General features: G+C 57.7%; 196 protein-coding genes, 1 tRNA gene, 1 pseudogene and 1 riboswitch (1 of these 199 only partly in view). Of the genes and pseudogenes, 93 read left to right on the top strand and 105 right to left on the bottom strand.

The genetic code is table 11. The features are described 5' to 3' along the window. Positions 1-254: 254 nt before the first annotated feature. From HMJ29_RS07195 to HMJ29_RS07180, 4 genes are all read left to right on the top strand, one after another. Positions 255-1085 (top strand): metallophosphoesterase family protein, encoded by an 831-nt coding sequence (locus HMJ29_RS07195; RefSeq protein ID WP_171590842.1) that lies wholly within the window; start codon positions 255-257, stop codon positions 1083-1085. Further along, positions 1086-1742: a hypothetical protein gene (locus HMJ29_RS07190; protein ID WP_171590841.1), complete on the top strand. Its 657-nt coding sequence runs from the start codon at positions 1086-1088 to the stop codon at positions 1740-1742. It abuts the gene before it with no gap. Between the two features lie 68 nt (positions 1743-1810). Next, complete coding sequence (locus HMJ29_RS07185; RefSeq protein ID WP_244678862.1) at positions 1811-2635, top strand: metallophosphoesterase family protein; 825 nt, start codon at positions 1811-1813, stop codon at positions 2633-2635. Further along, positions 2619-3224: a hypothetical protein gene (locus HMJ29_RS07180; RefSeq protein ID WP_171590840.1), complete on the top strand. Its 606-nt coding sequence runs from the start codon at positions 2619-2621 to the stop codon at positions 3222-3224. The genes HMJ29_RS07185 and HMJ29_RS07180 overlap by 17 nt, the downstream gene beginning before the upstream one ends. A 2-nt stretch (positions 3225-3226) precedes the next feature. Here the strand turns inward: HMJ29_RS07180 and HMJ29_RS07175 are convergent, their stop codons facing one another. After that, positions 3227-4627, bottom strand: coding sequence for a lysophospholipid acyltransferase family protein (locus HMJ29_RS07175; RefSeq protein ID WP_171590839.1), 1401 nt, complete (start codon positions 4625-4627; stop codon positions 3227-3229). Positions 4628-4935: 308 nt separating this feature from the next. On the opposite strand from HMJ29_RS07175, the gene HMJ29_RS07170 reads away from it, so the two are divergent. After that, on the top strand, positions 4936-5748 hold the full coding sequence (locus HMJ29_RS07170; protein ID WP_171590838.1) for a hypothetical protein: 813 nt from the start codon (positions 4936-4938) through the stop codon (positions 5746-5748). 85 nt (positions 5749-5833) lie between these two features. On the opposite strand, the gene HMJ29_RS07165 is transcribed toward HMJ29_RS07170, so the two are convergent. The 5 genes from HMJ29_RS07165 to HMJ29_RS07145 all read right to left on the bottom strand — a co-directional run bounded on the left by HMJ29_RS07165 (position 5834) and on the right by HMJ29_RS07145 (position 11685). Next, positions 5834-6907, bottom strand: a complete 1074-nt coding sequence (locus HMJ29_RS07165; RefSeq protein ID WP_171590837.1) for a proline iminopeptidase-family hydrolase — start codon at positions 6905-6907, stop codon at positions 5834-5836. 252 nt (positions 6908-7159) lie between these two features. After that, the gene (locus HMJ29_RS07160; RefSeq protein WP_171590836.1) at positions 7160-8263 is read right to left on the bottom strand and encodes a chorismate mutase; all 1104 of its coding nucleotides are present in this window, start codon (positions 8261-8263) and stop codon (positions 7160-7162) included. Between the two features lie 221 nt (positions 8264-8484). After that, positions 8485-9330, bottom strand: coding sequence for a prephenate dehydrogenase (locus tag HMJ29_RS07155; protein WP_171590835.1), 846 nt, complete (start codon positions 9328-9330; stop codon positions 8485-8487). Positions 9331-9453: 123 nt separating this feature from the next. Then, positions 9454-10641, bottom strand: a complete 1188-nt coding sequence (locus HMJ29_RS07150) for a pyridoxal phosphate-dependent aminotransferase (protein WP_171590834.1) — start codon at positions 10639-10641, stop codon at positions 9454-9456. A 213-nt stretch (positions 10642-10854) separates the two neighbouring features. Next, complete coding sequence (locus HMJ29_RS07145; protein WP_171590833.1) at positions 10855-11685, bottom strand: prephenate dehydratase; 831 nt, start codon at positions 11683-11685, stop codon at positions 10855-10857. A gap of 636 nt (positions 11686-12321) precedes the next feature. On the opposite strand from HMJ29_RS07145, the gene HMJ29_RS07140 reads away from it, so the two are divergent. Continuing rightward, the gene (locus tag HMJ29_RS07140) at positions 12322-13101 is read left to right on the top strand and encodes a porin family protein (RefSeq protein WP_171590832.1); all 780 of its coding nucleotides are present in this window, start codon (positions 12322-12324) and stop codon (positions 13099-13101) included. Between the two features lie 344 nt (positions 13102-13445). Here the strand turns inward: HMJ29_RS07140 and HMJ29_RS07135 are convergent, their stop codons facing one another. Together HMJ29_RS07135 and HMJ29_RS20455 are read right to left on the bottom strand one after the other, a co-directional pair. Next, complete coding sequence (locus HMJ29_RS07135) at positions 13446-14918, bottom strand: vWA domain-containing protein (protein ID WP_171590831.1); 1473 nt, start codon at positions 14916-14918, stop codon at positions 13446-13448. Then, the gene (locus tag HMJ29_RS20455) at positions 14809-15372 is read right to left on the bottom strand and encodes a carboxypeptidase-like regulatory domain-containing protein (RefSeq protein WP_171590830.1); all 564 of its coding nucleotides are present in this window, start codon (positions 15370-15372) and stop codon (positions 14809-14811) included. The genes HMJ29_RS07135 and HMJ29_RS20455 overlap by 110 nt, the downstream gene beginning before the upstream one ends. Before the next feature lie 675 nt (positions 15373-16047). Here HMJ29_RS20455 and HMJ29_RS07125 point away from each other — a divergent pair. Both HMJ29_RS07125 and HMJ29_RS07120 read left to right on the top strand, forming a co-directional pair. Next, entirely contained in the window at positions 16048-16677 is a 630-nt protein-coding gene (locus HMJ29_RS07125; protein WP_171590829.1) for an RNA polymerase sigma factor, read from the top strand. A 16-nt stretch (positions 16678-16693) separates the two neighbouring features. Further along, complete coding sequence (locus HMJ29_RS07120) at positions 16694-18103, top strand: TonB family protein (RefSeq protein ID WP_171590828.1); 1410 nt, start codon at positions 16694-16696, stop codon at positions 18101-18103. Positions 18104-18327: 224 nt separating this feature from the next. On the opposite strand, the gene HMJ29_RS07115 is transcribed toward HMJ29_RS07120, so the two are convergent. Beyond that, the gene (locus tag HMJ29_RS07115) at positions 18328-18588 is read right to left on the bottom strand and encodes a hypothetical protein (protein ID WP_171590827.1); all 261 of its coding nucleotides are present in this window, start codon (positions 18586-18588) and stop codon (positions 18328-18330) included. Between the two features lie 180 nt (positions 18589-18768). On the opposite strand from HMJ29_RS07115, the gene fumC reads away from it, so the two are divergent. The 8 genes from fumC (at position 18769) to HMJ29_RS07075 (ending at position 28471) form a co-directional block, all read left to right on the top strand. Continuing rightward, positions 18769-20175, top strand: coding sequence for a class II fumarate hydratase (gene fumC / locus HMJ29_RS07110; protein WP_171590826.1), 1407 nt, complete (start codon positions 18769-18771; stop codon positions 20173-20175). Between the two features lie 77 nt (positions 20176-20252). Beyond that, a complete protein-coding gene (locus tag HMJ29_RS07105; protein WP_171590825.1) occupies positions 20253-21326 on the top strand; it encodes a DHH family phosphoesterase in 1074 nt (357 codons plus the stop codon). Between the two features lie 101 nt (positions 21327-21427). After that, complete coding sequence (locus tag HMJ29_RS07100; RefSeq protein WP_171590824.1) at positions 21428-22024, top strand: GNAT family N-acetyltransferase; 597 nt, start codon at positions 21428-21430, stop codon at positions 22022-22024. Continuing rightward, positions 22017-22409: a diacylglycerol kinase family protein gene (locus tag HMJ29_RS07095; protein WP_253805669.1), complete on the top strand. Its 393-nt coding sequence runs from the start codon at positions 22017-22019 to the stop codon at positions 22407-22409. Before HMJ29_RS07100 ends, HMJ29_RS07095 begins: the two co-directional genes overlap by 8 nt. Before the next feature lie 119 nt (positions 22410-22528). Beyond that, positions 22529-23005, top strand: coding sequence for a DUF6970 domain-containing protein (locus HMJ29_RS20450; RefSeq protein WP_244678859.1), 477 nt, complete (start codon positions 22529-22531; stop codon positions 23003-23005). A gap of 86 nt (positions 23006-23091) precedes the next feature. Further along, positions 23092-23595 carry a DinB family protein gene (locus tag HMJ29_RS07085; protein ID WP_171590823.1) on the top strand — a complete coding sequence of 168 codons (504 nt, stop codon included), beginning with the start codon at positions 23092-23094 and terminating at the stop codon, positions 23593-23595. A 110-nt stretch (positions 23596-23705) separates the two neighbouring features. Next, positions 23706-24329 (top strand): thioredoxin family protein, encoded by a 624-nt coding sequence (locus HMJ29_RS07080; protein WP_171590822.1) that lies wholly within the window; start codon positions 23706-23708, stop codon positions 24327-24329. A gap of 668 nt (positions 24330-24997) precedes the next feature. Then, positions 24998-28471, top strand: coding sequence for an Ig-like domain-containing protein (locus tag HMJ29_RS07075; RefSeq protein WP_317241059.1), 3474 nt, complete (start codon positions 24998-25000; stop codon positions 28469-28471). Between the two features lie 107 nt (positions 28472-28578). On the opposite strand, the gene HMJ29_RS07070 is transcribed toward HMJ29_RS07075, so the two are convergent. Both HMJ29_RS07070 and HMJ29_RS07065 read right to left on the bottom strand, forming a co-directional pair. Next, entirely contained in the window at positions 28579-29421 is an 843-nt protein-coding gene (locus tag HMJ29_RS07070; RefSeq protein ID WP_171590820.1) for a DUF4382 domain-containing protein, read from the bottom strand. A gap of 121 nt (positions 29422-29542) precedes the next feature. Further along, positions 29543-32623: an AsmA family protein gene (locus tag HMJ29_RS07065; RefSeq protein WP_171590819.1), complete on the bottom strand. Its 3081-nt coding sequence runs from the start codon at positions 32621-32623 to the stop codon at positions 29543-29545. Positions 32624-32961: 338 nt separating this feature from the next. On the opposite strand from HMJ29_RS07065, the gene HMJ29_RS07060 reads away from it, so the two are divergent. Together HMJ29_RS07060 and HMJ29_RS07055 are read left to right on the top strand one after the other, a co-directional pair. Beyond that, complete coding sequence (locus tag HMJ29_RS07060) at positions 32962-34011, top strand: PorP/SprF family type IX secretion system membrane protein (RefSeq protein WP_171590818.1); 1050 nt, start codon at positions 32962-32964, stop codon at positions 34009-34011. 67 nt (positions 34012-34078) lie between these two features. Then, complete coding sequence (locus HMJ29_RS07055; protein WP_171590817.1) at positions 34079-35335, top strand: SUMF1/EgtB/PvdO family nonheme iron enzyme; 1257 nt, start codon at positions 34079-34081, stop codon at positions 35333-35335. Positions 35336-35529: 194 nt separating this feature from the next. On the opposite strand, the gene HMJ29_RS07050 is transcribed toward HMJ29_RS07055, so the two are convergent. Continuing rightward, positions 35530-36237, bottom strand: coding sequence for a ComF family protein (locus HMJ29_RS07050; protein ID WP_171590816.1), 708 nt, complete (start codon positions 36235-36237; stop codon positions 35530-35532). Positions 36238-36442: 205 nt separating this feature from the next. Here HMJ29_RS07050 and HMJ29_RS07045 point away from each other — a divergent pair, with 205 nt between their 5' ends. The 3 genes from HMJ29_RS07045 to HMJ29_RS07035 all read left to right on the top strand — a co-directional run bounded on the left by HMJ29_RS07045 (position 36443) and on the right by HMJ29_RS07035 (position 38106). After that, on the top strand, positions 36443-36823 hold the full coding sequence (locus HMJ29_RS07045; RefSeq protein ID WP_171590815.1) for a carboxymuconolactone decarboxylase family protein: 381 nt from the start codon (positions 36443-36445) through the stop codon (positions 36821-36823). A 3-nt stretch (positions 36824-36826) separates the two neighbouring features. Further along, a complete protein-coding gene (locus HMJ29_RS07040) occupies positions 36827-37189 on the top strand; it encodes a hypothetical protein (RefSeq protein WP_171590814.1) in 363 nt (120 codons plus the stop codon). Positions 37190-37335: 146 nt separating this feature from the next. Further along, positions 37336-38106 carry an exodeoxyribonuclease III gene (locus tag HMJ29_RS07035; RefSeq protein WP_171590813.1) on the top strand — a complete coding sequence of 257 codons (771 nt, stop codon included), beginning with the start codon at positions 37336-37338 and terminating at the stop codon, positions 38104-38106. 185 nt (positions 38107-38291) lie between these two features. Here HMJ29_RS07035 and HMJ29_RS07030 read toward each other — a convergent pair whose 3' ends face one another. The 6 genes from HMJ29_RS07030 to thrA all read right to left on the bottom strand — a co-directional run bounded on the left by HMJ29_RS07030 (position 38292) and on the right by thrA (position 46094). Next, positions 38292-39557, bottom strand: coding sequence for a protoporphyrinogen/coproporphyrinogen oxidase (locus tag HMJ29_RS07030; protein ID WP_171590812.1), 1266 nt, complete (start codon positions 39555-39557; stop codon positions 38292-38294). A gap of 63 nt (positions 39558-39620) precedes the next feature. After that, positions 39621-40439 carry a toxin-antitoxin system YwqK family antitoxin gene (locus HMJ29_RS07025; RefSeq protein ID WP_171590811.1) on the bottom strand — a complete coding sequence of 273 codons (819 nt, stop codon included), beginning with the start codon at positions 40437-40439 and terminating at the stop codon, positions 39621-39623. Positions 40440-40552: 113 nt separating this feature from the next. Then, on the bottom strand, positions 40553-41230 hold the full coding sequence (locus HMJ29_RS07020) for a c-type heme family protein (protein WP_171590810.1): 678 nt from the start codon (positions 41228-41230) through the stop codon (positions 40553-40555). A gap of 108 nt (positions 41231-41338) precedes the next feature. Further along, positions 41339-42646: a threonine synthase gene (gene thrC / locus HMJ29_RS07015; protein WP_171590809.1), complete on the bottom strand. Its 1308-nt coding sequence runs from the start codon at positions 42644-42646 to the stop codon at positions 41339-41341. Positions 42647-42679: 33 nt separating this feature from the next. Continuing rightward, entirely contained in the window at positions 42680-43609 is a 930-nt protein-coding gene (locus HMJ29_RS07010; RefSeq protein ID WP_171590808.1) for a homoserine kinase, read from the bottom strand. A 43-nt stretch (positions 43610-43652) separates the two neighbouring features. Next, complete coding sequence (gene thrA, locus HMJ29_RS07005) at positions 43653-46094, bottom strand: bifunctional aspartate kinase/homoserine dehydrogenase I (protein WP_171590807.1); 2442 nt, start codon at positions 46092-46094, stop codon at positions 43653-43655. 466 nt (positions 46095-46560) lie between these two features. On the opposite strand from thrA, the gene prfA reads away from it, so the two are divergent. From prfA to HMJ29_RS06985, 4 genes are all read left to right on the top strand, one after another. Next, positions 46561-47631: a peptide chain release factor 1 gene (gene prfA, locus HMJ29_RS07000; protein WP_171590806.1), complete on the top strand. Its 1071-nt coding sequence runs from the start codon at positions 46561-46563 to the stop codon at positions 47629-47631. Positions 47632-47772: 141 nt separating this feature from the next. Beyond that, entirely contained in the window at positions 47773-49323 is a 1551-nt protein-coding gene (locus tag HMJ29_RS06995) for a hypothetical protein (RefSeq protein ID WP_171590805.1), read from the top strand. A 68-nt stretch (positions 49324-49391) separates the two neighbouring features. After that, the gene (locus tag HMJ29_RS06990) at positions 49392-49814 is read left to right on the top strand and encodes a secondary thiamine-phosphate synthase enzyme YjbQ (RefSeq protein WP_171590804.1); all 423 of its coding nucleotides are present in this window, start codon (positions 49392-49394) and stop codon (positions 49812-49814) included. A 107-nt stretch (positions 49815-49921) separates the two neighbouring features. After that, positions 49922-50515, top strand: coding sequence for a hypothetical protein (locus tag HMJ29_RS06985; RefSeq protein WP_171590803.1), 594 nt, complete (start codon positions 49922-49924; stop codon positions 50513-50515). 109 nt (positions 50516-50624) lie between these two features. Here HMJ29_RS06985 and HMJ29_RS06980 read toward each other — a convergent pair whose 3' ends face one another. Continuing rightward, positions 50625-51212, bottom strand: a complete 588-nt coding sequence (locus HMJ29_RS06980; protein WP_171590802.1) for a hypothetical protein — start codon at positions 51210-51212, stop codon at positions 50625-50627. Then, a complete protein-coding gene (gpmI, locus tag HMJ29_RS06975) occupies positions 51205-52752 on the bottom strand; it encodes a 2,3-bisphosphoglycerate-independent phosphoglycerate mutase (protein ID WP_171590801.1) in 1548 nt (515 codons plus the stop codon). The genes HMJ29_RS06980 and gpmI overlap by 8 nt, the downstream gene beginning before the upstream one ends. A gap of 140 nt (positions 52753-52892) precedes the next feature. Here gpmI and HMJ29_RS06970 point away from each other — a divergent pair, with 140 nt between their 5' ends. The 7 genes from HMJ29_RS06970 to HMJ29_RS06940 all read left to right on the top strand — a co-directional run bounded on the left by HMJ29_RS06970 (position 52893) and on the right by HMJ29_RS06940 (position 57414). Further along, a complete protein-coding gene (locus HMJ29_RS06970; RefSeq protein ID WP_171590800.1) occupies positions 52893-53291 on the top strand; it encodes a DUF4783 domain-containing protein in 399 nt (132 codons plus the stop codon). Positions 53292-53433: 142 nt separating this feature from the next. Beyond that, positions 53434-54294, top strand: coding sequence for a carboxylating nicotinate-nucleotide diphosphorylase (nadC, locus tag HMJ29_RS06965; protein WP_171590799.1), 861 nt, complete (start codon positions 53434-53436; stop codon positions 54292-54294). A 107-nt stretch (positions 54295-54401) separates the two neighbouring features. Beyond that, complete coding sequence (locus HMJ29_RS06960) at positions 54402-55025, top strand: hypothetical protein (RefSeq protein WP_171590798.1); 624 nt, start codon at positions 54402-54404, stop codon at positions 55023-55025. Positions 55026-55086: 61 nt separating this feature from the next. Next, positions 55087-55464: a hypothetical protein gene (locus tag HMJ29_RS06955; protein WP_171590797.1), complete on the top strand. Its 378-nt coding sequence runs from the start codon at positions 55087-55089 to the stop codon at positions 55462-55464. Positions 55465-55473: 9 nt separating this feature from the next. Continuing rightward, complete coding sequence (locus tag HMJ29_RS06950; RefSeq protein ID WP_171589547.1) at positions 55474-55734, top strand: heavy metal-binding domain-containing protein; 261 nt, start codon at positions 55474-55476, stop codon at positions 55732-55734. Positions 55735-55857: 123 nt separating this feature from the next. Next, complete coding sequence (locus tag HMJ29_RS06945) at positions 55858-56595, top strand: class I SAM-dependent methyltransferase (protein ID WP_171590796.1); 738 nt, start codon at positions 55858-55860, stop codon at positions 56593-56595. Between the two features lie 87 nt (positions 56596-56682). Beyond that, the gene (locus tag HMJ29_RS06940) at positions 56683-57414 is read left to right on the top strand and encodes a ZIP family metal transporter (protein ID WP_171590795.1); all 732 of its coding nucleotides are present in this window, start codon (positions 56683-56685) and stop codon (positions 57412-57414) included. 26 nt (positions 57415-57440) lie between these two features. Here HMJ29_RS06940 and HMJ29_RS06935 read toward each other — a convergent pair whose 3' ends face one another. Both HMJ29_RS06935 and HMJ29_RS06930 read right to left on the bottom strand, forming a co-directional pair. Then, positions 57441-57773, bottom strand: a complete 333-nt coding sequence (locus HMJ29_RS06935; RefSeq protein WP_171590794.1) for a type II toxin-antitoxin system PemK/MazF family toxin — start codon at positions 57771-57773, stop codon at positions 57441-57443. Next, positions 57761-58021 carry an AbrB/MazE/SpoVT family DNA-binding domain-containing protein gene (locus tag HMJ29_RS06930; RefSeq protein WP_171590793.1) on the bottom strand — a complete coding sequence of 87 codons (261 nt, stop codon included), beginning with the start codon at positions 58019-58021 and terminating at the stop codon, positions 57761-57763. The genes HMJ29_RS06935 and HMJ29_RS06930 overlap by 13 nt, the downstream gene beginning before the upstream one ends. 152 nt (positions 58022-58173) lie before the next feature. Here HMJ29_RS06930 and HMJ29_RS06925 point away from each other — a divergent pair, with 152 nt between their 5' ends. Continuing rightward, positions 58174-58506: a hypothetical protein gene (locus tag HMJ29_RS06925; protein ID WP_171590792.1), complete on the top strand. Its 333-nt coding sequence runs from the start codon at positions 58174-58176 to the stop codon at positions 58504-58506. Positions 58507-58569: 63 nt separating this feature from the next. Here the strand turns inward: HMJ29_RS06925 and HMJ29_RS06920 are convergent, their stop codons facing one another. From HMJ29_RS06920 to HMJ29_RS06905, 4 genes are all read right to left on the bottom strand, one after another. Continuing rightward, positions 58570-60720, bottom strand: coding sequence for a glycoside hydrolase family 97 protein (locus HMJ29_RS06920; RefSeq protein ID WP_171590791.1), 2151 nt, complete (start codon positions 60718-60720; stop codon positions 58570-58572). A 483-nt stretch (positions 60721-61203) separates the two neighbouring features. Continuing rightward, on the bottom strand, positions 61204-62778 hold the full coding sequence (locus HMJ29_RS06915; protein WP_171590790.1) for an OmpA family protein: 1575 nt from the start codon (positions 62776-62778) through the stop codon (positions 61204-61206). A gap of 184 nt (positions 62779-62962) precedes the next feature. Further along, complete coding sequence (locus HMJ29_RS06910) at positions 62963-63295, bottom strand: hypothetical protein (protein WP_171590789.1); 333 nt, start codon at positions 63293-63295, stop codon at positions 62963-62965. Positions 63296-63464: 169 nt separating this feature from the next. Then, positions 63465-64397 (bottom strand): DnaJ C-terminal domain-containing protein, encoded by a 933-nt coding sequence (locus tag HMJ29_RS06905; RefSeq protein ID WP_317241058.1) that lies wholly within the window; start codon positions 64395-64397, stop codon positions 63465-63467. Positions 64398-64625: 228 nt separating this feature from the next. On the opposite strand from HMJ29_RS06905, the gene HMJ29_RS06900 reads away from it, so the two are divergent. Continuing rightward, positions 64626-65042 carry a DUF6799 domain-containing protein gene (locus HMJ29_RS06900; protein WP_171590788.1) on the top strand — a complete coding sequence of 139 codons (417 nt, stop codon included), beginning with the start codon at positions 64626-64628 and terminating at the stop codon, positions 65040-65042. Between the two features lie 177 nt (positions 65043-65219). Here HMJ29_RS06900 and HMJ29_RS06895 read toward each other — a convergent pair whose 3' ends face one another. The 3 genes from HMJ29_RS06895 to HMJ29_RS06885 are packed head-to-tail and all read right to left on the bottom strand — an operon-like array spanning position 65220 to position 66686. Beyond that, complete coding sequence (locus HMJ29_RS06895) at positions 65220-65417, bottom strand: hypothetical protein (protein WP_171590787.1); 198 nt, start codon at positions 65415-65417, stop codon at positions 65220-65222. Positions 65418-65448: 31 nt separating this feature from the next. Further along, positions 65449-65844 carry a septal ring lytic transglycosylase RlpA family protein gene (locus HMJ29_RS06890; protein WP_171590786.1) on the bottom strand — a complete coding sequence of 132 codons (396 nt, stop codon included), beginning with the start codon at positions 65842-65844 and terminating at the stop codon, positions 65449-65451. Between the two features lie 11 nt (positions 65845-65855). Continuing rightward, a complete protein-coding gene (locus tag HMJ29_RS06885) occupies positions 65856-66686 on the bottom strand; it encodes a glycoside hydrolase family 25 protein (protein WP_171590785.1) in 831 nt (276 codons plus the stop codon). Positions 66687-66806: 120 nt separating this feature from the next. Here HMJ29_RS06885 and HMJ29_RS06880 point away from each other — a divergent pair, with 120 nt between their 5' ends. Next, positions 66807-67079, top strand: coding sequence for a VF530 family protein (locus HMJ29_RS06880; RefSeq protein ID WP_171590784.1), 273 nt, complete (start codon positions 66807-66809; stop codon positions 67077-67079). Between the two features lie 212 nt (positions 67080-67291). Next, a complete protein-coding gene (locus HMJ29_RS06875) occupies positions 67292-67615 on the top strand; it encodes a hypothetical protein (RefSeq protein ID WP_171590783.1) in 324 nt (107 codons plus the stop codon). Positions 67616-67886: 271 nt separating this feature from the next. Here HMJ29_RS06875 and HMJ29_RS06870 read toward each other — a convergent pair whose 3' ends face one another. Further along, on the bottom strand, positions 67887-68267 hold the full coding sequence (locus HMJ29_RS06870) for an Hsp20/alpha crystallin family protein (RefSeq protein ID WP_171590782.1): 381 nt from the start codon (positions 68265-68267) through the stop codon (positions 67887-67889). Between the two features lie 239 nt (positions 68268-68506). On the opposite strand from HMJ29_RS06870, the gene HMJ29_RS06865 reads away from it, so the two are divergent. Then, positions 68507-69193, top strand: a complete 687-nt coding sequence (locus HMJ29_RS06865; RefSeq protein WP_171590781.1) for a hypothetical protein — start codon at positions 68507-68509, stop codon at positions 69191-69193. A gap of 63 nt (positions 69194-69256) precedes the next feature. Next, on the top strand, positions 69257-70030 hold the full coding sequence (locus tag HMJ29_RS06860; RefSeq protein ID WP_171590780.1) for a PPK2 family polyphosphate kinase: 774 nt from the start codon (positions 69257-69259) through the stop codon (positions 70028-70030). Positions 70031-70066: 36 nt separating this feature from the next. On the opposite strand, the gene HMJ29_RS06855 is transcribed toward HMJ29_RS06860, so the two are convergent. Beyond that, entirely contained in the window at positions 70067-70621 is a 555-nt protein-coding gene (locus tag HMJ29_RS06855) for a GNAT family N-acetyltransferase (protein ID WP_171590779.1), read from the bottom strand. Between the two features lie 111 nt (positions 70622-70732). Here HMJ29_RS06855 and HMJ29_RS06850 point away from each other — a divergent pair, with 111 nt between their 5' ends. The 3 genes from HMJ29_RS06850 to HMJ29_RS06845 all read left to right on the top strand — a co-directional run bounded on the left by HMJ29_RS06850 (position 70733) and on the right by HMJ29_RS06845 (position 73228). After that, on the top strand, positions 70733-71143 hold the full coding sequence (locus tag HMJ29_RS06850) for a hypothetical protein (RefSeq protein ID WP_171590778.1): 411 nt from the start codon (positions 70733-70735) through the stop codon (positions 71141-71143). 193 nt (positions 71144-71336) lie between these two features. Next, complete coding sequence (locus HMJ29_RS20320) at positions 71337-71747, top strand: hypothetical protein (RefSeq protein WP_216634098.1); 411 nt, start codon at positions 71337-71339, stop codon at positions 71745-71747. Beyond that, on the top strand, positions 71693-73228 hold the full coding sequence (locus tag HMJ29_RS06845) for a chloride channel protein (protein ID WP_216634097.1): 1536 nt from the start codon (positions 71693-71695) through the stop codon (positions 73226-73228). Before HMJ29_RS20320 ends, HMJ29_RS06845 begins: the two co-directional genes overlap by 55 nt. 183 nt (positions 73229-73411) lie before the next feature. Here the strand turns inward: HMJ29_RS06845 and HMJ29_RS06840 are convergent, their stop codons facing one another. From HMJ29_RS06840 to HMJ29_RS06825, 4 genes are all read right to left on the bottom strand, one after another. Continuing rightward, the gene (locus HMJ29_RS06840) at positions 73412-73669 is read right to left on the bottom strand and encodes a phosphopantetheine-binding protein (protein WP_171590777.1); all 258 of its coding nucleotides are present in this window, start codon (positions 73667-73669) and stop codon (positions 73412-73414) included. Positions 73670-73717: 48 nt separating this feature from the next. After that, complete coding sequence (locus HMJ29_RS06835) at positions 73718-74305, bottom strand: efflux RND transporter periplasmic adaptor subunit (RefSeq protein WP_171590776.1); 588 nt, start codon at positions 74303-74305, stop codon at positions 73718-73720. A gap of 147 nt (positions 74306-74452) precedes the next feature. After that, the gene (locus HMJ29_RS06830) at positions 74453-74902 is read right to left on the bottom strand and encodes an Rrf2 family transcriptional regulator (RefSeq protein WP_171590775.1); all 450 of its coding nucleotides are present in this window, start codon (positions 74900-74902) and stop codon (positions 74453-74455) included. 179 nt (positions 74903-75081) lie between these two features. Beyond that, complete coding sequence (locus tag HMJ29_RS06825; protein ID WP_171590774.1) at positions 75082-75936, bottom strand: pirin family protein; 855 nt, start codon at positions 75934-75936, stop codon at positions 75082-75084. Between the two features lie 327 nt (positions 75937-76263). Here HMJ29_RS06825 and namA point away from each other — a divergent pair, with 327 nt between their 5' ends. The 8 genes from namA (at position 76264) to HMJ29_RS06785 (ending at position 88065) form a co-directional block, all read left to right on the top strand. After that, positions 76264-77337, top strand: a complete 1074-nt coding sequence (gene namA, locus HMJ29_RS06820; RefSeq protein WP_171590773.1) for an NADPH dehydrogenase NamA — start codon at positions 76264-76266, stop codon at positions 77335-77337. A gap of 301 nt (positions 77338-77638) precedes the next feature. Further along, the gene (locus HMJ29_RS06815; RefSeq protein WP_171590772.1) at positions 77639-78856 is read left to right on the top strand and encodes an aminopeptidase; all 1218 of its coding nucleotides are present in this window, start codon (positions 77639-77641) and stop codon (positions 78854-78856) included. 164 nt (positions 78857-79020) lie between these two features. Next, a complete protein-coding gene (locus HMJ29_RS06810) occupies positions 79021-81132 on the top strand; it encodes a M13 family metallopeptidase (protein WP_171590771.1) in 2112 nt (703 codons plus the stop codon). A 120-nt stretch (positions 81133-81252) separates the two neighbouring features. Then, a complete protein-coding gene (locus HMJ29_RS06805) occupies positions 81253-83382 on the top strand; it encodes a M13 family metallopeptidase (protein WP_171590770.1) in 2130 nt (709 codons plus the stop codon). Positions 83383-83469: 87 nt separating this feature from the next. Next, positions 83470-85584: a M13 family metallopeptidase gene (locus tag HMJ29_RS06800; RefSeq protein ID WP_171590769.1), complete on the top strand. Its 2115-nt coding sequence runs from the start codon at positions 83470-83472 to the stop codon at positions 85582-85584. Between the two features lie 176 nt (positions 85585-85760). Further along, positions 85761-86189: a hypothetical protein gene (locus HMJ29_RS06795; RefSeq protein ID WP_171590768.1), complete on the top strand. Its 429-nt coding sequence runs from the start codon at positions 85761-85763 to the stop codon at positions 86187-86189. 155 nt (positions 86190-86344) lie between these two features. Beyond that, positions 86345-86710 (top strand): BlaI/MecI/CopY family transcriptional regulator, encoded by a 366-nt coding sequence (locus tag HMJ29_RS06790; protein ID WP_171590767.1) that lies wholly within the window; start codon positions 86345-86347, stop codon positions 86708-86710. Further along, a complete protein-coding gene (locus HMJ29_RS06785; RefSeq protein ID WP_171590766.1) occupies positions 86707-88065 on the top strand; it encodes a M56 family metallopeptidase in 1359 nt (452 codons plus the stop codon). The genes HMJ29_RS06790 and HMJ29_RS06785 overlap by 4 nt, the downstream gene beginning before the upstream one ends. Before the next feature lie 99 nt (positions 88066-88164). Here the strand turns inward: HMJ29_RS06785 and HMJ29_RS06780 are convergent, their stop codons facing one another. Next, positions 88165-88509, bottom strand: a complete 345-nt coding sequence (locus tag HMJ29_RS06780; RefSeq protein ID WP_171590765.1) for a hypothetical protein — start codon at positions 88507-88509, stop codon at positions 88165-88167. A gap of 125 nt (positions 88510-88634) precedes the next feature. Further along, positions 88635-89549: an alpha/beta fold hydrolase gene (locus HMJ29_RS06775; RefSeq protein ID WP_244678851.1), complete on the bottom strand. Its 915-nt coding sequence runs from the start codon at positions 89547-89549 to the stop codon at positions 88635-88637. 243 nt (positions 89550-89792) lie between these two features. Here HMJ29_RS06775 and HMJ29_RS06770 point away from each other — a divergent pair, with 243 nt between their 5' ends. Beyond that, positions 89793-90053: a hypothetical protein gene (locus HMJ29_RS06770; protein ID WP_171590763.1), complete on the top strand. Its 261-nt coding sequence runs from the start codon at positions 89793-89795 to the stop codon at positions 90051-90053. Between the two features lie 16 nt (positions 90054-90069). On the opposite strand, the gene HMJ29_RS06765 is transcribed toward HMJ29_RS06770, so the two are convergent. Beyond that, complete coding sequence (locus HMJ29_RS06765) at positions 90070-90708, bottom strand: HAD family hydrolase (RefSeq protein ID WP_171590762.1); 639 nt, start codon at positions 90706-90708, stop codon at positions 90070-90072. Positions 90709-91260: 552 nt separating this feature from the next. On the opposite strand from HMJ29_RS06765, the gene HMJ29_RS06760 reads away from it, so the two are divergent. Together HMJ29_RS06760 and HMJ29_RS06755 are read left to right on the top strand one after the other, a co-directional pair. Beyond that, a complete protein-coding gene (locus tag HMJ29_RS06760; protein WP_171590761.1) occupies positions 91261-91548 on the top strand; it encodes a hypothetical protein in 288 nt (95 codons plus the stop codon). A gap of 212 nt (positions 91549-91760) precedes the next feature. After that, positions 91761-93419: an MFS transporter gene (locus HMJ29_RS06755; protein ID WP_171590760.1), complete on the top strand. Its 1659-nt coding sequence runs from the start codon at positions 91761-91763 to the stop codon at positions 93417-93419. A gap of 47 nt (positions 93420-93466) precedes the next feature. Here HMJ29_RS06755 and HMJ29_RS06750 read toward each other — a convergent pair whose 3' ends face one another. After that, complete coding sequence (locus HMJ29_RS06750) at positions 93467-94159, bottom strand: haloacid dehalogenase type II (protein ID WP_171590759.1); 693 nt, start codon at positions 94157-94159, stop codon at positions 93467-93469. A 174-nt stretch (positions 94160-94333) separates the two neighbouring features. Between HMJ29_RS06750 and HMJ29_RS06745 the strand changes: the two genes are divergently transcribed. Then, the gene (locus HMJ29_RS06745) at positions 94334-94738 is read left to right on the top strand and encodes a SpoIIAA family protein (RefSeq protein WP_171590758.1); all 405 of its coding nucleotides are present in this window, start codon (positions 94334-94336) and stop codon (positions 94736-94738) included. 123 nt (positions 94739-94861) lie between these two features. Here HMJ29_RS06745 and HMJ29_RS06740 read toward each other — a convergent pair whose 3' ends face one another. The 3 genes from HMJ29_RS06740 to HMJ29_RS06730 form a co-directional block, all read right to left on the bottom strand. After that, the gene (locus tag HMJ29_RS06740) at positions 94862-95677 is read right to left on the bottom strand and encodes a hypothetical protein (RefSeq protein WP_171590757.1); all 816 of its coding nucleotides are present in this window, start codon (positions 95675-95677) and stop codon (positions 94862-94864) included. An 11-nt stretch (positions 95678-95688) separates the two neighbouring features. After that, entirely contained in the window at positions 95689-96084 is a 396-nt protein-coding gene (locus HMJ29_RS06735; protein ID WP_171590756.1) for a TPM domain-containing protein, read from the bottom strand. Between the two features lie 179 nt (positions 96085-96263). Beyond that, positions 96264-96896: an Hsp20/alpha crystallin family protein gene (locus HMJ29_RS06730; protein ID WP_171590755.1), complete on the bottom strand. Its 633-nt coding sequence runs from the start codon at positions 96894-96896 to the stop codon at positions 96264-96266. Positions 96897-97163: 267 nt separating this feature from the next. Between HMJ29_RS06730 and HMJ29_RS06725 the strand changes: the two genes are divergently transcribed. Further along, positions 97164-97565, top strand: a complete 402-nt coding sequence (locus tag HMJ29_RS06725; RefSeq protein WP_171590754.1) for a nuclear transport factor 2 family protein — start codon at positions 97164-97166, stop codon at positions 97563-97565. A 163-nt stretch (positions 97566-97728) separates the two neighbouring features. Next, positions 97729-98064 (top strand): hypothetical protein, encoded by a 336-nt coding sequence (locus tag HMJ29_RS06720; protein ID WP_171590753.1) that lies wholly within the window; start codon positions 97729-97731, stop codon positions 98062-98064. Positions 98065-98248: 184 nt separating this feature from the next. Here the strand turns inward: HMJ29_RS06720 and HMJ29_RS06715 are convergent, their stop codons facing one another. Continuing rightward, positions 98249-99136, bottom strand: a complete 888-nt coding sequence (locus HMJ29_RS06715) for a DUF5694 domain-containing protein (protein ID WP_171590752.1) — start codon at positions 99134-99136, stop codon at positions 98249-98251. A 467-nt stretch (positions 99137-99603) separates the two neighbouring features. Between HMJ29_RS06715 and HMJ29_RS06710 the strand changes: the two genes are divergently transcribed. Beyond that, entirely contained in the window at positions 99604-99879 is a 276-nt protein-coding gene (locus HMJ29_RS06710; RefSeq protein WP_171590751.1) for a hypothetical protein, read from the top strand. A gap of 79 nt (positions 99880-99958) precedes the next feature. Here HMJ29_RS06710 and HMJ29_RS06705 read toward each other — a convergent pair whose 3' ends face one another. From HMJ29_RS06705 to HMJ29_RS06685, 5 genes are all read right to left on the bottom strand, one after another. Continuing rightward, the gene (locus tag HMJ29_RS06705; RefSeq protein ID WP_171590750.1) at positions 99959-100561 is read right to left on the bottom strand and encodes a hypothetical protein; all 603 of its coding nucleotides are present in this window, start codon (positions 100559-100561) and stop codon (positions 99959-99961) included. A gap of 237 nt (positions 100562-100798) precedes the next feature. After that, on the bottom strand, positions 100799-101779 hold the full coding sequence (locus HMJ29_RS06700; protein WP_171590749.1) for a DUF2806 domain-containing protein: 981 nt from the start codon (positions 101777-101779) through the stop codon (positions 100799-100801). Positions 101780-101886: 107 nt separating this feature from the next. Then, positions 101887-104268 carry a ribonucleoside-diphosphate reductase subunit alpha gene (locus HMJ29_RS06695; protein WP_171590748.1) on the bottom strand — a complete coding sequence of 794 codons (2382 nt, stop codon included), beginning with the start codon at positions 104266-104268 and terminating at the stop codon, positions 101887-101889. A 356-nt stretch (positions 104269-104624) separates the two neighbouring features. Further along, positions 104625-105548, bottom strand: a complete 924-nt coding sequence (locus HMJ29_RS06690) for a DUF6624 domain-containing protein (RefSeq protein WP_244678849.1) — start codon at positions 105546-105548, stop codon at positions 104625-104627. A gap of 223 nt (positions 105549-105771) precedes the next feature. Further along, positions 105772-106734 carry a ribonucleoside-diphosphate reductase small subunit gene (locus tag HMJ29_RS06685; RefSeq protein WP_171590747.1) on the bottom strand — a complete coding sequence of 321 codons (963 nt, stop codon included), beginning with the start codon at positions 106732-106734 and terminating at the stop codon, positions 105772-105774. A 464-nt stretch (positions 106735-107198) separates the two neighbouring features. On the opposite strand from HMJ29_RS06685, the gene rplU reads away from it, so the two are divergent. Beyond that, complete coding sequence (gene rplU / locus HMJ29_RS06680; RefSeq protein WP_135430215.1) at positions 107199-107504, top strand: 50S ribosomal protein L21; 306 nt, start codon at positions 107199-107201, stop codon at positions 107502-107504. A gap of 96 nt (positions 107505-107600) precedes the next feature. Next, entirely contained in the window at positions 107601-107918 is a 318-nt protein-coding gene (gene rpmA / locus HMJ29_RS06675; protein ID WP_171590746.1) for a 50S ribosomal protein L27, read from the top strand. Between the two features lie 384 nt (positions 107919-108302). On the opposite strand, the gene HMJ29_RS06670 is transcribed toward rpmA, so the two are convergent. The 4 genes from HMJ29_RS06670 to hemW form a co-directional block, all read right to left on the bottom strand. Further along, positions 108303-109070, bottom strand: coding sequence for a cyclase family protein (locus tag HMJ29_RS06670; protein WP_171590745.1), 768 nt, complete (start codon positions 109068-109070; stop codon positions 108303-108305). 248 nt (positions 109071-109318) lie between these two features. Then, positions 109319-110002, bottom strand: coding sequence for an alpha/beta fold hydrolase (locus HMJ29_RS06665; RefSeq protein ID WP_171590744.1), 684 nt, complete (start codon positions 110000-110002; stop codon positions 109319-109321). Between the two features lie 288 nt (positions 110003-110290). Further along, positions 110291-110797 (bottom strand): hypothetical protein, encoded by a 507-nt coding sequence (locus tag HMJ29_RS06660; protein ID WP_171590743.1) that lies wholly within the window; start codon positions 110795-110797, stop codon positions 110291-110293. 220 nt (positions 110798-111017) lie between these two features. After that, on the bottom strand, positions 111018-112160 hold the full coding sequence (gene hemW, locus HMJ29_RS06655; RefSeq protein ID WP_171590742.1) for a radical SAM family heme chaperone HemW: 1143 nt from the start codon (positions 112158-112160) through the stop codon (positions 111018-111020). Between the two features lie 215 nt (positions 112161-112375). Between hemW and HMJ29_RS06650 the strand changes: the two genes are divergently transcribed. Then, the gene (locus tag HMJ29_RS06650; RefSeq protein WP_171590741.1) at positions 112376-114205 is read left to right on the top strand and encodes a BamA/TamA family outer membrane protein; all 1830 of its coding nucleotides are present in this window, start codon (positions 112376-112378) and stop codon (positions 114203-114205) included. Positions 114206-114392: 187 nt separating this feature from the next. Here HMJ29_RS06650 and HMJ29_RS06645 read toward each other — a convergent pair whose 3' ends face one another. Next, positions 114393-115583 (bottom strand): alpha/beta hydrolase, encoded by a 1191-nt coding sequence (locus tag HMJ29_RS06645; RefSeq protein WP_171590740.1) that lies wholly within the window; start codon positions 115581-115583, stop codon positions 114393-114395. Between the two features lie 222 nt (positions 115584-115805). Here HMJ29_RS06645 and HMJ29_RS06640 point away from each other — a divergent pair. Both HMJ29_RS06640 and HMJ29_RS06635 read left to right on the top strand, forming a co-directional pair. Beyond that, a tRNA-Met gene (locus HMJ29_RS06640) sits at positions 115806-115878 on the top strand. Between the two features lie 243 nt (positions 115879-116121). Then, the gene (locus tag HMJ29_RS06635; RefSeq protein ID WP_171590739.1) at positions 116122-116508 is read left to right on the top strand and encodes a hypothetical protein; all 387 of its coding nucleotides are present in this window, start codon (positions 116122-116124) and stop codon (positions 116506-116508) included. A 188-nt stretch (positions 116509-116696) separates the two neighbouring features. Here HMJ29_RS06635 and HMJ29_RS06630 read toward each other — a convergent pair whose 3' ends face one another. From HMJ29_RS06630 to HMJ29_RS06595, 8 genes are all read right to left on the bottom strand, one after another. Continuing rightward, positions 116697-117032, bottom strand: a complete 336-nt coding sequence (locus HMJ29_RS06630) for a hypothetical protein (protein ID WP_171590738.1) — start codon at positions 117030-117032, stop codon at positions 116697-116699. Positions 117033-117184: 152 nt separating this feature from the next. Further along, positions 117185-118057, bottom strand: a complete 873-nt coding sequence (locus HMJ29_RS06625) for a hypothetical protein (RefSeq protein WP_171590737.1) — start codon at positions 118055-118057, stop codon at positions 117185-117187. A gap of 80 nt (positions 118058-118137) precedes the next feature. Next, positions 118138-119862: a DUF3987 domain-containing protein gene (locus HMJ29_RS06620; RefSeq protein ID WP_171590736.1), complete on the bottom strand. Its 1725-nt coding sequence runs from the start codon at positions 119860-119862 to the stop codon at positions 118138-118140. A gap of 38 nt (positions 119863-119900) precedes the next feature. After that, positions 119901-120893: a BT4734/BF3469 family protein gene (locus HMJ29_RS06615; RefSeq protein WP_171590735.1), complete on the bottom strand. Its 993-nt coding sequence runs from the start codon at positions 120891-120893 to the stop codon at positions 119901-119903. Then, entirely contained in the window at positions 120890-121090 is a 201-nt protein-coding gene (locus HMJ29_RS06610; protein ID WP_171590734.1) for a hypothetical protein, read from the bottom strand. Before HMJ29_RS06610 ends, HMJ29_RS06615 begins: the two co-directional genes overlap by 4 nt. Beyond that, a complete protein-coding gene (locus HMJ29_RS06605) occupies positions 121083-121475 on the bottom strand; it encodes a helix-turn-helix domain-containing protein (protein WP_171590733.1) in 393 nt (130 codons plus the stop codon). The genes HMJ29_RS06610 and HMJ29_RS06605 overlap by 8 nt, the downstream gene beginning before the upstream one ends. 48 nt (positions 121476-121523) lie before the next feature. After that, the gene (locus tag HMJ29_RS06600; RefSeq protein ID WP_171590732.1) at positions 121524-123206 is read right to left on the bottom strand and encodes a hypothetical protein; all 1683 of its coding nucleotides are present in this window, start codon (positions 123204-123206) and stop codon (positions 121524-121526) included. Positions 123207-123252: 46 nt separating this feature from the next. After that, entirely contained in the window at positions 123253-124530 is a 1278-nt protein-coding gene (locus HMJ29_RS06595; RefSeq protein WP_171590731.1) for a tyrosine-type recombinase/integrase, read from the bottom strand. Between the two features lie 359 nt (positions 124531-124889). Between HMJ29_RS06595 and HMJ29_RS06590 the strand changes: the two genes are divergently transcribed. Next, on the top strand, positions 124890-125810 hold the full coding sequence (locus tag HMJ29_RS06590) for a pirin family protein (RefSeq protein ID WP_171590730.1): 921 nt from the start codon (positions 124890-124892) through the stop codon (positions 125808-125810). 36 nt (positions 125811-125846) lie between these two features. On the opposite strand, the gene HMJ29_RS06585 is transcribed toward HMJ29_RS06590, so the two are convergent. The 4 genes from HMJ29_RS06585 to HMJ29_RS06570 are packed head-to-tail and all read right to left on the bottom strand — an operon-like array spanning position 125847 to position 130424. After that, a complete protein-coding gene (locus tag HMJ29_RS06585) occupies positions 125847-127100 on the bottom strand; it encodes an ATP-binding response regulator (protein ID WP_171590729.1) in 1254 nt (417 codons plus the stop codon). Between the two features lie 13 nt (positions 127101-127113). After that, positions 127114-127560 carry a response regulator gene (locus tag HMJ29_RS06580; RefSeq protein WP_171590728.1) on the bottom strand — a complete coding sequence of 149 codons (447 nt, stop codon included), beginning with the start codon at positions 127558-127560 and terminating at the stop codon, positions 127114-127116. Continuing rightward, on the bottom strand, positions 127561-129879 hold the full coding sequence (locus HMJ29_RS06575) for an ATP-binding protein (RefSeq protein WP_171590727.1): 2319 nt from the start codon (positions 129877-129879) through the stop codon (positions 127561-127563). Continuing rightward, complete coding sequence (locus tag HMJ29_RS06570) at positions 129861-130424, bottom strand: biliverdin-producing heme oxygenase (protein ID WP_171590726.1); 564 nt, start codon at positions 130422-130424, stop codon at positions 129861-129863. The genes HMJ29_RS06575 and HMJ29_RS06570 overlap by 19 nt, the downstream gene beginning before the upstream one ends. 642 nt (positions 130425-131066) lie before the next feature. Here HMJ29_RS06570 and HMJ29_RS06565 point away from each other — a divergent pair. Together HMJ29_RS06565 and dinB are read left to right on the top strand one after the other, a co-directional pair. Continuing rightward, the gene (locus HMJ29_RS06565; RefSeq protein WP_171590725.1) at positions 131067-131402 is read left to right on the top strand and encodes an ASCH/PUA domain-containing protein; all 336 of its coding nucleotides are present in this window, start codon (positions 131067-131069) and stop codon (positions 131400-131402) included. Between the two features lie 205 nt (positions 131403-131607). Next, entirely contained in the window at positions 131608-132690 is a 1083-nt protein-coding gene (gene dinB, locus HMJ29_RS06560; protein ID WP_171590724.1) for a DNA polymerase IV, read from the top strand. 7 nt (positions 132691-132697) lie between these two features. Here the strand turns inward: dinB and HMJ29_RS06555 are convergent, their stop codons facing one another. From HMJ29_RS06555 to HMJ29_RS06540, 4 genes are all read right to left on the bottom strand, one after another. After that, positions 132698-133363: a sce7726 family protein gene (locus HMJ29_RS06555; RefSeq protein WP_171590723.1), complete on the bottom strand. Its 666-nt coding sequence runs from the start codon at positions 133361-133363 to the stop codon at positions 132698-132700. Positions 133364-133507: 144 nt separating this feature from the next. Next, positions 133508-133834 carry a hypothetical protein gene (locus tag HMJ29_RS20315; RefSeq protein WP_216634096.1) on the bottom strand — a complete coding sequence of 109 codons (327 nt, stop codon included), beginning with the start codon at positions 133832-133834 and terminating at the stop codon, positions 133508-133510. A gap of 139 nt (positions 133835-133973) precedes the next feature. Beyond that, positions 133974-136580: an ABC transporter permease gene (locus tag HMJ29_RS06545; protein WP_244678846.1), complete on the bottom strand. Its 2607-nt coding sequence runs from the start codon at positions 136578-136580 to the stop codon at positions 133974-133976. Further along, positions 136577-137290 (bottom strand): ABC transporter ATP-binding protein, encoded by a 714-nt coding sequence (locus tag HMJ29_RS06540; protein WP_171593272.1) that lies wholly within the window; start codon positions 137288-137290, stop codon positions 136577-136579. Before HMJ29_RS06540 ends, HMJ29_RS06545 begins: the two co-directional genes overlap by 4 nt. Positions 137291-137539: 249 nt before the next feature. On the opposite strand from HMJ29_RS06540, the gene HMJ29_RS06535 reads away from it, so the two are divergent. The 3 genes from HMJ29_RS06535 (at position 137540) to HMJ29_RS06525 (ending at position 140513) form a co-directional block, all read left to right on the top strand. After that, positions 137540-138253, top strand: coding sequence for an arylesterase (locus HMJ29_RS06535; RefSeq protein WP_171590722.1), 714 nt, complete (start codon positions 137540-137542; stop codon positions 138251-138253). 126 nt (positions 138254-138379) lie between these two features. Then, the gene (locus tag HMJ29_RS06530; RefSeq protein ID WP_171590721.1) at positions 138380-138808 is read left to right on the top strand and encodes a DUF1810 domain-containing protein; all 429 of its coding nucleotides are present in this window, start codon (positions 138380-138382) and stop codon (positions 138806-138808) included. A 205-nt stretch (positions 138809-139013) separates the two neighbouring features. Further along, a complete protein-coding gene (locus tag HMJ29_RS06525) occupies positions 139014-140513 on the top strand; it encodes a M28 family metallopeptidase (protein ID WP_171590720.1) in 1500 nt (499 codons plus the stop codon). Positions 140514-140677: 164 nt separating this feature from the next. Here the strand turns inward: HMJ29_RS06525 and HMJ29_RS06520 are convergent, their stop codons facing one another. The 6 genes from HMJ29_RS06520 to HMJ29_RS06495 all read right to left on the bottom strand — a co-directional run bounded on the left by HMJ29_RS06520 (position 140678) and on the right by HMJ29_RS06495 (position 160047). Then, a complete protein-coding gene (locus tag HMJ29_RS06520) occupies positions 140678-140953 on the bottom strand; it encodes a hypothetical protein (RefSeq protein WP_135530260.1) in 276 nt (91 codons plus the stop codon). Positions 140954-141047: 94 nt separating this feature from the next. Next, positions 141048-143555 (bottom strand): DUF5686 and carboxypeptidase-like regulatory domain-containing protein, encoded by a 2508-nt coding sequence (locus HMJ29_RS06515; protein WP_171590719.1) that lies wholly within the window; start codon positions 143553-143555, stop codon positions 141048-141050. 219 nt (positions 143556-143774) lie between these two features. Beyond that, a complete protein-coding gene (locus HMJ29_RS06510) occupies positions 143775-144740 on the bottom strand; it encodes an NAD(P)/FAD-dependent oxidoreductase (protein WP_171590718.1) in 966 nt (321 codons plus the stop codon). A gap of 129 nt (positions 144741-144869) precedes the next feature. After that, positions 144870-147032, bottom strand: coding sequence for a right-handed parallel beta-helix repeat-containing protein (locus HMJ29_RS06505; RefSeq protein ID WP_171590717.1), 2163 nt, complete (start codon positions 147030-147032; stop codon positions 144870-144872). A 1615-nt stretch (positions 147033-148647) separates the two neighbouring features. Continuing rightward, a complete protein-coding gene (locus HMJ29_RS06500) occupies positions 148648-156222 on the bottom strand; it encodes a right-handed parallel beta-helix repeat-containing protein (protein ID WP_171590716.1) in 7575 nt (2524 codons plus the stop codon). A gap of 1092 nt (positions 156223-157314) precedes the next feature. Continuing rightward, positions 157315-160047 carry a 4-alpha-glucanotransferase gene (locus tag HMJ29_RS06495; RefSeq protein ID WP_171590715.1) on the bottom strand — a complete coding sequence of 911 codons (2733 nt, stop codon included), beginning with the start codon at positions 160045-160047 and terminating at the stop codon, positions 157315-157317. A 386-nt stretch (positions 160048-160433) separates the two neighbouring features. Here HMJ29_RS06495 and HMJ29_RS06490 point away from each other — a divergent pair, with 386 nt between their 5' ends. From HMJ29_RS06490 to HMJ29_RS06470, 5 genes are all read left to right on the top strand, one after another. Beyond that, complete coding sequence (locus HMJ29_RS06490) at positions 160434-165641, top strand: translocation/assembly module TamB domain-containing protein (RefSeq protein ID WP_171590714.1); 5208 nt, start codon at positions 160434-160436, stop codon at positions 165639-165641. Between the two features lie 63 nt (positions 165642-165704). Further along, a complete protein-coding gene (locus tag HMJ29_RS06485; RefSeq protein WP_171590713.1) occupies positions 165705-167135 on the top strand; it encodes a BamA/TamA family outer membrane protein in 1431 nt (476 codons plus the stop codon). Continuing rightward, positions 167132-168157, top strand: a complete 1026-nt coding sequence (locus HMJ29_RS06480) for a BamA/TamA family outer membrane protein (RefSeq protein WP_171590712.1) — start codon at positions 167132-167134, stop codon at positions 168155-168157. The genes HMJ29_RS06485 and HMJ29_RS06480 overlap by 4 nt, the downstream gene beginning before the upstream one ends. A gap of 173 nt (positions 168158-168330) precedes the next feature. Next, on the top strand, positions 168331-168582 hold the full coding sequence (locus tag HMJ29_RS06475) for a hypothetical protein (protein WP_171590711.1): 252 nt from the start codon (positions 168331-168333) through the stop codon (positions 168580-168582). Positions 168583-168788: 206 nt separating this feature from the next. Further along, on the top strand, positions 168789-169211 hold the full coding sequence (locus HMJ29_RS06470; protein ID WP_171590710.1) for a BLUF domain-containing protein: 423 nt from the start codon (positions 168789-168791) through the stop codon (positions 169209-169211). A 112-nt stretch (positions 169212-169323) separates the two neighbouring features. Here HMJ29_RS06470 and HMJ29_RS06465 read toward each other — a convergent pair whose 3' ends face one another. The 3 genes from HMJ29_RS06465 to fdhD all read right to left on the bottom strand — a co-directional run bounded on the left by HMJ29_RS06465 (position 169324) and on the right by fdhD (position 173233). Next, entirely contained in the window at positions 169324-171876 is a 2553-nt protein-coding gene (locus HMJ29_RS06465) for an FdhF/YdeP family oxidoreductase (RefSeq protein WP_171590709.1), read from the bottom strand. A gap of 46 nt (positions 171877-171922) precedes the next feature. After that, on the bottom strand, positions 171923-172249 hold the full coding sequence (locus HMJ29_RS06460) for a DUF7009 family protein (RefSeq protein WP_171590708.1): 327 nt from the start codon (positions 172247-172249) through the stop codon (positions 171923-171925). Between the two features lie 87 nt (positions 172250-172336). Next, a complete protein-coding gene (gene fdhD, locus HMJ29_RS06455) occupies positions 172337-173233 on the bottom strand; it encodes a formate dehydrogenase accessory sulfurtransferase FdhD (RefSeq protein WP_171590707.1) in 897 nt (298 codons plus the stop codon). A 129-nt stretch (positions 173234-173362) separates the two neighbouring features. Between fdhD and moeB the strand changes: the two genes are divergently transcribed. Further along, positions 173363-174460 carry a molybdopterin-synthase adenylyltransferase MoeB gene (gene moeB / locus HMJ29_RS06450; RefSeq protein WP_171590706.1) on the top strand — a complete coding sequence of 366 codons (1098 nt, stop codon included), beginning with the start codon at positions 173363-173365 and terminating at the stop codon, positions 174458-174460. A 224-nt stretch (positions 174461-174684) separates the two neighbouring features. Further along, on the top strand, positions 174685-175848 hold the full coding sequence (locus tag HMJ29_RS06445) for a putative sulfate/molybdate transporter (protein ID WP_171590705.1): 1164 nt from the start codon (positions 174685-174687) through the stop codon (positions 175846-175848). Positions 175849-175879: 31 nt separating this feature from the next. Here HMJ29_RS06445 and HMJ29_RS06440 read toward each other — a convergent pair whose 3' ends face one another. Both HMJ29_RS06440 and HMJ29_RS20610 read right to left on the bottom strand, forming a co-directional pair. Then, positions 175880-176701: a DUF2490 domain-containing protein gene (locus HMJ29_RS06440; protein WP_171590704.1), complete on the bottom strand. Its 822-nt coding sequence runs from the start codon at positions 176699-176701 to the stop codon at positions 175880-175882. A gap of 87 nt (positions 176702-176788) precedes the next feature. Further along, on the bottom strand, positions 176789-176914 hold the full coding sequence (locus HMJ29_RS20610; RefSeq protein ID WP_301339259.1) for a hypothetical protein: 126 nt from the start codon (positions 176912-176914) through the stop codon (positions 176789-176791). 91 nt (positions 176915-177005) lie between these two features. Between HMJ29_RS20610 and HMJ29_RS06435 the strand changes: the two genes are divergently transcribed. Then, on the top strand, positions 177006-177305 hold the full coding sequence (locus HMJ29_RS06435) for a hypothetical protein (RefSeq protein ID WP_171590703.1): 300 nt from the start codon (positions 177006-177008) through the stop codon (positions 177303-177305). Positions 177306-177501: 196 nt separating this feature from the next. On the opposite strand, the gene HMJ29_RS06430 is transcribed toward HMJ29_RS06435, so the two are convergent. The 6 genes from HMJ29_RS06430 to moaA form a co-directional block, all read right to left on the bottom strand. Continuing rightward, on the bottom strand, positions 177502-178692 hold the full coding sequence (locus HMJ29_RS06430) for a glycoside hydrolase family 88 protein (RefSeq protein WP_171590702.1): 1191 nt from the start codon (positions 178690-178692) through the stop codon (positions 177502-177504). A gap of 62 nt (positions 178693-178754) precedes the next feature. Continuing rightward, the gene (locus HMJ29_RS06425; protein ID WP_171590701.1) at positions 178755-179549 is read right to left on the bottom strand and encodes an alpha/beta hydrolase; all 795 of its coding nucleotides are present in this window, start codon (positions 179547-179549) and stop codon (positions 178755-178757) included. 257 nt (positions 179550-179806) lie between these two features. Further along, positions 179807-180502 (bottom strand): ClpP family protease, encoded by a 696-nt coding sequence (locus HMJ29_RS06420; RefSeq protein WP_171590700.1) that lies wholly within the window; start codon positions 180500-180502, stop codon positions 179807-179809. 99 nt (positions 180503-180601) lie between these two features. Further along, positions 180602-180898 carry a hypothetical protein gene (locus HMJ29_RS06415; RefSeq protein ID WP_171590699.1) on the bottom strand — a complete coding sequence of 99 codons (297 nt, stop codon included), beginning with the start codon at positions 180896-180898 and terminating at the stop codon, positions 180602-180604. 3 nt (positions 180899-180901) lie between these two features. Further along, positions 180902-181492 carry an RNA polymerase sigma factor gene (locus HMJ29_RS06410; RefSeq protein WP_171590698.1) on the bottom strand — a complete coding sequence of 197 codons (591 nt, stop codon included), beginning with the start codon at positions 181490-181492 and terminating at the stop codon, positions 180902-180904. Positions 181493-181567: 75 nt separating this feature from the next. After that, positions 181568-182575, bottom strand: coding sequence for a GTP 3',8-cyclase MoaA (moaA, locus tag HMJ29_RS06405; protein WP_171590697.1), 1008 nt, complete (start codon positions 182573-182575; stop codon positions 181568-181570). A gap of 243 nt (positions 182576-182818) precedes the next feature. Here moaA and moaD point away from each other — a divergent pair, with 243 nt between their 5' ends. Then, positions 182819-183061, top strand: a complete 243-nt coding sequence (gene moaD / locus HMJ29_RS06400) for a molybdopterin converting factor subunit 1 (protein ID WP_171590696.1) — start codon at positions 182819-182821, stop codon at positions 183059-183061. Between the two features lie 162 nt (positions 183062-183223). Continuing rightward, positions 183224-183585 (top strand): annotated as a pseudogene (locus HMJ29_RS06395) (molybdenum cofactor biosynthesis protein MoaE). Between the two features lie 133 nt (positions 183586-183718). On the opposite strand, the gene HMJ29_RS06390 reads toward HMJ29_RS06395, so the two are convergent. Both HMJ29_RS06390 and moaC read right to left on the bottom strand, forming a co-directional pair. Next, complete coding sequence (locus tag HMJ29_RS06390; RefSeq protein ID WP_171590695.1) at positions 183719-184951, bottom strand: NTP transferase domain-containing protein; 1233 nt, start codon at positions 184949-184951, stop codon at positions 183719-183721. Continuing rightward, positions 184941-185429, bottom strand: a complete 489-nt coding sequence (moaC, locus tag HMJ29_RS06385; protein WP_171590694.1) for a cyclic pyranopterin monophosphate synthase MoaC — start codon at positions 185427-185429, stop codon at positions 184941-184943. Before moaC ends, HMJ29_RS06390 begins: the two co-directional genes overlap by 11 nt. A 216-nt stretch (positions 185430-185645) precedes the next feature. On the opposite strand from moaC, the gene HMJ29_RS06380 reads away from it, so the two are divergent. Beyond that, positions 185646-186875, top strand: a complete 1230-nt coding sequence (locus HMJ29_RS06380; RefSeq protein WP_171590693.1) for a molybdopterin molybdotransferase MoeA — start codon at positions 185646-185648, stop codon at positions 186873-186875. Positions 186876-186906: 31 nt separating this feature from the next. Here HMJ29_RS06380 and HMJ29_RS06375 read toward each other — a convergent pair whose 3' ends face one another. From HMJ29_RS06375 to HMJ29_RS06355, 5 genes are all read right to left on the bottom strand, one after another. After that, the gene (locus tag HMJ29_RS06375) at positions 186907-189732 is read right to left on the bottom strand and encodes a hybrid sensor histidine kinase/response regulator (RefSeq protein ID WP_171590692.1); all 2826 of its coding nucleotides are present in this window, start codon (positions 189730-189732) and stop codon (positions 186907-186909) included. 558 nt (positions 189733-190290) lie between these two features. Next, complete coding sequence (locus HMJ29_RS06370; protein ID WP_171590691.1) at positions 190291-191901, bottom strand: RagB/SusD family nutrient uptake outer membrane protein; 1611 nt, start codon at positions 191899-191901, stop codon at positions 190291-190293. Positions 191902-191922: 21 nt separating this feature from the next. Further along, the gene (locus HMJ29_RS06365; protein WP_171590690.1) at positions 191923-195375 is read right to left on the bottom strand and encodes a TonB-dependent receptor; all 3453 of its coding nucleotides are present in this window, start codon (positions 195373-195375) and stop codon (positions 191923-191925) included. 176 nt (positions 195376-195551) lie between these two features. After that, positions 195552-196598: a FecR family protein gene (locus HMJ29_RS06360; RefSeq protein WP_171590689.1), complete on the bottom strand. Its 1047-nt coding sequence runs from the start codon at positions 196596-196598 to the stop codon at positions 195552-195554. A gap of 140 nt (positions 196599-196738) precedes the next feature. Further along, the gene (locus HMJ29_RS06355) at positions 196739-197317 is read right to left on the bottom strand and encodes an RNA polymerase sigma factor (protein ID WP_171590688.1); all 579 of its coding nucleotides are present in this window, start codon (positions 197315-197317) and stop codon (positions 196739-196741) included. A 555-nt stretch (positions 197318-197872) separates the two neighbouring features. Between HMJ29_RS06355 and HMJ29_RS06350 the strand changes: the two genes are divergently transcribed. The 8 genes from HMJ29_RS06350 (at position 197873) to HMJ29_RS06315 (ending at position 207584) form a co-directional block, all read left to right on the top strand. Next, positions 197873-200566 carry a glycoside hydrolase family 3 C-terminal domain-containing protein gene (locus HMJ29_RS06350; RefSeq protein ID WP_171590687.1) on the top strand — a complete coding sequence of 898 codons (2694 nt, stop codon included), beginning with the start codon at positions 197873-197875 and terminating at the stop codon, positions 200564-200566. Between the two features lie 500 nt (positions 200567-201066). After that, the gene (locus HMJ29_RS06345; protein WP_171590686.1) at positions 201067-201672 is read left to right on the top strand and encodes a CsgE family curli-type amyloid fiber assembly protein; all 606 of its coding nucleotides are present in this window, start codon (positions 201067-201069) and stop codon (positions 201670-201672) included. 40 nt (positions 201673-201712) lie between these two features. Next, the gene (locus HMJ29_RS06340; protein ID WP_171590685.1) at positions 201713-202135 is read left to right on the top strand and encodes a curli production assembly/transport component CsgF; all 423 of its coding nucleotides are present in this window, start codon (positions 201713-201715) and stop codon (positions 202133-202135) included. 69 nt (positions 202136-202204) lie between these two features. Then, positions 202205-203614: a CsgG/HfaB family protein gene (locus tag HMJ29_RS06335; protein WP_171590684.1), complete on the top strand. Its 1410-nt coding sequence runs from the start codon at positions 202205-202207 to the stop codon at positions 203612-203614. Between the two features lie 206 nt (positions 203615-203820). Beyond that, positions 203821-204621, top strand: coding sequence for a hypothetical protein (locus HMJ29_RS06330; RefSeq protein ID WP_171590683.1), 801 nt, complete (start codon positions 203821-203823; stop codon positions 204619-204621). Between the two features lie 125 nt (positions 204622-204746). Beyond that, entirely contained in the window at positions 204747-205334 is a 588-nt protein-coding gene (locus HMJ29_RS06325) for a hypothetical protein (RefSeq protein ID WP_171590682.1), read from the top strand. Positions 205335-205635: 301 nt separating this feature from the next. After that, positions 205636-205899, top strand: coding sequence for a curli-like amyloid fiber formation chaperone CsgH (gene csgH / locus HMJ29_RS06320; protein ID WP_171590681.1), 264 nt, complete (start codon positions 205636-205638; stop codon positions 205897-205899). Positions 205900-206036: 137 nt separating this feature from the next. After that, entirely contained in the window at positions 206037-207584 is a 1548-nt protein-coding gene (locus HMJ29_RS06315; RefSeq protein ID WP_171590680.1) for a carboxypeptidase-like regulatory domain-containing protein, read from the top strand. Positions 207585-207717: 133 nt separating this feature from the next. Here HMJ29_RS06315 and HMJ29_RS06310 read toward each other — a convergent pair whose 3' ends face one another. From HMJ29_RS06310 to HMJ29_RS06260, 11 genes are all read right to left on the bottom strand, one after another. Beyond that, positions 207718-208152: a putative signal transducing protein gene (locus HMJ29_RS06310; protein WP_171590679.1), complete on the bottom strand. Its 435-nt coding sequence runs from the start codon at positions 208150-208152 to the stop codon at positions 207718-207720. A 103-nt stretch (positions 208153-208255) separates the two neighbouring features. Next, on the bottom strand, positions 208256-208405 hold the full coding sequence (locus HMJ29_RS06305) for an MFS transporter small subunit (RefSeq protein WP_171589546.1): 150 nt from the start codon (positions 208403-208405) through the stop codon (positions 208256-208258). A 24-nt stretch (positions 208406-208429) separates the two neighbouring features. Continuing rightward, positions 208430-209833, bottom strand: a complete 1404-nt coding sequence (locus tag HMJ29_RS06300; protein WP_171590678.1) for an L-lactate MFS transporter — start codon at positions 209831-209833, stop codon at positions 208430-208432. Between the two features lie 452 nt (positions 209834-210285). Further along, positions 210286-211806, bottom strand: a complete 1521-nt coding sequence (locus HMJ29_RS06295; RefSeq protein WP_171590677.1) for an N-acetylmuramoyl-L-alanine amidase — start codon at positions 211804-211806, stop codon at positions 210286-210288. A gap of 63 nt (positions 211807-211869) precedes the next feature. After that, a complete protein-coding gene (locus tag HMJ29_RS06290) occupies positions 211870-212406 on the bottom strand; it encodes a hypothetical protein (protein ID WP_171590676.1) in 537 nt (178 codons plus the stop codon). Positions 212407-212501: 95 nt separating this feature from the next. Next, on the bottom strand, positions 212502-213077 hold the full coding sequence (locus tag HMJ29_RS06285; RefSeq protein ID WP_171590675.1) for an energy transducer TonB: 576 nt from the start codon (positions 213075-213077) through the stop codon (positions 212502-212504). A 261-nt stretch (positions 213078-213338) separates the two neighbouring features. Beyond that, positions 213339-213818 (bottom strand): tetratricopeptide repeat protein, encoded by a 480-nt coding sequence (locus HMJ29_RS06280; RefSeq protein ID WP_171590674.1) that lies wholly within the window; start codon positions 213816-213818, stop codon positions 213339-213341. 111 nt (positions 213819-213929) lie between these two features. Next, entirely contained in the window at positions 213930-214886 is a 957-nt protein-coding gene (metF, locus tag HMJ29_RS06275; RefSeq protein ID WP_171590673.1) for a methylenetetrahydrofolate reductase [NAD(P)H], read from the bottom strand. A 119-nt stretch (positions 214887-215005) separates the two neighbouring features. Further along, positions 215006-215383: an endonuclease domain-containing protein gene (locus HMJ29_RS06270; protein WP_171590672.1), complete on the bottom strand. Its 378-nt coding sequence runs from the start codon at positions 215381-215383 to the stop codon at positions 215006-215008. An 86-nt stretch (positions 215384-215469) separates the two neighbouring features. Further along, positions 215470-219180 carry a methionine synthase gene (metH, locus tag HMJ29_RS06265; protein WP_171590671.1) on the bottom strand — a complete coding sequence of 1237 codons (3711 nt, stop codon included), beginning with the start codon at positions 219178-219180 and terminating at the stop codon, positions 215470-215472. Between the two features lie 71 nt (positions 219181-219251). Continuing rightward, a riboswitch (SAM riboswitch) is annotated at positions 219252-219366 on the bottom strand. 158 nt (positions 219367-219524) lie between these two features. Continuing rightward, entirely contained in the window at positions 219525-220463 is a 939-nt protein-coding gene (locus HMJ29_RS06260; protein ID WP_244678830.1) for an NmrA family NAD(P)-binding protein, read from the bottom strand. 297 nt (positions 220464-220760) lie between these two features. Between HMJ29_RS06260 and HMJ29_RS06255 the strand changes: the two genes are divergently transcribed. From HMJ29_RS06255 to HMJ29_RS06225, 7 genes are all read left to right on the top strand, one after another. After that, on the top strand, positions 220761-221894 hold the full coding sequence (locus HMJ29_RS06255; protein WP_171590669.1) for an alkene reductase: 1134 nt from the start codon (positions 220761-220763) through the stop codon (positions 221892-221894). Positions 221895-222075: 181 nt separating this feature from the next. Further along, positions 222076-223077 (top strand): SDR family oxidoreductase, encoded by a 1002-nt coding sequence (locus HMJ29_RS06250; protein WP_171590668.1) that lies wholly within the window; start codon positions 222076-222078, stop codon positions 223075-223077. A gap of 288 nt (positions 223078-223365) precedes the next feature. Then, complete coding sequence (locus HMJ29_RS06245; protein ID WP_171590667.1) at positions 223366-223968, top strand: gluconate 2-dehydrogenase subunit 3 family protein; 603 nt, start codon at positions 223366-223368, stop codon at positions 223966-223968. 134 nt (positions 223969-224102) lie between these two features. After that, positions 224103-225794 (top strand): GMC family oxidoreductase, encoded by a 1692-nt coding sequence (locus tag HMJ29_RS06240; protein ID WP_171590666.1) that lies wholly within the window; start codon positions 224103-224105, stop codon positions 225792-225794. Between the two features lie 164 nt (positions 225795-225958). Beyond that, a complete protein-coding gene (locus tag HMJ29_RS06235) occupies positions 225959-227296 on the top strand; it encodes a family 1 glycosylhydrolase (RefSeq protein WP_171590665.1) in 1338 nt (445 codons plus the stop codon). Positions 227297-227590: 294 nt separating this feature from the next. After that, positions 227591-229033 carry a M16 family metallopeptidase gene (locus HMJ29_RS06230; RefSeq protein WP_171590664.1) on the top strand — a complete coding sequence of 481 codons (1443 nt, stop codon included), beginning with the start codon at positions 227591-227593 and terminating at the stop codon, positions 229031-229033. A 9-nt stretch (positions 229034-229042) separates the two neighbouring features. Next, positions 229043-230503, top strand: coding sequence for a M16 family metallopeptidase (locus HMJ29_RS06225; RefSeq protein WP_171590663.1), 1461 nt, complete (start codon positions 229043-229045; stop codon positions 230501-230503). Between the two features lie 46 nt (positions 230504-230549). Here HMJ29_RS06225 and HMJ29_RS06220 read toward each other — a convergent pair whose 3' ends face one another. Continuing rightward, a protein-coding gene (locus tag HMJ29_RS06220; protein WP_171590662.1) for a hypothetical protein crosses the window boundary here: on the bottom strand, positions 230550-230686 show its 3' portion. It continues 223 nt past the right edge of the window; only the last 137 of its 360 coding nucleotides appear in the window; the start codon falls outside the window, past its right edge; it ends in the stop codon at positions 230550-230552.

The following is a 230686-nucleotide window of genomic DNA, read 5'->3' as shown; positions in this document are numbered from 1 at the left end:
AGCGCGCCATACAGGCAACTTTTTTTATTGGAAACGGTCAGTTTTATAGCCCGGCTTCTGGTTTTGATTTTGGGCCTCCTATTCATGGAAAAGCAGATGAGCATGGAAACTCAACTGTAAGACGGCACCTGTAACTGGCCTAGGGCAGGGGCTAAAGCCGTTTGGCACCCGAACAAACCGGTGCAGCCGCGGGTATATAGCTCCGTTCTGATGCTTCATGCAGTGTGAAGCAGCGGCCGTTATAGTGCAGAAGTATGCCTTCAGTTTTTCGCCCCAACTCTCTATTCACGTATCTATCTGTAGCCGCTACCGCCCTAGGCCTGAGCAGCTGTGAGCTGATAGAATTTAGCCCCAACGATCATCGCTCACCCGATGATAAGCAGGCGCTGACCACTAAAAATCTAACCGCCCTACTGGCTAAGCCGCTGCCCGCCCGCGATACCTTGCGTTTTGTGTACACCGGTGACTCTCAGCGTTTCTACGACGACGCCGAAGACCTGGTAAAGAGCGTGAACCAGCAAAAAGGTGTGCAGTTCATGCTGGTCGCCGGCGACATTTCCGACTTTGGCATGGCCCGCGAAATGTGGTGGGTCGATGACCAACTGCGTAAGCTCACTATCCCCTACCTCACCGTTATCGGTAACCACGACCAGGTGGGCAACGGCCGTAAGGCCTACGAGGAAGTATTCGGGCCGCTCAACTACTCCTTCACCTACGGCGACACGAAGTTTATCATGACCGACACTAACGGGCGTGAGTACAACTTTAATGGCCGCATTCCGGATGTGTCGTGGGTGCGCCAGCAGCTGCAGGATAATACCGTGCGCCGCCACGTAATTGTTTCGCATGTGCCCCCCCAGGATGAGGATTTCGACCCCGCCGTGCGAGAGGCTTACGTAGGAGCCCTGCGCGAAGACCCGCGCCTGGTATTCGAAATGAACGGCCACCGCCACGACTTCAGCATCGGCCAGCCCTTCAACGATGGCGTTACCTACGTCAACTCCTATGCCTTCGAGAAACGCCAATACCTCATCGTGACGGTATGGGGCGACAAGGAATTCCGCCTCAAACAAGTTTCCTTTTAAATGGCCTCTCATCTACTATTAGCGGTCCTGTTGGCCAGTCCGCTGGTGGCGGTTGCGCAAGAGCAACTCGCCAACCAAACTTCCTCACCGTCCCTGCTTGGCCGCCATCAGAAGTACCCCATGCCAGCCAACGGCGATAAAAAGCCTTGGTACCGGCCGCGCCACGTAGTACTGCAAACCGGTGGTGGCATTGGCATGATTGCCGCCGGGGTAGGCTACGGCCTCGGCAAAGACCGCAACGAGCTGGATATTCTGCTGGGCTACGTGCCTACCAAATATGCTGGCTCCTCGCTCAGCATTGCTACGGCCAAGTACACGTACTCGCCATTTGTGCTGCCCGTGGGGGAGCGGTGGCAAGTGCGCCCGCTCACTATTGGTGGCTACATAAGCTACACCCACGGCACCATTAATGATGAAGAGAAGGGCCAGTATGCTAAAGGCTACTACTGGTTTTCTACCGATACCCGCGTAGGGCCCGTATTGGGCAGCCGCTTGGCCTACCAGCGCCGCACGCGCGAGGGGCAAACCCGTAATATTTCCTTTTACTACGAGCTGGGCAGCAACGACCTCTACATCCTTAGCTATGTCCAGAACCGTAAAGCCCTGTCGGTGGGAGATATTCTGACGCTGAGCCTAGGCCTAAAGGCCGACTTTTAGCGTAGGGCTCATACGGCTGAGTAAGCCGGTGGGGAGCTACGGTGGCTCTCTGGTAAGATCACAACTTAATGAACAGCTGGTATTCCTGCGGATGTACGTTGGCTCTCACTGGCCTAGTGGGATGCTCGCTGGTGGAATACAGCCCCAACCAAACGCACATGCCCGCCACCGAGCGGGCTCTCACCAACCAGGCCCTACAGCGGCTGCAAGCGCACCCTAAGGGGAAAAGTGATACCGTGCGCTTTGTGTTTGTGGGTGATACCCAACGGTTTTACGACGAGACCGAGCAGTTTGTGGCCAGTGTAAACCGGCAGCGTAACATTGACTTCGTGTTTGTGGCCGGCGACATTTCCGACTTTGGACTGGCGCGGGAGTTCAGGTGGGTGCATGAGCGCCTGCAACAGTTGCAAGTACCCTACCTAACGGTGGTGGGCAACCACGACCTGGTGGGGAATGGCCGCGCCATTTACCAAACCGCGTACGGCCCCCTGAATTACACTTTCCGCTACGGCGGTACAAAATTCATCTGCCTCGATACCAACGGCCGTGAGTACAGTTTCGGGGCCAGGGTGCCCGATGTGCCCTGGCTGCAACAGCAGCTGCAAGACACAACCGGCAGCCGGCACACGGTAGTCATCAGCCACGTGCCACCCACCGACGAAGACTTCGACCCCGCCCTGGTACCCAGCTACACCGCGGCGTTACGGGGCTGCCCGCGGCTGGTATTTCACCTGAGTGGCCATGTGCACCGCTTTAGCGCCGGCAAGCCCTTCCATGACGGGGTAACGTACCTGACTACCTATAGCCTGGCTAAGCACCGCTACCACATCATCTCGTTGTGGGGGCAGCGGCAGTTCCGGCTAGAAACCGTGACGTATGGGCCAGATGCGTAGGTTACTGCTGGGGCTACTGGCCTACGGCTGGGCCCTGCAGCCCGTAGTGGCCCAGCAAGATGCTCAGCCCTCAGCAGGGCCCTTTTTTGTGGCGCTGCACTTTGCGGGAGGCACCGGGCTGGTAGCGGTAGGCGGCGGTTACCGGCTGGCTCACCAGCGCCTAGAGCCCGAGGTACTGGTGGGGTATCTGCCGGCCAAAGTGGCGGGCCGGGCTGCGGCGGTGCTCACGCTCAAGGCCAGCTACATTCCGTTCTCGCCCCGGCTGGGCCACTCCTCCTGGGAGGTGAGCCCCGTGGCCGCGGGCGGGTGGCTGAGCTACACCACCGGGCAGCAGTACTTCCTGACCAACAACAGCGCCGGCCGCTACCGGCCGGGCTACTACTGGTGGTCGTCGGCGGTGCGGGTGGGGGCGTTTGTGGGGCCTCGCCTGACGCGGGTAGGCCACCCCGGCACCCGCCATACTCCGCGCCAAACCCTCTACGCTGAGCTAGGCACCAACGACTTGTACCTGGTAAGTGCCCTTACCAACCACACCCTGCGCCTTACTGATATTCTTACGCTGGGGGCAGGGGTGAAAGGCAGCTGGTAGCGCTAGGCGCTCGGGCGGCCGCTAGAAGGAGCCGCCGGCGTATTGAGGTAAACCTCCCGGGCCTCACGCAGAATAGTCAGGAGCTCCTGGCGCTGCTTAAGCAGGCTCTCCATGAGGGGGCGCTGCTCCCGGAACAGGCGCAAGGCGCGCAAACGGCGCAGGCGGCTAGCCAGGTTGCCCTCGTAGCTGAGCGCGTAAAACCCCGACACGGGTAGGCTCAGGAAATACAGCAGCGTCCAGCGCCAGTCCTGCGTGAGGTGGTACACCAGCGCAGTTTGTGCTACGTAGGCTAGGGTAAACGTGAGCATGCCCGTCACGAGCATGATAGGGGCTACAAACTCTGCATCCTTCGTGGCCCGCTTGGCTATCAGGGCTGGTATTTTGTAGGGTATATAGTTGTTGATGACCCCATACACAAACAGCGGCGCGCCCAGCACCAGCCGTATCCCGGCCGAAAGTATCCGGCTGGCCCGGCTGCCCGCTGCCGGTCGGGTTTCCAGGGCGTCATCGGTGAGGCGATGCCGCCGGAGCTTCTCGAGGTAGCTGTGTAGCTGCTCCCGCACCTCCGCCAGCCGGACGGGGTCGTGGCCTTCAAAAAAACGCACGGCTTTCAGCAGAGTGCGGCTAAGCTGAAAGTTATCGGAGAGGGTTTCTTCGTCGTCTTGGATGAGGTGCTGCCCAAAGGTGCGCTCTACCTGCGTTACCAGCTCATCCTCCTCATCAGTGCGCGTAATGATAAGGCTGGCCTCCATCCGCCGCCTGATTTCATTGGTCAGCACATCGGCGGCAGCTTCGGGGTCTTGGCGGTACTGCTCGGCGTAATCGGCCACCCGAATGGGCTCGGCCAGCTCCACGTACACATCGGAGCGGAAGCGCTGCGGGTCAAAGTAGTTGATGCCCATGGGCAGTATGTGCAGGCCTAGCCCAAAGTTGTGGCGGGCCTCCGCCCCCAGCGCAATGCGGGCCGCGCCGGTCTTGAGGGGCCGCAGCCGCCGCTCCGACACGCTAGTGCCCTCCGGGAAAATCATAATGGTGCCGCCTTTGTCGAAGTAGTCGTAGCAGCGCCCAAAGGCCTTTTCGTTCTGGGCTTCCAGTTGGGCTGGCGTGAGGGTTTCGGCCCCGGTATCCAGGTCCTGGCGCCGATAAATGGGGATGGAGTTGCCCGACTCCATAATGGCCCGCAGGATGGGGTTCTTGAAGAAGGTGCTCTTGGCCAGAAACGCCACCGGCTGCCGCCGGTTGATGGCCGCCACCAGCGGGTCCATGAGCGTATTGGGGTGGTTACTGGTGATGAGCAGGGGGCCGCGCATTTGCAGCCGCTCAGGGTGGCGCACCTCCAGCTGCCGGAAAAACACGCGCAGGGCCACCTGCACGAGGGGCTTCATCACAGTATAAAAAAGCATAGAGGCAGGGAAAGCAGTGGTTGGTAGGAGAGAGGAAGAGCGAGCACAGCAGAGCTTACGAAACCGCCGGGAAAGTAGAAGTCGTATCTAAGCCAGTTGCCTGAAAATAGCAAGAAAGCCCAACCGTAATACGGACGAGCATTTTCGGCTTCTCTGGTTTTGGGCTGGTTTTTTGCGCGTAACCAAGCAGTTGCCGTACAAGGGGTGCCCGGTTGTACGTTTCAGGTGGTGGGCAGGGCTTGCACCGCTCCTTTCTGCGGCTTCCGCCCAAATCCAGCATCTTTGCCCCACGTTTAGAATTGCCTGTTATGCGTCTGCTAGTTGTTTTTCTGGGATTGTTGCTGGTCCCGCTGGTAAGTGGGGCCCAAACATCGTCGGCGGTGGAAGCCGCGGCGCTGTCCACCGCCCTCAAAAAAGCCAACCAGCTCATGCTGGAGCGGCGCTACGAGTCGGCGTGGAAGCTATTGAAGGTCACGGATCAAATGAATGTGGAGCCTGCCGTGGCCCTGAAGAAAACGGAGCTGGCCCTAAACTACCACATCGGCACCGAGGAACTCAAGCGTTTCGCCTTCCGCGACCTGTCGCTGCTTTCGCCTTCCATTGATAGCCTGCGTCAGGCCGGGAATGATTCCGTGCGCTACTCCTTTCCGGTACGCCGGGTGCTGGAGAAGCTCAAGGAAAAGTACCCCGATAACTATAAGCTAGACCGCGCCCTCGGCGACTACTACTTTGCTGTGCAGCAGTGCGACTGCGCCGAGCAGGACCTGGGCGAGGATGAGGTCTTCCGACGCACTATTCAGTTCTACCAACTGGCCCACGAGCGCGGCCAGGGCGACTACCTCTCGTACTTTGCCCTGGGCTACGCCTATCAACGCCTGGGCCAGTTTCAGGAAAGCTTGGCTCCGTTTGAGCGCTCCATTCAGTTGCGCAAGAACTATCCCACGGCTCACCTCAACCTGGCATTTGTGTGCCTGGAGCTCAAGGAGTTTGATAAAGCCCGCACTCATGCCCGCCTTGCCGTTCAGCTCTTTGAAGATGCCGCCCATAAAGAAGACGCCGGCTTCCTGCTCGCCCAAATTGAGGAGCGCATGAAGGAAACGGCCGCATCTAAACCGCAGTAAAGCTGTCATTCCGAGTGAAATGAGAAGTCTGGGTTAGCTTTTAGGCCTGCTCCCAGATTCCTCGCCTCACTCGGAATGACAGACACTATAGTGTAGTGCCGGCTTTGAAAGTACCGTCGTTTACTGACTTGAGGAATTTGGTGAGGCCTCGGAAGTAGGTCTGCTGGTCGTCCCACATGCTCATGTGGCTGCCCTGGGGGCAGAGCAGGTAGTTGCCTTTCTGCACTTTGTGGCTCATTTCCTCCATGTCCTTGGGGTTCATGGTGTCGTACTGGCCGCCAATCATGAGAGTGGGCACGGTAATCTTGTCGAGGTCGTTCCACCGGTCCCAGGTAAGCAGGCGGCCCGCAGTTTTAAACTCGTTAGGGCCCTGCATCAGCTCATACACGTGCTGGTTTACGTGTTTGAAGGAGCGGGCCACCGGATCGGGCATTTCGGCCATACGCAGCAGGTGCTGGGAGTAGTAATTCTTGAACACCAGGCCCTCATACGTGGGGTTGTGGTAGTCTTTCTTCACTTCAAACTTCTCCAGCGAATCCAGCAGGGAAGGCCGAAGCTGGGCCCGAAGGGTTTTGTTATAGGCATCGTAGCGCGGGATGCTGGCCACCATGTTGGAGATGACGAGGCCCGCCAAATGGTCTTGGTGCTTAAGGGCGTACTCCAGGGCTAAAATGCCGCCCCAGGAGTGGCCTAGTACGTAAAACTTGTCAATACCCAGGGCCTGGCGCACTTGCTCCACCTCATTCACGAAACGCTCCGTGCGCCATAGGTCGTCATCGTTGGGCTGGTCAGAATAGTAGGAGCCAAGCTGGTCGTACTCGTAAAACTGAATGCCTTCCTGCGGGAAAAAGCTCTCGAAGCACTCCATGTACTCGTGCGTCATGGCTGGGCCGCCGTGCAGGAGCAGCACCTTGATCTTGCCCGTCCCAAACCGCTTCGTCCAGACATTGAAGGTGCCCTTGGGCGTCTTAATCGGTATCAGCTGTATGCCCCCGCTGCGGATACCCGTTTCAAAAGGCTGCAAATAGCCCGTAGTAACGGTATTCGGCGACTCAAAGTCAGGGGCCGACGGGGCAGATGGTTTCTGCTGGCAGCCGGTAAAGGTGAGGGCAGCAGCCAAGGCTAGGCCACTCAGGCGGGAGAGGAGAGGTGCGGTCATGGGTGGGGCGTGTTAGTTCTCACCAATAGTAGAAAGAACTGACGTAAACCCCGCTAGGCCTATCAGTCTTTGTAGGATAAGGGTAATAGACTTATAGCCCTTAAAAGCAGACCGTCATGCTGCGCTTGTCGAAGCATCTCTACCGCGGTGCTAACTATTAGATTAGCCAGAAGTAGAGATGCTTCAACAAGCCCAGCATGACGGTCTTTGATAGTTGCGCTAGTTGCGCAGGGTGGCCTAGCCTACTAAAACCTACAGATTCTCGCGGTTCATAATGCGGTTCTGGCGGTTAATAGACTCCAGGTGAACGGCGTCGAAATACTTCAGAATGAAGTCTTTGGTGAGGCCCAGCTGGTTGCCTTTCTGTACCCCACGCTCCAGAATCTCGTTCCAGCGGTTGGTCTGCAGAATGGTGATGTCGTTCTCTTTTTTGTAGGTGCCAATGTTCTCGGCTACCTGCATGCGGCGGCCCAGCAGGTGCAGAATCTCGTCGTCGAGCTGGTTGATCTGCTCGCGCAGCTTGGTGAGCACCGTGATGAATTCCTGCTGGTCGGTGGTTTCGTGGCGCCAGATCAGGCCGTCGAGCAGCTCGGCGAGGCGCTCGGGCGTTACCTGCTGCTTGGCGTCGCTCCAGGCGTTATCGGGGTCGATGTGTGATTCCAGCATCAGACCATCAAAGTCCAGGTCAATCGACTTTTGCGCGATGCCCGCCAGGCCCGTGCGGTTACCGCAGATGTGGCTCGGGTCGCAGATGATGGGCATTTCGGGCAGGCGGCGCTTCATCTCGATGGGCAGGTGCCACATAGGGGCGTTGCGGAACTCGGTGTTGCCGTAGCTCGCAAAGCCCCGGTGAATCAGACCGATGTTCTTCACGCCGGCTTTGGCCAGGCGCTCCACGGCGCCCATCCACAGCTCCAGGTCGGGGTGCACGGGGTTCTTGATGAACACAGGCACGTCGGTGTTGCGCAGGGCATCGGCCACGGCCTGCACCGAGAAGGGGTTTACGGTGGTGCGGGCCCCAATCCAGAGCACATCTACCTCAAAGGCCAGGGCATCTTCTACGTGCTTGGGCGTGGCTACTTCCACGGTGGTGGGTAGGCCAGTCAGCTGCTTGGCTTTCTGCAGCCAGGGTAGGCCCTTGGTGCCCACGCCCTCAAACAGGCCGGGCTTGGTGCGGGGCTTCCAGATACCGGCGCGCAGCATATCCACTTTGCCGGTGGCGGCCAGGCGGGTGCAGGTTTCAATGAGCTGCTCTTCCGTCTCGGCCGAGCAGGGGCCAGAAATGATGAGGGGCTTCTTCGCCAGGAAGGTCTTGTGTTCGGCCTGGTCGGCAGGGGAGGTGATGAGCTGTTCCATTATATGAGGTTGTTTTTTGCAGTTGGGAGGTAGCCTAAGATGAGGCTTAAGAGTGCTAGATTTTTAGTCTAGACTCCCCTCCTCAGATGAGGAGGGGTTGGGGGTGGTTGAAAATCGTTGAACGTCCACTAGCTCTAGTTCTAAAAACTGTTCTAGGCCAGTCAACCACCCTCAGCCCCTCCTCATCTGAGGAGGGGAGCTAGTTTGTAGCTCTAGCTTTGTTATTTCAGAATCTTTTTGATCAGGTTGGCTTGCTGTATTTGTTGGTAAACCGCCGGGTAGTCTTCCTGATTCAGCAGCTCGCGCAGGTGTTGAAGCTGGTGAATGTGCTCGTCCAGCACATCCAGCACGTTCACGCGGTTTTGGCGGAAGATGGGCACCCACATATCGGGCGAGCTTTTGGCCAGGCGCACCGTCGACTCAAAACCACCGCTTGCCAGTGCAAATATCTGCTGTTCTTCTTTCTCTTTCTCTAAAACTGTGAGAGCCAAGGCAAAAGAAGTGATATGCGAGATGTGCGAAATGTACGCCGTGTGCAGGTCGTGAGCGGTGGCATCCATGTACACCAGGTGCATGGCCAAGCGGCCAAATACTGCCTCTACCCGCGCCACGGCGTCTTCGGCGCTACGGGCGGCGTCGCAAATCACGAGGGTCTTGTCGCGAAACAAGCCAGGTATGGCCGCTGACGGGCCAGAGTATTCTGTGCCTGCCATGGGGTGCACGGCCACGAAACGGGCGCGGTTGGAGTGGTCATTCACGTGGGCCAGCAGCGTGGCTTTGGTAGAGCCCACATCAATTACCACCTGGCGCTCCGTAGCAGCATCCAGCACCTGGGGCAGCACGCTGAGCATGGCATCCATGGGCACAGCTACTACCACCAGATCAGCCCGCCCCACGGCGGCGGCCAGGTCGGCTTCTATCTCATCAACAAGGCCGATGGCTATGGCCTGCTTTTGGTTATCAGGGCTTTGATCTACGCCAATGATGTGGTGCGCCAGGCCAGTCTCCTTGAGACTAAGGGCGAGCGAGCCGCCAATCAGGCCAATTCCGATTATCGTAACTACCATCGGGGAAGTGGTGAGATGGTGAAATAAGGAGTTTGTTAGTGTCTGAGCGGAGCGAAGGACCTGCGGATGTCAGGCATGCACCCCGACGACACCGTTGCAGCGGGAGCAGGCCCTTCGTTCCACTCAATCTGCTGCGGAAGCGCTGAGCTGCTGGGCCTGCTTGATGCGGCCCAGCGCCGCCTGCAGCACCTCTTTGGTCTGGCACAAACTCACCCGGATGAAGTTGTTGCCGTTGCTGCCGAAGATGCCGCCCGGCGTGATAAACACGCTGGCGTTGTAGAGCAGCTCGTCGCTGAGGGCGTACCCGTCGGCGTAGCCCGCCGGAATGGGGGCCCATACAAACAGGCCTACCTGGTTGCGGTCGTAGCTACAGCCAATGGTATCGAGCAGCTCAAACACCAGCTCGCGGCGGGCACGGTAGTGGGCGTTTAGCTCCTGGTACCAGGTTTCATCGAGGTTCAGGGCCTCCACGGCGGCCAGCTGCACCGGCAGGAACATGCCCGAGTCGAGGTTGCTCTTGAAGCGTAGCACTTCCTGCAGCAGATCGGCGCGGCCCGCCAGCAGGCCCACGCGCCAGCCCGCCATGTTGTGCGACTTGCTCAGGGAGTTCAGCTCCAGCACCACTTCCCGTGCGCCCGGCACCGCCAGCAGGCTCTGGGGCTGCTCCGTGTTGAGGATGAAGCTGTACGGGTTATCGTGCACCAGCAGAATGTTATGCGCCGTAGCAAAGGCCACCAGCTTGGTGAAGAACGCGGCATCGGCGGCGGTGCCGGTGGGCATATGGGGGTAGTTCACCCACATCAGCTTTACGCGGCTCAGGTCGCGCTGGCCTAGCGCCTCCAGGTCGGGCAGCCAGTTGTTTTCGGCGGTCAGGTCGTAGTCGAGGGGGGTGGCGCCGCTCAGGTGCGCGGCGGCCCGGTAGGCTGGGTAGCCAGGGTTCGGAATCAGCACCTCGTCGCCGGCTTCCAGAAACGTCATGCTCACATGAATGATACCTTCCTTGGAGCCCAGCAGCGGCAGAATCTCCGCCTCCGGGTCCAGCGCCACACCGTACTGCCGCTGGTACCAGCCCGCCATAGCCTGGCGCAGCGCCGGCACTCCCTTGTAGCTCTGGTAAGCGTGCGTGTTCGGTAGCTCGGCCGCGCGGGTAAGGGCCGCCACCACGTTGGGGTGGGGCGGCATATCGGGCGAGCCAATGCCTAGGTTGATAATCTGCTTGCCGGCTTTATTCAGGCCATCAATCTCGCGCAGCTTCTGCGAGAAGTAGTACTCTTGAGTGTGCTGAAGGCGGCTGGCTACGGAAACTTGCATGAGGTGCTGATTTTTTTATCTGAACGTCATCCTGAGAGAAGCGAAGGATCTCGCGTGCGGATAGGAAGGGTACTGTTAATTAGTAATTGTCATGCTGAGCTTGTCGAAGTATCTCTACCGCTTGGTTGTAGAGGCTTAGGCCAGTTGGTTAGCCAGCGGTAGAGATGCTTCGGCTGCGCTCAGCATGACGTTGTTTTGAATCTGGTGACTGAATTAATGTGTAGTGCCTTTATGGTACACGCCCAGCACCTCCAGGCCATCGGTTACGGGGGCAATGTCGCGGAGGGCGGCCTGGAGTTGCTCCGGCTGATCAAACTCCAGGTCGGCGTGGAAGTAGTAGTGCCAGGTGCTGCCCGGCTTGGGACACGACTGCAGCTTGGAGAGGTTAATGCCCAGATCAGCAATCCGGACCAGCACCCGCGCCAGGCTGCCCTGAGTGTGGTTGGTGTGGAAATAGAGCGAGGCCTTATTGGGCTGCTCCACTTCCAGCGCGTTTTCGGGGCGGGCCACTACCAGAAAGCGGGTGTAGTTCTTTTTTTCGGCGTGAATGTCCTCGGCTACTATTTCCAGGCCGAACAGCTCGGCGGCCAGCCGGCCCGCTACGGCCGCTACGCCGGGCCGGCCCTGCTCCCGCACGCGCTGAGCGCTCAGGGCCGTGTCTTCTGACTCCACCAGTTGCCAATGGTGGTACTGGTTTAGAAAGTCAGCGCATTGCAGCAGGGCCATGGGGTGGGAGTGCACCTCCCGGATGTCGGAAAGCTGCTGACCCGGCAGTGCCATCAGGTGCTGCCGGATGCGCAGGTACACCTCACCCATCACCCGCAGCCCCGACTTGCGCAACAGTGTGTAGTTGGGCAGAATGCTGCCGGCAATGGAATTCTCAATGGCCATTAGGCCGGCTCCCGTGCTGCCGCTGGCTACCTGGCGCACCACCTCGCTAAACGTGGCGCAGGGCGCCGTCAGCGTTTCGGGGCCGAAGTAGTGGCGGGCGGCTATCTGGTGGAAACTACCGTCAAAGCCCTGGATGGCAACAGTGGGGAGCATGATACTGGTGATGAAATGGCAATAAAAAAGGCCTCCGGAGTGCGGGGCCTTGGGTTTGCTGTGGTGGCTGCTCTAAGTCAGCTTCGGCAAATCGGGCCCCGCTTCTTTGTAAAAAAGAAGTAATAGTAGCCGTAATAAAAGAAGTGTTGAGCGGCCATGTGGGTATTGTGTGAGCGTAAAAAAAGCGCCTCCCGAGGTTGTCGAGAGGCGCTGGAGAATTTCGGTGGGGAAAGCTACAGAGGGGCCGCTCGACTACGCGTTGGCGTAGTAGAAATAGTAGTTAAAATAAAAGCGGCTGGTCGGCTGAAGCATGAGTATCAAGTGCTTTGATAGGGGCAAGGTGGGACGCGTTGCTGGTAATTCCAAATTAAAAATTTAAAATAACAGCTAACAAACGTTTGCTAAAGCAGGGTAAAACTCACTGAAATTTGTGTTGAGTGAGGCAAAAAGTGTTTCAACACCTGCACAATACTAAGTTGTCAAAGCAAGGCCCATTGCGTGTTCTAGGCCAGTTAGAGCCGGTTTTAAGGATGGGTGTAAAAAACTTGGCACGGTTTTGAAATAGTACCTGTCAGAAGCCAGTTACCCACCCTGCGCACTGCGGCAGCTGGCTCTTTCTTCCCAATTATTCCTGCCATGACTACGAAGCGACTTTTCGGCCGCCTGGCCGCTGCTACCTTATTAATTTCTGCTTTTGCTACTGCTTCTGAGGCCCAGGTCCAGACGCACCGGGTGCCCGCTTATACCGGTAAAGCGCAGGCTCGTTCCGTGCCGGCTACCCGCTCTTATGCTACCTCCTCGGCTACTGATGGCGTCAAGATTGGCATCCGGGCTGGCGTAAACATCTCGGACTGGTCGGGTGATGCCGTGAACAGCGTGATGGACTTGGCTGAGTACACCAACGGCGCCGTCACCAAGGATATGAAGCCCGGTTTCCATGCGGGGCTATATGCTACGCTGCCGCTGGGCCCCCGCTTTGCTATTGAGCCTGGCGTAAGCTACTCCGAGAAAGGTACTGTGCTGACTGGTCGCATTCCGCTGGAACAGTTCGACTTCCTGAACGCCAAGGTGACGGCCACGGGCCGCATGGCTTACCTCGATATTCCGGTGCTGGCCAAGGCTTACCTCACCGATGGTCTCTACATTTATGCTGGCCCCCAGGCCTCCGTGCTGCTGTCGGGTAAGGCCCGCGTTGATGCCAGCGCCCTTGGCTTTTCGGCCTTCAAAAAGGATTTCGATATCAAAGACCAGTTCCGCCCCGTCGATTTTGCCGTGGTGGGTGGCTTGGGCTACCAGTTCCAGAGTGGCTTTGGCCTGAGCGCCGGTTACGATTATGGCCTGACCTCACTGGATAAAAATAACCGCTTCGACGCCCAGAACCGCGTCATCAAAGCGTCCCTGAATTACTCGTTCTAATCTCTCTTCCATCTCCTATTCCCTGCAAAAGGCCCCGTCGAGTTTTCGGCGGGGCCTTTTTTGCACGAGCAATACAGCAGATAGGTATCAGTCACTAAGGATTGAAATAAAGCCGAAGTCGACCCACCGGTCCTTACCAGTGGCGAGGCTGCAACCAACGTCACTCAGGCCGGGGTAGTGAGTGAAGCGTGGGCCGACTTCGGTGAAAAGCTAGGAAGCGGCTTGAAATCAACAGAGAATAAGCGGGCTGATGGTAGGAGCCTATTAGCGTGAGATGGGTTGCATTTGCTTGAAATAGTGTCGGTTAATTTTTTTTGGTAAGCCTCTTTGGGCGCGGCTGCTTGCTAGCGGGCACCTATTTCTGCCGGGCTGGGCCGCAGGTCATCGGCTAGCTTAATGAGGCGTACCAGCTCCGCACGGTAGCCGTCGGGGTCGAAGCTCCTAGCCCCTTTGGCGAGGGCCGCGGTGGCCTCCCAGGTGGCGCTGCCGCGGTAGTCGCTCTGGCGAAGCAGCATGCCGAACTGGGCCACTGCGGCAGCAAAACGCAGGTTTTCGCTAGCTTCAGCAAGCGGCCTCGCCTGCCCGCTGAGTGGCAGCTCCAGTAGTTTGCTGCTGCTGCCCTGGGGCTGTTTATAGCGCAGCTTCACCGTCAGAAGCTCGGCGGTAGCGGCGCCGGCCAGAGTAGGCGCAATTGACTGGTACTTAAGCGGGTCAACGGTAGCTCTGGCACCCACGGGTACCACTTCATACAAGGCCGTTACGGTGTGGCCGGAGCCCAGCTCACCGGCATCTTTGCGGTCATTGTTGAAGTCCTCGGCGGCCAGCAGGCGGTTTTCGTAGCCTACCAGCCGATACTCACGTACCCGGGCCGGGTTGAACTCAACCTGCAGCTTTACATCCTTGGCAATGGTAAACAGAGTGCCACCAAACTGTTGCACCAGCACCCGGCGGGCCTCATCCAAGTTGTCGAGGTAAGCGTAGTTGCCGTTGCCTTTGTCGGCCAGCAGCTCCATCTTCTTGTCCTGGTAGTTGCCCTGGCCTACGCCCAGCACGGTCATGAATACGCCGCTTTCCCGCTCTTCCGTGATGAGGCGCTCCATGGCCTGGTCGCTCTGCTCGCCCACGTTGAAGTCGCCATCGGTGCACAGAATCACGCGGTTGTTGCCGTCCTTGTTGAAGTTCTGACGAGCTACCTGATAAGCCAGTCGCAGGCCCGCCCCACCGGCCGTAGAGCCTCCCGCTGTAAGCCGACCAATGGCGGCCAAAATATCAGCGCGCTGCGCGCCTGAGGTGGGCGGCAGCACGGTACCCGCGGCGCCGGCGTACACCACCATGGCTACCTTATCCTGGGGGCGCAGCTCCTTGGTGAGCAGGCGTAAGGCTTGCTGAACCAGTCCTAGCCGGTCGTCGCCCTGCATCGAGCCCGACACATCTATCAGGAACACCAGGTTAGCGGGCGGCAGCTTTTCGGTGGGCACATTGCGGCCCTGCAGCGCCACTTGCACTAGCTGGTGCTCCGGGTTCCAGGGGCATTGGGCCTGCTCCATGATAACGCGAAAGGGCTCCGTGGCCGCCGGATCAGGCTGGGGGTAGTTGTACTGGAAATAGTTAATGAGCTCCTCGGTGCGCACGGCATCGGCGGGTGGCAGCTGGCCCTGTTGCAGGAAGCGGCGCACATTGCTGTAGCTCGCGGCATCCACATCAATGCTAAAGGTGCTGAGCGGCTCCTTGGTCGCGTTGCGAAAGCCGTTTTCGGTAAATAGTAGCGTAAGATTCTCCAGCACCGGGCTCGGGCTGAGCCGGATAGGAGTAGCCATGCGGAGCGCTGGCTGGCGCTTGCCGCTCCTTTCTCTTACCTAAACTATTCCCCCGCACGCGCACCGAAATACCGGCGGCTTTACCTGCCATACCTGTAACTACTACCTCACTCAACTGCTGCGAGTCGCTGGCTAGGCCTACGTTGATGATGGGTTGGCCGGTTAGCTTCACCTCTTGCTGTATAAAGCCAATGGTGCTGAATACCAGAGCTTTTGCTTGCTTGGGGACCTGGATAGAATAGCTGCCATCGGCAGTGGTGCTGACACCGATGCTGGTGCCTTTCACTAGCACCGTCACGCCGGGCAAGCCCTGGCCATTGCTGCGGTTTGTCACGCGGCCCTGCACGGTGTAGGTAGTAGCTGAAGTAGCCGCAGATGCTGGCACCGATTGAGCCGTAGTGGGAGCGGAGGGCAACAGAGACGTCGCCAGTACGCAATAGAGAAGATACTTCATGGCAAGAAAGAATAGAGGTGAGTAGATAGGGCAGAAAGTGGCCTAGGGCTGACGCGGCGGTTTGGGCTATTCCCCGGCCCAGCGCCGCATGTTGCGGGTGCGCCGCCGAGCTTCGCGTGGGGCCCTATGGGCTTCCTCAGCCCGGATGGCGGTGCACTCTTGGGCGTTCGGTAGCCACCACGGGAGTACCGGCGGCCTAGCAGCTGTTTGATCTGTTGTAGGGGCGTAGGCGACTGAGTCGGGAGCAGGCCCTGGTGGAGGAGTTGCAGTTTGGGCCAGCGCCTTGCCAGGACCGAGTGCTGGAACAGCCACGAGGAGAAGGTAGAAGTAGTGCATAGTGGCAGAGCAGTGAGGCGTTGGTACCAGGTTGATGCCGCTAGGCCGCGCATTCCACACGGACGCCAGAAATTTTTAGCCAGAATTTTCTGTATACCAGAAATTGGGTTGACCTATTCGTTACCCCACCCCCGCCCCCTCTGGGAGAGGAGATGCTAGGCGCTTGCTGTTCCAGAACGCACCCCTCTCCCGGAGGATGTGGCGCATCAGGCCAGCGTGAGACGGGGGTGGGAGCAACGACAGGCGGAGCAGTGCACCGATCAAGGCCAGTGGAGCCCGAAGTGAATTTTGCCGACGAAGCTGTAGCTTTCGGTGCTGCCTCATCTACTCTAGTCCTGCATGTTTTTCCGCCGTCGTCCTGCGCCTGCTGCCGAGCTCTCCGATGCGGAGCTGCTGCTGCGCTACCGCGCCGAGGGCGACGTGCACCACCTAGGCCCCCTCTATGAGCGACACATGCCAGCGGTGCTGGCCATCTGTCGGCGCTACTTGCGCGAGGAGGAAGACGCCAAGGACGCCGTGATGCAGCTTTTTGAGCAGCTGGTAGAGCAGCTGCGCCGCCATGAGGTAGACAACTTCCCGGCCTGGCTGCACACCACCGCCCGCAACCATTGCCTGATGGTGCTGCGGGCCCGGCAACGAGCCGGCCCGGCGGCTGGCGGGGCTCTGGTAGTCCACTTTCCCGATGCCGCCGATATGGAATCGGCCGTCAGTCGGCATCAGACAGACGATGACCCCGCCGAAGCTGACTTCCACGAGCAACAGCTCCAACAGATGGAGCAGGCCCTGGCCGGGCTACCACCAGGACAAAAACAGTGTCTGGAGCTGTTCTACCTCGAAAAGAAGTGCTACCGCGACATTGCCGACCTCACCGGCTTCGACCTTAACGCGGTTAAAAGCCACATCCAAAATGGTAAGCGCAACCTGCGCCGCCACTTAGAATCAACTGCTGCCCCCAATGCGTCCCCGTAACCCCACTTCTGAGCCTATGCCTTCTGCCAGCCGGCACCTGCCGGTAGAGGTGCTGCGCCGTTACGTGGCCGGAACGCTACCTCCCGCCGAGCAGCACCAGGTGGAGGCCCACACCCTCGACTGCGCCCAGTGCGCCGATATTCTGACGGGCCTGGAAATGCAGCCTTCCACCACCACCGATCAGAGCCTGGTAGAGCTGCAGCAGCGCCTGCACACCCGCGTAGAAGAATTAGCTACCGAGCAGGCGCCAACCGCCCCGCTGTGGGCCTGGCGCCAGCTGGCCGCAGCTGCCGTGCTACTCCTGACGCTGGGCGCCGTGGCGTGGTTCACGCTTCAGCGTTCTGCTGCTCCTGAAATTGCTTCCACTGGCCGGCATGCCGTAGAGCGTCTGGCTATTCGGGCACCTAGGCCAGTGCCCGTACCGCAACACGCACCGGCGCCAGCCGTGGCTTCTGCTGCCACGCCCATGCCGCCCGATGCGGTAGCCAGCGTAGCTGCCCGGTCGCGGCCAGCTCCTGCAGTGCCGTTTCGCCGAGAGAAAAATCCGCAGTACGCGCGGGTGGCTCCGAAGGCTCCATACGGGGCTGATGTGCAGCCTGATACCGAAGCGGCAGCCGGGCAAGATGCCGTAGCGCTAGCGGCTGAAACGCAGGCTGATACTACGGCAGTAAGCGTTGCCAAGGCTAATACCACAGACCAGAAGCAGGGCTATGCTGTGCAGTCGGCTCCTGGTAAGGCTTACCCGCCCGGCGCAGCGGCAGCTACCCTGCGGGCGAGTGGCCCACCGGCTACGCGCAAAGCAAGGGTAGCCGCCGCTGCTGATTTGGAGGGTATGCGCACCGTGTATGGGCGCATTACGGACCAAACCACCGGCAAGGGGCTGGAAGGGGTTACGGTGCAGGTGCCCGGCACGCCGCAAGGCGTTTCTACGGCGGCTGATGGCTCTTTCAGCCTGACGGTGCCTGCCAATACCCCGCAGCTCAGCATCAACTCAGTAGGCTATACCTCGCAAACCCAACCGCTCAACCCCAACGACTCAACCCTGGCCCTGGCTCTTGCTCCCACCACCAAAGCTCTTAGTGAAGTGGTAGTGGTGCGCCGCGATGCGCCACCCGCGCCCATGTCGGTAAGCGCCATGCCGGCTGGCGGCTACGGGAACCTGAGAAAGTATCTGAAAGACAGCCTCGACTACCCTGAAAAAGCGCTGGATGCCCGTACTGAAGGCACCGTGCGGCTACGCTTTGTGGTGGGCGAAGATGGCAAAGTCAGCGACATTAAAGTAATCAAAAAGCTCACCGACGAGTGCGACGCCGAAGCCATTCGGCTCATCCAAGAAGGTCCTGCCTGGTACCCCGCCATCGTCAAGGGTCGCCGCACGGCCCGCCAGGTAGAAGTGAGCGTGCCCTTTAAGATTGAAGGCAGGTGATGAGAGGATGGGACGATTAGTGAAGTGGCCTAGCGTGCGTCATTGCGAGCAGCGCGAAGCAATCCTACCTTATCCTTCTACAATCTCTGACCTATTCAAAAGCCCTTACTACCACACGGTAGTAAGGGCTTTTCATTTCTCTAAGGCTTTTAACTGCGTAAAGGAAGGATTGCTTCGCGCTGCTCGCAATGACACGAGGCTCTAGGCCACTTCACAAGTTCACCTTATCCGCTGTAGCCGCCGCCGCTTTCGGGTTCGGTGGCGCTGCCGCCGGCTTTGTCGGGGGTGGGCAGGTCGGGCTCAGTTTTTACGTCGATGTGGCTATAGTCGGGGGCGCCATTGCCGGCTACGGGCACGGGTGGCTCGTCGTCAGAAGCTGACAAATCACCGGCCTCAGGGTTGGTGGTGGCAATGGGCTGGGCCGTGGTGGGCTTATCGGGCTGGGCCGACAGGGCGTCGGACTCGTCTTCGAAGGTCTTTTTCATGGAAAGGAATTTCTGGTTAACTGCTGGCTATACGGCAGACGGTGGGCGGGCGGCTAGGCCAGTACCCCGCAGAATTTTGGGGTGGCGGTGGCGCACGGAGCGCGGTTGTGTACTTTTGCGCCGTGCCGGCTTGCGGCGCGCTTTCTTGTCACCTTACTTTCTTCTCACCCAACTAGAAGCATGGCTCAGTTCCGCACCGAGAAAGATACCATGGGCACCGTACAGGTTCCCGCCGACGCCTACTACGGCGCCCAAACCCAGCGTTCCATCGATAACTTCCAGATTGCCCAGGACATCAACCGGATGCCCAAGGAAATCATCCGCGCCTTCGCTTACCTCAAGAAAGCCGCCGCCCTCACCAACCGCGACGCTGGCATCTTGGACGCCGAAAAGGCCACGCTGATTGGCCGCGTGTGCGATGAAATTCTGGAAGGCAAGCTCGATAAGGAGTTTCCGCTGGTGGTATGGCAAACTGGCTCGGGCACCCAGAGCAACATGAACGTAAACGAGGTGGTGGCCTACCGCGGCCACGTGCTCAACGGCGGCCAGCTCTCCGACGAGAAGAAGTTTCTGGCACCCAACGACGACGTAAATAAGTCGCAAAGCTCCAACGACACCTTCCCGACGGCCATGCACATTGCCGCCTATAAGATTCTGGTGGAGGTAACTATTCCTGGCATTGAGAAGCTGCGCGACACGCTGAAGGCGAAGAGCGAGCAGTTTATGCACATCGTGAAAATTGGTCGCACCCACCTCATGGACGCCACGCCCCTGACCGTCGGCCAGGAGTTTTCGGGCTACGTGTCGCAGCTCGACCACGGCCTGCGCGCCATCAAGAACACCCTGGCGCACCTCTCCGAGCTGGCCCTGGGCGGCACTGCCGTAGGTACCGGCATCAACACACCCGCTGGCTACTCTGAGAATGTGGCCAAGCACATTGCCGACCTGACCGGCCTACCGTTCATTACGGCTGAAAACAAGTTTGAGGCCCTGGCCGCCCACGATGCCATTGTGGAAGCCCACGGCGCCCTCAAGACGGTAGCGGCCTCGCTGATGAAAATCGGCAATGATATCCGGCTGCTGGCTTCGGGCCCGCGTGCGGGTATTGGTGAGTTGCACATCCCCGACAACGAGCCCGGCTCCAGCATTATGCCCGGCAAAGTAAACCCCACCCAGTGCGAAGCCATGACCATGGTAGCCGCGCAGGTAATGGGCAACGACGTAGCCATCAACATCGGCGGCATGAACGGCCACTTCGAGCTGAACGTGTTCAAGCCCGTGATGATCTACAACTTCCTGCACTCCGCCCGCCTCATCGGCGACGTGTGCGTGTCGTTCAACGACAAGTGCGCGGTGGGTATCGAGCCGCTGGAGGCCAACATCAAAAAGCACGTCGACTCGTCGTTGATGCTGGTAACGGCTCTCAACCCCCACATCGGTTATTACAAAGCCGCCGAAATTGCCCAGACGGCCCACAAAAACGGCTCAACCCTGAAGGAAACTGCTCTCCAGCTCGGCTACCTCACCGAGGAGCAGTTCAACGAGTGGCTGAAGCCCGAAGATATGGTAGGCGAAATCAAGAAGTAAGCTAGGCCAGGATACAACCTCCACAGCGTAGTTTACGAACAACGGGCAGCCTGCTACCATGCGGGCTGCCCGTTTTCATGCCCGCTTTTCCGCAGTTTGTGGCGCCCTTCCGGGCCTTTCTTGATCAGGTGCCGGAGGGCGGCCGGTTGGTAGTATTCTGCCATTTTGATGCCGATGGGCTGGCAGCCGGGGCGTTATTCGGGCGCGGCCTGAACCGTATCAACCCAAGCTGGCAGGTAGAGGTAGTGCCGTCGGGCAAGGGCGAAAACGCCTTCCTAACCCCCGGCGCCCACGAGCGGCTGCTGGCCCTGAAGCCCGATGCGCTAATTGTCACGGACCTGGGCGTGCACGCGCACGGCACGTTAGAGGCCGCGGGCATCCCGGTGCTGTACGTCGACCACCACATTCCCGAAGGCATGCCCCCGGTGGGCGGCACCGTGCTAACCGGGTATGGCCTGGAGCCGGTGCCGTGTTCGGCGTGGCTGGCCTACGAGCTGCTGGCCGCCGAAACCAACGTGACCGATCTGCAGTGGGTGGCCGCTATTGGCGTATTATCAGACTTAGGCGATTCTGCCGACTGGGCTCCGCTACCCGCCGTGAAAAAGCAGCACACCGCCAAGTGGCTAAAGGAGGCCGTGGCCATGTGCAATGCTGCCCGCCGGGCCGGCGAGTTTAACCTGGAGCTCCCCCTGCGCTACCTCCTGCAAGATGACAACCCTCGCGGCCTGGCTCAGGATGAGCGCCTGGGCCAGTACCGGGCCGAAGTAGCCGCCGAGTTAGCCGCAGCCCGCAAGCTCCCACCCAAATTTCCGCCTAAAGATGCGCCACACGCCGCACCCGTGGCCGTGGTTTCCATCAACTCGCCCTGCCAGATTCACCCGCTTATTGCCCAGCAGTGGATTGGGCGCCTCTCTGACCGCGTAGTACTCTGCGCCAACCGCGGCTATCTGCAGCCCGGTATGGTGGCTATATCGGGGCGCACGGCCAGCCGGGAGCTGCATATTCCCGATCTGTTGCGCGCCGCGTTTGCTCAGCAAGGAGCTACTCCGCCCGCAAACTTCGCTCATGGTCATCCGCAGGCCAGCGGCGGCCACCTCTCCGAAGCCGACTTTAGCGTGCTGCTGCGCGGCCTGGGCTTTGCGGAGGCATAAGCTGCAACCAGGGTTTAGCCGCTCCAGGTACCCGCTGGGCACCGGCTGCTTTTTCCTTTTTTCGGCATCTTTGCGCATCCTTCCCCTCCCACCTGCTCCTCATGGATTTTGCTCGTTGCATTACGCTGGAAAACAGCCGCGTCCGTCTTCGCCCGCTTGAGTTAACCGACTTCGAAGACCTCAAAGCCATTGCCTTTGATAAAGATGTGTGGCGCTACCTGACCACCCCCATGCCGCAAAACAGCGTGGAGCTGGCCGCCTACCTCACCCAGGCCGTGCGCGACCGGGAAGCCGGCAAGCGCTACCCTTTCGCCATTATTGATAAGGAAAGCGGCCGCGTAGTGGGCAGCACCAGCTACGGCAACTTAGCCCTGGAAGACAAACGGCTGGAAATCGGCTGGACGTGGCTGGGCGCGGAGTACCAGCGCACGGGCATCAATCGGGCCGCCAAGCACCTGCTGCTGAAATATGCCTTCGGCGAGCTGGGCTGCGAGCGGGTAGAGCTCAAGACCGATGCCCGCAACTGGAGGTCACGGGAGGCCATGCGCCGGATGGGGGCCACCGAAGAGGGCACGTTGCGCAGCCACTGCCTCACGCAGGGTGGCCTACGCCGCGACTCCGTGTACTTCAGCATCCTGAAGCCTGAGTGGGACGAGCTCTGCCACACTGTGTTTCAGCAATTTGAAGCCCGTGGATAACCAGCCTACCCCCCGCCCCGGCATGGTACGCCGCCGGGTGGCCAGCTTCGGCTATGCCTTTCAGGGGGTATGGTCGGCGCTGAAGACGGAGGTGCACCTGCAGTTTCATGCGGCCGCTACCGTTGTTGTACTAGGCCTAGGCCTGTACCTGGGCTTAGCGCGCTGGGAGTGGGTGGCCGTAGTGGTGGCTATTGGGGCCGTGTGGAGCGCCGAGCTGGTGAATACGGCCGTTGAAACCCTCGTAAACCTGGTGTCGCCGGGGTACCACCCGTTGGCGGGGCGCGCCAAGGACGTAGCAGCCGGGGCCGTGCTGGTAATGGCCGTGGCGGCGCTGGCCGTGGGGCTGCTGATATTTGGGCCAAAACTCTGGGCGTTACTGGCCTAGCGGGTGAGGCAGGGCCCGGCGGTGCAACAACCTCGGCCGGAGGCTCGCGTAACAAGAGTTTGTGTGCATCTTTGCCGCCCGATTTGGGTGCATCGCTTTCTGTCACCTGCTACTCTCTCATGATGCGCTTCCCAGTACTACTTACGGCTGCTTCTTTTGCCCTGCTGCTTGGCTGCCCAGCCTGCCAGCGCAATGTGGCCGTTACCACGCCCACCGATGCCCCCCAAACCGGCAACGTGAACGGGGTTTCCTCTACGCCGGCTCCTACCAGTGCCAATACCATTGAGCCCACGCCGCAGCCCGATGCTACCTTCGATGACCGCAAACGCCCCCAGTGGCTCAACGACCGGATTCAGCACCACCTCAACGAGAAAAAGCAGAACCCGCCCGTGCAAATCATGAGCTACCAGTACAACGGCGGCTTGGTGTATTATGAAACGGTGGGCTGCTGTGACCAGTACACTACCCTCTATTCATCGGCCGGTAAGGTGCTCTGCCACCCCGATGGCGGCCTCACCGGACGTGGCGACGGGCAGTGCCCCGATTTCGCTAAAACCCGCACCGAAGAACGTTTGGTCTGGCAAGACCCCCGCTGACAGTAAAGGGGTAATGAAGTGATGAGTGACAGCGCTTCACACTTCCTTGCCTCGCCACTTCATTACCCAACACCATCTTTCTTATTATGATTAACACCAATGAAAAGCTGGGGGCCTATAACGTGTGGGCCAACGAAACCCTGCTGCGTCACCTGGATGGCCTGGTGGCTGGTGGGGCTACCATTCCGGCCGGTGCCCTACGCTTGTTCAGCCACGTACTCAATGCTCAGGCTATCTGGCTGGGCCGCCTTACCAATACCCCCAGCCCCGTGAAAGTGTGGCAGGAGCACGACCTGGCTACGCTGCACCACTGGCACGAGCAAACTTCCGAGCGCTTCCACCAGTACGGCATTGCCGCCGACGATGCCGAGCTGCAGCGCCTGATTACCTATACCAACTCCATTGGAGAGGGCTATACCAGCCAGGTATCAGATATCTTGACTCACGTACCCGTGCACGCCAACTACCACCGTGCCCAAGTAGCCCGGGAACTGCGCCTGAATGGCCTGGAGCCCATCAACACCGACTTCATCACCTATTGCCGGGAGCTGTCGGCGAAGGCTGCCACTGCCGACGTGCCCAGCCTCTAGCAGTACCGTCTCGTACTGGCCTAGCCAGCTGCAAATCCCTTTTTGGTTGGCCGTTGCCACCGAAAAGGGATTTTCGTTGTTATACGGTCTGTCACTACCAGATGTACCTCATGTCTACTAACACCTCCCTAACCCCGGTTCTCACGCCGGAGCACTTGGCTACGGCGTATTCATATGGCCGCTACCGCAAGCTCATTGATGAGCTCCAAGCCGAAGGCAAAACCACGGGCCCGCAGCAGTCAGAAGCGCTAAGCCACTACACGCACTTAAATGTGCAGCGCATGCAGCGCCTCGATAAAACCACGCAGCTACTGCCAGAACTCCGCGAGGCAGTGCAAAACTTAAAGCAATCATACGCCTGGCTCATCCTGACGGAAGGCTGGTGCGGCGACGCCGCTCAGATTGTGCCGGTGCTGGAAGCTGTAGCGCAAGCCAGCCATGGGCGCTTCACCACGCATTACTTCCTGCGCGATGAAAACCTGGCCCTGATGGACCGTTACCTTACCAACGGGGGGCGCTCCATCCCGAAGCTAGTGGTATTGCGGGCCGATACGCTGGTAGAAGTGGCGCAGTGGGGCCCACGCCCCGCTGATGCGCAACAGGTGTTTGTGGAAATGAAGGCGCAGGGTGTTACTAAGGAAGAGTTTGCCGAGAAGCTGCACGCGTGGTACGCCCGAGACAAAACCCAGGCTATTCAGCGTGAACTGCTGGCGCTTGTGCGCACTCTGGCATAACAGCGCTGAGATATTTAACGCAACTATATACTGCGCAGCCACACATACGTGGTAGCAAACGCATTTATTAAAGAATGAGGAGGTCTCGCCTTCAGCATGCTCCTACGAAAAAGCCCTGGCCATTTAGCCAGGGCTTTTTCGTAGGAGCATGCTGAAGGCGAACAACAAGGTGGATACAACCTATTCACGCTACAATAACTGAATGGCGGCCTCTCATTAATAAGCATGCAGATGAATAAGCCGCCCTAACAAGACAGTGTTTAAGCAAAATAGGCTGGTCTGGCAATAATATAGTGCAAAACAAAGCAATGCAGATAATAAAGTATAAAACCATTATGTTCATGGTTTACTGCTATTGTATGTAAATAGTTATAATTATAAAAACCATATATTATAGATAAAATTATATTTCCACTTATGGGATTTTTGCAGCGTGTTTGTTCAATTGGACTTTATATGTCTAAGAAAATATAATAGTATAATTTAAATCATTTTTTTTGATGAATCAGGAAAAACAGCGGAATTATAATAGAATGTTGAGTTAAATCAGCTATACGATAGCTTTCTTTAAAAAGTTACATATCCAAGTGTTAAATTCGGATAAATACTTAAATCTGCCTGTAATGAGGTAGAAACCAGACTACTTATTCACTTTTAGATTTCCCAATATGAAAAAGATTTTACGCCTATCCTCTTATTACAGAGGCTCGTTGGGCCCAAAGTGGGCGAGTAAGGCAGCCTGCTTGGTTGGGCTTATGATAGGGGCACCTGCTGTGGCCTGGGCCGCGGCCCCAGTAGCCGTAAACGACGCTGCTACTGTTTCAATCAATGCTAGCTCCGCTACCATCACTATATTAACTAATGATACAAGGGGAGGACTTCAAACTGCCAATGATGCAACAGACCCTGCTACCGTTCAGCTGATTGGTGCAACTACCAGTGGCAAAAACTCTATTCCGGGCAGCAACGGGGGAACATTCTCTGTAAATTCCAGTGGCATCGTAACCTTTACTATGCCTACCAACCCTAAGCCCGGTACCGCCTTCCAAACAACTATAAAGTATACTGTAAGGGATGTTGACGGCGGAGCTCTTGATTTAGAGGGAAGCAGAACATCCAACGAAGCTACCATTACAGTAACCGTCAGCATTCCGCCTGCTGCCAACAATGTACGGACGGCAGCTATGCTGAGCAGTGCGGCTAAAACAGCTATTTCGCCATTGTCGGCTACTCCGGCCACGGGTAATACCATTATTACATATACCCTGAAAAGCCTGCCGAGCAGTGGCAAGCTTTTTCTGAATACCACTGAAATTACCGCGGCCCGGGCCTTCACCCCAGCTGAAGCAGGGCAATTGTTTTATACTCCTGCCGGCACTACTTCCGGGGAGTTCACCTTTGGGTACACAGCCACCAACAACGACGGGCTGGAGTCAGCTAACACGGCTACGTATACCGTTCCGGTGGCTAACGTGCCGCCAGTAGCCGTCAATGACCCAATAAGAACAGTAGCGCGTAACCAAACGGCCACTATATCGGTGCTGTCTAACGACAAGGACTCTGACGGCACCATTGTTTCCAGCACGGTGGACCTTGACCCCAGCATGGTGGGTATCCAACAAACGCGTACGGTAGCAAACCAGGGCACCTTCACGGTGAACCCTCAGGGTATTGTAACTTTTGTGCCGGTAAACAACTACGCGGGTATCAGTACTATTACCTATACCGTGCAGGATAACTCCGGCATGGCTTCTAACGCCGCCTCTGTGCGGGTAGAAGTGGAAAACGTAACCACTGCCTACGACGACAGCAATGAGGTAGAGAAAAACACCAAGATTTTTGGCAACGTTATTCTCAATGATATTGATCCCAAAAACACGGGCTTTACCGTGACGCTGGCAACTAATCCTGTGCATGGCGCCTTGATCCTTAACCCGGATGGGTCGTACAACTATACTCCAAACACTGATTTCATTGGTACCGATAGCTTTGTGTATAGGGCCTGCGACAAAACGGGCACTCCCCAGTGCAGCAGCGCTACGGTATACCTAAATGTATACGACCCCGCAGTGCAGTGCGTAGCCGCTACGGGCCCCAACCTGCTAACCAACCCCAGCTTTACGGATGGTAACGTAGGGTTTAATACTAATTATGAGTACAAGGAAGATTTGCCGAATGTGGCCAATGAGTTAGTGCCTGAGACTACGTATGGCATTGGGCCCGACGCTAGCAAGTATCACAGCGCTTTCCGGGGCTACGGAAACGGGGGTAGTGAAACGGTCAACAACAACTTCATGTTAATCAATGCCACTTCATCTATCCGCACGCTTTATACCCAAACGTTTAAGGTGTTACCGAACCGGTATTATACTTTCTTAGCTCACTTCAACAACCTGCTACCCCCGGGCTCAAACAGCAAGGAGCCCGAGATTGGCTTTGTAATCAATGGCCGCTCTACTTCCGGCACTCTCATCATTAAAGAGTCGCCTGACTCATGGGTGAATTATTCCGACGTGTGGTACTCGGGTGACAACACCACGGCCACCTTTGAAATACGGAACCTGACGCTGGATGCCGGCGGCAACGACATCGGTATTGACGACCTGTATTTCGGTACCTGTAACGCCGTGCCGGTGGCTAATAACACAGCTGCCAGGGCCGTAGCCATGAATGCAGCAGCTACAGCCATCAATGGCATGGATGCTACTGACCCCGATGGTTCCATCGCATCCTACACCCTCAAGTCGCTGCCTACGGCGGGTACGCTGTATATGAATGGGGTGGCTGCTATTGTCGATAAGGCCTATACACCCGCTGAGAACGGACAGCTAACCTACATGCCCGCAGCCGGCCGCAGTGGCAACTTCACCTTCACGTTCCTGGCCACCGACAACACGGGCTCGCTCAGCAACGTGGCCACCTACACCATTCCGGTGGGTAACACCGCCCCGCTGGCCGAGAACGTGACCACAGACCCCGCCATCTCGAACACGGCCGGCGCCACCGCCATCAACCCGCTCAAGGCAACTGATGGCGACGGCACTATTGTAAAGTACGTTATCACCAGCGTACCTGCTGCTACGCACGGCACCCTGTATGTAAACGGAGCGCAGGTGAGCATACTGCCTCAGGATGTGCTGCCCAGCCAGTTAGCACAGCTCAGCTTTGATCCAACGGGCACGTACGCGGGTAACACGAGCTTCACGTACTACGCCCTCGACAACGACAACAACCAGTCGAACACGGCCATTTACACTATTCCAATCAGCAACGAACTGCCCATAGCCCAGAATAAGTCTACGAGTGGCATGCGCAACACGTGGGGTACTACGCCCCTGAGCGCCCTGGAGGCCACAGATGCCGATGGCACTATTGCCTCGTACACCGTGGCTACGCTGCCGGCTTCTGGTTCCCTGACGCTGAATGGGGTGTTGGTATCGGCTAATCAGACCATCCGGCCGGAGCAGGCCAGCGAGATGTCGTATACTCCTGCGAAGTCGGCAACGGGAAGCTACAACTTCACTTACTATGCCACCGATAACCTGGGTGGAGCTTCTAACATGGCCACGTATACTATTACCATTGGCGGGCCGCTGCCAGTAGAACTGACAGGCTTTGAGGCCAGAGCCGTAAGCAACAGCGCTCAACTGACCTGGAACACGGCTTCGGAGTTGCAAGACGACCGCTTCGAGGTGGAGCGTAGCTTCGGGGGTAAGGAGTTTACCGCCGTGGGCACTGTGAAAGGTAATGGCACAACCGCAAGCGGAGCCACGTACCGTTTCAATGACACCCACGTGGGGGCACTGGCACGCGGCCCGGTATACTACCGCCTCAAGCAGGTAGATACCAACGGCGAAGCAACATATAGCGCCATTCGTACGGTGGTCTTTAGCCAACTGCCAGCTACCATCAGTGTAGCACCCAACCCGGCTACTACTGAGGCTGCACTGGACCTGATGACATTGCCCGCAGGCTCGTATCAGGTAAGTGTATTCGACGCAACGGGCCGTGTAACGTACAGCGCCCAGCACACGGGAGGCCAGTCGGTAGCGCTGCCTGTGGGCACTTGGCCTAGCGGTATGTACCTGGTGGTAGTACGCGGTGCAGCCGGCACCCTCAGCCAGCGCCTCGTGAAGCAATAAGGCCGACACCCACCCGGCACAACAAAAAAGCCCTGACTATGTAGCCAGGGCTTTTTTGTTGTGCCGGGTCTATGGCTTGAGGTGGCCTAGGCCACCCTGCTTATGGGTTAGTTAAGGGAGGTCTGGCCCAAGTCGGTTACCTGGTCATTAGTAACGATGATGCCTGTGCGCGTAACTGCTTTGTAGGCAGGCTGATTAGTGGGGGCAGTAGCGCTGGGGAAGAACTGCACTTTATAGGTGCCGGAGGGTAGGCTGCTCAGCTGAAAAGCGCCAGAAGCATCGGCGGCGGTGCTGAACGTATCGGGCACCGTAATAGAGGAGCGGATGGCCAATACATGAGGCAGCGCTGCGGCTGGCGTTACAGTGCCGCGTAGGCCACCCTTAACAGCCTGGGCCACCACTCGCACCACGGGCTTCAGCACATAGCGCTCCTTGCGCTCATTGCCGGGTTTCCAGTTACCACGCTCCACAATTGACTTGGCCACGTCGAAGTCGAGCAGAAGCTGGAAGGTTTCCCGCTCGCGCAGGGTAGCTTTGTCTAGCTTGAGCTTTACGCCCGAGCTTTGGCCGCTGGGCGTTTTGAGGTCGTAACGCTGGCCGTCGCGGCCAATCACGTAGCTATCGGGACCCAGCAGCAACCGAATTTCCTTCAGGTCGCCGGGGGCAAAGTCGGTGTTAACCAGCAGCGCCGACTTGCCATTCACGTAATCCAGCACGTTGATGGCCTGGGCCTTGAAGGGCAGTAGCTGCCAGCCATCGGCAATAGCCTCATCCTTTAGGTGAACCTCAATCTGCTGCACATCCAGCACTACGCTCTGGTAGTCGCCGGGGGCATCCATGAGGCGCACTTCCAGCTTCGACGAGCCGGCGGAGTCGTTGTCTTTGCTGCAGCTAGTCAGGGCCAGGGGCAGGGCTAGTGTGGCGAGGGGGAGTAAGTGGGAGAGCTTCATAGGAGCGGAGAGTGTGAAAAAATAAATGCGAAACGGCCGGTACACTACGTGGTGTACCGGCCGTTTCGCTGCGCAATAAATTCGCCAAACTGCCCTAATGTGCCGGGGCGGCAACTTTACATCATCTTAATTTCATGCTATCGGGCTGGGCTGCTGGTGCGGGCTCTGCCGCCTTAGGGGTTTCTGCAGGTTTAGCGGGCTGGGTCTTGGGCTTGCCAAACAGAATGTTGTTCAGGCCTTGCTTAGCTTGGTTCTGAAGTTTGCTCTGAGCCTCCAAGCGCTTTTTGTCGAGCTCCAGCTTAGCCTTTTCGGCTAGCTCCTGCTGCTTGCGTTGTAGCTCGCGCTGGAGGCTGTCTTGGGCCACTTTGGCCTGAGCCTGCAGCTTGAGCTTGGCATCATCAACCTTCGCCTGCACAATGTTGCTTACCAAGTCTTTGGCCTGAGCTTTTACGCTGCCGGTTGTTAGTTTTACCTGTGGGTTGGTCACGGTGCCTCCAATGTTCAGGCCCAGGGTCACGCGGTCAGTACCCTGAAGGTTTTGCACGCCGGTCAGGCTGGTGAGCTTGCTGTTTAGCTGGCTGCCCAGCTTGCCGGTGGGCACATTCAGGGCTGTTACGTACTCTAGGCCACCCGTACTCACGTTGTTGGAGCCGCCCACCGTCATCTTGATTTGCCCCACGGTCAGGTCGAAGGGTTTCACCACGAAGTTGCCGTTGATGATTTCGGCGGCCACGTCCTTATTGTTCACCGCAAAGCTCTTGAGCTCCTGAAACTGCGTGAGGCTGCTGATCTTATTGAGCACCGCCGAGTTGGCCACTGCGGCCCGCACCACCTCAAACAGGCCTTTGCCGGTAAGTGTGCTGTACTTGGGCATCATATCGGGGCCCATTTCACCGCTCACGTTGAAGTTGGTAGAGAATACCCCCTCCAGGCTGCTGACCAGCGGCACCAGCGTTTTAATAGAGTTGAATGCCTGAAAAGCGTTTTGAAAGTTCAGGTTCTGAATCTTCAGGCCCAGGTCAAACTTAGGGTGCGCCAGGTTCTGGCTACTGTAGCTACCATTAGTGGCAAAGGAGCCCCCCAGCGTATTGAAGGTCAGGTTGTTTAGCGTAGCTACTTGGTTGCGCACCGTCACGGTGCCTTTCACGTTGTCGAGCTTCAGGTTGTCGTAGAGTACCTGGCCTACGGTGGTGTTCAGCACCAGGTCAAACTCCTTTGGTATCTGCAGCACGCCCTCGGCCTTGGCGGGGGCCTTGCCGGCAGCGGTTACCGTAGGCTTAGCCGATACCTCGTCTACCATCCACTCGTTCATGTTGAAACGGTTGCTGTTCACGGAGAGTGTGCCGCGCAGGGGCTGGCCGGGCACAAAGAGGTACCCCATGTAGTTGGAGATAGTGCCCGAAGCGGCCACATCCGACGAGCCCAGGGAGCCGGTCATGTTCTGCAGCACAATTTTATCGTTGTTGAAGGTGGCTGTGGCCTGGGTCACCTTCATGCCCTGAGGCAGATCCTGGCTCTTATAGGTTACGTTTTGGGCCTTCACGGTGCCCGAGGCTACCACCGTCTGGTACCGGCCGGCCTCAATGTCGGCCATGTTGCCCTTGGCGGCAATATCACCGGTGAGGCGACCCGTAACGGTCATGCCTTCCAGCGGGAAGATCTTGGTAATCTTCGTCAGGTCAATTACGCCCTTCACATCGGTGTCAAAGCGCAGCTTATCCACGCCCTGAGTAGCCACGCGGCCCGCCAGTGGCTCGCCATCCAGTAGCATCCGGAACTGCGGAATGTCTACGCGGGTGTCGTTGAGCTGGCCGGTAGGGTTCGTGACGGTGCCGTTCAGGGTTAAGTTTTCGATGGGGGCCGGAAACTGCTTTGACTTCACGTAGCCATTGGTCAGGTTCATCTTGGCCTGCACTACGGGCATCTGTGTTTTAGAGTAGAGGCCCTTGGCAGTACCATCCACGAAGAGCTTGCCCCGCAAAAGCAAGTCCTGCACGGGGTACACCTTTGTCATCTCAGCTAGGTCCACGTTGGCTTTCACCCGGCCATCTACTTTCATGGGCTCTAGGCCATCAATAGCCACATTGCCATCCACGGGGTTAGTGCCCAGGTCGAGGTGGAACTGCTTCACGTTCACCTTCACATTATTAGTGAAGCCCGAAGGATTGTCCACGTTCATATCAACGTTGATGTTGCGGGCGGCCTGGGGCAGGTCGGGGTACTTGAACATGCCGTTCTTCACTTGCAGGTTCACGCCGTAGCCGGGCATCTTCAGGTCGTTCTGCACGCCTTTGAAGTAGCCATCAAAGGCCACCTTGCCCTCGGCCTTCATATCTTTAAACTGCTCATTATAGGCGCCGGGCACCAGGCTCAGGATGTTCTTGAAGTCGGTCTCCAGGGCCTTAAACGTCAGGTCATAGGTGATGTCGGTGGCGTTGGGCAGGCCTACGGTACCCTGGAAGGTGGCCGGAAAATCGTTGAGCTGCACTTTGTTGTCCTTGAAGGTGAACAGCATCTTTTCCAGGTTCATAGCCATGGTCACGTCGGCCGTCAGCTTTTTCTTACTGATATAGTCGGTGCCGTCATAGTTCATGGTGAACTGCTCAGCCGTGGTCTGGCTCACCATATCAAACACGTTGCTCTCAAAGTCGCCGGAGCCGGAGTGGTTCACGTGGCGGGCTTCCATGGCAAACGGAATGCTGCGGTCGTCGTAGCGCAGGTGGCCGTCGTTGATCTGCCAGCCTTTAATAGCCAGGTTCACGGCCGTAGTATCCTGGCCCTTAGATGCCGCCGCCGAGTCAGATACAAACACATCCCAGTTGGCGCGCCCACTCTTAAGTACTCGTAAACTGATATCAGGCTGCTCCAGGGTTACATTCTTAATCTTGATCTGGTCGCCGCTGATTACACTCATCAGGTCCAAGCCCACATCGAGGCGGGGTAGGTAGGCCAGGGTATCACGCGAGAAAGAATCCTGCCCGATGATGCGGAGCTGGTCGAGCCGCAGGGAGAGGTCGGGGAACGTGCTGAGCAGCGTTACGTCCACGTTGCCGGGGTCGTACTGCACCTTGGCCTTCACGCGCTGGGCCAGCTGCTGGTCGAAGGCCTGCCTGATTTTGTCTTTGAAAAGGAAAGGGGCAGCGGCCAACGCTGCCACCACCACCACCACAAAAATCAGGAGGCCAAGAAAAAACTTACGCATATAGATAGAAAGGAAGGAGACGATAAGAGGCCTGGGAAGCCACTGCAAAGGATGGGCCGCATGTGGCCTACGCGGCAACAAGTAAACGACAATCGTTGACTGCTGAGGTTACCGAACGTTTAACAGAGGTAAAAACATCTATTCTCGTTGCACCCCGGCCGCCGCAAAAATAGTCTAATACCGTACTGGCCTAGGCCACTGCAACAAACTCAGTGTACTCGGTAAGCCTTAAAAGAATAGCTCTGTGCTAATAAAGATGAAAGAATTGGGCATTTTAGTTCCGCAAAGCGGCCCGGTGGCTGTACCAAAGCGCTGCTTTGGGCGTTAGAGTTTTCCGTATGCGGCCTTATCTGCTACCTTCCATTTGCTGTTCTGCCTTCCGTCGGCTCCTGGCTCTGGCCTTGGCGAGCATAGGGCTGAGCCACACCGCTCAGGCTCAGGATCTATACTTTGCGCAGCCCTACGCCACGCGCATGTATCAGAACCCGGCGTATGCGGGCCTGCTCGACGACTACAGCGTCACGCTCAGTTACCGCAACCAGTTTCCTACCCTGGCTGGTACCTTCCAAACCAGCCAGCTAGCCGCCGATTACCGCCTCCGCGACCAGCGCAGCGCCGTAGGCCTGTTGGTGAATTACGACCGCACCGGTGGCATTGGCTATACCCGGTTTCAGGCGGGTGGCGTGTATGCCTACCATGCCCGCCTCACCGAGCAGTTAAGTGTGAGCGGTGGCGCTTCAGTGAGCTATGGCCTGCAGCGCGTGAGCTACGGCAACCTGGTATTCGGCGACCAGCTTTCCGATGATGGCATGATCCGCGACCAAACCCTGGAGGTTGTAGATTACAAACCAGTGCACTACTTCACGGCCGGAGTAGGGGGCCTACTCTACACCGATAGGTTTTGGGTGGGAGCCTCCGCACACCACATCAACCAGCCCGATTTAGGCTTCGTGACCCAGACGCAGCTACCGTTGCGCTTAAATTTTCAGGCTGGCTATAAATACTATTTTCTCAAGACCAGCGTTAAGCAACAGTTCCGTGAAATTAGCCTGTCGCCCACGGCTTCTTACACCCACCAGGGAGGGTCGCAGCGGGCAGAGGCGGGGCTGTATTTTACGGCAACCCCCATTACGCTGGGGGCAGTGTACCGGGGCATTCCGCTGCCGGGCTCACGTCATCCTCAGCAACTTGTAACGGCCATAGCGGGCCTGAGCGTTGGAGGTTTTCGGCTCGGGTATAGCTACGATGTGAGTTTAAGCCAGTTCAGTGCTGATTTAGGAGGGGCTCATGAAATTTCTTTGAGCCTTCGGGAGTTTGACTTGCTGGAAGCCGCATGGCGACGTTTAAAACGACGGAATTACCCGACAATTCCTTGTCCGGCGTTCTGAAAAGCCGTATCATTGCATCAACTTGCCTTATCTAAAACCTTTTCTCACAGGTAGTTTCAACTCAATCATGAATTTCTCCAAGTACCTGCGTTTTGCTGTAGTTGGCGCCTGCGCGCTGGCGGCTTGCAAAGGCGGTCCGCCCACAGCCCAGAAACCCGGTAAGTACAGCTCGACGACGGGCATTGAGTACAATACCGAGGAAGGTATGAAGGTAGCGGACTACCAAGGCATTCCGGATGGCCCCGGTCTGGTGTTTATCGAAGGTGGCCGTACGGTGCTGGGCTCCGCCGAAGAGGACGTAGCCATGACCCACGACAACCTCGAGCGTACCGTTACGCTGGCCTCGTTTTACATGGACGAAGCCGAGGTGGCCAACATCCACTGGCTCGAGTATCTGCACTTTGTGCGGAAAGACTCAGCGGAAGAGTTCTACCTGTCGGCGTTGCCTGACACCACGGTGTGGGCGCGTGAGCTGTCTTTCAATGACCCCTACGTAGACTATTACCTGCGTTACCCCGGCTTCCGCTACTTCCCCGTAGTGGGCGTAAGCTGGCTGCAGGCCAACGACTATTGCACTTGGCGTACTGCTAAGGTAAACGAGCGTCTGGCTGGCGAAGGCGACAGCGGTGGCAGCAGTGGTGGCGGTGGCCTGTTCAAACGTAGGAAGAAGGATGATGCCGGCGCAGCTGCCGAAGGCACTTCGGAAGACGGTGGCAAAGGCAAAATCGCCATTGAAAATGGTAACACGCTGCCCAACTACCGCCTGCCCACCGAGGCAGAGTGGGAGTACGCTGCGCAGTCGTTGATCGGTACCCAGGAAACTGGCAACGAAAACCAGGAGAACAAGCGCATCTACCCATGGGATGGCCGCCAGGTGCGGAACTCCTACGGCAAGAAGATGGGCCAGTTCTTGGCTAACTTCAAGCGTGGCCGCGGTGACTATGCCGGTATCGCTGGCTCGCTCAACGACGGCGCCATGATCACGGAGTACGTGTACGCCTACCCACCGAACGACTACGGCCTGTATAACATGGCTGGCAACGTAAACGAATGGGTACAGGACATCTACCGTCCGCTGTCGTTTGAAGATGTAGAAGACCTGAACCCCTTCCGTCGTAACGGCTTCCTCGATCCTTCGGAGAAGTACGATAAGAAAGGCTACCAGTCGCTCATCGATGACCACGTACGCGTGTACAAAGGCGGTTCGTGGCGCGATGTGGCCTACTGGCTCTCGCCCGGTACGCGCCGCTTCATGGCCGAAGATTCAGCTACGGCTACCATTGGTTTCCGTTGCGCCATGATCAACGCCGGTTCCAATAAGTAAGAATCACGGATTTCACGGATTCGTTCTTGTCTTACAAACAACAAAGCCACCTCGTAAGGGGTGGCTTTATTGTTTGGGTTCCGCTCTCATGTTGAATGTCAAACTGGCTATGCTGAGGGTACTTTGGGCTAAGTACGATGGTGGCTGATCAGCAGAGAATCCGTGTCATTCGAGAAATCCGTTTAAATCCGTGATCAGTGACGGTCGGCAGTGGCGATGGTAGCCACGCTGACCTCAGCCGCTCCGGCAGCTAGCAGTACAGCTGCACAGGCCTCCAGGGTAGCGCCGGTTGTCAGAACGTCATCCACAATAAGCACGCGGCGGCCCATAATGGCTGCGGTATCAGCCACGGCGAAAACAGAGGATACGTTTTGCCAGCGCTGCAGGCGGTTCTTGCGGGTTTGGGAAGCAGTGTGGGTGGTGCGCTGCAAAGCAGTTGCGTGCCAGGGCAGGCCCAGGCCAGTAGCCAGACCCTCCGCGAAGCTATCGGCTTGGTTATAGCCACGTTTGGCCAGCTTACGCGGGTGCAGCGGCACGGGCACAATCAGGTCGAACTCCGGAGCGAGGCCGGCTTCCGACAGCTCCTGCCCGTACCAGTGGCCCAGCACCCGGCCCACGTCTTGCTGGCCCTTGTACTTGAGTTGATGCAATAGGTGTTGCACGCGGCCGTGGCGCAAGAAACGCAGATAGCTTAAGGTGTGCTTGACCGGCAGCTTGCCCCAGAAGCGCCGGACCAATGGGTTCTCAGCCGGTGGCAGCTGGTGGTAATCGGTGTAGGGCAGCTGGGCTCGGCAGTTGGTGCAGATGTGGTCCTCGCCTCGTGCCAGAGGCTCGTCGCAGGCCAGACACACGCGTGGGAACAGCAGGGAAACAAAGTCAGAGAGCAGCGCCGGAACAGGCATAGCAGGATAGATACGGTAACAAGAGATATAAGCACGAGCAGCTAACCCGATGCAAACGAACAACTTCCGTAGCGGGCTACTTATGCTGGTGAACTTCTCCCTAATTTTAAGTTTTAAATACGGGAATGAAAAGCAGCGAGCGGCCACTACAGGCCTAGAGCTGCCGTTATCATTCTTTTCTTCACTCTGAACCTACCGACTACTTATGAGCCTCGTCACCGAATTTAATGACTACCGCCAGCGCATGAACGAAAAGATCATGGCGGCCGATAACAAGGTCATCAAGCGGTTTTTCAACCTCGATACCAACACCTATCAAGAGGGGGCCCTTTCAGTGAAAACCAAGGAGATTGTGGGCCTGGCCTGCTCCATGGTGCTGCGTTGCGACGACTGCATCAAGTACCACCTCGGCAAGTGCTACGAGGAAAAGCTCACCGATGAGGAAGTGTATGAGGTATTCGCCATTGCCAACCTCATTGGGGGCAGCATCGTGATTCCGCACTTCCGCCGCGCCGTGGAGTACTGGGAGGCGCTGAAGGAAGAGTCGGCCACTCCGGCCCCTGTTCACGCGGAGCACCAGGCCTAGGCCATGTTGAACCCCGAGGAAACCGAAGCCCAGTTTGAGCAGCGCTGGTGGGAGCTAATGAATCTGATGCGTGAGCGGTTCGGTAAAAAGCCCGACATGAACGCGTTGCTCCTGCTTATTGGCGTGCAGGAGCTGGGCCAGGGTGCCGGCCCCTTCACTAAAGAGCAGAAGCAGGACCTGATGCACATTGCCACCTGCAAAATCTTCAGCTACTCCGGCTACTACGAACTCGACCGGGTAGATGAGGAGGGCTGGCCCCACTACCGCCTAGTGCGCCCCGTGCCCTTCGCCAACCTGAAAGAGCAGGAGCGCATGCTTAAGTGGCACGTGCTGGAGTACTTCGACGCGCAGGAAGACGAGGAGTAAACATCTGGCATTGCGAGCAGAGCGAAGCAATCTTTCCTTCTCCGTTGAATGGATATGCTCCCCAACGTTAAAGGAAGATTGCTTCGCTCTGCTCGCAATGACGCGTTGTTTCGAGGCTTCTTCGCGCAACAATACATTGTATCCCTATGAAAATTATTTCCTATAACGTCAATGGGCTGCGGTCGGCGCTGAGTAAAGGGCTGCTGGACTGGGTGCGCGAAGCCAACCCCGACGTGCTGTGCCTGCAGGAAATCAAGGCCGGGCGGGAGCCGTTGGATGTAGCAGGGTTTGAGGCCTTGGGCTACCACGCCTATCTGCATCCGGCGCAAAAGCCCGGCTATAGTGGGGTGGCTACTTTCACCAAGCAGGTGCCCCTAAACGTAGTGCACGGTTGCGGCACTGAAGCGTACGACAATGAGGGCCGGGTATTACGGCTCGACTTCCCGGATTGCTCCGTGCTGAATGTGTACATGCCCTCGGGCACCAGCGGCCCCGAGCGGCAGGCGTTTAAGGTAGAGTGGCTACACTTCTTCCGGCGCTACGTACGGGAGCTGCAGGCTGCCGGAGCCCCACCCTTAGTTATTGGGGGAGACTTCAACTGCTGCCAGCGCGACATTGACCTGCACAACCCTAAGGCCAACCAGCAAAGCCCCGGCTTCACGCCCGAGGAGCGGCAATGGTTCGCCGACTTCTTGCAGGATGGCTTCGTGGACACGTTCCGCCACCACCACGGCGACGCCGTAGGCCACTACTCCTGGTGGACTTACCGGGCCGGTGCCCGCGCCCGCAACGTAGGCTGGCGCCTCGATCATTTATTGGTAGATAAAGAGCTGGTGCCGCGCGTGCATGAGGCGCATTTGCTGCCAGATGTAGTGCATTCTGACCACTGCCCCACGCTGGTAGAGTTCAGCGGCTAAGCAGTTGCCAAATCCATAGATCTAGCCCACCTCAGAAGCACCTCATCCTGAGCAGCGCGAAGGATCTTGTCACGTTATAACGACTGGCCTAGTGCCTGTGCTACCGTGAACAGGTCTTTTGCGCTGCTCAGGATGAGGTGCTTTTATGCTTTCCAGAACAGAAGAATGGCTCTAGTAGAGTAGTGTTACCCAACTAGTAGCATTTCCGCAACCTCACGGCCAGTGGCAATGGCGGCGTTCAGCGAGGGGTAGGAGGTATAGTCGCCGCAGCGGTAGAGGTGGTCGGCTACTTTTAGCGTTTGACGGGCGGGCTGACCGGCCTCATACACAGGCAAGGCGTGCGGAATGGCGTAGGTGCGCAGGTGGCGCCACTGGCTTACGTCGGAGCCAAACCACTCCGTAAGCTCCTGGAGCAGGCGAGCGGTCAAGGCTTCCTCAGGTAAGCCATGCTCCCCCTGGGTGCTCACTGAAACCAGCGTCTGGCCTGCCGGTGCATAGTCAGGAGAGACATCGGAGGAGAAGCTCACGTTGTGCGCCAGGGAGTTGGGAGCGGCATTCAGGCGCAGGAGCTTATCGTGGCGGGCCGGCGAGTGAGGAGCGGCGAAGTAGGTGCAGGTGGTGTGGCGCCAGGTGGTGGCGGGGGCCTCGTGGGAAGGGGGCAAAAGCTTTTTGGCGGCCTCACCATCTACGGCTACCACCACGGCGGCAGCCTCAATAGTTTCGTCGGTCCAGAGGCGCACGGTGTTGCCGTTGATGGCATCAACGGGGGAGTTGAGCCGGATGGAACCGGCGGGTAGCCGTTGGGCTAGCTGCTCCGGAATCTGCTGTATACCCAGGGCGGGTATTACCGCATCACCTTGGGCAAACTGCTGGAACACAAACTCAAAGAAGTTAGCCGCTGTAGTCAGGCCCCGATCCAGGTACACGCCGCCGAAGAAGGGACGGAAGAAATTGTTGATGATTTGCTCACTCCAGCCGTATTCACGCAGAAACGTGAGGGTATCCTGGGTGTTGGTGGAGTTACGACTGATGAGCTGCCCGCTGGTGTACTGGCCTACGTGATAGGTTAGGCTCAGAATGCGCAGCTTGTCTTCTAGCGTGCCAATGGGGGAAAGCAGGGAAGTAAAGGCCGCGGAAGGTTTTTGCAACGGGTTCTGCACCGTGGTTTCGCGCCCATCGGCCAGCCGGATAACTGCCCCTGAGCGAAAGGCTTTCAGGTTGAGGGCGCCGTAATCGATGAGGCGCTGCACCTCAGGGTACTTGGTGAGCAGCACCTGAAAGCCCCGGTCGAGCCGGAAACCCTCGGGTGTGATATCCGTCCGGACGCGGCCCCCCACGGCGTCGCTGGCTTCGAGCACCAGCACCCTACGGCCCGCGCGGTGGAGATAGCAGGCGCAGGCCAACCCGGCCATGCCTGCCCCGATGATAACAATAGGAGCAGAAGAAGACATCAGAAAAACGTAAGGGAAATATGCGGGGCTCTGGCCTGCCGGCCAAGTAACCGCTAACGTGAACTAGGGTGCTGGCTGCGAACTTTTAGGCTCACAGGCCGGCTGAATTTTAACCTGCTCGGCCTGACTATAGTTGTCCCAGTCGGTGATATAAATAGTAGAGCGGTTGGTGTAGTACAGGCCCGTGCCGCGAATCATGCCGTTGGAAAACCGGCCTTTGCGGAAGTTTTCCTGCGCCAAAACCTTCTGCTGGCCCTTTACCTCCTTGACCTGCCAGCGGCCCTCGGGCAGGCCGTTGAGCACCGGGCCGCCCATCCACACATCATCCTCTACCCGGTACCAGGTACCGTTGCCGTTCGTGGTAAGCTGCTCGTCGGCCTCGTTCCAGAACTGCTGTACCAGCAATAGGCTGCCGTCGCCGAAGCTGAGCACCTGGCGTTTCGCGCCCGAAGGGTACCAGTAGGCCCAGTTGCCAATCATGCGGCCGTCGCGGTAGTTACCGCTGGCAGCCAGCGTTCCGTTCGGATGATAGATTTCAAACCGGCCTTCCTTGCGTCCGGCGGCATTATACGCGCCTTTGAGAGCCGGCTGGGCGTTGTTGAGCCAGTAGTCGCGCACAAACCCCCGGAAACGCTTGGTAGTGCTATCTATCTTGGCTTCACGCCAGATGACAGCGCACCCTGGCAGCGTGAGCTCATAGTCCTGGCTGTAAAAGAAGGCTGCGCTATCGGGGCCCAGCACTCGGTAATATTGGGAGAGGCGGTAAGAGGGTGGGGCCGGAGGCTCCGGGGTAGCGGCCTTGCGCTTCTGCGCTGATACTGGTAAGCTGGTCAGTAAGGATAACAATCCCACTAGTATGTAGGTAGTAAATGGGTGACCCATAGCAATTTGTACGGTAGAGAGATAGTAGTGACGCGTATCTATAGTAGAATGTTGCTGGCTTAAAATCAGACGGCTAGGCCAGTAGCCAGCAGCCGCTATAGCCAGAAGAGGCGCTAAAAGAGGGGCTTGCGCTTCTTCATAATCTTGCGGGTCTTCATGGTGTACAGCTCCGCCACGCCCGGCCGTTTCAGGCTCACGCGCCACACCCCCATTGCATCGCCTACCTTATAGCCGGTAGCCTGATCCTGAGGGTACTGTTTTTGGATGAGGGCATAGTCGGCGGGCTTGATGTCCGGGCCTACGGTGCCGTGGCAGCGCAGGCACAGCGCATCGTTCAGCACCACGGGGCGCTGATAAGTGAATTCCTCTGCCGAGAGCCGGGCTACGCGGCGGGTAGTATCAGTGGGCACCAGCTCCGCGGGCGTGAGGGCGGCTTGGTGGTCGGGGTTGCGCGGGCGCGGGCTCACCCAGCTGAGTGAGCCCTGCAGCGCTTTCGCCACTGATTCAACTTCAGGAAAGGTCATGGGACGGCAGTAGGGTAGGGCTGCCGCCACGCCTCCTGCTTGGAGCTTCTCGGAAAGAATGCGGCGCAACTCCCGGTCGGCGGTGTTAGTGAGGGAGTCGCCGCCCCAGCGGGTGGCCCGGAGTAGGTCGGCGGGCATAATGCGCTTCACCTGCCAGTTCTCGGCCTCCACGGCCAGCTCTTTGGTGTTGCTGAGGTGCTCAATCTGGTCGGGGCGGCAGGCGGGGAGCAGTAGGCTGAGCAGGGCGGCGCGAAGGAGGGTACGCATAGGGTGGGGGCGAATGGAGGCGAAAAGGTAACAGCCAGCCGCCAAAAATGTCGTTCTAGGCCACTACCTTTTCCCGGCCGCCTGACCACAAGCCGAGTGTACCGGCGGCTAGGCCACTACCTTTTCCAGCAGAAAGGCCCGCAACGCCTCATACGCCGGCTGCAGCTTAATGCTGCGCTTGGGCTTTGAGAGCAATTCATGCAGGGCGGCGGGCACCGGTACGGGTTGGCCGGTGGCGGGCTCCACGGCTTCCGGAAACTTCACCGGGTGGGCCGTTTCCAGGAAAATGCCCCGTGCCTCGGGGTGCTGGCTCAGGTAGTCCTTCAGAGCGAAATAGGCCACGGCCCCGTGTGGGTCGGGTAAGTAGCCCGTCTGCTCGTACACCTGCCGGATGGTTGCGGCCGTATCAGCATCCGACACGGAGTAACCCGTTAGTAACTGCTGAATCGCGGGGTGCTCGTGCCCGAACAGTTCTAGAATGCGCCCGAAGTTGCTGGGGTCACCTACATCCATGGCGTTAGAAAGCGTGGCCACGGCAACTTGCGCGGAGTACTTGCCCGAACGTAGGTAGGCGGGCACGGCATCATTAGCGTTGCAGGCCGCCACAAAGTGCGCCACCGGCAGCCCCGACACGTAGGCCAGTAGCCCCGCGCACAGGTTACCAAAGTTGCCGCTGGGCACGGCCACCACCGGCGGCGCAGCTTGCCTGGGCCACTGCGCCAGGGCGTAGCAGTAGTACACTTGCTGAGGCAGCCAGCGGGCCACGTTAATGGAGTTGGCGGAGGTAAGGCGGCGCCGGCTCATCAGCTCCGTATCCCGGAACGCCTGTTTCACCAGCCGCTGGCAGTCATCGAAGTTGCCCGCTACTTCCAGGGCCGTAATGTTTTGGCCCAAGGCCGTGAGCTGCTGCTCCTGTACCGGGCTCACCTTGCCGGAAGGGTAGAGAATAACCACCTCCACGCCCGGCACGCCCAGGAACCCGCTGGCTACTGCCCCGCCCGTATCACCCGAGGTTGCTACCAGCACCGTTACCGGCCGCGTTTCGTGGCGGGAGAAGTAGCCCAGGCACCGGCTCATGAACCGCGCGCCTACATCCTTAAAGGCCAGGGTAGGCCCGTGAAACAGCTCCAGCGCGCTAATGTGCTCCGTAACGGGCACCAGCGGAAACGGGAAGTCTACGGCCTCGGCGCAGATGCGGCGCAGCGCCGCTTCGGGAATGGTGTCGCCCACGTAAGGATGCAGCACGGTGTAGGCCACTTCCGGCGGGCTCAGCTCCGGCAGCTGCTCCACAAAGCCCGCCGGAAAGCGCGGAATGGTCTCGGGAAAGTAGAGGCCCCCGTCCGGGGCCTGGCCTGCTATGGTTGCGGCCCGGAAATCAACGGATTCAGCTTGGCGGTTGAGGCTATAATAACGCATATGAAAAAGCAGTGTAGTGACGTGGCTAGGCCACTAGGATATCCGGCAGCCCTGCTGATTGATGGTAGTCAGGTACGTATGATGATCGAGGCCTAGGCTGGTGTAAACTTCCCGCATTACCACTTCCACCGCCTGCGCCGTGGCCTCCTCTCGGCTCAGCATAAACAACGACGGCCCCGAGCCAGAAATGCCGCCGCCCAACGCACCGGCCTCGCGGCTGCGCGCCTTCACTTCGGCAAAACCCGGAATCAGGATGCTGCGAACCGGCTCAATAATTACGTCCTCGAGGGAGCGGCCAATAAGGTCGTAATCTGACTGCAGCAGGCCCGCCACCAAACCCGCCACGTTACCCCATTGCTTAATGGCGTCTTTCAGCGGCACGTGCTCCTTGAGAATTTGCCGGGCGTGGGAGGTCTTTATCTCAATCTGGGGGTGCACTACCGTCACGAACAGGGGCGGGGCGGCCAGCGGCACAATATCCGGCAGCGGCGTAGTGGCCCTAATCAGCGTGACTCCCCCGTAAATGCCGGGGGCAATGTTGTCGGCGTGGCGCACACCGGAAGCCACCTCTTCGCCATACATGGCAAAGTCTACCAGTTCTGCCTTGCTGAACCGTTCTCCCAGCAGCCGGTTGGCGCCTACCACCGCCCCTGCGGCGCTGGCGGCGCTGCTGCCAATGCCGCTACCTGGCTTAATGGTTTTATTGATGCGCACCTCAACCCCTACGGCTTCCGGCACGGCCCGCAGCAACGCCAACAGTGCAGCCCCGGCCACGTTGCGGGTAGGCTCAGTAGGCAGGTCGTAGTCGTCTTCATTGATGATGACCACGCCCGGCTGCTCCGTCAGGCGCAGGTGCATGGTGTCGTTCGGCTCATTCAGCGCAAACCCGAGTACATCAAACCCACACACCACGTTGGCCACGGTGGCCGGGGCCAGCACGGTAATAGAATCAGAGAAATTCATGAAAGGAATCTAGAGGTAGATCTATTAGCGGCGGTGGGGCCGCCTACTGCACGGCCCGCAAGATATCGGCAAATACTCCGGAGGCCGTGACATCGGCGCCGGCGCCGGCACCCTTAATAACAAGCGGCTGTTCGGTGTAGCGGTTGGTGAAAAACAGCACAGCGTTGTCCTTGCCTTGCAGGGCGTACAGGTCGTGGCCGGGGGCAATAGACTGCAGGCCTACGCGGGCCTGGCCATCTCGGTAGCGCGCCACGAAGCGGAGCTTCTCCCCCTTTTCAGCGGCCGCGTCATACAGGGCCCGGAAGTGAGGCTCGTGCACCGCCAGCTGCTCATAAAACGCGGCCACGTCGCCCTCCAGGCAGGAGGCAGGCAGGAAAGAGTCGTTCTCAATGTCGCTAAGCTCCAGGTGCTGGCCCGACTCCCGGGCCAGAATCAGGATTTTACGCGCCACGTCCACGCCCGTCAGGTCCAGGCGCGGGTCGGGTTCCGTGTAGCCTTCATTCTGGGCTTGGCGTACCACCTCGGCAAAGGGCCGCGTGCCGTCGTAGTTATTGAATACAAAGTTGAGCGTGCCCGACAATACGGCCTCAATGCGGTGCACCTCGTCGCCGCTGCGCAGCAAGTCGTTCAGTGTTCCGATAACCGGCAGGCCTGCGCCCACGTTGGTTTCAAACAGGAACTGCGTGTTGAAGTCGCTCGCCAGGGTTTTGAGACGGGCGTAGGCCACGTACTCGGAGGAGGCCGCCACCTTATTGCAGGCTACCACCGCCACCGAACGGGCCAGTAGCGGAGCGTAGCAGGCGGCTACCTCGGCGCTGGCCGTTACATCTACAAATACCGTATTGCGCAGGTTAAGGGCCAAAAGCTGCTCCGTGAGCGTGGGCAAATTGAGGGGCTGACCACCAGCCAGGGCCTGCTGCCAGTTCTCCAAATCGAGGCCTTCCTCATTCAGCACAAAGCGTGAGCTATTGGCCAGGCCTACCACCCGCAGGTTCAGGCGCAGCTTCTCACGCAGCCAGGTTTGCTGGCGGGCCAGTTGCTCCAGCAGCTTGCTGCCCACGTTGCCTACGCCCGCTACCACCAGGTTTACCTGGCGGGTAGTAGCCTCAAAGAAGGTTTCATGGAGTACGTTGCTGGCCTTGCGCACGTCCTGCTGCCGAATAACGGTGGAGATGTTCTTCTCCGACGAGCCCTGGGCAATGGCCCGGATGTTGATACCATTGGTACCCAGCGCCGAGAACATGCGCCCACTGATGCCGGGGTGGTCCTTCATCTGCTCTCCCACCAGCGCCACAATGGCCAGGCTACTCTCCATGTCCAGCGGGTCGAGGCGGCCGTTGTTAATTTCGGCTTCAAACTCCGTGTCGGCGGCCTGTTTGGCGCGAGCAGCTTCGGCCTCACTCACGGCCACGCAAATGGAATGCTCCGAGGAGCTTTGGGTGATGAGGATAACGTTAACCTGCTCCCGGGCCAGTGCCGCGAACAGCCGCCGCGAGAACCCCGGAATGCCTACCATGCCGCTACCCTCCAGCCGCAGCAGCGCCACCGGCCCAATGCTGGAAAGCCCCCGCACAATAGCTTTGTTGGCCGGCGGCTCCACTTCTACCAGCGTGCCGGCATCGTTGGGGGCGAAGGTATTCTTGATCCAGAGCGGAATGCCTTGCTGGCGCACCGGCTGAATGGTAGGCGGGTATAGCACCTTAGCGCCGAAGTGCGAAAGCTCCATGGCTTCCTGATACGAGATGCGCGGGATAGGCCTAGCGTGGCGCACCAGCCGCGGGTCGGCCGTCATCATGCCACTCACGTCCGTCCATATTTCCAGCTGCTCAGCGCCCAGCGCTCCGGCAAAAATAGCGGCAGTGTAGTCGGAGCCGCCGCGACCCAGCGTGGTAGTGCTGCCGCCTGCTTCCGCCGCCACAAACCCCGGCGCCACCAGCAGCGGCACCCCGGCCGCCGTCACGGCCGCCTGTATCTGCTGATTGGTTACGCCAAAATCTACGGCCGCGTGGCCATACCTGGCATCCGTCCGGATAAGCTGCCGGCTATCCAGCCACGCGTAGGCCACTCCACGCGCCGCCAGGCCCGCCGCCATCACCCTCGACGACAGCAGCTCGCCGTAGCTCACCAGCCGGTCGAGGGTACGGTCAGAAAGCTCGCCCAGCGCGAAGATGCCGTCGCAGAGATGTTCTAACTCGTTGCAGTGCGTTTTCACGAAGCTGAGCACCGCACTTTGGCCCGCAATGGGTAGTAAGGAGCGCACCACTTCCAGGTGGCGCTTCTCCAGCTGCCGCAGCTGCTCCCGGTACGCTCCGTCTGCGGCTGCGGCCCGCCGGCCGGCCTCAATCAGGGCATCGGTCACGCCTCCCAGCGCCGATACCACCACCACCGTGGTCGTGCGGCGGGCGGCTGCCTCCGCCAGGGTTAAGACTCGCTGCATATTTTCGGCCGTAGCCACCGATGAACCTCCGAATTTGAGAACCTGCATAACGTGTTGACATGAAAAAGCCCGCATCGGCCCGGTAGCTCCCTGGTGGGGCTTTCCGGCGAAGCGGGCGGCGAAGAATCTGAAGTGTAAGAGAAATCCGCAGCCCGCTTAGCGGGTTGTTGTCACGGTTGTGCCTGTAATAATGACTGGGCAAGTCATTACCATGCAGGGTGAAACAAAAAGGGCTCTAACCGAGGCCATACGTGCGGATTTACGGCGGTAAGCTAGGAATTATTCTGAAAGAGCCATGTTTATCAAATAGTTAATTCTACGATTTCTACGGAGGGCAAACAGTAGTTTATTATTCCGACGCAGGAGAAATCTGAGTTAACCTTTCAACGGTTGCCCCAGATTCCTGCTGCGTTGGAATAACAAACTACTACTTCTACGCCAGCTAGTTCGCTCGTATTTAGGGACGGATTCGTTTGCGTACCTTTGCACTCCCAATACTATTTCTGCAGGCACGATGCTAGATAAACTGGAGGCCATCCAACAGCGTTTCAACGACGTGAGCGAGCAGCTCACGCACCCGGACGTCATGAGCGACATGAAGCGCTTCAAGACGCTCAATAAAGAGTATAAGGATCTGAACAAGATCGTAGTCGAGTACAAGGCCTACCAGAATGTGCTGGCCAACATCGACAGCGCCAAGGAAGTTATTGCTACTGAAAAGGACGAGGACTTCCGCCAGATGGCGAAGGAGGAGCTGGAAATGCTCTACCCTGAGCAGGAGCGCTTGGAAGCCCTCATCAAGGACTTGCTGCTGCCCAAAGACCCCAACGATTCCAAGGATGTAATCATGGAAATCAGGGCTGGCGCGGGCGGCGACGAGGCGGCCATTTTTGCCGGCGACCTGCAGCGCATGTACATGCGCTACGCCGAAAAGCACAACCTGAAAATGGACCTGATTGACGCCACCGAAGGCACTTCCGGCGGCTATAAGGAAATTATTCTGGCCGTGAAAGGCGAGGACGTGTACGGCAAGCTCAAGTTTGAGTCGGGCGTGCACCGCGTGCAGCGCGTACCAGCCACCGAAACCCAGGGCCGTATTCATACCTCAGTAGCTTCTATTGTGGTAATGCCGGAAGCTGAAGAACTGGACGTGCAGATTGATATGAACGACGTGCGCAAGGACCTGTTTATGTCGTCGGGCCCCGGTGGGCAGTCGGTAAACACCACTTACTCAGCGGTACGCCTCACGCACCTTCCCACTGGCCTGGTAGCCCAGTGCCAGGACCAGAAGTCGCAGCTCAAGAACTTTGATAAAGCTCTGCAGGTGCTCCGCTCGCGCCTGTATGAGATTGAGCTGGCCAAGAAAAACGAAGTAGAAGGCGCGGCTCGCAAGAGCATGATCGGGGGCGGCGACCGTTCCGACAAGATCCGCACCTACAACTACCCCCAGGGCCGCGTAACCGACCACCGCATTGGCTTCACGGTGTACAACCTGAGCAGCGTAATGGACGGCAACATCGACGATTTCGTGGAGCAGTTGCGCCTGGCCGAAAGCGCCGAGCGCCTGAAAGAAGGAGTGGCCTAGCCGTACTAAGTCGGCGGCCCCTCCCGTTTGTCATGCTGCGCTTGCCCAAGCATCTTTACCTCTGGCCGCTCAACTGGCCTACGAAGTGGTAGAAAGGCTGCGGCAGGCGCAGCATGACGCTTTTATACCTATCTTCCTCCTATGCGCTTTCTACTCCCGCTGTTGCTTGTATTGTCGTGCCTTACGGTCTTGCTGCCGGGCTGCGAGCCCAAGGAGGACCTGGTTACTACTGACAGCAGTGCCATGCTCAGCTTCTCCACCGATACGGTGAAGTTCGATACGGTATTTACCACGGTGGGCACCGTTACGAAGCGCTTGTGGGTGTATAACCGCAACTCAAGGGCCGTGAAGGTGGAGGAGATTGGCATTCAGAGCCAACCGGGCGTTACGTACTCGCTGCTCATTGATGGCGATGCCGGCGCCACGGCCCGCGACAAAGTAATTCGGGGCAAGGATAGCCTGCTGGTACTGGTGCGCGCTACCATTGACCCCACTCCCAGCGATGAAAAGCCGTTTCTGGTAGAAAACGACCTGCGCTTTCGTACCAACGGCAACGACCAGCAGGTGAAGGTGGTGAGCTACGGCCAGAACGCTTACTTCCACGATAATGTGCGGCTGGCCTGCGATGCCATCTGGAAGGCAGATAAGCCCCATGTGATTTATAACGTGGCCCTGGTTGATTCTGGCTGCACGCTTACCATTGAGCCCGGTGCCCGCATCTACAGCCATGCCGGCGCTTTTCTGGTGGTGAAGGGCAGCCTACGCATCAACTCTAACTATAAGCCTGCGGGCGAGCTAAAGCCCGATGACCGCAATATTGTGCGCTTCCAGGGCGACCGGCGTGAGCAGGACTACACCGAAGCCCCCGGCCAGTGGGGTGGCCTGGAGTTCGATGCCAGCAGCCACGACAACATCATCCGATTCACGGAAATTAAAAACGCGTCATTCGGCCTGCTGATTTATAACCCCTACAACCGGCAACCTCGCCCAAAAGTGACGGTAGAAAACAGCGTTATTAAGAATATCTCCAGCGCCAGCCTCGACTTTGCCAGTGGGGGCTTGTCGTTACAGGGGGCCGGGCTGCTAGGCCTGTCTGGTGATTTTACGGTCCGCAACACGCTGCTTACCAACTGCTGGGAGTATGCCATCTGGGGGGTACAAGGGTGTGTGTATCAGCTTGATTACTGTACTATTGCCAACTACATAACCGCGCCAGGGTCTTCGCCCATCCGCCAAACGCCCTCGGTACTACTCGCCGACAACATCAAGATTAATAACCAGGCGCGCCCCATTGTGGCCCCTCGCTTCACCATGCGCAACTCCATTGTGTGGGCGCAGCAACGGTTTGCCTTTACCGGGGGCGGCCAGGATGAAATTCTGTTCTTGAACGGAGAGCGGTATGCTGGCAATATTAGTATTACAAACAGCATACTACTTACGAAAGAATATACCGCGGGTCCCCTTAGCCAGAACAAAAACGGTAACATCCTGAACCCCACCGAGGGCCCTAACTACCTGTTTAAGAGCACTCCTGCGCGCCTCCGGGGCAAAACCTATAGCTACGAGCTCGATACCTTATCGGCGGCCAGCAACAAGGGCGTGCCACTGCCCGGTGTAACCATAGACCTGCTCAACCGCCCCCGAGACCCCGCCACGCCCGATATTGGCGCGTATGAGCGCAAAAACCCGTAGCCTGGGTGAGGCTGCTTGCCGGTTGCTTACACTCAGCAATCAGCACTCCACAGTCAATCTTCCACTCTATGCAGTTTATACAGAAGCGCCTGCGTCTGCCGGCCGTTAGCCGAGGTTTCCATTTAATTACCGATTTGCTGGTGGCCGAGCTGCCGGAGCTGGAGCAGCTGCGCGTGGGCACTGCCCATTTTTTCATTCAGCACACCTCCGCTAGCCTAAGCATCAACGAAAACGCCGACCCCACTGTCCGGCACGATTTTGAGCAATTCTTCAACCGCACGGTGCCCGAAAACGCTCCCTACTTCCGTCACACGCTGGAAGGCCCCGACGATATGCCGGCGCATATAAAAGCCAGCCTGCTAGGCCACGCCGTGAGCATTCCCATTACCAATGGGGAGCTGGCCCTGGGTACCTGGCAGGGAATTTACCTCGGAGAGCACCGCAACCAGGGAGGCCGCCGCTGGGTGGTGGCTACGCTGATGGGGCAATAAGCGCGTTCTGGATATCTGGAGCCATTTCTCATCGATTTGTCCGGTGATAAGCAAGCCGTTGGGTACACTTTTGCGTATAGAGCGAAAGGTACCTTTTGCCTGTGCTTATGTTTGCCGTGCTGTTACTCTCCACATCTGCCAAAGCCTTTACGGCCGCCTCGTTCTACACGCTGCTGCTGCTGAGTGCGTGCAGCCCCGACGGTTCCGGGACCGATGAGCATAAGCAAACAGCTAAGCAACCCAAGACGGCCACCGCTTCGGCTAAGCCGACTGCGGCCGCGCCCGGCCCCACAGCAAAGGTGGTGCGCCTAACCAATGATTCTCTGGCCGGCCAGCCGTTTGGCCCTGAGCCCACGGTAACGGAGCTACTGAGCGCCGGAGGCACCGTGGTAACCCGCAAGCCCTTCCGCAACCTGCACGAGGCGGGTCAGATAGACACTATTTTGCTGCTGCGCCACCGGGGCAACCTATTTGAATTTTACCGTGCCCCGGAGAAAGACCTGCTGCGCGACGCCTCCATTACCAACTTCGAAACTGCTTATGGCCGCCGCCTGCGTTCCCGTATGGCCGCTGCTCACCATGCGGCTGCCGGGGCCACTGAGCGCATCCGGATCGGCGACACTGAGCGGGCTAACTACGTGTCCGTGACTTACAGTAGCGGCCAGGTTAGTGCCGTGCATGTAGAGCCTTACGTAGATTAAGAAAACGCCGGAAGGGTTCTGCCGAAGAGAAATGAAGTGAGGCAGCCGCTAGGCCACTTTTACTTTCTGTTCTCTTCAGCGGAACCCTTCCGGCGTATTTGATTGCTATTTAGAGCACTTTTCCGGCGGCAGAGTACCGCACACTATCAAATAGAATCAGCTTCTGAATTCCATCTACCCGGTAGCTGGTTAGCTGCCCATTTTGGCACTGCAGCCGGAGCTTTTTCTGGGAGTACACCAGCGGGTTGTCCTGTGCTAAAGTAGCCGTGAGCGACTGCACCGTGGGGCCCTGGGTAACTACGGTAAGCTGCTCCACCGGGAAATCCTGGCCCGGCAGGCGGCGGTAGGTGCGCTTGGTCAGACCCTCGGGAGTGGTGAGAGAGTCAATGGCGTAGGTACCACGTAGTGCCGGCTTGTTGATGTCAGCTTGCTGAAAGATCTGTAGCTCCTTGGTCCAGTCTACCTGCGGCACGCGAGTAGTTTCTAGGCCACCTGTGCGCAGCTGTACCTGCTTTTCTACGGCGGGCCGTTGCTGATTAAGCCGGGCGGCTTCTTGGCTTATAAAGCCACTCACATCAAAATAGCGCAGCGCCGGGGTAGGCCTGTTAGAGCTGGCTGTAACGGGCTGCTCCTGCTCACCGCACGCAGCCGTGAGCAGGAGCAACAGTACTGCCGATGCGCAACCTGCGCTACGCATTCGGAGCGGTTGCAGGGCGGAGCAGGCTCTGGCCCGTCATTACTTCCGGCTGAGACAAGCCCATGAGCTGCAATACGGTAGGCGCAATGTCGCCGAGCTTGCCATCGGCCAGCGTGCCGTGGTAGTCGTTGTCGGCCAGAATGCAGGGCACCAGGTTGGTAGTGTGGGCCGTGTTAGGTGTACCATCGGGGTTAATCATCATATCCGCATTGCCGTGGTCGGCAATGATGATGCAGGAATAGTTGCTGGCCAAGGCGGCTTCTACCACATCTTTGGTGCAGGCATCTACTGCTTCGGCGGCTTTCACGGCTGCCTCAAACACGCCAGTGTGGCCTACCATGTCCGTATTGGCAAAGTTCAGCACCACAAAATCAGCTGACTTGGCCTGCAGCTCGGGCACCAGGGCATCGCGCAGCTCATAGGCGCTCATCTCAGGCTGCAGATCGTAGGTGGCTACTTTGGGTGAGTTGCGCATAATGCGGTTCTCGCCGTCAAACTCTTTCTCGCGGCCCCCTGAGAAGAAGAACGTTACGTGCGGGTACTTCTCCGTTTCGGCAATGCGAATCTGTGACTTGTGATTGGCCTCCAGCACCGCGCCCAACGTGTCTTCAAGGTTATCCTTTTCGAAGATGGGGGTGACACCCGTAAACGTGGCGTCGTAGTTGGTCATGGTGAGGTAGTGCAGGTTCAGCCGGTGCATGTTGAAGGCGTGGAAGTCCTGCTGGGTCAGGGCCTGCGTAATTTCGCGGCCCCGGTCGGTGCGGAAGTTAAAGCAGAGCACGACATCCCCATCCTGGATAGTAGCCAGTGGCAACCCATCAGCACCCACCTTCACAATCGGCTTCAGGAACTCATCCGTCACGCCCTCTTTATATGAGTCGAGCATGGACTGAATCAGGTTCTGCGACTCCGTGCCCTTGCCGTTCACCAGTAGGTCGTAGGCCACCTTCACCCGTTCCCAGCGGTTATCGCGGTCCATGGCGTAGTAGCGGCCCACAATAGAGGCAATTTTACCGCTGGCACCGTGCTGCAAGTGCTGCTCCAGGTCATTTACGTAGCTCACACCGCCTTTGGGGTCGGTGTCGCGGCCATCGGTAAAGGCATGGATGAAGACCTTGTGCACGTCGTGGTCGTGGGCCAGGGTGCACAGGGCTTTCAGGTGCTCGATGTGGGAGTGCACGCCACCATCGGATAGCAGGCCCATTAAGTGCACCGGCTTGCCGTTGGTGCGGGCATAGTCTAAGGCCTGCACCAGCGCAGGCATGGTGCCCAGCTTCCGCTCCCGAATAGATTTATTGATGCGGACCAGGTCCTGATACACCACGCGGCCGGCCCCAATATTCATGTGGCCTACCTCCGAGTTGCCCATCTGCCCATCGGGTAGCCCCACGGCCTCACCCGAGGCCTGGAGCTTACTATGTGGGAAACGCTGAAACAACGAGTCGACAAAGGGCGTACGCGCTTGGTCAATGGCCGATACTTCTTTGTTCTGTGCCAGACCCCAGCCGTCCAGAATCACCAACAATACCTGTTTGTTCATAAGGGCAAAGATACACGTAGGCCACCGAAACACGCACATTTTCCTAACTTAGCCGCGTAGAGGTGTCCTAGAAGAAGTTTATTTACGACGCTAGCTTGGCATAGTTTTCGCCAGTGAGATGATGAAATCTTTACGTTAACATGAAACGCAACCTCTTTTTGGCTTTTGCACTTGTTTGGAGCTTACTCATTGCAGTAGGTGCCAACGCCCAAGGTGAAGCCTTCGCGCCCATTCGTAATGCCATTCGCGAGAGTTCTTCCCGTGAACTGGCCGACTTTTTCGCCCCCACGGTAGAGCTGAGCTTTGATGGTGACAAGCAGAGCTATAGCGCTACCCAGGCCGAATTTGTCATGAAGGATTTCTTTGCGAAGAACTCACCGGCTTCTTTTGACTTCATCCACTACGGCGGCAGCAACGAAGGAACGCCCTATGCCGTGGGCAAGTACGCTGGCAAAACCAGCACCTACCGTATGTTCGTGAAGATGAAATCGGTAGGCGGAACTCTGAAAATCGGTACTATCGATTTTTCCAAAGAATAACCCATTACTAATCTCTCCCTGAAGCGCGCCGCAGAACTCTCTGCGGCGCGCTTTTTTTGTGCATTTTGGCCCGCCTAGGCCACCTGAGCCCAATAGCAAGCCCGACGGCGCTAGTCGGGCCGTTTTTTGCTATTTTTGCACCGTGCAAACCCCTCCTTACCTCACCCCCGAATCTCTTACCACGTTTATTCGGACGGCCCTGGCCGAAGATATCGGCGACGGTGACCATTCTACGCTGGCCTCTATTCCGGCCGATGCCCATAACCGGGCGCAACTGCTGGTGAAAGACGCCGGGGTGCTGGCGGGTGTGGAGCTGGCCCACTACATCTTCCGGGAAGTTGACCCGGAGCTTCGCGTGCAAACCATCCTCACGGATGGCACGCGCGTGCAGCGCGGCGACGTAGCCTTTACCGTGGAAGGTCGGGCCCGCAGCATTCTGACCGCTGAGCGCTTAGTGCTTAACTGTATGCAGCGCATGAGCGGCATTGCCACCCAAACGGCTCACCTCACCAGCCTGCTGGCCGGCACCAAAACCCGCCTGCTCGATACGCGCAAAACCACCCCCAACTTCCGGCTCTGCGAGAAGTGGGCCGTGCTGATTGGCGGCGGCGTAAACCACCGCTACGGCCTCTTCGACATGATTATGCTGAAGGACAACCATGTCGATTACGCCGGGGGGGTTCGTCAGGCTATTGAGGCTACGCATCAGTATCTGGCTCAAACTGGCCGGAAGCTGGAGATTGAGGTGGAAACCCGCACCATAGCCGAAGTACAGCAGGTGCTGGAAATAGGCGGCGTTGACCGCATCATGCTCGATAACATGGGCCCTACCCAGCTGCGCGAAGCTGTGGCGCTGGTAGCCGGCCGCTTTCCGCTGGAGGCAAGCGGGGGCATTACCGAGGAAACTATTGCCGAGGTGGCCGCAACGGGCGTCGACTACATCTCGGTGGGCGCGTTAACGTACTCAGTCAAAAGCCTGGACCTGAGCCTGAAAGCCTTTTAAAGAAGCTGCCAATTGATTGTGAATTGTTGATCATGAGGCCGTAGTCGTCGACAGGAACCAACAAGTAACAAGCAGCACGCAACAGTCAGCAATTACCACATACTCTAATGCAACTTCCCAATCAACGCGGCGGCTTTCGGCAGCAGCAATCCCAGTCGGGTGCTTCACCGCTCGCCATCGTCACCAAAAAGCACCAGCTCGACACCGACACATACACCCGCATTGCCATGGGCCGGGTGTGGCGGAAAGAGTGGTGGTATGCTCTGATTCCGTTTGCCATTGGCCTGGCGCCCGCCCTCATCTGGCACTCATGGTGGTGGCTGGCTTCGGCCCTTATTCTCACGCTGCTATACGTGCTACTGCGCTCCGCCCAAATTACGGGTGCTACCACCATGGAGCAGAGCAAGCCCTTGTTTGAGAAGCTCAACTATGAGTTTGACAACAAGCAGATTGTGCTGCGCCGCAATGAGCGTGAAGGTATGCGCCTGACCTGGGACATGATTGGCGGTGTGCAGCGCGAACCCGGCGGCTACCTGCTCACGCTGAAAGGCCCGGAAGAGCTGCCCGCCGAAATTACCGGCTGGAAACGCTGGGCGGCCAAAACCTTCGACACGCCCATTTTTCTGCAGGTGCCCGATAAAATTTTCAAAGGCGCCAACGACCAGAAGCTGTTCGAGGCTATGTTGCGCCGTAAGAGCCTGCTGCCTGCTCTGCCCGGCCAAGTGGCCTAGCCCAACCCCACAGGTTCTTCTTTCGTCCTTAACTCGTTTGTATTAGCTCATTCTTCTTCTCATGACCAAGCAATTCGCGCTTTCTGCCGTAGCTCTGGCTACCCTCGCCCTGAACGCCTGCAGCTCCGAGCCCTCCGACTGGCGTCCGGAAAATAAAGTATCGGTAGACATGGTAGCTCCTGGCTCGCGCTCTTCCGATAACTTCGACCAGCACACCGCTGCGGCCGCCGACCAGGCTAAGGGTGGTGCTATTGAGGCGCCTATCAGCTCGCACGCAGACCTGCAAGGTGATGAGCGCCCCAACGGCGACCAGAGCCGCACTCTCAACGATGACGCTGCTTCTACTACTAAAAACACGGAGGCTCCCAAAAGCGTGAAAAAGAGCAACCCTACCCCCGCTGAGCAGCCAAATGCAACGGAGGAAAAAGCTAGCGAATAGCAACAAGTAATGCAGAAGTATTCTTGGAAAGCGCTGCTAGTAAGCGGAGTAATGGTGCTGGCTACGGTGCTGGCCAGCTGCCAGCAAAAACCAGCCGAACACGTAGAGGCAGCCTCCACGGCTACCCCAGCAAAGGCCGCTGCCTACATCTGCCCCATGGGCTGCGAGGGTAGTGCCAGCGATAAACCGGGTAATTGCCCTGTGTGCGATATGAAGCTGGAGCCCAACCCTGCGGCCCAAGCTGCTACCGTACCCACCGACTCACTTTGATTTTACCGGCAGGCCGCCTATTTTTGCAACTCTGTTGCAGATATAGGCGGCTCGTCGCTTTCGGGATTTTGTAAGAGAGGGGCGTGCAGACGCCCTTTTTCGTTGTGTGCCTTTTTGCTTTTTATGCCCGCTACCCTCACCGAATGGTTCAGCACCTGGTTTGATTCTCCCTATTACCACCTTTTGTACCAGGGCCGAAATTATGAGGAAGCACAAGGATTTATTACGGCGCTCTTGCAGCGGTTGCGGCCAAAGCCTACGGCTAAGCTGCTTGACTTAGCGTGTGGCAAGGGCCGGCATGCTGTTTACCTTAGCGAGCAGGGCTACGACGTAACGGGTATTGATCTTTCACCGGAGAGCATAGCCCACGCCAGCGAGGCCGAGCATAAGCACCTGCGCTTCTTCGTGCACGACATGCGGCAGCCCCTGCCCGGCGAGTTCGATTTTATTTTTAACCTGTTTACCAGCTTTGGCTACTTCCAAGAGGAAGCCGAAAACGTGGTGGCCCTGCGCAATGCGGCAGCTGCCCTTAAGCCAGGTGGTAAAATGGTTATTGACTTCCTGAACACGGAGCGCACGGTGCGGGAACTGGTGGCGCACGAAACCAAAGAGGTAGATGGCACGGCCTTTAAAATTCATCGGCATCTGCATCACGACTTTATCGTGAAAGACATCTGGTTTCAGGATGAGTTGGGGCAGGAGCGGCACTACCAAGAACGGGTACGAGCCCTGAGCCGTGAGCGGTTTGAGGAGTATTTCCGTATGGCAGGCCTACGCCTCAGCGAAGTATTAGGCGACTATCAGCTGAACCCTTTCAATGAGCCGACAAGTCCGCGCATGATTTTCATCCTGAAAAAATAAGGGAGGGTTGATGCGCTGTAGGCCTATCCTAGTGGCCTACAGCACACCAGCTCACTATTTCATCACTTCACCACCATTTCACCGCTCATGTGGTTTGCCGTTTTTGCGTTGTTCTGCACAGTGCTGGGAGCCGGTTGGCTTACTCGCCTGATGCCCACGGCCCGCACCACCTGGATGAAGCCGCTGCTGGCCTTTAGCGGCGCTTATCTGTTCACGCTCACCATCACGCACCTGCTGCCCGAGGCCCTGGAAATGATGCCGGGCCACCGCATTGGCTACTTTGTGCTGGCGGGCTTCTTTGGGCAGCTGGTGCTGGAGGTGTTTTCGCAGGGCGTGGAGCACGGCCACGTGCACCACCACACCGAGCACGCCGGCCGGGTGCCGTTTCTGCTGCTGTTCTCGCTGGTGCTGCACTCGTTTTTAGAGGGTAGCATCTTGGTGAAAACCCCCGAGGCTGGCGACGTGAGCAATAACTTCTATGCTATTCTGGCCGGTGTGGCCCTGCACCACGTGCCAGCTGCTTTTGCCCTGATGGCGGCGCTGCTGCTGCGGCTGGGTAGCTTCCAGAAGGCGCTGCCGTATCTGGTGCTGTTTGCGCTGGCGGGTCCGGCGGGCATCATCATGAGCAACTTCGTGGTACTGGAAGACTTGCTGCAAAACGGCCTCTACGCTTGCCTGCTAGGCCTGGTAGCCGGTAACTTCCTGCACGTCTCCACCACCATCCTCTTCGAAACCAGCCCCGACCACAGCCTCAACCTACGCAAAGTAGTAGCCACTGTAGCTGGCCTGGCGCTGGCGCTGCTGGTGGATTTGGTGTAGGATAGTAAAGTGACCTATTGAACAATTTAGTATTGGAACATCTCCTGCAGCCGGTCGCAGATTTCTTGCGCCGTGGCTTTGGGCAGTGCACCTAAGCGGCGCACCAAGCGGGTTTTGTCCACGGAGCGGATGTGGTCGAGCGCGACCTGGCCCTCCTTGCCCTGGAAGATACAATCCACCCGCGAGGGGTAGTCGCGGCGGGTGCTGGTCAGCGCCGCAATGGTCACCGTGCGCAGGTACCGGTTCATCTCGTCGGGTGAAATCACCACGCAGGGGCGGGTCTTGTTAATTTCGCTGCCCTGGGTGGGGTCGAGGTTGATGAGCCATACCTCGAAGCGCTGCACGGCTACCACTGCCATTCCGTTTCCTCAAAGGCCTCGTCCGAGAATCCCTCTAGCATCTCGCCCTCCGGAGTCTGGCCCTGGGCAATGGCCTGCTGGAACCGCTCGTTCCAGCCCTGGCGGCGGAGCTTGCTGACCGGCTTGATGAGCAGGCCTTCGGGTGTGGGCAGCAGATCCACCTCGCCGGTGAGGTGATATTGCTGCAATAACTTCTTGGGCAGCACAATCCCCTGGGAATTGCCCACCCGAATCAGGCGCGTATTCATGGTAGTAAATGTACGTACAATGTAATTACATTTTGCTCTGGGCAGTTGGTTTCATTCACCAAAAAGCAGCACCTTTAAACTCTTGCTAAACGCAAGTCGAAATGTAGTACTTATCGAAGTTCTTTGTGCGCAACTCTATACACCTATATTTAATGAACCTTACTAGCAAAGCTGTCTGGTTTCGCAAAAGAGCTTTAATGGGGCTTGCAATTATTGGGTCATTAGCTATGGTTCTTTGTTTAGTATTCAGCGAAACAGAGCCTGACCGCAACATGGCAATAAAAATAGGAGGCTTCTTCGGTACCTTTGCTCTGACATTTATTCAAGCGCAGTACCTGTGCATCTCGGCCTTGCACGCGTGGCTCTCAGGAAATATTCGAGCAGCTGTTGGACGGCTAATAGGAGTACTAATACTATTCTGTGCCGCTTACTTCTTAATTGATTTAGCAGCGGCTTTTCTTCCTTCTACCAATCAAAATATATAAAAACCAAAAACGGCCCGCTCTACCAGAGCGGGCCGCTTCCATATAGGCCTAGGCCACTAAAACTTACTTGCCGGCTTCCATGATGCTGATGGCGTAGCCGCCGCCGGGGGCACAGAGCTGCGAGAGTTTGGTTTTGTTGGTCACGGTCATCTTGCGGATGGCGTAGGCCTGGGGGTTCTTCTCGTAGTGGGCGTTCTTGCCGTCGGCGTAGATGGTGGCGGTGTACTTCTTGCCGGGGTCGAGGAAGCTGAAGTTGATTTTGGAGGTGCGGCCCTGCTCGTCGCAGGTGCTGCCCACGAACCAGCTGCTCTTGCCCTTGGCCTTGCGGGCAATGGTGATGTAGTCGCCGGGCTCGGCTTCCAGCACTTTGCTGTCGTCCCAATCCACGGCTACGTCCTTGATAAACTGGAAGGCGTCAAGATGCTTGTTGTAGGTTTCGGGCAGGTCGGCGGCCATTTGCAGGGGGCTGTACATGGTCACGTACAGGGCCAGCTGTCGGGCCAACGTGGTGTGCACGAAGGAGGTATTGCTGGGGTTGTAAGCACTGACCTTGGTTTGGAAGATGCCAGGCGTGTAGTCCATGGGGCCACCAATGAGGCGGGTGAAGGGCAGGATGGTGGTGTGGTCGGCGTTATTGCCACCAAAGGCCTCATATTCCGTGCCGCGGGCCGCTTCGTTGCCGATCAGGTTGGGGAAGGTGCGCGCTAGGCCAGTCGGGCGCACGGCCTCGTGGCCGTTCACCATGATCTTGTGCTCAGCGGCTTTTTCCAACACGTACTGGTAGTGGTTGTTCACCCACTGGTCGTAGTGGTGGTGGCCTAGGGGCACGATGTCGCCGACGTAGCCGGTTTTCACGGCGGTGTAGCCGTACTTGTTCATGAACTGGAAGGCCGAGTCGAGGTGGCGCTCATAGTTACGAATAGCGCCGCTGGTTTCGTGGTGCATGATGATCTTCACGTTCTTGCTGGCGGCGTACTGCTGTAGCTCGGGCACGTTGAAGTCGGGGTAGGGCGTCACGAAATCAAACACGTAGTCTTTGTGCTTGCCGAACCAGTCTTCCCAGCCAATGTTCCAGCCTTCCACTAGCACGCCATCAAAGCCGTGCTTGGCGGCAAAGTCGATGTACTCCTTCACATGGGCCGTGTTGGCGGCGTGGGTGCCGTTGGGCTTTACCTTGGAGTAGTCAATAGAATCGAGCTTGATGTTCTCCTGGTTGGTGTACGACCACGTGCTTTTGCCCGTAATCATCTCCCACCACACGCCCACGTACTTCACCGGCTTAATCCAAGAAACATCCTTGAACTTGGTGGGCTCATTGAGGTTCAGCACCAGCTTCGACTCCAGAATATCGCCGGCTTTATCACTCACAATCACCGTGCGCCAGGGCGAAACGGCGGGCGTCTGAATCAGGCCTTTGTCGCCTACGGCGTCGGGCGTAAGGTGCGAGGTCAGCACGAAGTTCTTGTCATCGAGCTCCAAGTGCATGGCGGAGTAGTCAATGAGAGCCGCTTCGTGGATGTTGATGTAGAGGCCGTCCTTGCTCTTGAGCATGAGCGGCGTTTGTACGCCCGTAGCCGAGAAGGGCGTTTGGGAGGCATTGGGCGTGGTGGCTTCCTTCATCAGGCCGCGCACCTGCGAGAGGTTGCTCGTGACGGTGCTGTACTCCTGGGTGTCGTAGTCGCCGGGAAGCCAGAACGCCTTATGGTCGCCGGCCAGGGCAAACTCGCTTTTCTCCTCCTTGATGGTGAAGTAGTCGAGCTTAGGCTGGCGCGGGAACTCGTAGCGGAAGCCCAGGCCATCATTAAACACCCTGAAGTGCACGATAACCGTGCGGCTAGTAGCGGCCTGGTTGAGCGTGACGGCCAGCTCGTTGTAGTTGTTGCGGATATTCTTGGTCTCACCCCACACCGGCTGCCACGTTTCATCGAAGGTGCTCTGCTTGGAGCCCGCCACGGTGAAGCCGCTGGTGAGGGCCGGGGCGTTTTTCAGCTCCAGGCCTAGCTTGCTGGTTTTAATGACGGGCCGGCCCTTGTAGGTGAGGCTGTAAGTGGGCACGCCATCGGCCTGCAGGGTGAAGTCCAGGGTCAGCTGCTTGTTCGGCGACTGAATTTCCTCGGCGTTGGCTAGGCCACTGAGGAGGCAGGCGCCAAGCAGCAGAAGGTGACGGCCTAGGCTCCGGAAGGAGAGTGGCCTAGAAGTGGAAGGGTACTTCATGAGGTGGGAAAAGAGAGTGGCGCGTTGAAAGGAGCTTAGCTTCCGGAAAGCAAGGTCAGGAAACTAAAGGAAAATAATCCGCAGGCAAGTTCTATTCTATAACGGAAAGCTGCTACCGCGCCGTTGTCGGCTTTCTGTGCGCTATTGACCAACTTAAGTAGTATGTGGTAAAGGATTCAGGTAATGCAGGGTTGAAGAGTGGCCTAATAGGGGCAACAGGAACGTCATTTGCAAAGAGGCAAATGCTCTTATACGGAGTCGTTGTTTGCCCTGACTGCCCTGGCTGTCATGCCGAGCGCAGTCGGAGTATCTCTACCGGTTGCCAGGCCCGTCGTTTAGCCAGCGGCAGAGATCCTTCGGCAAGCTCAGCAGGACGTTATTTTCCTCTATTTGGTCGGCACCATAAAAAAACCTAAAACCAAAAAAGCGGCCCGCTCACCTGAGCGGGCCGCTTTTGCGGGTGGCCTAGGCCAATTGCAGGAATTACTTCCGGCGCGGGGCCGCTCTCTTTACAGGAGCCTTTTTAGTAGGCGCCGGAGTAGCTTTCACGGGCGCGGCCGGAATTTCTGGTGCGGGGCCGTACTTGGTTTCGGCGGGGTTCGGGTCGCCGGGCAGGTACACGTCAAACTCTACGCGGCGGTTGAGGGCGCGGCCTGCTTCGGTTTCGTTGGTAGCAATGGGCTTGCTCTCTCCGTAACCATGCGACACAATGCGGTCGGCGGGGATACCCTTGCGGAGCATGTAATCGCGGGCCGAGGCAGCACGCTCATCCGAGAGGCGCAGGTTATAGTCGTCGTTGCCGATGTTATCGGCGTGGGCCGAGATACCGAGGAAGTAGTCTGGGTAATCATTCAGGATCTGTACCAGGCCATCGAGGGTCGGGAATGAGGTAGGCTTCAGCACAGCCTTATCGAACTCGAACTGGATGTACTTGGTGGCTTCCTGCAGGCGCTTCTTCTCCTCCAGCTTCATCTCAGGGCAGCCTTTGTTTGAGGCCGGACCTGGGCGGTTGGGGCAGCGGTCTTGGTAATCAGGTACACCGTCGCCGTCGCTGTCAATGGGGCAGCCCGAAGCGTCTACTTTCACGCCGCCGGGAGTATCGGGGCACTTATCGTTCTGATCAATTACGCCGTCGTTATCCGAGTCGGGGCAGCCTTGCAGCTCCGCCTTGCCGGGGGTGTCGGGGCATTTGTCGTCGCCGTCGCGCACGCCATCACCGTCGCGGTCGGGGCAGCCTTCCAGCGCCGCCAGGCCTTTCTCGGTGGGGCACTTATCCAGGTAATCCGGAACGCCGTCGCCGTCGCCATCAAGGGGGCAGCCATTCATATCAACGGCTACGCCAGCAGGCGTACCGGGGCATTTGTCTTTGCGGTCAGGCACGCCGTCGTTGTCCTCGTCTTTGGCTTTGCCCAAATTGATGTTCAGGCCGATGGTGTGCTGGAGGAACCGGTCGTCAATTTTGTTGTCGTCGCGGTTGGGCTCACCATCAATGTTAGCGCCCAGCGGGAAGTGCTGGCCCGTCTGGATGAACAGGCTGGCCGCATCGCCCAGGCGGAAGCTCAAACCAGCGGCCCCAAACAGGTCAAAGTAATTCTTGTCTTCGTCGGTGCGAATAACTTGGTTATTGCGGTTGATAACCCCCTCGCGGCTCATGTAGGTCAGGCCGGGAGCTGCCAGCAGGTAAGGCCGGATAAACGACTCTTCTTTGAACAGCTTGAATTTCAGGCCCAGGTTTACGTTCACCACGTTGGTGGCAAAGTTGCTGCCATACAGCGGAGCTCCGGCGGCGGCGTTCTTCTTGAACTCAACGTAGTTGCCACTCAGCTGCAGGTCGAGGCCCTGGCTGAGGTAGCGGCTGAACGTGATGCCCGGCGCGTACTTGTTCTCGCTCCAGTCCCAGTAGTCGGAGCCGAAGCTGCCCTTGTACTGCATGGCGCTTACGTTGATGCCAATGGCGGTTTTGCGGTCAGCGGTTTGAGCATGGGAGGCAAGCGGGGCCAGAGCCCAAGCCGCTACTCCCAGCGCCAGCGCTTTTGGAAGGGGAATGCGTGGAAGCATATAACAGGAAAAAGGTGGCAGAAGTAATTATCTGTAGGTCAGATAGGGCCTTTATACCACAGTAATCCGGAAAAGTTGTACTTCTCTCACCTAACGTGTTGACCTGGTCGTAGCAAGAGCCAGTACTACTGGCTAATTCCGGCAAACTGAACCGTATCAGAATACACTAGGCCACTTCAAGGGCTCAGGTTAAGTCTATATCAAGAAGGGGGGCTGAGCCGCGCAGGAACCGCTCTAGCTGCCGCACCCGGGCCTGCTGTAGCAGTAGCTCCTGCTGCACTTGCTGTAGGCGCTGGCGCATGGCTAGTACCACCTCCAGGCTGTCTTTGCTCAGGCCTAGCTCATGGTGCAGGCGGGCGAGGCGGGCCAGGTGGTCGGGCTCAGCCTCCAGCGCATTGGGGGTGCTGGCAGCCCGGTGCAACAGGCCTAGCTCCAAAAACTCCTGCACATCGGCCTCACTTAGTCCGTAGCGAGTGGCGCAGTCGTGGAAGGTTATGGTGATGATATGCGTATCCATAGGCTGTTTTCAGGAGGTGAGAGGGCAGAGAAACGGTGTTGGAGTGGCCTAGGTGGCACTTACACTGGTGTAGCAAGCAGGGAGCGTGCAGTTCCGACGCTGAGGAATCTGGGGTATAGTCGGCCGGAGGGTAAGCCAGATTCCTCCTTCTAGTCGGAATGACAATACGCTACTCGTTGTGCAGGGCGGCGAGCTGGCGGAACAGGTCTTTTTCCTGCTCGGTGAGGTTCTGGGGGAGCGTTAGGGTCAGGCGCAGGTATAAGTCGCCGTATTGGCCCTCTTGCCGGTACACCGGGAAGCCCTTGCCACGCAGGCGCAGGCGGGTGCCGTTCTGGGTTTCAGGCTTGATGTTGATTTTTACTGGCCCCGAGAGGGTTTCCACTACCTGCTCGCCCCCTAGCAAGGCTTTGTAAATGCTTATTGGCACGTCCATGGTCAGGTCGTTGCCGGTGCGGGTGTAGCGGGCATCGGGGCGCAGCCGGATGGTGATGTACAGCGAGCCGCTGGGCCCGCCGTTGCGGCCCGGGGCGCCTTGGTCGCGCAGCCGGATGATCTGGCCATCTTCTACGCCGGGGTGAATGCTGATGCGCAGCTTTTTGTCGTTGACGTTGAGGGTGCGGGCCCCGCCCTGGTAGGCGTCTTCTAGCGCCATTTCCAGCTCGGCCTGGTAATCCTGACCGGCGCGGGGCCGGGCGCTACCGCCCTGGCTGCCGCCCATACCCCCAAACATGGAGCTGAAGAAATCGGAGAAGTCGGCCCCGCCAAACGGGTCGCCCTGGGCCTCGTAGCCGCCAAAGCCGCCCCCCTGCGCGTACTGCGACCAGTCGAAGCCGCCGGCACCCCGGCCAGCTCCAGCCTGCTCATAGCGCTGCCAGTCGGCACCCAGCCGGTCGTACTTGGCGCGCTTATCGTCGTCGCTGAGCACCTCGTTCGCCTCGTTCACCTCCTTGAACTTGCGCTCCGCATCCGGGTTGTTGGGGTTCACGTCGGGGTGGTACTTGCGGGCCAGCTTCCGGTACTGTTTGCGGATCTGCTCTTTGGTAGCCGACTTATCGAGCTCCAGAATTTTATAGTAGTCTTTGTATTCCACGATGTTGAACAAAAGGCAGAAAGTAGCAAGGAGCCAAGCTGAAGCCAGCTCCCTGGCCCATTGGCCCCCAGGGCGACACAAAATGCACTGGTTTGTACCAAACGGGCTACAGTATCGTTTTGAAACGAACTCAGGCCCGTTGGGGTTGCTGCCCACATAGCTGGCGCAAGTGCGCAAGCGTTTGTATTTTAGAGGCCATTTGGCTGGTTGACACCTCTCACTTTATCCATTCCCACATTTATGAAGCAGTACTCTATTCTGGCAGTAGCCGCTGTGCTGTGCGCCACTAGCCTGAGCACTCAGGCGCAAACCAGCATGCCCGCCCGCCGGGCGGTACAACCCAAGCAGAAAGTCGTGATTAAAGGAGCTACCATGAAGGATGGCTTCCTGATGAAAGACGGAAAAGTACTGATGACGCGCGACGCCCACACCGACGCGCTGACCTCGGAAACGACCTTGGTAAACGGCACCAAAATCGGAGCCGACGGCACCGTAACCATGGCCGACGGCACTACCTCCACCCTCAAGGAAGGCGACTACGTTTCCCTGACGGGCCGCCTGACCTCAGCTTCCTATAAAGCCCAGCAAGACAGCCTTGTGCAGGCTCAAATGGCGGGCGGTAAAGGCAAAGTGAAGTCGAAGAAAAAAGTAAAATAACTCGTAGCAAGCCTACAGGTATCAAGTAAAACGCCCGTCGGGTGCAGCCAGCTGCACCCGACGGGCGTTTTACTTGATACCTGCAGGCCACTCTCGGACGGCAAGCGTACCCATTAGGCAGGGCAAACGGCCAGATGAACCGCTGGGCCACTGGTTAAATGGCTTTGATCCAGAAGGCTACCGGCGCTGGGTGTAGTCTTCCAGAATGAGTGTCACTTCAGCCTCATCGCGGGCTTCCACCAGCTCATCAATTACAAACTGAACTTCTGCCTCCGTCCAGCCCTGGGCTTCGGCGGCTTTCACGAAAGCTCCCAGCCGGATGAAACGATCGGGGGAGGTGGGAATAGTCCACTGGACTTTTTTGCGGATACGCATAAACGGGAGTAGCTAGGGGCTGGCTACTGGCCTAGCCCTTCTTACGGTGTAGGACTTTGAGCTCCACGGGCGCCACGCCGGCATCGATAATCCCGATTTTGCGGGCGGCCTTTTTGGAAAGATCAATCACGCGGCCTTTAGCGTGAGGGCCGCGGTCGGTGACGGTGACTTTCACGGAGCGGTGGTTGCGCGGGTTGGTAACGCGCACTACTGTGCCAAAAGGCAGGGTGTTGTGGGCGGCGGTGCGCTTATTGGGCCGGTAAGTGGTGCCGCTGGCTGTTTTGCGGCCGTTGAACTTGTCGGCGTAGAAGGAGGCCTTGCCCGATTGGGTAAACGTTTCGGCGCCGCCCGCGCAACTCGTCAGCATGCCGAGCGAGGCACTAACCAGAGCGAGCAACAACGGCCGTAGTAAAAGCAAAGTGGGCATAGGCCAAAGAGTTATCTGGACGCCGAGGAGGCTGGTTTAGGCGGAATGCGTAGGTCTAGGAGGCGCCGGAAATTGCCCTGGAATACGTTGAAATCAACGGTGCCTTTGATGCCGGGCACGTAGGCCTCATCAGAGTGCTGCCAGATAATCCACTTGTTGCGGGGCAGCTTGGGCTGGTCTACCTCGTAGTGCGCCAGCCACAGCGGGTATTCATCAAAGTGGCCAGCCAGGTAACGGCGGTAAAAGCTGTAGTTGGAGTACAGAATGGGCCGTACGCCGTAGTGGCGCTCCACCAGCCGCAGCCAGGTAGCAATGCCCTGGCGCATCTTGTGCACATCATGAAACTGGGGGTGCTCCACATCCAGCACGGGGGGCAGGTCGCCGGGCATCAGGGGCACGAGGCGCGTAAACAGGTTAGCCTGGCGGGCACCATCGTAGTTGGGCTGGAAGTAGTGGTAAGCGCCCCGGTAGATGCCAGCCACATGAGCCTGCTCCCAGTTGCGGCGGAAGCGTGGGTCGCGCAGGGTAACGCCCTCCGAGGCCTTAATGAAGGCAAACCGAACGTTATGGCTCGCCACCTTCGGCCAGTCTATGCGGCCCTGGTAGGCCGATACGTCAATGCCGTGTACGCTGTAGCCGGCCAGCAGGGGCGTTTTTTCGAGGCCCGTAAGGTGGTCGCTACGCCAGCTGGCGTAGGCGCGGCGGGCGTAGCGGTTTATCTGCCGGCGGTAGTGCCCGTAGAACAGGCCCAGGCCCAGCAGGCCTACCAGCAAAGCCAGCAGCAGGGGCCGGCGCCGGGAGGCAGCACGGCGACGGGTGACAGGGCGGCGAAGGGTCTTCATAAGCGTCGGCATCTCAAAGGTAACGTGCTGGCGGCGTCTTCTGGTGCCTGGTCTGGGCAAAGAGCGCAGAAAAACCGCTCTTTTTCCGGACCTTCGTAGGCCACTAGTTACTTGTTTTTCATGGCCAACCCAACTAACCCAGCCGATGCCCGCGACGAATCGGGGCACCTGATTCGTGAGCTGCACGGCATTACCCTGGCCCAGATTCTGGAGTATTTGGTAGGCCACTACGGCTGGCCCGGGCTAGACCAGCGTATCCGTATCAACTGCTTTGCCGTGAATCCCAGCATCAAGTCCAGCCTCACCTTTCTGCGCCGTACACCCTGGGCGCGGGCAAAAGTAGAGGAACTCTACATTCAAACCCGCACCGCTGAAGTGCTGAAGAAGAAATAGTGGAGTGACAAGGAGATGAAGTGAAACCGTATCCTGAAGAACCTCTGCAGCCAAGACTACTCAGGGATACCAGGCCCCAAAGTTGTTCGGCGCGGCCTAGGTGCGGTGCTGGCCCAGAAAACTACCACACTGCACCACGCCAACCCAGTCCTTGTAGCAGCTACTTCCCTTTTATCCCATCACCTCATCACCCCATAACTTCATCACCTCACATGGCTGAAATCACTAAGAAAACGGGGCCATTGGCTTTACTGGCCGGATTTGGCTTGTTTCTGCTGTTTGAGATAGTGGCCTATCAAGTGCTGCGGTTTGCTACTTCCGGCCTGGGCATGCAAGATCAGATGCAGCCAGAAAATACCATTGTGAGCAACTGGGTGAAAACGGTGGTCTTTTTGCTGCTGCACCTGGCGCTAGATGTGGTGGCGGTGCTGGTGCTCAGCAACCGTATGCCCCGGCGCCACCGCGGGCAGCTCATGGGCTGGTTCTACTTGTCGTTGCTCACCGGGTTCCTGCTGCTGTGGCCTTTGTTCAGCTAATCACAGAATGATCCGTTTTTTAGAACTACCCGGGTGCAGACGATATAGATAAGCTCACCTCTTTGCCCTACAAACCAGCGAAGCGCGAGCCGTTGCTCAGGTAACCCAGGTTACTTGAGCAGCGGCTCGCGCTTCGCTGGTCTTGCGGCCATCAGAAGCCAAGGGAGCTGGCTCAATCTGAGGGCCAATAAAAAAGCCACTGCGGCTAGCAGTGGCTGGTGGAACCATGGGGGCCGGTCGGTCCCGGCCATATGAGCAGCGGCTGAGTGGCCTAGCGCTGCTTAATGGTAATTTCGCGGGCCTGAGCCGGGTCGCGGAAGGGGATGCGGATCTGAAGCTCGTTGCCTTCAAACACAGCATCAACGCGGTTGGGGTCAAGGTTAGCCGGCAGCTGCATGGAGTGGCTGAAAATAGGTGCCGACAGCTGATCTTCCGGCGTGTGGCGGTACTCAGCGTACACCGTGAGAGTGTTATTCTGAAGCAGAACGTGGAAGTTATCGGGGCTCACAGAAGGCAGGCCCACTCGTACCACTACGCCTTTCTCGCGCTTGTCCACGCGCATCATTGCCTGCGCAACACCACCACCCAACGTATTGAGTAAGTCGAGCTGCGGAGCAATGTTGTGAATGAAGTCCTTGCTGATAAGATTCATGGTGAAGTTCCTTTCTTAGGTTGTGTATGGTGTATTACAAACCCTGTACCAACAGCGGATAACCCAGTATAGGCCTGTTTTGCAGCCATAATGGCGGTAAGAGAGGCCGTTTAAGGCAAAATTAGCAGCCATAATGTCTGTTTTTTCTCAATTAGGCCACTGAGCCAAGGGCACCTTGGTAGCTGAACCGTCGCTTTTACCTTGGTTGCGTATATAGGGCTAGTACTAGTATATGGCCTATGCAACCACAGTTTTTTACTACCCCGCGCACGGCTCGCTACATCAGCCTCGGTGAGCCCGGGCCCGGCATTCAGCACATTTGGTTTTGCCTCCACGGCCGCGAGCAGTCGTTGCAGGATTTTGCCAACCAGTTAGTAAACCTCGATACGCCGGAGCGGCTGCTGGTGCTACCCGAAGGCCTTTCCCGCTATGCCCTGCCGGCCCTGGAAACCACCCCTGAAGCCGCCGACACCGTAGCCAGCTGGTTTGCCCCAGATTCTATTGAAGCTGACCTGACTGACCTGACGGTTTACCTCAATGGCCTGGCCACGGAGTTGTTGGCGGCCTGCCCCCCCAACACCCCCGTCACGGTGCTGGGATATGGGCATGGAGCCGCGGCGGCATGCCAGTGGCTGGCCGCCGGCCACGTGCCCTACGACCGGCTGGTGCTTTACGCCTCCATTTTCCCTACTGAAATAAACCGCCAGGCCACCTTGGCAGCTCTGCCCAACCGGCCGGTTACGGTGGTTACTACCACCACCGATTCGTTTAAGCCAGAAGTAGCCGGCGAGGGCCTGGTGCAAGACCTGCACGCGGCTGGCCTGCCCGCGCAGCTGCGCTACGTATCAGAAGGCCCCTTAACTCTGGCCGCCCTTGGGCCCAGTGCCGAGCTGGCCCCCGACCCTGCCGCCCCCGAAAGCAGGTAGCCTGCTGCCTGCAGTTTCTCTGGGCCTCACTCCCTGCTCCACTTCGCCTCACTCATCCTGCTTATGTCCCGCCCCGCCTCCGCCTACGACCTGACCAAACTGCCCACGCGGGCCCCGCACTCCATCAATAAGGAGCAGGCAAACCGGCAGCTAAAGCGCATGCGCCAAGAACTAATTGAGTTGCAGGACCGCCTCTACGCCGAAAACCGCCAGAGCGTGCTGGTAGTGTTGCAGGGTATGGATGCCAGCGGGAAAGATGGCCTAATCAGGCGGGTGTTTAGCGGTATCAACCCCCAAGGAGTGCAGGTGCACTCGTTTAAAGAGCCTACCGCTGAGGAGCTGGCCCACGACTTTCTGTGGCGCGTGCACCAGCAAACGCCCCGTCGGGGCATGATCCAGGTATTTAACCGCTCTCACTATGAGGATGTGCTGATTACCCGGGTTGCTGGCCTGATTAGCACGGAGGAGGCTAAGCGCCGCTTTACGGCTATTAATGCCTTTGAGAAACTTCTGCAGCAGGCCGGCACCACTGTGCTCAAATTTTACCTGCACGTATCGGAGAAGGAGCAGCGGGAGCGCCTAGAAGAGCGCGTAACCGACACCAGCAAGCAGTGGAAGTACGAGGCCGGCGACGAGAAAAAAGCGCAGCAGTGGCCCCAGTACCGCGATGTGTACGAAGATGTGTTCCAGCACTGCAGCCCCGCCAGCTGCCCTTGGCACATCATCCCCGCCGACCAGAACTGGTATAAGGCCTACGCAGTGGCTGAGGTGCTGCGCGATACCATGGTAAAAATGAACCCTCAGTACCCCCAGTACAAAGCCGACCGCCCCGAGTAGCTTCCGTTCCGGAGGTTTTCGAAGGCTCCAGGCTACTTAGCTGTTGGTTACTACTGGCTCCACCTTCCTCTCAAAATGCAGGTAGCCCTCAATGTCCAGGGAACCGGCAACGAAGTCGTTCTGCACCAGTATTTTCTGCGAAGCCGCATTTTCCAGGGTCGTTCGGGCTGTCAGGCGCCGTACCATACCGGTTTGCGCGGCGTGGGTAATCAGACCGGCGGCCAGCTCGGTGCCCAGGCCCCGGCCCTGCCAATCATTGGAGATGGAGAACCCTAGTTCGGCGGTTCCATCGGGGGAGGGCGGGCCATGAAAGCCTCCCGTGCCTACCAGCACGTTTGTGGGCGTTTCTGCGCCGGCCCGCAGAATGGCGTACCAGCCATACCAGCCCGCCGCGGTTTTGCCGCCCAGCGTAAGCTGCTCTAGAAAAAAGCGCATAGCGGCCTCATCATACTCGCCCGGAGGCCAGTGAGCCGGCATGGCGGCCCCCAGCAGAACAGGGAAATACTGAGGCTTGGTAAGCTCAGCGGTGAGTAATGCACGGCTGGCAGCTACCAGTGTCAGGCGGGGAGTGTAGGCAATTAATGGAATCATAGGCGCCGGAATATACGGGAGTATGTGAAGGAAGGCGATAAACAGCCAGGAGGCGCACCATGTTCCGAAGCCGGATTCTCTACCTTTGTTTAGCGCCCAAGCCCTCATCAGATGTCTGAAGTTCAGCCCGATTACCTCACCATTTCTTACCGCCCCGATTTAGAGGTGCTCGTGGGCCGCTGGATGCGGCAAGTAAGCTTCAGCGAGATGTGCCAGGGCTATTACCTGCTGCTGCAAGCCGCCGAGCGGCACCAGTGCCGGCAGTGGCTGATAGATGTACGTCGGCGCTACAATACGGATCGGGAAGGGGCCCACTGGATGGTAACGGAGTTTCTGCCCACCGTGGCCCCACGGCTGGGTGGGCGCACGCACCTGGCCTACTTGCTGGCCCCCGTAATTCTGCGCGACCCCGAGGGAGATTCTGCCTTTCCTACGACAGAAGCCCTGGCAGGACGACCGTTTATGGGGGAGCGTTTTATTGATGAGGCTGCCGCCGTTGCGTGGCTGCAGCAAATGCGGTAGCGCTTATATCATAAGCAGTTACGAGCTAAGATTGGCGCACCGCTCCGTAAAAAAAGGAACCGTCGCGGACTTTCTGTTCGTATAGGGTGTTGTCTATATCCCGGGGCACCTCACAACCGTGCTGCAAGACCTACCTTTCTTTCCGACGCGATGCCGGTGAGCGGGCCCGCCGGGATAGATTTGTTGCTGCCCCATGAATTCACCCGCCCCCGACACCGGTATCCCGGTTTCCCCCTCCCTAACCCCAACCCTAGAAGCCGCCCATATGCGGCCCCACTCTGGCCCCAATAAAACGCGCCTGCTGCTGCTCAGTCTGCTGGCGGTGCTGGTAGGAGCCATCATTAGCGGCCTGGGCAAGCTCCTGGTGTTGCTGATTCATGCCGTCACGAACCTGGCCTTTTTCGGGGAGCTATCCTTGGCCAACCGCAGCCCCGCCGACAACACGCTAGGCCTCTGGGTGCTGGCGGTGCCGGCCGCGGGCGGGCTGCTGGTAGGGCTTATGGCGCTGTATGGCGCGCGCGGCATTCGGGGCACGGTATTCCGGAGGCCATGGAGCAGGTGCTCACCAACCAAAGCCGGATTCGGCCCATTATCACGGTCCTGAAGCCGTTGTCGGCGGCTATTTCCATTGGTACGGGCGGGCCCTTCGGGGCTGAGGGCCCCGTTATTGCCACCGGCGGCGCCTTTGCCTCCAACATTGGGCAGCTGCTGCGCATCACCCACACTGAGCGCAAAATTCTGCTGGCGGCCGGGGCCACGGCCGGCATGACGGCCGTGTTCGGGACCCCGCTGGCCGGCATATTCCTGGCAATTGAGCTGCTGTTGTTTGAGTTTTCGCCGCGCTCCATAATTCCGGTGGCCCTGGCCTGCCTGACGGGGGCTGCGGGGCACCATCTGTTATTTGAGGCCGGGCCTGAATTTGCCATGCCTCATGTAACCACACCCAGCAACATGGCCCTGGCCTCTTACAGCGCTATTGGTTTGGCGGTAGGCCTATTGGCGGTGGGTATTACCAAAGGCTTGCATTGGCTCGAAGAAGCTTTTGCACGGTTACCACTCCCTTGGGTGCTGCACCCCGCCTTAGGTGGCCTGGCAGTAGGTGCGGCGGCCTACGTGGTGCCGCAGGTGCTGGGAGTAGGGTACTACAATATCACGGGGCTACTATCGGGCTCATGGCCCATGCAAACAGTGCTGTTACTCGGCACCTTTAAGCTGGTGGCCTGGTCATTGTCGTTGGGCAGTGGCACGTCGGGTGGTACGCTGGCTCCGCTGCTCACGGTGGGAGCTGCGGCGGGTGCCCTGCTGGGTGGCCTCATTATGCAGGTGTGGCCCGAGGCCGGCGTAATGCTGCCTCTGGCCGCGCTGGTGGGCATGTCGGCGCTTTTTGCGGGAGCATCCCGGGCGCTGCTGACCTCCGTGGTGTTTGGTATTGAGCTAACGGGCCAGTCGTACGCGCTGGTAGCGCTGCTGGGGGCCTGCACGGCGGCCTACGTGGTGTCGTACTTTCTGATGGATCATACCATCATGACTGAAAGCATGGCCCGCCGGGGTGTGCACACGCCCTACTCCTATGAGCCCGATGCCCTGGAGAAGCTGACCGTTGGGCAGGTGCTGCGCCCCGGTGGGCTCACGCTTAGTGCCGAGAATACGGTGGGCGAAGTACGGCAGTGGCTAGCCAAGCAGGAGACCAGTAAAATCCCGACGCACTTTGTGGTAGTAGATGCCGAAGGGCGCTTTCAGGGGCTGGTAAGCTTCGTTGAAATCTATGCCCACCAGCCTAACCTCAGCGCGCCGCTTCATACTCTCATTCGGCAGCACCCCACACCCGTGCTGGCCACCGACTCCCTCCGAACCGCCATTAGCCACATGGCGCGGGCCAACGTGGATGTGCTGCCCGTACTGGAGGCCCGTAACCGCTTGGTAGTGAAAGGTGTACTATCATACCAGGAGGTGCTGGGTGCTCTCCGGACCCGACTGCACGAAGAGGAGGCCCGCGAGGTGAGCTACTCGCTCAGAAACAAAGGCATCCGGATTTTGCTGCGTGGCCAGCAACTGCTGCAAGTGCAGAAATTCCGGAACCGCTAGCCCACGTGGCCTAGCAGCTCGAAGTAGTAAGTGCCAGACAGTAAAAGCCCCACCAAGCAATTGCTTAGTGGGGCTTTTACTTGGCTAGGCCAGTACAGCCGGGCCGCTCAGCCCCGTACAGGATCAGGCAGGGCAGCAGTGCACTGGCTGCTGAGCGGTAGCTACTCAGGTGGCCGGCATAGCCTAGTAAGAGGCGCTGGCCGGGCTGAGGTGGGTATCTACGCAGTTGAGCACGTCCTGCACGGTGCGCAGCGTTTCCAGTTCGGGGTCCGGGATTTCAATATGAAAGCGGTGCTCCAGGTTGATAGCCAGCTCAATCAGGTCAAAGGAGTCGAGGCCAATGTCTTCCTGCAGGCGCGTGCGAGGAGTAAATGTGAGGGAGGGAATATGACGCTTTTTGCGAAGCATACGCTCCACTTGGTGGCGGACGAGCTGTTCCATAACGGGTAGGGCAGCAAAAGAAAAAGGGAGAATAAAGAGCAGTTGAGTTTACTCAACGCTGGAAAGTAGCAGTGTGGTATCGGCAGGCATGCCCGTCACGAAAGAAGCAACCGACTGCGCGAGGGCAACATAGTCGCCGGGGGTAACGGAGCGGCCTGTAACAAACCCGTCTTCAGGCGCCGTAACGTACTCGAAAGCCAGGGCCGGTGAGGTGTTAGCCAGCTTCTGCTGCAGTTCCTGGAGTTTGGTGCGGGCCGCGGCAACGTCGGCAGAGGCAGTAGCTGCCAGCTGCAGGCAAAGCGCCTGTTGCTGTTTGATCTGAGCCTGCAGGTGCTGTTGTTCTACGGTTTGCAGGGAGTGAGCCAGCTTTACCAGCACCTGGCCCTTGCGCACGCGCTGGCCAACAGTGAAGTACACTTCCCATACGCGGCCAGCGCGGGCGGTCTGAATGCTGCGGCCAGTAGCCTTCTCAGCAGGGGGAGCCGAGACTCCGGCAGCAACAAAGCGGCCTGGTAAAGCAACTGCCCCGGCCGAAAGCGGGGGCGTTGGGGTGGCGGTAGGAGCCAGCCACAGTGGCAGCTCCCAACTACTCAACGCTACCAGCACAATGAGCAGCACGCCAAGTATTTTTTTCATGACTAAAAGAAACGGCCTCGCTGAAAGCAGCTCGTCGGTCGGGGGGCGGCCTGGCGGGCACTCCTTCCGGGCGGAGGAGAAAAAGGAAAACGTCAGTAAATCAGTTGGTAACCGAGGTGGTTACATTTCTGCGGAAATAAAAAGCGACTAGCCGGAGTGCTCTGGGCATTGCCCCGCCAGCCTCTCAGACAGCTCAGCCATAACCTGCTCAACCGTAACGGCAGCCAGGGCAGCCCGCATGGCCGTAATAGCATTGCCAAGTACGCCTTCCAGGGTATCCTGCATCACCCGGCCCAGGTTGCAGTTTTCATTCGGGTTAGTGCTGCCCACTGAAAACAGGTCGGTTTCGCCGGCTTGAGCGGCCCGAAACACATCGAGCAGAGAAATCTCAGCCGCTGGGCGGGCCAATATGGTACCCCCACCCGCGCCGCGCTGGCTTTGCACCAGACCAGCCTCGCGCAAGTTGCCCATCAGCCGGCGAACCACCACTGGGTGGGTGCCCACGCTGCTGGCCAGCACCTCCGACGACACCGGCTGGCCCTGCGAGTGGGCCAGATATGCCAGAATGTGCGTCGCGACGGCGAAACGGGTGTTCATAAATTTATTAGTAACAGAATTGGTTACAAATGTACGACGCAAAAAGGTTGTGCGCAATCTTTTTGTTTCTGCCACCAAGGGAGAAGGGAAACCGTCTATCATAGGCCAGTAGAGAACCTGGATGAGTACTTAACCCGACAGACGGTTTCACGGCGTGTTTACCTTACTCCACCGCAGAATTATTCCGTCCAGCGGCCAAACGTACCGGCTTGGTAGTCGCGGTAAGCTTCCTGAATCTGCTGCTCTGTATTCATCACAAACGGGCCATAGGCCACAATGGGCTCCCCAAACGGCTTAGCGTGGCCTAGTAAGACTACAGCATCAGAAGTGGCTTCAAGGTGCAGCTCATCACCGTCGTGGTTGAACTCTACCAGCTGGCGGGCGGAGGTTTCTTCCCCATTCACGCGCAGGCGGCCTCGAACGGTGTAAAAGAAGATAGTGCGCTCGGCCGGAATGTTCAGCTCCAGGGTGCCGCCTTCCGTTAAATGAACGGTAGCCAGCTGAATATCTGCCAGTGGCTGCACGGCTCCCTGCGTACCCGCCCAGTTACCCGACACGGCCTGGATAGTCACGCGGCCATTATCGAGGGTTGTGGTTGGAATTTCGGGTTCCTGTAGGCCTATGTAGCGGGGCTCCACCATTTTATCCTTAGCGGGCAGGTTTACCCAGAGCTGCAGAATCTCCAGGGGGCCGCCTTCGCGCTTGAACTCCGGCGAGGAAATTTCGGCGTGAATCAGGCCGCGGCCCGCCGTCATCCACTGAATACCGCCTGGCCCAATGATGCTCTGGTGCCCGCCGGTATCCTGGTGCATAATGTCGCCGTCCAGAATAAAGGTCACCGTCTCGAAGCCGCGGTGGGGGTGGGGGCCAAAGGGCAGCCCATTATTGGGCGCGGGATACACCTGCGGGCCGTGGTGGTTCAGGAACAGAAACGGATCGAGGTGCTCTACCGACTGCGTGGGCAGGGCGCGGTAGGTAACGAGGTCGGCAATAGGGGCATTAACGGCCCGGTGCTGGCGCTTGATGGTACGCATGAGAGAAGGAGCTATGAAGAAGGTCGGAACTAACTAAGCCTAGTTAAAAGGCTGGTCCCTCTCCCTGGCAAGGAGGGGTTAGGGGTGGTTGATGAAGCCTGGAACAATGACTAGAGAGAGCTAAGACCAGTTGTTGGTATATGTTGAAGGAATGTCAACCACCCTTAGTCCCTTCTTTCTAAGGAAGGGAAACAGCTTTAGAGCTTGTAGCCAGCCATAGCATACCATCAGCACCCCCAAATGGTTTTTGGCAGCTTTCCTAAAACCCTGCCTGCCACGGAGCGGTTTACAGAACTTCGCCCTGAAACTTTATTTCGCCTTTTTCATATGGCTCAGCTATTCACGCCGCTTACTCTGCGCGGCATCACGCTTAAAAACCGCATCGTCATCTCGCCCATGTGCCAGTACAGCGCCGAGGACGGGTTTACCAACGACTGGCACTTCGTGCACCTGGGCTCCAGAGCCGTAGGCGGGGCGACGCTTATCATTCTGGAAGCCACGGCCGTATCGCCGGAAGGCCGTATCACCCCCGATGATCTGGGCATCTGGAAAGATGAGCACATACCAGGCCTGCGCCGCATCACTGACTTTCTGAAAGCCAACGGCTCGGTAGCCGGCATTCAGCTGGCCCACGCCGGGCGCAAAGCCAGCCACGCCAGCCCCTGGAAGGGGGGCGCAGTAGTGCCAGCCTCGGAGGGCGGCTGGACCACTGTAGCGCCCAGCGCCGTGCCTTTTACGGAAAACGAGCCCGCCCCGCACGAGCTGACGCTGGCCGAGATTCAGCAGGTTATTGAGGACTTCCGGGTGGCTACGCGCCGGACCTTAGAAGCGGGCTTTCAGGTGATTGAGCTGCACGCGGCTCACGGCTATCTGCTGCACGAGTTCTTCTCACCCCTGAGCAACCAGCGCACTGACCAATACGGCGGCTCCTTCGAGAACCGGGTGCGGCTGCTGCTGGAAGTAACGGAAGCTGCCCGCGCCGAGTGGCCTACGGAGCTGCCCCTGTTCGTGCGCATCTCCGCTACCGACTGGACCGAGGGCGGCTGGACTGCCGAAGAATCGGTGCGGCTGGCCAAGCTCCTGAAAAATAAAGGGGTAGACCTGATTGACTGCTCCACTGGCGGCAACGTGCCCGCGGCCCAAATCCCCGTGGGCCCCGGCTATCAGGTACAGTTTGCTGAGCAAGTGAAGCGCGAAGCCGGCATTCTGACCGGCGCCGTAGGCCTCATCACCAACGCGCAGCAAGCCGAAGATATCATTGCCACCGGCCAGGCTGATTTGGTACTCCTGGCCCGCGAGTCTCTCCGTGACCCGTACTTCCCGCTGCACGCGGCCTTTGAGCTAGGAGCGGATGTGGCCTGGCCCGACCAGTACGAACGCGCTAAACCGCGCCGCCGGTAGTGGCCTAGCAGAGGCTCTGGTAAAGTAACGTTAGGGGATTGGTTTAGCTGTTAAGGTAAAAAAGACGCACCAAGCAACGATAGCGGCTAATAGCTTCACAAAGATTGATAAGTTTTATAACATTATTAATCTTTATTATTAATAATATAATAGATTGTCATATTTAAAATGTATTATGTGCAACAAAATCGTTTAGATCTGCAGACCTACTAACTTTCTGTCCTGGACCAGCGGTCCGGAACAGTCGGCTAGGCCGGCTGTTCCGGACCGCTGGTCTTTTTTCACATTAACCCTTAGTACAATGATGAAGCAAGGATTACTAGTAGTAGGCGCATTGGGCTTACTCTTGCACAGTGGCGCGGCCTTCGGGCAGAACTACGAGAAGATGGCCAAACAGATTGTGAACACATCGGCGGGAGTAAAGCCCGGAGACGATGTCATTATTACGGGTGGGCAGCATACGCTGCCACTCATGGAAGCCATAGCCGTTGAAGTTGCACGAGCCGGCGGGCAACCTAATATGATGCTCAATACAGATAAGGTAGGACGAGCCATCAATATGGAAACGCCCGAATCGGCCATCCAAGCTAGTAAAAGCAACAACCGCTTGCTGCTAGCAGATGTGCTCATTACCTTGCCCGCCTATGAGGATGCTCGCGTAGCAACGGCAGGAATGAGCCCGGAACGCCGCGCTAAATTTGGCCAGGTTGCTGCTGCGTCAGGCATAAATAAGCAGCTTGATGCCAGTAAATTGCGAGGGGTGTTTGTGAGTTACCCCAGCAAAACCTTTGCAGCGGCCCAAAAGCTAGACTATGCAAGCTACGAGCAAATGATGTGGAACGGCATTGGGGCCGATTACACTGCCATTGCCCAACAAGCCGACCGCCTAAAGCAGGTATTGGCTACTGGCCGCAAAATGCATATTACTTCTCCGCTGGGCACCGACCTGATGGTGGAGCTAGGCGGCCGCCCGGTATTCACGGATGATGGAATTGTATCAGCAACTGACCAGCAGGAGAAGCTCATCTATAACCGTACAGCTGCCCTGCCAGGCGGCCGCATTTATGGCAGTTGGGCAGAAACATCGGCGACGGGTAAACTGGTAGTTGGTAATGATTACCTGCCCGATGGTCAGGCATTGAATGGGCTTAAGGCTGATGTAAAAAACGGACAGTTTACCAATATAAGCGCCGACGCCGGGGCGGAAGCTTTCCAAAAGCTATTGGCACCTTCCGGGCCTTCGGCTCTACAGGTTAGTAACTTCTCTATCGGGCTGAATCCGGTAATGAAAGCGCAGGAGCAAAAAGCCTACAGCCCAACTACTGCAGCTGGGATGGTGTACGTGAGAGCAGGCAACAACAACCTGCTAGGTGGAAAAAATGAGTCGACTACGGCCTATTCTTTCCCAATTGCCAATGCCACGGTAGAGGTTGATGGTAAGGTAATTGTACGCAACGGGCAACTAGTAGGTCCGGCTGCGGCTACTATAGTGCCTTCATCTAAAAAACCTGCTAAATAGGCGGCTAACTACCAAAAGGAAAATTACTGACTGTTTTGTAAAGCTGCTTTCCGGCCAGGAAAGCAGCTTTTTTTTTGCCTAGGCCACCTCAGCAGGGGCACCCGCGCAACCCTCATGTCCGCGCGCGCGACCTTTTCCGTGTCCCATCGCCTTCTACCTGTTTCATGGAAAGACTTAATACTCCAAGCCGAGCCGCCGCGGCCGCCTTTGCTTTAGCACTAGCGGGCTGCGCCACCAGCCAACCCGCAACTACTACTGCTACTACCTCTAGTACCAACGCTACCGCCGCGCCCACTGTAGCATCGGTGCCGGGCCGCAGCATTGTGCTGGCCGATATTGACCGCTCCGTTTCGCCCTGCGAAGATTTTTACCGCTTCTCAGGAGGCAACTGGCTCAAGAATAACCCTGTACCAAGCTATGCCACTCGCTGGGGCCCACGTAGCCTGCTCGGCGACCGTACGCAGGCCACGCTCCGCCAGATTCTGGAGGGGGCTGCCGCTAACACCTCGGCTCCTAAGGGCTCGAACCTGCAGAAAGTGGGCGACTTCTACGCCTCCGGCATGGACTCTGTGGGACTAGAAAAAGCGGGCTTGAAGTATTTACAGCCCGAATTAGCGCGCATTGCCGCCGTTAAAGACCAGAAAACGCTGCTACTGGAAATAGCCCACCAGCAGACGCTGGGCACGGGCGCGTTCTTCCGGGCTGGCGTGGGCCCCGACCGCAAGCAGAGCACGGTGTACGCTGTAAACCTGAGCCAGGGGGGGCTGGGCATGCCCGACCGCGACTACTACCTCAAGGACGACGCTCGCTCCAAGGCCGTGCGCAACGCTTATGTGGCCTACATGAGCAACACGTTCCAGCTCATGGGCGACTCGGAGGCTACCGCCGCCAAGAAGGCCGCGGCTATACTGCGCCTTGAGACCCGCTTGGCCAAAGCCTCGAAAGACCGTGTAGCCCTGCGCGACCCCAATGCCAGCTATAACAAGATGACGCTGGCCGAGGCCAACAAGCAGTTTCCCAACCTGGGGTTGCCCACCATGCTGGCTCAAAACGGACTTGGGGCCGCGAAAGAGGTAATTGTAGGCCAGCCGGAGTTCTTTACGGAGCTAAGCAGCCTCCTGAAGCAGGAGCCCCTGGCGGATATCAAGACCTATATGGCTTGGCAGTTGGTGTCGTCGGTACCATCGGCGCTGCCCAAGGCCTACAGCGACGAGGCCTTCCGCTTTGCGCAGGTAACCAGCGGAGCCAAACAGCAGCCCGCGCGCTGGAAGCGCATGCAGGCTGCCACCGATGGCACCCTGGGCGAGGCCTTCGGGCAGCTGTACGTGGAAAAAGCCTTTACCCCCGAAGCCAAGGCGAAAGCCCTGCAGATGGTAGCCAACATTAAGGAGTCGATGGCTGAGCACATCCAAACCAACACCTGGATGAACGACGCCACCAAACAGGAAGCCCTCAAAAAGCTGAATGCCCTACACGTAAAAATCGGTTACCCCGATAAGTGGAAGGACTATTCGGCCCTGAATATCTCCCGCGAGTCGTACCTGAAAAACGTGCTGGCCGCCCGCCAGTGGAGCTACCAGCAGAACATCAAGAAGTTTGGGGGGCCCATTGACCGCACGGAGTGGAGCATGACCCCGCCCACCATTAACGCCTACTACAACCCGCCGATGAATGAAATCGTGTTTCCGGCCGGGTACCTGCAGCCGCCGTTCTTCGACCCCGAGGCCGACGACGCGGTGAACTATGGCGCTATTGGGGGCGTGATGGGCCACGAAATGACCCATGGCTTCGACGACTCCGGCCGGCAGTACGACTCGGAGGGGAACCTGCGCGACTGGTGGACCAAGGAAGACGGTGAGCAGTTCACCCAGCGTGCCGGCATAGTGGGCAAGCAGTACTCCGCCTTCTCCCCCCTCGACTCAGTATATGTGAACGGCAAGCTCACCATGGGTGAGAACCTCGCCGACTTTGCCGGCCTCACCATTGTATATGGTGCCCTGCAAAAGCAGCTGCAGAAACAGTACGGCAACGGCCCGCGCCCCATTATTGATGGCTTCACGCCGGAGCAGCGCTTCTTCCTGAGCTGGGCGCAGCTGCGGCGGTCTAACATTCGCCCCGAAGCGTTACGTCAGCAGATTCTCACCGACCCTCACTCTCCGGATCAGTACCGCACCATTGGGCCCCTCATGAACATGCCCCAGTTCTACCAGGCGTTCGGGTGCCAGCAGGGCCAGAAAATGGTGCGGCCCGATGCCGAGCGCGCTGTAATCTGGTAGGACAAGTAGGCGGATACATTGCTAATGTTTCAATTTATCCGCCACAATGCCTCTTATTTTGCAAGTGAGAGGTGATATTCATGTATATTACTTCACTTTTCTCATACCTCTGCTTTCCACATGTTTGCAAAGAGCTACCTATTGCTAACCTTGGGCACCGCCGCTGGACTTGCCCTCACGGGGTGCGCTTCCAGTACGCCGGCCGCCACCGCCACCTCAGTTGCTACCACTACTACGGCTACTGCCGCTACCACCGAAACGGCCCCCAAAGGCCCGGTGATGCCCGGTGTGGGCCTTGACCTGTCGGCCCGCGACCTGTCGGTGTCGCCCTGCGAAGACTTCTTCCAGTATGCCAGCGGCACGTGGGTAAAGAACACTCCTATTCCGGCCGCTGAGTCGTCGTGGGGATCCTGGAACACCCTCATTGACCAGAACAACGCCGTACTACGCCAGATTCTGGAGTCGTCGGCTGCTAACAAAACAGCTGCCAAAGGCACTAACGCTCAGAAAGTAGGCGACTTCTACGCTTCCGCCATGGACACCGTGGCCATTGAGAAGGCTGGTCTGAAATACCTGCAGCCCGAATTGGCCCGCATTGCAGCCGTGAAGGACCTGAAGAGCCTGCAAAGCCAGCTGGTGCGCCAGCAGATGCTGCAGACCCGTTCGGTATTTGGTCTTGGTGTGCGCCAAGACTCTAAGAAAAGCACCGAGTACGCCCTGTACCTGGGCCAGGGCGGCCTCACGCTGCCCGACCGCGACTATTATCTCAAGGATGATGCCCGCTCCAAGACCATCCAGACGGCGTACACTACCTACCTCACCAACATGTTCAAGATGTTGGGTGATAACGCGGCTACGGCTTCTAAGAACGCAGCTACCGTATTGCGCCTCGAAACCAGGCTCGCCAAAGCAAGTAAAGACCGTGTAGCCCTGCGCGACCGGTATGCTAACTACAACAAGATGACGGTGGCTGAGGCAAATGCCCAGTTTCCGAACATTGGCCTGACCACCATGCTGCCCCAGGTAGGCCTGGGCTCAGTAAAGGAAGTAATTGTAGGCCAGCCCGAGTTCATGAAGGAGGCTAGCCTGGCCCTGAAGCAGGAGCCCGTGGCTGACTGGAAAACCTATATGCGCTTTCACCTGGTAAACTCTGTAGCCTCGGCCCTGCCGAAGGCGTACGTGGATGAGTCGTTCCGCTTCAACCAGGTGATGAGCGGCGCTAAGCAGCAGCAGCCCCGTTGGAAGCGCATGTTGCGCGCTACGGATGGCACCCTGGGCGAGGCCTTCGGTCAGATCTACGTAGAGAAGGCCTTCACCCCTGAAACCAAGCAAAAGGCCCTGGAAATGGTGGCCAACATTAAGGAGGCCATGGGTGAGCACATTCAGGCCCTGGAGTGGATGAGCCCCACCACCAAGCAGGAGGCCATGAAGAAGCTCAACGGTTTCACCGTAAAAATTGGCTACCCCGACAAGTGGAAGGACTACTCGGCCCTCAACATCTCCCGCGACTCGTACCTGAAAAACGTGCTGGCCGCCCGGGAGTGGGAGTTCAAAGACAATATTGGCCACTACGGTAAGCCCATTGACCGCACCGAGTGGGGCATGACGCCGCCCACGGTGAATGCCTACTACAACTCGTCGATGAACGAAATCGTGTTCCCGGCCGGTATCATGCAGCCCCCGTTCTTCGACCCCAAGGCCGATGACGCGGTGAACTACGGCGGCATGGGCGCAGTAATTGGCCACGAAATTACCCACGGTTTTGATGACCAGGGTCGGCAGTCGGACGCCGAGGGCAACCTGCGCGACTGGTGGACCAAGGAGGACGCCGCTGAATTCTCGAAGCGCACTGACCTGGTGGGCAAGCAGTATTCATCGTTCTCGCCGCTTGACTCGGTGTACGTGAACGGCAAGCTGACCATGGGTGAGAACCTCGCCGACTTCGGTGGTACAGCCCTGGCCTACAGCGCCCTGCAGAAGCAGCTCCAGAAGCAGTACGGCAGCAACCCCCGCCCCCAGTACGATGGCCTGACGCCGGAGCAGCGCTTCTTCCTGGCCTGGGCTCAGATCTGGCGCACCAACGCCCGCCCCGAGTACTTGCGCCAGCAGGTGCTCACCGACCCGCACTCGCCGGCTCAGTACCGCACCAACGGCCCGCTGATGAACATGCCCGAGTTCTACGAGGCCTTTGGCTGTAAGGAAGATGCCAAGATGGTGCGCGCCCAGAATGTGCGCGCCCGTGTGTGGTAAGCCTGTAGTAAGTACTAGTTTGAAAAGCGGGTTGCCTCAGGCAGCTCGCTTTTCTTCTTTTGATATTCTCTTATTCCTTTCTTCAGTATGAAAAACCGTAAGCGTATAGCCCTGGCTGCTTTGTCAGTAGCTGGTTTAGCCGTAGCCGGCTGCAGCTCCTCTAAGCCCGTAGCCACCACTGCCACCGCCCCCGATACCACCCAGGCCGCCCCAGCGGCTGAGGCTCCCGTGGTGAAAGGGGTAGGCTTGGACGTAGCCAACATCGACCCGGCCGTTTCGCCCTGCGACGACTTCTTCCACTTTGCCAGCGGTACCTGGCTAAAGAACACGGCTATTCCGGCCAGTGAAGTACGCTGGGGTAGCTTCCAGCAGCTCGCCGACCGCAACAATGCCGTAAGCCGCCAGATTCTGGAGGATGCTGCCGCCAACACCTCGGCCCCTAAGGGCAGCAACATGCAGAAAGTGGGCGACTACTACGCCTCCGCCATGGACTCGATGGCCATTGAAAAGGCGGGTATTACGCCGCTAAAACCCGAGCTGGCGCGCATTGCCGCCGCACGCGACCTGAAAAGCCTGCAAGCTGTAGTGGCTCGTCAGCAGATGCTGGGCACGGGCGCGTTCTTCCGGGCCGGGGTGGGCCCCGACCGCAAGCAGAGCACGGTGTACGCTGTAAACCTGAGCCAGGGGGGGCTGGGCATGCCCGACCGCGACTACTACCTCAAGGACGACGCTCGCTCCAAGGCCGTGCGCAACGCCTACGTGGCCTACATGAGCAACACGTTCCAGCTCATGGGCGACTCGGAGGCCACGGCCGCCAAGAAGGCCGCGGCTGTACTGAGTATTGAAACACGGCTGGCCCAGGCTAGCAAGAGCCGCGTGGAGCTACGCGACCCGTACGCCAACTACAACAAGATGACGGTGGCCGAGGCCAACAAGCAGTTTCCTAATCTAGGCCTGCCCACCATGCTGGCCCAGAACAAGCTGGGTGCTGCCAAGGAGGTCATCATTGGGCAGCCGGCCTTCTTCAAAGAGGTAAACACCCTGATGAAGCAGGAGCCGCTAGCCAACCTCAAAACCTACCTTGACTGGCAGCTGGTTAGCTCCGTTAGCTCGGCCCTGCCCAAGGCGTACGGCGACGAAGCCTTCCGCTTTACGCAGGTGCTCACGGGCGCCAAGCAGCAGCAGCCCCGCTGGAAGCGCATGCTGGGGGCTACCGACGCCGCCATGGGCCAAGCCTTTGGGCAGCTCTACGTGGATAAAACCTTCACGCCCGAGACCAAGCAGAAGGCCATGGAAATGGTCACGAACATCAAGGCCAGTATGGCCGAGCATATTCAGCAGCTTGACTGGATGAGTGATGCTACCAAGCAGGAAGCCCTGAAAAAGCTGGCGGCCTTCAAGGTAAAAATTGGTTACCCCGATAAGTGGAAGGATTACTCGGCTCTGAATATCTCGCGCGACTCGTACCTGAAGAACGTGCTGGCCGCTCGCCAGTGGTCTTACACCGATAACGTGAGCAAGTTCGGCAAGCCCATTGACCGCAATGAGTGGCGCTTTACCCCGCCCACAGTGAATGCGTCGTACAACTCGTCGATGAACGACATTACTTTCCCGGCCGGCATTATGCAGCCCCCGTTCTTCGACCCGAACGCCGACGATGCGGTGAACTACGGTGGCATGGGCGCGGTAATTGGCCACGAAATCACGCACGGCTTCGACGACTCCGGTCGGCAGTCGGATGCCGAGGGCAACCTGCGCGACTGGTGGACCAAGGAAGATGCTGCCAAGTTCACCCAGCGCGCCGATATGGTGGGTGAGCAGTATTCGGCCTTCTCACCCGTTGACTCGGTGTACGTGAATGGCAAGCTGACCATGGGCGAGAACCTCGCCGACTTCGGTGGCCTGAGCGTGGCCTACAGCGCCCTGCAGAAGGAGTTGCAGCAGAAGTATGGCAACGGGCCGCGCCCCAAGTACGATGGCTACACCCCGGAGCAGCGCTTCTTCCTGGCCTGGGCTCAGATCTGGCGCACCAACGCCCGCCCCGAGTACCTGCGCCAGCAGGTGCTCACCGACCCGCACTCGCCGGCTCAATTCCGGACCAATGGCCCGCTCATGAACATGCCCGAGTTCTACGAGGCCTTCGGCTGTAAGGAAGATGCCAAGATGGTGCGCGCCCAGAACGTGCGCGCCCGCGTGTGGTAAGTCAACCCTCCAGACCATAAGAGGTAAACGCCAGCTGCTTGCTGCTGGCTAGGCCAGGTGCTGGCCCTTGCACGGCCCTGCCAAGCTGCTCTCCGGAGCGGCTTGGCAGGGCCGTTGTGGTGGTAGGTTTAGCCGAAGCCACGTATCTTGAGGAGCTATGAACACACGCGCCGCTTATGCCTGAGTTACTTGTGAATGATTACCTCCAGCTGGCGCATCGCCCGGACCTGCAAATCCTGACGGTGCGGTGGCTGCGGACTACCTCTTCCCCGGAGCTGCGCTCGGGCTACCAGCGGCTGCTAGACTTTGCCCAGGAAAACAACAGTACCCGCTTTTGGCTCGTTGACTCGCGCCGGCGCCAGCACCTGGATAACAGCGATGTGCACTGGCTGGTGCGCGACTACTACCCAACGCTCCGGCCGCGGCTGGGCAACCAGGTCTTCTTGGCCTTCCTGGTGTCGCCGGCCCAACTCGCCGATACCACCGACGACGAAACCCTGCCACCCCTGCCCTACACCCACGGCGACTATTGCTCCATCAACCAGTTTACCGACGAGGGCGAGGCCGTGCAGTGGCTTACCAAGCACCTACACCCAGCTGTGTAGCCTGGCTGGGTAATAAGGCTTGCGTACTTACTTTTCAAAAGGTGGCCTACAAAGCGCGTAGGCCACCTTTTCTGTTTTCTGGAAAAAATAAGTGCGCCTTGTTTATCTTTATTACGAAATATTCGTAGTATTACGAAAGAATCGTAATTGCTGATATGGAACGACTTACTCAACCTGAAGAAGAAGCCATGCGCGCTTTCTGGCAGCTAGAGGGCGGCTTTATTAAGGAGGTGCTGGAGCTGCTGCCCGAGCCTAAACCACCCTATACCACGCTGGCCTCCACCGCCCGGAATCTAGAGCGCAAGGGCTACCTGCAGGGCGAGAAGCTGGGCAACACATTCCGCTTCACTCCGCTTATTGCGGCCGAGGAGTACCGCAAGCGTTTCATGAGCACCTTCGTGGGCGACTACTTCCGCAACTCTTACAAGGAGCTGGTTTCCTTCTTCGCCAAAGACCAGAAGATCAGCGCTGAGGAGCTGAAGGAGATTGTGCGCATGATTGAGAAAGGGCAGGAGGAATGAGCGCCGCCGATCTGCTGCCCTACCTGCTGAAAGTGAATGGGGCCCTGCTACTGTTCTGCGCCGTGTACTACCTGGGCCTGCGCCGCCTTACCTTCTTTGGGCTGAACCGGGCGTTTCTACTCTTTGCGCTGGTGTTTGCGCCGGCTTACCCTTTCATTGACCTCAGCGGCTGGTTTGCCCGCCAAAACCCGCTGCCGGCCCAATTGCTGCTAGTAGCTCCCAACTGGCCGGCCGTGCCTGCGGGCGTGCCTGCCACCATCAACTGGTTGGTGGTGGCCTACTGGCTGGGGGTAAGTGGCCTAGCGGTGCGGCTGGTGCTGCAGCTACTCTCCCTGTACCGGCTGCACCGCATTTCCCGCCCCATGGAGTTTGAGGGCCGTCTGTATCAGGCGGTGCCGGAGCCGGTGGCACCGTTTGCTTTCTGGCAAACGGTGTACCTCAACCCCGCCCAGCATACTCCTCAGGAGCTGCCCGCTATTTTGTGCCATGAGCAAGTACACGTGCGGGAGTGGCACACCGTGGATGTGCTGCTGGCCCAGGTCAGCTTAGTCTTTTACTGGTTTAACCCCGGCGTGTGGCTCCTGCGCCAGGCCCTGCACGAAAACCTCGAGTTCCATACTGATTACCGGGTGCTGCAGTCGGGCCTGCTCGACAATAAAACCTACCAGTACCAGCTACTGCACCAGAGTGTGCAGGGGCAGGCCAACTCCATTGTCAGCCATTTCAATTTCCACCTTCTCAAAACTCGTATCGCCATGATGAATAAACCCCGTACGGCCCGCACCCAGGCCGCCCGCTATTTGCTCCTGCTCCCGCTGGCCGCCGGTCTCACCCTCTGGAGCTGCGAGAAAAAAGCTTACCTCCCAGAGCCAGCCACCGCTGATGCTACTACCAAAGCCAAGCAAGACAATGCCCTCTACTTTGTAGATGGAGTGCAGGTAACGAAAGAAGCCGCCCTGGAAATGGCTCCAACGCGTATTGCCAGCGTAAACGTGCTGAAAGGCCATAAATTCCAGGATGGCTTCAACCAGGCTGCATTTGAGCAGGATTTCGGGCAGCACGATGGTCCCATCATGCTACTCATAACCAAGGGCAACGAAAATTCCTCGGCCCTGCAGGCCTTCAACAAGAAGTACAACATCACTTACCGTATTCCTGCCGCCACGGATACGGAGGCCGCTAATCAGCGCATCAAGGAAAGCTATGTGCTGGTAAACGGGCAGGAGTCCGGGGAGGATGTTACTAAAATAGACCCCGCTACTATTAAGAGCATGTATGTGCTAGATGCCGAGCAGGCAACGGCCAAGTTTGGCGAGAAGGGTAAAAAAGGCGCAGTTATCATCACTACCAAATAGTCGCTCAATTTTTGGCGCAGCCAGCAGGCTGTAGGTAAAAAGCAAAAAGCGCGAAGGCTGGCCCTCGCGCTTTTTGTGGGTTTGGTAATGGAAACGGGGTTACTCTTTGCGGCGGAAGGGGCGGAATGCCGACGAAGTATTTGCCTTTAGCACGGCACCTACCCCCTGGTGAGCCGCGAAGAAGCCAGTAACGGCAGCCTGCAGGCCGGCATCATCATCAAGAGAAATATCCGCTAGTACGTCGCGCTGGTCTAGGGGGGCCGGCAGGGTACTGAGGCGGCAGCGCGGGATGCTCAGCGGGTGCTCGGCGTAGAGCACGGCACCGTCTTGGGCGGCATGGGTATGGCGGTAGCGCCATGATACCTCGTAGGCCGCTCCCTTGCCAAAAGCATTCGGGTCGGCGTACGTTTCAAAGCCAAGTTGGCGCAAATATTCTTCTGTCATCCTGTAAGTTACGCTTTTTATAGCCGGTAGTTGGCGGCGCGCTCCATGAGTCGGTGCCTCACCCGCATTACAGGAGCGGGAGCGGCTTCTGCTGAGCTAGTTAGGCCAGTACCTCAAGAGGGGGGCTACGCCTTTTTGCGCGCTGCCAGCCAGAAACTGCCGGCTAGCACTGCTATTAGACCACCTGCTATTGCCGCGATGCGAAGCGGCTGAGCGGTGCGCCGCTGGGCTCCGTTGAAAATAGCCTTGGGTATTTGCTGGCCGCTGATAGCACGCAAGATCAGCTGCACGGTTTCCTGGGGCTTATCCCACTGCGGGAAGTGGCCGCTCTCCTCAAACCAGTATAACTGGGCATCGGGGAAGAGCTCTTGGGCCCGGCGCGCCTGCGGCGGAAAACACACCCGGTCTTGGCGTCCCCAGCCAATAACCAGCGGCTGTTGCAGGCAGCCTTTAGGAGCGCCCTGCTGCTTCTCGCCGTAGGCCAAATTATACAGCAGCTCGTCAAAAGAAGGAGATGCAATAAATGTGCGGAGCTCATCTTGAGCCACTTCTGCCGGAAGCCGCCAGGGGCGCGCTGAGAATTGGGCAAACAACAGCGTCCGGCCCAGGGTGCTGTGGGTGAGGGCCGGTAGCACGGGCTCTAGGGCGCGCACCAGCCGAATAGAGGCCGCCACCGAGTAGTAAAACGTGGGAATTTCCCAGCCGCGCCAGAATCCGCCGGGGTCGAGGGAGACTACGGCGCCTACTACGCCCCCACGCCGGGCCAGCTCTAGCACCAGCCGGGCCCCCATAGAGCTACCCACCGCATCAATGCCCAGCAGGTTATGCTGGCGCAAAAAGCTGGTGACGGCATCGGCCAGGGTACGAATGGAAACCTCCCCGGTGAGGGGCGGCGTAGCCCCGAACCCCGGCAGATCCACGGCAATTACGTCGCGCTCAGCGGCCAGGGCTGGCAGAATAGTCTGCCAGGAGCGCCAGCTGCCGCCAATTCCGTGCAGTAGGAGCAGGGGCTTGCCGCTCCCGCGCCGGATGTAGTGCATATCCATAAGTACAACTCAACACAGTAAAAGCTAGCCGGGAGTATACCCGCTACCTGAGCAGTAGGGTGTACGCGAGAGCTGGCTGCCGGGGTAGTACAGAATTTGGGGGCGGGCTGAGCTCAGTGCATAAACCGCCAAAAGAGCCTGCCGGCTAGGCTCAATGGTGGAATATAACAGGTAGTGAATCGTCAACTTTCCAGGGGCTATACGGCGTACACCCTACCCTGATCAACTCTTCAGCCCATGCCACTCCACCCTAAACTCACTGAAAAGCTCAGTAAAGTCTATGCGCCCTCGGCTACGCTTGATGACGTGTTCAAGGGCCTTGATCTGACCTTCATCACCAATGAGCACGGCGAGCCGGTTACTCTATTCCTGGGCAAGCGCCGCCCCGACGGCGCTATTACCGGCGAGCGATACGTGCGCACCATCAAGCGGGAGCCCGGCAGCTTGCGCGTGCTCTCCAGCCACTGGGACCTGAAGGGCAAAGTAGCCAGGGCCTGAACACGCCTAGGCCACTTTACAGGAGCTGGCGCAAATCAGAAAGCTGGTTAATACGTAGGGGCGCTTCTTCGGGGCCGACCGTGCCAAAGCCATACGTGGCAAAAATGAACGGCGTACCGCTCTGCTGACTAGCCTCAAAGTCGCCGCGGGTGTCGCCCACGTACACGGGCGCCTGCAAGCCGTATTGGCTTACTACCTCCCTGATATTCTCCGATTTAGGCAGGCCCTTGGTGCCGAAGCACTGATGCCCCTCAAAATAGTGGCCTAGCTGGCTGTTCTCGAAGAACGCTTCTACGTAGCCGCGCTGGCAGTTACTCACAATAAAGAGCCGGTACTGGCGCTCTTGCAGGTAACGCAGGGTTGCTTCTAGCTCGGGGTAGAGTGTGCCGCCATGCTCCCGGGCGGCGGTTAGCTCCTGCTCAGCGCACAGGGCCCGGAACTCTTCGCGGCGCTCAGGGGGCAGACTAGGGAACAGCCGCTCATATACTACCCCGTAGGGCATGCCGGTTACGGCCTGCACCTGGGCCAGCGTAATATCGTGCTCAATGTAATCGACGCTGTTTTTGGCAGCCTGAAAAGCTTTGGTAATAGCTTCCGATGAATTCCAGAGGGTGCCATCTAAATCGAAGATGACGCTATCAAAACGCTGTTGCATAGGGGCAAGCTAAGTTGTTAGAAGGGGGGGGATGGGGCAGAGTGAGGTGGCCTAGCAACCCCAAACAGAAGGGTTTGTTGCCGCCCGGCTTTGGTAAACGCCTGCCAACTTCGGGCTTATGGCAGCAAAATAAGGCAGGCTAAGAACGCAAACCCAACTGCTCAGCAGGCCACCTCAGAGGAACTGACCGCGGAAAACTACTCATCCTAACCAGCGCTACCGCACCAGTTTAGGGGCTGCAAAGCCCCCGAATGGCTCTTAAGATGGCGGTGCCCTGATAGCGCCACGGGTTACACGGTAAAGCCGCCTCTGCCCGCAGTGCCGCTTCGGCCAAAACATAGAATAGGCTTTAAGAATGATACGCGTAGCTACACACTTTAAAATGGGTAAGTGCAAATTTATATCTGATAAGTTTGATAATATTTATTTTTATATATACTAAATAATGTTCACGTAATATGCTTATTTTCGTGCAGTTGGCTGTGCGTGTTCTTAGGTGTATTCAGCTGCGTGATTTTGTGTCAGTAGAGTGTCAATTTACCCATCTTCTATATGTCCAAATTACTACTTCTTTTTTTGTGCGCTCTGATGCTCTTGCTTGAGCCAGTTGCTGCAGTGGCCGCCCCGCGTGAGGCCGCTACCACCGAAGTGGCGGCCAGCCCCGGCAGCCGCATAGGGCACCGCCCCAACTATAAAAAGTATCGGGGCAATAGCCGCCATAGGCCCAAGAAGCTGGGCGTTTTCCGGCGCTACTTCCTCTACCGCAAAGCCAAGAAGAAGCGTGCCGCCCGGCATACCCCCAGCGTTAAAGTGGGCCGCCCCGTAAGAACGAGCAAGTAAGCTGGCACTGGCTAGCTGCACAGCCTCCCTTCCTGGTCAGGAAGGGAGGCTGTTGCGTTTATGAGAGTGCGCGAGCGTAGCCTGGCGGCCAAACTGGGTAACACATTGTGCCGCCCATGCACCTATTCAGTGGCTACTGTCGTACGCAGCCATCGGGCTGGGTTACGTGTTATACCAGTACTGGGCCCCGTATTACTGGCCTTCTGTTCTCTATGGCTCTCACTACCCCCTCACCCCCTCAGGAGGCCACCCCCACCCTCTGGACTCCCTTTACCTTTGCCGTATTTCGGGCCATCTGGATTGCCTCCGTGGTATCTAACATTGGTACCTGGATGCAGAACGTGGCCGGCGTGTGGCTGGTAACCACGCTTACCACCTCGGCCCTGCTGGTAGCCCTCATGCAAACGGCCACCAGCCTGCCCGCTTTTCTGCTGAGCATGCCCGCCGGTGCCATTGCCGATTTAATTGACCGGCGCCGGCTGCTGCTATTCACGCAGGGCTTTATGGCGGTGGTGGCCCTGCTGCTGGGGGGGCTTACGCTGCTGGGTGAGGTTTCGGCCTTCGGGGTGCTGGCCCTCACGTTTGTGCTGGGCATTGGGGCCGCTATTAATGCGCCGGTGTGGCAAACCGTAACGGTAGAGCTGGTGCCCCGCCGGGTGCTGGGCTTTGCCATTACCCTAAACGGCGTAAGCAACAACATCGCCCGGGCTATTGGGCCGGCCATTGGGGGCGTTATCATTGCGTACTATTCGCCGGGGTGGGTGTTTCTGGTAAATGCCGTGTCGTTTCTGGGCACCTTCGCGGTGATTTACACCTGGAAGCGGCAGGCCGACGTAACCAGTGGCCCCGCCGAAAACTTTATGGGGGCCCTGCGGGCGGGCATGCGCTACGTGCAGTACTCGCCGGCCATTTATGCGGTGCTGTTTCGCACGTTTGCCTTCTCCTTTGGGGCCAGTGCCATGTGGGGGCTGCTCTCAGTGGTAATTGCTAGGCGCCTGCACCTAAGCTCGGGTTCTTACGGCGTGATGCTGTCGTGGCTGGGGGCCGGTGCCATTGCGGGGGCTTTCCTGATGGGCCGGGTGGGTAACCGCCTCAACTACAACCAGCGGGTACTCCTGGGCACATTGGTGTTTGTGGGCACCAACGTAGCACTGGCCCTGGCGCCGTCTATTCTGTGGCTATACCCGGTCATGTTTGTGTCGGGGGTGGCGTGGCTCATGACCATGACCAGTTTCAGCACCACCGTGCAGCTCAATGTGCCCAAATGGGTGCAAGCCCGCGTAGTGAGCATGTATATGCTGGTGTTTCAGGCCGGTCTTTCATTGGGAAGCGTGGTGTGGGGCGAGCTGGCCGACCGTGCCTCCCTGGAGCTGGCCCTGCTGGCCACCGCCGGCTGGATGCTGTTGAGCATGCTGCTGGCCATTCCGTTTCCCATGCGCTCAGGTGAAGGGCTGAATCTGGAACCAGCTGGGCACTGGCCTACGCCCACTATTGCCGGTGACGTAGACCCCGACGATGGCCCCGTGGTAGTGATGGTGGAGTACCAGGTAGAGCCGGAAAACCAGCCGGCGTTCCGGCTGGCCGCTGAGCAGCTCACCCGCCTGCGCCTGCGCGACGGCTCCCTGCGGGCCGGCGTGTTCACCGATATTGCCGCTCCCACCCGCATCACGGAGTTTTTTTACGTAGCCACCTGGGGCGAGCATGAGCGCCAGCACCACCGTTTTACGAAGGAAGACCTGGCCGTGGAAGCCCGCGTCCGGCAGCTGCACAGTGGCCCCGAGCCACCCCGTGTCACGCACTTTCTGGCCTTTCCTAAGTCAACTAACGTGGAGGTGCCCACGCCTTACGAAACCATGGAAAGCCCCCAATAGAAGAAGTGGCCTAGCCATATCCACCAAGGTTGCTAGGCCACTTTGCGTTAGCCAATCAGCTGCCTGGCCACCTCCACCAGGGTTTCGCCCATGTAGGTGGGCCGCGGAGCCAGGGGGTAAAGAGTTTGCCCTGGGCGCGCCACAAAGCCCGCCTGCAACCCCGCCCGCAGGGCCCCCGCTACATCCCAGCCATGGGCGGCCAGCAGGGCAGCATCGGCGGGGGCTACCCCCAGGGCCTGCACGGCGGCCTGGTAGGTGTGGGGGTGGGGCTTGTAGAGCTGTACCGCATCCACGCTCAGCCCTCGGTCGAAGTAGTGAATGATATCGGCCTGGCGCAGTTGCTCATCCAGCATGAGTTGGGTGGAGTTGCTGAAGGCCACAAGCGAAAAACCCGCATCCAGTAGCATCTGCAGGCCCTTGGGTACGTCAGAGTGAGCAGGTAAGCGGGTCATCAGGGCCAGAAGCTTTTTCTTTTGAGCCGGGCGTAGTCGCTTTTTCTTCAGCATGTCAGCGGCCATGTCAAGAGCGGCGTCTGCAATGAGGCTGAAGGGGTGGAAGGTGGTCGTAACGGTATCAACCAGAGAGTACTGCAGCAAGAGCCCAAACCACTGGTTAAAGGCCCGCTTCTCGCCGAAGGCTTTGCCCACGGCCAGCTTAAGCGGGCTCATGTCCAGCAGAGTTTCATTAACATCAAGCAGCAATACGCGCGGCTGGGGCAAAGAAGGGGATGGCTTAGGCATACTAACGGAAAAAACGAGTTAAACAGGGGGCAACCTCGCCCAAGGGTGCCTACGTAGAGAAGCGGATCGGCGGGCAAAACGAGTAGGCTTGCCGGAAAAATAGTAGCCGGAACCTACCAGAATAATCCGCTGAAACTGAAGAGGCTTGTTGCCTGACAGCTACCTTTGTTGTGAATGAAATTGTGCTTCGAAAATGCCGCCGGGCGCTTACTGGAAGATCCGCTGGGGTTTATGCAGGTGAACTGGGCTATGCAACCGCGCACCCTGGCCGACGTGAAGGCACTGTTCACGCAAATGGCACTGAGCCTGCAGCAGCGCAGGTGGGGCCGTATTTTGGTTGATCAGTCGCAGATGCCTCCCTTCAGCCAAGAAGAGCAGCGCTGGATTGCGGAGCAGTGGCTTCCGGCTGCCGTGCAAAGCTCAGGGTATCGGTACGGGGCGGTGGTGGTGTCGCAGGATGTGTTTACGCGTTTAGCCACTGCCTATATTACCACCCATGTGCAGGGCCTGCCCCTCACTTACCGCTCCTTTGAAACCGAAACCGAAGCCCGCGCCTGGCTAACAAAGCAACCCGTGTAGCCACAGCGGCCGTACCCCGCCGCCCATACCCAAAACTGGCTTGTAATCAACAACGCCACCCCACAGCACCTGTCTATCGGTAAGCTGCGGGGTGGCGTTTTGCTACGGGCGGGCGGGCCAAACTTACCAGTCGCCGCTGTTGCTGCTGGTATCGTCAAATCCGCCCCCGCCCGTATCATCCGACGACGACGACGTGTCATCATAATCCGATGAGAAGTAATCGGGAGAGTCGTTGGTGTTGGCATCGGAGAAGTAGTCGGGGCCTGCCGTATCGTCGGTGGTGCCGGTACCGCCCAGGGCCGGGAACCCGCTGCCGGTGTAGGCACCCGCATTAGAGTTAGGCTCCAGGGGCGGGGTGCGGTCGGCATCGTACTGGGAGGCGTTGTGCGTATCGTGGCCCGAGGCCATGCGGTTGCCCAGGTAGGCCCCGGCCGCCGCCGCCGCGCCCGTCATCAATACCCCGCCCATGCCACTGCCTAGGCCGCCACCGCCACCGGAGTTGCCGCGGTTGGGCAGAAAGTCGGGGGCCCCGGAAGCCTGCTGACCACCCGTGCCACGGTTGCTAGGCTGGTTGGGTAGAAAATCGGGGGTAGTGACGGGGCCAGCAGCGTAGGGCACATTAGCGGGCGCCGACTTACGCCGAAACATCCGGATGAGGAACCATAGGCCACCCCCAATCACTAAAGCCCCCAGCAGAAGGGTACCCATACCGATGCCCGATGAGTCATTATCAGAAACCGGGGCCGGCGTGGTGATGGGCCCCGGGGAGGTAGCCGGCAGTTCATCCGCTACGCCGGGGTCAGCCGCTTCCAGGCCGTCCTCAGTAGTAGCGGGGGTGACGGCTGGTTGGCTAGGGCTGGGGTCAGCGGCCAGCATCAAAGCATTCAGGCCCGTGCGCAGCCCGGCAAAGTAATTTCCCTGCTTAAAGCTGGGCGTCATTTGCTGATTGATTACACGGGCCGTAAGCTCGGGGTAATCTGGGTGCGCAGCCCTGAGCCCGCCTGAATCGTTACTTTATGCTCCTGGGCCCCTAGCAGCACTACAATGCCGTTATTTTTGTCGCGCTGGCCCACGCCCCAGGCCTGGCCCAAAGCCCGGCCGTAGTCGGCTACATCGCGGCCTCCCAGGGTGGGCACGGTTACTACTACCAGCTGGTTGCCGGTTTTATCGGCGTAGCGGCGCAGGCCGCTCTCCAGAGTTTTAGCATCGGCGGGACTCAGTAGCTGGGCCTGGTCGGTCACGAAGCGGAAGGGAGACGGGCGCGGGGGCAGCTCATCGGCACAGGCGGGGGCCGACTGGCCTAGCCCTGCCGCCAGCAGCAGCAAAAACAGAAGAATGCGGTACATGGGGGAGTAGATTAGAGTGGAAGAGAAAGGAAGGCTACCAGACTTTTACGACCCCGCGCCATAAGTGGCTGCCCGTAAGCACCGAAGCCTGAGTAGCCGCCAGGGCTATGCATAAAAAAAGGCCTGCCCTGGTGTGGGGCAGACCTGTTGGCTCTACGTGCTGGCAAGCCGGGTGCGGCCTAGGAGCCAACCCCCGAGCTCTGCGGACGGTTCTGCATTTCCTGCATGGCATCGGTGGTGTTTTGGCTGCTCTGGGCCTCAGAGGTGGTATCAGACTGCACCGTTACATCGGTGGCCTGCTGGCCCACGCGCTCCGACATCTGGCCGTTATTGCCCTGGCCGTTAGCGCCACCCTGGGCTGGGCTGCTCTGGCCGCCGCGCACCTCAATCTGGTGCCGCATGGTTTTCTGCTGGTCTTTGGGCACCACAATGTGCAGCATTCCATTCTCAAAGGAGGCCTCAATGCGGCTGGCATCAACGGTGTCGGGGAGTTGGAAAGAACGGTGGAAGGAGCCGTAGGAGCTCTCTACCAAGTGGTAGCGCCGCTCATTCTGCTCATTGCGGAAGTGCCGCTCACCCGAGATAGTAAGGCGCCCCTGGTGGAAATCAACCTTAATATCCTCGCGCTTCATGCCCGGCAGTGCGGCTTCTATTTCAAAGCTTTTCTCGGTTTCATACGCATCTACGTGAGGCGAAAAGCTGTTCACGCGTCCGCGCGCCGCCATTGAGTCGTTGAAAAACCGATCAAGCATCGTGCTGAAGCTTGAAGAGGCCAAGTCGGAAAATGAGTCTTGATATTTCTGAATAGCCATGGCTGTAAAACGGTTTAGGTGGCACATATGAACAAATACGGGTATTAATACGCCAGCAAAAAATGGCAGGTTACACCAGAAATAACGAAGGCAAACACCTCATAAACTATACTGATTTACCCCTGCTGAGCCGTATATTGGCTGGGCGTAAGCATGCCAGTGCCAGCCCAGGTACGGGCCGTTTCCAGAGCTCAGGCTCGGGGCAACAGTCCGCTGCCGGCGGGTAGCTATTATCCTTGTGTTTCCATCTGTATCCCACATCCTGCCATGAACGAGCACCTATCCGTTCTTCACACCTATTTCGATTTAGTACAGGTATTTAGCATTGATGAGACGGCGTATGCTGCCGTGCTCCACCCCGATGTAGAGCAGCTGGAGTTTCCTAACCTGTTGCACAAAACCATACAGCGCCGGTCTTTCGATGATATTATGGCAAACCTGCGGGCCGGCCGCGAGCTGCTCCGCGACCCTACCTTTGAGGTGCACAGCACGCAGCACTGCCCCGATGGCAGCATTATAGTGGAGGGCCGTTGGCAGGCTATTACCACCAACGATATAGGCCAGCTGTTGCGCGGGCAGCGCCTGTCGGCGCAGCTGTGCCTGATTTTTGAATTTCAGGACGGCAAAATCTATCGGCAGCGCCGCTACCCCTGCTACGACCTGGCGTAGGCAGCTCCGCAGGAAGGTGGGCCATGAGCGGCGAACTTGCGCAACCGCGCCGCCGTACAGCTGAAGTGTACCCGTGCCCTGTGGCCCGTGGCGGTTAGGGCGTAAGCTCTGGTGGCTACGGTAGCCCAGGCGGGGCTTTCTGCAGCCTTCTTGCCACTTCCTTATGCGTAGCTTCCTCCCCCTTACCTTATTGCTGACTGGCCTGGTGGCCGGTGTGGCTCAGGCCCAAAACCGAGCTCCCGTTACGCCCACTCGCCGCAACCCTACTGAGCGCATCAGCCCCATGCCCGGTGTTATGCTACCGGCGGGGGTAAGCCAGCAAAACGCCGAGCCCGTGGCGCCCCCCACCAATGTGCGCCCCAGCGGTACGCTACCCCTGCCCGCGGTGCCCAGTGGGAAGGTCACGGCCGGCCCCATTGACTCCGTGCGGGCCGATCAGCCTACCAACACCAACCGCCGCCGCTCAACGCCAGCGGCACCCCGTCGTAAACGGCCCTAGCTACCGCTTGCGCCCCGCAACTACAACACCCCGGTCTGTTCTCGGCAAGATTCTGCCAGTCCAGGCCGGGGTGTTGTAGTTATACGGTAGCCTCTGAGGTAGCCGTTCGAGGAGCTTACTTGAGGGCAAGTAGCCTGGGACACAAAAGCCACGCACCCCCGGCCCGTATGGAGGGTACAGAACCTTATTTCTGCTTGAGGTACGTTGCGGATGGCACAACCCTGTAAGAGGGATCAGTACCGAAAATGCCTTGCAGAGATGCCACGTGCCGACCACCAATAATGGTAAGCACCCGGGAGCTGCGTGTGGCCAGTTGGGTGGTCACTATATTGGAGTAGATCTTCAGGTCGCGGTTGTACATCACCGAGATAAATTCGGCGCCCACGTAGTGCGGCTTAATGAAGGCCGCGTCCACCATCTCATCGGCCTTAAGGGTGCCATCGGTTACCCGGGCCGGCGTGCGGTACACCAGCGTGTGCAGCTGCTGCAGGAAGGCAGGGGTATTCAGGAAGGTCAGCAGTTGTGCCATAGTGAGGTCACCCTTCTCCCACTGCTGCACGGTAGGGGCGTAATACGCCCGGTGCTCGGTGGTGCCCTCTTGGTAAAGCTTGATGTTAGTGCCCTCATGCAGGATGCTCTGCGACGTGCCGCCCTCGGAGTTAACGCAATAAATACGGTTTAGACCCAGGCGCTTAGCCATCGGGAAAGCCAGCTGGTATATTTCAGAGCGGCCCCCGGGCATAGTATTTGGGTTTAGCTTGTCCTGCTGATAAAGCGTGTACAGGCTGTCGAGGCGGGCCTGCTGTGAGGGCAGCTCCTCTACCATAATAGCATCGGGCCGAAACCGCAGCACCTGGTCGCGGAAGGCGGCCAACTCCGTTTGCCGCCGGGTTGTGAGTACATCCGTTAGTGGGTTGGCTTCCTTGTAGAGCTGCGCCAGATGCGGGGTAGCCACCAGTAAAATATCTGTGTGCTTTTCGGCAGGGTAAGCAGTGGCGGGCGTGCGGGAGGAAGCAGCACAGCCCAGCAGGCTCAGGAGGCCGCCAAGGCACGGAACCAGGAAGTGACGCATATGGAAATGCCAGTTAGCTAACGAGGGAATAGGCCTAAGAAAATACTGGTAGCAAGACGTGGCCCGGAGCCGCAACCGTTGCATGGCGCTTCTCATAAAACAGCAGAGCCTTGGTGCCCGGCTACTTTTGCCGACGTAATATGGCCATAATCAAACGGGGGCAGGTTTTTTGTTGAGTGCAACACCCAGGTGATGCACGAGGCACCTTACTTAGTAGCCCACAACGTGTGCACTAGCCATCAAGCCCGGGCGGCACTCTGGTCAGCAGCGCCACCAACACCGGCCTAGGCTAGTGGTAGTTAGATGAAGCTGGGCTGCTTTCCTGCTATGTACCTGATCTGGATAGCCTGTCTACTGCATAAGTAGGATATTTCTTCTATCCTGGCCCCATATTTGTGTTGTATATTGGACGAAAGCGGGCTTGCCTTGCGTTCGGTGTTTGCGTTACTCCCTCCAACTTTGTGTTTATGATGAAAGGTTTTCTCGCGGCGGCTGGCCTCACGGTAGCTGCTCTGGCCCTGAGCCCCACCTCGGCACACGCCCAGGTTACCATCAACATCGGCCGGCCCGCTCCTCAGTATGTGGTGGTGCGCGAAGCCCGTCCTGTGAAGAAATATAAGTACAAGGCGCCCAAGCACTATTACCGTCCCGCTGGTCCGGTGCTGCTCGTGCCGGCTGGCCCCGCCTACTACGGCCCTCCCGGGCATGGCCACGGCCACGGCAGAGGTAAAGGACGCCACTAAGTAGCGGCAGTTATACACAAAAAAGGCTTCCACGGTCAGTGGGAGCCTTTTCTGTATGATGGGAGTGGCCTGGCGGGCGTTAGTCTACCTGCTTGAGCGGTACATTAACATAGGTACCCGTAACGGTGATGTTGCACTTGCGCTTTGGGTAGGTGCCGTAGGCCACTGTAGGGTCGCTGGCGCCGGTTAGGGTGGCGGTATAGGTGCCGCTCAGGAGCTGCCGCTTCACATCGTAGCTGCTGATGATGAAGCTGCCCGTAACATGCTGCATGCTGCTGGGGTAGATGAGAGTGCCGCCGCCCCGGCTTTCGGGCAGGTCGTAGTAGTAGCTTACATCCGCATCAAGGGTTCGGTCGCGGAGGGTTTTGAGGGTGTAGGTGCCGGTAAGTGTGGCGGGCAGCTTCGCACGATCCAGCGTGAAGCCGATGCCCTCAGTGCCGGTGGCAGGCGCTATGCCCATCGATATGCTTTGGGCGTTCTGGTTAACGTAAGCCTTCAACTGCTGAGCCTGAAACGTGGTATCCCGATGCTGGCCGTTATCCTGGTACTCAATGGAGCGGCTATAAGTAACGGCAGGCTCCGGCATAGGCTCGGGCGTCTGTTCCCGATCATCTTTATCACAGCCAGCGGTAAAGGCCAGCGTCAGGCCTAGTAATAGCGAGAGAGTAATGTTCTGTTTCATAAGGAATAGAGAAGTGTAAAAACACTATATATAAAACTGTGCCAAGTCGGTGGCGAGTGGCCTAGCTTACCATACCCACAAGGGTATGACTACTATAGAGCAATGAATTCCACTAATTAGCGGTTGTTTTATATAAAGAAGGCTTCCAAAAAGTGGAAGCCTTCTTTATATAGGTAGTTATGGTTTAAAGAGCAAAGAAACTTTGCACTTATGCCCAAAGTCTTATGCAAAAAAGCACTATGAAATTGAAATAGGAATCAATTTGTGTTGTGTTTTAAGCCAACTTAAAATTTGAGTTTCATAGGTGGGATTTGTGCCTAGGTGTAACACTGAACGTAACTGCAAGCCAGGTTCAGTAAAGTTTATTACTTTAATTTTAGGCTTGAGGCTTATTAAATCTTGCTGTGAGATACCATTAGGTATCATATTGTAAGTCTTACCGCCAATTGAAAACGGCATAGTAAATAATATAGGTGGAATTTCTCTCCAAGCATTCAAGTCATGCTGTATTAAGCCAGCATCTTGTAGTGCAGTTAAATTTGAATATGAAAGTCCCACTGGAGTGAGTGCATTGCTACCTGCATTACCAAATGGGTCAGTAATAAGTCCCGCTTGGTTCACAAGAGGCATGAAATAACTAGCGTCGCAGAAAGCCTGGAAAAGTTGAGCGATATTTTGACTTAGTGTAGATAAAATTTGTATTGTTTGAGGGCTATAACTTCCTGGTTTACGTATTTCTCCTGCAAGTATCTTAGCTAAAAATAGCTGAACATCTTGATTTGATTTTTGCTCCGCAATGCGCGAAAACATAGAGAGCCAATCATCATCTATTTCTGAACCAGAATCTTGCTTGGGAGGGTCGTTCTTCAACTCCTCGATTGTTTGAGCTACTACTTTCTCACGATTGATTTGCTCCTTAAATAGCTTTTGACCAAAATGGCTTACAGCTCTTTCTACCAATTGGTCATCTCCACCAAACTTTTGAGCCGCTGCTTCAGCTGATTTCTTTGTAATGAAAGCTAATCCTTGAGCTTCCATTCTAATTTGCTGAGCTTTTGATTCAAGGTATGCTACTGGAACATCTACAGCACCTGCTATCAGGTCTCCAATAGCTTTCCATAGGCTTTTCTTAATTGCGGGAGGAAGCGTGATTCCATCCACATAATCAACTAGATCAGCGACACCTTCAGGTATTAGCCCACTATCATTTAAATCCATGTGAGTGTTACTCTCTCAGTTTCCAAAAATGATTTTTCACAAAAAGCAGTCTTTTAAATAGGGAACATCTTCCTATTTAAAAGACTGCTTTTTAGTACTTATTCCTCTTACGAACCGCAGGCCTCGCAGGCGTCTGGGTTATCCAGGGAGCAGGCCATGTCGGAGGCGTTCTGGGCCGATACGTTTAGCGGCTCCAGGGTCTCGGCGGCTTGCTTCTGCACCGTGAACTTGATGGCATCCACGGCGGCTTTGGTGCGCAGGTAGTACATGCCGGTTTTCAGGCCCTTCTTCCAGCTGTGGAAGTGCATGCTGGTGAGCTTACCGAAGTTCACGTTCAGCACGTGCAGGTTCAGGCTCTGGCTCTGGCAGATGTACGCGCCCCGGTCGGCCGACATATCAATAATGCGGCGCTGCGAAATCTCCCACACCGTCTTGTACAGGTCCTTGATGTTCTGCGGAATGTTCGGGATGTCCTGCACCGAGCCGTTGGCGGCAATGATGGCGTTCTTCATCTGGTCGTTCCACAGGCCTAGCTTCACCAGGTCCTTGAGCAGGTGCTTGTTCACCACCATGAACTCCCCGCTCAGCACGCGGCGCACATAAATGTTGGAGGTGTACGGCTCAAACGACTCGTTATTCCCCAGGATCTGGGCCGTAGAGGCGGTTGGCATGGGGGCTACCAGCAGGGAGTTGCGTACGCCGTGCTTCACTACCTCAGCGCGCAGGCTTTCCCAATCCCAACGGCCGGAGTCGGGCGTTACGCCCCACATATCGAACTGGAACTGGCCCTTGCTCAGGGGCGAGCCGGGGAAGGTCTCGTAGTGGCCGTCGCGGATGGCGAGGTCCTTGGAGGCCGTCATGGCCGCGAAGTAGATGGTCTCGAAGATATCCTTGTTCAGGCCGCTGGCTTCGTCGCTCTCGAAGGGCATGCGCAGGGCAATGAACGTATCAGCGAGGCCCTGCACGCCCAGCCCGATGGGGCGGTGACGGAAGTTACTACGCTCGGCCTCAATTACAGGGTAGTAATTGATGTCGATAACCTTGTTAAGGTTCATCGTGGCGTGGTAGGTTACCTCGTAGAGCTTCTGGTGGTCGAAGAACAGGTTGCCGGCTTCGTCGGGGCGCACATAGCGGGGCAGCGCCAACGAGGCTAGGTTGCACACGGCAATTTCGTCCTTGTCGGTGTACTCCATAATCTCGGTGCAGAGGTTGGAGCTCTTGATGGTACCGAGGTTCTTCTGGTTGCTCTTGTTGTTGGCGGCGTCCTTGAACAGCATGTAGGGCGTACCGGTCTCGGTCTGGCTTTCCAGAATGGCAAACCATAGGTCCTGGGCCTTAATGGTCTTGCGGCCGCGGCCTTCGCGCTCATACTTCTGGTAGAGCTTCTCAAACTCCTCGCCGTAGCACTCGTCCAGGCCAGGGCACTCGTTGGGGCACATCAGCGTCCAGTCGCCGTTGGCTTCCACGCGCTTCATGAACAGGTCGGGCGTCCAGAGGGCGTAGAACAAGTCACGGGCGCGCATCTCTTCCTTGCCGTGGTTCTTCTTCAGATCCAGGAAGTCGAAGATGTCGGCGTGCCAGGGCTCCAGGTACATAGCGAAAGCGCCCTTGCGCTTGCCACCGCCCTGGTCTACGTAGCGGGCCGTGTCGTTGAACACCTTCAGCATGGGCGTGAGGCCGTTAGAGGTGCCGTTGGTGCCTTTGATGTACGAGCCCGTGGCGCGCACATTGTGCACGGCCAGGCCAATACCACCGGCGCTCTGCGAAATCAGGGCGCAGTTCTTCAGCGTGTCGTAAATGCCCTCAATGGAGTCGTCCTTCATCGTGAGCAGGAAGCACGAGCTGAGCTGGGGCTTGGGCGTACCGGCGTTGAACAGCGTAGGCGTGGCGTGCGTGAACCACCGCTCGCTCATGAGGTTGTAGGTCTCGATGGCGGCGTTGATGTCGTGCTTATGAATGCCTACGGCCACGCGCATAATCATGTGCTGGGGCCGCTCTACTACCTTGCCATCGAGGCGCAGCAGGTAGGAGCGCTCCAGCGTCTTGAAGCCGAAATAGTCGTAGTTGTAGTCGCGGTCATAGATAATGGCCGAGTCGAGGGTAGCCGCGTTGGCGTGCACAATTTCCCACACGTCCTGGGCAATCAAGGAGGCGTTTTCGCCGGTCTTGGGGTCCTCGTAGGTGTGCAGCCGCTTCATGGTGCTGCTAAACGACTTGCTGGTCACCTTGTGCAGGTTACTCACGGCAATGCGCGCCGCCAGAATAGCGTAGTCGGGGTGCTTGGTGGTGAGCGACGCCGCGGTTTCAGCCGCCAGGTTGTCCAGCTCAATGGTGGTTACGCCGTCATAAATACCGTCGATAACCTTCTTGGCCACCTCAATCGGGGAGATGAAGTTCTGGTTCAGCCCGTAGCAGAGCTTCTCAATGCGGGCCGTTACTTTATCGAATTTAACGGACTCGCGGCGGCCGTCGCGTTTGATTACCAACATAAGCGTAGCAGTTGATGGAGGGGGTGAAGTATAGGTGTAGCCGGTGCAGGCCGGCCAAACAGTTCAGGCAGATAAGCGGCGGTAACCCAGCCACCAGGGCAGGTCAACGGTTCCGAATATATCCGTCCTGGAATCTCAGGACAAACCTATTCTTTAGAAGTTTTCCACATACCGTTAAAACGCTAGTGCTTAGGCCCTTTTTTATGATTCAGGCAGGTCTATATAGCCAGCTAAAACGAGTAGAAATTAGGTTGCTGATTTCCCGCAGAAATGGTATTGTCGGTGGGGAAGGGGGAGTGGCCTAGACAGGAGGGGGTGCGAGTAGGGGCGCGTTGGAAACCCGAAAGCAAGCTCACTTACTTCGCCGGTACTTTATACTCTAATCCAAAGCGCTTGGCATAACTGGCCAGGGGCTCCATGCCGATGGCGGCGCGGCGCTCATCCACGTGGGCTTCGTCTTCGCTTTCGTGAAACACCATCTTGCCATTGGCGTCGCCCTTGAGCTGGCTGCCGTATATCTGGGGCTTGCCCTGCCACATCAGCAGGCGGTCCTGCAAGAGCGCAAAAGCCGACTTCGATAAATCGCCTTGCTCCATTGCCTGCTTGGCCATAGGAAAGTACTTCTCCATAGTGGGCAGGTTGGAGTGCTGGATCACCAGAAACACCGTTTGGGTCCCCGTGTTTCCTACTTCCGACTTTCTAGGCCACCCGTGCGTATCCAGCAGCTTAGTGATGCGCTGCAGGTTGCGGGCATCGGTGGCTTCAATTTCCTTCCAGAGCGCCGTCATCTCCGCTGACTGCTGGCCGTATTTTTTCTCCACCTCCTGAATCTTCATGCGCCCGCCCTGGTCGGAGGCCATAATAGAATCTAGCTGCTGCTTGAGGGGCTTGTTGTAGTTGGCTTCACCCTTCGCAACAGCGGCTTCCAGCTTGGCTATCATGGGCTGCCAGCGCTTATTGGCGTGCAGGGTGGTCAGGTCGGTGTCCTGCTTCACGTGGGCCACGTTTTCCCAGCCGGCCGCAGTGGCTTTGTCGAGGTACTGGAAGGCTTTGGTGGCGTTGCCCGCCAGCGCCCAGCTGCAGGCCGCGTTGTAGAGGTCGGTGCTGGTGGGTTGGGCTTTGGCTTGCTTGAAGGCCTGGTCGTAGTGCTCCCCGGAGCTTTTGTAGCGCTTGGTGGCATAAGCATCTGCCGCCTGCTGGTTAAGCTTCCGGAACTCGCTTTGGGCGAAGACAAGGCTGCTCAGCAAGAGAGCCGCCAGAAGGGTAATGGCCTTTTTCATAGGGTAAGGAAAGGATAAGTCGAGGGTAATAAGTGGTAGGTGTAGGGGATGCTTGATTCGGGCCCGTTAACCCCATCCCCAGCAATAATGTGATTTAACTATAAACGCAAAAGGGGGTGCTAATCATATGATTAGCACCCCCTTATTATTGGTTGCATGAAGCTGGCTAGGCTACTGCTTGGGCTGGGGGCCGCGCGGTAGTTTTACCGTAACAGCTCACCGATTAAAAGTCCTCGTCGAGAGAGAAGGCGTTGGAAGTCCGCTCGCTCATTACGCCGGCCTTCTGGTACTCGCCCACGCGCTTCTCGAAGAAGTTGGTTTTGCCCTGCAGCGAAATCATTTCCATGAAGTCGAAGGGGTTAGTGGCGCCGTAGATCTTGCTGTAGCCCAGCGAGTCGAGCAGGCGGTCGGCCACAAACTCAATGTACTGCGACATCAGCTGGGCGTTCATGCCAATCAGGTTTACGGGCAGCGCGTCGGTCACGAACTCCTGCTCAATCTGCACCGCGTCCTTGATGATTTCGTGCACGCGGCTTTCGGGCAGCTTGTTTTGCAGGTGGTCTTTGTAGAGCAGGCAGGCGAAGTCGCAGTGCAGGCCTTCGTCGCGGGAGATAAGCTCGTTAGAGAAGGTCAGGCCGGGCATCAGGCCGCGCTTTTTCAGCCAGAAAATGGAGCAGAACGAGCCCGAGAAGAAGATACCCTCTACAGCGGCAAACGCAATCAGGCGCTCCGTGAAGTTCTCGGAGTTAATCCACTTGATAGCCCACTCACCCTTCTTGCCCACGGCAGGTACCGTTTCCAGGGCATTGAAGAGGTAGTCCTTCTGCTTGGGGTCTTTGATGTAGGTGTCAATCAGCAGGGAATAGGTCTCCGAGTGGATGTTTTCCATCATCACCTGGAAGCCGTAGAAGCAACGGGCCTCGGCCATCTGCACTTCCTGCATGAAGTTCACGGCCAGGTTCTCGTTCACAATACCATCGGAGGCCGCGAAGAAAGCCAGCACGTGGCTGATAAAGTGACGCTCGCCGTCGTTGAGGTTTTCCCAGTCCTTCTGATCCTGAGAGAGGTCAATTTCCTCGGCCGTCCAGAAAGAGGCCTCGGCCTTCTTGTACATCTGCCACACGTCATTGTGCTGAATTGGGAAGAGGACGAAGCGGTTTGGGTTCTCGGTAAGCAGAGGTTCCATGGCAGCAGGATAGAAAGTGAGTAGTAGTAGCAAAACCCACCAGGCGTGGGGGCGGGGTCCTAACTCTGGCCACGCCGGGATTGTTCAAAGGCATTGCCAGAAACGCAGGCGGGTCAGGAAGCCAAAGATAACCCTGACTTTTGGGAAGGTCGGCTCAGCGGTAGCGTTTTTTGTGTGTTAATTTTTGTGTATGCCGCTAGGCCACTGCTGATTGAGCGCGACAATTCAAGGTGCCAGAATATCCTGGAATAAGTCCAGCTTTATAAAAGTTATCCACATTTGATGTGTGGACAATCTTGGTTATCCACAAATATGCTATTCGCGTGTACGCTGGCGCGTTCCTGCATATAGGCCTACAGGAGCTCAGAAGGGCAGGGGCGATGATGTTTAATGAGTTAGGTTTGGATTTGTAAAATCATCCTTCTACTTTTGCCTTCCATTTTTCAGAAACCGCGAAGACGCCGATGTACGCAATTGTCAACATAGCCGGGAAGCAGACCAAGGTCGAAGCCAATAAATTTGTATACGCCCACAAGCTGGCTGGCAACGTCGGCGACAGCGTAGAGCTGGGTAAAGCCCTCCTCACCGATGATAACGGAACCGTTACCATTGGAGCTCCGCTGCTGGACGTAACTGTAACCGGAACCATTCTGGCCCACGTAAAGGGTGATAAGGTTCTGGTGTTCAAGAAGAAGCGCCGTAAGGGCTACAAGAAGCTGAACGGCCACCGTCAGCAGTTCACCAAAGTAATGATCAACACTATTGGGTAATTGAGTTGCCTGTTTTGTGTTGCCAGTGGCCAGTTCAGTAGAATTCGGCTTTGATCCTGGCAGCCGGCAACCAACTACTCTCAACTCAACAATACCATGGCACACAAGAAAGGCGTAGGTAGCTCCAACAACGGTCGTGAATCGCATTCCAAGCGTCTCGGCGTGAAAATTTTCGGTGGTCAGGGCATCATCGCTGGCAACATTATCGTTCGTCAGCGTGGCACTAAGCACCACCCCGGTCAGAACGTGGGTATCGGCAAAGACCACACCCTGTTCGCTATGATCGACGGCACAGTGCAGTTCCGCAAGGGCCGCAAAGACCGTTCGTTCGTATCGGTAGTTCCCGGTGTAGTAGAAGCTGCTGAAGTACACACGTCGGCTACGGCCTCTGCTGAAGCACACGACAACGCATAACTCTCGGTAACTCCAGAGTTAGAAATAGTGAAAAGGGACTGCTCGCGAGGGCAGTCCCTTTTTGCATTTGAGTGGCCTGGAGCGGTTCTTTAAATGGCTTCGTGCTGGTGGAGGCACCTCACCCCCCGGCCCCCGCAAATGCTTGATGCGCATTGCCCCAGGGAGAGGGGGGGCCTGACGAGCATTGCGTGCTACCTGTCAATGACTTTAAGTAGTTGGCCAAAAAGTAACCTGGTATACATCTGCCGGTCATGGTGAGCTTGCCCAGGCATTTCTACCGCTGGCTAACTTACTTTGACTAGCTCCGGTAGAGATGCTTAGGCAAGCGGACGCCAGATAAAGCATGATGTTCTTTTTACTGCCTAAGCACTCTTGGTACGGTACTTAGGTTAGGGCGTAGAGCACTGGTTTGCTGGGGCTGGCATCCAGCTCGAGGCTGGTAACCTGCAGATTAAGCAGGTATAGGCCGTCCTCAAGCTCATCGGGCACGAAGATGAGCTCCGTGATGGTAGCAGCGTGGCGCGTGGCGTGAGGGTACTGCCAGAAGCCGTGGTGGGCCCGTAGCTCCCCACCATCCTCTTCGCGGTCTACGCTGGGCAGGTCCAACAACAAATGTTCAACGTGCTGCTCCGCTAAGTACTGGCCTAGCGCGGGCTCCAGGTAGGTGGGGTTGGTGCCGGAGTAGTGGCGAGTGCGCTTGGCTTTGTGGTTGGGTAGGGTCCGCAGAATAATGGCCTCGGGACGAACGGCAGCAGCGGGGCCGCCTACCAGCTCTCGCCGTACATCTTCCAGCATCACTACCTGGTCGCCGTTGGGTTGGGGGCGGGGCTGCACCGAAACCAGCCGCGCCACAAACAGGAAGCGGCGCAGGCAACGGTTGAGCGTGGCATGCGGCTCAGCGGAGATATGGCCGTAGCACTCGGTGTGGGTGCCATTGCCATGGGGCGTCACGTGCACGCGCTTATAGTTAGTGCTGCCGCCATCCGCCACACTGCCCACGAAGCTGCCCACCCGAATCACATCAAACTGCACCGGCTCGGCCCAGAAGCAGTTAACCTGATTCTCGCCCGGCGCCAAAGGCAGAGAAATATCCAGTGGAGCTTGTGGGTTGAAGGAAAAGGTGCGGCCGTGGTACGGATAAGTAGCGAACATGTGGGGAAGGGATGCGTGAAACCAGGAGGGGTAAGGCCACAAAGAACGTCATGCCTCATCTAGCGTCCGCGCAGTCAACGCGTCTCTACCGCTTCGTTGCTGATATTCTAGGCCAGTAAGTAGTTAGCCAGAGGTAGAGATGCTTCGTCTGCGCGGACGCCAGATCAAGCACAACGCCCTAAGTGAACAGGCTGTTGGGTAGACTGCTCAGTCTGAGGAACCTTTGTGTGGGGCAGGGGGCTAAGCTATTATGAATGCGAGGAGGTAGCGTTTGTGAGCTTGGCTGTATGCTCAAACTCAGCTGCTAGCTTATTCAGGATGGCGGCAATTTCTGGGGCGTGGCTGATAACCATGAAGTGGCCGCCGCCCCGGATGAGGTACTCAACGGGCGTAGGGCCGGGCGGAAATACCCAGTCGTGGGTGCCCAGGATCTGAATGCTGGTGCCGGCGTTGGTGCTGTCCCAGTGCATGAGGCGGTTGATGGCCCACTTAGTATACACGGGCTCCATGTCGCGCAGAATTTCCTTGAACAGTGGGTACTCCTGGTTCTTTACCCCAAAGTACCACTGCCCCGCCCTTGGGAACAGCTTTAGCAGCCGGGGCGGCACCAAGTGGTACACGCCCGTAGCCCGAATCAGGCGCAGCAGCGGCGGCAGGCAGCTAGAGTCGGGGATGCTGGAAATGAGCACCGTGCGCAGCTCCGGCCGCATCCGCGTGATTTCCAGGGCCACCATTCCACCGAACGACACGCCCACCAACAACCCCACCTGCCCCGCCGGAATTTTGGCCGACATACGGGCCGCGTAGTGGGGCAAGGTCTCATCCGGCTCGGGTGTAAGCCAAAGCACCACCTGGCTCTTGTGCTGCAGCAGAGGCTGCAGGTTCCGGAAAATCCGCTCGTCGGCCCCCAAGCCAGGAATGAGGTAGATCATCGGTGAATGAGGGGGAAGAGTGATTAGGTGATGAGGTAAACCGTGATGAGATAAGAAAGCTCGTTATGGTGAACTGGCCGAAGTAGCACTACCGCTTCGTTGCAGAGGCCTAGGCCAGTTGAGTCAGCCAGAGGAAGAAATGCGTCGACTGCGCGGACGCCAGATCAAGCATGGTGCTCCTTTAAGCTGGTCTGAGTCGTTGTGCTAGGGTGACAAGACTATCCGCAAGCTCAGGATGACGTGCCATTTAACCTGCTACCTTATCACTTCATCAATTCGTCACCTTACTCACGGTTCAATGCGCAGGAATACTCCTTCCAGGTAGAAGATGTTGTGGGGCTGGTCGGATTCGTATTCTTCGGGGTCTTCGGTTTCGGCGTTCAGACTGATGTCGAAGGTGTCGTCTTCATCTTCGCCCTCTTCGCCGTCTTCATCTTCGTCGCCGAAGGGGCCATCGGCGGGGTAGGTGCAGGAGAGCTTGAGGGCCACGTTAGGCAGCAGTACGGGCTGGCTTTCCTCACTGCTGTACTCCAGCAGGCAGGGCCACTCGGTTACGGTGGCCAGCGCATCGGCCACGTCTTCCTGCACGGCTTCGGCTCGGGGGCCGGCCAGCCTGATCAGCAGATCAAGCTGCTGGAAGGGGAGGCCCAGGTGAAAAAAGTGAAGCTCCTGGTCAAAAAGGGTGGTAGCCCAGATAGTTACGTCGTCGGATGTGTCAAAAACAATAGCCGTAACCTGCACCTGCTCGATGAAGAAATCGGTGTCGTCGGCGAGGGCATCAATAAGTCTTCTCATACCAGCACTAAAGTTGCAGCATACGCTAAAAGTCTGCCCATTTCAGGCGCAGGAATAGCCAGCGCCTGCACTCGGCTGTGGCTGCTCCAGCCTGAAATGGGAAAGGGAAATTAGGACTTTTGGCGCGGCAAATAGGCCTTATTCCGGTAAAAATGCGCTGACGCGCCCTAACTAGCTGAGTAGCCGCACGCTAGTTGCCAAACAGCCGAGCTGAGCTGCGTTACTGCTCTTCCTGAAAAAGCTCCAGCGTAATCTGGTCGGCCAGCAGCTTGCCTTGGTCGGTGAGGAGGAGCACATGCTGGGGGCTGAGTGTGGCCCAGCCGGCGCGTTGCAGCTCCTGTAGGTAGGCGGCCCGCGGGCCCAGCAGGTCTACGCCGAGGGTGTCGCGAAGGTGGCCTAGGTCGCAGCCCTGGGCGGTGCGCAGGCTGGTCATGAGGTACTCGTTGGCGCGGTCGGTGGGGGAGAGTTGCTCTATAGTGGCGGGCACCTCGGCGCGGTCGAGGATGGCCTGCACGTACTGCGGGTTGTTGGCCACGGTGTACTGGCGGCTAGGCCCGTTGAAGGAGTGGGCGCTGGGGCCCAGGCCCAGGTAAGGCACCCCGCGCCAATAGGCTGAGTTGTGGCGCGACTCGCGGCCGGGCTGGCAGAAGTTGCTGATTTCGTACTGCTGGTAACCGTGGCGGTGTATTTCTTGGAGCAGCCGTTCAAACTGATGGGCCACAAACTCCTCGGGGGCCGCCAGAAACTTGCCCTTCTTCAGTTGCCGCCCAAATACCGTGTCGGGCTCAATGGTGAGGGCGTAGCAGGACATATGCGGAACGCCCAACCCGAAAGCAATTTCCATATCCCGCTCCCAGATGTCGTGGCCTTCAGCTGGCACCCCATAAATCAGGTCCACGGAAATGTTCTCGAAGCCCGCGTCCTGCGCCCATTCCACGCAGGCCCGCGACTCCTCCGCGGAGTGGGCCCGGTTCATCCGGCGCAGGTGGGGCTCGTGGAAGGTTTGCAGGCCGATGCTCAGGCGGTTAACCGGCGAGGCCGCCAGCTCCCGCAGCTTCAGGGCCGTAAGGTCGTCGGGGTTAGCCTCCAGGGTGATTTCGGCATCGGGGGCTACGGAGAAATTCCGGTGAATGGCCTCAAAAATCGTGTCGAGCTCGGGCGCAGTCAGCAGGGAAGGCGTGCCGCCTCCGAAGTAAATGGTAGAAAGCTGCGGGGCCGGACCGAGGTAGTCGCGGCGCAGCTCCATTTCCCGCACCAGCGCCTCCACAAAACGGCTCTTCAGCGCCATGGAGGTGCTGAAGTGGAAGTCGCAGTAGTGGCAGGCTTGTTTGCAGAAGGGAATATGAAGGTAGAGGCCGGACATGAGGGAAACAGCAAAGGAGTGGCCTGGCCTGGTGGCAGACGCTCTACTAACAGGGCAAGGCCGAACAAGGTGCGCCAGAAAAAGTGCTCTGGCCGATGGGAAAGAAGGCCAACTGTACTCTGGCGTACTTTCGGGAAATTAAAAGCGCGTTTCTGCGTTTCAGTTCCCAAATGTACGCCCGCCTTCTCTTTCTTGGTCTGCTTTGCTGGTGGCTGTTGAGTGACCTAGGAGCAGTGCGCGCGCAAACTCTCCCCAACACACTAACGCAGCCCGCCCTGCAAACGCCGCCAGCTCCCGCTAGGCCAGTCCAGCGGCCTGACTCAGCCGCGGAGCGGCGGGTACTGCCGGCCCGGAGGCCCGTAACGCTGGCGCTGCAGGTAGAAGCCGAAGACCAGCCCCTGGTGCGGCGCTACCGCTACCGGCGAGTGCTGCCTGACTCGGCCGCGGCCGTGCGGGAGCTGCGCAATTTGCTGCTGGCCTTGCAGGGCGATGCTTTCCTCACGGCCTCGGCTGATGAAATGCGCTGGGGGCACGACTCTTTGCGGGTGCGCCTGTACGTGGGCGAGAAGTTTCAGTGGGCCCAGTTGCGCAACGGCAACCTCGGCGACGGTCTCATGACCCGGGCCGGCTACCGCGAAAAGCTGTTCCGGGGCCAGCCCTTCCAGCCAAAAGAATGGGCCCAGCTCCAGGAAAACATCCTGCACGAAGCCGAAAACCAGGGTTTTCCCTTCGCCACCGTCACCCTCGACTCTCTGGAGCTGAATGGTGCAGAGGTGGCGGGCCGCATAGTGTTGCAGCGGGGCCCGGCCGTGGTCTTCGATTCTATTCAGATTGTGGGCAAGACCAAAACGCGGGTGGGCTTTCTCACGCGCTACCTGCAGATTTTTCCGGGGCAGCCTTATAGTCAGGAGAAAATTCAGGAGGCTGCGCGCCGGCTTCGGCAGCTTCCTTACCTGCAGCTGAAAGCTGAACCCGAAGTGCGGTTTGCTTTGGGTAAGGCGCGGGTGTACTTGCTGCTGGAAGACCGAGCCTCCAGCCAGTTTGATGCCATAGTGGGCGTGCTACCCAATGCCAACCCCGGCGTAGGCCAGAGGAAAGTGCAGATTACCGGCGACGTTACCCTCAACCTGCGCAACATTAAGGGCGGCGGCAAGGGCATTGGGTTGCAGTGGCGCAAGCTCGATGCCACCTCCCAGCTCCTCGATGCCCAGTACGTGCACCCCAGCTTTTTCGGGACGCCCCTGGAGGTAGGTGGCACCTTTAACCTGCTCAAGCAGAACGACCAGTTTCTGACGGTGCGGCCGCGCCTGCAGGTTACCTACCCCACGGCCCACGCGGGGCGAGTGGCCTTCTTCACGGAGCGCCGTAGCTCCCGCCTGTTGGGCGACTCCGCAGCCCTATCGGTATACACCGCCAGCCTGCCGGAAAACATTGACTCTGAGTTTAACTCTTATGGCGTTGACTACGCCTGGAACACCCTCGACGACCCGTACCTGCCGCGGCGCGGGATGCTAGCCAGTGGCCACGGGGCAGTTGGCACCAAGCGTATTAGTCGGAACCCCGATCTGCAGGAGCAGCTTTACCAGACGGTACCCTTACGCTCCACGCAAATCAGTCTGGGGGCGCGCGTAGAATGTTATTTCCGGGTGGGCCGCAACGGGGTGCTGTTTACGCGGGTGCGGGGTGAGGCCTTGCTTAATCAACGGCTGTTTCTGAACGACCTGTTCCGGCTGGGTGGCCTAGCCACGTTGCGCGGCTTCAATGAGCTGAATTATTACGCCAGCCAGTACGCCATCGGCACCGCCGAGTTCCGGCAGTTTACCAGCCCCGATTCCTACGTGTTCGTCTTTGCGGATCAGGCCTGGCTGCGGCGCGACATCACTACTGAAACCCGCCAGGATACACCTACTGGCCTAGGAGCCGGCCTGAGCTTCCGGACCGCCGCCGGCCAGTTCCAGTTCGTGTACGCCCTCGGCCGCGACCAGCAGCAGAAGTTTGCCCTTGGCTCCGGCAAAATTCACTTCGGTATTACCAACCGGTTTTAGCGACGAGCCACAACTAGGTGTCTCTACAGCCATTCTTCTGCTCTCAGCACTCACGATGCGTTGACTCTACTTAGCATAAAAAGAGGTTTATCGATTTTGCTAACTCTCACATCTAGGCCACTTGCTAACACAAAAAAGCCCTGCCACCTAAGGTGGCAGGGCTTTTTCTATACGAATTGATAGGAGGTTATTGAGCCATCAAAGATTTCTTCAGCTCACCAGCCGCCAGCTCCTCTGCCTGCATAGCCGAGGGTACAACGGCTCCCATGCCGAAAAACTCGTGGGTTACGTTGTCATACAGCTGGTACTTTACCGGGATACCGGCCGCCTGTAGCTTGTCGGCGTAGGTTTTGCCTTCGCTCATCAAGGGGTCAATGCCCGCACCAATAACCGTGGCGGGAGCCAGTCCTTTCAGGTTGGGGGCCGTAACCAGTGAAATCAGCGGGTTTTTACCATCAGCGGGGGTGCGCAGATACTTATCAAAGAACCACGCCATAAAGGGCTTGCTCAGGGGCTTGGCGTTGGCGTTTTTCTGATAAGAAGGCGTGTTTAAGTCGTAACCGGCAATAGGGTACACCAACAGCTGGTGCTTCGGCTGCATAACGCCTTTATCGCGGGCCATCATGCACACGGCGGCGGCCAGGTTGCCACCGGCACTTTCACCGGCTACAGCCACCCGCTTAGGGTCGCCTTTAATGGAGGCCGCGTTGTTCAGCACCCATTGGTAAGCGGTAAAAGCATCGTTGTGAGCGGTAGGGAACTTGTGCTCCGGTGCCTGCCGGTAGGCCACCGACACGAAGATGGCTCCACTCTTCTCTGCCAGCGCCCGCACCGACGAATCGTAGGTATCAATGGTGGCAATTACCCAGCCGCCACCATGGTAGTACACCACCACGGGCAGCGGACCGGTAGCGCCCTGAGGCGTGTAGATGCGGGCTTTCAAGCCGGGCGCTATCATTTTGCTCATGGTGTCCAGCTTCGATGGCGGCGCCTGCACGTGAAAGTCAGCCATCACGGCCATAGCCGCATCAGCTGGCGAAGGAGCCTTGCGAACTTCGGCCACCGGAAGCTTCTCGGGCGGGGTGGGGCCCTGCAGCTTCTCTAGCTTCTCAATTACGGCTTGCATCTGGGGGCTGATGTTGGGCGCCCAGGCCGGAGCTGGTCCGCTAGGCTTAATGGCCTCAGGGCCGTTGGTAGCCATAGAAGAAGCGGCTGTGTCGGCGGCAGAAATGCCATCGGTAGTAGAGGTGTTGCCGGCCGCTCCCGATTCGGCGTTCTGCGGGGAGTTGCATCCTGCCAGTGACAGGCCAAGCGCCAGGGCTGGTACCGCCCACCGCCACGAGGCCAGGGGAGCAGAGGAGAGGAGAGGGAAGTTCATAGGATTTTGGTGCGACAGAGTTGCGTAAAAAGATGAAGTATTCTACGCGCGAGTTACCGCAACGACGAACCAAGGCCAAAATCATGTACTCAACACTCCGCCAGAAACTGTGTCAATAAATTTTTGCCCTGATACTCAGCGGGAAAGAGGATTCGAGCAAGTATTTGTAACCCGAGGGCATGCTTTTCCGAAAAACCCTACTACATTTGCATCACCAAACAGTGCGGGGTGGAGCAGTTGGTAGCTCGTTGGGCTCATAACCCAAAGGTCACTGGTTCGAGTCCAGTCCCCGCTACCTAAAAGGGCGTTTCCAATCCGGAAACGCCCTTTTTCTTTTCCAAGGGTACACGTAGGGGTACACGCCCTGACTTTTGCCTTACATAAGTTGACTGTCCGGCAGCTTAAGCTCACCTATTACGTATCTTTGGCTAGCCTAAAGGTTTGTAGTTGCCAGCTCTGCCTAAAAGGCAAAAGCCTCACATTTCTCAATAGAGGGTGTGGGGCTTTTTACTGTATCATATAAGGAAAACCTCGTCTTATGGAAAACGAAAACAACTTTTACATACCCCAGGCCACTGACAGCCTATTAAAACAACTATCTGAACAAAATAAAGTGTCAAAATTGGCTTTAATAGAGATATTAGTTAGCCAAGCATATAATGCGAAGTGGACAGTTCTAAAGCCTATTTCCGCTGGCTCGGTAACTGAGGGTGAAGAAATAGATATAGAATTACTAGAAAATGGATTGAGTCAAATTGCGCTTGAATCCATGAATGAATATCTAGAGAAAAATAGTATTAGAACGTGGCTGCAGCTAGGGAAACAAGGAGCAAAGAAACTTGGTCGTTTAGACGGTATAGGTGACTATACCGTAGATACTATTCGCACTTTGCTCGAAGAACATAACGTAATCTTAGGGCAATAGTCAATCCTTGAAAAAGCCCCGCATCCTCATTTAGGGTGCGGGGCTTTTTCGTCATTTAGCAGATGTACTACGCTCCCTTGGCTAAGTGCCTTTGCCGATAATTACGGCCATTTACGGTCAATTGCGGCTGACATACCGAATCGGTACAGTTGCTTTGAGTACCTACTGCATAGCGGTGTTTCTTACTTCTACTCTTTCCCACCTGTGAGGTAATGTGCAGCCTGAATGTTGGCTTCCCGTTGTTCGGGCGTGCCGCCAATGGTAATCGTCACCTTGCGGGGGCTGCGTTCCTGTTCCGCACTCAGGGCCGTGCGTTGCAGCTTCGGAGTGATGAACTCTGCCAGCTTGACGTAGGCGTCTATATAGTCCTTGCCCGTCAGGGTGTCAAGTTCGGCAGCCAGCTTTTCAGCGTTGGCCCCGGCCAGGGCGGCGGCAATGGTTTCACGGGCGGCAGCGGTGGCCTTGTTGGGACTGCCGACGGGGCGGCCGGTTGGGTTGCCGCTGGTTCCAGATTCGTAAGGCATAGGTAAGGGAGTTGAAGGCTGTTAATAATTGTTATTTACAGTAGGGGGGCCGGACTTTTATGGTTGAATTTTGCACGCGTGTGTTTGCGGCTCTGGTTTACGGTGTGAGGAGGGAGAGACGCAAGGAATTGCCCCCCCTATCCCGTTCGGCTTTAAAACGGCGGGTACGCTTCCATTCTGACGGCTAGCATATTGTTCAGGCACTCATGCAGCAGCTCGTAGCCGGTGGCATCATCTGGTTGCATGGTGGCGTGTAGCTCAGCCAAGCGCTGACCGGCGTTCAGCACGGCGTTGAAGTAAGCGGTCAGCCGTTCGTTAGCCACGTCCTCATTTATTTCCTGCTCTATCTGTTCAATAACTGGGATAGGCACCATTTCACCGCTTTCATCCTGCCGATAGATGGGTATTTCGTGCCCGCCCACAGCCGCAAACATTTTGCGTAGGGCAAAGTCGGTTTGGTGTTCCACGGCTACCGTGAAGCGGTGAAAGTCAATCGGGCCGCTGGTGCCGATATATTCCCCGTGGCTTTCGGAGTCGGGAAAGAAGCGGGCCAGTTCCCGGTGTAGGCTGTACTCAGCCAGGCGGGCGGGGTCGGTGGTGTCGGTTACTTCCCATCCTTCGCCCGCGTCAGGGTTGCCGGTGCCGGTGTGGTGCCAGTCGTCATCTTCGCCCCCGCCGTACTCATTCAGGTGGTGCCGGCGGTTGGCAACGGCGTAGGCGGTCAGGTCGCCACCGTGTTTGGTGTAGAAGGCGGTCAGCAGGTCGGCCGCATCCTGAATATGGCTGTAGAGGCTGCCCAGCGCGTTGCTGAGCACCGTTAGCTCATAGTAGCGTTGGGCCTGTCCGACAATGGATAGCGTGGGCACTTCGCCCCGTTGCTCTTTGGCAAACCGTACCCGGCATTCGTGCATGGATTCGCGGGGCGTGCTGAATATTTCCAGGGTGGAAAGGCCGCGCATATAGGTGTTGAACAGGTGCGCCAGCGGGGTTTCGGCTTTGATTTCTTCGAGAATGGTGAAACGCATACTGATAAGAGTTTAGCGGTGGAAAGTCAGGCAGGGGTGTAGCTGTGTAGCGCGTAGCATTTTTGCTACGCGCTACACAGCTACCCATCCTCAAAGCGCAGCCAGCGGGCTACGGTGGTAAAGTGTACGCCTACCTGTTGGGCTATTTCCCGAACGCCCAGCCCTTGCGCGTGTAGCTCTCTGGCCCGTGCTTCCTGTCCGGCTTTAGCGGCGTAGCGGCCGGTAGTGTCGCCGGGCGTGGGCAGCATTGCCAGCACGGCCAGCGCATGGGCACGGGCAGTATCCATCAGGGCCAGCGCCGTGCCTACGTCGGCCGGGTCGGCTTCCAGGCGGCCGGTGGGGGCTTGCCCGTTTTCAAAGCAGCGCAGCAGCGTCAGCAGCCCCGCTACGCGCCAGGCCACAAGCCCCAGGCGGTAGGCCGAACTCCCACCCGCCCCGCCCGCTACGGCCAGTGCTTCATCAAGGCCGGCGGCCCCGGCCGTATTAAGGCGCTGCCAGTCGGGAGCGGCCAGCGTTACTTCTACCGGATAGCTGCCGGCTTCATCGGCTTCGGGTACGGCGGCAATCATACGGGTTAGCTCGGCAGCCAGCAGGTCAAAGTAGGGGTCGAGGGGCGGGCCGGCGCTGGGGCTTACGTCCTGCCAGGTGGGCGTTTGCTCAAAGACGTAGAACAGGAACCGGCTCACCAAACCATCTTCGGCCGAAGGCATCAGGCGCGGGAGCTGGCCGGGGGTGCCGGTCAGGGCAATGCTCAGGGCAGGGCGGGCCAGGTCGAGGTGTTGGCGGTCAGTTTTGCGCAGCAGCGAAATAGGCTCATGCTGAAAGGCTTTGCGCAGCACGTCGCTGAAGTTGCCGAAGTCGGTTCCCAGTGCCCCGGTCAGGGTGTCGGCTTCGGTTTCGCACATAATGCCGCGCCCGTCGTTTTCGGCCAGCGCCGTTTGCAGGGCAGCGGCCGTGGTGTTACCAGGTAGATAGAGCATTTTGTAGGGCGGCGGGGCCGCGGGGGGCGGGGTCAGGCTGGCTTTGGCCTTGCCGGCGGTTTTGTAGGCAGCCAGCTCGGCATCGTAGTCGAGGCAGGCGGCGCGGCTGGCATCGGTCAGGGCTTTGTGGTGCGGCCAGGCCAGCCGCCGTGCCCACGCTAAGGTGCCCTTGCCGCTGGCCGCCGGGGCAATGATGAAGGCGAACAGGTTCAGGCCAAACCGGCGCTTGTTGTAGGTGCCGCCCACGGCCGGAAAGCAACCTGACAGCACGGCCAGCGTGCCCAGCAGCATTACAGCTTTTTCGTGCCCGTCAAAGGGCGCGCAAGCCCGTTGCAGGAAGTCGGGCAGCGCGTCGTACACGGCCGCTGGGAACGTGTCCAGCAAGGGTGCGGCCGGGCGGTTTTCTTTTTGTCTGAAAGAGGCAGTAAAACCCAGTTTATTCCCTGTTAATGCGGTGAAAGGTTTGCTCCCGTGGGCAGCGGCTTCGCGGGTATAGATGCCACGTAGGGTTTGCTCTATTTCCCGCGCCGGGAAGTCAGCCGCCGCGTAGCTGCCCACGGCATGGGATTCGAGGTCGGCCAGCGCTACGCCCCGCTCATTGCAGAAAAAAGCCAGGGCGGCCAGCCAGTTGTTGCGGCCGTTGCCGGGGACGGGCAGCGGGCCGTGGTGCGTTTCGTATTGCGTCAGGCACCAGGCCAGCGCATCGGGGGCGGCCATTACAGGAGCAGTACGCGCGTGCGTGCGCGGGCGCGTGTACGCGGGCGTATTGGGTGCATAATGCGGCGGCGGGGCGGGTGTTGCGGCCCGTAGCTTGTGAATATCCATTGTGTTGCCAGCTAGAAAGAAGTAGGGATTGGTAGGGTTCAGACCGCGTAAGCGGGAGCCAGCCAGGCATCGGGGGCATAGGGCACAAAGCAGGCGCGGGCCAGGTCTTTGCCAGCCTCATCAGGGCACAAGCCCAGCGGGGCATAATGGGCAGCCAGGTAGGCGGCACAGGCCCGAAAGTTGTCGAGGTGGGCGGCCGTGGGGTCGGTGCGTACAAAGGCTTTCAGTCCATCGCCGCTGGGGCTGGTGAACAGAAGCACCAGCTCAGGGGCCAGCAGCTCATCGGCCAGCAGGGCGGCGCGGGCCGTGCCCACGTCGGGCAGATGGTCGAAGTCCAGTACCAGCAGCCCCGATGGTTCGGCCAGCGCATCGTTGGCGCGGCGGGTGAAGGTGCCGGCGGGCGTTACGTAGTCGAGGCGCTTTTTCAGCTCTGCCCGCTCAGGGCTGCCCACGGGGGCCGCACGTAGGGCTTCGGTGCGGGCGTGGTGCCGGGGTGAAGTCAGCACGGCGAAAAGCTGGGCCGGGGTAATAGCGGCATAGGGCACAGTAGCCGCAATGCCCCCCCGGTAGTAGCTGAATCGGGGGGGAGCTATTACTGCTTCGTTTCTGCTATCGACTTGTTTTAGGCTTTCGGAAAATTCGGATTCTATTCCTGCTTTATTCCTGTTACCGGCATAAATAGGGGACTCCGATTCATCCGGTTCTACGCCTGCTTCATGCCTGCTTTCACTTGGCGCGGGCGCGTTGGGGTGTCCTGTTTTGTCCGGTGCTTCAGCCATTGCCAGCCGGGCATCTTGTTCGGCCGGGGTTAGGGGCGGTTGGCGTAGGCCGCGCCCGTCAATGGTGGGCACCAGCCAGCCGGCGGCCAGCAGGTCGGGTACGGTAGGGCCGGTGCCAGCGGGGTACATTTCGGCCAGGGCGGCAGACAGCGCGTCGGGCGTGGGCGTAGCCTTGCCGGTTAAGGTGAGGGCACAGGCCAGCGTGTCAAAACCAAAGGGACGGGCGGGGGTGGGTAGTAGGGCAACGCTCATCGGTTACGACCTTTCCGATAAGCAGCCAGCACGGCGGATAATTCGTCATCGGATAAGTCAAAGCGGCGGGCTACGTTCGCCCGCCCCTTCTCGGAGAAGTCGAGGCTTTGCAGGGTGTCCAGAAAGACGGACAGCCCCCGGCGGGTTATGAGCAGCGCCCGGCCGGTTACCAGGTTTCGAGTGGGCGAATCAAGCACGGGCCGCCCCTCCTTTCCCGCTTTTTACCGTCCGCTGCTGGGGCGTAAGGGCAGCCATTACTTCGGCTCGCTTCAAGTAGGAACGCGAACCGAGTTTATGGTATTTGAGCCGACCCAGACGTTTGTGCTCATGCACAGTTTGCACCGTTACGCCCAGCAACTCGGCGGCTTCGCGGATACTCAGCAGCTCATCGGCCGGGGCCGTGGGTGGGCCGGCGGGAGCCGCCGAGGCGTGGTGTAGCTCGTGCCGGACAACGGCCCGCACATCTTCGAGTAGTTGGGCGTAGTCAGCAACTACTAACCCAGGGCTGTTTGCCAGCATCTTGTACCGTTCCCGCCGGGGAGTTTGCCGGTCGGGAACGATACAAAGGGCGGGCTTACTCATTGCGGAACCTTGCGGGCGCAATACTCCGCAATACTCCGCAATGCTTGTCTAAGTATTCAGTAATACTAACGCCCTGTTTTTGAATTGATCAGCCTCACTTTCACGCGTCCCTAATCCGGTCTGAATAGCTCGTTCACTAACCACAGCTCCGAATGTTGCACTAAAGGCCCGCCCAATAGCAGCTTTGCTTCCTTTAAGGCGGGGCCGCTTTTCATCAATCAAGGCATAGATAACGCCAACCCAAGCCCCAGGGGTTGCCGCTGGGGTTGCTTGTTTACGGGTATCAACTAGCCCCAGTGCCGTTAGAAGTGCCGTTAGTTCAGGCAACGTGTAATTCAGCAGGTGGGGCGCAAAATTGCTAGTCAGGGCCGGTGTGTCGAGGGCCGGGGCGGTGGGTTGTATTTGCTTTTCCTGAAAGGTTTCGGGCGTGGGAGGGGCCGGTTCACCCAACGCCCCAGCTAGTAGTATTAAAGCCTGCCATACGTGCCACTCTTTTTCAAACAGGTGTATATGCAGGTACTGAAAAAAGAACTCAGATATTTGGTCTGTAGTGTTTTGCGTTGGGCGCAATGGGGCAAACTCTGAGTAGGCATACGCAGCGGTAAGAGAACTCGAAAAGAACGGTTGCCCATCATCGTAAAGCCGTTGCCACTTCAACGGCCGGCTGGCCTTTATGGTGGGCAGCAACCGCTTTAGCTCAGTATAGGCCGCTCGCAACAACTTCTTTTTGGCCGTAGGAACGGCTCGCTGCAAAGCCAGTAGCATTACCCCGTATTCCTCATTCCATTCTTCATGCCCGTCCTTCCGAGTAGCTAACTGGTGCCGCTCATTCTGCCATAGCTCAATTTTGCGGGCGCGGTCTAAAAACTGCTCTATCGGGGACAAACTGGCTAGCGTGTGCCATTCCCGAACACTCTGCAACGCGGCCCGCCCGCTGGCTTCTATTTCGCATTCTCGCTCAGGGGTCAGGTAGTCCAGCGGGTAATGTTGCCGGTAGCCGTAGCCAGGCAGGTGGGCGTGTTGTTCGACCTCAGCAAGTAGTATAGCTAAACAGGCTAAAAATTCCGCTTTGTTACTCGCTCGTTCGTGCAAGTTGGTAACATAGTACTCAAGCCCTTCTTTCCCTATCCTAGAGAGGTCAGAATACCATTCCCCTGCTAACTCTGGCAGGGTTGGAGAAGGTAAATGTTTTCCTAGGTGTGAATAATATTTGCGAATAAGCCTTACCGGCTCTCCGGCGGGCTGGGTAGCTATGGTGTCGATAGGCTTTGACTCTGTAATGGGTGTGACGGTGGGCGGGGTTTCATCAAATACTCCACGCTTAGGAAACAAGTCTAAAAATTCCTTCATAGTCTGCCAGCGTCCAATCCAAGCGTTTGTTCTTTCTGTCTCAGCGTAGGGGTTAAGTAGACTTTCCTTACCTTCTAGGATAGCCATATCGCACATTTTATAGGCAGTCCAAAGGCTTTCCCCAGCGTGATATTTCTCTTGAAAATATTTTTTTAAGTCCTGGAAAAATAGGGCCAGTATAACATGGAAATCAGTGTTAGGTGGTGTGGTTCCTACTGTCCAGTTCTTATGCCCATACATTTTTTGCCTCAATTCAAGGTAGGCTAACATCCTCTTTCCGCCTTCCTCAAACTGCTGTATTTCTTCGACAGTCGTTTCATATTCTCCATCTGAGCACTGAACAAAATACCGTCCATCGCGCTCAACTATTTCTCTTACCATAGCTTGCCAGCTCTTTTATATATCAATTAAAGCACATCAAATGCCCTTAATCCGGCATTTCGTGAAACTTAGCAAATTCTTCAGCAACCCGTTGGGGCGTCAGGTTTACATACCGCTGAAAGGATTTGTAAGACGTGTGTCCGGTTAGCTTCATGACAAATTCGGCGCTCATGCCTTTGCCCAGGTTCAGGGTTACAAAGGTGCGGCGGGCGGTGTGTACGGTCAGCTTTTCGTGTTTTGGGCAGGTGGTAACATCGGCTATGCCGCCCCGGTAGCGGATAACTTCCACGGGGGAATCTATGCCAGCCAGCGGCCCCAGCTCCTTTAGAAAGCGGTTCAGCACGGGGTTGGTGATGGGCTGGCTTTTCAGGGTAGCTAGTTCGCCGGCCAGCAGGCGGTTCACAATATCGAGGGCGCGGGCGCTCAGGGGCACGTTCACTACGGCGCGGGTTTTCTGAGCAGTCAGGCGTAGGTGGGCAGGCAGCTTATCAGTGGCAGGCCGTAGGTGCTGGGGCCGGATGCTTACCAGGTCGGAATACCGTAGGCCAGTATAGCAGGCCAGCAGAAACCAGGCGCGGGCTTTGTCGAGGCGGGAGCCAACGGGTAAAGGCAGGTTTTCCAATGCGGCCAGCTCGGCGGTGCTCAGGGCAATTACGTCCGGCTCCCGCCGCGCCCAGCTTACGCGGTCAAGGGCGGTGTTTTCGGTGTAGCCGCGTTTAGCCGCCCACTTCATAAAGGCTTTGAGCCGCCCCAGGTGCTTGTTGATGGTGTTATCGGTCAGGCCGGCTACATTCAGCAGATAGGCTGCCCAACGGTCGCCTACGGTGGGCGTCAGGGTGTCGAAGTCAATAGCGTAGCCGTTGGCGTCGCTGAACTCCCGTAAGTGCCGGCCGGCGGTGGCGTGGGCTTGTGCCGTGCGCACGGTGCCGGCGGCGCGGGTGTAGTTCACCCATTCCTCATACCGTTGCCAGAATTGCGGCCCACGGCCAGCCGCTTCTACGGGGTCGGGTTCGGCAGGGCGCTCAGGGGCGGCGGCTTCGCGTAGGGCGGCGGCCGTGGGCAGGGTGCCGGTAGCCAGGCTCTCGGCGTAGGCCAGTAGCAGCCGCTCGCTTATGCCGGTCAGCGCATCGTTCAGGTGCCCGTTCAGCTCATTGCCTTTGCCGCGTAGCTGGGCGCGTTGGTCGGCCTTGTTCCAGCGGTCAGGGTGAATGCTTTGCCCGGTATAGACTTTGACACGGTGTCGGCGGTCAATGGTGAGCAGGGCGTAAATAGCCGTCGGGCGGTCTGCCCCCGGCTCTTTCAGGTGGAATGAAACAGTAGCCATTGAAGTGTTTTGTAGTTGCCACTTCAAAGATAGGGTGTGTACCCTTGCCGGGGTACACGCAGGGGTACACACTAGCCGATTTTAACCATATTTACCCCGATTTGTACCGATTGGTGAAAACGCAAAACCCCTTTTCAGGCTATTGAGAGGGCTTTTTACGGTGTTTTACAGTCGGTCTGAAAATGTGGGTTGCATTCCAGTCCCCGCTACCTAAGCGACCCGGTTGCCATTACGGCAGCCGGGTTGTTTCTTTTTGGGCCTTATTGGACGCAAACTTAGGCAAGTGGCCTAGCCCGAGAGCCCAGCCTTTGCCTGGCAGAATCAGTACCTTGGGGCGTGTCACCCTTATTCAAGCACGTATGCTAGATCTGGTAATTGATGCTCGCCCGGCTGACCTCGGTAACGGGTTTGGGGTAAAACGAATTTTGCCGTACCGTCTGCGACGCATGCTGGGGCCGTTTATTTTCATGGACCATGCCGGGCCCGTGCAAGTAGCTCCGGAGCTGCTGCCCGCCCTGGATGTGTTGCCTCATCCGCATATTGGCCTTTCTACGGTCAGCTACCTCTTTGGTGGGCAGGTAACCCACCGCGACAGCCTGGGCGTGGAGCAGATTATCAGGCCGGGGGAAGTGAATTGGATGACGGCCGGCAGCGGTATTGCGCACTCTGAGCGGTTCGAGGACCCCGCTACCCTGGCTGGCGGCGCCCTGGAAATGCTGCAAACCTGGGTGGCCCTACCCACCGCCGATGAAGAAAGCGCTCCAGCATTCAGCAATTACCAGCCCCAGAAACTGCCTATCTTTACTGAGCCAGGTGTATGGATGCGCCTGATTGCCGGCGAGGCATTTGGGCTCCGGAACAGCGTTAAAACTCACTCACCACTATTCTATCTGCACGTGGTGCTGCAGGCTGGTGCCCGCTTTGGCTTGCCCAGGGGGTATCCTGAGCGCGGGGCCTATGTGGTGAAGGGCAGCCTAGAAGTGGGCGGCCACCGCTATGGCGCCGGACAACTACTAGTGTTTACCCCCGGCCTCGACCCGGTGCTGGTGGCAGCGGAGGCCACTACGCTGATGTTGCTGGGCGGAGAGCCACTCGGCGAGCGGTTTATCTGGTGGAACTTTGTATCGTCGAGCCGGGAGCGGATAGAGCAGGCCAAGGCCGACTGGCAGGCCGGCCGCATTATGCTGCCTCCCAACGACAACCACGAGTTTGTGCCCCTACCCCAAGACCGTACGCGCCCGGCCGGCTCAGGGTCGCCGCCACCGCAGGCCCTGTCATAGGGTAGAGTATGCGGAAGCAGCAGTGGCCTATGGGGCTTAGTTTGGCAGAAATACCCGGAACGTGGTGCCTTGCTCCGGCACGCTTTCTACCTCCACGCGCCCGCCCTCCGCTTGTACTAAGCGATTTACCAGGAATAGGCCTACGCCCGTGCCTTCACCGGCATTCGGATGGAAACGGCGGAACAGCTGGAATAGCTCGGCGCCGTGCCGCTCCAGGTCAAGTCCTAGGCCATTGTCTTGCACCTCCAACACGGCGTACCCGCCGGCCCGCCGGCTACGCAGCTGTACTTGCGCTGCCCGGTTAGGGTGACGGTATTTCACGGCATTGGCTACCAGGTTGAGCAGTACCGTGCGCAGGCTGCTGCGCACAAACTCCACCTCGGGCAGAGTAGAAAAGTCCGTTTGAATATTGGCCTGCGCATCCTGCAGCTGCGGGCGTAACGTTTGCAGAACGTCGGCCGTCAGGTCGGCCAGCGGTACTTGCTCGGTAATCTGCTCACCGGGTGGGCGGGCAGCCTGCACTACGGCCGCCAGATCGGTAATGGTGGTGGAAAGGTCACTGAACGACTCCTCCATGAGCCGCAGCATCTGGCTGGCTTCCGGGTCGTGGAAGGTGGCAGAGCGCCGCAGCTCCTCAAACAAGCCTTGCAGGTTATGCACGGGCTGGCGCAAATCGTGAGAGGCCGCGTACACAAAGTTATCGAGGTCGGCGTTGGTACGCGCCAGCTGCTCATTTGTGGTGCGCAGCTCCTGGTTGCGGGTGCGCACTTCCTCATTGGCGGCAGTAAGCTGCGTGTTAGCTTGCTGAATCTGCTGGCGGGTTTCAGTGAGCTCCTCCAACGATTCGCGTAACTGCTGGTTAACGGCCTGCAACTGCGCATGGTACCGGCTCATGTACTGCCGCCACTCATTTTTCTCGATGGCGTGAACAACCGTCTTATAGAGCAACTCCTGGTCGAACTGCTGCTTTACCAGATAGTCCAAGGCCCCCGTGTTAAGGGCCCGCACGGCCAAAGACTCACTGCCACCGCCCGTAATCATCACCACGCACAGGGTATCGGGCGGGGTAAGCCGCTTAAGGTCATTGAGCAGCGTTAAGCCATCCGTATCCAGTAGGTTATGATCCAGCAGCACACAATCGGGCTGCTGGGCCCGGAACATGGCCACACCCTCGGCGCCCGAGGAGGCTTCCGTAATCTCAAACCGCTCGTGGCCAGACTGTTTGCCCAGGTACCGCTTGTACAGCATGCGGTCCTGCTCATTATCGTCGATAAGTAAAATCTTCTTCACGCAAGACACAATCTCAGCCCAGCAAGGGCAGCTCTGAGGTATTAAGCCAATAGCTCACCAAAAGGCGGGTTTTCTCCTCCAGCACGGCGTAGTCAATGGGCTTGGTCAGGTAGCTGTTAGCACCCAGCCGGTAGCACTCCTCAATGTCGCGGGAGTTGGTAGAGGTGCTGAAGATAATAACCGGAATAGATTGCAACTGGGGGTCTTGCTTAAGCACGGCCAGCACAGCCCGGCCATCGGTGCCGGGCATATTAAGGTCGAGCAGCACAAATGCCGGGAGCTGCTGCGGCCAGCCGGGGCGCTTACCGTACCCTTGCAGATATTCCAGAGCCTGGTCGCCGTCTTCGCAGCGCAGGATGGGGTTGGGCAACGCGTGCTTTCGGAAGGCCCGGCCCAGAGCCGTGAAGTCCTCCACGCTATCTTCTACCACCAAAATGGGCTTGAGGGATAAGGCTGACACTTACAGGTGTTTTGAAATAGAAAAAAAGAAGGTTGCGCCTTGGCCTAGTACGGAGTTGACCCATATTTCGCCGTGGTGTTTTTCCACCATTTTCTTAGCAATAGCCAAGCCAGCTCCGGTACCGCCCCCATATTTCTCCTGCGTGTGCAGGCGCTTGAAAATTTTGAAGATGTTCTCGTGGTGCTTCGGATCAATTCCAATGCCATTATCGCGCACGCAGAAAACATAATAGTCTTCGGGGTCACCGGTACCGCGGGGGCCGCGCGTTGCAGCGGGTGCTAGGCCTATTTGCACCTCCCGCCGGGCGTCGTCGCTGTAGCGCATGGCGTTGGTGAGCAGGTTGCTGAACACTTCCCGAATCCGGACCTGGTCGCAGCGGATGATTGGCAAAGGGTTGATGATGGTGGCCGTGGTACCCGTTTGCTCAAACCGGGGCTGCAGCATATCCAGCACATCTTCTACCACCTCTTGCACATTGGTTTCTACCAGCGTGAGCTCCTGACGGCCCACTCTGGAGAGCTGCAGCAATGACTCAATCAACGACTCCATGCGCTGGCTCAGCCGCACCAGGGTCTGAAGCTTACTCACGCCCTCAGCATCCAGCTGCTCGGCGTAATCCTCGAGCAGGAAGATGGAGTAGTTATGAATGCCGCGCAGGGGCTCCTTCAGGTCATGGGAGGCCACGTAGGCGAAGGAGTCTAGTTCGTCGTTGCTGCGCTCCAGCTCCGTATTGAGGCGGCTCAGGCTGGCGGCCCGGGCCTGCAGCTCATTAAAAATCTTGAGGCGAACATCGGAGAGGTGCAACCTGATTTCCTGGGCTGCTTCAATCTCCATGGGGCGCCAGGGGGCCGAGGTATTATCAACGGTCTGGCTCCAGGCCTCAAATGACTGCCGGGGTGAGAGGTGAAGCTGCCCATCCTGCAGTACCTCGGCTTTCTGCGTTTTACCGGCCCAGGTCACGGTCTGAATCTGCTCGGGGCGGAACCAGATGATGTAGTCGCCGGGCTTCTGCGAGAGGGAAATAGCCAGTAGGCCACTGCCCGTGCCACGCATAGCCACGCCGGCTGGGTTGTGGCGGGCATAAGAATCAGTATAGAATATGTCTTCCTGGCTTGCATGCTGCCCCAGCCACTCCAGCAGCTCCTGTAGTTGAGGTACTGTAGGGGTAGTGCCCAGGGTAATGATTTCCCCCTCAAAGCAAATAGCCGCCCCGCCGCAGTCGATGACCTCCTGCACGGTAGGCGTGCGCTTGTAGAGACCCTCCATGAAGTTATCATGCCGCCCTACCAGCTCAAACAGGCGGGCCTGGGTTTCCCGGATGTGCAGTTGGTAAGCATAGTCGTCGTGCTGCTGCTTACTGCGCAACAGCGCCGAAAACGTTTTGCCAATAAACAAGCACAGCTCCCGGAGCTCGTAGCTCACCAGGCGCGGGGTGAGGTGGTGGCAGGTAATCATGCCCCAGAGCACACCATCCTGAATGATGGAAATGGTCATGGTGGCGGCCACACCCATATTGCGCAGGTACTCGATATGAATTGGCGACACGCTCCGCAGCACGGCGTGGGTCATGTCGGGGGGGCGTGGGGCCTTGGGGTGCAGCACGGGGTGCAGGCGGGCGGGCACGTAGGCCACATCCGGAATAAAGCGCAGCCAATTTTTGAGGTACATGGCGCGGGCCTGCTGCGGAATGTCGGTGGCGGGGTAGTGCAGGCCCAAGAAGGGTTCCAGGTCGGCGCGTTTAGCTTCGGCTACTACCTCTCCGCTGGCATCCTCGGCAAAGCGGTACATCACCACGCGGTCGAAGCCCGTAATGTCGCGGATTTGCTCCACGGCGTGCTCACAAAACTCCAGCACCGAGGTGGCCGCCAGCATCTGGCCCAGCGCTACGTTCAGGGAGGGCAGGTCCAGCACGCTGGCGCCGGTTTCCTCCACGGGCTCGAACTCCAGCCACAGAAGTGCATCATAGCGGTGAAGGATGAGCTTGTAGAACGGTTGGCCGGCTACCTGCTCCAGCCGGACGCCCAGTAGTTTGGCCGCCTCCGTGAGTGTAGGCCAGAGCTGGGTTAGCTCCGCTAAGGTGCCGGGGCTCAGCAACTGCTCCAGGCCACTGCCCACCAACTCCAGCGCCGAGATGCCAATAAGAGCCTGCGTGTTTTCGCTGGCGTGCACCACTTGCTTGGTGTCGGGGTCAAGGCACAGCAAAAAGCCGTAGGGCTGCACCGAGCCCGGAATATGAATGGGCTCCCGGTCGCAATTGGTGAGCGTGATAGGAGCATTAATCAGGCTCTCATCGGAATATATTACGGCTGATTGATCCACGCGTGTAGTTTTTGAAACGTGAGGCTAGCCGACGCTACAATCTCGGCCTGGTTGGCAGGGGTGGCTTCCTCCGCAAGGAGCTGGCAGAAGCGCTTCCACATGGGGCCCGTCTGCTCGGCGTAGCCCGTAAAGTAGGTGCGGCTCCCAATGCCCGCCTGGGCAAGCTGCCGCGTAATTACCTGGCCCCCAAGAGTAGAGCCCTCCAGTACGTACATGGCCCCCAGTAGCTGGGGCCAGGTGGTAAGTGGCGGCATATCGGGGCACAGGGGTAACGGGGCATTGGTAGGTACGTCGGCCAGAATCAGGTGGGCCCGGTGGCGCTGCTCTATGTCCCAGGCCGGCCCAAAGCTGTGGTTGTCTAGCCGCGCCTCATAGGGCTTCAGAAAACCGTATAGCTTAGCCAGAAACCACTGCGTTGCTCCGGCTGAGGCCTGACCAGCCGATAAAGACTGGTTGAATTCATTCTGCTCCAGGGCGTCGTGATAGGGGCGGGTTTCACTGCGCAGACGTTGCAGAATGACAGGGGTTCCGGAGGTAATGGACATAGAAAGCAGGCAGGCTACGGTTTGTAAAGATAAGGCTCGCGGCAAAAAGTGAGGTAGGCAGAAGCCAGATGGGTAAACCAATAGTAGAGGCAGAATAGTGCGATATAAGCCCTCAATTTGATTTTCAGGGGGCCGAAACCCGGGTTTTAGCGAGATGAAAAAATTAGCTCAATCTGCCGCTGGCAGCGGTAGCGCAAACCGGAGCACCTCGGGCCAACCTAGCACCACTGGCCTTGCTTTCTGATGAATGCGGAAACGGTAACTTATTGTTACATAAAGCATTTTAAGCAGCTGCTTGAGTCGGGGCGCCCGCTCAGGCAAGCCAACCATCTGAACCATTCGGCACGAATTAGTTACCTTTGTGGTTATAGTCTGTGGTGCAGGAACTATGCGGAGGGCAGCTGAATGGCGGGAGGCAGTAGTAGCTACCAAACGCCGGCCACGGAATGGCCAACGCCGCACAACTCAAGGGAGTAAGCGAGCAGTATCGGCCAAAATCGAGTTATTAGCTGCTGTAAGCTCCTCCATAATGCACCACTACCGGTGGCTTTCGTGCCCGGTATTATTTTCTACCCCGAAAGGGCCATGGCACTTACTGGCGCTGAGCGCCCGGGCGGGTCCTTTCTTTACTGGTGAATTCACATGCAGTCTACCCTAGCAACCTTCGGCCCCACGGCCGCCCATACCCATGCGCACACGCATGAACTAAAAATCTGGCCAGCCTGCTTCGCGGCGGTTGAAGCCGGAGACAAACCCTTCGATGTCCGTGAAAACGACCGTGACTTCTGCGTGGGCGACACGCTGGTATTGCGGGAGTACGAGCCGGAAAGCGAGCAGTATAGCGGCCGCAGCATTACGCGCTGGGTCAGCTATATTATTCATGGCGGCTCTTTTGGCATTGAAGCCGGCTGGTGTGTGCTGGGCCTGAGTGAGCGGCCGCCGCTGCCCGCCGGTATTCACGACACCAAGCTCTGGTAGGCCACTAGCCGCCCGGCTGCTCCGGTTACCGGAAGTGGCCTAGCGTACCTACCGCAATCGATGGCATAGCTAAAGCCGACCTGAGTTCACTGCGTGTGAGGCCCAGGCCGGCTTTCTGATTTTCTAGGGAGAGCGTACCGCACAGGGCCCCTTGAGGCACGGCGGCCGAGTTGTATCTTCGTGGGGTAGTCAGGTACCCGATTTAGTGGAGCAGGAAGAAAGCCGGAAAATCATTCATCTGGACATGGATGCGTTCTACGCCTCTGTGGAGCAGCGCGATAACCCCGCCCTGCGGGGCCGGCCCGTAGCGGTGGGCGGCTCGCGGCAGCGCGGTGTGGTAGCGGCCGCCAGCTACGAGGCGCGGCAGTTTGGGGTCCGGTCAGCCATGGCCTCTTCAGTGGCGAAGCGCAAGTGCCCTGAGCTGATCTTCGTGAAGCCCCGGTTTGAGGTGTATAAGGAAGTGTCGCTGCAGATTCGGGAGATCTTTGCGGAATACACGCCTCTTATTGAGCCGGTATCATTGGATGAGGCTTACCTCGACGTGACGCACAACCTGAAGCAGCTTGCCTCGGCTACGCAGGTGGCTCAGGAAATCAGGGCCAAAATTCTGGAGAAAACCCAACTCACCGCCTCAGCGGGCATCTCCTACAATAAGTTTCTGGCCAAGCTGGCCTCTGATTACCGCAAGCCCAACGGGCAGTTTGTGATAAAGCCCGCGCAGGGCTTGGCCTTCGTAGAAGCCCTCATGGTAGGCCAGTTCCATGGCATTGGGCACGTAACGGCGGCGCGCATGAATCAGTTGGGCATTTTCACGGGCTGGGACTTGCGCCAGCAAACAGAAACCTTTCTGCGCCAGAACTTTGGCAAGGCCGGCGCCTACTACTACGCCATTGCCCGCGCCCGCGATAACCGCCCCGTAGTAGCCGACCGGGTCCGCAAATCGGTGGGCTCCGAAACCACCTTTGAGGAAGACCTAACTACTCAGGAGGAGTTAATGAGTGGCCTACAGCCGGCGCTGGAGTCAGTGTGGAGCTACTGTGAGCGCACGGGCGTTCTGGGGCGTACACTCACGGTGAAGGTGAAGTACAACGATTTTCAGCTGCTCACGCGCAGCCGCACCTGCCCCGCGCCCTTTACCAGCCAAGCCGCGCTAGAGCAAGTAGGGCGGGAGGTGCTCAGCTCCCTATGGCCCCTGCCTAAGGGCATCCGGCTGCTAGGCGCCTCGCTATCTAACCTTGATACGATGGGAGAAGACACTCCCGGTCGCCAGCTGCTGCTACCCTTATAGGGGGGCGCTAGGCCACTTTTGTCGGCTTGCGTTTGGAGGCTTTAGGTTTTGCCTTTGCCTTCACCTTGGCCTTGTGGGTAGGCTTGCGACGGCGCCGGTTCCCGATGCGCTGCCGCTCGACTTTGCGCTCAGCGCGGTGCAGCAGACGCTCGGGTAGGCGCGCTATTAGTCGCTCCCGTACGTACTGGGCCAGGCCGGAAAGAGGCACCAGTTGGGTAGTACGCAAGAAGGTCATGACCTCACGCCGCCGCAACGTGCTCACGCCCGAGAGGCCTAAGGCCAGCAAGTATTGCTTTACTTCTTCCAGTAACAGCAGGCCAGCCAGCGGGGCGCGCTCTACGGTAGCGTTGTAGGAGGCCGCCCGGTGCACCCGCAGCTCCTGACCCGGTGCGGCCACCAGCACGCCCACCCATTCGGGTACCAGCGGCAGTAGCTTAGCCAGGTGCTTCTCCGTGACGATGAACGTCACGAAGTCATACACCTCGCCATAGCAGCGGAGCTGGTTCGCCACCCGCTGCAGGGTGTCGCCGTCGCCTTTTACCTCGTAGCCGTGCATGAAGGCCGGCGTGATGTGCACTACATCGGCGCGGGTAGTGCCGGTGGGCAGCTCATCAACGTACACGCCTTCAGTGAGTAGCGGGTAGAGCAGGGCGCGGATTTCGGGGTCGTTCATGAGAAGCCGAGGCCAGGTCGAGGGGGCAGTCGGCGGCACAGGGCACACCTTCGGTAAGCAAGTTAAAGCAGAAAGCCCGACCGCACACACTGGCGGTCGGGCTTTCTAGGAGTTAGCGGCTAAGCGCGAAGCGCTACGGCTAGTTTATTGAGGGTCAGCCTTCACTTTCGACTTACGCTTCTTGTCTTTGACTTTTACATCAGCCTTGCCCGTGGCAGTACCTTGGGTGACGCCCGTGCCCGACCGTGTTTCGATCATTGAACCCGACGTGGTGCCCGACATTGGCTGGTCCATTGTGGTGGTGGTCGTCGTCGACTTGGTTGTCTCCGTGGTGGTGGGAGTGGTCTGGATTACCGTGCCCTGGGTTGGGGTGGTAGTCTGCGACTGCGTGGTAGTGGTAGTGCTTGTTTGGGCGTTAGACGTAGCAACACCCGCTACAAGAAAAGCGGCAACAGCCAATACTTTTTTCATGGGGAAGGGAATTAAGGGCATGAAACATAGCCGAGGAAACACCAGTTGCCTGTTGTGCTGCGGCAGGTCTTTAACGTGCTAGTAATCATAAGGTTGTTATTGGAAACGGCAAGGCTTCTGCACCCAGTAAACAAGTGGCCTAGCCCGCCTCGCCGCGCAGAATTTCGAGCGGCGGTCGAGTCAGCACGTCGCGGCTATTGAGCAGGCCGATGAGTACCGTAAGCGCCGTAGTAGAGGCTGCTAATACCAACAAGGGTGAGAGCTGCGGCACAAAGGCCACTTCAAATATCCAGGTGGCCAGCGCCCAGGCGGCACCCACCGCCAGCAGTAGTCCGGCCACGGCCGCCAACAGGCCTAGCAGGGCATACTCCACCAGCGTAATGCGCAGAATCTGGCGCCGGCTAGCCCCCAGGGTGCGCAACAGCACGCTCTCCTGCACGCGCTGGTAGCGGCTGATAACTACTGAGCTGATGAGCACCACCACGCCGGTGGCAATACTGAACAGGGCCATAAAGCGAATCACAAAGGATATTTTGCTCAGAATATCATCCAGGGTTTGCAGAATCAGGCCCAGGTCGATGGCCGATACGTTGGGGAATTGCGCCACCAAGTCGCGCTGCACGGCGCCCAGGGCCTGGTTGTTGGGCACGCGGGTGAGCAGCACATGAAACTGTGGGGCCTGTTCCAGCACGCCTTTCGGAAATACCACCAGAAAGTTGGTTTGCACCCGGCTCCAGTCAATGGTGCGGGTGCCGCCCAGAATGGTAGTGAGCGGGGCACCCTGCACGTTGAACACCAGGGTGTCGTTGAGCTCAAGCTTGAGCCGGCGGGCAAAATCTTCGTCCATGGAAATACGCGGGATACCATCGGCCCCGAGCCGTGGAGTTTGGCCAGCGGCCAGCTTCTCGGAGCCCGGGTTGAGCGTGTCGCGGTAGGTAACGCGGTACTCACGGGTGAGCATGCGGGTGGACGGGCCATTGGCCGTGTCCTTCTTCATCTGGGAGATGGTGCGGCCATTGATGGAGGTCAGGCGCATCGTAACAATGGGCACTTCCTGCATGATGGGCAGGCCGCGCCGCTGCAGCAACTGGCCTACCCCGGCTTTCTGCTCCGTCTGAATATCGAACAACACCAGGTTGGGCTGCTTACCGCTGGCTGAAAGCTGCACCCGGCTCAGCAACAGCCCCTGCAGAAGGTAGAGCGTGGCCATCAGAAATACCCCCAGCCCAATGGACACGGTAAGCAGGAGCGTCTGGTTGTTAGGCCGGTACAGGTTGGCCAGGCCCTGGCGCCACACGTAGCTCCACGACACCGGGAAGAAGCGCCGCACCAGGAGCCGCAGCCCCTGGCCTACGCCCGCCAGCACGCCAAAGGCCACCACCAGGCCGCCCACAAACCCTAATGACTGCTTCACGTCGCGCGTCTGCAGATACGCAAACCCCAGAATGAACAGCACAATCAGCCCAAATACCACCCAGCGGAGTGGGTCGGGGCGGGTGGCGTCTTCCTCATACGAGGCCCGCAAGGTGCGCAGCGGCGACACGCGCCGGATGCTGAGCAGGGGCAGCAGGGCAAACAGCACCGCCACCAGCAGCCCCGTTAAAATGCCCTGGCCTACGGCGCTCCAGGAGATGGTAATGTTCACGGCTACCGGCAGAAAGCCCGCAAATAGCCGCGGCAGCGCCAGCTGAATGGCTGTGCCCAGCGCTGCCCCCACTACGGCACCCACTAAGCCCATAAGCGCAGTTTGCAGCAGGTAAATGAGTAAGGCTTGCTGGCCGCTGGCTCCTAAGCACCGCAACACCGCCACTGAGGCCACCTTCTCGCGCACATACAGGCTCACGGCGCTGGCCACGCCCACGCACCCGAGCAGCAGGGCCACGAAGGCCACCAGATTCAGAAAGCGAGTAAGGTCAGAGAAAGCGCGCCCGGTTTGCTCCTTACGGCTGACTACCGTTTCGGCCCGAATGTTTTCCTGGCTGGGGATGTCCATCAAAGGGTCGCGCAGCCGCTCCGGGGCTATACCCGGCTGCATTTTGTAATAGATGCGGTACTGAACCCGGCTGCCTTGCTTAATGAGCTCCGTGCGTGCAAGCAGCGAGGTGGAGTCGGGCTGCCCTGTAGTGGTAAGCTGGTAGTTGCCGGGAATAAAAACGGTGGGAGCCACTGCCGCATTAAACTCCGACTGGCCCGGGGTTTTGCGCACCCGCCCCGCAATGCGGAATACCACCCGCCCCACCCGAATAGAGTCGCCGACGCGGGCCGCAAACTGCACGAGCAAGGCATCATCGACGAGGGCAATAGGCTGGTTGGTCCGCGACGCTTGCCGGAACTCCTGCGCAGCTGCGGTGGGCTCAGTAAGCCATATACCATAGTAGGGGAAGTCACCCTGAATGGCTCGCACTTGTGCCAACCGCACACCATTGCCCTTCGGGAACTGTACTAGAGAGGGAAAGGCAGCCTCATAGCTGGCACTCACAACGGCTGGCCCAATAACGGGCTGAAAATCTGGCTTAAACGGCTGGCCCGCCGACAGCACCAGGTCGGCACCCAGCAGCTCCTGGGCCTGCTCATCAATGGTGCGGGCCAGGTTATCACCGAAGCCGTTGATGCCCACCAGGGCCGCAATGCCGAGGACGATGGCCGAGATAAACAGCAGCAGCCGGCTCCGGCTGCGGCGGCTGTCGCGCCAGGCCATGCGCCACAACCAGCCGGCCCCTGGCCCGGCAGAAGGTAACTGGCTCATAGGGCAGAGGAAGAGGCCGCAGATGAAACAGGGGTGCCGGAATCAGAAATCATGGTGCCGCCCTTGATCCGGACTACTCGCTGGGTTTTAGCGGCCAGCTCCAGGTCGTGAGTTACGAGCACGAGCGTAGTGCCGGCCTCGCGGTTCAACTCAAACAGCAGGTCTACTACTGTGGCACTGGTTTCGGCGTCGAGGTTGCCGGTGGGCTCATCGGCAAACAAGATGGTAGGCCTGTTGGCAAAGGCCCGGGCCAGGGACACGCGCTGCTGCTCGCCGCCCGAGAGTTGGGTGGGGTAGTGGTGGCCGCGCCCGGCCAGGCCTACGCGGGCCAGCAACTCCTGCGCGGCGCGGGCTGAGCCTTTCTCGCCGCGCAGCTCTAGGGGCACCTGCACGTTTTCAAGAGCCGTGAGGGTAGGTAAGAGCTGGAAGTTCTGGAAGATGAAGCCCACGTATTGGTTGCGCACGGCGGCGCGCTGGTCTTCGGAGAGAGTATCTAGCTGCACCCCATTGAGCCACACGCTGCCCGACGTGGCCCGGTCGAGGCCCGCGCACAGGCCCAGCAAGGTGGTTTTGCCGCTGCCCGAAGGCCCAACAATGGAAAAGGTGTCGCCGGCGGTCAGCTCAAAGCTGACGGACTCCAGCACGGTCAGGGCCCGGCCGCCACTGGAGTAGGACTTGGTGAGGTTTTCGACTTTAAGCACGAAAAATATCTAAGTTGAATCAGGAATAATGAACGATGTAGAGACGCGGATTTGCGTCTCCTCGTTGCTGAGGTTGTTTAGGCTGCCGCGTACCAGGCCAGTCATTGGCTGTACCCACCTGGACTTCTGGCAATGAGGCCTACGCTATTGCGCCTGCTGGCACTTCATGGGCCAGACATAACCGCTTACGTATTAGCAGACGCATTAACCTTGCGCATACTTTCTCTCGTTACGCAACTATCAGTAAATACTTCTTACATGAGAACTGTTTTGTCCCTGCTGAGTGGCGCGCTCCTGTGCGCCCTGGTCAGCTGTAATTCCGATTCCCAAACAACTACGCAAACCACTGCGGCGGCCACTACGGCTGCTCAGCCGCCGAAGGCCACGAGCAAAGCTGCCCCGCAAACTATTCTGTTCTTCGGCAACAGCATCACGGCTGGCTACGGGGTAGAGCCTGAGGAAGCTTTTCCGGCACTCATCGGCCAGAAGCTAGACTCAGCGGGACTGGCCTACACCATCGTAAACGCTGGCCTGAGCGGAGAAACTACTGCCGGGGGCCGCAACCGCGTGGGGTGGGTGCTGCGCCAGCCGGTGAGCGTGTTTGTGCTAGAGCTGGGCGGCAACGACGGCCTGCGCGGCCTGCCCCTCCCCGATACGCGCCGCAACCTGCAGGCCATCATCGATACCGTGCGCCGCCGCAGCCCCCAGGCGCAGATTGTGCTGGCCGGCATGCAAATACCACCCAACATGGGCCCCGACTACGCCACGCAGTTCAAGAAGCTCTACGCCGAGCTGGCTCAGAAAAATCAGGTCAAACTCATTCCCTTTCTGCTGGAAGGAGTGGGCGGCGTCCGGAAACTCAACCAGCGCGACGGGATTCATCCTACGCCCGCCGGTCACCGCCTGGTAGCCCGCAACGTGTGGGCTGTGCTACAGCCCATACTGCAACAGCCTGCTACAGTGGCCCCGTAAATGATGCTTACAATGATGGTAGGCCATCACATAGTAAAACAATACACGCCAAACTAGCCGAGCCCTGCTTGGTTACAGGCTACATGAGCACCAAGGGCTACTTCTTTCCTCTAACTATTGACCGCAATGGCCTTAGATAACACCCTGCAACGATTTATTGCCGCCCAGGAATCGGATTACGCCACGGCCCTGGCCGAAATTAAGAATGGCCGCAAGCGTAGCCACTGGATGTGGTATATTTTTCCGCAAATACACGGGCTGGGCTTTAGCGAAACCTCGAAGTTCTATGCCATTAAGAACAGGCAGGAGGCTGAGGCCTACTTGCACCACCCCGTGCTGGGCCCCCGGCTGGTAGCTATCTGCCAGGCACTATTGTCTCTGGACAGCCACAACGCTACCCAAGTGCTAGGCAGCCCCGATGATATAAAGCTGAAGTCCTCCATGACCTTGTTTGCCGCGCTTCATAACCCCGATCCGGTATTTGAGGCAGTACTGCAGAAGTTCTTCAACGGCACCAAAGACCAGAAAACGCTGCAGCAGCTAGGCAACGCCTAGGCCACTACCTACCATATTACTCCAGGTGAAGCGAGAAAATCCTAGCTCACCTAAAAGCTTGCTCAGGGTACTCGCTTCCTTCTGCATTACCACCCTACAATTTATTGTCGGAAATATGATAGATGCCTCCTGCGGCCTATCTTACCCCACCACAAACACCATCCCCTCGGCCTGCTTTGGCAAGCCACTTTTTACCTTTCTGCTTATGCGTTTTACTACTCTTCTGCCGGGTGCTGCACTGGCGCTGGGCCTGCTGGCAGGCTGCGCCCGAACACCTTCTACCTCGGGCGTAGCATCCCCCACGGAGCCGCCTGCTCTGGAAGCCATCCGGGAAACGGAAATTCGCCGCGACCTTTTCTCATTGGCCAGCGACAGCATGCGCGGCCGCCGCGCCGGTACCCCCGATGAGCTGCGCGCCGCCATTTGGGTAGCGGAGCGTGCCCGCGCCGCCGGCCTGCAACCCGCCGGCGACGATGGCACTTACTTCCAGCTCTACCCCCTGCACCGCATCACGGTAGCCCCTAACTCCCGGATGAGCTTAAACGGCCAACCCCTCGCGCTCTGGAAAGACGCCTGGGTTACGGCGCCCATCAGCGCCCGCCTCACTGGCCCGGTAGTCTGGCTTAACTCCCTGGCTGATACTGTACGGCGCGATTTGCGCGGCAAGATTGTGGCCATGTCGCTGCTGCCGCCCACGCCGCTGCCGGTTGCCAACATCAGTTTGCGCGGTATGCGCTACGCCCTGGCTGCTATTGGCCAGCAGAGCGCGGCGCTGCGGGCACGCGGGGTGGCGGGCATCATCCTGGCCGCCGATGCTATGACTGAGCCCAGCCTGGAGTTTGTAGGCCACCGCTACCAGGATGGGCAGTACTTGTTGCCCTCCATGCCGGTGCCGCCCGCGCCTATTCCAGTGCTGCTCGTGCGGCAAGCTATGGCTGCTACGCTGCAGGCGCCGAAAGCCCGTTTTCAGGCCGAGCTTGACCTGAATGATTTTGAGTATCCCTCCATCAACGTAGTGGCCCGCGTACCCGGCACCGACCCCGAACTTCGCAAGGAGAACGTGCTGTTCAGCGGCCACCACGACCACGACGGTATCGGGACGCCCGTAGCTGGCGACTCCATCTGGAACGGCGCCGACGACAACGCCACCGTAAGCGTAGCCCTGCTGGCCATTGGCCGGGCCTGGAAGCAACGGCCGGGCGCCCGTTCGGCCCTGTTTGTGTGGCACGGCGCCGAGGAGCGCGGCCTGCTGGGCTCCCGCTGGTTTGTAGACCACCCCACCGTACCAAAATCCTCCATTGTGGCCGTACTCAACGGCGACATGATGGGCCGCAACTCCCCCGATTCGGCGGCGCTGCTGGGCTCTACTGCTCCGCACCGCAACTCAGAGGCCCTGGTTAACATGGCCCTGAAAGCCAACCAGAACGTCAGCAAGTTCACCCTCGATAACTCCTGGGACGACGCCAAGCACCCCGAGGGCTGGTATTTCCGCAGTGACCACCTGCCCTACGCCCGTGCCGGCATCCCGGCGTTGTTCTTCACCACGTTACTGCACCCCGACTACCACACGCCCCGTGACGAGGCCTCGCGCATTGATGTGGCTAAGCTCACCCGCATGACGCGCTGGATGTACGCCACCGGCTGGGCCGTTTCTGCCACGCCCCAGCGCCTGACCCAAGACCCGGATTTCAAGCTGGAGCGGTAATAACCTGTTATTCCGAGTGCAGCGCTGAATCTGGGGTAGCTTCTAGGCCAGTCTCCAGATTACTCGCCCTGCTCAAAACGACAGTTCGGGCAGGTAGCAAAAAAGCCCGGCCTTCTCACTCATGAGAAGGCCGGGCTTTTTTATGTGCTGATACGGGTGTTAGCTTAGTTCAGCCAAACGGTCAGCAGCATTTCAAAACGGTGAGGCGCGTAGGCGTTGTAATACGGGGCTTCGCCCTCGAAGCCGAGAACGTGCACCAAGGGCAACCCTTCGGTGCGGGAGTCTACCACCCGAACGGGGTAGAGCTGGCCTTCTTCGGGCCAGTCGCCTACGTGGTTGTAGGGGCGCTGGCTGGCATCTACGCAGCGGGCGTAGTCAACGAAGGGGGCGTGGCGGGTGGCTTCCGCCAGGGTCAGGTTTTCAACTTCGTACTTTGGCATATTGAATCTTTCTACAAGAAAACAGCCTTTTTAATTCACTTTTATCGGCATACTTCACCCAAAAAGAGCGCGTTGCAGATTGGCTGGCTGTAAGTTAGAGTTTAAACTGAAAACTCACCTTTACCCCAAAGGTACGGGCCCCAGGTGAGTTACGGTACGTGAGCCGATGCAGGAAATCGACGCGGGCCACTCTGAAAATGTTCTCAATACCGTAGCCCACCTCGGCGTACGGCGTGCGGCCCAACGACTGAAATGTGGGTAGCGGGCCACCATTCACGGGGTCTTCGGTGGGGTTGATGCGGCGGTTGGCGTCGCTTACGCCACCCCACAGCACATTGCCCGTGGCCACCAGCCGCCAGTTGAGCTGCTTGATAGCCGGGATGGAGTTTAACAGGAAGCCATCAAATTGGTTTTCAAACCGGAAGGCAACGTACCGGTCGCTCACAAACTCAAAGTAGCGCATCAGGTTAAACGCTCCCGCGTTATAAAACGGCGACTGGTTGCCCAAGTGCGACTTCAGTAGCGGGTAGGGCACCGTGCTCGGAATAAGGCCGGCATCCAGGCGGTAATCGGTGCGGCCCACCTGGCCTAGCCGTATGCTCTGGTCAATAAGGACGTTAAATTTCTGATAGTGGAAGTCGCTGCCCAGCAGCTTATCTACGCCCAGCGTGTAGCGCACGGTAAACACGGGCCACTTCTTCAGGCCAATAGCCGTGCGGCGGTTTTGGTTGTTGGGCACCAGCACTTCATCGCGGGCGTAGCGCGACTCCACCACCACCTCCGACAAGTCGAAGTGGTCGTCGGTGGGGGCGCCGGGCCGTTGCTCCTGGGTGTAGTAAGCAAAGGGGTACAGCGGGTTGAAGCTTTGCCGCCGCAGCATTACCCGCTGCGTAAAGCCCCTAAATAGGTCGGTCTGCAGGGCAATGGTGGTCAGGTCGCGGAGGAGGGGGCGGCTGGAGGTAATGTTGCCCAGCCTGGCCGAAGCCTCAAACAGTGGGTTCTCCAGGGCGTAGTCGTTATCAAGCAGAGCCACCTGGTCCAGGTCGTGGCGATGCTCAAAATTTAGCACCGTCCAGTGCCGGCGCTCCAGAATGCGCTGCGCCCGCAGGCCATACTTAAAGCGCCCGTCGCGGGTGCCGTAGGCCAGGTAAGGGCGCAGCAGCCAGTCGCGGCTAAACTCCGGCGTGGTCCGGAAGCCCACCCGAAAGCGGTTGCCCTCAATGTTGTTGAAGCTATACGCCGTCAGAATGGGCCCCCAGTCAATTTTACCGGCGCGGTAATACCCATTCACGGCAATATCGGCTACCTCCAGCAGGTTGCGCATGGCGGGCAGCTGGCGCACTGAGTCCAGCACCATGAGCGTTGCTTGCTCCTGCTGGGTTAGAGAATCGGGCCGGTTCTGCTCGAAAAAGTCCTTGGCGTCATCGAAGGCATCGGCCGCCGTTTCCAGGGGGCGGTCATAGAAAGGAAGCGGCTTCGGATGGTTGGCGTCGAAATTGGAATTGACGATGGTGAAGCGGGCCAAAATACCCGTGCTGCCCTTAGTAGGCTTAATCCCGATAACTACCGCCGTGCGTTTGGGCAGCCACGCCCCAGCCGGCGAGGGCGTGAGGTCCTGCTTCACGCGCACCTGCTCCACAAAGTTGAGGTTCGCCTTGGGACTAACGGCCAAGTCTACCCGGCGCAGGGCGTAGGTTTCGGCCGTTATCCAGATGGTGCCCACAAAAGCCAAGTCTTGCAGCCGGCGGGGCTTCACTCCAATCTTATAGCAGAAGTCCTGGCCTACAAACACAGAGTCCAGCAGGTCGTACTCGTAGGTAAACTTCCAGCCATCGGCAATGGGCGAGATAAAATCTTTGCCCAACAGCTGTTGCCAGTTGGGGTAGAAATCCCAATCCTGAAACGAAGAGCCTAGAATCTGCGACGTCACGGAGCCTTCCCGAGGGGCTGCCCCGTGTAGCTGGGTATGCTTAATCTCCTCCCGCTTGCGCAGGGGCTGGTTGTTCTGGTAAAAGCGCGAAAGCACTTCTGAGGCGAAAAACGGCACTATTGGCTGGCCTCGTTCGTCGCGCGGCAGGCCCATGCTATCGGCTACCTGCGTTATCTGGCGCAGCAGCTTGCGGCGGCTTACCTGACTGGGCAAGTTGTTCAGGGCCACCTCCGTGCGGCTGTAGCTGTCGAACTCAAAGGCCTTGAGGTTGCGCTTATTGTTCTGCGGCTTGTGCTCCTGCACCCGGCGCAGAATAACATAAGCGGGGTTCTCCCGGGGCCGCACTACCACTTCACCCAACGAAACCGCCCCCGCCCCCAGCGCAAAGTTCACCGTATGGGTGGCTAGGCCACTCACGCGTTTGCGCACCGTGCCAAAACCAATGGCGGACGCCGCCAGCGAGTCAACGGGTGCCGCCACCGGGAGCTGATAGCGGCCATTCTCATCGGCGGTGGTACCCTGCCCGGAACCCGGCACAAACACCGACGCGAAGGGAACCGCCTTACCCGTGGCTGCCTCCGTTATCCGGCCACTAAACACTACACGCTGCGCCCAAGTGGGCCTTACGCCTACCAGCAGCAATAGCAGTAGCAGCAGGTAAACGATTTTCATGCGGTAAACAAATTAGGGCAGAGGGCGGGAAGGTAGTACTGGGTAAGATACACAGGTTCCAAACACAACCAAGCCGGCAACCCGGTAAGTTCTCTCAGCTGGCTACTCTGCGTACATGAGCTGTCGAAGGTGGTGGTGGTGGCAAAAGTGGTTGGCAATATGTGTCTGCTGTAATGATGAGGGCCTGGCTTGCACCTGGCCTAGCTGCCTGTGCGTACATCATTTGGGGCATTCTTCACGGGTGAGGGTTTCATTGATGCAGATGGCGGCCTGGCAGCCCTTTGCGGCGGCCAGCAAAGCCTGCTGGGTGCCGGGCGTAATGTCGCCGGCGGCGTAAAGGCCATGCACGGAGGTTTGCTGGTCCTTGTCCACCACAATGGCGCCTTTTTCGGAGAGCTTGCAGCCCAGCTGCTCCGCAAAAGGGCTGCGTTGGTGCTGGTGCGCGTGAATAAATACCGCCGTGCGGGCCAACTTTTCTCCGGTCTTGAACACGATGTGCTTCAGGTCCCCTTCCGGGGTGCCCTCCAGGCGCTCCACTTCCTCCTCTCGTACCGTAATGCCCTGGCGGCGCAGGCGGCGGCGGGCGTTTGGGGTCAGGCCCTTCCAACCATCGGTGCACACCGTAATGTCGTTGCTCCAGCGGCTTACCAGCAACGCTAGACCGGTCACGCTCTTGTGTTTGCCATATACCGCCAAGGGCTTATCGCGCACTTCCCAGCCATGGCAGTAAGGGCAGTGCAGCACTCCACTGCCCCACAGGTCGCGCATGCCATCGAGGGGCGGCAACTCATCATCAACGCCCGTAGCCAGTAGTACCTTGCGGGTGGTATACGTAGTGCTGTGACCGGTGGCGCCTTCCAGAGTCAGGCGGAAGTACTTACTCAGCACATCCACCTGCGTAACGCGTGCCTCCCGAACTTCTACTGACTTGTATGGCGTGAGCTGCTCCCGGCCCAGGCGTAGCAGCTCATCGGGCTGCATGCCGTCGCGGGTCAGGAACCCATGCACGGCCGGAGAGGGGGCATTACGGGGTTTGCCGCCGTCGCACACCAACACGCGGCGCAGGCAGCGGCCCAGCACCAGGGCCGCGCTCAGGCCCGCACTGCCGGCCCCAATAATCATCACATCGTAGTCGGTAGTAGGCTGGGCAGGGGCGCGGTGGCGGGGAGTGGTTGCAGCAGGCATAAAGCAGGGTTGGTAACGACGTATCTATACCGCTAAAAGGCCCTCGTGGTTAGCACCGATTGGCATTTGATAGGCACAAAAAAAGGCTCCCAATCATTGGGAGCCTTTTTTAGAAGGTAATTCAAACACTTATTCTTTAATCAGGCGGGTAGTCTTGGTTCCAGCCTGCCCCTTCACCTGAATCAGGTAGACACCCGCGGGCCACTGGCCTACGGGCAGTTCGTGCACTAGGCCACCCTTAGCTGCCGCCTGATGTACTAAGCGGCCCATCACGTCAAGCACTGTTACCTGATAAGGGCCTTCGCGTAGCGCGCTTAAATCTAGGTGTGCCTGGTTGGAAGCAGGATTAGGCACTACATTAATAGCGGCTTCCGTTTTAGTGAAGGCCACAGCTTTTACAGTGCTGAAGCTGGTGGTGCCATCCGAGTCAACCTGGCGCAGGCGGTAGTATACCGTTTGGCCAGCGGCTTTGGGCGCTACCTGCTCGTCGGTGAACTGGTAGGTAGTAGCCAGAGTTGTGGTGCCTTGACCTTTTACTTGGCCTACGCTGCTAAAGCTCTTACCATCAAAGCTACGTTCCACAACGAATTGGTCGTTGCGCAGTTCCTGGGCCGTGCGCCATGCCAGTTGGGCATCCTGACCGGCCGCTTTGGCCGTGAAGCTAACCAGCCTGACAGGGAGTGGGCCCGAAGTTGCCGTGATATTACCCGAGAACTCGGAGGTGTTGCCAACCGCTATGTTGTTAACAGTAGCCAACACGGTAGCAGTAGCAGTAAGCTTTGCGTTAGTTATCGATGTTACTTGTGTTGCGGTCAGAGGGAATGAGAAAATAAACCGGCTAGCGTAAGTCTCAGAACCTTGGTCGAAGCTTGGAACAAAGGAGGCACTGTTGTACGAACTGGATTTATTATCGCCATCGGCTGTGGAACCTTCCGTGGCGTTGAAGAGGTAAGTAGTGCCCTGCCCGAATGAGGTTGGGTCGGCGGCAGCAATATAGAACTCTACCAGGGAGCCGGTAGGGGCAAACCCAGTTACAATCAGACGGCTGCTGCTGATTTTAGCCTGCGTGATAACCGGGAAGTTTAGCAGCCCGTTGGCGCCGCTGGAAGCTGTTTTGCCGCTGGCGTTCTTCGTAACGTTATCCCCTGTAATTGTAGTAGTAGCTGAAAGGTCTATGCCTAAGCCGGTGTTTCCAGAAATGCTGTTTTCTGTGAACCGGTTGCCAGAAGTTCCACTCAGCGCTACAATTCCATCCCCCGAGTTGCCTGTGATGGTGTTAGTGCTAATCAGGTTATTGTTACCTGAAGTAATGCTTATACCGGCATCATCTGACGTAGTGGTGCTTACCCCATTTGAACTAATGGTATTGCCACTGATGATATTGTTGCTGGCACTTATTAGCTCAATACCAAACCCATTGTTGTTGCTGATATTGTTGTTATTAATAGTATTGCCAGAGGCGTTTGATAGCAGGATACCAGCTCCATCGTAAGCAATTGTATTAGCAGTTGCTGCCACTGAGCGGCCCGTACGAAACACATTATTGCGAAGTGTAACCCCTTGGGCCCCATTACTCAGAAGCACAGTGGCAATCGTGTTGTTTTGACCAGTTACGTCCGTCACGATAGAGCCAGAGGAGGTAGCACCCGTGAATACTATAGCAGCGCCATCTGCTAGCACGGCACCCGTGGTATTTAAGGCTCTACTACCAGCTGCTATACCAGCACCCGTAATATTCAGTGATGCAATACGGGTATTACCACCCGTAGCGGAAATTCCACCAGTCGTGGAGTTGCTGAAGTCTAAGATAATCTCACCCGCCAAGTTGTTAGCAGTAGGAGTAGTACCTTCTCCGGTTAGTATTGTCTGCAGTTTGCCGTCAATAGCCGTGTTGTTATCGGTGATAGTCGGCAATGCAGATAGCCCGGAAAAGGTAAAGGTCTTATTTGTTGCACTATAGCCAGTCGAAGCCGTCATGTTTAGGCGCAAGCCAGGCAGCGCGGTGCCAGTAGTGCGGCCATCGTTGAGCATGAATATGGCGTACTCACTACCAGCGGCGGGGTCAATGGCAGTTGTGCCAGTAGCCGGGGTGCCATTGAAAGCTTCCTGGTCAAGGCCTGCATTGGTCAGGGCGTTGCTATTGACGATGAACTGCCGCAAAGACCCTTGACCTGAGTTGTTGGAATTTACTACAGCATCAAAATTAAAGCCGAAGTCGGCGCCAACGGCCGTTGTACCAGTTGCTACCGTTACACCTACTTGGCTTTGGGCAATAGTTGTTGCTGTGTTCAAACTAGCAAGCGTAGTACCAGTAGTGCCAGCGCTAGCATCAACTTTCGTAGGGGTTTCTCCTCCTACATAGTCCGTTCGACCGTTATAAGTCTGTACTGGAATGAGTGTATTAACGGAGCCCGGCCGGCTGCTGGTCACAGTGTTATTGACCACCCGTACACTGTAATTACCTGCGACAGGATTAAAATTATATTGACCGCTGGCGTCAGTGTTTACTGCGGATACAAAAGTTCCGGACGAGTTATAGAGTTCTACGCGGGCACCTGGCCGAACTGAAGTGCCACTAGTCGTGAGCGGCCGGCCAGCACCGCCACCGTAGTTAACATCTTCAAATACGTAGCCTGTGATTGGGGTGACTGCAGTAGAAGAAAACGAAATTAGTAATGCATCGCCAGTGTGGCGCACATTGTTAGTGTGAATCTCTCCTCCGGCAGCGTCTGGCCGCAAATACATTCGGAATTGTAAGGTAGTTACTCCGGCATTGGAAATGGTAGATGCTAGTACCGAACCACTAGCAGCCCCGGAGCCAGTTGTAGCTCCAGGAACAATAGCATTATTAAGAATTTTATCCGCCGTAACATTGAGTTCAGGTGAACCACTTAATTTCGATAATATGACCCCTGGTGTAAGTAGCTCTAACTCGGTAGTAAAGCCAATGCCGCCTCCATAGTTGCCACCTAAGCCGGTTACATGAACCACTGGATTAGCAATTGGCCTATTAAATGTGATGGTTAGGTCCGCAAATTGATAGCGTGCATTGGGTGGTACAGTTTGGGGTAAAGGCTCAACAGAAACGAATAATTCAACTCCACGATTGACAGTTACCTCTATTCCTTGATTTACCCCATTAGCCGAAGTGTAATGTGTATTGTTAGAGCTCCCGTATGCACTAAGAACATCAAATAATACAGTAGAAGGAGCGGCCGTCGTTGTACTGATATTGCCGCCAAAAGCTACACCAGTACCCGTTGCTATTTTTGTTGTAGGCAATGTATACTGCTGGTTGCTTAACGAAAGCGTGGCTGTGGTCGTCGGAGTATACGTTGCAGGCGTGTTATCCGTAGGATTATTGGTATTGCTCTGAAACGTAATGACTTGGTTAGCAATTGTTGGTCCGTTACCAGTAGGGTTACCTGCTCCCGAGAAAAACTCCAATGTAGGGACGGTTTGTGCATGAGCGGTACTTAACCCAATAAAGCTCCATAGCAACAACGCTATAGCGTGTAAATTTTTGTTCATGAAATACTATGTTGTATGAAAATTTTTCTAATACATGTTTTTGCTGAAAACAGTATTGATTCAATTTTGAGAGTTTTAATTACCAATGTTAGAAACTGCATTCATGGTGAACGTATAAGTAGCTATATATTAGATACTATAATATTTCCCAAAACCGAGAATTGCTTCTCGATTTTAGAGATTTGCAAAAATAGGCGTTAAATAATAGATATCAATTTGATTATATTTATTAATTATTGAATAATGTTTATAGTGCTGAGCTTATGAAATCATCTCGTGTACCGTTCTTTGCATATGGTAATTCATTAAACTTAACTTATAAAAAAAAGCCCTTAACTCAGTTAAGGGCTTTTTTTTATAAGATGGATTTTCTCACCTATTCTTTGATAAATCGCAACGACTTGTTAAAGCTTGCACCGCTAATCAATACCTGGTAGCTACCCACGGGCAGTTCCTGCACCGACAGCGTTGGGGTAGTACCGCCCTCATAGCGTGCCTGGCGAACTACCCGGCCTACTGCGTCAATAATGCTTACCTGATAAGCGCCTTGGGGCAGACTTGTTAGGTTGAGCGTGGTGCTGGTTGAAGCGGGGTTCGGGTACAGGCTGATAGCGACTTCCGTTTTAGTGAAGGCCACAGCTTGCACGGCGCTGAAGCTGCTGGTGCCGTCCGTGTCAACCTGGCGCAGACGATAGTACACCGTTTGGCCAGCGGCTTTGGCCGCTACCTGTGCATCCAGGAACTGGTAATCGGTGGCCAGCGTGGTCGTGCCCTGCCCCTGTACCTGGCCTAGGGCCGAGAAGCTGCGGCCGTCGAAGCTACGCTCCACCACAAAGTGGTCGTTGCGCAGCTCCTGGGCCGTGCGCCACGTCAGCTCTGCATTCGGGCCGGCGGCTTTGGCCGTGAAGCTCGCCAACTGCACGGGCAGCGGACGTACCCCAATGGTGAAGGTGACGTTCTGGGTGTTTGTACCACCGTTGGCATCAATCGTTCTGATCTGAACCGTGTAAGTACCAGCCACCAAGAGTCGGTTGTTGGTTACTACAATCTGCCCGATCTGATTAGGATTAGTTGTGTTAAAATCAACGCCGGGAGGGAAGCTGCCTGATACACCAGCGGGTAGGCCAGTAGTTACGAGAGTAGCCGAGCTAACACCATCTTTCACTACTGCCTGAGGCGTAGCTGAGTTGTACGTGCCGCTATTTGCATCAAACACATTAGCCAATACATCACCTGTCAGGTAGGGGCTCGCGCCGCCTTTCACAGGGGTTGTTGTGTACGAAGAGTTAGCATCCTGTCCCACCGCAATAGTGTAGAGCGCAACATTCGAAGTGGCCGATGTGGGGGTGGCGTTGTCTGTAGCTGTGTACGTAAAGAAGGCGTTGCCTATGAACCCGCTAACTGGCAGATAGCGCAGCTGACCAGCCTCTGAGGCCGAGATTGTAGCGCCAGAAATCAGGGCCGTCGTGCTGGTGCCTATATATAGGCCACCGGAAGTGGGTACCGAAGCAAGAGTATAGCTCAGCGTCTGGCCAGCATTTACATCCGTAGCTACCAGCGGCGAGATAGGCTGGGCCGTGGTAGCCGTGTTCTCAATCACCTGATTAAAGCGTACCTCACCCGCTGGCAGCAAGTTGTTCACTACGTTGTAGGCCACTGGGGCATTGTTCGCAATGGTCGAAATGCTGGCTGAGTTTGAAGCAGCCGAGATGTTAATATCGGCGGCTGAGGTTACATTAGCTGTAATGTTTAGCGTGGTAGCCGTAGCTGGGGTCGTGAACGAGATGAAGTTGGTTACTGCACCGGCCACGCCGGGAGCCATAGAGGCAACCGTGGGGAAAGTAACAACCGTGTTGGCTCCTACAACCGCCGAAGAAGCACCTGCCGAGAACGTTAGATTAGCAGGCGTACCAGGTATAGTTACGGTCTGCACAACATTTGTGGAAGGCGACACCGCAGTGCTGTTGTTGGAGGTGGTAATCTCATACGTTACCCGTGAGCCTGGCTGGGCCGTGAGCGGACCTGCAATGCTGGTTTGCGCATCTGCCTGAGGCGTTACGTTTACCGTAGCTGAGGCCGTATTGTTGGAAAGTACTCCATCGGAGGTAGCCGAGTAAATGCTGGCCACTGCCGACACTGGGCCAGTGGCCGGAGCGTTAAACGATACCGTGTACGTACCGGGCAACGAAGACCCGCTTGCCAGGGAGGCCAGCGCCGCTGCCGTCGACTGGAAGGTTACTACCCCCGTGGTGGCGTTGTAATCAGCATTGCGAACCGTGCCGTTGTCTGTAACGGTAACGCCCGTCAGGCCTGGCTGCAACAGCAGCTGCGGAACCACGTTGGTTGCCGTGCCGGCACCTAAGTTACTGAATGTAGCGGTGAGCGTAACGCTGCTTCCTGCATTTACCGTGGTGGTAGCCGGAGTTAGCGTGGTACGTAAGTCAGCCGTGGCCGTAGTGACTGTGGTGGCCGTAGTGGCGGCTGTAGCGTAATTGTTAGTCGGGTTCGTATCGGTGCTGGTGGTCGTAACCTGGCCTACGGCCGAAAGTTGTGAGGCATCCGGCATAGTTACGACTATCACGCTGGAGGTAGTAGCTCCGCTGGCCAGTACTGCTACTGTTGAGAAGGTTACTAGGCCAGTAGCGTTGTTGTATGATCCAGTAGCGGCTCCGGCTGGGAAGGTTACGTTAGCCGTTCCCAGGCCCGCAGGTAGCTGCAAAGTAGGAATTACGCTAGTAGCTACTGCTGCGCCGTTGTTGGTGGTAGATACCACATAGGGCACAGGGTTGCCTACCGTAACAGTGGGCGGACCCGTAACCTGGATAGCTACATCGGCCGCAGGGGTTAGAGCTGTTACTACGGTAGCAGCATTGTTGGTCACAACGGTTTCAGCAGAGCTGGTACTTACAGCCGCAGAAACGTTCAGGTTAGCCGCCCCCGCAGGAGCTGTAAACGAGATGGTGTTGGTCTGGCTAAAGCCAGTGGCCAGCGGGTCAGGGAAGCGGATAGTAAGAGTGCCAGTGGTTGCGTTGTACTGCGAACCTGCACTCAGCGAATTCAGCTGCACGTTCGTCAGGCCCGTTGGCAGCTGCACCGTTTGCACCACGCCATCAGCCGCCGCAGGGCCGTTGCTTGCTGTAGTAACCGTGTAGCTTACTGTTTGTCCTGGCAGTGCCACTACAGGGCCAGCCAGTGTAGTGGCCACATCTACCAGCGGTGTTACCTCAACTTTAGTTTGAGCCAGGTTATCGGCAGGTATTGCGTCTGGAGTTGTGGTTGTTACGGCTGCCGTAGCCAGCACAAAGCCTTGCTGAGGTGCCGCGAAGGTTACCGTGTACGGTTGCGTAGCACCGGCCGCCAGCGGCGACGTCAGGGCCGGGAAGGTCAGAACCCCCGTGACAGCATTATAAGAACCGCCCCCCAGGTTGCTGAAGGTCAGTCCTGTGGGAAGAGATATGGTTTGCTGCACGCCACTAGCCGCGGCAGCGCCTGCGTTGCCTGCCATAATGGTGAGGGTGATGTTAGCACCCGGAGCCACATTAGCTGCCGAAGCCGAAATGTTCGTGTAGACGTTGGCTGCCGTACCCGTCCGCGTGGCGGGTGTGATGGTAGGACGAGTAGCAGCCCCGTTCAGCTGAGCAGTATTATTGTCTGTGCCAGCGGTAGGAGAGTTCAGGTCACCGGTATTGGAACCGGTGAAGCCTGAAGTAACTACAGCCGTCGGAGCAGAGAAACTAGTGTTGGGAGCTGTGAAGGTGATGGTGTTTACCTGCGACTGCCCGGCAGCCAATACCCCAATGGCGGGGAAAGTAACAACCGTAACGTTCAGCGTAGAGTTGTAGGCCACCATGCCACCATTGGAAGCGTAAATGCCCGCACCCGTAAGGTTACCCTGCAGAGTAACCGTCTGTTCTACATTGACGGCCGGAGAAATGGAGTTGACGTTAGCCGGCGTGGTGGTACCACTGAGGTTATTGGTAACCACGGTGTAGGTTACCTCGTTGCCAGCGGTTACGGTCGTGGGACCACCGATGGCCGTCGTCACGTCGAAGCGAGGCGTGATATCGATTTTAGATACTATCGTGTTGTCGGTAGTGGTTGTTTCGACACCACCAGCACCGCTGATATTAGCGGTAACCACTAAGGGGCTATTGAGCGGGGCTGGGAACGTTAAGGCAGTAGAAGCCGAACCGCCGTTAGCGGCTAGGTTGCCGATAGTAAGCGTCAGTAAGCCCGTGTTCTGGTTGTAGCTGCCGCCTGCAAAGGTGGTAATACCTGTAGAAGCATTAGGTGTACCCGCGGAACCGCCTACAGTGAAGCCCGTGCTCAGACCAGCTGGCAGCTGTACTGTTTCTATTACGTTAGTAGCAGCTACAGTGCCAGGATTGCTAGATACTACTGTGTAGCTAACAGAAGAACCAGCGTTTACTGTGGCTGCAGGCACCGTGGAGAAGCTGGTAGCCAGGTTAAAGGTAGTGCCCGATACGGCAACTGAGATGAAAGCCGTGTTGGAAGTAATGCCTGAGGTGTTATTCACCGTGTACGGAACAGTAGCGACCCCTGTAAAGCCCGCAGCTGGTACAAAACTTACCTGCCCGTTGCCAAGGAAAGTGAACGTGCCGCCCGTTACTGTAACAGCAGTAGTGCCACCGGCTGCTTGGCCGTTAACCGCTACTGTGCCACCATCAATGCCATTCTGGTCATTATCGGTAATTGAGAGCGTAACGGCGGTTCCGGGAGTAGTAGAAGCGAAATCGTTGTTGGCAACCGGAGCTAGTTGAACGGGTGCATTACCTGAGAATTCGGAGGTGCCTTGGTTGCCGTTTACCAGTGTCACCTGGGTTGCAGTAGCAGTAAGCTTTGCGGTGCCAGCCGTGAGAGCCGCTTGCTGCCCAGAAGTGAGGGCTGAAAGCGCAATAGCATAAGAAAAGCGATTTTGGCCGGTTTCTGTACCTTGGTTAAATCCATTAATCAGCCCGGTATAGTTACCCGTAGTAGCATCCAAGTCGTTTAGAGTAGCACTGGGGTTGCCTGTCGTGCCCTCGGTGCGGGAGAACAAGTAGGTTTGTCCCTGACCGAAGTTAGCGCCGACGGCATTCAGAGAAGCTGCATTGGGAGCGGAAATGAAGAACTCCAACAGCGCACCTGGGCGGGCAAAACCCGTCAGGTAAAGCATGCCGTTCCGGATAGTAGCAGTCTGAACAATTGGCATATTAGTTAGGCCATTGGCGCCCGTGTCGGCATCACCATTGTCATTCAGCGTAACGAAAGGCGAAGTGCCCTGGTTAGTATTATCTGTGCTACTCTCTAGGTCAATGCCGATTTGGCCACTAGCTGCTCCGCCGGCGGAGGTTAGTACGGAGCCGTTGCCGAAAATAGAGTTTTGACTGAAAGTGCTATTCGTAGTAGACGGCTGAGCCAGAATTCCGGCGCCGTAGTTGTTGCTGATGATGTTCTGGCTGATAGTGTTAGCCGTACCCTGCAAGCGCACGCCAGGAGTCTGACCCCCGCCATTCAAGCCATTATTGCTAATGGTGTTGTTGGTGACAAGAGCATTACCGGTGCTACCTGCCAAATCTACGCCTGGGCCTTGGTTGGCGGCAAACAGGTTATTGCGCACTACGCCGCCATTCACTCCCAAACGAATACCATCGGAAGAGGAATTACTAATAGCATTGCCTCTGATTTCGTTGCCTTCTACGAAATAACCTGTAGAAGTACCGTTGCCGTTGCTATTAACAATGAGTTCAATTCCTCCGGTAGCGTTGTAGCCAATCAGGTTATTCGAGATAGTGCCGCTGAAAAGGGTGGTAACATCGCCGCTGCTCTGCAGGAAAATGCCGTGGGCTGCTGACCGTGTAGTAGCGCCAGGGTCAGAGAAGCTACGCGCGGTGGTGCCAATCACGTTGCCCGTAATCAGGGTACCACTAGTAGCACCAGTAGTCACGTAAATGTTGCCCGAGGTAGTGTTGCTGGCCGAGTTGCCAAAGCCATAAATAGCCAGGCCTGTTATAGTCGTGTTGTTGGCAGCTAACGTTAAGCCGTTAAATGCACTAGTAGCTCCAGGGCCCACAAGTTGTACCTCTGGGCCGTTTAGCTGACTTAGCGCCGTCGCATTTACACCCACGGTGCCCCCATTACCCAGAGCTATATTATTGGTGTTGCCAACAATAGCAGTCTGGCGGGTGCCATCAATAGCAGTATTAGCATCAGAGATGGTAGGCAGTACCGTGGCCGGGCTGATAACAGCAACGCCATTGGTAAGGCCCGTAGCCAACCCAGCCCGCAAACCCGGGGTAGCTGTGGTTGAGGGGATCATAAAAATGCTGGTTTCACGACCAGCAGTTAGACCACTCTGCGCCAGGTTGGTATTAGCCAAGGCATTGGCGTTGATAATAAACTGGCGTAACGAGCCCTGACCCGCGTCTCGCGTGGAAGTTACAAGATCAAAATTGAAACCAAAATCAACACCTGTGGTGCCAGCAGCCGGTACGGTTACACTAGTGATGGATTGAGGCGTTAAGCCCGTGCTTCCGGTGCCTGTAGTAAGACTAGCTAAGGTTTGAGAGCCGGTGTTAGCAGCTGCATCCTGCTTTTCGGGGGCCTCGCCCCCTACCCGGTTGGTAACGCCGTTCACGAAGGTTTGCACTGCCTGAATATTGGCAGTAGTAAAGCCGGTATTGAGGGTTCGAACAGAGTTAACGGTAGAGTTTACTACGCGCACCGTATAGGTAGCAGCGGAGGGAACATTAAAGCTGTATAAGCCTGATGCGTTAGTAGTAGTAGTAGCAACAAAATTGCCGTTAGCATCATATAGCTCAACAGCCGCACCTGCTTGCCGGATAGCGCCAGAAGTAAAGCCTACTGCAGCCGCATTTGCTTCTGTATAGTTGCGTCCAACACCACCACCATAGTTAACATCATCGAAGATTGTGCCGCTCAGTACAATCGGGGTTGCGTTGATACTAGCGGAAGCTGAGTTGGGAGCGGTATTGGTGCCCTCATCAGACGTTGTGCTGATAGCAGAGGTAGCGGTTACTGTTCCAGAAGTCGGAGTCGTAAACGTAATAGTTGAAGTTAGAGAAGCTCCTATGTCCAGAGAAGTGGTGTTTGGATACGTAACCAGACCTGTATTGCTATTGTAGCTGCCTCCGTTTGTAGCCACTACATTGGCTAGGCCAGAAGGTAATTGTATCTGTGCCACTACTCCTTGGGCCGCCCCATCTACACCGTTGTTTGTGAAGGTAGCGTTGAACTGACCTTGAGCTCCCGCGACTACGGGCGAAGCCTGTGCCCTGAGTGTTGTTGTAACATCGGCCTGCGCGCTCCAGATGAATGAGGTTAGGCCAATTGTATGGGTTCGAGCGGTGTTAGCATCCACATAAGGAGCCGCGTTTCGGAAGGTTAACGTCAGTTTTTTAACAGGCGAAGAGAACGTCAATACCGTAGTGGCATTAACATCGGAGTTGCTGGTGCCAATACCCTGCACAGTATTATTGCCGATAAACTGATTAACGCCAGCGTTGGCTAGCGTAAAATTGGTAGCCGTCAGGGCGATTGGGGTAGTGGCTGCATCTGTGGTGTAACCGTCAAAGGTCACCTCATCAATGAAGCTACCAGCAAGCGTTAAGTCACGGTCAATATCCAATACAGCCATTGATAGGTTATTGACTGGACGGTCAAACGTGAATGTTACCTGCGACTTGCTGTCGGCTGGCTGTACACCCTGCGGGTTCTGCTGCCATACCAGTGAAGGAACAAGCAGCGCTTGGTTTGTTGCTATTGCAAACGTGTTGGTATTGGTGCCAGTTACCGACGAGGTAAACCCGCTTGTGCTAATATTGGTACCGCGTACTAAGAGGTTTGCGTGAGCTTTCCAGTCCTCGCCATTTGGCTGGCGGCTGAAATCAAGTGGATTGATGGCTACAGCAGGTACATTGGATACAGGCAATAGATAGAAGCCTGGGTTACCTGACTGGTTGTTGCTATCATAACCTGAATAGGTAAAAAAAGGGGCACCTTGGTATCCTGCTGCGGGCTGAAAAGAGAGCTGCCCAGCTTGTGTGGTGGTCAAGTTCTGCCCAATAGTTACCGCAGAACCATTAAGCAACAAAGTGCCTCCGGCAGCGGCTGGCAAAGTCAAAATCCGGTATCCAGTCAGAACAGTGTTATTTGCCGTAGTAGCACTCAAACTGGGTAATGTAATCAAGCCATTTTTGCTTGGAATATTTACCGCTGATTGGTCTGCCCCCCGAATATTAAAGGTATTGCTCGTTGTGTTATAAGAAGCTACAAACACAGTGTAATCAGCCGTTGTACTCTGGCCATTTGACTGGTTAGCCGTAAACGTGAAGGAACGAGCATTAAAATTAGTACTCCCATTAAGCACCGCTCCAGTGAAGTTAGCCGCTGGCACGAAATACAGATTCGCAGCTTGGCCAGTAGTGAGAGTAGTATTATTGAGGGTAACAGCCGTTAGAGTACCTGTGGTACCGCCTGCGTCCGAGAAATAGGCCAATCGGCCACCTTGGGCGGCAGTGGGTACGTTGTTAAGCGTGTATCCTGTGATTGTGGTGCCATTATCTGGTGCGGCTGCCAAAGCAGTGATACGGTAGCCATCACTACCAGTGGTGCTGGTCCGTACTGTGCTTGTTACGTACGGTACGATAGGTGCTGCCCACCCAGCCGATCTACCCAGACTAGTCCAGGTTAAGAGGAGAAGCAAGACTCGTAAGAGTGTTTTCATGAGCCGGAGAATGTATGTGAGTTATGTATTTCGAAGGCAATAGCACTTTATGGCTCTTCAAAACTATTCTACCAGTAAAAGGTGAGGTAAGCGTTTTCGGTGAATGGCTGGTACACCTCGCTAAACGGTTCAGTTTTACTTGGCAAACGGAGGAGCTTAAAACCAATGAAATTCATCATTTTATAAGTGCGCAAAGCCCTACGAAAAAGCCTATATGACTGGATTTAGTCATATGATAAAAACGCAAAAAGCCCCACCGTTAGGCGGGGCTTTTTGCGTTTCAGGTAGGTATAAAGGTTAGTACGTTTGAGCGCGGCCACTGTGCTCAACCAGCTGATTTACTTCCTGAGTAAAGCTCTGAGCCGCATTCAATTCCTCTAAATTCAGATGTAACCGGTATTTCCAGAAATGGGTGGGGTTGGCTGGCACATTGATCTGCTCAGCCTGAGCATCTGAGCGGCGTAGGCCACTGTCCATAGCCAGCAGATCCTGCAGCGGGAAGATGGCCCACATGGCGGGCGAGTTGAGGTGTTGCGCCGTGATTTCGCGAGCCACCCACGGCTCGCAGTGCGGAGGCGCCTGCTGGCCATAGTGGCCTAGGGTGTGCTCAAAGAAGCGCTGCGTTTTCTCGCGGTCTTCTTCCCACCAGCCGCGCACTGTGCTCATATCATGTGAGCCGGGGCTAACCACGGAAAGGTAGGGCGCGGAGCCCGGGTGGCCGAATTCCACGTTGGGGTCAGAGGGCATGCGCTGGATGTTCAGGCCCAGAATACCCAGGGCCTTCATTACCCCCGGCACCGACTCGGGTACCATGCCCAGGTCTTCGCCGCAGATGAGCATGTCGGTGGCGTAGCGTACGGGTGGTAGTTTCACCATGCCCTGCTCGCGCCAAAACTCCTCATGGCGGCGGTAGAAGAAGTCAACGTACAGCTCCCGCAGGCGGTGGCTGGAGGGCTCATCCAACTCGCGGAACGACTGCGTGAGGTGAAGCGTAATGCGCGGGTGGTAGAAGTCGGCGCGCTGGTCGTCGGGCACCAGTAACACTTCGTTTACCAGTTTGTATAGGCCAGTGCGTAGCCACTTGTAATGGTCGGTGTTGCTGGGGTCGGCGGCAATGCGTTCCTCGAAAACCTGCTCAATCTGGCGCTGAGTGCGCACGTGCTCTTTGAGTTGAATGGCGCCGTACTCATCGGCTACCATAAACTCATCAAATACCTGTTGGGCCTGGCCGTGGAAAATGCCGGGTAGCATATGCCACCGGATGTAGGGCACGCACAGGCGGCCATAGTCAAACCAGCCCAGGCGCTGCTCAATCTCGTGCTGCGAGAAGGGCAGGGCGGGGGAGAAGTGGCCTAGCAGGCCCTCCACGGAATGCCCCGGGATTTCCCAGATGCGGAAGAAGCCCAGGATGTGGTCGATGCGCAGGGCATCAAAGTAGCGGGCCAGGGTGCCCATGCGCTGCTTCCACCAGGCGTAGCCATCTTCGGCCATTCGCTCCCAGTTATAGGTTGGAAAGCGCCAGTTCTGGCCCGTGAGCGAGAAGTCGTCGGGGGGGGCGCCGGCCTGCTGGTGCATGTGGTAGAGCTCCGGCTGGGTCCAGGCATCTACGGAGTGCCGGTAGATGCCAATGGGCAGGTCGCCTTTCACTACCACGCCATGCTGGCGGGCATAGTCTACCGCTTCGCGTAGCTGCTTATCGAGGTGGAACTGGGTGAAGAAGTGTAGGCCAGTCTCATCAAAATTGGGGGAAGTCTCATCCGTCAGCTCGGCCACGCGCTCCGGCGTCTGGAACTCCTCGGGCCACTGGCTGAAGTCGGCGGTCTGGAACCGGTCGCGCAGGGCTGAGAAGGCCGCATAGGGTGCCAGCCAGGATTCCTGCTCGGCCCGGAAAGCTTGAAACTCGGGGTCGGCCAGAAACCGGGCCTTCTCCTGCTGGTACAGCAGCCTTATGAACTTCCACTTGGCGTTCATCACGGGCTCGTAATCCACGAAATCCTTAGCGTTTAGCTCCTCCCGCAATTGCTCCAGCTCCTCTCGCGCGGCGCGGTCTTGCAGCTCGGCAATGGCATCGAGGTTAAGGTACTGAGGGTGCAGGGCAAACACCGAAATGGCGGCGTAAGGGTAGCTGTCAACCCAGGTGTGGGTAGCTACGGTGTCGTTGATGGGGAGTACCTGCACCAGCTTCAGGCCCGAGGCCACGGCCCAATCAACGAGCAGCTTAAGATCAGGAAACTCGCCCACGCCCAAGCCGCGGCGGCTGCGCAGGGCAAACACCGGCAGGGCTACGCCAGCGCCCCGCCAGTTACCAGTAGAGTAGCGAAAGTTGTCGTCGGCCTTTACGCGCAAGGTGCGCTGGTCGGGAGAAGGGTAAACGAGGCGGTCTTCGCCGGCTTCCAGGTGCAGAATCTTCCTCTCCTGCGGGTCCCAGATGCCGTATTTGTATTGGGCCGTCTGCTCAGGGTTCTGCAGGGTTACATCGGCGCACCAGGTAGGGTACTCAGTATCAGAAAGCACTACGGCCTGCTGGGCATCCCAGGCCCCTAAGGCGGGGTCAGAGCCCAACACGCAAATCTGGTGATTGGAATCTACGCGCGGGGCCGATAGCTGGAAGCGCACCACGGAGCCCGTAGCCGGGTGGGTAGGAGCAGGCTGAGTGGGCGCCGCGCGGCGCATCAGGGCCTTGGTAAAGGCGGCAGTGTGCAGCTCATTTTCAGGCTGAGCGGCAGGGCGCCAGAAGTCCTCCAGCACAATGCGGGTGAAGCGTTGCGCATCGTAGCTCACCGTGCGGTTGGGGCCCCATTCCCAGTGCTTGCCACCATCGCGCTCATCCAGCAATACGTACTTGTAGGCCATCTGGCCGAGCTGGTCATCGGGTAAGCTAATTTCCTGACTCCAAAGTCCGTAGTCAGAGTTATAGTGCAGGCTAAGTGCTTGGTCGAGGTTCCACTGGCCCAGGCTGGGCAGGGAGCCACACACAACCAGACGCTGGCCCCAGACGGTGCGGAAGGGCAGAGTAAAACGAAGAATCATGAGGGGCGGGCTTCGGAAATTGTAGCGAAAGATACTACGATAGGTTGGGCGGGCGAAGTGGCCTACAGGCAAATTGGCAAACATGAGCACATAGCTCAAGTATTGGGTAATAGGGTATCAGTCGGGATATAAATGCTCCGGAAAATGGGTTGTAAGCAGCGCAAAAGTGACCAGCCGCTCACCCGCCCCAAACGCATGGAATTGCACAGTGCGGGTGGGGCCCAGCAAGGGCCATTTCAACCGGGCGGCCAGCTTGTTCTTTAGAGCTGATTGGGTACCCAAGGCTAGCCACAACAGGCTTCTGGAAAAGGCCTTTCCCAACCTAAGAGCACGATTCTGCGTTGGATCAAGCCGGAGTCTTTTCTTACGCCGCACTATTCTACACCTTGCCACTAGCTATCAGCCGTATCCTGTATGCCCTGTTGGGGCTGCTCCTGCTCATCATCCTGCTTGTGGGCGGGGTGGTGCTATTCCTGCAATTCCCAGCGGGCCAAGATTTCGCGGCCCGGCAGGCTGAGAAGTACCTACGTGGGAAGTTGAAAACCGAGGTGCAAATCGCCAAATTTCGTACTGATTTCAAGCATGCCATCAGCCTGGATGGAGTATACCTGGAAGACCAGAAAGGCGACACGCTGCTATCTGTAGGCCACTTGGGCGTTGACCTGGATATCTGGGCGCTGACCAAGTCGCAGATTAATGTGAAGAGCCTGGAGCTTAACGATGGCCGGGTGGCAATTAAGCGCACTGAGCCCGATAGCATCAGCAACTACGATTTCATTGTGAATGCCTTCGCTACCGGCGATACCACCACTACCACGCCCGCCGACACCACTGGCGCGGGCTTTAAGTACGACATCGGCGACCTACGCCTGACTAACGTGCTGCTTACCTATAATGATGAGGTAGACGGCATGAACGTGCGCACCAAGGTGGGAGAGCTGGCCGTGAATATGGACGAAGTAGACGTGGATGGGTCCACCTACCGCATAGATCAGGCCGCGTTGCGCAACACCAGCATCGGGATTGTGCAGACCAAAGTGCCGCCAGATACCCCCGCCGACACGGCCGCGCTGGAACTGGAGTTTGGGTTGAACCGGGCCCGCCTCAATAACGTGAGCCTGACGTACAAGAATGAACCATCGGCGCAGTTCATCAGTACCCGCGTGGGCGAGGCCGATATCACCGCCGACCGGATTGACCTGGTGAACAGCCGGGTAGACTTGAATACGCTGCGGCTGCGCAACACCACCTTTGCTTACGCCCAAAACGAGAACGTACCGGTAGAGCAGCGCGTAGTAAACCCCGCCGAGGCCGTGCGCGACCTAAACAAGTCAGTAGAAAATGCTACCGGCCAGGAAGCCAGCTGGGTAGTTACGCTCAAGCAGTCGGATATTGAAGGGGTAGAGGTAGCATTTGATAACTTCAACCAGCCCCGGCAGCGCACCGCCGTACGCGGCATGGACTACAACCACCTCAGGTTTACTGGCCTAGCGCTCAATACCCAGAACCTGTTCTACTCGGAGAACCGCACTACCGTGCGCATCAATCAGCTGGCCGGTAAAGAGCAGAGCGGCTTTGCCGTAACCAGTGCCCAGGCCGATGTGGTGTTTGACTCAGTAGAAACCCGCCTCGACAACCTGGACCTGGTGACGCCGCACACGCGCATCCGGCGCACCTTGGCTATGCAGTATAAGTCACTGGATGCTATTGCCGACGATATCCCGAACCTGGGGATTGAGGGCGACTTGCGCAATACGCGCCTGGGCTTCCGGGATATTCTGTACCTGGCCCCCGATTTGGCCAGCACCGCCCCCTTTAACACAGGCCCTAACCAATCAATACTGGTGAGCGGGCGCGTGAATGGGCGCGTGAAAGACTTCCGGGTGCAAAACCTGGAGCTGGTAGGCTTCCGCAATACCATTGTGCGGGCCAGTGGCCGCATTCAGGGTCTGCCCGAGGTAGACCGCCGCCTCTACACCGACCTGAATATTCAGCAGTTTACCACCACCGACGACGACATTCGCAGCCTGGTGCCCGCAGGCACCATTCCGGCTGGCTATACGCTGCCGCCCCGCATTACGGTGGCCGGTACGTTTAAGGGCCGGCCCACGGCAATGGTCTTCGATACTGACTTGCGGGCTACCACCTCCTTTGGCAACGTAGCCGCCAAAGTAGATATGGGCGCGGGCCCCGCCGGCCAGGAGCCCGTGCGGGCCACCTTCAGCACGCAGAATTTCAACGTTGGTAAAATCCTCAACGACCCCACCATTGGGGCTATTACGGCTTCTGGTACCCTCAACGCCCGTGGCCTCGACCCTAACCAGATGCGGGGTAAGCTCACTGCGCGGGTACAAAAAGCCACCTACCAGGGCTACACCTACCGGGGCATTGTGGCTAATGTAGACATCGACCGCAACCGCTACGTGATTGATGCCAGCAGCAAGGAAGACCCCAACCTCGACCTGGATCTGCTGGCCACGGTGGATTTGCGCAACTCCGCCAACCCTACCTACAGCGTAGACCGCCTGAACCTGCGCGGGGCCAACCTCACGGCCCTGGGCTTCTATACCGGCGGCGACCTGCGCGTGCAGGGCGACCTGACGGCCAACCTGAGCGGCTCTGACCTGAATAGCCTGAACGGCACGTTCAGCGGCAGCCGCGTGGTGATTGTCAGCGACAACCAGCCCATTGCCCTCGATTCTTTGAGTGGCCGCATTCTGCAGCGCACGGGCCGTACGGAGGTTGACTTTGCCTCAAACGTGGCCGATGTAACCCTGCGCGGCAATACCCGCCTCGGCGATATTGCCACGGCCTTGCAGCAGCACATTGACCGGTATTTTGACTTGCCCGGCGTACAGTATCGTCCTAGTAACACTGACCAGCAGTTCACCTTCGAGGCCAACCTGAAGAACACCAAGATTGTCCGGCAGTTTGTTCCTGATCTGAAGTTCCTCTCGCCCTTCCAGCTCACGGGTAGCTTTGATAGCCGCGCCGCCGACCTGCGCCTGAACACCCGCATTCCGCGCATTGTGTACATGGGCTACACCATGGACTCTCTGCGCCTGAACGTGGGCTCTGACCCGCAGAAGCTGGATTACGGACTAACCTTGCGCCAGATTTCACAAGACACCAGCCTGCGCCTGCCTAACCCTAGCCTGAAGGGCAGCGTGGCAAATAATACGGTAGGAACCCACCTGCGCATTGCCGAGAACGACAGCACGACCACCCTGGACCTGGCCGGCGCGCTGCAGGTGCTCAACCAGGGCAATGCTTACGCATTTAGCTTCGACCCCAAACTGGTGATCAGCAACCAGCAGTGGGCAGTGGCGCCCAACAACAGCGTGAGCTATAACACAGCCACCGGGGCCGTGCGGGCCGAGAATGTACGCCTGAGCCAGGGCAACCAGCTGATTGCCCTCCAGACGCTGGCCGGGGCCCAATTCCCGTTGCAGGTAAACCTCACCAACCTCGATATCAATGGCCTGGCAAAGGCTGCCGGCATGCCTGACTCAATGGTAGCGGGTACGTTGAATGGGCAGGCGGTGGCCTATAGTTTGGGCCAGCCCAAGCAGGCTTTCACTGCCAACATGGCGCTCAATGGCTTTGCCTACAGCAAAACGGCTATTGGCAATGTAAACCTGCAGGCCACCAACCCCACCCCTGACCGTTACAATGTAGATGTGCGCCTGACCAATGCGCAGGGTATGGATGTGCAGGCCGTAGGGTATTACCTGGCCACGCCGCCCAGCCCCATTCAGTTCGCCGTAAACGTGAACCGGCTTGATCTTAAGATCATTGAGCCTTTCTCGGCGGGGCAGCTGCAAAATATGGGCGGCGGCCTAACCGGCCAGCTTACCGTGGGGGGAAGCGTAAGCCAGCCCGACATTAACGGTACGCTCACTACCACCCCCGATGCCACGTTTACGCTTACGCAGTTGGGGGCGCCGTTCTTCCTGGTTTCGCAGCCCATTGCCTTCAGCAACGAGGGAATTCGCTTTGACAACTTTGCCGTGCGCGACTCGCTGGGGAGTGAAGCCCTGATCAACGGCTACGTGCGCACCCGCGACTATGTAAGCGACTTCCGCTTCGATCTGGAAGCCACCACCAACAACTTCCTGGCCGTGCAAAGCTCCCAGCGCGACAACCCATTGTTTTGGGGTAAGCTGCTCGTCGACTCTGACTCGCGCATTACCGGCAACCTCAACCTGCCTATTGTGCGTACCCGGGCCCGCGTAGCCGATGGCTCCAGCCTGTTCGTAGGCCTGCCCACCGACGACCCCGTGAAAGTGGAGCGCGATGGAATTGTGGAGTTCATTGATAAGAGCGCCCCGCTGGATACCATGCTGGCGCGCCAGGTGCCCCTGGATACCGCCGAAACGGTAGCTGGCTTTGATATTCAGGCGCTGGTAACGGTAACCGATAAGGCCTTGTTCACCATTGTGGTGGATGACATTTCCGGCGACAACCTGCAGGTGCGCTCCAATGGCACCCTGAACACCGCCATTGACCGGACCGGGAATATTACCCTCACGGGCCGCCTTGATGTGGCCGATGGCAAGTACCAGATGTCGCTGTATGACCTGGCCTCGCGGGAGTTTGACATTGCTCCCGGCAGCTCCATTGCCTGGAGTGGCGACCCTTACAATGGGCAAGCCAACGTAACGGCGCTCTACAACGTGCGGACTGCCCCCGCTGAGCTTATCTCGGCGCAGGGCGTTGCTGATGAAACTCAGAGCGCACTGGCCCGCAACCCGGTGCCATTCGTGGTGGATTTGAAAGTAACCGGCGACCTGCTGAAGCCCGTTATCGGGTTTGATATCCGGCTGCCGGAAGATGCCCGTACTGATTTGCGTGGCCCCATTGAGAACCGCCTAGCACAGTTACGGCAGCCTTCGCAGGAAAGTGACCTGAACAAGCAGGTGTTTTCCCTGCTGGTGCTGGGCCGCTTCCTCGCCGATGACCCCTTCCGGAGCAGCAGCGGCAATCTGGTGGCTGAACAGTTACGTGGCTCCGCCAGCCAGGTGCTTACCCAGCAGCTCAATAACCTCACCGGCAGCTACCTCTCTAATTTGGGCGTAGAGCTGGGCGTAAACTCCTACGCCGACTTTAGCAGCGGCCAGGAGAAAACCCGCACCGATCTGAACGTGGCCGTGCGGCGGCAGCTGCTCAACAACCGCCTCACCGTACGCTTAGGTACTGATGTGCCACTGGGCGGGGGCAACCAGGGTACGCAGGGGCAAAGCGCCAGCGGCGTAAGCGCCTTTGCCGGCGATGTGAGCATTGAGTACAACGTGCTGGCCAATGGCCGGATTCGTCTGCGCGTATTCCGCAACAACTCCTACAGTGATATAGATGGGCAGTTTGTGCGAAACGGCGCCTCCATTGTGTTCCAGCGCGACTATCAGACCCTGGCCGACCTTTTTAAGGGCATTGACGAAAACGTGAAAGAAGACATTAAGCTGCAGCGGCAGCGCCGCCGTCAAGACCGCCGCTCGCAGCGCGACTCTACGGCTGCTGCCCAGTTCCCCGCTACCCGCCCCGACTCTACCCACCGCCCCAACCGCCCCGATACGGTGCGGGCGGCTAAACGCTAAGTATCTGTAGGCCATTAGTTAGGTGGCCTACGCACCTGTTATTGTTTCCCGAAATAGCTGTTCATGTACCAACGGTTGCTCTCTCTCCTGTCCGCCGCAAAGCCTATTGCGGCAAATCATTCGGTTTTCCCTCCGCACGAGGGAAGAGCGTGGAGAAGCAGGGTATACACCGCTCTGCTCTCTGCTTCACTGCTAGCCTCCTGCTCAGGCACCAAATACATTCCTGAAGGCAGCAAGCTATACACGGGTAGCGCGGTTAAGCTGACATCAGAAAACCCTATTCCGCAGGAAGCGGCTCTTACCACTGAGCTGGAAAGCGTGATTACGCCCAAGCCCAATGCGTCTTTCCTGGGCATTCGGCCCAAGATCTATTTCTGGCATTTGGGTGAGGGCAAAACTAAAGGCCTGGGCAAGTGGCTGGCCAACAAGTACGGCGAGAAGCCCGTGCTGCTCAGCCAGGTAGACACCCAACAGGTGAAGGGCCTGATGATTAACCGCCTCTACAATAACGGTTATTTCAAACCCACCGTCCAGAGTCAGATTGAAACCACGGGCCAGGCGGCCCACGTCAACTACACGGCCACCGTTGGCAAGCCTTACACCATCAAGGAAATTCATTTCCCCGAGGGTGACTCTCTGCTGCCCAGTGCCGTGCGGGCCACCCAGCCTGCCACGCTGCTGAAAGTAGGAGACCCCTACAACCTGCAAACCTTCACCAATGAGCGGGTGCGGATTGATGCGGCTCTCAAAAACCAAGGCTACTACTACTTTGCCCCCGACTACATTCTGTTTCAGGTGGACAGCACCCTGGATAATCAGGTGAATGTATACCTGAAGGTGAAGGAGAAAACCCCAGCGCGGGCCGCCAAGCCCTACGTGCTCAACCGCATACGCCTTAACACCGACTACTCATTGTCAGATACAACGCTGACTGACCGGCCCGTTCGGTACAAGGGTTATCTGTACTTTCCCAGTGAGGACGTATTCTCGGCCAAGTCTATTACCAATGCTACCTTCCTGTACCCCGACAGCGTGTACCGCCGCCGCCGCCAGGACCAGACCCTTAGCCGTCTGATGAGCCTAGGGGTATTCCGGTACGTCGATATCGGCTTTCGGCCCGCGCGGGCCAAGGCCGACTCGGCGGGCTATGGCTTCCTGAACTCGTATGTGCGCATGACCCAGGAGCCCAAGAAGAGCATTCGGGCAGAGGTGATGCTGGTGAGCAAGGAAAACGGATTTGTGGGCCCTGGCTTCCGGGTGCAGTTTCGTAACCGCTCGGCCTTGCGGGGAGCAGAGCAGCTGGTGGTGAATGCTACCGGCTCATTTGAGAACCAAACCCGCAGCAACTCTAACACCATTGGCCTTACCAGCTACGAGCTGGGAGTGGATGCTCAGTTGCAGATTCCGCGCCTGATTACGCCGCCCTTGCCTTTCCTGGATGTGAGTCTGCCCAACTCCGACTTTCAGCCCGCACCTTTATTGGAGCGGGCGTGAAGCGCGTAGAGCGCCGCCAGGCTTTCCAGCAAGACCTTTTTAACCTGAACTACGGCTACACCTGGAAAACCCAGCTCACCAACGAGCAAACGCTGCGCCCCATTGACATTCAGTACCTGCGCTTAGGCAATACCTTTCCCTCCTTTGACTCGTTGCTGGTAGAACGGCCTTTCCTAGCTAACTCCTTCCGGCAGCAGTTCATTCTGGCCAGCTCCTACCGCTATACTTACAACCAACAGGCGCTGGCGCAGCGGCGCAACCAGGTATATTTCAGCGGGGGCATAGAGTTGGCCGGCAACCTGGCTTACCTGTTCAGCTCGCTTACCAGCCAGCCCAAAGCCGAAACAGCCGATGGCCGCCAGGCCTACACCCTCATTGGCCAGCAGTTTGCGCAGTACACCAAGGTAGACCTGGAATTTCGGAACTACTTCCGTATCAGTGCTGACCCTACCAGCGGCAACAAAATTGCTACCCGGGTGCTCATTGGGGCGGGCTTGCCCTACAAGAACTCCACGGTATTACCCTACCTGAAGCAGTATGGTATTGGCGGCCCCAACAGTGTGCGGGCCTTCCCGGCTCGGGGCATTGGGCCTGGTACGTACCGTACGCCCGTCTCGCGCGAGAACAGCTACTTCTACGATCAAGTGGGCGACCTGCGCTTTGAGGCCAACGCTGAGTACCGCCAAGACCTGTTTCCGTACGTGAAGGGTGCACTGTTTATTGATGCGGGCAACATCTGGCTGGTAAACCCCGACCCCAGCCGCCAGACCGTTGATGCCGATGGCAACCCCGACGGTAAAGACGGACAGTTTGCGTTCAACTCCTTCCTAAAGGAGCTGGCCGTAGGTGCCGGAGCTGGTATCCGGATTGACGTGCAATTCTTCGTGATTCGCTTTGATTATGCTTACCCCCTGCGCGTACCTTACAACAATGCGGAAGTCATTCGGCCAAGCATAAACTCCTCGTATAACGTGCAGGACAATAAGGGCCGCCTGAACATTGCCATTGGCTACCCCTTCTAAGCTACCAAGCGGGTGCTGGGCGGGTCATAACCACTACTGCCGCAGTGCGTATAGCCTACTACTTGGTTTAAACTGGCCTAGGCCAGAATAGCTGGGCTACGCAATGGCCTTATTGGCGTTGTTTTCACTCTATTCCGCATCGCTGCCTCCCTGGCAGCCTACCCTCCCGCATTATGGCAGAGCAACCACAGAAACCCGCTCCACAAGAAGATAGTCAGCAGACTGTCAGCAACCAGCGCCAAGACGGCAACACGCCCGTAGGCAACCCGCGCCCCAGCCAGCAGCAAACTGACCCCGAGGCCGGCGTGACGATGGGCGACGACACCTACCACCTGCACAGCGCCGCCAAAGGCGACGAAGACTATATCAACGGCGACATGCACAAAGACGACAGCGTGCAGAAGCCCGAGCAGGACAAGCTCTAGGCCTGTCAGGCCCCGAAAAAGCTAGTGGTTACCATTACTTGAGCCTCATACCCACTGAAGGCCGCGCACCCCTCCGTTGCGCGGCCTTCAGTGGGTATAGAGCCCTTTGTACTTACCGGAAATGGCGCTTAGGCGAGCTTTCTGTGAGCAGGTTGCGTTTTGAAGTTGAACTGGACAGCTAAGTAAAAAGTAGAAGTAGATACCATATGTATCAACTCATTTACATTAGTACGGCCACCCGTCTGATGACGGATGAGGAGTTACAGGCATTGCTGGAGCAGGCCAGGCTGAACAACGTCAAATATGGTATTACCGGCCTGCTGCTCTACCACGAGGGACGCTTTATGCAACTAATAGAAGGCCCCGCAGATGTCGTATACAAGCTCTACAGGCACATTGAGCAGGATGAGCGCCACGCCGATACGGCCAAGCTAGCCGAGAAAGAGGTGGAGACCCGTAGCTTCCCCGATTGGAGCATGGCCTTCTGGCCTGTTCAGTCCGAGGACCTCAGCAATGTTTCAGGCTTTTTGTTGCCCGAGCAGATGCAGCTACCCACGCAGGGGCTCAGCAATGCCGATGCGCTCCTGCTGCGCATCATGCAAGGCCACATGATGCGCAGCCATACCTAGCAAGCTGACTGGCCTAGGCCACTTCCCAGTATCAAAAAGGCCCCGCCACTGCTAGTGGCGGGGCCTTTTTGATACTGGGAAGTAAGCTGAAGTCTACCTCAGTTTTTGTGCACTATGCCTCTACGGCCAACCGGATATTTAGGGGGGCACCTACGGTTTTACGGGTGGGCTCCACCGTTACAATCACGTATTTGGAAGTGGGCGTATTGCTTACCTTGGCTACGCTGGCAATGGGAACCAGGGGGTTGGCCTCGGGGAAGTACGCCGACACGTTGCCGCGCGGAATATCGTAGGGCACTGCCACGAACTTCTCTACCGTACGCTTCTCGCCTTTAAAGTGACTGGTGATGTCAATGAGGTCTTTCGCCTTAATACCCCGGTCAGCCATGTCCTCACGGTTCATAAAGAGCACGCGTCGCTCATTATGCACGCCGCGGTAGCGGTCATTGTAGTCGTAGATGGTGGTGTTGAACTGATCGTGGCTGCGCACCGTCATCAGGATCAGTTGGTCGGGTTCCAGGGTGTACTTCTCCAGCTCCGTGGTGGTGAAGTTAGCCTTGCCGTTCTTGGTGGTAAACTTTCGCTCACGGGGGCCATTGGGCAGGTAGAACCCGCCGGGGCGGCGCAGCTTCTCGTTGAAGTTCTCAAAACCCGGAATCACGCGCGAGATATGGTCGCGGATGACATCGTAGTTTTCCGTCATGGCTACCCAGTCGGCAATGTTGGTTCGCTCGCCCAGAGTAGCAATAGCTACACCACTGATGATGGCTACTTCGCTCATCATCTGGCCCTCCAGGGGTACCAGTACGCCTTTGTTCTGGCTTACCACGCCCATTGAATTCTCGCAGGAGGTCATCTGGTGGCCGGAGCGCTGCATATCCACGTCGGCGTGGGTGAAGCAGGGCAGTAGCAGGCTGGTTTTGCCCGTAACCAGGTGGCCGCGGTTGAGCTTGGTGCCCACAAATACGGTGAGCTTCTGCTTGCGCATACCCTCGGCAATAACTTCGGTATCGGGGCCGGCAGCCAGTAGGTTACCGCCCAGGCTGAAGAATACCTTGGTCTTGCCCTTGTACATGGCCTTAATGGCTTCTACAGTGTCGTAGCCGTGTTCGTAAGGAGGCTGGAAGTTGAACTCCTTACCCAGGGAGTCCTGAAACTCCTTGGTAGGCTGCTCCCACACGCCCATGGTCCGGTCGCCTTGCACGTTGGAGTGGCCCCGCACCGGGCAGGTGCCCGCACCGGGCTTACCAATGGCACCTTTCATGAGATGCAGGTTTACAATCTCCTGAATAGTTTGTACGCCCTGGCGCTGCTGGGTTACGCCCATGGCCCAGCAGGTGATAATCTTCTTTTTGGTGGCCAGCATGTTAGCGGCTTCCAGCAGCTGCGCGCGGGTAATGCCGCTTAGCTCCTCAATATCTTCCCAGCGGGTATTGCGGATGTTTTGCTCAAACGACTCAAAGCCGGTGGTATACTCAGCAATAAACGCGCGGTCAACTACCTGGCCAGGGTTCACGTCCTCGGCCTCAAACAGGTGTTTCATGATACCGCGCAGCAGGGCCATGTCGCCGTCTACGCGCACCTGCAGGAACAGGTCGGTAATCTGAGTGCCGTCGCCGAGCAGGGCGCCCAGGGCTCTCAGGGGGTTCATGAAATCCTGGGGGTTTTTGAAGTGATTGAGTCCAGCCTCCAGCAGCGGGTTTACACTGATGATTTTAGCCCCATTGCGCTTGGCCTTCTGCAGAGCCGTGAGCATGCGGGGGTGGTTGGTGCCGGGGTTTTGACCAATAATCAGGATTACCTCGGCCTCATAAATATCATTCAGCGTTACGGAGCCTTTGCCCAGGCCCAGTGTGGGGCTCAGGGCCGCGCCGCTGCTCTCGTGGCACATGTTGGAGCAGTCGGGCAGGTTGTTGGTGCCGAACTGCTTAGCAAACAGCTGAAACAGGAAAGCCGGCTCATTGGGCACCTTGCCCGAGGTGTAGAACACGGCCTCGTTGGGCGAGTCCAGCGCATTCAACTCCCGGCCAATGATCTGGAATGCCTCCGACCACTCAATGGGAGAGTAGTGATTATCGCCGGGGCGCTTCACCAAAGGGTGCGTGAGGCGGCCGGCGTTGTTCTGGTCGCGGTCAGTCATTTTAGAGAGCTCCGCCAAGCTGTTCTTGGCAAAAAACTCGGGGCCGGCAGCTTTGTCATCGGCATCAGAAGCAGTGGCTTTCGCGCCGTTCTCGCAAAACTCCGCTACGGAGCGGTGGTCGTCGGGATCGGGCCAGGCGCAGCTGGAGCAGTCAAACCCATCCTTCTGGTTCATATTGAGCAGGCCGCGGGTACCACGGTTTAGGCCACCCTCCGTCCAGCTGAACTCCATCGACTTGATAACCGCCGTAACGCCTGCCGCAACTTTTGCCCGCTCCTCCAGCTGGAGGCCAGTCAGGGCCTCTGGGGGCTGGGCCAGAATGGGATGAATGTACTTGGCGTTGGCTACGTCGGGAGCCGGAATGCTACTTTCGTCGCGGTCTGCCTGCGGGTCGGGGCGGTAGTGGTCGTTGGTAGGAGCCGTGCCCTGGTCGGGCCGCTGGCCGCTTTTCGGGACGTTGGATTCAGCGCCTTGCTGCTCGGTTTTACCAGCTTTGCCAGGGTCGTTGATAGGAGAATCTTCCATGTTGCAAGAACGAAGGGTGGGGTAAGAAAGTGGAGGCAGACCGGGCTTAGTGCTTACAGCCTAAGTCCTTCTCTACTAATATATGCAATACCTGATTACCAGAAACCTGAGTTGTGCCGCGCAAGCTCACCTCCTCAGTAGACGTCCAGCCGTCGGCTACAAGGGCTGGTACCACCACCCTGATTCGGTTGGCCTCATGGCGCACCGTAAGGGCCGGCGTTGCCGGGTCACGTTCCAGCGTATACGTAAGCTGGTCGGCGGCGGCTAACCCCAGCGGTACAATGGTTTCCAGTTTACCGTTCTGCTGAAACGCATCAACTTCGGGCGGGTCGAGGCGGAGGCGAAGGGTGTTGTCTTCGAGGCGAAGTTTCATAGACGGTGATGGGGTAATGGGGGAGTGAAGTGACGGGGTGATAGAGTGACGGGGTGATGAAGGGGGCTAGGCCACCTTCCCTTCTTTTCACTTTGTTGCTGCATCACTTTTTTCAGCTTCCGAAAAGATACGCCACTCGTGGCAATACACATTGTAGCGGCCCTGGCGCACAAAGCCGCAGAGCGTCATTCCGAAGTTTTTTGCGGCGGCCACAGCCAGGGAGCTGGGCGCGCCCACGGCCGCCAGCACCGGAATGCCCGCCACGGCGGCCTTTTGCACCAGCTCAAACGATGCCCGCCCACTCACCAGCAGCACCGCGTTGTGCAGGGGCAGCATTTCCTGCAGGAGCGCCGCCCCAATTACTTTGTCGAGGGCATTGTGGCGGCCCACGTCTTCGCGCAGCAGCAGCAGCTCACCCGCTGGCGAAAATAACGCCGCCGCGTGTAGGCCACCCGTTTGCTCGAACAAGGCCTGCGCCGCCCGCTGCCGCTCCGGCAACTGATGTAGTACGGCCGGGTGCACGTAGGGGCCCTGGGTGGGCAGCACGGGACAGGCCGCCGCGTGCACGGCCTCAATACTGGTTTTGCCGCACACGCCGCAACTGCTACTGGTGTAAAAATGGCGCTCCAGGCGGGGCAGGTCTACGGCGGCGCTGGGGGCCAGCTCCGCGCGCACCACATTTTCGCGCTCCTCTTCTTTCTCCACGTCAGGGCAGTAAATCACCCCTTGCAGCTCCTGCCGATTACGGATAATTCCTTCAGTGAGCAGAAAACCGGCGGCCAACTCAAAGTCGTGGCCCGGGGTGCGCATGGTAATGGAGAGGGTGCGGTGTTCCCGCTGCCCGCTAGGCCCGTAGCCCACCCTGATTTCCAGGGGTTCTTCGGCGGCCAGCACATCAGTGGCCTCGGTGGTGTTCTGGCCCTGCACTTTGTGCACGGTCACGTAATCGTAGCTGGTGGGAGGTAGAAAAACTGGCGCTGACATAAAAAAGAAAGAGGGTAGGGCTGCAGCTCTTTAACCTTATAGGCCAGAACTAAGTTTGAAGGCGTAATCCAACGGTTCGTACATTTAATAGTACGGCGCGCCGCCCCACTTGTGCACCTGCCCTTCCCCATGCTCACTTCCGAAGAACGCCAGATTTACCGCCGACACCTGCAACTCCCTGAAATTGGGGAGGAGGGCCAGCTTCGCCTGAAAAATGCCCGGGTGCTCGTGGTAGGTGCCGGAGGGCTGGGCTGCCCCATTCTGCAGTATCTGGCGGCGGCCGGCGTAGGCCACCTCGGCATTGTGGATGCCGATAAAGTGGAGGCCAGCAACCTGCAGCGCCAGATTCTGTACGGCCCCGCCGACCTGGGCCACCTCAAGGCCGAAGCCGCGGCCCGGGCCGTCCGGCGCATCAACCCGCACATTCAGGTGGAGGCGCAAACCTGCCGCGCTACCCTGGGCAACGTGCGCAAGCTGCTGGAGGCCTACGATGTGGTAGTGGATGGCACCGACAACTTCCCCACCCGCTACCTGCTCAACGACGCCTGCGTCACGCTAAAAAAAACGCTGGTATCGGGGGCAATCTATAAGTTTGAAGGGCAGGTTTCGGTGTTCAACTACCAAGGGGGGCCTACGTACCGCTGCCTGTTCCCGCAGCCACCTTCTGCCGAAGAAGCGCCCAACTGCGACGCCACCGGCGTGCTGGGCGTACTACCAGGCTTGGTGGGTACGGCCCAAGCTACGGAAGTGCTGAAGGTGATTCTGGGTATTGGCGAAGTGCTGTCGGGCCGGCTCTGGATGTTTGATGCCCTGACCTTCCAGACGCGCCTGCTAAAGTTCGCCTGCCGCCCCGATCAAGCCACCATAGGCCTGGACAACGCCAACCCGAACGATTACGCTGACTTCTGCGGTGCCGGTGTAAATGCCGTGTCGGCGCAGGAGCTGCAGGTGCAGCTGGCATCTGAGCACCCACCGTTTCTGCTGGATGTGCGCGAGCCCGACGAGTTTGCTTCCGGTCACATTCCGGGCGCCACCCTGCTGCCCCTGAGTAATCTCGACAAGGGGGTGGGCGCCGTGCCGCGTCACCACCCGGTAGTAGTATACTGCCGCTCCGGCCGGCGCAGTGCCGAGGCCATTGAGCGCCTGCAAACGCAATACGGTTTCTCCAATCTGCTCAACCTCGACGGCGGCATCCTGGCCTGGGATGAACAAGCCATTGACGCGTAAGGGTTGACCAGCTACGCGCATTATGCTGAGTAGGATGTAGCGACGCACTATTTTGCGTCTTGTATTGCTGATGTTGTTTACATAGTGTCGTGCTACTTCGGCCTTTCAACTAGGATATGCAAAGTGTTGCGTCACTACATCACATCAGCACGCGAAATGCTTCGGCAAGCTCATTATGATGGTTCTGCATTATTCACAAGTTTACCACTCCACAAGCTCACCATATGCCCATCACAGCTCCGTCTCCTAACCGCCCTAGAATTCGCTTTGACCGCAATGAGCTGGCCGGGGCGTTTGGGGATTTAGGCACGGATCTGCCCTTGCTCATTGGGGTAATTGCCGCTTCAGGCATGGATAGCGCCGGGGTACTGATCATGTTTGGGCTGATGCAGCTGTTTTCGGGGCTGTGGTATGGAATGCCCATGCCGGTACAGCCTCTGAAGGCCTTTGCCGCGCTGGTCATTGCCCAGAAAATTCCGGGCCGCGTGATTTGGGGTGGCGGGTTGGCCGTGGGGGTTAGTATGCTGGTGCTGTCGGTAACGGGGCTGATTGATGGCCTGGCCCGGTTGGTGCCCAAAACCGTAATTCGTGGTATTCAGTTTGGTCTGGCCCTGCAGCTGGCCACGTTGGCCCTGAAACAGTATATACCCGCCGATGGCCTACCCGGCTACGGGCTGGCCGCCGCCGGCTTTCTGGTAACGGTGGTGCTGCTGGGCAACCGGCGCTGGCCCGCTGCTCTTGTTGTGTTGGCGCTGGGAGTGGCCTACGGCCTCATTTTCAAGCTTGACTTTGCTAACGCCCAGCGCGCCGTAGGTCTGCACCTGCCCAGCTGGCACGTGCCCGCCCGCGCCGATATTCTGCTGGGCGCGGTGTTGCTGGCTTTGCCCCAGATTCCGCTGTCGCTCGGCAACTCGGTGCTGGCTACCAAGCAGGTAGTGGATGACTACTTCCCCGACCGGCCCCTCACGGTGCGTAAAATCAGCTTTACCTATGCCCTCATGAACCTGGTGAACCCGTTTCTGGGGGGCTTCCCGGTGTGCCACGGCTCGGGCGGTATGGTAGGCCACTATACGTTTGGTGGGCGCACGGGCGGCTCGGTGGTGTTGTACGGGCTATTGTTTCTGGTGCTGGGCCTGTTCTTCAGCCAGGGTTTCCAGCAGATTGTACACATCTTTCCGCTGCCGGTGCTGGGCGTACTGCTCCTGTTTGAGGCCCTGACCCTGGCTACCTTGCTGCGCGACATCAGCGGTTCCCGCTCCGATTTGCTGCTGGCCCTGCTGGTGGGGTTACTGTGCAGCGGGCTGCCATACGGCTATCTGGTGGGCCTGTTAGTAGGCACTAGCTTGTACTACGCCATGCAGCGCGGGTGGGTAGGCCTAGGGAAGTAGGCCGCTCCTGGGCCTGTGAAGCTAAGCCAGGTTAATCTTGCTGAGACGGAAGGCGCTCGGGAGTAGGTACTACCGCACTTTTGGTGCGCTTAATCCGGTACATAAGGGCCAGCACCAGGTTGTTCTTGTCGAGGGTGGTTTGGGGCGTGTACACGTTGTTGCGGAAGTTTGCGGACGTGTAATTCGCCTGGTTTACCCAGCCTGCCTGGAGCGTCCAGTGCGAATCAAACTGATAGCCTACGCCCGCATATACCCGGTTACGCTCAAACGCCGGCCCGCGCGGATTTAGAAACACCTCATCGTACACTGACAGAAACACGGTTTTGTCGGTAATAGTGGTTTGGTTGAGCGGCAAAAACGCATTAAACCGGTAGCGGATGCGGTTGCGGTAGGTGAAGGAGCCGGCGGGTTTAATATCATCCCGAAAGGAAAACCAGCGCTGCTCCACCCGGTAGCGGTGCTCCAGCTTTAGGCGGGCCAGGTTCTGGGTAAGTGTGAGCTGCTCCCAGAGCCGGTTTTCTCGGTTTAGTGGGCCGTCATCCAGGTCACGGTAGTCGGAGGTGGAGTAGCGGCCTCCGGCCACCATCAGGGTAAAGCTTTTGCTCAGATTATAGGTGACGCCGCTTTTCAGCTCATAGTAGAAAAACTGGCGCGCTACCGCGTTTGCACGACCCTGTACTTCTGCAAATGCCCCCCAGCCTTTTTGCCCGGGCGGAAGCTGCACCGTTGCAATAAACCAACTGCCCCAGCGCGGGTCATATGTGGCATTGGTTTGCGCCTGCGCCAGCTGGGTGCTGCTTCCGCCAACGGCAGCCAGCAGATAAAGGGAAGTGCGAAGTCTGGCGGGCAGCATATGGGAGGGGGAGGAGTTTGGCAGAGCGAAAGTAGAAAAGTTAGGGCTAGCTACAGCAAAAGCGGGCATGTAGTTAGGCATCAGCAACTAAAGGAAGCGCGCTGGTTGTACCGCTGACTGCCGCTGGATGGTTACCTTGTAGGCCCGAAGGAAAATCCGGCGCTGTTGGTAATTGCGGCCCTCCAGGATAGGCCTAGGAAATGAACGGCACATGGAAGAAAATTTACTTTGTCAGGTTTGGAAAACGGTGCGGGTAGAGGCAGGTCCTCAGCCTTTTCAGGGGTACTATAGCCTCGGGGAAAGTATGCTGTTTGATTTCCGCTTTCTAAACACACAAGTAGAAAAGCCTGCCGCTCCGGAGGCAGCGCACTGGACCCGCTACGCCGATAAAATCACCCGCACTGACAACGAAAAAGCACTCTATCTGCTGGTGCAGGCGGTTACTACGCAGTATCTGGTGCTGGAGCTGCACATGCTCTACGCCGACCAGGACCGCCACACACTCACCCTCAAGCTGATACCCAACGCTACCGAGGCGCCCGTGCCTGTTCTGGCTGGCACAGGGAAAATTCCGGGGCCGGTACGGCCCAGCTATAGCAACTAACCCGGTAAGAGACCAAAACCAACACAGACCGGGCTAGGCCACTAGGGTAGCAGTGCTTTGGTGGTGTGTGAGGGGGGCTACTGCTACAGGTACTTTGTGTTGTTATGAGAAGCGTCGCCCGAGTCGCAGGCAGCCGAAGGTAGTGTAGCAGCTTCGGTCACATTGGGCAGGCCTGGTAGGCCAATGTCAAGCGGCTTTATTTCAGCTGGTTATAGCGTAATAGGGCTTCCAGGTAGTAATAGTCGGCGTAGGTGAGGGGTGCATCCACCTCGGTTTTGGCCGGTTTGTGGGCCACGCAGTGCTTGATAAGGAAGTTATTGTTCTCACCCACGGCGGCCCGGTAGGTGGGGCTGCTTAGGCTCACTAGCATCTGCTCAGCCGCTTTGCGGTAGCGCTTGGCATCGGCGGCGGGGCAGTACTGCTGCAGCTCCAGCAGCGCCGAGGCCACAATGGCCGCCGCAGAAGCATCGCGCTCTTCCTGCGGAATGTTGGGGGCGTTGAAATCCCAGTACGGAATCTTATCGGCGGGCAGGTTGGGATGGTTAAGGAAGAAGTCGGCGGTTTTGCGGGCCTGCTCCTGGTAACGCGCCAGCTTGGTGTCGCGGAACATGGTGGTGTACCCGTAGATAGCCCAGGCCTGACCCCGCGCCCACGCTGAGTTATCGGCGGCACCCTGGGCGGTTTTCTTCGCCAGTACCTGGCCATGCTCATCGTAGCACACTACGTGGTAGGTGCTGCCATCGGGCCGGAAGTGGTTACGCAGGGTGTTGTCGGCATGCGTGATGCTGAGGCGGCGCAGGGTAGAGTCGCCGGTAGTGCGGGCGGCCCAGCATAGCAGCTCCAGGTTCATCATGTTATCAATGATGACCGGGTACTTGTAGCCCTGAAAGTTATTCCACGACTTAATCAGGCCCACTTCGGGGTTAAATCGCGTAGCCAATGACTTGGCGCCGGTAAGCAATACGGGCTTGTAAGCGGGGTTTTGGGTGAGGCGCAGGCCATTTCCGAAGGGGCAATACAACATAAAGCCCAGGTCGTGGGTGCCGGTGTTGGTCTGCTCCTGGGCCATGGCCATCGTCCAGCGGTCGGCGGCCTGTTGCCATTGAGGCTGCTTCGTATACTCAAACATGTACCACAGTGTGCCGCCAAAAAAGCCGCTGGTCCACCACTCCGAAGGCGTATCCTTGAGGGAGCCGTCGGGCTTGCTGGAGTAAGGAAACTTCGTGACGTCGGGGTGAGTCTGGAGCAGCCGCGTGAGCTGCTGCCCCGCCCGGTCAAACTCCTGCTTGACATTAATCTTACGTTGCTGCGCGTGCGCACTCAGGGCTATGGATAGGGCAAGGCAGAGCGCTGCCAACAGACGCGGAACGGAAACGGGACGGAGCATAGGCGACAAGCTACGGCAAATTTGCTACGGTTGGAAAGTCAGTTGTTGGGCGCTTAGCCCGTCTAAGTCAATAACTGCCTAATCATCTGCCGGTACGCTGGATTCTCCGTCATGCCGTTGTGGCCTACGCCGGGCAGGGTGATAAACTGATCCTGCGGTTTTAGGAGCGCCTTTAGTTTCAGAGTGGTGTGGTAGTCGATTACCTCATCCTGGTCGCCGTGGAAGATGACGATGGGCGCCTTCACGCGGGGTAGCACTTGGTCGGTGGCCAAGGGGTAGCGCACCACTAGTTCCGGCACCCAGGGATAGTGCTGCCGGGCTGTGGCGCGCATACTGGCATAAGGCGCTTGCAGTACCAGTAGCTTGGGCTGATGATGCGCCGCCAGCCACGCCGCTAGGCCAGTCCCTAGTGAGTAACCCAGTAACACCACACGCTCTTCAGGGTACTCTTTCAGCAGTTGCCCGTATGCCGTATCCGCATCGGCGAGGAGCTGTTGCTGGTTGCTGATGCGGCCCTCGCTTTTGCCGTAGCCCCGGTAATCGAGCAGGAATACATCGTAGCTGAGGCGGGTATAGGTGGTAGCCACGTCGCCCCAGCTATCCAGCGCCCCGCCATTGCCATGCAGGTAGAAGACGAGGCCCCGAGATGAATCAGCGGGGAAAAGCAAGCCGTGCAGTTTGGTGCCGTCGGCGGTTGTAATCCACCGCTCTTCAAACCGGCCAGGGAAGCGGAAATGGTAGTCTTTGGCCAGCTTATTCGGGAAGAACAACAGCCGCTCCTGCTGGAAATAGAGCAGCAGGCAAACGGCCACATATAGGGCGGCCCCCAGGCCTAGTATCCATAAGAGAGCTTTCATCGCGCCCCAAGAATACGAGGTTTAAGGTGGATTGGTATTGTGAGAGCTTTCTCTGGTTTTATAGATGAGCAGTTCAAGGTAGTTACAACTTACTACAGCACGTCATCCTGACGCAGGAAGTATCTTCTCACGCATGAACAAGTGGCCTCGTGCCGTAAGAAGGTACTTCGCATACTCAGGATGACGTGCAAGCTGTTAGGTTACCATTGTAGTATCAGCACGCGGGGGCCGCGAGGTGCCGCGCCTCTACATCGTTTTTAGGGCTTACGCTCCAGAACTTCATCGATGAGGCCGTACTCTTTGGCTTCGTCGGCGCGTAGCCAGTAGTCGCGGTCGGAGTCGTCGTGAATTTGCTGCGGGGTCTTGCCGGTGCGCTCGGCGTAAATGCCGTAGAGCTCCTGGCGCAGCTTCACCACCTCACGCGCCGTAATTTCAATATCCGCCGATGGGCCCTGCACCCCACCGCTGGGCTGGTGAATCATGACGCGCGCATGGGGCAGCGCCGAGCGTTTGCCCAGCGCCCCACCGCACAGCAGAAACGCGCCCATGCTGGCGGCCAGGCCAGTGCAAATGGTGGCCACGTCGGGGTTTACGTACTGCATGGTGTCGTACATACCCAGCCCCGCGTATACTGAGCCGCCGGGCGAGTTGATGTACAGCAGAATGTCCTTGCGGTTGTCTACTGACTCCAGGAAGAGCAATTGGGCGTTGATGATGTTGGCAATATTATCATCCACGGCCTGCCCCAGGAAAATAATGCGGTCCATGATCAGGCGCGAAAACACGTCGATTTCTGCGAAGCGCGTAGGCCTCTCCTCAATCACGGAGCGGGTCATGCCCGTCACGTTAGGGTAGGCGGCACCCTCTAGCTGGTGGAGGTAACGGTCAACGGTGAGGCCATTCAGGCCGCGGCCGTGCACCGCGAACTTTCGGAATTCGGGAGTCATCAACATAGCTTAGAACTTAGAAGTGAGCTCTTAAAAATGAGGGTATGGAGAGGCCTGGGCACCCCAAGCAGGAGCACCCAAAGCTGGTAGAATCAGAAGGGAGAGTTAGCGGTGAGCGGGCCGCAGAGGCCACCGCAGAGCCTGGTGTAGGCGCGCTACAGCCTGGCGCAGCCAGGTGCGCCGGGGGCGGTAAAGCTGGACGTGAATCTCCTCCAGCTCCTGCCGAAGCTGTTGGCGTCCTGCTAGAAGAAGGCCATGATACAGGTGTTGTTGCAGCTCTACATCGGCGGCCAACTCCGGGTCAAGTTGTAGCTGGGCTTGCCACAGCGCCGTTTCAGCGGGGGTGGGGTGGCCTAGCAGATGATACTCCAGGCGCTCTAGATGTTCGAGTTCCGGACGCATAGCCTAGTGAGCTGAAGTGAAGGCCACGGCCTGGCGCACGGCTTTCCGCAGCCGCTCCAGGCACTTGAACTTCTGCACCGTAGCCGAGCGGACGCTGCCGTAATCATTCTCCGCCGCAATCTGCTCCAGAGGTTGCTGGAAGTAGTAGAACGAGAGCAGAATGCGCTGGCACTTTTCGCTCAGCTTGGCCACGTACTCCAGCACCGCCAGAGCCGGCGTGGGCTCGGTAACAGGAGCCACCGCAGTATCAGGAAGCTGCGCGTGCGCCTCATCAAGCTCTGAGAGGGGCAGGCGGCGGCGGCGACTGAGTTCCTGCTGCCACAGGTGGCGGCACACGCCTACGAGGTACGTGCTGGGTGAGCAGGTCAGGACCAGGTGGCCGTTTACCGTTTTCTCATAAAACACCACCAACGCATCCTGAAAGACATCTTTGGCATCTTGGGTAGTGCCGCCACGCTCCACCACATGGCGGCGCACCATCGGGAAGGTCCGCTGGTAGAGGCGGGTGAGGGTACTGGTGCGGTTGGCCAGCAGCTCATCCCGCAGGGAGGCAGTGGCTATCGGTGCGGACAGAAGTGAGGCGGATGCAGTCATAGGAGGTGCTATTCTGCGTATTAATCAGCGTTTCTCCCAACTATCACCTTGGCTCGCAAAAAGAAATAGGCTAGCCTACCCCCCAATCGTGCTCATCGACTCGAAACTGAGCTGGTGCAAGGGCCGCTGCTGCTCCGCCTCAAAGCCATTAGCAGCGCGGTTGCGGAAGGCGGAAGTGAGAGCCAGCGCTATTTCTTGATCAGAGGAACCACCGCGGAGTAGCGCCCGAATATCCAGCACGCCTTGGTCGTAAAGGCAGGTTTTGAGCCCCCCCTCAGCCGTAAGGCGGATGCGGTTGCAGGTGCCGCAGAAGGTGCGCGAGTAAGCCGCAATAATGCCCACCCGCCCCTGATGGCCGGCTATAGTGTAGTGAGAGGCCGTATCACCGGGGCGAGAAACCACGGGTAGGAGTGTGCCCAGGTTGAGCTCCAGGTGTTCCCGAATGCGCACGTGGTTCCAGGGCAGCGTGGCGGCGTGGCTGCCCCCGTTGAAGGGCATTTCCTCTATAAAGCGCACATCAACGGGCAAGTCGCGGGTGAGCTCTGCCAGGGGTAGTATGTCCTGGGTGTTCTGGCCATCCATCACTACGGCGTTAATCTTCACCCGAATGCCAGCCGCCAGCAGGGCGTAGAACGTCTCCATCACCCGCGGCAGCTCATCGCGGCGCGTAATGCTGGCGAAGCGGGCCCGGTCCATGGTATCGAGGCTCAGGTTTACCGCTTTCACGCCCATGCGGGCCAGCTCCGGTACGTGAGGAGCTGTAAGCACACCGTTGGTGGTCATGGTTAGCTCCTCAATACCCGGAATTTCAGATAAGCGGCTCATGAAGGGTACCAGGTCGCGGCGCACGAAAGGCTCTCCACCGGTCAGGCGCACTTTGCGCACGCCCAGGCCCGCCATAATGGCTACCAGGCGCTCCATTTCCTCGTAGGTCAGCAGCTCATGCTTGGGCATGTACTTGATGCCTTCTTCGGGCATGCAGTAGAAGCAGCGCAGGTTGCAGCGGTCCGTGACGGCCAGGCGCAGGTATTCCAGCGGGCGGCCATGATTATCAAACAAAACGGACGGTACAGGAGCAGACATAGGTTGCGAATTACGCAGAAGGGGCGCAGATACCTCAGAATAAACGATTATTAAAGAATAATCGTCGCACTAAAACCGGGAATCTGCGTACTTGGGCCTGTACGCAAATTTGGGGCAGGAAGATGTTCCGAAGCTGCGGGGCGTGCCTGGTAACAACCAACCCGGTGCAGTAGTTTACCTTTCACGCCCGCTGCCGTGTAATATCCGGCTAATCGGCGTTAAAACAGCGTAACCTAAGAGTATATGAACCTGAAAATTGCTTTGTTCGGCATTGCCCGAGAAATCGTAGGCCAGCCGACGCTGGAACTGGCAGCTCCCGAAGGCCAGTCGGTGCAGGAGCTGCTGGCGCGTTTGCAGCAGGAGTACCCGGCCCTGAACCGCCTCTCCAGCCTGGCCGTAGCCGTTAATAACGAGTACGCCGCCGAAGATGCTCCCTTGCATGAGCGCGACGAAATTGCCCTCATCCCGCCCGTAAGCGGTGGCTAGGTTGGGCAATAAGCCAGTAAGAATAAGTAATGAACAGGGGCAAGGCTACTTACCCCGCTGGTTCTTTGCTTATCACTTCATCACCTTATTACCTCGTTCCCTCTCTTGATTACCATCGACCTAACCGCTCAGCCCATTGACGTACACGCCGCTCTGCAAACCGTGGAGGACGATGGCGCCGGCGCTATCAACACGTTCATTGGCACGGTGCGCAACAAAAGCACCGGCCGCCCGTGGTGCGCCTGGAGTACGAGGCCTACGACAGCATGGCCCTGCACCAATTGCGCAAAGTAGCCGAGCAAGCGCAGCAGCAGTGGCCTATGCTGCGGAAAGTAACCGTCATCCACCGCAAAGGCACCCTCAACATCGGCGACGTAGCCGTTATCGTGGCCGTATCTACGCCCCACCGCGCCGAGAGCTTCGCCGCTTGCCAGTACATCATCGACACCTTAAAGCAAGTGGTAACCATCTGGAAGAAGGAGTTTTATGAAGATGGCGACGTGTGGGTAGCCGCCCATCCGTAACCCCACCCCTCCGGCTCCTTGCAAATGCTTGATGTGCATTACCCCCGGGAGAGGGGGAGCCAAACGACCGAAAGCAAACGAGCCGCCCCAAACAGCAGCGGCTCGTTTGCTTGTATACATATGAGCTAAGCAGTTAATTGTCAGGCTGCCCCTTTCCCCGAGGAGATGAGGTCAAGGGGGAGGCCAAATCCCGCTTAGCCTCCTCAAACTCCTCCGGGGTATTCACGTTGCGCAGCTCCTGGGGTGCGGGCGTGGCGAGCAGCTCAATGTCGGAGTTGATGAGGGACTTACGGGGGCAGGAGTAGCCGAGGCTGAGGAAGCGCAGGAGCGTGCCGTAGCTGCTGGGCTCCCAAATGGTAATGAGGGGCTCCGGCCACTCATTTTCGGGGCTCTGAAAGGCGGTGGCCATGCGGGCGGGCTGGCGCTGTGTTACCAGGTGGCCCAGCGTAGTCTGAGAGAGAAAGGGCAGGTCACAGGCCACTACCAGCCAGGCCGCGTTGGGGTCAAGGCGGAAGGCGGAGAGAATGCCGCTCAAAGGGCCAAGGTCGGAGAAGGTATCGGGCAGGGGGCGCAGGCCGGCAATTTCCAGTTCCACTACCTGGTCGGGGCGGCAGGACACGTGCACGTCCTGGCAGAACTCGGCCAGCAGCTCGGCGGCGCGGGCACGCTGCTCCTGCCCGGCGTGGTAGGTGAGCTTGCCTTTATCTCGGCCCATGCGCTGGCTGCGGCCACCGGCCAGCACCAGGCCCCGCAGGGGGGGGGCTGCCGCGTGCCATTCCTGCAGAATGAGGTGGGCAATGGCTTGGGCGTCGTGCAGCGGGAGCACTGGTACCTCACTAGCACTCAGGTGAGCCCGCAGGTAGGCCGGTATTTCTGTTACGCCTTCGGGCAGGAGCAGGGCGCGCACGTTGGTGAGGCGGTCCAGCTTTTTCTCCACCGGCTTGGTGGGGTCCAGAATTACAAGCTGCTGCTGGGCCCGAAAGTGGTTGCCATTCACCAGCACCAGGCTCTGGTGCTGCAGCCACTCCTGCTGACTGAACTTATCCAACCCACGCTTCACATCCAGCCGTGCAAACGTGATTTTGTCGGTCAGCTCCGCCGCGGCGCCGGCCTGCAGAATAGCATCCTGGCCGCCACTGCCGCCCTGGGCCGCGTCGTCGCCGGCGGCATGGTCGGCGTCGACGTAGGTCACGCGCAACTCAGGCGAGAGCAGGGGCAGAAGGCGAGCCGCCAAGTCCTTTATTTTGCCACAGGGTGCTCCCAGAATGGCCAGCTCCTGGCGGCCGAACTCGCCCAGGTTAGGGCGAGCAAGCTGGGCATGCTTGGTGCGTGGGGCTGCTCCGGTGGAAGCTTGGTTATCCGACATGATGAAAATCTTGCTTGCCGCCGGTTTTCTCCAGCAGGCGCGTTTCCTGAATGACAATGTTGTGGGACAGGGCTTTGCACATGTCGTAGATGGTGAGGGCCGCCACTGAAGCACCGGTCAGCGCTTCCATTTCCACGCCGGTTTTACCCGTTACGGTAGCAGTGCACTCAATTACCACGGCATCGGGGCCATCTAAGTCAACGCGCACCTGACAGTCGTCTAGGCCGAGGGGGTGGCACAGCGGAATCAGCTCCGAGGTGCGCTTAGCGCCCATAATGCCGGCCAGAATAGCCGTCTGGAACACGGGGCCTTTGCGGGTGGGCAGGTCGCCTTCGCGGACCAACGCCACAATCTCGGCGCCGAGGACAACGCGGCTGCGGGCACGGGCCACACGGCGGGTAGGAACTTTGGCGCCCACATCAACCATGGCCGGTTGGCCGGCGGCGTTGAGGTGAGTTAATTTAGGAGAATCAGACATGGTAGCGGTAAAGACGCAACTTTGCGTTTGGGCGTTGCGAACGTAGAACAAACCGGCTAGGCCAGTACTTTGCTTTCGCAACCGCTAAGATTGTCATTCTGAGTGAGGCGAGGAATTTGAGTTAACTCCTAGGCCACTCCTCCGCCACTCTCAGAACAGCAGCTTCCGCAACACTACACTGCCCGGCTGCGTCTCTATACCGTCCTTTCCCCTGCCATGCTCTCCGTCGAAGAAGCCACCCGCTTAGTTGCTGCTACCATCCGTCCGTTGCCGCCCGAGTACCTTTCTCTACCCCTAGCCCTTGGGCGGGTGCTGCGGGAGCCGCTGTATGCCGACCGGGATTTTCCGCCTTTCAACCGTGTGGCCATGGACGGCATTGCCCTCCGCTACGCCGCGCTGGCTGAAGGCCAAACAGAGTTTCTGATTGAGCATACCCAGTTTGCCGGCCAGCCCCCTAGGCCACTCCAGAACCCGTACGCCGCCGTAGAAATCATGACCGGCGCCTCCCTGCCCGCCGGAGCCGACACCGTTATCCGCTACGAAGACCTACTCATTCGCACTGATGAAGCCGGGCGCCGCCTAGCTCAGGTGCAAGTGGGTGCCCCACGCGCCGGCCACAATGTGCACGCCCAAGCCGCCGACCGCCGCCAGGGCGACCTGCTGCTCCCCGCTGGCACCGTGCTGGGCCCCGCCGAGCTGGCCGTAGGGGCTACCGTGGGCGCCGCCACCGTGGCCGTTACGCGCCGGCCCCGGGTGGCCGTGGTTAGCACCGGCGACGAGCTGGTGCCCATTACCCAGCAGCCTGAGCCCCACCAGATACGGCGCTCCAATGGCCTGATGCTGCAAGCCGCCGCCCAACAAGCCGGTGCCGAAACTGCGGGCTTCCACTTCAACGATGACCCCGCCGCCCTGCGCCAAGGCCTGCCTGCCTTACTAGCCGACTACGATGCCGTGTTGCTTAGCGGGGGCGTGTCAAAGGGCAAGGCCGATTTTCTGCCCGAAATACTGCGGGAGCTGGGCGTGGAGCAACTATTTCATGAGGTGCAGCAGCGCCCCGGCAAGCCCTTCTGGTTTGGGCAGCAACCCGGCGGGGCCGTGGTATTTGCGCTGCCCGGCAATCCGGTTTCTACCTTCGTGAACTTCTACCGCTACGCCCGCCCCTGGCTGCTGGCCGTGCAGCAACCCATAGCAGCTGATACCACCGGCCTGGGCGGCCCGGTACCGGCGGTGCTGGCCCAGGAGGTACAGTTCAAGCCCAGGCTCACACATTTCCTGCTCGTGAGCCTGGAGCATGCCCCCGACGGCCGTCTGCTAGCCTACCCCGAGCGGGCTGGTGGCTCCGGCGACCAGGCCAGCCTGCTGCCCAGCCAGGCATTTCTGGAGCTACCGCCTGAGCAGGAGTTGTTCCCGGTGGGTACTGTGCTGCCGGCGTGGCGGTTTCGGTAAGCAGGGCAAAGCGGTAAGCGTGCTCAGGTAATTATTCAGCAGCTATAGTCTGCGGCGCAGCCAACGCTAAACGCATATGGCTGATAACTTCCCGCAAATGCTGGGTAATGGTAGTTACCAGCGCCGTCAGAGCCTCGTGCTGGAACTCGCCCTGCCACTGGTCGAGCTCGGTAACGGCCGGAAGCAGGTGAGTCACGTGCAAGTGGGCCAGGCTGGGCTTAAGGGTGTGCGCCGCGCTTTTTAGCCGGGCCACGTTACCTTCCTGAAGCCCTGTTGCCAGTTCCTGCAAACCCTCTTCGCTGCTTTCCACAAAAGTTTCCAGCATAAAATTCACGAAGGTCAGGTCGCCCTGGCCCACTTTCAGAAGCTCATCAGTCCGGTATAGCTCTGATGTGGGAGTGGCAGGGGTAGGAAACTGTGAAGCAGGCGTTGTTGACCCGGCCTGCGGCAATACCCACTCGCTAACCACCCGCAGCAGCTCAGCCTCCTGAAAAGGCTTGGCCAGATAGCCGTTCATACCCGCCGCCAGGCATTTTTCTCGCTCTCCTTTAATGGCATTAGCCGTTAGGGCAATGATGGGCGTGGTGAGCTGCAACTGCTGGCGGAGCGCGGTAGTGGCCCCATACCCATCCAGAATGGGCATCTGAATATCCATCAGAATCAGGTCAAAAGACTGCTCCTGCGCCAGGGCCAGGGCCTCAGCGCCATGCACGGCCTCAGTTACCTGCACGTGCGCCTGCTGCAGGAAAGTTTTGGCAATCTGGCGGTTGAAGCGGTTGTCTTCTACCAGCAGCACGTGTTTGTGGCGCAGGTGCTGCCGTAGGGGGCTGTCTTCGGGTAACAGTGCCTGAGGCAGTAGGTCATTGGCCGTGCCAACGGGCAGGCGCAGCGTAAAGCGGGTGACCGTGCCGCGGTGCTTTTCGCTTTCCAGCTGCACATCGCCGCCCATTAGCTTTACCAGGTTGCGGCAAATGGGCAGGCCTAGGCCCGTACCGCCAAACTTACGGGTCACGGAGGCGTCTTCCTGGCTGAACTCCTGGAAGATATGAGCCAGAAACTCGGGCTCAATCCCTATGCCGGTGTCACTGACCTCAAATTGCACATCTACGGTGCCGCTGGGTGCGTCGGCAGCTACTACCTCACACGAAACTGCCACGTGACCCTTTTCCGTGAATTTGATGGCATTACCAGCCAAATTGAGCAGCACCTGAGTAATGCGGTAAGGGTCGCCGAGGAGTACCGCCGGCAGGCCCTGCCCCACTTGCGTGCGCAGGCACAGACCTTTTTCGGCGGCTTTATACTGCAGAGTCTGCTCTACCTGAGCCAGCAGATGGGCGGGTGAGAAGCCTACCTGCTCCAGCACCATTTTACCTGCCTCCAGCTTAGAAAGATCCAGGATGTCGTTGATGATGACCAGCAGGTTGTCGGCGGAGGTGGTGATGGCCTGCTGGTAGCTGCTTTGGGTGGGCGTAAGCGGAGTTTTAGCCAGTAGCTGACTCATGCCCAGAATAGCGTTCATGGGCGTCCGAATCTCGTGGCTCATGTTAGCCAGGAAAAGCTCCCGGGCCCGCACCGCCGACTCTGCTGCCAGCTTGGCGTGGCGCAGGGCCCGCTCCGTGGCTACGCGCTCCGTCACATCAAGGCCATAGCCCAAAATCATGTGCAGGGAGCCATCGGGGTGAAACACGGGTTGCAGGCACCGGTACATGTACCGGTCACCATCAGGCCGCAGAAACGTTTCGTCGTACGTTACTAGGCCTCGTTGCTGAACTGCCTGCTCAAACTGCGCATGGCGCTCGTGCGCCATGGAAACCGGGCGATTAGTACGGGAGAAGTAGGCGTAGTTGTCTTTGCCAATCACCCATTTGCGCAGCTCCGGGTCTTTAATACCGCTGGCATTTACAAACAGGTACCGGAATTTGTGGTCGAACACCCCCACATCACACGGGAGATGGTCCAGCACATATTCGTAAAAGGCCCGTTGTTCAGCAAGCTGGTTTTCTACGCGGCGGCGCTCCGTAATGTCCTCGCCCAGGCCTACCATCATGTGCAAGGTGCCATCGGGGGCAAACACCGGCAGAAAATACCGCCGCACATACTGCGTACCATCGGCCGTTTCCTGCATTTCTTCCCACGTAATCGGCGCGCGGGTTTGCAGCGCCTGCTCAAAGCAGCGGTGGCGTTCCTGGGCCAGTTCCAGGGGGCGCTGGAAATGAGCGCAATACTCAAAGTCGGTATGGCCAATTACCCACGCCCGCGTGGTGGCATTCAGAATGCCATTGACATTTACGAAGCGGTAGCGGTGCTCCGCGTCGAAGACGGCCACCTCCACGGGAAGCTGTTGCAGAATGGTTTCGTAGAAATCGCGCTGAGCAGTAGTCGTCGACAGTGGCTGGAAACGCAGGAGGTGTCCCTCCTCGCCTTCACCGAGTGGTAAGTAATCCCACTCCAGAGTCTGCCCATCGGTTAGCACTGCCACTTCGCCCCGCATTGCCTGCCCTGCCGCTCGCAGCTGTTGGGCGCGCGTTACAAAAGCCGCCGAGTTTTGAAAGTGATGCTGCAACGCAACGGTGCAATCGGGTTCTGACTTTTTATCACTTGCGCAGCCAAGCCAATCTAGGCCACACTGGTTGGCGGTTATTAACTGGCCCTGCTTTGAAACTAACACGTTGCTACCAGGCAAGGCTTCCAGCAATCCGGCCAAACGAGCCTCAGTAAGCTGAACTTGCGCTTGGGCAGTGGCCAAGGCATTTTGTAGGGCTGCTATATGATTCTCCGCCCATACGCGCCATGCTTGGTCGTCGGAGGGGGCAACAGGCGGGGTGGTGAGACAGCTAGAGAGCTCAACAGCAGACATTCAGTCAAATACGCAAAGTGATAAAGAGACAAATATAACAAGTGGAGCCAATGAATATGTCTATTATTATATAACTGATTTGTGAAAATTTATAATTTTTATAATATATAAATATGACTCAATAAAGTGTGAATGGCTTAATAGTTTGTTTAATGTACCTGCAGAGCAGTACTGTATTGCTAAGCTTGTTTAGAGCATGACAAAAAATTTTACTTATTCGAGAAATAAGCTCCCGGTGGTAACGTTAAATAAATAGTATTGTTTCAGTAGAAGCGTAAAGATGAAATATTGATTTTCGAGTTCATATCAGGTCAGCATACAATTAAGAGTGGGGTATTGTTCAGCGTGTGTTAACAGGGTAAGAGAAGAGTTCTTTTGCCTGTAACCTCCGAGTTGGTTTGGGGTATCAAACTGCCGCGGCTGGGGCTTTAGGCTCTGTACAGTCGAATAAACACACAAAGAGGCCCACTCTATGGGTGGTAGAGTGGGCCTCTTGCGCAAGCTAATTATGAGGTATGCCTAGGCCAGTTCTAAAGCAAAAGGGTCCTTATTCCTGGCTTAATAGCCAGGGTTTTGCGGGAGCTTCCAACTCTGTGCATCATTCAGGGAAATAGGCAGCAGCGGGAAAGGATTCACTGACGTTTCAGTGGCGGCATGCGACAGGGCCCGGGCCCGAACGTCAGCGGGCAGAGTGTTCAGGTAGCGGCCCGTCCGGATCAGGTCCCACAGGCGCAACGACTCTTCCCCGAACTCTACCCGGCGCTCGTGCCAAATGGCGTTCAGCAGGGCTTGCCCCGCAAGGCCAGAGGCCAGGTCGGGGAGGGTGCCGGGAGGCGTGTTGGCGGGCGCGTAGGTTAGAGTGCCAACTGTAGTACCGGGCGGGCGAGTAGAGGTACGGGCACGTTGCCGCACCTGGTTTACCAGGGCTATTGCTTCGCTGTTTTTGTTGAGCTGAGCGGCTGCCTCGGCTTTCATCAGCAGCACATCAGCGTAACGCATTTTGCGGATGTTTTGCGGGCCCGATTCCGGAGCATTAGGCCGGATAATAGCAGCTTTGCGGTTTAAGTACCCCGTCTCGTTCTCGGTGCGGTCAATGGTATTCAACACGCCTAACACCACGTCGCCATCTTTGATAACGGTAGCCTCCAGGCGTGGGTCATTCGGCTCAAACTCATCCACCAGATTTTGGGTGGGGTTGTTGAAGCCGTAGCCAAATGTTTTGCGGTTGTTCTGGAAGATGTTGTTGGTAGTACCCACCGAAATAGGGCCGTACGTGTCGTTAGATGACGCAAACTGAATCTCGAAGAGTGACTCGCTGCTGTTTTCGCCTATCTCCTGATGAATAGCCGCATAGTTGGGGAGCAGGCTGTATTGGTTGGAGGTAATTACGGTGCTGGTGAGGTCATACACCTCCTGCCAGGTATGGTTGTTGCCGTTTACGGTACCCAGCTGGTACATAATGGCGCGGGCCAGGTAGGCATTGGCAGCCCCTTTGGTAGCGCGGCCTAAATCAGCGGCGGCATAAGCACTTTTCTCGGGCAGCAACGTGGCGGCTTGCTTCCAGTCTTTCTCAATGAAAGCATAGGTCTGGGCTATGCTGGCACGCGTTACGTTAGGAGCCTCAGTGGGCGTGGGCGACTTATCGAACAGCGGTACTCCACCGAATGACTTCACGAGGTTGAAGTAGAAATATCCCCGCAGAAATAAGGCCTCACCTTTCAAACGAGCCTTCAGTGCGGCGTCAATGGTGCCCGCGTCAATGTTGTTGATGACCGTGTTGGCTCGGGCAATGCCGGTGAAGCTGTGAACCCACAGCGTAGTTACGGGCGGGTTAGAAGCAGGAATGTTCCAGGTCTTTAGCTCCGTGAGGGTCGGGAAGTCGCTGGGGGAGCTGCCCTTAGCGGCATCATCCGACATCACGTCCCCGAACATCCACTCGTACGTTTGAGGCACGAACTGTCCGTTAGGGTCACCCCACTTGGGGCCCTGGTCCCAGGCGGCTACGTCGTACACTGCGTTTACGGCTTGCACCGCGTTCGTGGGGTCTTTGAATAGGTTGTCCTGCGTAGTAGTACCCAGGGGATCTTTATCCAGGAAGCTGTCGCATCCTTGTGAAAGCGCCGCCATCACCGTGAAGGCAACAAGCCGGGCTGCGTGGGAAGTTTTCATCTTGAGTGCGTAAAAGTATCGTTAAAACTGCAGGTTGAAGCCCAGGCGGTAGGTGCGGGCCTGAGGGTAATTACCGTAATCCACGCCGTAGGCCAGGGGGTTGTTGTAGAATCCTGCCGTAGAAATCTCGGGGTCGTAGCCGGTGTATTTGGTGATGGTAAACACGTTATCAACCGAGGCAAATACCCGGAACCCGTTCACGTGGAAACGCGAGCCTACCGTGGTAGGCAGCGTGTAGCCCAGTTCCATATTGCGGGCGCGCAGGTAGCTGGCATCCTCCACGTAGCGGCTGCTGAACCGGTCATTGCCGTTGGTGTCGTTGGAGGTCACGCGGGGCTGGCTGGCGTTGGGGTTGCTGGGCGTCCAGCGGTCCATCCGAGACGCGTAGAAGTTGTTCCAGGCACCCACAAAATTGCTTGACTCCAACAGCCGGAAGGCACCACCATTAACCGCTTCGGCGCCTTGCACCCCATACAGCAGCACCTTAAAGTCGAAGTTGCTGTAGGAGAGGTTAACGGAGCCACCATAGGTGAACTTGGGCGTAGCACTACCCAGGTAGGTATTATCCAGGGAGGTAATCTGACCGTCGCCGTTCACGTCGCGGTACTTCACGTCGCCGGGTTTGGCCCCGGGCTGGATGAGGGCACCAGTAGAACCTTTGTAAGCATCAACCTCGCTCTGATTGCGGAAAATACCATCGGCCTTCAGTCCGTAGAAGTACGCTATTTCGCGGCCTACGCTGGTAAGCGTAGTGTTGCCGGTTTGCACCAGCACGTTGCCACTGGCAATAGGGTTAGCCCCACCCAGATCCGTGATTTCGTTGCTGATTTTGGTGAAGTTCAGCCCCAGGTTGTATTGCAGCTTCCCGATCTGGTTGCGGTAGCCCAAGGCCAGTTCCAGGCCACGATTGCGCAGGGAGCCCACATTGGCGCTGGCTGGGGCCTGGCCTACGTAGTCGGGCACGGGCAGCAGGGCAATCATATCCTTGGTGCGCCGGATAAAGTAGTCGGCGGTGATGGTCACTTTGCTATCGAAGAACTCTCCATCAATACCGACATCCTGAGTAACTGCGGTTTCCCATTTCAGGTCGGGGTTATTGAGCTGCGTGATGGCCAGGCCAGGAGCCGCTACACCGTTAAAAGTGTAGGTCTGGTTGCCGCGGGCCACCGAAGCATAACCATAGTTGGGAGCTGCGTTTTGATTACCTACCGCCCCGTAGCTGGCCCGAAGCTTCAGCGAGGAGATGGCCGAGATGCCTTTCAGGAAATCCTCATTGGAGATGTTCCAGGCGGCGCCCACCGAAGGGAATGTGCCCGTGCGCACCGGCCCCAGAAACTTGGAGGTCTGGTCGAAGCGCAACGTACCCGTGAGTAGGTATTTATCGTGGAAGTTGTAATTGGCCCGGCCGAAGTAGGAGAGCAGGCCGCTGTCATACTGGGAACTACGGATGGCATTGCTGGAGCTGCGCGAAGCCGAGATATACTGTAGGGAGGCATCAGCGGGCACGTTATAGCCCGTCACGGAAATGCCGTTACCATAATTACGCTGCGCTTCCTGGCCTAGAGTGGCGGAGAAGGAGCTGTTGTTGCCCAGGTCCCGGGTATAGTTGGCGTAGTTCGACCATACCCACGACACCGACTCGTTACGCGTTTCAATGAGCGCGCTCTGGGCCCGCTGGTCAGTGGGGCCAAGGTAGTACTGAGGTTGGTAGTTTTTGGGGTGGCTGTTGTTGTAGTTAATGCCGAAGGTGGAACGGAAGCTCAACCCCTTTGCTAAGGTAATATCCAGGTACGCCGTGGAAAACAGTGACGTATACTGGTTCTTGTTGTACTTCTGCTCCTCTAGTGAGCGAGGCACGTTGGGCGTATTAACGAGGTCGTCGAAGTGGTAGGAGCCGTCGGAGTTGTAGGGCGAGTATAACGGGTTAGCCAGAATGGCATTCTGGATAATGGTATAGGGCACGGAGCCACCGGTACCGTCGCCCTGGCCGGTGGCATTGGAGCTGGAGAACGTACCCGAAACGCCCGCCTTAATGCGCTTGGTGAGCTGCAGATCATCATTCACGCGCACCACGTACTTCCTGAAGCCTGAGTTCTTGATAATGCCGTCTTGCTGGAAGTAGCTGCCGCTCACCAGAAAACGGTTTTGCTCAGTGCCACCTGCCGCCGAGAGACTATAGTTCTGAATCAGGCCCTTTTGCGTTATCAAGTCCTGGAAATTAGGCCCTTTATCGTTGGTGGAAATAGCGTTCTGCAGGGCCGTTCTGTAATTGGGGGGTATGGGGGCCCCCGCATTGGCATATGCCTCACTCACAAGCGTAGCGTACTGCGTAGCGTTAGTAAGGTCTAGCTTATGCCGGATTTCCTGAAAGCCGGTGTAACCGGTGGCGTTAAACTGGGTCAGGCCTGCCTTGCCGTGCTTGGTGGTGATGAGCACCACGCCATTGGCCCCGCGAGAACCATAAATGGCGGTGGCCGAAGCATCCTTCAGAATTTCAGTCGACTCGATATCGGTGGGTAGCAAAAAGCTGATGTCGCTGGTCTGCACCCCGTCTACCACATATAGTGGGTCACTGTTGTTGATGGTGCCCACACCCCGCACCCTGATGCGGGTGCCCGAGCCGGGTTGGCCACTGTTCGACGTAACCTCTACCCCGGCCACGCGGCCCTGCAGGGCTTGCACGGGGTCGGCGGTGGCCACCTGAGTAAGCTGCGCTGCGCTTACGGAAGCTACCGAGCCGGTCAGGTCGCTTTTGCGGGCCGTACCATAGCCAATTACCACAACTTCATTCAGGGCTTGCGAATCCTCGGCTAGCGTAATGCTCAGGCTACTGGTAGCACCCACAACGGGAACTTCCCGGCGCGTGAAGCCTACAAAGCTGATAACGAGTACACTGTTTTCCGGTACCTGCAGGCTAAAACTGCCATCAGAGCCGGTGCTGGTACCGATGGTAGTGTTCTTCACCACCACCGTTACGCCGGGCAGGCCATTGCCTTTGGCATCTACTACCCGACCCGAGACCGGGACATTGGCCAGCTCTGAAACGTTTGCATTGGAAACGATTGCGGAGGTTGGTTTTGGTGCCCGCAGCACAACACGGTCATTGCTCACCTCATACTGGATTTTCAGCGGCGACAGCACCTCATCTAGCACCGTGGAGAGAGGCTGGTCTTGTGCTTGCAGCGACACTTTGCGCTCAGCACCAATCAGCTGCTGGCTATATACAAAGCGAATATTAGCCTGCTTGGCAATCTGGCCCAGGGTTTCTTTAATCGTTTGAGCTTCTACCTGCAACGTGATTTTGCGCTCCAGCACCGTTTGGGCTACGGCGGGTTGCGCTACTGCGGCATCGGAAGCTGGGGCCGCAACATGAGCAACGGCAAGGCTTGCCGGGAGGCAAAGCATGGCCGCCTGAAGCGTCAGAGCCTTAGCAGTAATATGGAACGGTGGGGGGAAATGTACCAGCTTTTTCATGGGATTTGGCTGAACGGTAGTGGGGTTGTGGGATGGAATGAGGTGAGGCGAAGATCGACTCAGATGCTGTAGTGCTTTAAGAGTAAAGGGATTAAGGGTGGGGTAGTAGTGAAGGCGCGTACCCGACTGGTAATGGGGTATAGGCCAGAGCTAAGTGGGGTTGCACCCAGAGAAGCCTAGCTCTGTGGGCTTGGCTGGCAACCGGTGCTGTGTATAGTGATTTGGGCCTCCGACATGGTGTAGTAGGCGCCCAGCGACTTGCACAAGAGGCCTAGCTTCTCGAACAGAGGCTCATCGTAGAAGGCAATGCTGACGGTACAGCCCGCTAGCTTCGCTTTGTCATAGGCTATTGCCACGCCGTAGGCCTTTTCCAGGGCCGTGAGTACCTCGGCTACGGGCCGTTCCTCAAATTCAAAGGACTGGGGCACTAGTACCACCGGCTTGTCAACCAGTTCCTTCCGAAGGTGCTGCTTGGCCACGGAATACACCACCTGCTGATTAGGTAGCAGCACCACCCCGTAGGCCGCGGGCTTAACGGGCGTGGCATCCAACTGGGCATGCTCGCGGGCCTGCACTGAAACTTTGCCCTCACGTACTGCTACTGAGGCTTCTTTGCCAGCCGCGTAGGCCTTCACCCGGAAGCTGGTACCTAGTACCGTAGTAACCACCTGCTTGGTGAACACCAGAAACGGACGAGCCGGGTTCTTGCTCACTTGAAAAAAGGCTTCTCCCTCCAGGTACACCTCGCGTTTAGGGCCTGCTAGGCCAGTAGCGTAGCGCAAGCTGCTGCCGGGGTGCAGGGTAATCAGGCTGCCATCGGGGAGGCGGAAGGCTTGTTCCTGGGCAGTGGTGTTGCTGTGGCGCATCCAGCCGTTGGCGGTTGCGTTGTTGGGTTGTTGGGTGGTCTGGAGGTGCTTCAGCGCCGGGAACAACAGGCCTAGGCCCATGGCGAAGAGTAGGATGGCCGCCCACTGAAGCTGGGGGCGCTGCCAGAAGCTGGCCGGATGCTGAACTACTATAGGCGCCGGAACCTCCGGCTTCTTATTTTGCTGAATGCGCTGCCAGATGGCATCCTCTACGGCCTCCTGGTTTTGGGTGCGCAACACCTTGCCTTCGGCCTCCTCCAAACGGTTGTACCACTGCTCCACTACGAGGGCCTCTTCGGGCGTACACTGGCCGTCCAGATAGCGTTGGAGCAGAGTTTGAAATTGGGCTTCGGTCACGTTCGCAGGGGTTTTAGGCGGGCATCTATCTAACAAGTCATCTAACTTGCTCTGACCCCTAAACCCGAGGATGCTTTTTCTGAAAATTCTTTTTGGTGACTAATAAATAATCTGGTAATTGCTTGATAATCAGCTGATTGCTATTTCAATAAAAACAGTATCGGCAGCACTGCAAGCAAGAAATCCCGCAGGTAGCGCCGCAATAGTTTGAGGGATTTGGTAAGGTGATACTCCACCGTTTTCTCAGATAGATTAATATGCCCGGAGATTTCCGACACGCTATAATGCTCAAACCGGCTGAGTTGAAAAATCTCCCGCGACTTCTCGGGCAGGTCTTGCATTCCGGCCAGCAATGCTGCCGTCAGGTCATTCAAGGCCAGCGCCTCTTCGGTTTCCGTGTTCTTTTCCGAAACGCTTACCTGCATGTATAGCTGGTAGCCCGCGCGCAGCTTCTGCGTTTTGATGTAGTTGATGATGCGGTACTTGATAGCCGAAAACAGGTAGTGGTCGAGCTGCTCTACCTGTATGGTAGCCCGCCGCGTCCAGAGGTTCTCGAACAAGTCCTGCACCAACTCCTCGGCTGCTTCACGGCTTTTCAGCTTCTGGTAAGCCACTGTAAACAGGCGGAAGCTGTAGCGCTTATACATCTCCGCAAAGGCCCCTTCATCGCCCGCTCGTAGAGCGTCGAGCAGGGTGGCCTCTGAGTAAGAAGCATACATGCGGACGGAAGTAGGTTGCACGGAGTAAAAGAGGAAAATGGATATGCTTCTCCTGCGAATATACAGTTTAGGGTCAGTGAATTATCAAGTCTGAAATTCCTCACAAGCAACAAAAAGGCAAGCATTCACGGGTAATCATCAACAGATTCACCCCTACTACAGGACGGTAATTGGCTGTGTTTTTCACATAGTGTTTAATAGATTATTAGCTGGGGCAGAACTGCGGAATGCCATTTAATGAGCTATTTGTGACGGTTCTCGACTGGCCATTTGCCCCCAGCCTTAGCTAATAGCAGTAGCTGGTGGTGCATGGTGCCAGGCATTAATAGTATCGGTGCTATGTATCCTATAAAAAATACTATCTGAAACGATTGCATAGTTTATTTCTTTCTGGCAAGAGTGCAGAAGATGGTCAGCTGTTGACGGTACGCCTACTTTAGCGCCGGCCTTAATACGTCCCTTCTTGGATGGCGCGGCCTGCTGGCGGGCCTTGGGCTGTAGGCTAGTAGCGTGCTGGCCATAGTCGGGCACTGAATATTTACTTGTGTTCTACAGATGAAAAACCCACTCATCATGTTGTGGCTGGCAGCTCTTACGGGCGGCATTCCCAGCCAAAACTCTCAGCCCGGAGTTCCCACTACCGCGCAGTCTGCCCCAGTTCCCGTCGCCGATCTGCCCTTCCGCAACCCCGACCTGCCCATCGACCAGCGGGTAGATGACCTGGTGGGCCGCCTGACCTTGCCGGAAAAAGTGTCGCAGATGCTTAACGCTTCAGCCCCGATAGACCGGCTGGAGATACCCGCCTACAACTGGTGGAATGAGGCTCTGCACGGCGTGGCCCGCACCAGCATGAAAACCACGGTGTTTCCGCAGGCTATAGGCCTGGCTGCCACCTTCGATGAGGACGCTATGCTGCGGATGGCCACCATCACCTCCGATGAAGCCCGGGCGGTGCACCAAGAGTACGTGCGGCGCGGGGAGCGGGGAATTTATCAGGGCCTCACCTTCTGGACGCCCAACATCAACATCTTTCGTGACCCGCGCTGGGGCCGGGGCCAGGAAACCTACGGGGAAGACCCCTACCTGACGGGCCAGCTAGGCTCAGCGTTGGTACGAGGGTTCCAGGGCGACGACCCTAAGTATCTTAAGATTACGGCCTGCGCCAAGCACTTTGCCGTGCACAGCGGCCCAGAGCAGTTGCGCCATGAGTTCAACGCCCAAATCAGCGACTACGACCTCTGGGATACCTACCTGCCCGCCTTCCGCGACCTGGTAGTGGATGCCAAAGTGGCCGGCGTGATGTGTGCCTACAATGCCTACGCCGGGCAGCCCTGCTGTGGTAGCGACAAGCTCATGAACGAAATCCTCTACGACAAGTGGAAGTTCAAGGGCTACGTTACCTCCGACTGCGACGGCCTCAACGACTTCTGGCAGCACCATAAAACCGACCCCGATGCAGCTACTGCTGCCGCTAACGCCGTGCTGCACGGCACCGATATTGAGTGCGCCACCGGCAAGCTCTTCACCTACAACTCTCTGCTGGAAGCGGTGCAGAAAGGCTTGATTACGGAAAAGCAGCTCGATGTATCGGTGAAGCGGCTGTATAAGATTCGCTTTCAGTTGGGCATGTTTGACCCCGTGGAGCGCGTGAAGTATGCCCAGATTCCGATGAGCGTAGTGGAAAGCGCCCCGCACCAGGCCCACGCCCTCAAAATGGCACAGGAGTCGATGGTACTGCTTAAGAATGAGAATAACACCCTGCCGTTGCGCAAAGGCTTGAAGAAGATTGCTGTGCTTGGCCCCAACGCCGACAACGAAAGTGTGCAGCTGGGCAACTACAATGGCTTTCCCACCCGCAACGTGACGCCCCTCATGGGCATCCGGGAGAAAGTAGGGCCCAATACCCAGGTCACGTACATTCAGGGCGTTGACTACGCCAGCAACATCGTGTATGAAACCTTCGACCTCAACAAGGACCTGGCCTACGAGGGTAAGCCGGGCTTCCGGGCCGAGTACTTCAAAGGCACTAACCTGGAGGGCAAGCCCGTGGCTACGGTGCAGGAACCTGGCCTAGACCGCTACCTGGCCAACACCAAGCTGGAGATTGTACCGGGTCTGCCCTCGGAAAACGTATCGGCGCGCTACCTGAGCACGTTCACCCCCGAGAAGTCGGAGGAGATGGCCTTCCAGGTTACCGGCGACGATGGCTACCGCCTGTTCATCAACAACCAGCTGGTACTAGATAACTGGAAGGGCCGGGGCGTGTCTACCATGCAGCACATCATGAAGGTGGAAGCCGGCAAGAAGCTGGCCATCAAGATTGAGTATTTCCAAGCCGTGAGCCGCACCATTCTGAAGTTCACCGGGGCCCGCGTGGTGCCCATGAACGCCCAGAACATCCTAGGCCAGGTGAAAGACGCCGACGCCATTGTGTTTGTGGGCGGCATCTCGCCGCGGCTGGAAGGCGAGGAGATGAAAGTGAACGTGGAAGGCTTCAGCGGCGGTGACCGAACCAGCATTGCCCTCCCTAAAGTGCAGACCGAGCTAATGCAGGTGCTGCACTCCACGGGTAAGCCGGTGGTGTTTGTAATGATGACTGGCAGCGCCATCGGGTGCCAGTGGGAGGCAGCCAACCTGCCGGCCATTGTGAACAGCTGGTACGGCGGGCAGGCCGCTGGTACGGCCATTGCCGATGTGCTCTTTGGCGACTATAACCCCGCCGGCCGCCTGCCCGTGACGTTTTATAAGTCGGAGAGCCAGCTGCCACCCTTCGATAACTACGACATGGCCGGCCGCACTTACCGCTACTTCAAGGATACCCCGCTCTATCCCTTCGGCCACGGCCTGAGCTACTCCACCTTCAAGTACAGTAACCTGAAGGCGCCTTCCAAAGCCAAAACCGGTCAGCCCGTGCAGGTGAGCGTGGAGGTGCAGAACACCAGCCAGCGCCCCGGCGACGAGGTAGTGCAGCTCTACGTGCGCCACCCCGATGCTAAAGGCCGCGTGGCCCTGCACGCTCTGGAAGGCTTCCGGCGCGTGCCACTGCAGGCCGGGGAGAAAAAGACGGTGAAGTTCACGCTTACTCCCCGTCAACTGTCGCAGTTGAATGCCCAGGCCCAGCGCGCGGAAGAGGCAGGTATGGTGCAGTTGTTTGCCGGCGGCGGCCAGCCGCTCCCCGAGGCCGTAGCCAAGGGCAACGTGCTGAAGACTGACGTAAAGCTCCAGGGCAAACGCACCGTGATTGAGTAAGCTATAACCGATAGTAAACGGCTAGGCCTACTGCTCCCACCTTCATCAGCCATGGTGTAGGTGAGGGAGCAGTAGGCCTAGCTACTTTGTGCCCATTCTGCTATGGCGTAATAGAGGTACATAGCTTGGTAATAAGACTCAAGTAACAGCTTTCCTTATAGGGAGTAAGAACAATCAATTCCAGGGCAGCCACCAATAGTGTAACAGGAGCTTAAAGCTGATCTGGCAGTCCGACTGTATACTGTATTATGATTCAAAGGCCCATAAACTGCCAGAGGGAAGTATGGAGCGTTTCCTTATTTTGTTCAAGTCGCGATTATTTAAGGACAAAAATATGCCAGGATACTTGGATTATTTAATTAAATATTTACATTTATGCATCTATTTATTCCTATTAGCCCATACTTTTTTTTACATCTATGCTTAAGGGTGTTTGCTCATGCTAAGCATAGCGTTTGGTTTGAATACATCATACTATGGCAGCTAATTGGTTCGCACACATGGCGAGAAGAAGCAGAGCAGTGGCTAGCAGCCTGGCAGCTTGTGCAAGCCGGCTGATTTGCCTGAGCGGCTTACTACTGTTAACCCAACTAGCAGCAGGCCAGGAGCGACGGCGCATTCCGGTGCGAGAAAACCCACAGGAGCAGCAAAAGCAGCAAGCCCCCGTCCGGGAATCAAAGGCCGCGCCGTTGCCCGCCAAAAAGCTGGAAGAAGCCCTGCGCCTACTCCTGCAGGCCACCTCCGATTCGGCCCAGGCACCCCGGCAGCAACGCACCATGGAGATAGAGGGGCTCATTGTAGATCAGACGATCAGCAAAGTTGGCCACGACTTCTACGACCTGTTCTACACGCAGTTTGAAGCGCCGGCCGGCACCGATGATTACGTGATAACCCTTTTGGAAAAGCCCAGCCGCGGCACGGCTACGCTAATTATGGTTAGCGTCAACGAAAGCGACTTGCTGGAAATGCCCCTGCAGCCCAAAGCCGAATATATAGAAGCCGCTGTGGCGGAAGCTATCGGCACCGTGGTGGCTTTTCTGCAGGAAGCCAGCAATGTTAGCCGGCAGCTGGAAAGAGGAGCGAAGCAGCCCCTCGAAACCTTTTAACGCATCCCACCTCTCACCCTTCCTTATTTACCCAGTGCGTATGAAAATTTTTTCTCTCTTAGTTGGGCTAGGCCTGTTATTTACGGCGCGTAGTGCCGCCGCGCAAGATTTCGTGTATGAGCCCAAAAACCCCAGCTTTGGCGGGGGCAACAGCTTTAACTACTCCTGGTTGCTGAGCTCAGCAACCTCCCAGGATACCAACAAAGACCCCAATGCCTCGCAGGCCCGCGCCGCCACCGATCCGCTGGCTGATTTTGCGGCGGGCCTAAACCGGCAGATTCTGAGCCAACTCACTGACCGCTTTATCTCTGATCAGTTTGGAAAAGGCGCCGTACGGGCCGGCAACTATACGGTGGGCGGCTACCAGATTCAGGTTACGCCGGGTAACTCAGGCGTAGTAATTCAAATTAGTGACCCCGCTACGGGCAACCAGACCACCGTTACTATTCCCTCTATTCCCTAGGGCTATACGCTTGGTATTTAACAGGCTTGCTGCCTGGGTCAACATACTAGCACCTATTCGTTCTTGTACATGAAATCACTTTCTACCTGTTTAGGTGGACTGGTTGGGCTATTGCTTACTGGCTGCAGCCCCTATTTCCATCAGCCTTTTTCTACGGAGCGGGCCCGTTTAGGGGCTGAGGTAAACGGCAACCAGGCCATGCAGGACTTGCCCACGCCCAGACTGCGCACCGTAGTAGCCGTTTATAAATTCCGCGACCAGACCGGCCAGTACAAGCCTCAAACCAACGGGTCCAGCTTTTCTACGGCCATCACGCAGGGTACCACCACCATCCTGCTCCGCGCTCTGGAAGAATCGGGCTGGTTTGACCCCATCGAGCGTGAAAACCTGGGCAACCTGCTCAATGAGCGCAAGATTATCCGCTCTACAAGAGCAGAATTTACGGAGCAGACGGGCGTGAAGCAGCCCGTACTGCCGCCCTTGCTGTTTGCCGGCACTATGCTGGAAGGCGGAATCATCTCTTATGATGCCAATATGCTTACCGGGGGCGCGGGCTTACGCTACTTTGGGGCCGGGGCATCGGGGCAGTATCGCCAGGATAGGGTTACAGTGTACCTGCGCGCCATTAGCACCAGCAACGGGCGCATCCTTAAAACGGTGTACACCTCCAAAACCATCCTCTCCCAGCAGGTTGATGCCAGCCTGTTCCGGTTTGTGAATTTCAAGCGGCTGCTGGAGACAGAGACGGGCTTCACCTATAATGAGCCCAGCGAAATGGCCGTGAAGGAAGCCATTGAGAAAGCTGTGCAGGCCCTTATTTATGAAGGCATGCTGGATGGCTTGTGGCTGCCCAAAGACTCCACCGACCTTAGGGGGCCAAAAATGCGGCAGTACGTTCAGGAGCGGGAGTACGGTAAGCATTATGATGTGCTGGGCCGCCAGGTAATGCAGCGGCAGCCCGCGCTAGGCCTATCCCTGACTGCTGGCGCCCAGCGCTATGCCGGCGACTATGCCTCCCCCCAAACCCGGCCTGTGGTACACGGGATGCTGAGCTACCAACTGCCCGGTGGGCGCTGGAGCCCGTTTGTAGCGGGCGGGCAGGGCCGGTTGGCCTCAGAGCGGTTTTTTAATCAGCGCTTCTACTACGCCGAGGCAGGCGTGCAGACGCGGCTACTCCCTACAGACCGGTTTACTCCTTACCTGATGGGCGCTGCCGGAGCTACCCTACGAGCCTCTGGCTCAGTACCAGGCCGAGCAGATCAGCCCAGAGTTGTACCGCACGTTACTATAGGAGCAGGGCTAGAGTATCAGGTGAATTCCCGCGTGAGTGTAACGGGGGGGATAGACGGGCGCTTGTTTTTGCGTGATGACATTGATGGAGCCAACGTGGGCCGCTACAACGACAACTCTGCTGCCGTACGGGCTGGACTGGTTTATCTAATTCAATCCAAGATGCGGTCAACCTCAGCTGATAAGTAAAAATCTCTAAAAATGAGTGACTTAAAGTCCTGTTTTAGGTGAATTGACTTTTTCTCACAAAAATTTTAAATAAATTATTATCCAGTTACTTGAATATTAACTTTTATTATATATGTTTGTACTGTTCTTCCGGTAGGGCCAAATAATACACAGTAAAGTTCCTTAATTCATTCCCAACCCATCCACTTTTTAACTTTTCCTTTATTATGAAAAAAGTACACTTGTTAGCAGCTGCAATGTTATTTGCTGGCGTTGCAAACGCTCAAAGCACCACTCGCCAAGCGTTCCGTCTCGTAAACGATTGCATTGGCTGTGGTACCGTGACAGTATCTCCTCGTTCAGCTACCCTTGGCAACCCAAACTCTTACACTGCTCCAAGCGCAGCCCAGATCGATAACTGCTCAGAAGTAGTGCAGGGTGGTGCTGGCGTTGAGGCAGGCAACGAAAACATTGCAGTGGTTGACCAGACCGGGACTAAGAACATTGCTAAGCTCAACCAGCTGGAAGGCGACCGTAACTATGGCCGTCAGGAGCAGGTAGGTACCGACAACCGTGCGCAAGCCAACATTTATGGCAGCAGAAACACTACTCTGCAATTGCAGCGTGGTTCAGGTAACCGTGCCGGCATCAACGTAGACCAGGTAACGGGTGATGCTAACCCAAAATCTACCGACAACGGCAACGACAACTGGGCTCAGCAGCGTCAGCGTGGTGCCGGTGATGGTGAAGGCACAAACAACATTGCTAACATCAACCAGTTCGGTAACTCTAACCTGGCTTCTCAGGACCAGACTGGCAACAGCAACAGCGGCAACATCTTCCAGCACACCAACTTCAGCACGGCTGTGCAGGTGCAGACGGGCAACAGCAACACCGCTGCTACCTACCAGGGCCGCGACAACACTGGTGCTGGCAACGTACCAGCCATGGCAACCGAGTCATACCAGCGGAGCTCTATCCTGCAGGGTGGCAACAGCAACTCGGCCCTCGTAAACCAGGATCACTAAGCTACTGCGCTAGTTTGCTAGCGTAGATAACTGCCGGCCGGGTGCCAGCTTCTTGCCGGAGAAGTTGGTGCCCGGCTTCGGTTAGCTAAATAACGTATCCCCACTCCGTTCTAATGGAAAGCTCTATGCATTATATACGTACTCTACTAGTAGCTGGTATTGTCAGCATAGGGGCTGGCACTGGCGCCGTTGCTCAGCAGCTAGGCCGTAGTGAGGCAGCCACTGCCGAGCAGCGCTTGGCCGAGGACATAGGTGCCGACTGGCGCAACCTGCCGGTAGTGCTGCAGAACGTGCAAAACCTCTCCGAAATCGTTCAGAAGGGCGATAATAACAAGGCTAGTACTATTCAGAACAACCCTGGCAACACGGCCAACCAAGCCTATATTATGCAGGTAGGCGACTATAACGAGGCAATGCTTCGGCAGATGGGCAGCGGCAATGCCACGCGCATCACGCAGGACGGCAACGACAACAAAGTAACCAGCGCCGTGAAAGGCGATAATAACACTACCGAGCTAAACCAATACGGTGACGGCAACCAGCTACTGCGAGATGTAATTACAAATGGGGCCGATGTAAAGCTCACCCAAACCGGTAACAATAACGCACTTATACAGCGAGGAACAGAAACCCTGGCTCCACCAAAATATGAGGTAGATATGCGAGGCAACGGTATTAAGCTCACTATTGAGCAAGGGCGTATAGGCCAGTAGGCCCTCAGCATCTAGCTTCTTACTTGACACAATGAAGGTCAGCCTCGCAAGAGAGCTGGCCCTTTAGTGTTTGTATAAGCCAGTAAGTCATAAATAAGATAATTTTTAGATGAAGATTTGAAATATAACGGTTGCTAATATTGCTATAGAAAGAAAGTGCTGTATATTTATAACTAAAACTACCATCGTTATAATCCCATTTATGTACGCACTTCTATTTATACTTTGTAGCACGTGTATTGATGTGCTTAACCCTTGTCGTGCTTGGATTAGTACAAAAGAAACTGCACAAGACGTGATTGTGACCGGGCACTGTCGCAGTCTGGCTGCCCAAGCGGCTACTTATAAGTATGAGCTGTTGCTGCTGCGCCGGGGCCCGGGCGGGCAGTCGTCTAACAAGCAACAGGGGCATTTTGAGCTGAAGCCTGGGCAAACTGTTACGCTGTCGGAAGTACGGCTTAACCTAGATGAGCGCACCAGCTTTGTAGGGCAGTTACGCATTTTAGATGCGGCAGGCCAGTTAGTGGCTCAAGACTCCGTCCGGCACGTGGCTTCCCGCCCTTAACTTTCAACCAGCATGGCGGGCTTTTAGTTATTTGATCGACTCAAGAAAGTGCGCAAGTGGCCTGGCAGCTGCAAACGCAAGCAAGCCAATGCTCTAACCTACCCAGTTCTCTCCTTCCATTATCCCCACCCACCTCAATGCTGGTTGTCTATTCGCGCTTAGTTAAGCGCTTTACGCTGAGCAGAAGCCTTTATCTGCTGTTGCTGCCCTTATTGGTAGTGTTGAGTGCTTGTGAAGACGACCCGGTTGAGCCGGTGTATTACGGAAGCGTGCAGGGGATTGTGCGCGATGCGCGTACCAACCAGCTCTTGCCGAGTGTATCCATCACTACCACCCCCGCCACTTCCTCGCTGGTGACGGATGCACAAGGGGTATTTGACCTGAGCAACGTGCCCACTGGCCGGCTTACGCTGGTAGCTAGTAAAGCTGATTATCAGCAAACAACCGTAGCCGTAACTATAGATGAAAACAAGACTACTACAGTAACTATTCTGCTGGCAAAAAGCCTGAACACAGCGGCCCCATCGGCCCCTAACCGCCCGTCGCCCGCTGACCAGGCGCAGGTGCCCGGCCCCGATGTGAAGCTGGAATGGCACCCCGTGAATGCCACCCGCTCCGACTCGTTGAAGTACGATGTGGTATTGTACGAAGGCAGCAACGGTAGTAGCAGGTCGCTGCTGACCAATAGCCGAGATACCACTGTAACTGCCACTGGCCTACGCTATAATACCACGTACTTCTGGCAAGTAACGGTGCGCAATGCGGGCGGAAGCGCCACCCGGTCTAACCTGTGGAGCTTCCGGACCGGCCCCCTCCCCGACAACCGCTACCTGTTTGCGCGGGAGGTAAACGGCAATACCGACATTTATTCCAGCAATGAATCGGGTAGCACGTTGCAGCGGCTCACCACATCTGCCTTCATTGAGACTGCGCCTCAGCTCAGCCCCAACCGCGACCGAATAGCGTATACCTCGAACGCAACCGGGCAATTCCAGCTCTACACCATGAACCGGGATGGTTCTGATGCCCGCCAGATAACGCTGCTACCCGTAGACGGGTACTTTAACCAAGGCATAGGGTACCACTGGTCACCGGACGGGGCTCAGCTCATTTACAGCAGCTACGACAAGCTCTACCGCATCAACCGGGATGGTACTGGCCTAGCGCTGCTGGCAACAGCCCCGGCCGGGCGCCACTTCCGCGAGTGCGACTGGACGGCCCAGGGCAACCGCATTGTGGTGCAAACGGTTGGTATCAGTGTGTATGACTCAGAGCTGTACTTGTACAACGCCGATGGCTCAAATGGTAGTTTGCTGGTAGGCAACGTGCCCGGCCGCCTCGATTCACCTTCCTTCAGCGTTGATGGGCGACGGGTAATGTACACGCGCGACGTGGATGGCTTCAGCGACATTATGGGCCGGCAGCTGAACGCCCATATTTTTACGCAAAACCTCGATGGCAGTGGCCTAGTTGATGTTTCGGCGGGAGTAAACAGTAGCACCAGCACCGGTAAGCCGCTTGGGTTTAATGACATTACCCCGCGTTACTCTCCTGATGGGGCGCGTATCCTATTTGTGCAGGTGAACAATGTGCCAAATTCTACCCCAGATGTATATACTGTTGAACTGGACGGCCGCAACCGGGCCCGTCTTTTTCAAAACGCCTTCCTGCCCGACTGGCGCTAGCCAGGCGCCACGCTTGCCAGTATAACCGTAAAGAGCCCTCGGCAGCACATGCGCCGAGGGCTCTTTACGGTTTGTAGGCCACGCCAGCGCCTACCATATGTGAGGGCCGTGCCGGGTGCAATGTAGCCGGTAACTACTCACCCGTCAGCTCAAACTCATGCCCGCAGTTGAAGCAGTGGCACTGTGGAGCCTCAGGGGCCAGGAGCCACAAGCGGAGCTTTGTGAACAGGCTATCAGAGGGCTGCGGGGTGTGGCGGCATACCACATCGTGGTGGTGGCAGCGGGGGCAAAGGGGGCTGGCTTGCTCCTCCAGGCTGTTGGGCTGATCGGGGAGGGCGTGCATAGGCGAATGCTGCGGCTGCAATAGCTCGTGCGCGGCTGCTACATCTTGCTCACGCACATACAGGCGCACCCCGCCCGAGACGGGGCCATAGGGGCGATGCTCATTGCCGAGGAAACACGGAATGCCTTCGGCATCCAGTTGGCTTTTAGCTAAGTGAGCGGCAAACGAGTCGGCGAAAGTGGTGAGTAGCACCACCGCTGAGCCAGCATTGAAGGCGGAAGTCATAAGAAACGGGCCAGCGCTGAAGAGTACGCAAAGATGCACCCTTGTTCTAACAAAAGAAGCACCCGATTGGGTGCTTCTTTTACTGATAATCTGAAGGTTGAGCTTACTGAAATAAAGTCAGAGCCTTGATAAAGGTTTGGGCTACACCCCACACCAGCGGGATGCCAACGAATAGCCAGGCAATAGCCAGAGAAACCGTTGAACTGGTTTCTACCGGAGCCGACGCAGAGGAATTAGGTTGTGCACTCATCATGAAGTCTGATTAGGGAAAGGAGAATTAATGGCCGCCGGCCTCTACCGTTACGGGGCCTTTCTCATTGTATTTCTCGTTTACGGCTCTCACCGCCAAGTTGGCTAATAGGCCTACTACCAGCAGGCCAGCCATGGCGTAAAACACCGTTTGATAGGCGGCCGCGCCCGTGAAGCCTTCGGCCTTGCGGCTCTCATGTAAATAGTTAACGATGAGTGGACCCAGGACACCAGCCGTGCTCCAGGCTGTGAGCAAGCGGCCGTGAATAGCCCCCACTTGGTACTTGCCAAACAGGTCAGACAAGTACGCCGGAACGGTGGCAAAGCCTCCGCCATACATACTAATGATAACGCATGCCACCAGCACAAACAAGGCCAGCTGCAGGTTGTGCGCCAGGGTAGGAATTACGGCGTACAGCAGCACCCCAAGCCCAAAGTAAATCATGTAGGTAGTCTTGCGGCCCAGCTTATCCGAAGCCGAGGACCAGAAGAAGCGGCCCAAGAGGTTAAACAAGCTGAGCAGGCCTACAAAACCCGCCGCGGCGGCCACCGTTACACCACGGCCAGCTCCCATGGCCTTATCCGAGAAAGTGTCTTGAATTAGAGGAGAAGCAGTTTCCAGCACGCCAATGCCGGCTGTTACGTTGGTAAGCAGTACTACCCATAGCAGCCAGAACTGTGGCGTTTTGATTGCATTATCGGCCGATACGTTGCCTGAGGTAATCAGGGCGCTGTGCTCAGCGTTAGGTACGTAGCCCGCGGGAGCCCAGTCATCGGCAGGCACCCGAATGGTCCAGACGCCAAACTGCATGAAAAGAAAGTATATGATGCCCAGTGTAATGAAGGTGGGAGCCACGCCCATAGGCGCCATATCCTTGAAGTGAGCCATAAGAGCCACCGACAGCGGCGAGGCAATCATGGCGCCGCCACCAAAGCCCATAATGGCCATGCCCGTAGCCACGCCTTTGCGGTCAGGGAACCACTTAATAAGCGTGCTCACGGGCGAGATATAGCCAATGCCCAGGCCAATGCCACCCACAAAGCCATACCCGAAATACAGCAAAGCCAGGCTGTGCAAATGCACCCCCAGCGCCGCAATCAGAAAGCCACCCCCAAAACACAGGGCGGAGGCCATCATGGCTTTGCGCGGCCCTACTCTTTCCAGCCACTTACCAAAAATGGCCGCCGATAGGCCTAGCAGCACAATGGCAATGGAGAAAATCCAGCCGATTTGAGCGGGAGTCCAGTCGCCGGCGGCCGGGTGGTCTACGTCGCCGCTGAGCAGTGCGCCCAATGGTTTCTTGAACACACTAAAGGCGTAGGCCTGTCCAATTGCCAGGTGAATGGCCAAGGCGGCCGGTGGCACCAGCCAGCGGTTGTAGCCCGGCCCGGCAATTGTACGGCTGCGGTCTAGTAAAGAAGCATTTGCCATAAGTGGAGTGGTGATGTGGGAAAGTAGGTGAAAGAACAGACGGCCAAGCAGCTTGCCGGAACACGGTTCCGGCTGTACGGATTGGTAACCGGTAAGGTAGAACCTTACGCGAGCTTTTTTGCCTGGAATAAGGTATTTTTTGCTAAGTAGCTATAGCTAAAGTATGTTGCTGGGTAGTATTAGCTGACCTCAACAGGAAGCTACTCCTCAGCACGTACGAGCTTCACCAGAAAAAGGTGTAGATACATCTATATATCCGGCGCCTATATAGGCGTTTGGGCCTGTAGTGTGGTTTAGGGCGGGGCTAGTAGGTAGAGGTCCGTCGTGCCAACCAGCGCAGCCTAACGGGCTGACTGCCGCTTAAGCATCCGTTTTTCTGCTACTGTCTTCTAACCCCAGTAAGCAGAAGCCAGCGGATTCTGTTTGTCTGTCAAGCTTACGCAGCGCTAGCCTTACTCCGCCGACTGGCCTAGCAGCCAACCTTTGGGGCCTTTGGCCCGGCAGCCTTTCAGGAAATTCTCAATTCCTTGCCGCATAGCCTTGGCCATCCGTTGTTGAAACTCCGCCGATACCAGTAGCTTCTCGTCTTCGGGGTTCGATACAAAGGCAGTTTCTACCAGCGCATTGGGGTACTCCGTGGGGCCATTCAGCCCGAAATTGAAGTTGCCTACGTTGCCAAAGCCCGGTAGGCCAGTAGCCAGCATTTGCTCATACAAGGCCACTGAAAGCGGGCGAAACGCTACGTAACGGTAAAACGTACTAGTGCCTCGCACGGTAGGGCTGCCCGAGGAGTTTACATGAATACTCACCAGCAAATGGGGTTGCCGCTGGCGCAGCAACTGCACCCGGGCCCCATTCTCAACGGTAACATCCTGGTCGCGGGTCATGAGTACCAGGGCCCCGGCCTGCTCCAACTCCCGGCGTAGCTGCCGGGCAATAGCAAGGGTAAGATCTTTTTCTCGTGCCCCACTAGCGCCGGTAGCGCCGCCGTTGCTGCCCCCATGGCCAGCATCTACGGCAATGGTCAGGCCCCGCAACCGCAGCTTCTGGGGCGGGCGCCTCACCTGAATCTCCAGCACATTGCCGCGGTACCCAATATGGTAGCCCCAGCTTTGGCGGTGGCGCAGGTGCAGCACCATCCGAACCACATCGGGTTCAATCTGCTCATAGGTTACGTCGCCTAGTTCCTGCAGACCAGCGCGCTGAGTTATCCAGTTGGTATTGGAGGTGGCCCCATAAATATCCACTACTAGTCGGCTGGGCTTGGTGAGGAGCTGGGAACGATAGGGCAGGCGGGCGGTGAGGGGCACCCGCACGTAGTCAAGCAGCGAGTCGCCCTGTACGCTCCAGGAGCCGGTGAGAGATGCCGGCACAAAGCCACCGGGGGGCAGCAGCCGTACCACTTCCTGCGGTACCCAGGCAGTTTGGTGCCGGCTGAGCTGCACCCGGTACAGGTCGCCCACGCGCCCGGTCAGGTGCAGAACCACCAGTGAGTCGAGGTAGCCGAGCTTAGCGCCTCCCAGGCGGTCTTCGCCCAGGCCATAGTTTAAGTAGGCCAGGGGCCCGCGTGTGGTGGCCAGCACTGGAACACTGGGGTTCAGGAACCGGATGGTGTTTTTGCTTCGAGCAGTGGCCGTGAGGCTATCTGGAGTAAGCAGTTGAAAGCTGATTGGGCGGTCCTGGAGGGTATCGGTGGGTTGTACTAGGTAGGTGCCTTGGTATATGCCCCGTTTCCCGTTGGTTAGTGCTGGCGCCAGCTCCGTGAGCGGCTGCCCGTTCAGGAACGTTACGCGGGCACCAGGCTGGCCTACTACGCGTACCTGCAGCCGGTCGCCGGGGCTGAGCCACTGGTTGGCGGCGGGTACTGTTTCGGCGGTTTCAATTAGCCGAGACTGCTGCGCCCAGGCAGTAGCCCCCATCAGGAGGCTGCCGGCCAGTGCTAGGCCACTTATGAGCTTGTGCAAAATCTTCATTAAACGGCACGAACAAACAAAAGCCCCGCGCACGGCGGGGCTCAGGAAAAACGCAGGAGTGGCCTAGGGCTGCTTTACTGCCTGCCCCAGATCCTTAACATCTCGGCCGGTCTCAAGGGCAGTAAATTCAGCCTGCAGCGCCCGAATGTGGATTTCATCGCGCCCCTTAATATCCAGCCGAATGTCGCGGAATTGCTGGTTAAGGCGCCGGCTGATGGCAGTAGCGTAGTCCCAGTCGCGCTGGGTCCACTGCTTGCGTTTGGCTCGCACCTGCTGCATAAACTGCACAAAGGCGGGCTCAATAGTGGTGGGCGTGAGTTGCTCAATGGTGGCGTAGGTGCCCAAAAGCTCGCTGGTAAACGTTGCCTCGGCCGCCTTATCGAGGGGCTGGCGGGAGCGGGCCTTGGAAGCCGAGTCGAAGCGGGCGGCACGGTGGCCCGCCACCTTCAGCTTTTCGGCGGCACGGTCGGCAATGGTATCTAAGCGGCGGGCACCCTGGCTCACGGCTTCCTGCCGTTCCCGGGGCGTGCTGTCGCAGGCGGTGAGAGCAGAGGCCAGAAGGGCAGAGGCTGGCAGTAGGAAAAGAATAGCTCGTTTCATGCCGTAATGTACGCGTCAGAAGCAGGAATGGCTGCACAGCCCAGACCAGCCCGGCCGCGCAGCCATTGCCTGCGGGTGGTAAGAGAAAGATCAGGCTACTTCGCGAGTCGGAATGTAAAGGGCAGCTCGTGCTGCACTACCACCGCGCGGCCCCCAATGCGGGCGGGCAGCCACTGATTGGGAATAGCGCGGCACACGCGCAACGCTTCCTCATCGCAGCCTCCGCCAATGCCCAGCATCACCTTATGGTCTACGGCCCGGCCCAGGGTATCTACTACAAAAGCCACCACTACTTTACCCTGGATGTTCTTGCTCTGGGCCTGAGCAGGATAGTTAAGCTTGCTCATGAAGGGGGCCAATGCGGCATCGCCTCCCAAAAAAAGCGGTGGCTGAGTTAGGTGCTCCCGGTTCCAGGTGCCAGCTGTAGTTTGAACTGGGTAGGCCACATCATCGAAGTCGCGGAAAAACACGAGCTTCTTGGCCGTATGATCGTACTTCTGGGTAATCACCTGCCGACCGTCGCGGGTGTAGGAGTAGTATTCCCACACGCCTACTTTTTCGCCCTTTTCAAGCAGGCCGCTTTCCCATTCGTTCTTGCGCATTTTCTGAGCCTGTGCAGAGAACACGCCTAACAGCAAAGCAAGAACAAGGAGTGGTAATAGTTTTTTCATGCGAAATGAGTGGGATTTGGGGAGGGAAGAGCGCGGTCACTTTATTAGGCATTGATTCAACAGCAATTGAAATTAAATATTGGTATTATTATAATTATAGAAAAGCTCTTATCTACTGAATTTAGTATAGATGATGTGGAATTAAGGGTCTTTGGGTTGAAAAAAGGAGCCCGGCTTACTTTCGAAGGCGGCAGAACGAAATCCTTGATCGGGGAAATTTACAACTATATGTGTGAACCCCCAAGAGTAAGTGCTCACTTCTTACAAGCCGGGCTCGTCTAACTGGTCGCGCAGATCGCGCAGGCGGGTTTGTAGGCCAGGCCAGTTAGGGCACAAGTGCTCAAGGCGTTGCAGGGCCCGTAAGCTGCCCGCCACATCGCCAAGGTGCAGCAGCATAGTAGCTCGCCCTGACAGCGCCCCAAAGTGACGGGGCTCCAAACGCAGGGTCTGGCGGGCGTCATCGAGGGAGGCCCGGTACTCACCGCGCAGGTAATGGGCCGTTGCCCGTTTGTTCCAGCCCTCGGCATAATCGGGACTGGCGTCTATCAAAAACGAAAACTCCCGGATTGCCAGAGTATAGTCACCGGCCGCCATAGCCCGCATCCCCGACTCCAGATACTTATCCAGCAGCGGGTGCCCCGTCATCAACCAAATCTGCCAGATGCCATCCTGCAGTGCCTCAATTTCGGTGGGCGTGCTGGCTTCCCGCAGACGGGCAAAGAGGTCATCGAGGGTAGACAAGCGGTGAGGTTGTGAAAGGTGAAATTGTGAATATAAATGTCTTTACGTTACGCCAGGCAGGCGAAGGCAGTTGAATAACTTTTCACAATTTCACCCTTTATCACGACACCATTAAAACAGCGCCGCCGCTACCCGCCGGATGCTCTCCGACTTGCCCATGCTATAATAGTGTAGGCAGGGTACGCCATGAGCCATCAGCTCCTTGCTCTGGTTGATGCACCACTCAATCCCGATTTCGCGGGCCGCCGCGTTGTCAGGGGCTAATTGGACGGCATCAGCTAGTTCCTCAGGGAGGTTGAGGTAGAAGGAACGGGGCAGCATAGTAAGCTGGCTCTTGGTGGTCAGGGGTTTAAGGCCAGGAATAATGGGCACGGTAATGCCCGCGTTGCGGCAGCGCTTCTCGAAGTTGAAGAACTGCTCGTTGTCGAAGAACATCTGAGTAACGATGTACTCCGCGCCGCGGTCTACCTTGTGCTTAAGGTAGCGCAAATCGGCCCCGTAGTTCGGCGACTCAAAGTGCTTCTCGGGGTAGCCGGCCGTGCCAATGCAGAAGTTGGTGGCCCAGGTGTCGTCCTGCTCCTCATCCAGGTACTCGCCCTTGTTGAGGTTAGCTACCTGCCCAATGAGGTCGGCGGCGTAAGCGTGCCCGTCGGGGTCCGGCTTGAAGTGACCTTCACTTTTAATTGGGTCGCCGCGCAGGGCCAGCACGTTATCAATGCCGAGAAAGTGCAGGTCGATGAGCGCGTTTTCGGTTTCCTCCTTCGAGAAGCCCCCACAAATCAGGTGAGGCACCGTGTCCACATCGAAGCGGTTCTTGATGGCCGCGCAGATGCCTACCGTGCCGGGGCGCTTGCGCACGGTTTTCTTCTCCAGAAACCCGTTGGGATGCTGGCGGTACACGTACTCCTCGCGGTGATACGTCACGTCGATAAACGGCGGCTTGAACTCCATCAGGGGCTCAATATTCGAGAACAGGTTCTGGATGTTCTCGCCCTTTTTCGGGGGCAATACCTCGAAGGAAAACAGCGTCTTGCCGTCGGCGCGGGTCAGGTGTTCGGTTACTTTCATATAGCGGACCAACCAAAGGTTGACGGGTCGTTCTGGTAGGCGCCCCACCCCCCGGCCCCCTCTCCGAAAAAGGAGAGGGGGAGCCGAACGGACTTTTAGGTGATGGGGCAGTTGTTGGGTTACAGAGCAGATTTAATAGTTGCTATCACCTGGTCTGGTTCGTGCAGCACTTGGTTGTTGGAGAAGCGTAGAATTCTATAGCCGAGTTCCTGTAACAGGGCGGAGCGGCCAGTATCATAGTCTTGCTGGTCAGGCTGGTTGTGGATCTCTCCATCAACCTCCACAATCAGTTTAGAACTAAGGCTGACAAAATCAATGATGTAGCGGTCAATACTGTGCTGGCGTCGGAATTTGGTGCCAAGCTGCCCACCCCGTACTGCTTGCCATCGTGTTTCCTCTGCTTTCGTGGGCTCATGCCGCATGGCGCGACTCCTACCTTTCAAATTCAACTTACCGTACAGCCTTTTGTCTGCGGTGAAAATCTTGTCCTGGGACATAAGTCAAGTAGAAAGCTTAGCACGGTCTGTAATCGTCAGGCTCCCCCTCTCCTTTTTCGGAGAGGGGGCTAGGGGGTGGGGCGCCTCTAGAGCGCCGTCACGGGCACACTAGCAGGGTCGTAGTTTAGGTTGGGGGCCAGCCAGCGCTCCAGCTCTGGCAGCGGCATGTTCTTGCGCTCAGCAATGTCCTCTACCTGGTCCTTGCCGATGCGGCCGAGACCGAAGTAGCGGGAATCGGGGTGGGCGTAGTAGAGGCCACTTACCGAGGAAGCGGGATACATGGCCAGGTTCTCGGTGAGGCGGATGCCCGTGGTACTTTCAGCATCGAGGAGCTCAAACAGGGTGATTTTCTCGGTGTGGTCGGGGCAGCCGGGGTAGCCGGGCGCGGGGCGCACACCTCTGTATTTCTCCTGAATGAGGTCTTCGTTGGAAAGGTTCTCGGCGGGGTCGTAGCCCCAGAACTCCTCGCGCACCCGCTGATGCAGGCGCTCCGCAAAGGCCTCGGCGAGGCGGTCGGCCAGGGCTTTCACCATGATGCTGGAGTAGTCGTCGTGCTCCTGCTCGTACTTTTCCAGCAGCTTCTCAATGCCTAGGCCTGCCGTTACGGCAAACCCGCCGATGTAGTCTTCGCGGCCGGTTTCCTTGGGCGCCACAAAGTCAGAGAAGGCCAGGTTGGGCACGCCGGGGGCCTTCTCGCTCTGCTGGCGCAGGGTGAAGAACTCCGTCTGGATTTCCTGGCGGGTCTCATCCTTGAAAATCTGGATGGTATCGTGGCCGACGGTGTTGGCGGGCCAGAACCCCACTACGGCACGGGCCGTGAGCAGCTTCTCGTTGATGATTTGCTTCAGCAGCTTTTGGGCGTCGTTGAAGAGCTGGGTGGCGGCTTCGCCCACGTTCTCATCGGTGAGGATGCGGGGGTAGCGGCCCTTCAGTTCCCAGGTCTGGAAGAAGGGCGTCCAGTCGATGTATTCGGCCAGTTCGGCCAGCGGATAATCTTCCAGGGTTTTGGTGCCCAGGAAGCTCGGCTTCACAATGCGGCTGGTTTCCCAATCGGCTTTGAACCCGTTTTCACGAGCAGCTTCAATGGTGAGGTAGTTCTTCTCGCGCTGGCGGCCGGCATAGTCCTCACGGAGCTGGCGGTATTCCTCACGCACCGTGCGGGCGTACTCCACATCGGCGGTGCCGAGCAGGGCCGCGGCTACCCCTACCGAGCGGGAAGCGTCGTTTACGTGCACCACGGGGCCGGAGTAGTTGGGCGCAATTTTCACGGCGGCGTGCAAGCGAGAGGTGGTGGCGCCGCCAATGAGCAGCGGGGTGTTGAGGCCGCGCTTTTCCATTTCCTGGGCCACGTACACCATTTCATCTAGCGAAGGCGTGATGAGGCCGCTGAGACCAATCACGTCTACCTGCTGCTTCTGCGCTTCGTCCAGAATCTTCTCCAGGGGCACCATCACACCCAGGTCCACGATGTCGAAGTTGTTGCAGGCCAGTACTACGCCCACGATGTTCTTGCCGATGTCGTGCACGTCGCCTTTTACCGTGGCCAGCAGGATTTTACCGGCTGTTTGCCGGTCGCCGCTTTGCTTGTCGGCAAGCAGGTAAGGCTCCAGGTAGGCCACGGCCTTCTTCATCACGCGGGCCGATTTTACTACCTGAGGCAGGAACATTTTGCCCGCGCCAAACAGGTCACCCACCACGTTCATGCCGGCCATCAGGGGGCCTTCAATCACTTCGAGTGGCCTAGCTACTTGCTGGCGCACTTCCTCGGTGTCTTGGTCGATGAACTCCGTGATGCCTTTCACTAGGGCGTGCTGCAGGCGCTCCTTCACCGGCAGGCTGCGCCAGGCGTCGGCTACTACCTCCACTTTATCCTTCTGCTTTACCGTGTCGGCAAAGTCAACGAGACGCTCAGTAGCGTCGGGGCGACGGTTTAGCAGCACGTCTTCTACTAGCTCCAGCAGGTCCTTGGGCACTTCGTCGTACACGGCCAGCTGGCTGGGGTTTACGATACCCATGTCGAGGCCGGCCCGGATGGCGTGGTAGAGGAAGGCCGAGTGCATGGCTTCGCGCACTACGTCGTTGCCGCGGTAGGAGAAGCTGATGTTGCTGACGCCGCCGCTGGTGAGGGCGCCGGGCAGGTGTTGCTTGATCCAGCGAACGGCCTCGATGAAGTCCAGCGCGTAGTTGCGGTGCTCCTCCATGCCGGTGCCCACCGTCAGAATGTTAGGGTCGAAGATGATATCCTCGGCCGGGAAACCCACTTCGTTCACCAGGATATTATAGCTGCGCTGACAGATTTCGATGCGCTTCTCCAGCGTGTCAGCCTGTCCATTCTCATCGAAGGCCATCACCACCACGGCGGCGCCGTACTGACGCACCGTGCGGGCGCGCTCCTTGAAGGTCTCTTCGCCTTCCTTGAGCGAAATGGAGTTGACGATGCTCTTGCCCTGCACACACTTCAGTCCGGCTTCCAGCACGCTCCACTTCGAGGAGTCAATCATAATCGGCACCCGCGAAATGTCGGGCTCCGAGGCAATGAGGTTCAGGAAGGTGGTCATGGCCTGCTCCGAGTCGAGCATGCCTTCGTCCATGTTCACATCGATGACCTGGGCACCGCCCTCCACCTGGTCGCGGGCTACTTGCAGGGCAGCTTCGTAGTTGCCGGTCCGGATGAGGCGGGCGAAGGCGCGGGAGCCAGTCACGTTACACCGCTCGCCCACGTTCACGAAGAGGCTGTCGGGGTAGATGCCGAAGGGCTCTAGGCCACTCAGGCGGGTAGCTTTGGGTAGCTCGGGCAGCTTGCGCGGCTCATACTTATCAGCCAGACGGGCCAGCTCGCCAATGTGCTGGGGTGTGGTGCCGCAGCAGCCGCCCACCACCGTCACGAGGCTTTCCTTAAGGTAGTTTTCTACTACGCCCGCGAATTCCTGAGCCGACTCATCATAACCGCCAAATGCATTCGGCAAACCCGCATTCGGGTAGGCCGAGATGTGCACGTCGGCAATGCGGCTCAGTTCCTTGATGTACACCTGCAGCTGATCGGCGCCGAGGGCGCAGTTCAGGCCCACGCTCAGCAGGGGCAGGTGGCGGATGGAGTTCCAGAAGGCCTCCACCGTCTGCCCCGAAAGGGTACGGCCGGAAGCGTCGGTGATGGTGCCGGAAATCATGACGGGCACCACGCGGCCGCCTTCGTCGAAGAACTTCTGCACCGCGTACAGCGCCGCTTTAGCGTTCAGTGTGTCGAAGATGGTTTCGATGAGCAAAGCGTCGGAGCCGCCATCAATAAGGCCGCGCACCTGCTCGTGGTAGGCGGTGGCCAGCTCGTCAAACGTTACGGCCCGGAAGCCGGGGCGGTTTACGTCGGGGGAGAGGGAAGCGGTGCGGTTGGTGGGCCCAATGGCACCGGCCACGAACCGGGGCTTGTCGGGATTCTGGCGCGTAAACTCGTCGGCTACCTCTCGGGCAATGCGCGCCGACTCATAGTTGAGCTCGTACACGATATCCTCCAGGGCATAGTCAGCCTGCGCGATGGTGGTGCCGCTGAACGTATTGGTTTCCACCATATCGGCCCCGGCCGCGAAGTAATCGGCGTGGATGCCTTTGATGATATCAGGCCGCGTAATGCTCAGCAGGTCGTTGTTGCCACGCAGAGGCTTGGGATGATCGGCGAAGCGGGTGCCCCGGAAGTCAGCCTCTTCCAGCTTGTGGCGCTGAATCATGGTGCCCATGGCGCCATCCAGAATCAGGACGCGTTTGGCAAGTATATCGTGGAGCGGGGAGTCAGTGACGGTCGGCATATTGGCTCTTCAAGTAATTCGGCAGCGAAAAAGTGCCTATCCAGAGAGAGCCGTGCGAGAAGCGCGTCCTGTTCTTATCTTCTTCCAAAACCGCCAAAACGGTTTGAAAAGGGAATTAGCACCTTGTTTTATTTCAGGTTGCTAAGACGTCGTCGGGCCCAATCCCTCGGTCTTTCTGGATAAGTAACTCTGCGAAGATACAGCAGGAATCTTCAACTTTCAATTTGGGAGGCTGGGAACGTCATGCTTCGACAAGCGGACACCAGATGAAGCATGACGTTCTTATTGTTTGCTGTGCACACGGCCTGGTTAGGGGAAGCTAACTGTGGGAGAACTGCGCCGCCTTACTTCTGACGTGATGCCAGCACCTCGCGCACGGAGGTCCAGCGGAGCTCGGGGTACCGGTCGTTGTCCAGGGGCTGTAGTTTGGGGAGACCCGTGAACATGTTGTGGAGGTATTGCATGCCCTGCCAGGGCGGAAATACCTCGTTAGTGGCTGGCATGAGGGTGCGCGTGACCTTGATCATGCCAGCTAGGAACCCTAGGCCACCTGCTCGCAGCAAGCCAAACTTTTCACCGGTGGCCTCAGTAGCAGCTGCCTGCAGGTCTCGGATGGTGGCTACTTCGCCGGCCACGCGCAGGTAACGGGGCGTGGTAGAGTCAAGAGCCGCGAGGGCGGTAAAGGCGGCGGTATCTTCGGTGGTAGTGAAATCCAGGGGCTGATCGGGGTTGCCCCAGTAGAGCACCCTCTTGGGCCCAAACAGCACGACCGGCGCCTGCCCGGTCAGCAGGTCCGCGAACATACCGTTGAGGACGGACGTGGCCTGGAGAGGCAGCTCATTTAGCCGCTCATTAAACTCCCGGCGCAGGTCGAGGTTGCGGTTAGAGCCTTTCGGTAGCTTCGTGTAATCAATGGAATAGTCGGAGGGGATGAAGCGCGGCACGCCTGCTGCCACGGCCGCTTTTGCCAGCCGGGTCTGCATCCCCACAATCTCCTCGCGCAGCCCCGACAACGCCGAAACCACACAGCCGGCGCCAGCACTGGCCTCCGTCAGGGAAATAAGGCTGTTGTAGTCTACCTCAGTAAGGCTGGCTCCCAGCTGGCGCAGGGCAATAGCCTCCGGCTTAGAGCTGCTACCCGGCCGCACCAGGGCCTGCACAGTGGCGCCACGTTGCAGTAGGTGCTTGGCAATGCGAAAACCCAGGTCGCCGGTAGCGCCTGCTACTACAATGGTAGCAGGAGCTGACGTGGTACGGGGCTGGGGAGTAGTAGGTTCTGTCAAAATAGAGGAGGTAAAAGTTAAGTAAGAAAGGCCAGTCTGCCCATGGGGGTAAAGCCTGAAGCTGGTAATACAGCCGGGCATAACAGAAGGTTACTATGACTCAAGCAGCAAGCAGAGCACGTAGGCCACTTGGTTGGCGGTGAGCTACAGTTTAACAGGCTGCAACTATTGACAGACCCTCAGCATCTTAAAGAAAGAATAAAAATAAATGTAACCATGGTGGAAACATATATGTACCTACCCGAGTTGCTATGCGCTGAATCCGCACATAGCAGGTTCCTGTACATCGACTTCATCATGAATCACACTCCGCATCTTTTCTCGTCCGTTCAGGTGGGCGCCCTCACGCTGCCCAACCGTTTTGCCATGGCCCCCATGACCCGGAGCCGCGCCACTAACCCGGAAACCGTACCCACCGACTCGGTAATAAAGTACTACGTGCAGCGCGCTTCGGCGGGCCTGATCATCACGGAAGGTTCGCAGGTATCAGCTCAGGGCGTGGGTTACATCAATACCCCTGGTATTTATACCGAGGAGCAGGTAGCTGGCTGGAAGAAGGTAACTGACGCGGTGCATGCAGCCGGCGGCCGCATTTTCATTCAGCTTTGGCACGTAGGCCGCGTGTCGCATCCTTTCTTCCACAACGGCGAGCTGCCCGTAGGCCCCTCGGCCATCAAGCCTGAAGGAGCTAAGGCCTTCACCGGCCAGGGCTTTGAGGATGTACCTACGCCACGCGCCCTGGAGTTGAGTGAAATTCCGGGCGTTGTAGACCAGTTCCGCCAGGCGGCTCGCAACGCCAAGCTGGCCGGTTTTGATGGCGCCGAAATCCACGGCGCCAATGGCTACCTGCTCGATCAGTTCATTCAGGACGGTTCTAACCAGCGCACCGATGAGTACGGTGGCAGCGTAGAAAACCGCGCCCGCTTTACCTTGGAAGTGGTGAAGGCCGTGGTAGACGAGCTGGGCGCCGACCGCGTAGGTATCCGCCTCTCGCCCCAGGGCAGCAGCAGCATCAAGGACTCCGACCCGGTACGCACCTTCAGCTACGTAACAGAGCAGCTCAACCAGTTCAACCTGGCTTACCTGCACGTAATTGAGGCCCTGCCCGGTCACCCCATGGCCCAGCCCAGTGCCCCAGCCGTAGCTGCGCACCTGCGCAAAATCTTCAATGGCACCTTCATCCTAAACGGTGGCTACACTCAGGAAACTGCCGAAGAAGCCCTGGCCAACAACGAAGCCGATGTAATTGCTTTCGGTGTGCCGTTTATTGCCAACCCCGACCTAGTGGAGCGCTTCCGCAGCGGGGCCGCCCTCAACACCCCCGACCCCAGCACGTTCTACGTGCCCGGCGACAAAGGCTATATCGACTACCCCTCCCTGCAAGAACAGGGCGTAGACTTGAAGGAGCCCGTTGACTACCAGAATAACTAAGTAGCAGCTTCCTGTCTGCAATGGCACTTATAGAACCCGCCCCGGCGTAAGCTGGGGCGGGTTTTGTTTTATCCCACCTCCGGCCCACCCTGGCTTGATGCGCCACATCCTCCGGGGGTGGGGTTAGCTGCCGGGGCCCAAATCTGCGTACGCAGAAAAACAACCAACCCACACTACGCTAATGGCTGCTAAGAAAACTTCTACCCCTTCTACTACTGCCAAATCGGAGGCTAAGGCAGCTCCAGCTAAAAAAACAGCGGCTACTCCAGCCGCTAAGAAAGCCGCGGCTGCAGCCTCTGCGGCGCCTGAGCCCGTGAAGAGGCCTACGGCGAAGGAGATGAAAAAGCATGCCCAAAAGTTACCTTATCCGGCCAAGCAGGCTGATATGGATTTGCAGCCGGCCATGAGCTTCTCTACGTACCGGGCCGCCGGGAAACTGCAGGACAAGATTGCTCTGGTCACGGGCTCTGACTCCGGCATCGGGCGGGCGGTGGCGGTGGCCTTTGCCATGGAGGGGGCTCACGTAGCGGTACTCTACAATGAAAATACTGTGGATGCCGAGGAAACGAAGCGCCTCGTGGAAGCTCAGAACCGTCGGTGCCTCTTGCTGCAGTTAGATGTGCGCGACCCGGAACAGTGCAAACAAGCCGTGCGCCTGACCCGCAAAGAGCTGGGCGGCCTCAATATTCTCGTCAACAACGCCGCCTTCCAGATGAGCGCCGAGAAGTTCGAGGACATTTCCGAGGAGCAGATTCGCCGCACCTTCGATACCAACATTCTCGGTTATATCTGGATGGCGCAGGCCGCCATTCCGCACCTCCAGCAGGGCGACTGCATCATCAACACGGGCAGCATTGTAGGCCTCACCGGCATCCCGATTCTGGTGGATTACGCCTGCACCAAGTCGGCCATTCATGCCCTCACCAAGAGCCTGGCTACTTACCTTGGTGAGCGGGGCATTCGGGTGAACTGCGTGGTGCCCGGCCCCGTCTGGACGCCCAATATTCCCGGCACTATGCCCAAGGAGGAAATCGAGAAGTTCGGCCACGAGGTGGCCCTGGCCCGCCCCGGCCAGCCCGAAGAGCTGGCTCCCGCCTATGTGCTGCTGGCCTCCCAGGACGGCTCCTTCATGACCGGCTCGCTCGTCCACGTCACGGGGGGCAAAATGAGTAGCGACCAGTAAGTGAGGTGATGAGGTGAAGTAATAATAAGATAGTAAAGGGATGTCATGCTGAGCCTGCTGAAGCCTCTCTACCTCTGGCTAATCTCTGGCCTAGGCCTATTGCAGCGAAGCAGTAGAGATGCTTCGGCAAGCTCAGCATGACGGTTTGTTCTATACTAACTACCACATTTAAAAGCGCCTTTTCTAAGCAGATGGAGCGCTTTTATTGTTCAGTAGAAACCTTGCACTGGCCTAGCTCGTCAGTAAAGGCTGAGTTCTTCTATCTCACCGGCTGATTTCCAGACCCGAATGGCATCCCCTCACTACCCCGAAGGCACCGTGCGCGCCCTGCTCCAGACCGAGCTCGTGACGGAAGCTACCCGCGCCGCCCTGCTGTCCCGCCTCGATACTTCGCCTTACACGCCGCAGTTCTTCGATGAGGGGACCTACGAGCTGCTGCGAGCCGTGGCAGCGCGCATTTACCCCCAGCCGGAACGCGCAGAACCCATTGAGTTAGCCCCCGTGGTAGACAAGCGCCTCGCGGAAGGCGACTCCGATGGGTGGCGCTATGATGCCATGCCGCCCGACCGGGAGGCCTACCGCCTGGGCCTGGGTGGTATCAACCAGGCTGCCCAGGCGCTGTTCCAACTGCCATTCCAGCAACTACCCGAGGCGCAGCAGGACCAGGTTATGGAAGTCATTGCTAACGGCACTGCTCCCGGCGAGAACTGGCAGCAGCTGCCCATCAACCGCTTTTTTGAAGAACTGCTGGCCGAGCTAACCGAAGCCTACTACTCGCACCCACTGGCTCAGGAGGAAATCGGGTACGTGGGCATGGCCGACGTGCCCGGCTGGACCCACATTGAGCCCAATCAACTAGAGCCCCGCGAGCCGGAAGCGGTGAAAGAGTGATCAAGTGACCTAATGAGTTGATGTTCTCTCTGCGTTACAGGCGCCAGTAGCGCGGTCTGGGCCAGCCGAACGACAAACTCACTACTTCACACCTCACTACGTCACTCAATCACACTTTCACAATTCCACCGAATATGCCCGACGAAGAAGTACTGGAAGAGGGTGTGCTGAACCCTATAAAACCGGAAGTTCAGGACCCCTTGCTCAAAAGCATCCTGGCTGAAAACGATGCGCTGCCCGTTGAAGCACCCAGTGAAATGGAACAGGCTGCCCCGCTCCCCGACCCCGTGGACGAGGTAGACTGCGTGGTAATAGGTACCGGTGCCGGGGGTGCGCCCTTGCTGGCCCGACTGGCCATGGCTGGCCTGAAAGTAGTAGCCCTGGAAGCCGGCCCCCGCCGCGACCCTACCCAGGACTACGCTACCGACGAAAAAGCTCAGCATTTCCTGTTCTGGAACGATGAGCGCCTTTCGGCGGGCCAGAACCCGGTGGCCTTCGGCAATAACAACTCCGGCACCGGCGTGGGCGGCTCTACCCTGCACTACACGGCCTACACGCCCCGCGCCCACCGCGGCGACCTAAGCCTGTTCACTGACTTCGGTAAGGGCGTGGATTGGCCGTTCGGGATTGAGGAGCTGGAGCCTTACTATGAGGAGCTGGAGCACTTCCTGGGCATCAGCGGGCCTACGCCCTATCCCTGGGATGCCAAGCGCCGCAAAGGCTACCCGCTGGCACCGCTGCCCCTCAATGGAGCCGCGCTGCTCATGCAGAAAGCCTGCGCCGACCTGGGCATCAAGACCTCACCCGCGGCCAATGCGGCGCTGTCGGCGCGCTATTACCAGGAGGGTATTGGCTGGCGCGAAGCCTGCACCAACCGAGGCTTCTGCCAGGCCGGCTGCAACCGCGGCGCCAAGGCCAGCATGGACGTCACCTTCCTGCCATTAGCAGAGGCCTACGGGGCCGAAATTCGGTCGGAGGCCTTTGTAACGGAAATTGAGCGCGATGCCAAGGGCCATGTAACGGCCGTGGTGTATACCCAGCAGGGGGAGCAAAAGCGCCAGCGCTGCCGCCACCTGTTTCTGTGCGCCGGGGCCGTAGAAACTCCCCGCTTGCTGCTGCTCAATGAGCTGGCCCTCACCAGCGGGCAGGTAGGCAAAAACTTTATGGCCCATACGGGCATGCAGGTATGGGGCACCTTCGATGAGGATATTCGGCCTTACAAAGGCATTCCCGGTGGCCTGATTTCTGAAGATACTCACCGGCCCGCCGATGCCGATTTTGCGGGCGGCTACCTGCTGCAAAGCATCGGCGTAATGCCCGTGACGTTTGCCTCCCAGATGGCGCGCCAGCGCAAGCTCTGGGGCCAGCCGCTGCGCGACTACATGCGCAGCTACAACCACACCGCTGGCATTAACATCCTCGGCGACTGCCTGCCCCACGAAAGCAACTTCCTGGAGCTGGCCGAAGAAAAAGACGGGCGGGGCCTGCCCAAGCCGCGCATCCATTTCACGGCCCAGGAAAATGAGCAGCGCATGAACGCTCACGCCGAAAAGCTCATGCGCCAGATCTGGGAGGCCGCCGGGGCTCACGATATCTGGTCTTTTGAGCGCTACGCCCACACCATTGGCACCGCCCGTATGGGCCTCTCCGGCGACGACGCGGTAGTGAATGCCGACGGCCGCGCCTTCGATGTGCCCAACCTCTATATCTGCGACAACTCCGTCTTCCCCAGCGCCCTCAGCGTCAATCCGGCCCTCACCATTATGGCCCTTAGCCTCCGCACCGCCGACAAGTTTCTGGCAGCCCGGCAGCGGCTGGATGGGTAGGAGCTGAGTATTCCTCTAAAGGGCATGCTGAGCGGAGTCGAAGCATCTCGCTCGCATCCGTTGAATTAGCATGGCAGCATCGGCACGCGAGATGCTTCGGCTGCGCTCAGCATGCCCTTTAATATTCCACTTGATTGCTCGCGTAATCAACGCACCCTGTTCTCATGGCCAAAAGCTTCCTGACGCATATTAAAGACAAGTACGGCGACGGCAATTATGAGGGCGACGAGCACGGCGGTGCGGCCGGCCACGACGGCAGTGGCCTACCTACCGGCAACCCCGGCAACTTCATGTTCGCTACCGGCATTGAGTGCTCGTATCCTACTATTGCAGGCGGCACCATCCGGCGCGACCTGCTGGCCGAAACGGACCACTACACCCGCTACAAGGAGGACCTGGGCCTGGTGAAGGAGCTGGGCCTGAAGGTGCTGCGCTACAACCTGCCGTACTATCTCATTCATAAAGCGCCGGGCAAGTTTGACTGGGAGTTTGCCGATAAGGCCATGGCCGAAATTCAGCGCCTGGGCATTACGCCCATTCTGGACTTAATGCACTTTGGGGTGCCCGACTGGATTGGCAACTTCCAGAACCCTGAGCTGCCGGTGCACTTCGCGGAGTACTGTGGGGCCGTGGCCAAGCGCTACCCCTGGGTGCGCTTCTACACGCCCGTAAATGAGATTTACGTCACGGCGCGCGCTTCCGCTAAAGATGGCATCTGGAATGAGCAGCTTAAGGATGACCGCGCCTTCATCACGGCCATGAAGCACTGCGCGGCGGCCAGCATTATGGGTAACCAGCAAATTGCCCGGTACCGCCCCGACTGCATCATCGTGCAGAGTGAATCAGCGGAGTACATTCATGAGATGCGCGCCGTGGAAAGCGACGCGGTGCGCCTCAGCAACAAGCTCCGCTTCTTGTCCTTGGACCTGCTCTACGCCCACACTCTCGATGCCGAGGTGCTGCTCTACTGCCTCGATAACGGCCTCACCCGCCAGGAGCTGGAGTGGTTTATGGCCGGTGAGCCGCCCGGCTACCAGATTATGGGCAACGACTACTACGGCCGCAATGAGCGCATTATTAAGCCCAACGGCGAGTGGTGCGCCGCCGAAGATGTGCTGGGCTGGTACACCATGACGCGCCAATATTACGAGCGCTACCGCAAGCCCGTGATGCACACTGAAACCAACACCTTCGATAAGAAAGACGCCGAATGCTGGCTCTGGAAGCAGTGGGTAAACGTGCAGCGCATTCGCCAAGATGGCGTGCCCGTGGTGGGGTTCACTTGGTACAGCCTCCTCGACCAGCTCGACTGGGATATTAGCCTCGCCGAGAAGCGCCTCTCTGTCAATGCCTGCGGCCTCTACGACCTCGACCGCCGTATCAGGCCGGTAGGGGAGAGCTACAAAATGATGATCCGCGAGTTCGGCCAAATCACCATCATGCCCCATGGCGAAGTCTTCGAGTTCACCAGCCGCCCCGCCACGTTAAAGGTGGAGAAGTAGGGTAGAAGTGCTTTGAGCTATCCGGCACCCCACCCCCGTCCCCTCCCCTCCGGGAGAGGGGTGCGTTCTGGCATAGAAGTCATTTGGCACCCCTCTCCCGGAGGGGAGGGGACGGGGGTGGGGTTTCCCTAGGCCACTCCACCACCTATTCATTGACCGAAACCAGCCGCCAATACCCTTGCTAAGTCGGTTTGTTGATTAATTGCTTTTCTTATATAGGGTAGGATTAATTCTTTGCTTCAGTTTGTGTAGGTTAGGGGCGTATTCTCACTCCTCACTTCCTATTTTATTGATATGAAGCAATTTACTCCGCTAGGCCAGGCACTGGGCTGGGGCGCAGCTTTCCTGCTGACGTTGGGTGCCTGCAGCCCCAAAGCCACGACTGTTGCCACCACCAGCACCGCCCCACCGCCCACCGCCGAGGCTACTTCGGCATCGTCAGCCGCGTCGTCGTTTCAGATTCCGGTGGAGTACTACACCCTGCCGAATGGGCTGAAGGTAGTACTGTCGCCCGACCATACGGCCCCCACGGCTACGGTGGCCGCCTACTACAACATTGGGTTTCGGAATGAGCCGCGCGACCGGACTGGGTTTGCTCACCTGTTTGAGCACCTGATGTTTCAGGGCTCCCAGAACCTGGGTAAGATGGAGTTCATTCAGCTGATTCAGAAGAACGGCGGGGTGCTCAACGGCTCCACGCGCTTTGACTTCACCAACTATTTTGAGGTGGTGCCGTCCCACAAGCTGGAAACCATTATCTGGGCCGAAGCCGACCGGATGCGGGGCCTTGCTATCAACCAGGCTAACCTCACCAACCAGCAGGGCGTGGTGAAAAACGAGGTGCGCGTGAACGTGCTCAACCAGCCCTACGGCGGCTTTCCGTGGCTGGACATGCCCCAGTATGCCAACAAAAACTGGAACAACGCCCACAACTTCTACGGCGACCTGAAGGACCTCGACGCCGCTACCCTAGAAGATGCGCAGTCGTTCTTCAAGACGTATTACGCGCCCAACAACGCCGCCATTGCCGTAGTCGGCGACTTTGAGCCCGCCGAGGCCAAGGCCTGGGTACAGAAGTATTTCGGTAATATCCCGGCCGTAACCCAGCCGCCCAAGCCCGACCTCACGGAGCCCCGCCAGGAAAAGGAGCAGCGCTTCACCAAGGATGATAAGCTGGCCACCAAGCCCGCCCTGGCCTTTGCCTACCACATGCCGGAGCGCAACACCCCCGAGTACTACGCCCTCATCCTGCTCGACCAGATTCTGTTGCAAGGCAAAGACTCGCGCCTCTACCAAGCCATGGTGCAGAAGCGCGGCCTGACCGATGACGTAGGCGGCGGCATCAACTACCTCGGCAATGCCTTCAACTATGCCGGCCCCATGCTCTGGATGGGTAACCTTACCTACGACCAAACGGTGAAATCCGATTCTGTGGTGAGCGTGCTTGATCAGGAAATAAACCGGTTAGCCAAAGGCGGCATTGATCAGCCGACGCTTGATCTGGCCATGGTGAAGCTGCGCTCCAGCCTCTACGATCAGCTTTCGGGCTCCGATAACTTTGGGCGGGCCGATATGCTGGCGGCTTTTGCGTTGTTTGATAACGACCCCTCGCGCATCAACACGCTGGAAGGCGAGTTTCGCAAAATCACGCCGGCCATCATGCAGCGCACCATTCAGGAATACCTGCGGCCCACTAACCGCACTATTGTAGTTGTAAACCCATTGGCCAAGAGCTAACCCCGATCTATGAAACCGTTTTATATCGGGTTGCTAAGTGCGGCCCTGCTCACCACTGGCCTAGAGGCCTCAGCCCAAACTAAACCTGCCGCCAAACCGGGGGCCACTGCCAAACCCGCCGCTCCCGTAGTAGCAAGCACGCCCAAAGAAACGCCCCCGCCCGGCGGCACACCCCGCGACTTTGCCCTACCGGCTAAGGAAGAATTTGAACTGCCCAATGGCCTGAAAGCCAGGCTGGTGCCGTACGGCCAGGTGCCCAAGGTCACGATGATGGTAGCCATTCAGGCCGGTAACGTGCATGAAGTGGCCGATGAGGTAGGCGTGGCTGACTTGCTGGGCAAGCTGATGAACGAGGGCACCAGCACCCTCAGCGCCAGCCAGCTGGCCGATAGAGTGGCCCGCATGGGCGGCTCTCTGAACATCTCCGTAGGCCAGGACCAAACCAATATCTGGGCCTCCTGCCTGTCGGAGTTTGCGCCCGAGCTAGCCGCTCTGATGGCTGATGTAGTGCAGCACCCCGCTCTACCGGCCAGCGAGCTGCCCCGCATCAAAAGCGACTTTAAGCGCCAGATGAACCTGGCCCGTGCTCAGCCCGGCACTCAGGCCCGCCAGAAGTTTACGGCCTCGCTCTACGGCAACCATCCCTACGGTAGGCCTATCCCCACCGATGCCGCCATCGATGCCTTAACCATGGAGCAGGTGAAGGCCTTCTACCAGAACCAGTACGGTGCCCAGCGCACCAGCGTGTACGTGGCCGGCAAGTTTGACCAAGCCGCGCTGCGCCAGGCCATCACGAAAAGCTGGAGCGACTGGACCAAAGGCCCGGTACCCCACATTGAAATTGCCAAAGCCCAGATCCGACCCGACGTAATGACCATCGACAGGCCTAGTGCCCCCCAGTCGACCATCGTCATTGGCATGCCCGTCGTCGATCCTTCGCATCCCGACTATATGAAGGTGCGGGTGATGAACTCTCTGCTGGGCGGCTCCTTCGGCTCGCGCATCACGCGCAACATCCGCGAGGACAAGGGCTATACGTACTCGCCCTATAGCTTCATTGAGACGCACTACCGGGCCGGCAACTGGAGCCAGAATGCCGACGTGACGACCCAGGAAACCGGTAACTCGCTCAAGGAAATCGTGTACGAGATTGAGCGCCTTCAGAAAACCCCGCCCACCGCCGAGGAGTTGAAAGGCATTCAGAACTATGAGTCGGGCCTGTTTGTACTGCGCAACTCCACGCCGGGCGGCATCATTGGTCAGCTTAACACCCTCGACCTGCACGGCCTCCCCGACAGCTACCTCACCGAGCAGGTGAAGAATATTAACGCCGTTACGCCCCAGCAAGTATCCGAAACCGCCCGCAAATACGTCCGCCCCGAGGCCATGACCATTGTGGTAGTCGGCGACAAGAAAATCATCGACCCTCAGATCAAGAAGTTTAAGGAGAGCCGGAAGAAGGCGCTATAAACTAAAGTTAGAAAACTAGTTTCCCTCCTCAGCTGATAAGGTTGCTCTATAGTTTGTTGGTGCGCAAGCATTTAATGATAACTGCATCAGTTACGACATAAGTCTCATTGTTGTAAGTGCCGCTTACAGTTAGACTTGCATTAGTACAACCACCAGTAATCTTTACTCTGAAAATCCTTTGAG

This window comes from Hymenobacter taeanensis (genome assembly GCF_013137895.1).
GTDB lineage: Bacteria > Bacteroidota > Bacteroidia > Cytophagales > Hymenobacteraceae > Hymenobacter > Hymenobacter taeanensis.
Note: the sequence above shows the minus strand (reverse complement) of the source record. Positions and strands in the feature narration are given on the sequence as shown.

What these genes read in the sequence shown, in the direction of transcription:
- HMJ29_RS07195 (WP_171590842.1), top strand. Translation starts at nt 255, where the DNA reads ATGCCTTCAGTTTTTCGCCCCAACTCTCTATTCACGTATCTATCTGTA.
- HMJ29_RS07190 (WP_171590841.1), top strand. Translation starts at nt 1,086, where the DNA reads ATGGCCTCTCATCTACTATTAGCGGTCCTGTTGGCCAGTCCGCTGGTG.
- HMJ29_RS07185 (WP_244678862.1), top strand. Translation starts at nt 1,811, where the DNA reads ATGAACAGCTGGTATTCCTGCGGATGTACGTTGGCTCTCACTGGCCTA.
- HMJ29_RS07180 (WP_171590840.1), top strand. Translation starts at nt 2,619, where the DNA reads ATGGGCCAGATGCGTAGGTTACTGCTGGGGCTACTGGCCTACGGCTGG.
- HMJ29_RS07175 (WP_171590839.1), bottom strand. Translation starts at nt 4,627, where the DNA reads ATGCTTTTTTATACTGTGATGAAGCCCCTCGTGCAGGTGGCCCTGCGC.
- HMJ29_RS07170 (WP_171590838.1), top strand. Translation starts at nt 4,936, where the DNA reads ATGCGTCTGCTAGTTGTTTTTCTGGGATTGTTGCTGGTCCCGCTGGTA.
- HMJ29_RS07165 (WP_171590837.1), bottom strand. Translation starts at nt 6,907, where the DNA reads ATGACCGCACCTCTCCTCTCCCGCCTGAGTGGCCTAGCCTTGGCTGCT.
- HMJ29_RS07160 (WP_171590836.1), bottom strand. Translation starts at nt 8,263, where the DNA reads ATGGAACAGCTCATCACCTCCCCTGCCGACCAGGCCGAACACAAGACC.
- HMJ29_RS07155 (WP_171590835.1), bottom strand. Translation starts at nt 9,330, where the DNA reads ATGGTAGTTACGATAATCGGAATTGGCCTGATTGGCGGCTCGCTCGCC.
- HMJ29_RS07150 (WP_171590834.1), bottom strand. Translation starts at nt 10,641, where the DNA reads ATGCAAGTTTCCGTAGCCAGCCGCCTTCAGCACACTCAAGAGTACTAC.
- HMJ29_RS07145 (WP_171590833.1), bottom strand. Translation starts at nt 11,685, where the DNA reads ATGCTCCCCACTGTTGCCATCCAGGGCTTTGACGGTAGTTTCCACCAG.
- HMJ29_RS07140 (WP_171590832.1), top strand. Translation starts at nt 12,322, where the DNA reads ATGACTACGAAGCGACTTTTCGGCCGCCTGGCCGCTGCTACCTTATTA.
- HMJ29_RS07135 (WP_171590831.1), bottom strand. Translation starts at nt 14,918, where the DNA reads ATGGCTACTCCTATCCGGCTCAGCCCGAGCCCGGTGCTGGAGAATCTT.
- HMJ29_RS20455 (WP_171590830.1), bottom strand. Translation starts at nt 15,372, where the DNA reads ATGAAGTATCTTCTCTATTGCGTACTGGCGACGTCTCTGTTGCCCTCC.
- HMJ29_RS07125 (WP_171590829.1), top strand. Translation starts at nt 16,048, where the DNA reads ATGTTTTTCCGCCGTCGTCCTGCGCCTGCTGCCGAGCTCTCCGATGCG.
- HMJ29_RS07120 (WP_171590828.1), top strand. Translation starts at nt 16,694, where the DNA reads ATGCCTTCTGCCAGCCGGCACCTGCCGGTAGAGGTGCTGCGCCGTTAC.
- HMJ29_RS07115 (WP_171590827.1), bottom strand. Translation starts at nt 18,588, where the DNA reads ATGAAAAAGACCTTCGAAGACGAGTCCGACGCCCTGTCGGCCCAGCCC.
- fumC (WP_171590826.1), top strand. Translation starts at nt 18,769, where the DNA reads ATGGCTCAGTTCCGCACCGAGAAAGATACCATGGGCACCGTACAGGTT.
- HMJ29_RS07105 (WP_171590825.1), top strand. Translation starts at nt 20,253, where the DNA reads ATGCCCGCTTTTCCGCAGTTTGTGGCGCCCTTCCGGGCCTTTCTTGAT.
- HMJ29_RS07100 (WP_171590824.1), top strand. Translation starts at nt 21,428, where the DNA reads ATGGATTTTGCTCGTTGCATTACGCTGGAAAACAGCCGCGTCCGTCTT.
- HMJ29_RS20450 (WP_244678859.1), top strand. Translation starts at nt 22,529, where the DNA reads ATGATGCGCTTCCCAGTACTACTTACGGCTGCTTCTTTTGCCCTGCTG.
- HMJ29_RS07085 (WP_171590823.1), top strand. Translation starts at nt 23,092, where the DNA reads ATGATTAACACCAATGAAAAGCTGGGGGCCTATAACGTGTGGGCCAAC.
- HMJ29_RS07080 (WP_171590822.1), top strand. Translation starts at nt 23,706, where the DNA reads ATGTCTACTAACACCTCCCTAACCCCGGTTCTCACGCCGGAGCACTTG.
- HMJ29_RS07075 (WP_317241059.1), top strand. Translation starts at nt 24,998, where the DNA reads ATGAAAAAGATTTTACGCCTATCCTCTTATTACAGAGGCTCGTTGGGC.
- HMJ29_RS07070 (WP_171590820.1), bottom strand. Translation starts at nt 29,421, where the DNA reads ATGAAGCTCTCCCACTTACTCCCCCTCGCCACACTAGCCCTGCCCCTG.
- HMJ29_RS07065 (WP_171590819.1), bottom strand. Translation starts at nt 32,623, where the DNA reads ATGCGTAAGTTTTTTCTTGGCCTCCTGATTTTTGTGGTGGTGGTGGTG.
- HMJ29_RS07060 (WP_171590818.1), top strand. Translation starts at nt 32,962, where the DNA reads ATGCGGCCTTATCTGCTACCTTCCATTTGCTGTTCTGCCTTCCGTCGG.
- HMJ29_RS07055 (WP_171590817.1), top strand. Translation starts at nt 34,079, where the DNA reads ATGAATTTCTCCAAGTACCTGCGTTTTGCTGTAGTTGGCGCCTGCGCG.
- HMJ29_RS07050 (WP_171590816.1), bottom strand. Translation starts at nt 36,237, where the DNA reads ATGCCTGTTCCGGCGCTGCTCTCTGACTTTGTTTCCCTGCTGTTCCCA.
- HMJ29_RS07045 (WP_171590815.1), top strand. Translation starts at nt 36,443, where the DNA reads ATGAGCCTCGTCACCGAATTTAATGACTACCGCCAGCGCATGAACGAA.
- HMJ29_RS07040 (WP_171590814.1), top strand. Translation starts at nt 36,827, where the DNA reads ATGTTGAACCCCGAGGAAACCGAAGCCCAGTTTGAGCAGCGCTGGTGG.
- HMJ29_RS07035 (WP_171590813.1), top strand. Translation starts at nt 37,336, where the DNA reads ATGAAAATTATTTCCTATAACGTCAATGGGCTGCGGTCGGCGCTGAGT.
- HMJ29_RS07030 (WP_171590812.1), bottom strand. Translation starts at nt 39,557, where the DNA reads ATGTCTTCTTCTGCTCCTATTGTTATCATCGGGGCAGGCATGGCCGGG.
- HMJ29_RS07025 (WP_171590811.1), bottom strand. Translation starts at nt 40,439, where the DNA reads ATGGGTCACCCATTTACTACCTACATACTAGTGGGATTGTTATCCTTA.
- HMJ29_RS07020 (WP_171590810.1), bottom strand. Translation starts at nt 41,230, where the DNA reads ATGCGTACCCTCCTTCGCGCCGCCCTGCTCAGCCTACTGCTCCCCGCC.
- thrC (WP_171590809.1), bottom strand. Translation starts at nt 42,646, where the DNA reads ATGCGTTATTATAGCCTCAACCGCCAAGCTGAATCCGTTGATTTCCGG.
- HMJ29_RS07010 (WP_171590808.1), bottom strand. Translation starts at nt 43,609, where the DNA reads ATGAATTTCTCTGATTCTATTACCGTGCTGGCCCCGGCCACCGTGGCC.
- thrA (WP_171590807.1), bottom strand. Translation starts at nt 46,094, where the DNA reads ATGCAGGTTCTCAAATTCGGAGGTTCATCGGTGGCTACGGCCGAAAAT.
- prfA (WP_171590806.1), top strand. Translation starts at nt 46,561, where the DNA reads ATGCTAGATAAACTGGAGGCCATCCAACAGCGTTTCAACGACGTGAGC.
- HMJ29_RS06995 (WP_171590805.1), top strand. Translation starts at nt 47,773, where the DNA reads ATGCGCTTTCTACTCCCGCTGTTGCTTGTATTGTCGTGCCTTACGGTC.
- HMJ29_RS06990 (WP_171590804.1), top strand. Translation starts at nt 49,392, where the DNA reads ATGCAGTTTATACAGAAGCGCCTGCGTCTGCCGGCCGTTAGCCGAGGT.
- HMJ29_RS06985 (WP_171590803.1), top strand. Translation starts at nt 49,922, where the DNA reads ATGTTTGCCGTGCTGTTACTCTCCACATCTGCCAAAGCCTTTACGGCC.
- HMJ29_RS06980 (WP_171590802.1), bottom strand. Translation starts at nt 51,212, where the DNA reads ATGCGTAGCGCAGGTTGCGCATCGGCAGTACTGTTGCTCCTGCTCACG.
- gpmI (WP_171590801.1), bottom strand. Translation starts at nt 52,752, where the DNA reads ATGAACAAACAGGTATTGTTGGTGATTCTGGACGGCTGGGGTCTGGCA.
- HMJ29_RS06970 (WP_171590800.1), top strand. Translation starts at nt 52,893, where the DNA reads ATGAAACGCAACCTCTTTTTGGCTTTTGCACTTGTTTGGAGCTTACTC.
- HMJ29_RS06960 (WP_171590798.1), top strand. Translation starts at nt 54,402, where the DNA reads ATGCAACTTCCCAATCAACGCGGCGGCTTTCGGCAGCAGCAATCCCAG.
- HMJ29_RS06955 (WP_171590797.1), top strand. Translation starts at nt 55,087, where the DNA reads ATGACCAAGCAATTCGCGCTTTCTGCCGTAGCTCTGGCTACCCTCGCC.
- HMJ29_RS06950 (WP_171589547.1), top strand. Translation starts at nt 55,474, where the DNA reads ATGCAGAAGTATTCTTGGAAAGCGCTGCTAGTAAGCGGAGTAATGGTG.
- HMJ29_RS06945 (WP_171590796.1), top strand. Translation starts at nt 55,858, where the DNA reads ATGCCCGCTACCCTCACCGAATGGTTCAGCACCTGGTTTGATTCTCCC.
- HMJ29_RS06940 (WP_171590795.1), top strand. Translation starts at nt 56,683, where the DNA reads ATGTGGTTTGCCGTTTTTGCGTTGTTCTGCACAGTGCTGGGAGCCGGT.
- HMJ29_RS06935 (WP_171590794.1), bottom strand. Translation starts at nt 57,773, where the DNA reads ATGGCAGTGGTAGCCGTGCAGCGCTTCGAGGTATGGCTCATCAACCTC.
- HMJ29_RS06930 (WP_171590793.1), bottom strand. Translation starts at nt 58,021, where the DNA reads ATGAATACGCGCCTGATTCGGGTGGGCAATTCCCAGGGGATTGTGCTG.
- HMJ29_RS06925 (WP_171590792.1), top strand. Translation starts at nt 58,174, where the DNA reads ATGAACCTTACTAGCAAAGCTGTCTGGTTTCGCAAAAGAGCTTTAATG.
- HMJ29_RS06920 (WP_171590791.1), bottom strand. Translation starts at nt 60,720, where the DNA reads ATGAAGTACCCTTCCACTTCTAGGCCACTCTCCTTCCGGAGCCTAGGC.
- HMJ29_RS06915 (WP_171590790.1), bottom strand. Translation starts at nt 62,778, where the DNA reads ATGCTTCCACGCATTCCCCTTCCAAAAGCGCTGGCGCTGGGAGTAGCG.
- HMJ29_RS06910 (WP_171590789.1), bottom strand. Translation starts at nt 63,295, where the DNA reads ATGGATACGCATATCATCACCATAACCTTCCACGACTGCGCCACTCGC.
- HMJ29_RS06900 (WP_171590788.1), top strand. Translation starts at nt 64,626, where the DNA reads ATGAAGCAGTACTCTATTCTGGCAGTAGCCGCTGTGCTGTGCGCCACT.
- HMJ29_RS06895 (WP_171590787.1), bottom strand. Translation starts at nt 65,417, where the DNA reads ATGCGTATCCGCAAAAAAGTCCAGTGGACTATTCCCACCTCCCCCGAT.
- HMJ29_RS06890 (WP_171590786.1), bottom strand. Translation starts at nt 65,844, where the DNA reads ATGCCCACTTTGCTTTTACTACGGCCGTTGTTGCTCGCTCTGGTTAGT.
- HMJ29_RS06885 (WP_171590785.1), bottom strand. Translation starts at nt 66,686, where the DNA reads ATGAAGACCCTTCGCCGCCCTGTCACCCGTCGCCGTGCTGCCTCCCGG.
- HMJ29_RS06880 (WP_171590784.1), top strand. Translation starts at nt 66,807, where the DNA reads ATGGCCAACCCAACTAACCCAGCCGATGCCCGCGACGAATCGGGGCAC.
- HMJ29_RS06875 (WP_171590783.1), top strand. Translation starts at nt 67,292, where the DNA reads ATGGCTGAAATCACTAAGAAAACGGGGCCATTGGCTTTACTGGCCGGA.
- HMJ29_RS06870 (WP_171590782.1), bottom strand. Translation starts at nt 68,267, where the DNA reads ATGAATCTTATCAGCAAGGACTTCATTCACAACATTGCTCCGCAGCTC.
- HMJ29_RS06865 (WP_171590781.1), top strand. Translation starts at nt 68,507, where the DNA reads ATGCAACCACAGTTTTTTACTACCCCGCGCACGGCTCGCTACATCAGC.
- HMJ29_RS06860 (WP_171590780.1), top strand. Translation starts at nt 69,257, where the DNA reads ATGTCCCGCCCCGCCTCCGCCTACGACCTGACCAAACTGCCCACGCGG.
- HMJ29_RS06855 (WP_171590779.1), bottom strand. Translation starts at nt 70,621, where the DNA reads ATGATTCCATTAATTGCCTACACTCCCCGCCTGACACTGGTAGCTGCC.
- HMJ29_RS06850 (WP_171590778.1), top strand. Translation starts at nt 70,733, where the DNA reads ATGTCTGAAGTTCAGCCCGATTACCTCACCATTTCTTACCGCCCCGAT.
- HMJ29_RS20320 (WP_216634098.1), top strand. Translation starts at nt 71,337, where the DNA reads ATGAATTCACCCGCCCCCGACACCGGTATCCCGGTTTCCCCCTCCCTA.
- HMJ29_RS06845 (WP_216634097.1), top strand. Translation starts at nt 71,693, where the DNA reads ATGGAGCAGGTGCTCACCAACCAAAGCCGGATTCGGCCCATTATCACG.
- HMJ29_RS06840 (WP_171590777.1), bottom strand. Translation starts at nt 73,669, where the DNA reads ATGGAACAGCTCGTCCGCCACCAAGTGGAGCGTATGCTTCGCAAAAAG.
- HMJ29_RS06835 (WP_171590776.1), bottom strand. Translation starts at nt 74,305, where the DNA reads ATGAAAAAAATACTTGGCGTGCTGCTCATTGTGCTGGTAGCGTTGAGT.
- HMJ29_RS06830 (WP_171590775.1), bottom strand. Translation starts at nt 74,902, where the DNA reads ATGAACACCCGTTTCGCCGTCGCGACGCACATTCTGGCATATCTGGCC.
- HMJ29_RS06825 (WP_171590774.1), bottom strand. Translation starts at nt 75,936, where the DNA reads ATGCGTACCATCAAGCGCCAGCACCGGGCCGTTAATGCCCCTATTGCC.
- namA (WP_171590773.1), top strand. Translation starts at nt 76,264, where the DNA reads ATGGCTCAGCTATTCACGCCGCTTACTCTGCGCGGCATCACGCTTAAA.
- HMJ29_RS06815 (WP_171590772.1), top strand. Translation starts at nt 77,639, where the DNA reads ATGATGAAGCAAGGATTACTAGTAGTAGGCGCATTGGGCTTACTCTTG.
- HMJ29_RS06810 (WP_171590771.1), top strand. Translation starts at nt 79,021, where the DNA reads ATGGAAAGACTTAATACTCCAAGCCGAGCCGCCGCGGCCGCCTTTGCT.
- HMJ29_RS06805 (WP_171590770.1), top strand. Translation starts at nt 81,253, where the DNA reads ATGTTTGCAAAGAGCTACCTATTGCTAACCTTGGGCACCGCCGCTGGA.
- HMJ29_RS06800 (WP_171590769.1), top strand. Translation starts at nt 83,470, where the DNA reads ATGAAAAACCGTAAGCGTATAGCCCTGGCTGCTTTGTCAGTAGCTGGT.
- HMJ29_RS06795 (WP_171590768.1), top strand. Translation starts at nt 85,761, where the DNA reads ATGCCTGAGTTACTTGTGAATGATTACCTCCAGCTGGCGCATCGCCCG.
- HMJ29_RS06790 (WP_171590767.1), top strand. Translation starts at nt 86,345, where the DNA reads ATGGAACGACTTACTCAACCTGAAGAAGAAGCCATGCGCGCTTTCTGG.
- HMJ29_RS06785 (WP_171590766.1), top strand. Translation starts at nt 86,707, where the DNA reads ATGAGCGCCGCCGATCTGCTGCCCTACCTGCTGAAAGTGAATGGGGCC.
- HMJ29_RS06780 (WP_171590765.1), bottom strand. Translation starts at nt 88,509, where the DNA reads ATGACAGAAGAATATTTGCGCCAACTTGGCTTTGAAACGTACGCCGAC.
- HMJ29_RS06775 (WP_244678851.1), bottom strand. Translation starts at nt 89,549, where the DNA reads ATGCACTACATCCGGCGCGGGAGCGGCAAGCCCCTGCTCCTACTGCAC.
- HMJ29_RS06770 (WP_171590763.1), top strand. Translation starts at nt 89,793, where the DNA reads ATGCCACTCCACCCTAAACTCACTGAAAAGCTCAGTAAAGTCTATGCG.
- HMJ29_RS06765 (WP_171590762.1), bottom strand. Translation starts at nt 90,708, where the DNA reads ATGCAACAGCGTTTTGATAGCGTCATCTTCGATTTAGATGGCACCCTC.
- HMJ29_RS06760 (WP_171590761.1), top strand. Translation starts at nt 91,261, where the DNA reads ATGTCCAAATTACTACTTCTTTTTTTGTGCGCTCTGATGCTCTTGCTT.
- HMJ29_RS06755 (WP_171590760.1), top strand. Translation starts at nt 91,761, where the DNA reads ATGGCTCTCACTACCCCCTCACCCCCTCAGGAGGCCACCCCCACCCTC.
- HMJ29_RS06750 (WP_171590759.1), bottom strand. Translation starts at nt 94,159, where the DNA reads ATGCCTAAGCCATCCCCTTCTTTGCCCCAGCCGCGCGTATTGCTGCTT.
- HMJ29_RS06745 (WP_171590758.1), top strand. Translation starts at nt 94,334, where the DNA reads ATGAAATTGTGCTTCGAAAATGCCGCCGGGCGCTTACTGGAAGATCCG.
- HMJ29_RS06740 (WP_171590757.1), bottom strand. Translation starts at nt 95,677, where the DNA reads ATGACGCCCAGCTTTAAGCAGGGAAATTACTTTGCCGGGCTGCGCACG.
- HMJ29_RS06735 (WP_171590756.1), bottom strand. Translation starts at nt 96,084, where the DNA reads ATGTACCGCATTCTTCTGTTTTTGCTGCTGCTGGCGGCAGGGCTAGGC.
- HMJ29_RS06730 (WP_171590755.1), bottom strand. Translation starts at nt 96,896, where the DNA reads ATGGCTATTCAGAAATATCAAGACTCATTTTCCGACTTGGCCTCTTCA.
- HMJ29_RS06725 (WP_171590754.1), top strand. Translation starts at nt 97,164, where the DNA reads ATGAACGAGCACCTATCCGTTCTTCACACCTATTTCGATTTAGTACAG.
- HMJ29_RS06720 (WP_171590753.1), top strand. Translation starts at nt 97,729, where the DNA reads ATGCGTAGCTTCCTCCCCCTTACCTTATTGCTGACTGGCCTGGTGGCC.
- HMJ29_RS06715 (WP_171590752.1), bottom strand. Translation starts at nt 99,136, where the DNA reads ATGCGTCACTTCCTGGTTCCGTGCCTTGGCGGCCTCCTGAGCCTGCTG.
- HMJ29_RS06710 (WP_171590751.1), top strand. Translation starts at nt 99,604, where the DNA reads ATGATGAAAGGTTTTCTCGCGGCGGCTGGCCTCACGGTAGCTGCTCTG.
- HMJ29_RS06705 (WP_171590750.1), bottom strand. Translation starts at nt 100,561, where the DNA reads ATGAAACAGAACATTACTCTCTCGCTATTACTAGGCCTGACGCTGGCC.
- HMJ29_RS06700 (WP_171590749.1), bottom strand. Translation starts at nt 101,779, where the DNA reads ATGGATTTAAATGATAGTGGGCTAATACCTGAAGGTGTCGCTGATCTA.
- HMJ29_RS06695 (WP_171590748.1), bottom strand. Translation starts at nt 104,268, where the DNA reads ATGTTGGTAATCAAACGCGACGGCCGCCGCGAGTCCGTTAAATTCGAT.
- HMJ29_RS06690 (WP_244678849.1), bottom strand. Translation starts at nt 105,548, where the DNA reads ATGAAAAAGGCCATTACCCTTCTGGCGGCTCTCTTGCTGAGCAGCCTT.
- HMJ29_RS06685 (WP_171590747.1), bottom strand. Translation starts at nt 106,734, where the DNA reads ATGGAACCTCTGCTTACCGAGAACCCAAACCGCTTCGTCCTCTTCCCA.
- rplU (WP_135430215.1), top strand. Translation starts at nt 107,199, where the DNA reads ATGTACGCAATTGTCAACATAGCCGGGAAGCAGACCAAGGTCGAAGCC.
- rpmA (WP_171590746.1), top strand. Translation starts at nt 107,601, where the DNA reads ATGGCACACAAGAAAGGCGTAGGTAGCTCCAACAACGGTCGTGAATCG.
- HMJ29_RS06670 (WP_171590745.1), bottom strand. Translation starts at nt 109,070, where the DNA reads ATGTTCGCTACTTATCCGTACCACGGCCGCACCTTTTCCTTCAACCCA.
- HMJ29_RS06665 (WP_171590744.1), bottom strand. Translation starts at nt 110,002, where the DNA reads ATGATCTACCTCATTCCTGGCTTGGGGGCCGACGAGCGGATTTTCCGG.
- HMJ29_RS06660 (WP_171590743.1), bottom strand. Translation starts at nt 110,797, where the DNA reads ATGAGAAGACTTATTGATGCCCTCGCCGACGACACCGATTTCTTCATC.
- hemW (WP_171590742.1), bottom strand. Translation starts at nt 112,160, where the DNA reads ATGTCCGGCCTCTACCTTCATATTCCCTTCTGCAAACAAGCCTGCCAC.
- HMJ29_RS06645 (WP_171590740.1), bottom strand. Translation starts at nt 115,583, where the DNA reads ATGAACTTCCCTCTCCTCTCCTCTGCTCCCCTGGCCTCGTGGCGGTGG.
- HMJ29_RS06635 (WP_171590739.1), top strand. Translation starts at nt 116,122, where the DNA reads ATGGAAAACGAAAACAACTTTTACATACCCCAGGCCACTGACAGCCTA.
- HMJ29_RS06630 (WP_171590738.1), bottom strand. Translation starts at nt 117,032, where the DNA reads ATGCCTTACGAATCTGGAACCAGCGGCAACCCAACCGGCCGCCCCGTC.
- HMJ29_RS06625 (WP_171590737.1), bottom strand. Translation starts at nt 118,057, where the DNA reads ATGCGTTTCACCATTCTCGAAGAAATCAAAGCCGAAACCCCGCTGGCG.
- HMJ29_RS06620 (WP_171590736.1), bottom strand. Translation starts at nt 119,862, where the DNA reads ATGGATATTCACAAGCTACGGGCCGCAACACCCGCCCCGCCGCCGCAT.
- HMJ29_RS06615 (WP_171590735.1), bottom strand. Translation starts at nt 120,893, where the DNA reads ATGAGCGTTGCCCTACTACCCACCCCCGCCCGTCCCTTTGGTTTTGAC.
- HMJ29_RS06605 (WP_171590733.1), bottom strand. Translation starts at nt 121,475, where the DNA reads ATGAGTAAGCCCGCCCTTTGTATCGTTCCCGACCGGCAAACTCCCCGG.
- HMJ29_RS06600 (WP_171590732.1), bottom strand. Translation starts at nt 123,206, where the DNA reads ATGGTAAGAGAAATAGTTGAGCGCGATGGACGGTATTTTGTTCAGTGC.
- HMJ29_RS06595 (WP_171590731.1), bottom strand. Translation starts at nt 124,530, where the DNA reads ATGGCTACTGTTTCATTCCACCTGAAAGAGCCGGGGGCAGACCGCCCG.
- HMJ29_RS06590 (WP_171590730.1), top strand. Translation starts at nt 124,890, where the DNA reads ATGCTAGATCTGGTAATTGATGCTCGCCCGGCTGACCTCGGTAACGGG.
- HMJ29_RS06570 (WP_171590726.1), bottom strand. Translation starts at nt 130,424, where the DNA reads ATGTCCATTACCTCCGGAACCCCTGTCATTCTGCAACGTCTGCGCAGT.
- HMJ29_RS06565 (WP_171590725.1), top strand. Translation starts at nt 131,067, where the DNA reads ATGCAGTCTACCCTAGCAACCTTCGGCCCCACGGCCGCCCATACCCAT.
- HMJ29_RS06555 (WP_171590723.1), bottom strand. Translation starts at nt 133,363, where the DNA reads ATGAACGACCCCGAAATCCGCGCCCTGCTCTACCCGCTACTCACTGAA.
- HMJ29_RS20315 (WP_216634096.1), bottom strand. Translation starts at nt 133,834, where the DNA reads ATGAAAAAAGTATTGGCTGTTGCCGCTTTTCTTGTAGCGGGTGTTGCT.
- HMJ29_RS06545 (WP_244678846.1), bottom strand. Translation starts at nt 136,580, where the DNA reads ATGAGCCAGTTACCTTCTGCCGGGCCAGGGGCCGGCTGGTTGTGGCGC.
- HMJ29_RS06535 (WP_171590722.1), top strand. Translation starts at nt 137,540, where the DNA reads ATGAGAACTGTTTTGTCCCTGCTGAGTGGCGCGCTCCTGTGCGCCCTG.
- HMJ29_RS06530 (WP_171590721.1), top strand. Translation starts at nt 138,380, where the DNA reads ATGGCCTTAGATAACACCCTGCAACGATTTATTGCCGCCCAGGAATCG.
- HMJ29_RS06525 (WP_171590720.1), top strand. Translation starts at nt 139,014, where the DNA reads ATGCGTTTTACTACTCTTCTGCCGGGTGCTGCACTGGCGCTGGGCCTG.
- HMJ29_RS06520 (WP_135530260.1), bottom strand. Translation starts at nt 140,953, where the DNA reads ATGCCAAAGTACGAAGTTGAAAACCTGACCCTGGCGGAAGCCACCCGC.
- HMJ29_RS06515 (WP_171590719.1), bottom strand. Translation starts at nt 143,555, where the DNA reads ATGAAAATCGTTTACCTGCTGCTACTGCTATTGCTGCTGGTAGGCGTA.
- HMJ29_RS06510 (WP_171590718.1), bottom strand. Translation starts at nt 144,740, where the DNA reads ATGCCTGCTGCAACCACTCCCCGCCACCGCGCCCCTGCCCAGCCTACT.
- HMJ29_RS06495 (WP_171590715.1), bottom strand. Translation starts at nt 160,047, where the DNA reads ATGATTCTTCGTTTTACTCTGCCCTTCCGCACCGTCTGGGGCCAGCGT.
- HMJ29_RS06485 (WP_171590713.1), top strand. Translation starts at nt 165,705, where the DNA reads ATGTACCAACGGTTGCTCTCTCTCCTGTCCGCCGCAAAGCCTATTGCG.
- HMJ29_RS06475 (WP_171590711.1), top strand. Translation starts at nt 168,331, where the DNA reads ATGGCAGAGCAACCACAGAAACCCGCTCCACAAGAAGATAGTCAGCAG.
- HMJ29_RS06470 (WP_171590710.1), top strand. Translation starts at nt 168,789, where the DNA reads ATGTATCAACTCATTTACATTAGTACGGCCACCCGTCTGATGACGGAT.
- HMJ29_RS06465 (WP_171590709.1), bottom strand. Translation starts at nt 171,876, where the DNA reads ATGGAAGATTCTCCTATCAACGACCCTGGCAAAGCTGGTAAAACCGAG.
- HMJ29_RS06460 (WP_171590708.1), bottom strand. Translation starts at nt 172,249, where the DNA reads ATGAAACTTCGCCTCGAAGACAACACCCTTCGCCTCCGCCTCGACCCG.
- fdhD (WP_171590707.1), bottom strand. Translation starts at nt 173,233, where the DNA reads ATGTCAGCGCCAGTTTTTCTACCTCCCACCAGCTACGATTACGTGACC.
- moeB (WP_171590706.1), top strand. Translation starts at nt 173,363, where the DNA reads ATGCTCACTTCCGAAGAACGCCAGATTTACCGCCGACACCTGCAACTC.
- HMJ29_RS06445 (WP_171590705.1), top strand. Translation starts at nt 174,685, where the DNA reads ATGCCCATCACAGCTCCGTCTCCTAACCGCCCTAGAATTCGCTTTGAC.
- HMJ29_RS06440 (WP_171590704.1), bottom strand. Translation starts at nt 176,701, where the DNA reads ATGCTGCCCGCCAGACTTCGCACTTCCCTTTATCTGCTGGCTGCCGTT.
- HMJ29_RS20610 (WP_301339259.1), bottom strand. Translation starts at nt 176,914, where the DNA reads ATGTGCCGTTCATTTCCTAGGCCTATCCTGGAGGGCCGCAATTACCAA.
- HMJ29_RS06435 (WP_171590703.1), top strand. Translation starts at nt 177,006, where the DNA reads ATGCTGTTTGATTTCCGCTTTCTAAACACACAAGTAGAAAAGCCTGCC.
- HMJ29_RS06430 (WP_171590702.1), bottom strand. Translation starts at nt 178,692, where the DNA reads ATGCTCCGTCCCGTTTCCGTTCCGCGTCTGTTGGCAGCGCTCTGCCTT.
- HMJ29_RS06425 (WP_171590701.1), bottom strand. Translation starts at nt 179,549, where the DNA reads ATGAAAGCTCTCTTATGGATACTAGGCCTGGGGGCCGCCCTATATGTG.
- HMJ29_RS06420 (WP_171590700.1), bottom strand. Translation starts at nt 180,502, where the DNA reads ATGTTGATGACTCCCGAATTCCGAAAGTTCGCGGTGCACGGCCGCGGC.
- HMJ29_RS06415 (WP_171590699.1), bottom strand. Translation starts at nt 180,898, where the DNA reads ATGCGTCCGGAACTCGAACATCTAGAGCGCCTGGAGTATCATCTGCTA.
- HMJ29_RS06410 (WP_171590698.1), bottom strand. Translation starts at nt 181,492, where the DNA reads ATGACTGCATCCGCCTCACTTCTGTCCGCACCGATAGCCACTGCCTCC.
- moaA (WP_171590697.1), bottom strand. Translation starts at nt 182,575, where the DNA reads ATGTCTGCTCCTGTACCGTCCGTTTTGTTTGATAATCATGGCCGCCCG.
- moaD (WP_171590696.1), top strand. Translation starts at nt 182,819, where the DNA reads ATGAACCTGAAAATTGCTTTGTTCGGCATTGCCCGAGAAATCGTAGGC.
- HMJ29_RS06390 (WP_171590695.1), bottom strand. Translation starts at nt 184,951, where the DNA reads ATGTCGGATAACCAAGCTTCCACCGGAGCAGCCCCACGCACCAAGCAT.
- moaC (WP_171590694.1), bottom strand. Translation starts at nt 185,429, where the DNA reads ATGTCTGATTCTCCTAAATTAACTCACCTCAACGCCGCCGGCCAACCG.
- HMJ29_RS06380 (WP_171590693.1), top strand. Translation starts at nt 185,646, where the DNA reads ATGCTCTCCGTCGAAGAAGCCACCCGCTTAGTTGCTGCTACCATCCGT.
- HMJ29_RS06375 (WP_171590692.1), bottom strand. Translation starts at nt 189,732, where the DNA reads ATGTCTGCTGTTGAGCTCTCTAGCTGTCTCACCACCCCGCCTGTTGCC.
- HMJ29_RS06370 (WP_171590691.1), bottom strand. Translation starts at nt 191,901, where the DNA reads ATGAAAACTTCCCACGCAGCCCGGCTTGTTGCCTTCACGGTGATGGCG.
- HMJ29_RS06365 (WP_171590690.1), bottom strand. Translation starts at nt 195,375, where the DNA reads ATGAAAAAGCTGGTACATTTCCCCCCACCGTTCCATATTACTGCTAAG.
- HMJ29_RS06355 (WP_171590688.1), bottom strand. Translation starts at nt 197,317, where the DNA reads ATGTATGCTTCTTACTCAGAGGCCACCCTGCTCGACGCTCTACGAGCG.
- HMJ29_RS06350 (WP_171590687.1), top strand. Translation starts at nt 197,873, where the DNA reads ATGAAAAACCCACTCATCATGTTGTGGCTGGCAGCTCTTACGGGCGGC.
- HMJ29_RS06345 (WP_171590686.1), top strand. Translation starts at nt 201,067, where the DNA reads ATGGCGAGAAGAAGCAGAGCAGTGGCTAGCAGCCTGGCAGCTTGTGCA.
- HMJ29_RS06340 (WP_171590685.1), top strand. Translation starts at nt 201,713, where the DNA reads ATGAAAATTTTTTCTCTCTTAGTTGGGCTAGGCCTGTTATTTACGGCG.
- HMJ29_RS06335 (WP_171590684.1), top strand. Translation starts at nt 202,205, where the DNA reads ATGAAATCACTTTCTACCTGTTTAGGTGGACTGGTTGGGCTATTGCTT.
- HMJ29_RS06330 (WP_171590683.1), top strand. Translation starts at nt 203,821, where the DNA reads ATGAAAAAAGTACACTTGTTAGCAGCTGCAATGTTATTTGCTGGCGTT.
- HMJ29_RS06325 (WP_171590682.1), top strand. Translation starts at nt 204,747, where the DNA reads ATGCATTATATACGTACTCTACTAGTAGCTGGTATTGTCAGCATAGGG.
- HMJ29_RS06315 (WP_171590680.1), top strand. Translation starts at nt 206,037, where the DNA reads ATGCTGGTTGTCTATTCGCGCTTAGTTAAGCGCTTTACGCTGAGCAGA.
- HMJ29_RS06310 (WP_171590679.1), bottom strand. Translation starts at nt 208,152, where the DNA reads ATGACTTCCGCCTTCAATGCTGGCTCAGCGGTGGTGCTACTCACCACT.
- HMJ29_RS06305 (WP_171589546.1), bottom strand. Translation starts at nt 208,405, where the DNA reads ATGATGAGTGCACAACCTAATTCCTCTGCGTCGGCTCCGGTAGAAACC.
- HMJ29_RS06300 (WP_171590678.1), bottom strand. Translation starts at nt 209,833, where the DNA reads ATGGCAAATGCTTCTTTACTAGACCGCAGCCGTACAATTGCCGGGCCG.
- HMJ29_RS06295 (WP_171590677.1), bottom strand. Translation starts at nt 211,806, where the DNA reads ATGAAGATTTTGCACAAGCTCATAAGTGGCCTAGCACTGGCCGGCAGC.
- HMJ29_RS06290 (WP_171590676.1), bottom strand. Translation starts at nt 212,406, where the DNA reads ATGAAACGAGCTATTCTTTTCCTACTGCCAGCCTCTGCCCTTCTGGCC.
- HMJ29_RS06285 (WP_171590675.1), bottom strand. Translation starts at nt 213,077, where the DNA reads ATGAAAAAACTATTACCACTCCTTGTTCTTGCTTTGCTGTTAGGCGTG.
- metF (WP_171590673.1), bottom strand. Translation starts at nt 214,886, where the DNA reads ATGAAAGTAACCGAACACCTGACCCGCGCCGACGGCAAGACGCTGTTT.
- HMJ29_RS06270 (WP_171590672.1), bottom strand. Translation starts at nt 215,383, where the DNA reads ATGTCCCAGGACAAGATTTTCACCGCAGACAAAAGGCTGTACGGTAAG.
- metH (WP_171590671.1), bottom strand. Translation starts at nt 219,180, where the DNA reads ATGCCGACCGTCACTGACTCCCCGCTCCACGATATACTTGCCAAACGC.
- HMJ29_RS06255 (WP_171590669.1), top strand. Translation starts at nt 220,761, where the DNA reads ATGAATCACACTCCGCATCTTTTCTCGTCCGTTCAGGTGGGCGCCCTC.
- HMJ29_RS06250 (WP_171590668.1), top strand. Translation starts at nt 222,076, where the DNA reads ATGGCTGCTAAGAAAACTTCTACCCCTTCTACTACTGCCAAATCGGAG.
- HMJ29_RS06245 (WP_171590667.1), top strand. Translation starts at nt 223,366, where the DNA reads ATGGCATCCCCTCACTACCCCGAAGGCACCGTGCGCGCCCTGCTCCAG.
- HMJ29_RS06240 (WP_171590666.1), top strand. Translation starts at nt 224,103, where the DNA reads ATGCCCGACGAAGAAGTACTGGAAGAGGGTGTGCTGAACCCTATAAAA.
- HMJ29_RS06235 (WP_171590665.1), top strand. Translation starts at nt 225,959, where the DNA reads ATGGCCAAAAGCTTCCTGACGCATATTAAAGACAAGTACGGCGACGGC.
- HMJ29_RS06230 (WP_171590664.1), top strand. Translation starts at nt 227,591, where the DNA reads ATGAAGCAATTTACTCCGCTAGGCCAGGCACTGGGCTGGGGCGCAGCT.
- HMJ29_RS06225 (WP_171590663.1), top strand. Translation starts at nt 229,043, where the DNA reads ATGAAACCGTTTTATATCGGGTTGCTAAGTGCGGCCCTGCTCACCACT.